Annotated in this window: 206 protein-coding genes, 1 tRNA gene and 7 pseudogenes (2 of these 214 running past the window's edge); 101 read left to right on the forward strand and 113 right to left on the reverse strand. The window is 63.5% G+C overall.

Translation table 11 applies throughout. The features are described from left to right. A protein-coding gene (locus tag AC1L6K_RS13435; RefSeq protein WP_480949363.1) for a hypothetical protein crosses the window boundary here: on the reverse strand, nt 1–115 show its 5' portion. 635 nt of this gene lie to the left of the window's left edge; the window shows 115 of its 750 coding nt (coding positions 1–115); the start codon lies at nt 113–115; the stop codon falls past the left edge of the window. Between the two features lie 449 nt (nt 116–564). Next, a complete protein-coding gene (locus tag AC1L6K_RS13440; RefSeq protein ID WP_480949364.1) occupies nt 565–744 on the reverse strand; it encodes a hypothetical protein in 180 nt (59 codons plus the stop codon). Nucleotides 745–895: 151 nt separating this feature from the next. Here AC1L6K_RS13440 and AC1L6K_RS13445 point away from each other — a divergent pair, with 151 nt between their 5' ends. Next, on the forward strand, nt 896–1,573 hold the full coding sequence (locus tag AC1L6K_RS13445; protein ID WP_480949365.1) for a YceI family protein: 678 nt from the start codon (nt 896–898) through the stop codon (nt 1,571–1,573). Nucleotides 1,574–1,640: 67 nt separating this feature from the next. On the opposite strand, the gene AC1L6K_RS13450 is transcribed toward AC1L6K_RS13445, so the two are convergent. Then, a complete protein-coding gene (locus tag AC1L6K_RS13450) occupies nt 1,641–1,985 on the reverse strand; it encodes a helix-hairpin-helix domain-containing protein (RefSeq protein ID WP_480949366.1) in 345 nt (114 codons plus the stop codon). Between the two features lie 139 nt (nt 1,986–2,124). Here AC1L6K_RS13450 and AC1L6K_RS13455 point away from each other — a divergent pair, with 139 nt between their 5' ends. Then, nucleotides 2,125–2,934, forward strand: a complete 810-nt coding sequence (locus tag AC1L6K_RS13455; protein ID WP_480949367.1) for a metal-dependent hydrolase — start codon at nt 2,125–2,127, stop codon at nt 2,932–2,934. Nucleotides 2,935–3,138: 204 nt separating this feature from the next. Here the strand turns inward: AC1L6K_RS13455 and AC1L6K_RS13460 are convergent, their stop codons facing one another. Next, complete coding sequence (locus AC1L6K_RS13460; protein ID WP_480949368.1) at nt 3,139–5,574, reverse strand: AAA family ATPase; 2,436 nt, start codon at nt 5,572–5,574, stop codon at nt 3,139–3,141. Nucleotides 5,575–5,782: 208 nt separating this feature from the next. Between AC1L6K_RS13460 and AC1L6K_RS13465 the strand changes: the two genes are divergently transcribed. Then, nucleotides 5,783–6,397 (forward strand): phosphoribosylanthranilate isomerase, encoded by a 615-nt coding sequence (locus AC1L6K_RS13465; RefSeq protein WP_480949369.1) that lies wholly within the window; start codon nt 5,783–5,785, stop codon nt 6,395–6,397. A gap of 79 nt (nt 6,398–6,476) precedes the next feature. Here the strand turns inward: AC1L6K_RS13465 and AC1L6K_RS13470 are convergent, their stop codons facing one another. Beyond that, a complete protein-coding gene (locus tag AC1L6K_RS13470) occupies nt 6,477–7,241 on the reverse strand; it encodes an alpha/beta hydrolase family protein (protein ID WP_480949370.1) in 765 nt (254 codons plus the stop codon). Nucleotides 7,242–7,476: 235 nt separating this feature from the next. Between AC1L6K_RS13470 and AC1L6K_RS13475 the strand changes: the two genes are divergently transcribed. The 8 genes from AC1L6K_RS13475 to AC1L6K_RS13510 all read left to right on the forward strand — a co-directional run bounded on the left by AC1L6K_RS13475 (nt 7,477) and on the right by AC1L6K_RS13510 (nt 17,515). Further along, the gene (locus AC1L6K_RS13475) at nt 7,477–8,643 is read left to right on the forward strand and encodes an ROK family protein (protein ID WP_480949371.1); all 1,167 of its coding nucleotides are present in this window, start codon (nt 7,477–7,479) and stop codon (nt 8,641–8,643) included. A 117-nt stretch (nt 8,644–8,760) separates the two neighbouring features. Further along, nucleotides 8,761–9,639, forward strand: a complete 879-nt coding sequence (locus AC1L6K_RS13480) for an ABC transporter permease (RefSeq protein WP_480949372.1) — start codon at nt 8,761–8,763, stop codon at nt 9,637–9,639. A 9-nt stretch (nt 9,640–9,648) separates the two neighbouring features. Further along, nucleotides 9,649–10,470 (forward strand): ABC transporter ATP-binding protein, encoded by an 822-nt coding sequence (locus AC1L6K_RS13485; protein WP_480949373.1) that lies wholly within the window; start codon nt 9,649–9,651, stop codon nt 10,468–10,470. A gap of 65 nt (nt 10,471–10,535) precedes the next feature. Then, the gene (locus AC1L6K_RS13490) at nt 10,536–11,561 is read left to right on the forward strand and encodes an aliphatic sulfonate ABC transporter substrate-binding protein (RefSeq protein WP_480949374.1); all 1,026 of its coding nucleotides are present in this window, start codon (nt 10,536–10,538) and stop codon (nt 11,559–11,561) included. Between the two features lie 5 nt (nt 11,562–11,566). Next, nucleotides 11,567–13,081 (forward strand): sulfatase family protein, encoded by a 1,515-nt coding sequence (locus AC1L6K_RS13495; protein WP_480949375.1) that lies wholly within the window; start codon nt 11,567–11,569, stop codon nt 13,079–13,081. A 56-nt stretch (nt 13,082–13,137) separates the two neighbouring features. Continuing rightward, complete coding sequence (locus AC1L6K_RS13500; RefSeq protein WP_480949376.1) at nt 13,138–13,317, forward strand: hypothetical protein; 180 nt, start codon at nt 13,138–13,140, stop codon at nt 13,315–13,317. Next, a complete protein-coding gene (locus tag AC1L6K_RS13505) occupies nt 13,314–15,683 on the forward strand; it encodes a family 20 glycosylhydrolase (RefSeq protein ID WP_480949377.1) in 2,370 nt (789 codons plus the stop codon). The genes AC1L6K_RS13500 and AC1L6K_RS13505 overlap by 4 nt, the downstream gene beginning before the upstream one ends. Nucleotides 15,684–15,826: 143 nt before the next feature. Next, nucleotides 15,827–17,515, forward strand: coding sequence for a cation:proton antiporter (locus AC1L6K_RS13510; RefSeq protein WP_480949378.1), 1,689 nt, complete (start codon nt 15,827–15,829; stop codon nt 17,513–17,515). A gap of 93 nt (nt 17,516–17,608) precedes the next feature. On the opposite strand, the gene AC1L6K_RS13515 is transcribed toward AC1L6K_RS13510, so the two are convergent. Both AC1L6K_RS13515 and AC1L6K_RS13520 read right to left on the reverse strand, forming a co-directional pair. After that, nucleotides 17,609–18,040: a DoxX family protein gene (locus AC1L6K_RS13515; RefSeq protein ID WP_480949379.1), complete on the reverse strand. Its 432-nt coding sequence runs from the start codon at nt 18,038–18,040 to the stop codon at nt 17,609–17,611. A 163-nt stretch (nt 18,041–18,203) separates the two neighbouring features. After that, nucleotides 18,204–19,034: a DedA family protein gene (locus tag AC1L6K_RS13520; RefSeq protein WP_480949380.1), complete on the reverse strand. Its 831-nt coding sequence runs from the start codon at nt 19,032–19,034 to the stop codon at nt 18,204–18,206. A gap of 345 nt (nt 19,035–19,379) precedes the next feature. Between AC1L6K_RS13520 and AC1L6K_RS13525 the strand changes: the two genes are divergently transcribed. Continuing rightward, nucleotides 19,380–20,849, forward strand: a complete 1,470-nt coding sequence (locus AC1L6K_RS13525; protein ID WP_480949381.1) for a DHA2 family efflux MFS transporter permease subunit — start codon at nt 19,380–19,382, stop codon at nt 20,847–20,849. Nucleotides 20,850–20,946: 97 nt separating this feature from the next. Here the strand turns inward: AC1L6K_RS13525 and arfA are convergent, their stop codons facing one another. The 6 genes from arfA to AC1L6K_RS13555 form a co-directional block, all read right to left on the reverse strand. Next, nucleotides 20,947–22,485 (reverse strand): arabinosylfuranosidase ArfA, encoded by a 1,539-nt coding sequence (gene arfA / locus AC1L6K_RS13530; RefSeq protein WP_480949382.1) that lies wholly within the window; start codon nt 22,483–22,485, stop codon nt 20,947–20,949. A gap of 66 nt (nt 22,486–22,551) precedes the next feature. Beyond that, complete coding sequence (locus AC1L6K_RS13535) at nt 22,552–23,454, reverse strand: carbohydrate ABC transporter permease (RefSeq protein WP_480949383.1); 903 nt, start codon at nt 23,452–23,454, stop codon at nt 22,552–22,554. A gap of 3 nt (nt 23,455–23,457) precedes the next feature. After that, nucleotides 23,458–24,411 carry a carbohydrate ABC transporter permease gene (locus AC1L6K_RS13540; RefSeq protein WP_480949384.1) on the reverse strand — a complete coding sequence of 318 codons (954 nt, stop codon included), beginning with the start codon at nt 24,409–24,411 and terminating at the stop codon, nt 23,458–23,460. Nucleotides 24,412–24,486: 75 nt separating this feature from the next. Beyond that, nucleotides 24,487–25,809: an extracellular solute-binding protein gene (locus AC1L6K_RS13545; protein ID WP_480949385.1), complete on the reverse strand. Its 1,323-nt coding sequence runs from the start codon at nt 25,807–25,809 to the stop codon at nt 24,487–24,489. 305 nt (nt 25,810–26,114) lie between these two features. Next, a complete protein-coding gene (locus tag AC1L6K_RS13550) occupies nt 26,115–27,152 on the reverse strand; it encodes a LacI family DNA-binding transcriptional regulator (protein WP_480949386.1) in 1,038 nt (345 codons plus the stop codon). Nucleotides 27,153–27,327: 175 nt separating this feature from the next. Continuing rightward, the gene (locus AC1L6K_RS13555) at nt 27,328–28,839 is read right to left on the reverse strand and encodes an amino acid permease (RefSeq protein WP_480949387.1); all 1,512 of its coding nucleotides are present in this window, start codon (nt 28,837–28,839) and stop codon (nt 27,328–27,330) included. A 408-nt stretch (nt 28,840–29,247) separates the two neighbouring features. Between AC1L6K_RS13555 and AC1L6K_RS13560 the strand changes: the two genes are divergently transcribed. After that, nucleotides 29,248–30,177: a patatin-like phospholipase family protein gene (locus AC1L6K_RS13560; RefSeq protein ID WP_480949388.1), complete on the forward strand. Its 930-nt coding sequence runs from the start codon at nt 29,248–29,250 to the stop codon at nt 30,175–30,177. Between the two features lie 30 nt (nt 30,178–30,207). On the opposite strand, the gene AC1L6K_RS13565 is transcribed toward AC1L6K_RS13560, so the two are convergent. Both AC1L6K_RS13565 and AC1L6K_RS13570 read right to left on the reverse strand, forming a co-directional pair. Continuing rightward, nucleotides 30,208–31,155: a MerR family transcriptional regulator gene (locus tag AC1L6K_RS13565; protein WP_480949389.1), complete on the reverse strand. Its 948-nt coding sequence runs from the start codon at nt 31,153–31,155 to the stop codon at nt 30,208–30,210. A gap of 251 nt (nt 31,156–31,406) precedes the next feature. Continuing rightward, on the reverse strand, nt 31,407–32,441 hold the full coding sequence (locus AC1L6K_RS13570; RefSeq protein WP_480949390.1) for an NADP-dependent oxidoreductase: 1,035 nt from the start codon (nt 32,439–32,441) through the stop codon (nt 31,407–31,409). Nucleotides 32,442–32,560: 119 nt separating this feature from the next. Here AC1L6K_RS13570 and AC1L6K_RS13575 point away from each other — a divergent pair, with 119 nt between their 5' ends. After that, nucleotides 32,561–33,139, forward strand: a complete 579-nt coding sequence (locus tag AC1L6K_RS13575; RefSeq protein ID WP_480949391.1) for a TetR/AcrR family transcriptional regulator — start codon at nt 32,561–32,563, stop codon at nt 33,137–33,139. A 125-nt stretch (nt 33,140–33,264) separates the two neighbouring features. Here AC1L6K_RS13575 and AC1L6K_RS13580 read toward each other — a convergent pair whose 3' ends face one another. From AC1L6K_RS13580 to AC1L6K_RS13620, 9 genes are all read right to left on the reverse strand, one after another. After that, entirely contained in the window at nt 33,265–33,639 is a 375-nt protein-coding gene (locus tag AC1L6K_RS13580; protein WP_480949392.1) for a hypothetical protein, read from the reverse strand. Nucleotides 33,640–33,762: 123 nt separating this feature from the next. Next, nucleotides 33,763–34,812, reverse strand: a complete 1,050-nt coding sequence (locus tag AC1L6K_RS13585) for a HoxN/HupN/NixA family nickel/cobalt transporter (RefSeq protein ID WP_480949393.1) — start codon at nt 34,810–34,812, stop codon at nt 33,763–33,765. Then, a complete protein-coding gene (locus tag AC1L6K_RS13590; protein WP_480949394.1) occupies nt 34,812–35,675 on the reverse strand; it encodes an urease accessory protein UreD in 864 nt (287 codons plus the stop codon). The genes AC1L6K_RS13585 and AC1L6K_RS13590 overlap by 1 nt, the downstream gene beginning before the upstream one ends. Before the next feature lie 8 nt (nt 35,676–35,683). After that, nucleotides 35,684–36,298, reverse strand: coding sequence for an urease accessory protein UreG (gene ureG, locus AC1L6K_RS13595; protein WP_480949395.1), 615 nt, complete (start codon nt 36,296–36,298; stop codon nt 35,684–35,686). A gap of 26 nt (nt 36,299–36,324) precedes the next feature. Then, nucleotides 36,325–37,011: an urease accessory protein UreF gene (locus AC1L6K_RS13600; protein ID WP_480949396.1), complete on the reverse strand. Its 687-nt coding sequence runs from the start codon at nt 37,009–37,011 to the stop codon at nt 36,325–36,327. Nucleotide 37,012: 1 nt separating this feature from the next. Next, the gene (ureE, locus tag AC1L6K_RS13605) at nt 37,013–37,507 is read right to left on the reverse strand and encodes an urease accessory protein UreE (protein WP_480949397.1); all 495 of its coding nucleotides are present in this window, start codon (nt 37,505–37,507) and stop codon (nt 37,013–37,015) included. A gap of 11 nt (nt 37,508–37,518) precedes the next feature. Then, nucleotides 37,519–39,231 carry an urease subunit alpha gene (gene ureC / locus AC1L6K_RS13610; protein WP_480949398.1) on the reverse strand — a complete coding sequence of 571 codons (1,713 nt, stop codon included), beginning with the start codon at nt 39,229–39,231 and terminating at the stop codon, nt 37,519–37,521. Next, nucleotides 39,228–39,608, reverse strand: a complete 381-nt coding sequence (locus AC1L6K_RS13615) for an urease subunit beta (protein WP_480949399.1) — start codon at nt 39,606–39,608, stop codon at nt 39,228–39,230. Before AC1L6K_RS13615 ends, ureC begins: the two co-directional genes overlap by 4 nt. Nucleotides 39,609–39,638: 30 nt before the next feature. Continuing rightward, a complete protein-coding gene (locus AC1L6K_RS13620) occupies nt 39,639–39,941 on the reverse strand; it encodes an urease subunit gamma (RefSeq protein WP_480949400.1) in 303 nt (100 codons plus the stop codon). A gap of 642 nt (nt 39,942–40,583) precedes the next feature. On the opposite strand from AC1L6K_RS13620, the gene AC1L6K_RS13625 reads away from it, so the two are divergent. Continuing rightward, the gene (locus AC1L6K_RS13625) at nt 40,584–41,432 is read left to right on the forward strand and encodes an alpha/beta fold hydrolase (RefSeq protein ID WP_480949401.1); all 849 of its coding nucleotides are present in this window, start codon (nt 40,584–40,586) and stop codon (nt 41,430–41,432) included. Nucleotides 41,433–41,918: 486 nt separating this feature from the next. On the opposite strand, the gene AC1L6K_RS13630 is transcribed toward AC1L6K_RS13625, so the two are convergent. Then, nucleotides 41,919–42,506, reverse strand: coding sequence for an antibiotic biosynthesis monooxygenase (locus tag AC1L6K_RS13630; RefSeq protein ID WP_480949402.1), 588 nt, complete (start codon nt 42,504–42,506; stop codon nt 41,919–41,921). Between the two features lie 162 nt (nt 42,507–42,668). Then, the gene (locus tag AC1L6K_RS13635; RefSeq protein ID WP_480949403.1) at nt 42,669–43,439 is read right to left on the reverse strand and encodes a C1 family peptidase; all 771 of its coding nucleotides are present in this window, start codon (nt 43,437–43,439) and stop codon (nt 42,669–42,671) included. 546 nt (nt 43,440–43,985) lie between these two features. Between AC1L6K_RS13635 and AC1L6K_RS13640 the strand changes: the two genes are divergently transcribed. The 3 genes from AC1L6K_RS13640 to AC1L6K_RS13650 all read left to right on the forward strand — a co-directional run bounded on the left by AC1L6K_RS13640 (nt 43,986) and on the right by AC1L6K_RS13650 (nt 46,240). Beyond that, nucleotides 43,986–44,357, forward strand: a complete 372-nt coding sequence (locus AC1L6K_RS13640; RefSeq protein ID WP_480949404.1) for a VOC family protein — start codon at nt 43,986–43,988, stop codon at nt 44,355–44,357. Between the two features lie 9 nt (nt 44,358–44,366). Continuing rightward, nucleotides 44,367–44,999 carry a nucleotidyltransferase family protein gene (locus AC1L6K_RS13645; protein WP_480949405.1) on the forward strand — a complete coding sequence of 211 codons (633 nt, stop codon included), beginning with the start codon at nt 44,367–44,369 and terminating at the stop codon, nt 44,997–44,999. 173 nt (nt 45,000–45,172) lie between these two features. Beyond that, entirely contained in the window at nt 45,173–46,240 is a 1,068-nt protein-coding gene (locus AC1L6K_RS13650; RefSeq protein WP_480949406.1) for an alkene reductase, read from the forward strand. Nucleotides 46,241–46,389: 149 nt separating this feature from the next. Here the strand turns inward: AC1L6K_RS13650 and AC1L6K_RS13655 are convergent, their stop codons facing one another. After that, a complete protein-coding gene (locus AC1L6K_RS13655) occupies nt 46,390–48,381 on the reverse strand; it encodes an aldo/keto reductase (RefSeq protein WP_480949407.1) in 1,992 nt (663 codons plus the stop codon). A gap of 297 nt (nt 48,382–48,678) precedes the next feature. Here AC1L6K_RS13655 and AC1L6K_RS13660 point away from each other — a divergent pair, with 297 nt between their 5' ends. Further along, nucleotides 48,679–50,166 carry a reverse transcriptase family protein gene (locus AC1L6K_RS13660; protein ID WP_480949408.1) on the forward strand — a complete coding sequence of 496 codons (1,488 nt, stop codon included), beginning with the start codon at nt 48,679–48,681 and terminating at the stop codon, nt 50,164–50,166. A 60-nt stretch (nt 50,167–50,226) separates the two neighbouring features. Here the strand turns inward: AC1L6K_RS13660 and AC1L6K_RS13665 are convergent, their stop codons facing one another. Further along, nucleotides 50,227–50,754 carry an HAD domain-containing protein gene (locus AC1L6K_RS13665; RefSeq protein WP_480949409.1) on the reverse strand — a complete coding sequence of 176 codons (528 nt, stop codon included), beginning with the start codon at nt 50,752–50,754 and terminating at the stop codon, nt 50,227–50,229. Between the two features lie 286 nt (nt 50,755–51,040). Here AC1L6K_RS13665 and AC1L6K_RS13670 point away from each other — a divergent pair, with 286 nt between their 5' ends. From AC1L6K_RS13670 to AC1L6K_RS13700, 7 genes are all read left to right on the forward strand, one after another. Further along, nucleotides 51,041–51,922, forward strand: coding sequence for an AAA family ATPase (locus tag AC1L6K_RS13670; RefSeq protein ID WP_480949410.1), 882 nt, complete (start codon nt 51,041–51,043; stop codon nt 51,920–51,922). A 3-nt stretch (nt 51,923–51,925) separates the two neighbouring features. Then, the gene (locus AC1L6K_RS13675) at nt 51,926–53,053 is read left to right on the forward strand and encodes a vWA domain-containing protein (RefSeq protein WP_480949411.1); all 1,128 of its coding nucleotides are present in this window, start codon (nt 51,926–51,928) and stop codon (nt 53,051–53,053) included. Then, nucleotides 53,046–54,197 carry an XdhC family protein gene (locus AC1L6K_RS13680; protein WP_480949412.1) on the forward strand — a complete coding sequence of 384 codons (1,152 nt, stop codon included), beginning with the start codon at nt 53,046–53,048 and terminating at the stop codon, nt 54,195–54,197. Before AC1L6K_RS13675 ends, AC1L6K_RS13680 begins: the two co-directional genes overlap by 8 nt. Before the next feature lie 117 nt (nt 54,198–54,314). Further along, entirely contained in the window at nt 54,315–54,869 is a 555-nt protein-coding gene (locus AC1L6K_RS13685) for a (2Fe-2S)-binding protein (protein WP_480949413.1), read from the forward strand. Beyond that, complete coding sequence (locus AC1L6K_RS13690) at nt 54,866–57,256, forward strand: xanthine dehydrogenase family protein molybdopterin-binding subunit (protein WP_480949414.1); 2,391 nt, start codon at nt 54,866–54,868, stop codon at nt 57,254–57,256. Before AC1L6K_RS13685 ends, AC1L6K_RS13690 begins: the two co-directional genes overlap by 4 nt. After that, nucleotides 57,253–58,146: an FAD binding domain-containing protein gene (locus AC1L6K_RS13695; protein ID WP_480949415.1), complete on the forward strand. Its 894-nt coding sequence runs from the start codon at nt 57,253–57,255 to the stop codon at nt 58,144–58,146. Before AC1L6K_RS13690 ends, AC1L6K_RS13695 begins: the two co-directional genes overlap by 4 nt. Nucleotides 58,147–58,153: 7 nt before the next feature. Further along, entirely contained in the window at nt 58,154–58,966 is an 813-nt protein-coding gene (locus AC1L6K_RS13700) for an SRPBCC family protein (protein ID WP_480949416.1), read from the forward strand. 77 nt (nt 58,967–59,043) lie between these two features. Here AC1L6K_RS13700 and AC1L6K_RS13705 read toward each other — a convergent pair whose 3' ends face one another. Further along, entirely contained in the window at nt 59,044–59,940 is an 897-nt protein-coding gene (locus AC1L6K_RS13705; protein WP_480949417.1) for a hypothetical protein, read from the reverse strand. 625 nt (nt 59,941–60,565) lie between these two features. Between AC1L6K_RS13705 and AC1L6K_RS13710 the strand changes: the two genes are divergently transcribed. The 4 genes and pseudogenes from AC1L6K_RS13710 to AC1L6K_RS13725 all read left to right on the forward strand — a co-directional run. Continuing rightward, entirely contained in the window at nt 60,566–62,890 is a 2,325-nt protein-coding gene (locus tag AC1L6K_RS13710; RefSeq protein WP_480949418.1) for an HNH endonuclease, read from the forward strand. 569 nt (nt 62,891–63,459) lie between these two features. After that, nucleotides 63,460–64,857, forward strand: coding sequence for an IS1380 family transposase (locus AC1L6K_RS13715; RefSeq protein ID WP_480949419.1), 1,398 nt, complete (start codon nt 63,460–63,462; stop codon nt 64,855–64,857). Between the two features lie 242 nt (nt 64,858–65,099). Continuing rightward, entirely contained in the window at nt 65,100–65,594 is a 495-nt protein-coding gene (locus tag AC1L6K_RS13720) for an FBP domain-containing protein (protein ID WP_480949420.1), read from the forward strand. 755 nt (nt 65,595–66,349) lie between these two features. After that, nucleotides 66,350–66,550 (forward strand): annotated as a pseudogene (locus tag AC1L6K_RS13725) (DUF3592 domain-containing protein); the annotation flags it as partial. A 240-nt stretch (nt 66,551–66,790) separates the two neighbouring features. Here the strand turns inward: AC1L6K_RS13725 and AC1L6K_RS13730 are convergent. Both AC1L6K_RS13730 and AC1L6K_RS13735 read right to left on the reverse strand, forming a co-directional pair. Beyond that, nucleotides 66,791–67,678 (reverse strand): SDR family oxidoreductase, encoded by an 888-nt coding sequence (locus AC1L6K_RS13730; RefSeq protein WP_480949421.1) that lies wholly within the window; start codon nt 67,676–67,678, stop codon nt 66,791–66,793. Next, nucleotides 67,675–68,136: a nuclear transport factor 2 family protein gene (locus AC1L6K_RS13735; RefSeq protein ID WP_480949422.1), complete on the reverse strand. Its 462-nt coding sequence runs from the start codon at nt 68,134–68,136 to the stop codon at nt 67,675–67,677. The genes AC1L6K_RS13730 and AC1L6K_RS13735 overlap by 4 nt, the downstream gene beginning before the upstream one ends. A gap of 87 nt (nt 68,137–68,223) precedes the next feature. On the opposite strand from AC1L6K_RS13735, the gene AC1L6K_RS13740 reads away from it, so the two are divergent. Continuing rightward, the gene (locus tag AC1L6K_RS13740) at nt 68,224–68,868 is read left to right on the forward strand and encodes a TetR/AcrR family transcriptional regulator (protein WP_480949423.1); all 645 of its coding nucleotides are present in this window, start codon (nt 68,224–68,226) and stop codon (nt 68,866–68,868) included. A 221-nt stretch (nt 68,869–69,089) separates the two neighbouring features. Here AC1L6K_RS13740 and AC1L6K_RS13745 read toward each other — a convergent pair whose 3' ends face one another. Then, nucleotides 69,090–69,554: a hypothetical protein gene (locus AC1L6K_RS13745; RefSeq protein ID WP_480949424.1), complete on the reverse strand. Its 465-nt coding sequence runs from the start codon at nt 69,552–69,554 to the stop codon at nt 69,090–69,092. 151 nt (nt 69,555–69,705) lie between these two features. Here AC1L6K_RS13745 and AC1L6K_RS13750 point away from each other — a divergent pair, with 151 nt between their 5' ends. The 3 genes from AC1L6K_RS13750 to AC1L6K_RS13760 all read left to right on the forward strand — a co-directional run bounded on the left by AC1L6K_RS13750 (nt 69,706) and on the right by AC1L6K_RS13760 (nt 72,445). Further along, nucleotides 69,706–70,923 (forward strand): hypothetical protein, encoded by a 1,218-nt coding sequence (locus tag AC1L6K_RS13750; protein WP_480949425.1) that lies wholly within the window; start codon nt 69,706–69,708, stop codon nt 70,921–70,923. A gap of 68 nt (nt 70,924–70,991) precedes the next feature. Continuing rightward, the gene (locus AC1L6K_RS13755; protein ID WP_480949426.1) at nt 70,992–71,738 is read left to right on the forward strand and encodes a sensor histidine kinase; all 747 of its coding nucleotides are present in this window, start codon (nt 70,992–70,994) and stop codon (nt 71,736–71,738) included. Further along, nucleotides 71,735–72,445, forward strand: coding sequence for a response regulator transcription factor (locus tag AC1L6K_RS13760; RefSeq protein WP_480949427.1), 711 nt, complete (start codon nt 71,735–71,737; stop codon nt 72,443–72,445). The genes AC1L6K_RS13755 and AC1L6K_RS13760 overlap by 4 nt, the downstream gene beginning before the upstream one ends. Before the next feature lie 34 nt (nt 72,446–72,479). On the opposite strand, the gene AC1L6K_RS13765 is transcribed toward AC1L6K_RS13760, so the two are convergent. From AC1L6K_RS13765 to AC1L6K_RS13820, 12 genes are read right to left on the reverse strand one after another with little or no spacing between them, the layout of a single operon-like run. Continuing rightward, nucleotides 72,480–73,691: a thiolase family protein gene (locus tag AC1L6K_RS13765; protein ID WP_480949428.1), complete on the reverse strand. Its 1,212-nt coding sequence runs from the start codon at nt 73,689–73,691 to the stop codon at nt 72,480–72,482. A gap of 14 nt (nt 73,692–73,705) precedes the next feature. Next, on the reverse strand, nt 73,706–74,713 hold the full coding sequence (locus AC1L6K_RS13770; protein WP_480949429.1) for a MaoC/PaaZ C-terminal domain-containing protein: 1,008 nt from the start codon (nt 74,711–74,713) through the stop codon (nt 73,706–73,708). A gap of 9 nt (nt 74,714–74,722) precedes the next feature. Further along, nucleotides 74,723–75,520 carry an SDR family NAD(P)-dependent oxidoreductase gene (locus tag AC1L6K_RS13775; protein ID WP_480949430.1) on the reverse strand — a complete coding sequence of 266 codons (798 nt, stop codon included), beginning with the start codon at nt 75,518–75,520 and terminating at the stop codon, nt 74,723–74,725. Beyond that, complete coding sequence (locus tag AC1L6K_RS13780) at nt 75,517–76,743, reverse strand: acyl-CoA dehydrogenase family protein (RefSeq protein ID WP_480949431.1); 1,227 nt, start codon at nt 76,741–76,743, stop codon at nt 75,517–75,519. The genes AC1L6K_RS13775 and AC1L6K_RS13780 overlap by 4 nt, the downstream gene beginning before the upstream one ends. Continuing rightward, nucleotides 76,740–77,609: a 3-hydroxyacyl-CoA dehydrogenase family protein gene (locus AC1L6K_RS13785; RefSeq protein WP_480949432.1), complete on the reverse strand. Its 870-nt coding sequence runs from the start codon at nt 77,607–77,609 to the stop codon at nt 76,740–76,742. Before AC1L6K_RS13785 ends, AC1L6K_RS13780 begins: the two co-directional genes overlap by 4 nt. Before the next feature lies 1 nt (nt 77,610). Continuing rightward, on the reverse strand, nt 77,611–78,387 hold the full coding sequence (locus tag AC1L6K_RS13790) for an enoyl-CoA hydratase/isomerase family protein (protein WP_480949433.1): 777 nt from the start codon (nt 78,385–78,387) through the stop codon (nt 77,611–77,613). 7 nt (nt 78,388–78,394) lie between these two features. Next, the gene (locus AC1L6K_RS13795) at nt 78,395–79,612 is read right to left on the reverse strand and encodes an acyl-CoA dehydrogenase family protein (RefSeq protein WP_480949434.1); all 1,218 of its coding nucleotides are present in this window, start codon (nt 79,610–79,612) and stop codon (nt 78,395–78,397) included. Further along, the gene (locus tag AC1L6K_RS13800) at nt 79,609–81,303 is read right to left on the reverse strand and encodes an AMP-binding protein (protein WP_480949435.1); all 1,695 of its coding nucleotides are present in this window, start codon (nt 81,301–81,303) and stop codon (nt 79,609–79,611) included. Before AC1L6K_RS13800 ends, AC1L6K_RS13795 begins: the two co-directional genes overlap by 4 nt. A 53-nt stretch (nt 81,304–81,356) precedes the next feature. After that, nucleotides 81,357–82,103, reverse strand: coding sequence for an SDR family NAD(P)-dependent oxidoreductase (locus tag AC1L6K_RS13805; RefSeq protein WP_480949436.1), 747 nt, complete (start codon nt 82,101–82,103; stop codon nt 81,357–81,359). Nucleotides 82,104–82,152: 49 nt separating this feature from the next. Further along, entirely contained in the window at nt 82,153–83,298 is a 1,146-nt protein-coding gene (locus AC1L6K_RS13810; protein WP_480949437.1) for an acyl-CoA dehydrogenase family protein, read from the reverse strand. A gap of 38 nt (nt 83,299–83,336) precedes the next feature. Next, a complete protein-coding gene (locus tag AC1L6K_RS13815; protein ID WP_480949438.1) occupies nt 83,337–84,134 on the reverse strand; it encodes an enoyl-CoA hydratase-related protein in 798 nt (265 codons plus the stop codon). 58 nt (nt 84,135–84,192) lie between these two features. Further along, nucleotides 84,193–84,879 (reverse strand): TetR/AcrR family transcriptional regulator, encoded by a 687-nt coding sequence (locus tag AC1L6K_RS13820; RefSeq protein WP_480949439.1) that lies wholly within the window; start codon nt 84,877–84,879, stop codon nt 84,193–84,195. 167 nt (nt 84,880–85,046) lie between these two features. On the opposite strand from AC1L6K_RS13820, the gene AC1L6K_RS13825 reads away from it, so the two are divergent. Beyond that, nucleotides 85,047–85,553: a hypothetical protein gene (locus AC1L6K_RS13825; protein WP_480949440.1), complete on the forward strand. Its 507-nt coding sequence runs from the start codon at nt 85,047–85,049 to the stop codon at nt 85,551–85,553. A 725-nt stretch (nt 85,554–86,278) separates the two neighbouring features. On the opposite strand, the gene AC1L6K_RS13830 is transcribed toward AC1L6K_RS13825, so the two are convergent. Then, nucleotides 86,279–87,298: a LacI family DNA-binding transcriptional regulator gene (locus AC1L6K_RS13830; protein WP_480949441.1), complete on the reverse strand. Its 1,020-nt coding sequence runs from the start codon at nt 87,296–87,298 to the stop codon at nt 86,279–86,281. A gap of 242 nt (nt 87,299–87,540) precedes the next feature. Between AC1L6K_RS13830 and AC1L6K_RS13835 the strand changes: the two genes are divergently transcribed. Genes AC1L6K_RS13835 through AC1L6K_RS13860 form a run of 6 tightly spaced genes read left to right on the forward strand, consistent with a single transcriptional unit; the run spans nt 87,541 to nt 93,795 of the window. Next, entirely contained in the window at nt 87,541–88,863 is a 1,323-nt protein-coding gene (locus AC1L6K_RS13835) for an extracellular solute-binding protein (RefSeq protein ID WP_480949442.1), read from the forward strand. Beyond that, a complete protein-coding gene (locus AC1L6K_RS13840) occupies nt 88,860–89,819 on the forward strand; it encodes a carbohydrate ABC transporter permease (RefSeq protein WP_480949443.1) in 960 nt (319 codons plus the stop codon). The genes AC1L6K_RS13835 and AC1L6K_RS13840 overlap by 4 nt, the downstream gene beginning before the upstream one ends. A 1-nt stretch (nt 89,820) precedes the next feature. Next, on the forward strand, nt 89,821–90,714 hold the full coding sequence (locus AC1L6K_RS13845; RefSeq protein WP_480949444.1) for a carbohydrate ABC transporter permease: 894 nt from the start codon (nt 89,821–89,823) through the stop codon (nt 90,712–90,714). A 50-nt stretch (nt 90,715–90,764) separates the two neighbouring features. Next, the gene (locus AC1L6K_RS13850) at nt 90,765–91,967 is read left to right on the forward strand and encodes a Gfo/Idh/MocA family protein (protein WP_480949445.1); all 1,203 of its coding nucleotides are present in this window, start codon (nt 90,765–90,767) and stop codon (nt 91,965–91,967) included. After that, entirely contained in the window at nt 91,964–92,662 is a 699-nt protein-coding gene (locus AC1L6K_RS13855; protein WP_480949446.1) for a ThuA domain-containing protein, read from the forward strand. Before AC1L6K_RS13850 ends, AC1L6K_RS13855 begins: the two co-directional genes overlap by 4 nt. Beyond that, the gene (locus AC1L6K_RS13860) at nt 92,647–93,795 is read left to right on the forward strand and encodes a Gfo/Idh/MocA family protein (RefSeq protein ID WP_480949447.1); all 1,149 of its coding nucleotides are present in this window, start codon (nt 92,647–92,649) and stop codon (nt 93,793–93,795) included. Before AC1L6K_RS13855 ends, AC1L6K_RS13860 begins: the two co-directional genes overlap by 16 nt. Nucleotides 93,796–93,886: 91 nt before the next feature. Here AC1L6K_RS13860 and AC1L6K_RS13865 read toward each other — a convergent pair whose 3' ends face one another. From AC1L6K_RS13865 to AC1L6K_RS13880, 4 genes are all read right to left on the reverse strand, one after another. Next, nucleotides 93,887–95,164 (reverse strand): FAD-binding protein, encoded by a 1,278-nt coding sequence (locus AC1L6K_RS13865; protein WP_480949448.1) that lies wholly within the window; start codon nt 95,162–95,164, stop codon nt 93,887–93,889. A gap of 355 nt (nt 95,165–95,519) precedes the next feature. After that, nucleotides 95,520–95,708 carry a hypothetical protein gene (locus tag AC1L6K_RS13870; RefSeq protein ID WP_480949449.1) on the reverse strand — a complete coding sequence of 63 codons (189 nt, stop codon included), beginning with the start codon at nt 95,706–95,708 and terminating at the stop codon, nt 95,520–95,522. Further along, nucleotides 95,705–97,000 (reverse strand): AMP-binding protein, encoded by a 1,296-nt coding sequence (locus AC1L6K_RS13875; protein WP_480949450.1) that lies wholly within the window; start codon nt 96,998–97,000, stop codon nt 95,705–95,707. Before AC1L6K_RS13875 ends, AC1L6K_RS13870 begins: the two co-directional genes overlap by 4 nt. Further along, nucleotides 96,912–98,087 (reverse strand): SDR family NAD(P)-dependent oxidoreductase, encoded by a 1,176-nt coding sequence (locus tag AC1L6K_RS13880; RefSeq protein ID WP_480949451.1) that lies wholly within the window; start codon nt 98,085–98,087, stop codon nt 96,912–96,914. The genes AC1L6K_RS13875 and AC1L6K_RS13880 overlap by 89 nt, the downstream gene beginning before the upstream one ends. Nucleotides 98,088–98,344: 257 nt before the next feature. Here AC1L6K_RS13880 and AC1L6K_RS13885 point away from each other — a divergent pair, with 257 nt between their 5' ends. Beyond that, nucleotides 98,345–99,085, forward strand: coding sequence for a TetR/AcrR family transcriptional regulator (locus AC1L6K_RS13885; protein WP_480949452.1), 741 nt, complete (start codon nt 98,345–98,347; stop codon nt 99,083–99,085). Nucleotides 99,086–99,167: 82 nt separating this feature from the next. Here the strand turns inward: AC1L6K_RS13885 and AC1L6K_RS13890 are convergent, their stop codons facing one another. The 11 genes from AC1L6K_RS13890 to AC1L6K_RS13940 all read right to left on the reverse strand — a co-directional run bounded on the left by AC1L6K_RS13890 (nt 99,168) and on the right by AC1L6K_RS13940 (nt 110,452). Then, complete coding sequence (locus tag AC1L6K_RS13890; protein ID WP_480949453.1) at nt 99,168–99,833, reverse strand: GAP family protein; 666 nt, start codon at nt 99,831–99,833, stop codon at nt 99,168–99,170. Continuing rightward, on the reverse strand, nt 99,830–100,990 hold the full coding sequence (locus AC1L6K_RS13895; RefSeq protein ID WP_480949454.1) for a hypothetical protein: 1,161 nt from the start codon (nt 100,988–100,990) through the stop codon (nt 99,830–99,832). Before AC1L6K_RS13895 ends, AC1L6K_RS13890 begins: the two co-directional genes overlap by 4 nt. Before the next feature lie 161 nt (nt 100,991–101,151). Then, complete coding sequence (locus tag AC1L6K_RS13900; RefSeq protein WP_480949455.1) at nt 101,152–102,360, reverse strand: cation:proton antiporter; 1,209 nt, start codon at nt 102,358–102,360, stop codon at nt 101,152–101,154. Further along, entirely contained in the window at nt 102,353–102,994 is a 642-nt protein-coding gene (locus tag AC1L6K_RS13905) for a hypothetical protein (RefSeq protein WP_480949456.1), read from the reverse strand. The genes AC1L6K_RS13900 and AC1L6K_RS13905 overlap by 8 nt, the downstream gene beginning before the upstream one ends. A 102-nt stretch (nt 102,995–103,096) precedes the next feature. After that, nucleotides 103,097–103,486: a hypothetical protein gene (locus tag AC1L6K_RS13910; protein ID WP_480949457.1), complete on the reverse strand. Its 390-nt coding sequence runs from the start codon at nt 103,484–103,486 to the stop codon at nt 103,097–103,099. A 209-nt stretch (nt 103,487–103,695) separates the two neighbouring features. Beyond that, the gene (locus AC1L6K_RS13915) at nt 103,696–104,958 is read right to left on the reverse strand and encodes an ion channel protein (RefSeq protein ID WP_480949458.1); all 1,263 of its coding nucleotides are present in this window, start codon (nt 104,956–104,958) and stop codon (nt 103,696–103,698) included. Between the two features lie 34 nt (nt 104,959–104,992). Beyond that, nucleotides 104,993–105,835 carry a class II glutamine amidotransferase gene (locus AC1L6K_RS13920; RefSeq protein WP_480949459.1) on the reverse strand — a complete coding sequence of 281 codons (843 nt, stop codon included), beginning with the start codon at nt 105,833–105,835 and terminating at the stop codon, nt 104,993–104,995. Nucleotides 105,836–105,927: 92 nt separating this feature from the next. Next, on the reverse strand, nt 105,928–107,541 hold the full coding sequence (locus AC1L6K_RS13925) for an MFS transporter (protein WP_480949460.1): 1,614 nt from the start codon (nt 107,539–107,541) through the stop codon (nt 105,928–105,930). A 21-nt stretch (nt 107,542–107,562) separates the two neighbouring features. Further along, nucleotides 107,563–107,811: a LuxR C-terminal-related transcriptional regulator gene (locus AC1L6K_RS13930; protein WP_480949461.1), complete on the reverse strand. Its 249-nt coding sequence runs from the start codon at nt 107,809–107,811 to the stop codon at nt 107,563–107,565. Between the two features lie 15 nt (nt 107,812–107,826). Next, entirely contained in the window at nt 107,827–109,929 is a 2,103-nt protein-coding gene (locus AC1L6K_RS13935; RefSeq protein WP_480949462.1) for a winged helix-turn-helix domain-containing protein, read from the reverse strand. 103 nt (nt 109,930–110,032) lie between these two features. Beyond that, nucleotides 110,033–110,452 carry a DUF7144 family membrane protein gene (locus tag AC1L6K_RS13940; RefSeq protein ID WP_480949463.1) on the reverse strand — a complete coding sequence of 140 codons (420 nt, stop codon included), beginning with the start codon at nt 110,450–110,452 and terminating at the stop codon, nt 110,033–110,035. Nucleotides 110,453–110,638: 186 nt separating this feature from the next. On the opposite strand from AC1L6K_RS13940, the gene AC1L6K_RS13945 reads away from it, so the two are divergent. After that, entirely contained in the window at nt 110,639–110,854 is a 216-nt protein-coding gene (locus AC1L6K_RS13945; protein WP_480949464.1) for a hypothetical protein, read from the forward strand. Nucleotides 110,855–110,948: 94 nt separating this feature from the next. On the opposite strand, the gene AC1L6K_RS13950 is transcribed toward AC1L6K_RS13945, so the two are convergent. Beyond that, nucleotides 110,949–111,644: an ion channel gene (locus tag AC1L6K_RS13950; RefSeq protein WP_480949465.1), complete on the reverse strand. Its 696-nt coding sequence runs from the start codon at nt 111,642–111,644 to the stop codon at nt 110,949–110,951. Continuing rightward, the gene (locus AC1L6K_RS13955) at nt 111,641–112,798 is read right to left on the reverse strand and encodes an AI-2E family transporter (protein ID WP_480949466.1); all 1,158 of its coding nucleotides are present in this window, start codon (nt 112,796–112,798) and stop codon (nt 111,641–111,643) included. Before AC1L6K_RS13955 ends, AC1L6K_RS13950 begins: the two co-directional genes overlap by 4 nt. Nucleotides 112,799–112,985: 187 nt before the next feature. On the opposite strand from AC1L6K_RS13955, the gene cls reads away from it, so the two are divergent. The 4 genes from cls to AC1L6K_RS13975 all read left to right on the forward strand — a co-directional run bounded on the left by cls (nt 112,986) and on the right by AC1L6K_RS13975 (nt 117,902). After that, nucleotides 112,986–114,458: a cardiolipin synthase gene (gene cls / locus AC1L6K_RS13960; protein WP_480949467.1), complete on the forward strand. Its 1,473-nt coding sequence runs from the start codon at nt 112,986–112,988 to the stop codon at nt 114,456–114,458. 120 nt (nt 114,459–114,578) lie between these two features. Continuing rightward, nucleotides 114,579–114,977, forward strand: a complete 399-nt coding sequence (locus AC1L6K_RS13965) for an SHOCT domain-containing protein (RefSeq protein WP_480949468.1) — start codon at nt 114,579–114,581, stop codon at nt 114,975–114,977. Nucleotides 114,978–114,991: 14 nt separating this feature from the next. Further along, on the forward strand, nt 114,992–116,419 hold the full coding sequence (locus tag AC1L6K_RS13970) for a DUF2252 domain-containing protein (protein WP_480949469.1): 1,428 nt from the start codon (nt 114,992–114,994) through the stop codon (nt 116,417–116,419). A gap of 28 nt (nt 116,420–116,447) precedes the next feature. Further along, the gene (locus AC1L6K_RS13975) at nt 116,448–117,902 is read left to right on the forward strand and encodes a hypothetical protein (RefSeq protein ID WP_480949470.1); all 1,455 of its coding nucleotides are present in this window, start codon (nt 116,448–116,450) and stop codon (nt 117,900–117,902) included. 9 nt (nt 117,903–117,911) lie between these two features. Here AC1L6K_RS13975 and AC1L6K_RS13980 read toward each other — a convergent pair whose 3' ends face one another. Next, nucleotides 117,912–119,324: an ATP-binding protein gene (locus tag AC1L6K_RS13980; RefSeq protein WP_480949471.1), complete on the reverse strand. Its 1,413-nt coding sequence runs from the start codon at nt 119,322–119,324 to the stop codon at nt 117,912–117,914. A gap of 241 nt (nt 119,325–119,565) precedes the next feature. Here AC1L6K_RS13980 and AC1L6K_RS13985 point away from each other — a divergent pair, with 241 nt between their 5' ends. The 3 genes from AC1L6K_RS13985 (at nt 119,566) to arfB (ending at nt 121,362) form a co-directional block, all read left to right on the forward strand. Continuing rightward, a complete protein-coding gene (locus tag AC1L6K_RS13985; RefSeq protein WP_480949472.1) occupies nt 119,566–120,180 on the forward strand; it encodes a dihydrofolate reductase family protein in 615 nt (204 codons plus the stop codon). Then, complete coding sequence (locus AC1L6K_RS13990; protein ID WP_480949473.1) at nt 120,177–120,809, forward strand: dihydrofolate reductase family protein; 633 nt, start codon at nt 120,177–120,179, stop codon at nt 120,807–120,809. The genes AC1L6K_RS13985 and AC1L6K_RS13990 overlap by 4 nt, the downstream gene beginning before the upstream one ends. Nucleotides 120,810–120,939: 130 nt before the next feature. Further along, on the forward strand, nt 120,940–121,362 hold the full coding sequence (gene arfB / locus AC1L6K_RS13995; protein WP_480949474.1) for an alternative ribosome rescue aminoacyl-tRNA hydrolase ArfB: 423 nt from the start codon (nt 120,940–120,942) through the stop codon (nt 121,360–121,362). A gap of 82 nt (nt 121,363–121,444) precedes the next feature. Here arfB and AC1L6K_RS14000 read toward each other — a convergent pair. Next, a pseudogene (locus AC1L6K_RS14000) lies at nt 121,445–122,223 on the reverse strand (oxidoreductase). 216 nt (nt 122,224–122,439) lie between these two features. Further along, entirely contained in the window at nt 122,440–123,930 is a 1,491-nt protein-coding gene (locus AC1L6K_RS14005; protein WP_480949475.1) for an MFS transporter, read from the reverse strand. A 160-nt stretch (nt 123,931–124,090) separates the two neighbouring features. Between AC1L6K_RS14005 and AC1L6K_RS14010 the strand changes: the two genes are divergently transcribed. Beyond that, the gene (locus tag AC1L6K_RS14010) at nt 124,091–124,786 is read left to right on the forward strand and encodes a TetR/AcrR family transcriptional regulator (protein WP_480949476.1); all 696 of its coding nucleotides are present in this window, start codon (nt 124,091–124,093) and stop codon (nt 124,784–124,786) included. A gap of 52 nt (nt 124,787–124,838) precedes the next feature. On the opposite strand, the gene AC1L6K_RS14015 is transcribed toward AC1L6K_RS14010, so the two are convergent. Further along, on the reverse strand, nt 124,839–126,068 hold the full coding sequence (locus tag AC1L6K_RS14015) for a M20 family metallopeptidase (protein WP_480949477.1): 1,230 nt from the start codon (nt 126,066–126,068) through the stop codon (nt 124,839–124,841). A 278-nt stretch (nt 126,069–126,346) separates the two neighbouring features. Here AC1L6K_RS14015 and AC1L6K_RS14020 point away from each other — a divergent pair, with 278 nt between their 5' ends. The 4 genes from AC1L6K_RS14020 to AC1L6K_RS14035 all read left to right on the forward strand — a co-directional run bounded on the left by AC1L6K_RS14020 (nt 126,347) and on the right by AC1L6K_RS14035 (nt 132,245). Further along, the gene (locus tag AC1L6K_RS14020) at nt 126,347–126,919 is read left to right on the forward strand and encodes a flavin reductase family protein (RefSeq protein WP_480949478.1); all 573 of its coding nucleotides are present in this window, start codon (nt 126,347–126,349) and stop codon (nt 126,917–126,919) included. A 459-nt stretch (nt 126,920–127,378) separates the two neighbouring features. Next, nucleotides 127,379–128,788 (forward strand): FAD-binding oxidoreductase, encoded by a 1,410-nt coding sequence (locus tag AC1L6K_RS14025; protein WP_480949479.1) that lies wholly within the window; start codon nt 127,379–127,381, stop codon nt 128,786–128,788. 33 nt (nt 128,789–128,821) lie between these two features. Then, the gene (locus tag AC1L6K_RS14030; protein WP_480949480.1) at nt 128,822–130,177 is read left to right on the forward strand and encodes an MFS transporter; all 1,356 of its coding nucleotides are present in this window, start codon (nt 128,822–128,824) and stop codon (nt 130,175–130,177) included. Between the two features lie 22 nt (nt 130,178–130,199). Then, nucleotides 130,200–132,245: a helix-turn-helix domain-containing protein gene (locus AC1L6K_RS14035; RefSeq protein WP_480949481.1), complete on the forward strand. Its 2,046-nt coding sequence runs from the start codon at nt 130,200–130,202 to the stop codon at nt 132,243–132,245. On the opposite strand, the gene betT is transcribed toward AC1L6K_RS14035, so the two are convergent. After that, nucleotides 132,242–134,431 carry a choline BCCT transporter BetT gene (gene betT, locus AC1L6K_RS14040; protein ID WP_480952774.1) on the reverse strand — a complete coding sequence of 730 codons (2,190 nt, stop codon included), beginning with the start codon at nt 134,429–134,431 and terminating at the stop codon, nt 132,242–132,244. The two genes, AC1L6K_RS14035 and betT, sit on opposite strands and share 4 nt — an antisense overlap. A 295-nt stretch (nt 134,432–134,726) precedes the next feature. On the opposite strand from betT, the gene AC1L6K_RS14045 reads away from it, so the two are divergent. Then, nucleotides 134,727–136,187: a mycothione reductase gene (locus AC1L6K_RS14045; RefSeq protein ID WP_480949482.1), complete on the forward strand. Its 1,461-nt coding sequence runs from the start codon at nt 134,727–134,729 to the stop codon at nt 136,185–136,187. 43 nt (nt 136,188–136,230) lie between these two features. Here the strand turns inward: AC1L6K_RS14045 and AC1L6K_RS14050 are convergent, their stop codons facing one another. From AC1L6K_RS14050 to AC1L6K_RS14080, 7 genes are all read right to left on the reverse strand, one after another. Next, the gene (locus AC1L6K_RS14050) at nt 136,231–137,607 is read right to left on the reverse strand and encodes an RNA polymerase sigma factor (protein ID WP_480949483.1); all 1,377 of its coding nucleotides are present in this window, start codon (nt 137,605–137,607) and stop codon (nt 136,231–136,233) included. After that, nucleotides 137,604–137,981: a YciI family protein gene (locus AC1L6K_RS14055; protein WP_480949484.1), complete on the reverse strand. Its 378-nt coding sequence runs from the start codon at nt 137,979–137,981 to the stop codon at nt 137,604–137,606. The genes AC1L6K_RS14050 and AC1L6K_RS14055 overlap by 4 nt, the downstream gene beginning before the upstream one ends. A gap of 284 nt (nt 137,982–138,265) precedes the next feature. Beyond that, on the reverse strand, nt 138,266–139,297 hold the full coding sequence (locus AC1L6K_RS14060; protein WP_480949485.1) for an aldo/keto reductase: 1,032 nt from the start codon (nt 139,295–139,297) through the stop codon (nt 138,266–138,268). Between the two features lie 115 nt (nt 139,298–139,412). After that, on the reverse strand, nt 139,413–140,804 hold the full coding sequence (locus tag AC1L6K_RS14065) for an aminotransferase-like domain-containing protein (protein ID WP_480949486.1): 1,392 nt from the start codon (nt 140,802–140,804) through the stop codon (nt 139,413–139,415). Nucleotides 140,805–140,978: 174 nt separating this feature from the next. After that, a complete protein-coding gene (locus AC1L6K_RS14070; RefSeq protein ID WP_480949487.1) occupies nt 140,979–141,863 on the reverse strand; it encodes an SDR family oxidoreductase in 885 nt (294 codons plus the stop codon). 36 nt (nt 141,864–141,899) lie between these two features. Next, on the reverse strand, nt 141,900–142,817 hold the full coding sequence (locus tag AC1L6K_RS14075; protein ID WP_480949488.1) for a DUF4389 domain-containing protein: 918 nt from the start codon (nt 142,815–142,817) through the stop codon (nt 141,900–141,902). A 106-nt stretch (nt 142,818–142,923) separates the two neighbouring features. Continuing rightward, nucleotides 142,924–143,970, reverse strand: a complete 1,047-nt coding sequence (locus AC1L6K_RS14080) for an NAD(P)-dependent alcohol dehydrogenase (RefSeq protein ID WP_480949489.1) — start codon at nt 143,968–143,970, stop codon at nt 142,924–142,926. A gap of 99 nt (nt 143,971–144,069) precedes the next feature. Between AC1L6K_RS14080 and AC1L6K_RS14085 the strand changes: the two genes are divergently transcribed. From AC1L6K_RS14085 to AC1L6K_RS14105, 5 genes are all read left to right on the forward strand, one after another. Beyond that, a complete protein-coding gene (locus AC1L6K_RS14085) occupies nt 144,070–144,780 on the forward strand; it encodes a TetR/AcrR family transcriptional regulator (protein ID WP_480949490.1) in 711 nt (236 codons plus the stop codon). Between the two features lie 72 nt (nt 144,781–144,852). Continuing rightward, the gene (locus tag AC1L6K_RS14090) at nt 144,853–147,615 is read left to right on the forward strand and encodes a winged helix-turn-helix domain-containing protein (protein WP_480949491.1); all 2,763 of its coding nucleotides are present in this window, start codon (nt 144,853–144,855) and stop codon (nt 147,613–147,615) included. Between the two features lie 126 nt (nt 147,616–147,741). Further along, nucleotides 147,742–148,425: a hypothetical protein gene (locus tag AC1L6K_RS14095; protein WP_480949492.1), complete on the forward strand. Its 684-nt coding sequence runs from the start codon at nt 147,742–147,744 to the stop codon at nt 148,423–148,425. Then, a complete protein-coding gene (locus AC1L6K_RS14100) occupies nt 148,422–149,096 on the forward strand; it encodes a DUF2306 domain-containing protein (RefSeq protein ID WP_480949493.1) in 675 nt (224 codons plus the stop codon). Before AC1L6K_RS14095 ends, AC1L6K_RS14100 begins: the two co-directional genes overlap by 4 nt. Next, entirely contained in the window at nt 149,093–149,425 is a 333-nt protein-coding gene (locus AC1L6K_RS14105; protein WP_480949494.1) for a hypothetical protein, read from the forward strand. The genes AC1L6K_RS14100 and AC1L6K_RS14105 overlap by 4 nt, the downstream gene beginning before the upstream one ends. Before the next feature lie 43 nt (nt 149,426–149,468). Here AC1L6K_RS14105 and AC1L6K_RS14110 read toward each other — a convergent pair whose 3' ends face one another. Further along, entirely contained in the window at nt 149,469–150,392 is a 924-nt protein-coding gene (locus tag AC1L6K_RS14110) for an EamA family transporter (protein WP_480949495.1), read from the reverse strand. An 84-nt stretch (nt 150,393–150,476) separates the two neighbouring features. Between AC1L6K_RS14110 and AC1L6K_RS14115 the strand changes: the two genes are divergently transcribed. After that, entirely contained in the window at nt 150,477–151,400 is a 924-nt protein-coding gene (locus AC1L6K_RS14115) for a LysR family transcriptional regulator (protein ID WP_480949496.1), read from the forward strand. A 367-nt stretch (nt 151,401–151,767) separates the two neighbouring features. Then, nucleotides 151,768–152,526 (forward strand): 5'-methylthioadenosine/S-adenosylhomocysteine nucleosidase, encoded by a 759-nt coding sequence (mtnN, locus tag AC1L6K_RS14120; protein WP_480949497.1) that lies wholly within the window; start codon nt 151,768–151,770, stop codon nt 152,524–152,526. A gap of 5 nt (nt 152,527–152,531) precedes the next feature. Here the strand turns inward: mtnN and AC1L6K_RS14125 are convergent, their stop codons facing one another. The 3 genes from AC1L6K_RS14125 to AC1L6K_RS14135 all read right to left on the reverse strand — a co-directional run bounded on the left by AC1L6K_RS14125 (nt 152,532) and on the right by AC1L6K_RS14135 (nt 154,065). Then, nucleotides 152,532–153,008, reverse strand: coding sequence for a hypothetical protein (locus tag AC1L6K_RS14125; protein ID WP_480949498.1), 477 nt, complete (start codon nt 153,006–153,008; stop codon nt 152,532–152,534). A gap of 57 nt (nt 153,009–153,065) precedes the next feature. Continuing rightward, nucleotides 153,066–153,332, reverse strand: a complete 267-nt coding sequence (locus AC1L6K_RS14130; protein ID WP_480949499.1) for a DUF7218 family protein — start codon at nt 153,330–153,332, stop codon at nt 153,066–153,068. Nucleotides 153,333–153,549: 217 nt separating this feature from the next. After that, nucleotides 153,550–154,065 carry a hypothetical protein gene (locus AC1L6K_RS14135; protein ID WP_480949500.1) on the reverse strand — a complete coding sequence of 172 codons (516 nt, stop codon included), beginning with the start codon at nt 154,063–154,065 and terminating at the stop codon, nt 153,550–153,552. A 122-nt stretch (nt 154,066–154,187) separates the two neighbouring features. Here AC1L6K_RS14135 and AC1L6K_RS14140 point away from each other — a divergent pair, with 122 nt between their 5' ends. Further along, nucleotides 154,188–154,715 (forward strand): DUF488 domain-containing protein, encoded by a 528-nt coding sequence (locus tag AC1L6K_RS14140; RefSeq protein ID WP_480949501.1) that lies wholly within the window; start codon nt 154,188–154,190, stop codon nt 154,713–154,715. Nucleotides 154,716–154,745: 30 nt separating this feature from the next. On the opposite strand, the gene AC1L6K_RS14145 is transcribed toward AC1L6K_RS14140, so the two are convergent. Continuing rightward, on the reverse strand, nt 154,746–155,249 hold the full coding sequence (locus AC1L6K_RS14145; RefSeq protein WP_480952775.1) for a DUF6328 family protein: 504 nt from the start codon (nt 155,247–155,249) through the stop codon (nt 154,746–154,748). An 893-nt stretch (nt 155,250–156,142) separates the two neighbouring features. Between AC1L6K_RS14145 and AC1L6K_RS14150 the strand changes: the two genes are divergently transcribed. The 4 genes from AC1L6K_RS14150 (at nt 156,143) to AC1L6K_RS14165 (ending at nt 160,809) form a co-directional block, all read left to right on the forward strand. Further along, nucleotides 156,143–158,686 (forward strand): excinuclease ABC subunit UvrA, encoded by a 2,544-nt coding sequence (locus tag AC1L6K_RS14150; protein WP_480949502.1) that lies wholly within the window; start codon nt 156,143–156,145, stop codon nt 158,684–158,686. 571 nt (nt 158,687–159,257) lie between these two features. Then, on the forward strand, nt 159,258–159,797 hold the full coding sequence (locus AC1L6K_RS14155) for a hypothetical protein (RefSeq protein ID WP_480949503.1): 540 nt from the start codon (nt 159,258–159,260) through the stop codon (nt 159,795–159,797). Continuing rightward, nucleotides 159,797–160,279 (forward strand): DUF421 domain-containing protein, encoded by a 483-nt coding sequence (locus AC1L6K_RS14160; RefSeq protein ID WP_480949504.1) that lies wholly within the window; start codon nt 159,797–159,799, stop codon nt 160,277–160,279. Before AC1L6K_RS14155 ends, AC1L6K_RS14160 begins: the two co-directional genes overlap by 1 nt. Nucleotides 160,280–160,356: 77 nt before the next feature. Next, entirely contained in the window at nt 160,357–160,809 is a 453-nt protein-coding gene (locus AC1L6K_RS14165; protein ID WP_480949505.1) for a PPC domain-containing DNA-binding protein, read from the forward strand. A 389-nt stretch (nt 160,810–161,198) separates the two neighbouring features. On the opposite strand, the gene AC1L6K_RS14170 is transcribed toward AC1L6K_RS14165, so the two are convergent. From AC1L6K_RS14170 to AC1L6K_RS14195, 6 genes are all read right to left on the reverse strand, one after another. After that, a complete protein-coding gene (locus AC1L6K_RS14170) occupies nt 161,199–161,381 on the reverse strand; it encodes a hypothetical protein (RefSeq protein ID WP_480949506.1) in 183 nt (60 codons plus the stop codon). Between the two features lie 254 nt (nt 161,382–161,635). After that, nucleotides 161,636–162,199 (reverse strand): Dps family protein, encoded by a 564-nt coding sequence (locus AC1L6K_RS14175; protein ID WP_480949507.1) that lies wholly within the window; start codon nt 162,197–162,199, stop codon nt 161,636–161,638. Between the two features lie 172 nt (nt 162,200–162,371). After that, entirely contained in the window at nt 162,372–163,469 is a 1,098-nt protein-coding gene (locus AC1L6K_RS14180; RefSeq protein ID WP_480949508.1) for an FUSC family protein, read from the reverse strand. Nucleotides 163,470–163,875: 406 nt separating this feature from the next. Beyond that, nucleotides 163,876–165,306: a Y4yA family PLP-dependent enzyme gene (locus AC1L6K_RS14185; RefSeq protein WP_480949509.1), complete on the reverse strand. Its 1,431-nt coding sequence runs from the start codon at nt 165,304–165,306 to the stop codon at nt 163,876–163,878. Continuing rightward, nucleotides 165,306–167,006, reverse strand: a complete 1,701-nt coding sequence (locus AC1L6K_RS14190) for an FAD/NAD(P)-binding protein (protein ID WP_480949510.1) — start codon at nt 167,004–167,006, stop codon at nt 165,306–165,308. Before AC1L6K_RS14190 ends, AC1L6K_RS14185 begins: the two co-directional genes overlap by 1 nt. Next, nucleotides 167,003–167,995, reverse strand: a complete 993-nt coding sequence (locus AC1L6K_RS14195) for a pyridoxal-phosphate dependent enzyme (protein ID WP_480949511.1) — start codon at nt 167,993–167,995, stop codon at nt 167,003–167,005. The genes AC1L6K_RS14190 and AC1L6K_RS14195 overlap by 4 nt, the downstream gene beginning before the upstream one ends. Nucleotides 167,996–169,404: 1,409 nt before the next feature. Between AC1L6K_RS14195 and AC1L6K_RS14200 the strand changes: the two are divergent. From AC1L6K_RS14200 to AC1L6K_RS14215, 4 genes and pseudogenes are all read left to right on the forward strand, one after another. Beyond that, a pseudogene (locus AC1L6K_RS14200) lies at nt 169,405–169,614 on the forward strand (alcohol dehydrogenase); the annotation flags it as partial. A gap of 72 nt (nt 169,615–169,686) precedes the next feature. Beyond that, entirely contained in the window at nt 169,687–171,102 is a 1,416-nt protein-coding gene (locus AC1L6K_RS14205; RefSeq protein WP_480949512.1) for a flavin-containing monooxygenase, read from the forward strand. Next, nucleotides 171,099–171,632 carry an SDR family NAD(P)-dependent oxidoreductase gene (locus AC1L6K_RS14210; RefSeq protein WP_480949513.1) on the forward strand — a complete coding sequence of 178 codons (534 nt, stop codon included), beginning with the start codon at nt 171,099–171,101 and terminating at the stop codon, nt 171,630–171,632. Before AC1L6K_RS14205 ends, AC1L6K_RS14210 begins: the two co-directional genes overlap by 4 nt. After that, nucleotides 171,629–171,928: an SDR family oxidoreductase gene (locus AC1L6K_RS14215; RefSeq protein WP_480949514.1), complete on the forward strand. Its 300-nt coding sequence runs from the start codon at nt 171,629–171,631 to the stop codon at nt 171,926–171,928. The genes AC1L6K_RS14210 and AC1L6K_RS14215 overlap by 4 nt, the downstream gene beginning before the upstream one ends. Before the next feature lie 64 nt (nt 171,929–171,992). Here the strand turns inward: AC1L6K_RS14215 and AC1L6K_RS14220 are convergent, their stop codons facing one another. Genes AC1L6K_RS14220 through AC1L6K_RS14230 form a run of 3 tightly spaced genes read right to left on the reverse strand, consistent with a single transcriptional unit; the run spans nt 171,993 to nt 174,040 of the window. Further along, nucleotides 171,993–172,301: a hypothetical protein gene (locus AC1L6K_RS14220; RefSeq protein WP_480949515.1), complete on the reverse strand. Its 309-nt coding sequence runs from the start codon at nt 172,299–172,301 to the stop codon at nt 171,993–171,995. Then, complete coding sequence (locus AC1L6K_RS14225; protein ID WP_480949516.1) at nt 172,298–172,732, reverse strand: hypothetical protein; 435 nt, start codon at nt 172,730–172,732, stop codon at nt 172,298–172,300. Before AC1L6K_RS14225 ends, AC1L6K_RS14220 begins: the two co-directional genes overlap by 4 nt. A gap of 45 nt (nt 172,733–172,777) precedes the next feature. Then, a complete protein-coding gene (locus tag AC1L6K_RS14230; protein WP_480949517.1) occupies nt 172,778–174,040 on the reverse strand; it encodes a mechanosensitive ion channel in 1,263 nt (420 codons plus the stop codon). 764 nt (nt 174,041–174,804) lie between these two features. On the opposite strand from AC1L6K_RS14230, the gene AC1L6K_RS14235 reads away from it, so the two are divergent. Beyond that, on the forward strand, nt 174,805–175,956 hold the full coding sequence (locus AC1L6K_RS14235; RefSeq protein WP_480949518.1) for a hypothetical protein: 1,152 nt from the start codon (nt 174,805–174,807) through the stop codon (nt 175,954–175,956). A gap of 71 nt (nt 175,957–176,027) precedes the next feature. On the opposite strand, the gene AC1L6K_RS14240 is transcribed toward AC1L6K_RS14235, so the two are convergent. Both AC1L6K_RS14240 and AC1L6K_RS14245 read right to left on the reverse strand, forming a co-directional pair. After that, on the reverse strand, nt 176,028–176,192 hold the full coding sequence (locus AC1L6K_RS14240; RefSeq protein WP_480949519.1) for a hypothetical protein: 165 nt from the start codon (nt 176,190–176,192) through the stop codon (nt 176,028–176,030). 5 nt (nt 176,193–176,197) lie between these two features. Then, nucleotides 176,198–177,346, reverse strand: a complete 1,149-nt coding sequence (locus tag AC1L6K_RS14245) for a glycosyltransferase family 2 protein (RefSeq protein WP_480949520.1) — start codon at nt 177,344–177,346, stop codon at nt 176,198–176,200. A gap of 1,151 nt (nt 177,347–178,497) precedes the next feature. Here AC1L6K_RS14245 and AC1L6K_RS14250 point away from each other — a divergent pair. From AC1L6K_RS14250 to AC1L6K_RS14305, 12 genes and pseudogenes are all read left to right on the forward strand, one after another. After that, a pseudogene (locus AC1L6K_RS14250) lies at nt 178,498–179,305 on the forward strand (response regulator transcription factor). 249 nt (nt 179,306–179,554) lie between these two features. After that, a complete protein-coding gene (locus AC1L6K_RS14255; RefSeq protein WP_480949521.1) occupies nt 179,555–181,069 on the forward strand; it encodes a DUF4389 domain-containing protein in 1,515 nt (504 codons plus the stop codon). A gap of 11 nt (nt 181,070–181,080) precedes the next feature. Next, on the forward strand, nt 181,081–182,724 hold the full coding sequence (locus AC1L6K_RS14260) for an ABC1 kinase family protein (RefSeq protein ID WP_480949522.1): 1,644 nt from the start codon (nt 181,081–181,083) through the stop codon (nt 182,722–182,724). A 685-nt stretch (nt 182,725–183,409) separates the two neighbouring features. Continuing rightward, nucleotides 183,410–183,880, forward strand: a complete 471-nt coding sequence (locus tag AC1L6K_RS14265) for a pyridoxamine 5'-phosphate oxidase family protein (RefSeq protein WP_480949523.1) — start codon at nt 183,410–183,412, stop codon at nt 183,878–183,880. 87 nt (nt 183,881–183,967) lie between these two features. Next, nucleotides 183,968–184,264: a DUF3040 domain-containing protein gene (locus tag AC1L6K_RS14270; protein WP_480949524.1), complete on the forward strand. Its 297-nt coding sequence runs from the start codon at nt 183,968–183,970 to the stop codon at nt 184,262–184,264. 86 nt (nt 184,265–184,350) lie between these two features. After that, nucleotides 184,351–184,821, forward strand: coding sequence for a pyridoxamine 5'-phosphate oxidase family protein (locus AC1L6K_RS14275; RefSeq protein WP_480949525.1), 471 nt, complete (start codon nt 184,351–184,353; stop codon nt 184,819–184,821). A 60-nt stretch (nt 184,822–184,881) separates the two neighbouring features. Beyond that, a complete protein-coding gene (locus tag AC1L6K_RS14280) occupies nt 184,882–185,523 on the forward strand; it encodes an NADPH-dependent F420 reductase (protein ID WP_480949526.1) in 642 nt (213 codons plus the stop codon). Nucleotides 185,524–185,714: 191 nt separating this feature from the next. Beyond that, entirely contained in the window at nt 185,715–185,951 is a 237-nt protein-coding gene (locus AC1L6K_RS14285) for a hypothetical protein (RefSeq protein WP_480949527.1), read from the forward strand. 15 nt (nt 185,952–185,966) lie between these two features. Continuing rightward, nucleotides 185,967–186,125, forward strand: a pseudogene (locus AC1L6K_RS14290) (P-type ATPase actuator domain-containing protein); the annotation flags it as partial. Nucleotides 186,126–186,254: 129 nt separating this feature from the next. Then, a complete protein-coding gene (locus tag AC1L6K_RS14295; protein ID WP_480949528.1) occupies nt 186,255–186,563 on the forward strand; it encodes a hypothetical protein in 309 nt (102 codons plus the stop codon). 84 nt (nt 186,564–186,647) lie between these two features. Then, the gene (locus AC1L6K_RS14300) at nt 186,648–186,962 is read left to right on the forward strand and encodes a hypothetical protein (protein ID WP_480949529.1); all 315 of its coding nucleotides are present in this window, start codon (nt 186,648–186,650) and stop codon (nt 186,960–186,962) included. Between the two features lie 436 nt (nt 186,963–187,398). Next, complete coding sequence (locus tag AC1L6K_RS14305) at nt 187,399–188,097, forward strand: response regulator (protein WP_480949530.1); 699 nt, start codon at nt 187,399–187,401, stop codon at nt 188,095–188,097. Here AC1L6K_RS14305 and AC1L6K_RS14310 read toward each other — a convergent pair. Continuing rightward, the gene (locus AC1L6K_RS14310; protein ID WP_480949531.1) at nt 188,094–189,809 is read right to left on the reverse strand and encodes a GAF domain-containing sensor histidine kinase; all 1,716 of its coding nucleotides are present in this window, start codon (nt 189,807–189,809) and stop codon (nt 188,094–188,096) included. The genes AC1L6K_RS14305 and AC1L6K_RS14310 overlap by 4 nt on opposite strands. 186 nt (nt 189,810–189,995) lie before the next feature. Here AC1L6K_RS14310 and AC1L6K_RS14315 point away from each other — a divergent pair, with 186 nt between their 5' ends. Further along, nucleotides 189,996–190,478 (forward strand): pyridoxamine 5'-phosphate oxidase family protein, encoded by a 483-nt coding sequence (locus AC1L6K_RS14315; protein ID WP_480949532.1) that lies wholly within the window; start codon nt 189,996–189,998, stop codon nt 190,476–190,478. Between the two features lie 188 nt (nt 190,479–190,666). Here the strand turns inward: AC1L6K_RS14315 and AC1L6K_RS14320 are convergent, their stop codons facing one another. From AC1L6K_RS14320 to AC1L6K_RS14335, 4 genes are all read right to left on the reverse strand, one after another. Continuing rightward, nucleotides 190,667–190,936: an amino acid kinase family protein gene (locus AC1L6K_RS14320; protein WP_480949533.1), complete on the reverse strand. Its 270-nt coding sequence runs from the start codon at nt 190,934–190,936 to the stop codon at nt 190,667–190,669. A 216-nt stretch (nt 190,937–191,152) separates the two neighbouring features. After that, nucleotides 191,153–192,097: a universal stress protein gene (locus AC1L6K_RS14325; RefSeq protein WP_480949534.1), complete on the reverse strand. Its 945-nt coding sequence runs from the start codon at nt 192,095–192,097 to the stop codon at nt 191,153–191,155. A 163-nt stretch (nt 192,098–192,260) separates the two neighbouring features. Continuing rightward, nucleotides 192,261–194,906, reverse strand: a complete 2,646-nt coding sequence (gene mgtA, locus AC1L6K_RS14330; protein ID WP_480949535.1) for a magnesium-translocating P-type ATPase — start codon at nt 194,904–194,906, stop codon at nt 192,261–192,263. Then, a complete protein-coding gene (locus AC1L6K_RS14335) occupies nt 194,884–195,417 on the reverse strand; it encodes a universal stress protein (protein ID WP_480949536.1) in 534 nt (177 codons plus the stop codon). Before AC1L6K_RS14335 ends, mgtA begins: the two co-directional genes overlap by 23 nt. Before the next feature lie 193 nt (nt 195,418–195,610). Between AC1L6K_RS14335 and AC1L6K_RS14340 the strand changes: the two genes are divergently transcribed. The 3 genes from AC1L6K_RS14340 to AC1L6K_RS14350 all read left to right on the forward strand — a co-directional run bounded on the left by AC1L6K_RS14340 (nt 195,611) and on the right by AC1L6K_RS14350 (nt 199,416). After that, nucleotides 195,611–198,175 carry a phosphoketolase family protein gene (locus AC1L6K_RS14340; protein ID WP_480949537.1) on the forward strand — a complete coding sequence of 855 codons (2,565 nt, stop codon included), beginning with the start codon at nt 195,611–195,613 and terminating at the stop codon, nt 198,173–198,175. Next, the gene (locus AC1L6K_RS14345; protein ID WP_480949538.1) at nt 198,172–198,627 is read left to right on the forward strand and encodes a universal stress protein; all 456 of its coding nucleotides are present in this window, start codon (nt 198,172–198,174) and stop codon (nt 198,625–198,627) included. Before AC1L6K_RS14340 ends, AC1L6K_RS14345 begins: the two co-directional genes overlap by 4 nt. Before the next feature lie 66 nt (nt 198,628–198,693). Next, nucleotides 198,694–199,416: a VIT1/CCC1 transporter family protein gene (locus AC1L6K_RS14350; protein ID WP_480949539.1), complete on the forward strand. Its 723-nt coding sequence runs from the start codon at nt 198,694–198,696 to the stop codon at nt 199,414–199,416. Here AC1L6K_RS14350 and AC1L6K_RS14355 read toward each other — a convergent pair. The 7 genes from AC1L6K_RS14355 to AC1L6K_RS14385 all read right to left on the reverse strand — a co-directional run bounded on the left by AC1L6K_RS14355 (nt 199,409) and on the right by AC1L6K_RS14385 (nt 204,699). Continuing rightward, the gene (locus AC1L6K_RS14355; RefSeq protein ID WP_480949540.1) at nt 199,409–199,636 is read right to left on the reverse strand and encodes a ferredoxin; all 228 of its coding nucleotides are present in this window, start codon (nt 199,634–199,636) and stop codon (nt 199,409–199,411) included. The genes AC1L6K_RS14350 and AC1L6K_RS14355 overlap by 8 nt on opposite strands. Continuing rightward, complete coding sequence (locus AC1L6K_RS14360; RefSeq protein WP_480949541.1) at nt 199,633–200,886, reverse strand: NADH-ubiquinone oxidoreductase-F iron-sulfur binding region domain-containing protein; 1,254 nt, start codon at nt 200,884–200,886, stop codon at nt 199,633–199,635. Before AC1L6K_RS14360 ends, AC1L6K_RS14355 begins: the two co-directional genes overlap by 4 nt. Next, nucleotides 200,883–201,440 carry a ferric reductase-like transmembrane domain-containing protein gene (locus AC1L6K_RS14365; RefSeq protein ID WP_480949542.1) on the reverse strand — a complete coding sequence of 186 codons (558 nt, stop codon included), beginning with the start codon at nt 201,438–201,440 and terminating at the stop codon, nt 200,883–200,885. Before AC1L6K_RS14365 ends, AC1L6K_RS14360 begins: the two co-directional genes overlap by 4 nt. Continuing rightward, nucleotides 201,433–202,413 carry an FAD:protein FMN transferase gene (locus AC1L6K_RS14370; protein ID WP_480949543.1) on the reverse strand — a complete coding sequence of 327 codons (981 nt, stop codon included), beginning with the start codon at nt 202,411–202,413 and terminating at the stop codon, nt 201,433–201,435. The genes AC1L6K_RS14365 and AC1L6K_RS14370 overlap by 8 nt, the downstream gene beginning before the upstream one ends. Nucleotide 202,414: 1 nt before the next feature. Beyond that, nucleotides 202,415–202,705 (reverse strand): hypothetical protein, encoded by a 291-nt coding sequence (locus AC1L6K_RS14375; RefSeq protein WP_480949544.1) that lies wholly within the window; start codon nt 202,703–202,705, stop codon nt 202,415–202,417. 105 nt (nt 202,706–202,810) lie between these two features. After that, the gene (locus AC1L6K_RS14380; RefSeq protein ID WP_480949545.1) at nt 202,811–204,034 is read right to left on the reverse strand and encodes a sensor histidine kinase; all 1,224 of its coding nucleotides are present in this window, start codon (nt 204,032–204,034) and stop codon (nt 202,811–202,813) included. After that, nucleotides 204,031–204,699, reverse strand: coding sequence for a response regulator transcription factor (locus AC1L6K_RS14385; protein WP_480949546.1), 669 nt, complete (start codon nt 204,697–204,699; stop codon nt 204,031–204,033). The genes AC1L6K_RS14380 and AC1L6K_RS14385 overlap by 4 nt, the downstream gene beginning before the upstream one ends. Nucleotides 204,700–205,174: 475 nt before the next feature. Here AC1L6K_RS14385 and AC1L6K_RS14390 point away from each other — a divergent pair, with 475 nt between their 5' ends. Next, a complete protein-coding gene (locus AC1L6K_RS14390) occupies nt 205,175–205,714 on the forward strand; it encodes a flavodoxin family protein (protein ID WP_480949547.1) in 540 nt (179 codons plus the stop codon). A gap of 409 nt (nt 205,715–206,123) precedes the next feature. Further along, nucleotides 206,124–206,525: pseudogene (locus AC1L6K_RS14395) on the forward strand (ISL3 family transposase); the annotation flags it as partial. A 43-nt stretch (nt 206,526–206,568) separates the two neighbouring features. Here the strand turns inward: AC1L6K_RS14395 and AC1L6K_RS14400 are convergent. Both AC1L6K_RS14400 and ligD read right to left on the reverse strand, forming a co-directional pair. Continuing rightward, complete coding sequence (locus tag AC1L6K_RS14400) at nt 206,569–207,714, reverse strand: cation:proton antiporter (protein WP_480949548.1); 1,146 nt, start codon at nt 207,712–207,714, stop codon at nt 206,569–206,571. Nucleotides 207,715–207,806: 92 nt separating this feature from the next. Continuing rightward, nucleotides 207,807–208,034: pseudogene (gene ligD, locus AC1L6K_RS14405) on the reverse strand (non-homologous end-joining DNA ligase LigD); the annotation flags it as partial. 39 nt (nt 208,035–208,073) lie between these two features. Here ligD and AC1L6K_RS14410 point away from each other — a divergent pair. Beyond that, entirely contained in the window at nt 208,074–208,436 is a 363-nt protein-coding gene (locus tag AC1L6K_RS14410; RefSeq protein ID WP_480949549.1) for a hypothetical protein, read from the forward strand. 568 nt (nt 208,437–209,004) lie between these two features. Here AC1L6K_RS14410 and AC1L6K_RS14415 read toward each other — a convergent pair. The 5 genes from AC1L6K_RS14415 to AC1L6K_RS14435 form a co-directional block, all read right to left on the reverse strand. After that, nucleotides 209,005–210,276: a transposase gene (locus tag AC1L6K_RS14415; protein WP_480952776.1), complete on the reverse strand. Its 1,272-nt coding sequence runs from the start codon at nt 210,274–210,276 to the stop codon at nt 209,005–209,007. Between the two features lie 408 nt (nt 210,277–210,684). After that, nucleotides 210,685–211,350 carry an SDR family NAD(P)-dependent oxidoreductase gene (locus tag AC1L6K_RS14420; protein ID WP_480949550.1) on the reverse strand — a complete coding sequence of 222 codons (666 nt, stop codon included), beginning with the start codon at nt 211,348–211,350 and terminating at the stop codon, nt 210,685–210,687. A 60-nt stretch (nt 211,351–211,410) separates the two neighbouring features. Continuing rightward, nucleotides 211,411–212,136 (reverse strand): dihydrofolate reductase family protein, encoded by a 726-nt coding sequence (locus tag AC1L6K_RS14425; RefSeq protein ID WP_480949551.1) that lies wholly within the window; start codon nt 212,134–212,136, stop codon nt 211,411–211,413. Then, nucleotides 212,136–212,507, reverse strand: a complete 372-nt coding sequence (locus tag AC1L6K_RS14430) for a cyclophilin-like fold protein (RefSeq protein ID WP_480949552.1) — start codon at nt 212,505–212,507, stop codon at nt 212,136–212,138. Before AC1L6K_RS14430 ends, AC1L6K_RS14425 begins: the two co-directional genes overlap by 1 nt. A gap of 13 nt (nt 212,508–212,520) precedes the next feature. Beyond that, nucleotides 212,521–213,417: a helix-turn-helix transcriptional regulator gene (locus tag AC1L6K_RS14435; RefSeq protein ID WP_480949553.1), complete on the reverse strand. Its 897-nt coding sequence runs from the start codon at nt 213,415–213,417 to the stop codon at nt 212,521–212,523. A 295-nt stretch (nt 213,418–213,712) separates the two neighbouring features. Here AC1L6K_RS14435 and AC1L6K_RS14440 point away from each other — a divergent pair, with 295 nt between their 5' ends. From AC1L6K_RS14440 to AC1L6K_RS14475, 8 genes are all read left to right on the forward strand, one after another. Continuing rightward, complete coding sequence (locus tag AC1L6K_RS14440) at nt 213,713–214,786, forward strand: alkene reductase (RefSeq protein WP_480949554.1); 1,074 nt, start codon at nt 213,713–213,715, stop codon at nt 214,784–214,786. A gap of 179 nt (nt 214,787–214,965) precedes the next feature. After that, nucleotides 214,966–216,243 (forward strand): MFS transporter, encoded by a 1,278-nt coding sequence (locus AC1L6K_RS14445; RefSeq protein WP_480949555.1) that lies wholly within the window; start codon nt 214,966–214,968, stop codon nt 216,241–216,243. A gap of 34 nt (nt 216,244–216,277) precedes the next feature. Then, nucleotides 216,278–217,318 carry an NAD(P)-dependent alcohol dehydrogenase gene (locus AC1L6K_RS14450; protein ID WP_480949556.1) on the forward strand — a complete coding sequence of 347 codons (1,041 nt, stop codon included), beginning with the start codon at nt 216,278–216,280 and terminating at the stop codon, nt 217,316–217,318. Between the two features lie 74 nt (nt 217,319–217,392). Next, the gene (locus AC1L6K_RS14455; protein WP_480949557.1) at nt 217,393–217,932 is read left to right on the forward strand and encodes a cyclophilin-like fold protein; all 540 of its coding nucleotides are present in this window, start codon (nt 217,393–217,395) and stop codon (nt 217,930–217,932) included. Nucleotides 217,933–217,979: 47 nt separating this feature from the next. Continuing rightward, nucleotides 217,980–218,291, forward strand: a complete 312-nt coding sequence (locus tag AC1L6K_RS14460) for an NAD(P)H-binding protein (RefSeq protein WP_480949558.1) — start codon at nt 217,980–217,982, stop codon at nt 218,289–218,291. Next, nucleotides 218,288–218,647 (forward strand): NAD(P)H-binding protein, encoded by a 360-nt coding sequence (locus AC1L6K_RS14465; RefSeq protein ID WP_480949559.1) that lies wholly within the window; start codon nt 218,288–218,290, stop codon nt 218,645–218,647. Before AC1L6K_RS14460 ends, AC1L6K_RS14465 begins: the two co-directional genes overlap by 4 nt. A 40-nt stretch (nt 218,648–218,687) precedes the next feature. After that, nucleotides 218,688–219,824 (forward strand): PQQ-dependent sugar dehydrogenase, encoded by a 1,137-nt coding sequence (locus tag AC1L6K_RS14470; RefSeq protein WP_480952777.1) that lies wholly within the window; start codon nt 218,688–218,690, stop codon nt 219,822–219,824. Between the two features lie 337 nt (nt 219,825–220,161). Beyond that, nucleotides 220,162–220,995, forward strand: a complete 834-nt coding sequence (locus AC1L6K_RS14475; protein ID WP_480949560.1) for a hypothetical protein — start codon at nt 220,162–220,164, stop codon at nt 220,993–220,995. A gap of 182 nt (nt 220,996–221,177) precedes the next feature. On the opposite strand, the gene AC1L6K_RS14480 is transcribed toward AC1L6K_RS14475, so the two are convergent. Beyond that, a tRNA-Leu gene (locus AC1L6K_RS14480) sits at nt 221,178–221,258 on the reverse strand. 186 nt (nt 221,259–221,444) lie between these two features. Here AC1L6K_RS14480 and AC1L6K_RS14485 point away from each other — a divergent pair. After that, nucleotides 221,445–222,047, forward strand: a complete 603-nt coding sequence (locus AC1L6K_RS14485; protein ID WP_480949561.1) for an ANTAR domain-containing response regulator — start codon at nt 221,445–221,447, stop codon at nt 222,045–222,047. A gap of 308 nt (nt 222,048–222,355) precedes the next feature. On the opposite strand, the gene pyk is transcribed toward AC1L6K_RS14485, so the two are convergent. The 3 genes from pyk to gltB form a co-directional block, all read right to left on the reverse strand. Then, complete coding sequence (gene pyk, locus AC1L6K_RS14490; RefSeq protein ID WP_480949562.1) at nt 222,356–223,840, reverse strand: pyruvate kinase; 1,485 nt, start codon at nt 223,838–223,840, stop codon at nt 222,356–222,358. A gap of 68 nt (nt 223,841–223,908) precedes the next feature. After that, a complete protein-coding gene (locus AC1L6K_RS14495; protein ID WP_480949563.1) occupies nt 223,909–225,375 on the reverse strand; it encodes a glutamate synthase subunit beta in 1,467 nt (488 codons plus the stop codon). Beyond that, nucleotides 225,368–229,019, reverse strand: partial view of a glutamate synthase large subunit gene (gene gltB / locus AC1L6K_RS14500; RefSeq protein ID WP_480952778.1) — the 3' portion only. It continues 914 nt past the right edge of the window; only the last 3,652 of its 4,566 coding nucleotides appear in the window; its start codon lies beyond the right edge, outside the window; it ends in the stop codon at nt 225,368–225,370. The genes AC1L6K_RS14495 and gltB overlap by 8 nt, the downstream gene beginning before the upstream one ends.

Consider the following 229,019-nt stretch of genomic DNA (forward strand, 5'->3'; position numbering starts at 1 on the left):
AGCTGAACGGCAGCCCCATGACTGCGTAGCCGGAAAAATGTTCGGCCGTGTCCTCCGGGAGTGCTGTTTCGGACTCCGCCAGTACTGCGGACTGCTGCGGTGTTGTCGTTGACATTGTGGGCTCCTTCACTTGATGTGAAGAGCGTATGGCCGGCGTGCCCCTGACGCATGGGGCAGATGACCCATTTAGGGAGGCCACTGCGAGAACTGCGGCACGGATTGCCTCCCGCTCGTCCCGGAGAGCGCAGGGCGGCAGGCGCTCCCTTGGTGGCCGTCGGCTAGCGGCCGTCGCCCGGGAAGGGCGGGGCTGGCGGTGGCTGCGGCGGTGTGCCGGGCTCTGGTGGCTCCATGGGATCGGGCGGAAATGTTGGATCCGGAGGGAACGGCGCAGGGAAAGGTTCGCCGGGCGGGGACGGCCTGGTTGGGTCCGGCGGCTGGGTCGGGTCCGGCGAGATCGGCGGCCGGCTGGGATCGGGAATCGATGCTTTTGCAGGCGGCACCTGCAGGCGCGGCGCGTTCCGTGGCGGCGTGTTCATGGCATCCCCACTCTCTTGGTGCGTAAGGTTACGAGCCCGTGACCCGGGGTTCAATGTCGGGGTCACTTGACGTTTCCTCTTCCAGCAGGGCAGGCTCCGGGACAACGAGTTTGATGAATTCCTCCACCGGTGACCGAGGTCCGCCCTCATTTGATGGGCTCTTCCCGGGGCCCCGCTCGGGCCGTTCTTCACCTGGTTCTTCGCTCATGAGTCAACGCTACGCCGCATGACTTGACTCGGGAACCCCGGATGCCGGCTGGAACCAAACAGTCATGGATCGGGTCCAGGAAAGTCCCAGCTTATCCCCAGCCGGCAGTGGCATAGTTCATTGCTCCGAGCCAATTTTTGAGGGGCAGCGCATGCGCAGGAAATGGATCATCATCGCAGGATCCCTATTGGTCGTCATCGGCGCCATCTGGGGTGGAAGTGCCGTCTACGCAAATATCGAGAACAGCAAGTCCTTGGACCAGCTCGCCCTGTCGACACCGACCGCCGGCACCGGCCCGTCCAGCACCCTCGACGCCGGCTCCATCGCCGGCAAATGGCAAATCGCCGACACTTCCCAGGCCGGGTACCGGGTAAAGGAAGTCCTCAACGGCCAGAACGTCACCGTCGTGGGCCGGACCGACGACGTCGAAGGGCAGGCAACCATCGACGGCACCTCGCTGAGCACCGCGACGGCGACTGTCACCATGACGGGCGTTGCGACAGACAACAGCAGCCGGGACAGCCAGTTCCTGGGCATCCTGAAGACGCAGGAATTTCCCACATCCACCTTTGCCTTAACCACGCCTGTGGACATTGGCACCCTGAGCAGCGGGCCCGTGTCGGTTCAGGCAGCCGGGGACCTGACAGTTGCCGGGGTGACCAAGCCGGTCACAGTCAGTCTCGAAGCGCAGGCAACGGACGGCGGCGTTGAGGTGCAGGGATCCATTCCCATCGTGTTCTCCGACTTCGGCATTGACGCCCCCAACCTGGGTTTCGTCAAGGTTGAGGGCACGGGCACCATCGAGATGCTGCTCCAGCTCACCAAATAGGCTGCTCCAGCTCACCAAATAGTCAGTGCGTCCGGCCAGTGCGCCGCAGCCGGGCACACAAGGGCTGCTATTCGCCGTCGAACGCCAGGCCCCGCAAGGCCAGCTCCGCGCGCAGAATACGAATCCCCTTGGGTCCCATGCCGTGAAGCTGGAGGAGGTCCGCAGCAGCCGCCTCGGCCAGGTGCTCGTAGCTGATGATGCCTGCGCCCGCCAGGGCCCTCATGGCGGGCTTGGAAATGGCGGGCCGGAATTCACTGGCCGCCGCAGTGTTTGAATCGCTCATGGAGCTTCCCCTGGCGTCGAAGGTGTCTGTGGAATCCATTCTCACCCATGAGTCGCCAGCGTGGTCGATTGAGGTGCTCCCGCCTTCCACATCCGGGGTCTTCGCTGCGGCCCCTGGATTTGAACGCATCCTCCAACTCCTTGGTTGTGTGACCCCTGCCGCACGCGTCCTGGAATGTCAGCGGCTGCCCCTAGGCTTGGAGCAGCAGGTTTTGTCCACGTGTTGCGGGATCAGAACAAAAAACCCGAGCATGCAAGGACGTGACCCCATGATGGGACCCCATCACGCTGCCAGCGGCGCCGCCGTCTGGCTGGCCCTGACCACACAATTTGACGTGGGACTGGGGGCAGTGTCGGGTGTGCTGCCGGCACTTCCCGAGCAGGTGACCGTCGGCATGGGGCTGCTTGACCTCACCCCTACGGGTGTGCTCGTCGGCGCCATGGTGACGGCCGGCGCCGCGCTGGTGCCCGACGCGGACCACCGCCACGCAACGATTGCCCATTCCCTGCCGCCGCTTTCAAACATCATGTGCATACAGGTGGGCAAGATGTCAGGAGGCCACCGGCACGGCACACACTCCGTCCTGGGCCTTGCCATCTTTGTCGCCATCGCGGTGCTCGCCGGGATGTGGACAGTCGAGCTGCCAACTTTTGGCACCATTTTCCCCGGCGCAGGATTACTGGCCGTGCTGCTGACGTCGTTCGCTGCCAAGGCCCTGAAGTTCATCCCTGACACCATGCGCAAGTTCCCGTGGGTGATGGGCATTGCCGCTGGCGCCTTCGTCACGTTCTTTGCCCCGCAGGAAGAGTTCTGGTTTCCCCTGGCCATGGCACTGGGCGTGGCCATGCACATACTCGGGGACATGCTGACAACCGGCGGCTGCAACCTCATCTGGCCGTTGCGGATCAGGCCTCCCCGGTTCCTGCGCAAGGTGCCGCTGGTGAAGAACATCTGGCGGCCCAACGGCAACATTGCACTGCCGCTTTTGGGCAATGCCGGCTCGGTGCGGGAATGGCTGGTGCTGGTGCCCGTCAGCGGCTACGTCATCTGGGCGATGGCGGACACAGTGTTTTCCTGAACTGTGTGCCCGGGGCGCCGGGCACACAGCCGCGGCAAACTGCCCTAGCCTCCGCACTCTTGGAGCCGCATTCCTGCCACGCGTCGGCACCTGCGGCAACCAGGGATCAAATGTGCCCGTGAAAGAAACCGCCGTCAGTGAGGCTCGGATGCCGGGCTGGCGCTTGACACCCAGCTGACTGCTAAGGGATTGCCAGTAAAACTGCTATCCCTTCCACCGTTGAAGGCTGCCCGCCAGAAAATTCTTCAGACCAAGCCCCGAGCTGCTGGGGGTCGTAGTCGCCGGTACGTCGCCCACCGACACGTGGTCGACGGTTGGCTCCTGCGGTTTATTGTTGCCTTCAGCCCACTCGCCTGGGTTCCTGGACCATTGAAGGAACTGCCCGGCGTCGAACGTAGGTTTGTTGTACTTGGCCGCATTCCTGGCCTTGCCGGATTGCGAACCGACTTCCGCCGTCACCAGCGCCTCGCACTTGGACTTGGTCACGCTTCCCACGGGTTCCAAACCCATTGAAACGGCAATGGCTTCCATGTCGGGACGCGAGTACATGGTGCCCGCCCCGTCGATGACGGTTCCGGTGAAACACACCCGCGCGCCCGCAATGAGCACAGCCGAGATGTCCTGTTCGCCGGACGCCTCCTGTTCCGGATCCAGGATCTGGTGCCCGGTCCGGGCTTCAACAGCGTGAAGGAGGATCCTGGTTTGGGCGTTCAGGCTGGTGCGTTGCGCGGTGGTGCGCAAATGCCCGGCCAGCACAGCAGCGGCGGATTCCCCTGCTGTGACAATGCCGCCCAGGCTGAAGTTCCCGGCATCCCGGCCGCGAGTCAATAAGTAGCCTGTGCGCTGCCCTGGATCGGGAAAGACGTCGGCAAAGACATTGCGGGCCGAACCTGCGCCGGCAATGTCGCGCACGGCCCGGGCCCGTTCAAGGGCATCCGGTGCCCTCAGCCGTTCCGCCTCACGGGGTGTAATTTTGGCTCTGTCGATCTCCACGCCGAGGGGCATGGGCACGACGTATCCGTTGCGTTTGAGTTCGTAATCGAAGTAGCCAAGTGACTGGTCAATGTCCTCGCCGACTGGAGTCCTGCCGGCGAGGTGCGGCGCCAGGGCCGCCCACGCTTCGGTCAGGAGTGGCGCCAACTGGATGTCGCCGGCCGAGATGCCGTAGACAGCGCGGGCATCCCCAAGGTCGCGTTCGGGATTGACCAAGGTGGTGACCTCGAGGCCGTCATCGGTCACGAGAGCTATCTCGATCGGGCGCGGACGCCAGGCCCTGCCTTCGTCGCCCACGGTGCTGACCCCAAGATAGACGCTGCCGCGCGGTGCCATCTCAGTTCCGCCCGACCGCAGGAATCGGCGGATGCGCTGGTCCACCTTCAAATCCTTGGGCTGAATGTCACGCCGCAGCACCAGTCCGTCCATGCTGGTGCACCGGCTCAGCGCCACATACAGCTGACCGTAGGCGAAAGTCCCGCCGGCCAGGTCGACAACCATGCGGTCAAGCGTCTGTCCCTGGCTCTTGTGTATGGTGATGGCCCAGGCAAGGCGGAACGGCAGCTGCGTGTAGGTGCCAATCACGTCATGGCGCAGGCGGCCCGCCTCGACCACCGGGCGGTTGATTTCCCACGTGTGCGGCCCCACTTCCGCGCGTGTGCCGCCAGGGAGCTCGACCTCCACCATGACCTCACCCTCGACAGTGAAGTGGCCCGTGATCCGGCCAATCGTGCCGTTGGCCCAGCGCCTGTCGGCATCGTTGGAGAGCAGCATGATCTGAGCCCCCACTTGATATTCGAGGACATCCTCCGTCGGCTTGTCGAACCCGTCCACGTCCCCGGTGACGCTCGCGACATGTTGCAGCGCGGGCATGGGCAGCTGTTCGAGCATCTCCCGGTTCCGGGCGCCGGCGATCCGGTTGGTCGTTGCCAGCGTCAACCAAAATTCATCCAAGGGAGGCAGGAAGGACGCATCCGTCCTGGCGTTGAGCACCGCACGTTCCACTTCCTGCAGAGCGCCTTCCCGCACAGAGTTGAGGACGTGCACCAGCTGCGTGTCGCCGACCTGGCGAAACATGGTGGTGAGTTCAACCAGCGGGAAATGTGCGTGGTCGTAGCTGTCCGCTGCGAAGAAATAAGGTGAGCTGTAGCGTGTGCTGAAGTACTCGGACTCGACCTCGGTCACCACTGGAGGGAGCTGATACAGGTCGCCCACCAACACAATTTGCACGCCGCCAAACCGTGTGCCGGGTTTCGGGCCAAACCGTTCAAGGGCAGCAGCAATGCAGTCAAACAAGTCTGCACGGATCATGGACGCTTCATCAATGACCAGCGTGTCCAGGCTCTTGATGGTTTTGGCGAAACTCCGCGGGTAATAGTCGGCAGACTTTACCTGTTCCACGGTGGTTCGCGGGCTGAAGGAGAACAATCTGTGGATGGTGTAGCCCTCGACATTCAGCGCGGCGATTCCCGTGGGGGCAGCCACAATGACATTTCGCCGGGTCGAGCCCAGGAAGTGCCGCACCAAAGTGGACTTTCCCGTACCAGCCTTCCCCGTCAGGAACAGGCTGTTGCCACCGTCGAGCAAGGTCAGTGCTTTCCTGAACTCGTCAGTCAGCACCATGTTGTCGGTACCCTCAAGCATCATGCCCGCGCTCCCCCCTGCAGTTGTAGCACCCATCATGACAGCCGGGTCTGACATGCCACGCATCGGGACTCGACTCTCCACCGACGAGTGGTCGTCTTCCCCAAACAGGCCGTGTCCAGTGCGGCAAGGCTGTTAAGATGGCTCTTGGGACGCACGACGGCGGATCCCCGTTCGCGTTGTTGGGCGAAAGTTAGCTTTGAGGCTGGGTATGTACGTAAAGATTTGCGGTTTGCAGACTGTGGAAACAGTTGCCGCGGCGGTGGACGCCGGAGCCGATGCCATTGGTTTCGTCTTTGCCCCCGGCAGCCCCCGGACAGTCTTAGCCGAACTGGCCGCCGAGCTTGGCAGCACCGTTCCTGAGGGTGTTGAAACCGTGGGAGTGTTCCGCAACCAGCCCATCGACGAGGTTGTGGCAATATCCCGCCGGGCCGCAATCAGCACAGTTCAACTGCATGGCAATGAATCGCCAGCCGACATGGCCCGTCTTCACGCGGATGGATTCCGGACGTTGCGCGCCTTCTCGGCGGACGCCTACAACACGCTGGATGCCGCGGAACAGCTGGCGTGGGAGTCCGAGCGCATCCTGCTTGACGCCGTCGAACCCGGTGCGGGCGTCACCTTTGATGCCAGCTTGCTCAAGGGTGGAGCGCCCCGGGGCTTTTGGCTGCTCGCCGGGGGCCTCACCCCTTTCAACGTGGCCGAACTGGCTGCTTCACTTGGTCCCAGCGGCGTGGACGTCTCCAGCGGTGTTGAATCCAGCCGCGGAGTCAAAGACATCAAGCTCATCCAAGAGTTCATCCACGCAGCCCGCATCAACCCCTAAACCCCTCCCGGGGGTGTCAGGGATGCGGTTGTCTGCCCGCCAGCCCGCCAGCCCGGCAACCCCGCATGCCGGCACAGATTTACGCCAACAGCCGGCGCAGCACCCAGTCCATGGCTTGTTGCACCGCCGCACGCGATGCATCCGTGTCGTCGACAATGTCAAAGCTGTGGTGTCCGTCCGCAACCTCGATGACGTCCAGCCGCGCCTGCCGCACACGCGCTTCAGCGATGAATTCATCCACAGTGACAGCAATGACAGGCTGTTCCTGTCCCACTCGGGTGACAAGCATGGGCACGTCACCAGCCTCCGCCAGTGCCGACGTGGGGCGGAAGCGGGCCTCGACATCCATTCCCGGCCACGGCGCCATGAGCGGATAGCTGGCCGCGATGCAGCGCAGCCACCCTGGCGTGTCCCTGATCCAATCCGCTGCCAGCATGCCGGCCCCGGAAAAGAACCACAGGGCCACGCGTTCAGGATCCACCCCGGGAAGAAGGCGCACAGCGGCGGCCGCATCGACAACATCCCGGGCGGCATCCGCATACGCGGCCGGTGAGACCAATCCGTGCTCAATGACGACGCCAACAGCCCCGTGCGCCGCCGCCAAGGAACCATAACCAGCGAAGACCGGCCAGTCCCTGGGGCGGGGCTGCATCTCCGGCGGAACCGGGCCGCCGTGGACAAATATGATGGCCGGCAGCAGGGGTGCGATGTCCCCCTCACTGCTTTCCGTGCCGTGCGGCCCGTGCGGCCCGTCCGGCCTGTAGACATCCAGGGACCCGTCACGCACGGCTTTGCAAGCTGGCACCGGCAGGACAAATGGATTCATGTACGTGGGTTGCGCCATGGAAACAGTCAACCAGATTCCGTCTTGTCTGCAACCGGATCCCGGCGGTTAATCCGGCGCAGTGCCGGCCCGCCGCCAACCCCGCCGGGGCCCGCCAAGAAACTTCGTGGCGCTTGCCGTGAAAAAGGATTAAAGACAATAGGCTTTACATAAATGGTCCGCATAAGGAAATCCCGCTGATGGAACGCCTGCATGCTGGGCCAGGTGACCCGCTGACATTGAGAAAGTAGGACCCGTGCTGACATCTGACGACAGCGCCTTGCAAGCCGTGCGGCGTAGACATGAACTGCGCGTATTGGAGTCGCTGGTGGCCCACGGCAGCAGGACCCGCAGGGAACTCGAGACAGACACCAAGCTCTCCCGCACCACACTGTCCGCCATCGTGGGAGAACTTCGCAGCCGGGGCGTGCTGACCGAAAACGACCAGTCGTTCCACGCCGCCGGACGCAACGGGAGGCCCACGAAGGTCCTGTCACTCAATCCCAAGGCCGGCGCCGCCGTCGGCCTTGAGTTGGGCCGGCGTCGCATCAGCATCTCCGTCACAGGCTTCGACGGCTCCACTGTCACCCGCGAACGCCAGGAAATCTCCAGCTCGATGGCACTGGACGGGAAGGTGAAACTTGCCGCCGACATGGTCCAGCAGCTGATCGACGACGGCCGAATCACCCCCGGGACCGTGGTCGGCACCGGCGTGGGCATTGCCAGCCGACACGCCAATCCCCTCTCCTTGTCCGACGGCGCCGAACGGCAGCTTGATCCGCAGGGAGCCACCCTGGCACCACTGCGGGAGGTGCTGCCCGCTCCCCTGCTGTGGGACAACAACATCCGCCTCGCCGCCATGGCCTATGGCAAGGACAGTGAAAACCTGCTCTACGTGGTGCTTTCGGCAGGCATCAGCTCCGCCGTGGTTACAAACGGGGCACTCCTTCGTGGCGGCAATGGTCTCGCCGGGGAACTGGGCCACCTCAGTGTCGACTTCGCCGGCCCATTGTGCTGGTGCGGCCGCCACGGCTGCCTCGAAAGCTTCATCAACGAAGCCAATGTGCTGGTTGAGGCCGCCCATCGGGGGCAATCCTTTGCCTCCATTGCCGAGCTGGCCCAGGCCGCAGCCGACGGAAATGACATCGCCGCCAACATCGTTGACTGGGCAGGTGAACTGCTGGCTCACGCCATTGTTGGAGCCTGCGTCCTGTTGGATCCGAGCCGCGTCGTCATTGCCGGGGAACTCTCCCAATTCGGGGAACCACTTCTGGCGCCGGTGCGCACGGCCCTGGCCGAACAACACCTTGACCTCGGCCCGCGCCGGACCACCATCAGCACCGCCGAGTTTGCGCCCAGCGCAGGCAGCGACGGTGCCGCCCAGACGGCCCTGAAGCATTGGGCGCTGGCAACCATCAGCTGAGGGTTGGTGCCCTGTCCGACGTCGTCCCCCTGGACCAAAAACGCCACAAAAGTTAACGACAAGTCTATTTATGTAAAGGCTGTTGACATGATGTGATCCATACCATAGATTTGTGCCATGGCACCAAAAGACACCATCTCTCTCGTCGACCAGCTGTCGGCAACCACTCGCAGCAAGACACCCAGTGAGCACTCCGGCAGCACTGCCGGTGCCCCCAAGAAGACGGCGAACCCCATTCGCCGCAAGCTCAGCCGCAAGGCACTGCTCGCCATCAATTTTGGCTCTGTGGCGGCAGGCCTGGTCGCGTGGTCGGTGTTTTCAGCCGCGGGAGTCGTGGGCCTTCCCGGTCCCATCGAAGTCGTCGCCAGGGGCGGCGAGCTGCTGGCCGACGGCACCCTCGCCGAAGACTCCGGCGCCTCCCTGGCCCGCGTCCTCACCGGCTTCCTGATTGGCAGCCTGCTGGCAATCCCCGTGGGATTCCTGATGGGCTGGTACCAAGTGGGCCGCGCCATCATTGAGCCGTGGGTGCAGTTTTTCCGCACCATTCCGCCACTGGCGCTGCTTCCCCTGGTCATGGTGACCATGGGCATCGGCGAAACGCCGAAGATCTTCGTGATCTTCCTGGCAGCGTTCCTTTCCTGCGTCATCTCCACCTACCAGGGCGTGGTCAGCGTGGACAAGACGCTCATCAATGCAGCCCGCGTGCTGGGCGCCAACAGCTTCGTCATCTTCCGGCGCGTCGTGGTGCCTGCATCCTCGCCATTCATCCTGGTGGGCATGCGGATCGGGCTGGGTGCTGGCTGGGCCACAGTGGTTGCCGCCGAACTCCTGGCTGCCCCGAACGGACTGGGCATGCGCATGCAACAGGCCCAGACCTTCTATGACATGCCCACCATCCTCGTCAACGTGGTTGTCATCGGCATCTTCGGCCTGCTCATGGACCGCCTGCTGTTGATGGTCGAGGCCCACCTGACCCGCTGGCAAGAACGCCGCTAAGGACAACCCATGACAACCGCAACGACAAACGCCATGACAACCGCAACGACAAACGCCATGATCCGCTTTGAGGACCTGCGCCAGGAGTTCACCCTCACGGGCACCACCTTCACCGCCCTGGACGGGGTGAACCTCGACATAGCCGACGGCGAATTCGTCACCGTCGTGGGCCCCTCGGGCTGTGGCAAGTCCACCATGCTCAATGCCGCAGCGGGCCTGCTGGATCCCACGAGCGGCCGCGTCATGGTCGATGACAGGGAGGTGCACGGGCCCAGCACCCGCACCGGCGTCATCTTCCAGCAGTACGCGCTGTTCCCCTGGCTCACAGTACGGAAGAACGTTGAGTTTGGACTCGAGCTGAAGAAGGTTCCCGCCAAGGAACGCCGCGTCATCGTGGACCACTATCTTGAATTGGTGGGACTGACCCGCTTTGCCGAGGCCCTGCCCAAGGAACTTTCCGGCGGCATGAAGCAGCGTTGCGCCATCGCCCGCGCTTACGCCGTCGACCCCGAAATCCTGCTCATGGACGAACCCTTCGGCGCCCTTGACGCGTTGACCCGCGTGCACATGCAGGAGCAGCTCCTGGAGACCTGGACCAAGGAACGGCGCACAGTCATGTTCGTCACCCACGACGTCGACGAGTCGGTGTTCCTGGCCTCCAGGGTAATCGTCATGGCTGCACGCCCGGGCCGGATCTACAGGGAAATCAAAATCGACCTACCTTACCCGCGCACGGAGGCAATGCGCCTCTCGGACGAGTTTGCCCGGCTGCGCGCCCAGGTGTGGGAGGCCGTCTACCACCAGCCGGGCATCGCCGAGGCACACCAGTAACTCCGTCATTCAACACACCCACAGCAATGGCCCGACGACGGGCACGCAACTTTCCAGGAGACGTCATGTCAACAAACTTTTCACGCCGCAATGTCCTCCAGCTGTCCATGGGCGCAGCAGCCATCTCGTTGCTGGCAGCCTGCGGAGCCAAAACGGACGATGCCGCAGCCGGCGGCCAGGGCGCCAAGGAAGCCGTTGAGATCAAGGTCGGTTACATTGCCGACTACAACGGTGCGGCCTTGATGGCCGTGGCGGACCAGGAAGGGTACTGGGCCAAGGCCGGCCTGAAGCCCAAGTACCTGCCGTTCACCAACGGCCCGCTGGCCATCCAGGCGCTGGGCACGGACAATGTCGATGTCGCCTACATCGGCTCCGGCGCGCTCTGGCTGCCGGCCTCGGGCAAGGCCGAGATCTGGGCCGTCAACTCCGTCTCCAACGCTGACCGCATCATCGCCCAGCCCGGCAACAAGACCCTTGCCGACCTGAAGGGCAAGAAGGTCGCCGTGCCCATCGGCACCTCCGGCGACCAGCTGTTCAGCCTTGCCCTGGCAAAGGAAGGCCTCACCCGCGATGACTTCGAGGTAACAGCCATGGAACCGCCCGCCATCGTCGCAGCGTTCGCCTCAAAGCAGATCGACGGGGCCGCCCTCTGGTACCCCTTGATCGACAGCGCCAAGAAGGGCCAGCCGGACCTGGTTGAGCTGTTCTCCAACGAGGACTTCATCGACACCCTGACGTTCCCCTCCACCTTCGTGGCAGGCGCCGGCCGTGCCGCGAAAGACAAGGAACTGGCCACCAGCTTCATCTCCGTGGTCAAGAGCGCCAATGACTACCGGCACAGCAACCAGGAAAGCACGATCGCGCTCACGGCGAAGTTCCTCAAGCTCAAGGAAGAGGACATGGCCGCCCAGGCCAGCGTTGCCAAGCTGTTCACCACCAAGGAACTTGACACACTCTCGTCCGAAGGAACCGTCTACACCTGGCTGAAGGGCCTGCAGGAACAATTCAAGAAGGATGAGAAGATCACTGACGTTGTGGACGCCAAGACGTTCTACAATTCCGAACTGTTCACCAGCGCACCGGCGGCCTAGCCTCAATGCCTTCCGGGAACCACACCGACAAACGCCGCAACATGCTGTTCCTCATGACGGACCAGCAGCGCATCGACACCCTCGGCTGCTACGGCAACACCTCGCAGCACACCCCCAATCTGGACAGGTTGGCCGCGCGCGGAACAACCTTTGACAGGGCCTATACGCCCACGGCCATTTGCACGCCCGCCCGTGCCAGCCTGCTGACAGGCCTGCAACCGTTTGAACACGGCCTGCTCGCCAATTACGAATGGAATTCAGGGCACCGGGAAGAACTTCCCGACGGCCTGCCTACGTTCTCCGCAGCATTGCTGGAGCAGGGCTACCGGCTGGGACACGTGGGCAAGTGGCATGTGGGCAGGGACCGCGGACCGGAACACTACGGCTTTGAGGGGATCCACCTGCCGGGCGCCTTGAACGTGTTTGACGACCCCGGCTACGAAGACTGGCTCAGGGCGAACGACCATCCCGACTTCCGCATTTCCAACCCCGTGTACACCACCCGGGCCGACGGCAGCCAGGGACATTTGATTGCCGGTGTCACCGACCAGCCCACCGAAGCCACCTTCGAGGCCTTCCTGGCGGACCAGACCATCGCCAAGCTGCGGGAATTTGCCGACGGGGCGCTGCTGGCGGACGAGGGCACGCCGTTCTTCCTGTCGTGCCACATCTTTGGCCCACACCTGCCTTACCTGATCCCGCAGCAGTGGTACGACATGGTGGATCCTGCCACCATCGAACTGCCCGGCTCGTTCGCCGAGACGTTCCATGGCAAGCCCATGGTGCAGCAGGCGTACGCCGAGTACTGGTCAACCGACTGCTTCACCGTTGAAGAGTGGAAGAAGCTCACGGCAGTTTACTGGGGCTACGTCTCCATGATCGACCATGAGATTGGCCGCATCCTCGACGTCCTGGATGAGCTGGATCTGACGGACAGCACCGCCGTCATGTTCACCGCAGACCATGGCGAGTTCACGGGCGCGCACCGGCTCAACGACAAGGGGCCGGCCATGTATGAGGACATCTACCGGATACCGGCCATTGTTGCCCTGCCCGGCGAGGTGGAACGCCGCGAGGACAGGTTCATCAGCCTGCTGGACTTCACGGCCACGTTCCATGAGATTGCCGGGGCGGACGCCTCGGGAGTCCACGGCAGGAGCCTGCTCCCCCTGGCGCACGGCGAGCAGGTGGAGGGCTGGCGCGAGGACATCCTGTGCGAATTCCATGGCCACCACTTCCCATACGCCCAGCGCATGATTCGCAACAAGGACGTGAAGTACATTGCGAATCCGGAGGGCATCGACGAGTTCTACGACATGATCGCAGACCCGGACGAACTCACCAATGTCGTCAACGTGCCGTTCTACCGCGACCGGGTCAGCACCATGCGCCGTGCCATGTACCGCCAGCTGGTTGAACGTGGCGACAAGTTCGCCCAATGGCTGGCGTTTGCCGGGGACATCCCCGAGGCCGACCGCGTCCGTCCGGACACCGCCGTCGAACGTTTCATCATCCACTAGCACCACCCGCTGCGGATGCCTCCTGCGGTACCAAGAGAAGTAAGGCAAGTACCCGAATGCACGCACCAAGAACATTCAAGGGAACGACGACGGCCGGGCTCGCCTGCGCCGCGGCGCTGGGCTTGTTTGCTGCGGTCCTGCCCATGGCAGCGACAGCATCCCCGGCACAGGCTGCACCGATTGTGGTGCCGCCCTGGCCATGGACGGCACCACGTGGACTGATGCCAGGGACATGAGCTCGGAGACAGGCCCCGGCCGCGTCGATGAGGTGCACTTAGGTGTCACGAACACCAAATTCGTGCGCATGCTGGGTGCGGAGCGCTGGTCAACGTATGGCTACTCCATCGCCGAATTCGAGATCCATGGCAAGGCGCAAGCTGTCGTGCCGGAAAGCCCGGCACTGGTGCCGCTGCCGGCGTCGCTGGCCGAAACCGCCAACGGCACGTTCCGGCTGCTGCCATCGAGCCGCATCGTGGCCACGGGCGACGCTGTTGCCGCCGCCACCTACTTTGCCGGGAAAGCCCGCAGAAGCACCGGCTTTGCGCTGCCGGTGGTTGGTGGTTCGCCAACGCCCGACGACGTGTCTGTCACCGTCGCTGCCGGCAGCTCCGAGGACAAACCGGAAAGCTACACCCTTCAGGCCGATGCCTACGGCGCCCGGGTTGAGGCCAACTCTTCGGCGGGTGCGTTGAACGGTGTCCAGACCCTGCGCCAGCTTTTCCCGCAGTGGATTGAATCGGACACAGTGGTCAACACGCCCTGGACCGTCGACGGCGTCGTCATCAGCGACCACCCCCGTTATGAGCACAGGGGCATCCAGATTGACGTGGCCCGGTCCTTTTACACCGTCGATGAAATGAAGGAACACATCGACAACGCCGCACAGTTCAAGTTCAACCGCCTGCACATCCATCTGACGGACGACCAGGGCTGGCGGATTGCGATGGACCAGCCGGCAAACAACCCGTCAGGCATCAAGTACACGGACCTGGCTGACATCTCCGGCAAGACGGCCATGACCTACAACGACGCCGGCGTCATGCAGGGCACCGAACTGGGCCACACCGGCTTCTACTCCAAGGCCGACTACCAGGAGATCGTCAGCTACGCCGGTGACAACGGCATGGCAGTGGTCCCCGCAATTGACATGCCCGGGCACACCACTGCCGCGCTGCACGCCATTCCGGAACTGAACTCCTCAGGGGCAGCCCCGAAACCGCTGCCCGGCACAGATACGGCGCCAGCCCAGGGCTCGGGCAACGTTGGCGGCTCCACCTTCGACGCCGACAGCGCGGCGACGTACGAGTTCACGAAGGAAGTCCTGACCCAAATCGCGGCCATGACTCCCGGGCCCTACGTCCACATTGGCGGCGACGAATCATTTGTCACCCCGCACGAGAAGTACTCCAACATGGTGTCGGCGTTCGCCGACCAGGTGGTCGCCACGGGCAAGCACGTCATCGGCTGGAACGAGTACGCCTCGGCCGAGCTTCCGGCCGGCTCAATCGTGCAGTACTGGAACGGCAACCGCCAGGGCGTTGCGGACAGGGTTCTTGCGAACGACTCCAAGGTGATTCTCTCCCCGGTTGAAAGGACGTACATTCCACAGAAGCAGGACAACTCCGAGCCTGTGGGCGGCACGTGGGCCTGCGGTGGCGCCTGCACCCTGCAAAACCACTACGACTGGGACCCGGGCACCTACCTGCCGGGCATTGGCGACGACCGGGTGCTTGGGGTTGAGACGGTCCAATGGGGCGAGTGGCTCCGCGGCATGGAACAAACGGAGTCCTATCAGTACCCGCGCACCCTGGCAACGGCGGAGGTGGGATGGTCCGCGCAGGAAAACCGCCGCTATGATGACTTCACGAAGCGCGCGGGAGCCTTGGGCGGCCGCATGGCCATTCAGGACCTGACACATTTCAAGACCACCGCAGTGGACTGGACAACGGCCCCGGCCGCGCCGGAGGACAAGCCGGCACTTGCGGATCCTGCCGCGCTTCCTGCCAAATCCCCGTTTGACCTGGGTGTTCCGGCCACGGAGTTCGACGGCGGCGAGTACGTCACGATGGGCAGGCTGCCGGACAACGCCTGGTTGCTGGCTGCAATCCAAGGGACAGCTGACGACGATGCCGCCGCCGTGAGCAGCGGGTGGGTTCGCACCAATGCCGCCGGCGAGGCTCCCCTGGCCATACCCACCGGTCTGGCCCCGGGCGGCCATGTAGTAACTGTGCAAAGTGACAGCGGGCCGCTGCTCGGCTTTGCGACAATGACCATGGCAGCCGAGGATGTCCCGGCAACGACTCCGCCGGTGACTGCCGAACCCACAGTTGACCCGACGGCTGGGCCCACGGATCCGGCCACCACCCAGCCTGCCGCGGACACCTCTACTCCCCCGGCAGCAACAGAGACTGCAGCGTCCACCACCCCGGCGGGCGCTGAAACAGACCCGGCCGGGGACGGCACCGCCAGTGCCGCCCCAACGGCAGGAACGACGTCGCCCACGGCGTCTTCCAGCGGGAACAGCACGGATGATCTGGCCCGCACAGGCGCCAAATCTTCCCTGCTGATGGCGGTGCAGCCCTGGCGTTGGTCACGGGCCTGACAATTCTGGCCGGCGCACGCCGGCGCTCCGTGACAACGACCCCATTTGTGTGCACAGGACACGGAACCGCCCGCGGGCGGCCGTGAGAATGGCGGTGGTGACAACACTGGAATTCACCCCAATTTACTGACAATCTTGCACACATGACAGAATTTCTCGTCGTCATCGTTTCCGCCCTCCTGGTCATCGCCGCCGCAACCCTCCTGGGCCCGCGCCTGGGCATAGCCTCGCCCCTGGTACTGGTCGCGGTTGGTGTTGCCGCCAGTTTCCTGCCGATGTTCGCTGCCGTGTCCATTGAGCCCGCCTGGATCCTTGAGGGCGTGCTGCCGCCGTTGCTCTACTCCGCTGCCGTGTCGATGCCAACCATGAACTTCCGCCGGGAGTTCGGAGCCATAGGTGGCTTGTCGGTGGTCCTGGTGGTCGGCAGCGCCCTGCTGCTGGGCTTGTTCTTCATGCTCGTCATTCCGGGAATCGGCTTCGCTTGGGGTGTCGCCCTGGGTGCGATCGTCAGCCCGACCGACGCCGTGGCGACCTCGATCGTCAAGCGAACCTCGGTGTCCAAGCGCGTCGTGGCGATGCTTGAGGGTGAGAGCCTGCTGAACGACGCCACGGCACTCGTGCTGCTCCGGACCGCGATCGTCGCGACGGCGGCGGCCTTCTCGTTTTGGGGCGCGGTCGGCACCTTCGCCTACTCTGTAGTCGTTGCGCTGGTTGTCGGCCTCGTCGTGGGCTGGCTCAACCTTGTCGTGCGGAAGCGGCTGACGGACTCCACCGTCAACACCGTCATCTCCTTCACGGTGCCGTTCATCGCCGCCGTGCCCGCCGAGCTCATCGGGGCATCGGGACTCGTCGCTGCCGTGGTCGCGGGACTCGTGACGGGGATCGGCGCGCCACGTCATCTCCCGCCCAGGAGCCGGCTGTCCGACTCGCAGAATTGGCGCATGGTCGAGCTCGTCCTCGAAGGCGCGGTGTTCCTGACGATGGGAGTGCAGATCAAGTCGATCGTGACAAACGTCCAGCAGGATCACGCCGGCGTTGGGACTGCCCTGCTAGTCGCTGCCGGGGCGCTGCTCCTGACGATCCTGGTGCGTGCCGCGTACGTAGCCCCGCTGCTGGGCAGCCTCGCCCGGCGGTCCAAGCGGGTCGAATCCCTGCAGGCACAACTTCTGGGCATGCAGGAAAAGTTAAGCACTCCCGAGGGCAAGGAGGAAACATTCAAGACGGCAAGCAGGAGCGGAAGTCCTGTGACAGAACACCGCCTCGAGCACTTCAGCCAGCGATTTACGCAGCGGATCACGAAGACACTTGCTGACATCGACTATTTTGTCCGCGAGCCGCTTGGCTGGCGCGAGGGCACCGCCGTGGTGTGGGCCGGCATGCGTGGCGCAGTGACAGTGGCTGCCGCGCAGACACTTCCGGCCGACACTCCGCAGCGCTCAGTCCTGGTCCTCATTGCGTTCACCGTCGCAGTCATGTCCCTCCTCGTCCAAGGCGGCACCATCGGGCCGCTGATGTGCCGCTTGACGCCCAAAACGGACCAGGCCGACGTCGATGAGCGCAACCACCAGGAGGTCGTCCAGCTCTTGACGATGATGCGAACGAGTGCGGGCACCGTTCCGGAACCGTCGCACGTCGAAGACGACGGCGGGGCGTCGCCTGCCGACTTCGCCACGGCCAAGCGCCACCGGCTGGCTGTCATCGAAGCACAGCGGTCGGTCCTGCTCGATGCCCGCGACAATGGAATCTTCGATTCGGATGTCCTTGCCAACGCACTCGCGAACCTTGACGCCTCGCAGATTGCCATCGAGCTGCGCGGCACACCAACACAGTGATGCGGGACGGGCGGATGCCGACAGGATGCTTGGCGAACACCGGGCCCGTACATCCACGGTTTCCGGCCACAACCCGACGCCGCCCGAAGCGGCTCAGGGCCGGCGTGCCCTCCACGCCCACGCAACCAAGGGCAGCTGCAAGGGCAGCCGCAGCGCGTGGATGCGCCGTTCCGACGGTGTACCATCGGGTCCGAAGGCGCGGCGCAGGGCCGTCAAGTGCCCGGCCGTGAAGCCTGCAAACATGACGGTGGTGGCAACGGCCGCAGCCTTCCGCGTTCCCGGGACCAGCAGTCCGAGGGCGGCCACCGCTTCAGGCAACGCCGAAACGACCACCCACTGGTGGCGTGTCATGAGGCCAAACCGTCCGCCCCTGTCACTGCACAACGACGGCGGAACCACCCGGTAATAAAACTTGGGGTTCCGGAGGTGGTTGACCGCGCTGGTGCCCAGCAGTGCAGCGAGGGCCCACGCGTTCGCGTGTGCCTTGAAACTGTTGGCAGCAACGTTGGAGGTGTTTGGATTCATGGCACCATCCTTGCATGCCCTGGACCGTGCCAGTGGCGCCTCAAGCAAAGACCGGCGTCCGGCGCCGGACGGCATTCATGCGCGTGGAAACGAATCCGTGGAGGGGCTGAACAGGTGAACCGGCGTAAACGCGGCGCCCTGGGTCAGCCCCACCATGCCGTTGTCACCTGCAGGCAGCCCCTGCGGGTTGGCGACCGGCTTCCCCTGCCGAATCCCTATCAGACAGCGCCGCATCGGGCAGAGCAGGATCGAACTGGGCGACATCCGGCAGAGCCGCATCCGCCGCGAATGGATCCGGCAGGACCGGTTCGGCCGGGCCTGCCGCAGCGGGACTTGCCCAGGATTGCGGCGTGCCCGCAGCTGCCCGCCGTGCCTGAGCCAGCGGCATCCTGGCCCGAGCCGACCACGTCCGCAATATCCCCGGAACCTTGTCAAGGAAGAGACCAATCAACCCCGCTGCAACGATCGCCACAATGAACCCCAGGAGCGGATACTCACGGAACCAGGCGCCGGCCACGACACCGATCCCCACGGAGTAAGCAGCCCAGAGGCTCGCCGACAGGGCGGTTGCGGCAATGAAACGCCGGCGCGAATAGCCCGTGGCACCGGCCGTGAGATTGACGGCAACCCTGGCCACGGGTATGAAGCGCGCCACGAGGATGATCGACACTGCCCGGCTTTCCAGCCCGGCTCCTGCCCGGGCAAAGGCACGCTGCATGAACGGCCGGCGCATCCACCCGAACCGGCGGGTGCCCGCGCCCCGACCAAATGCGTACGCCAAGTTGTCGCCAAGAAAAGTGCCGAGCACCGCGGCCAGCAGAAGGAGCCACACATCGGAACCTCCATCCACTACGGCCAGGGACGCCATGCCCACGACTATCGCTTCGCTGGGGAAGGGCGGGAAGAATCCGTCGATGATGCAGCCCAGTGCGACGACGGCGTAGATCCAGGGCTGTCCGGCCGCTGCCAGCAGGAATTCAGTCATCGGAGGCATCGCGGAGATGTTGTTTGTTCATGTAATCAACGCTACCGACGGCGCCGGGCGGCGACTATGGGGGAAACCCCCGGTTTTTTCGTCGGGAAACCACCCCGCACCCAGGGTTCGGCAGGGGTGGCCCCCTGGGCGCCGCAGGCCGTGCGGGGGAACGCCGCCGCGGGGGCGGGTGTCGGGCGTTGCCCGGGTGCTGCCGTCGAACTTCTGGAATAAACTGTGTGAAAGCTGGGAATAGATCGGCACCGGCCGACGCTTGCAGCTGTGAGTCGAAATTCAATCGGGCCAGCCGGCCTTGAACTGATTCCACAGTCCACAATTTTCATCCTCCAGGATTCAGGATTTCTTATGTCTATTTCCACCGCTGACGTGCCGGACCGGCTCTCGGCAAGGGACCGCACGACCATCACCGTTTTGCTGGTGTCGGCATTTGTGGTGATCCTCAACGAAACCATCATGAACGTGGCACTGCCGCGCCTGATGCACGAGTTTGAGGTCTCCCCCTCCGCCATCCAGTGGCTTGCCACGGCCTTCATGCTGACGATGTCGGTTGTCATTCCCGCGACCGGCTACCTGCTGACGCGATTCCCCATTCGCACGGTGTTCATCCTGGCCATGGGCTTGTTCTCGGTGGGCACGCTGTTGGCCGGCGTGGCCCCGGGCTTCGAGGTCTTGCTCGTTGCCCGGGTGATTCAGGCCTCGGGCACTGCCATCATGATGCCGCTGCTCATGACGACAATCCTTGATCTGGTGCCGTCGCACCGCCGTGGCGCTGTGATGGGCAACGTCTCGATCGTGATCTCCGTGGCACCCGCCATCGGGCCGACACTCTCGGGCATCATCCTGCACTCCCTGTCATGGCGATTCATGTTCTTGTTCGTGCTGCCGATCGCCGTCGCCGCACTGATCCTGGGCTCACGCCTGTTGCCCACGGACAGCAAGCGGAGCAGGTCCAAGTTCTCCATCCCGTCAGTGCTGATCTCCATCCCGGCCTTCGGCGGCCTGGTCTACGGGCTCAGCGGCATCGGCTCCCCCGACGCCGCAACAAAGCAGATCGCGATCATCGCCCTGGTTGTTTCGCTGGTCTCGCTGGCCGGATTCGTGCTGCTGCAGTTGCGGCTGCAGCGCAGGGACGCCGCACTGCTGGACATGCGGCCGTTCCTGCACCGCCAGTTCACCCTGGCCCTGTCCCTGATGGTCATGGCCATGGTGGCGCTGTTCGGCGTGATCATCCTGCTGCCGATGTACCTGCAGAATGTGCGCGGGCTCGACGTGCTGTCCACCGGGCTGCTGATGCTCCCGGGCGGGCTGCTCATGGGCCTGCTGGCCCCGTGGGTCGGGAAACTGTTCGACAAGGTTGGCGCCCGGCCGTTGCTCGTCCCCGGCGGACTGCTGCTGTCGGCGATTCTGTTCGGCTACACCCAACTCAATGAAAATACCCCGCTGGTGGTCATCATTGGGCTGCACCTGCTGATGTCGATCGCCCTGGCGTTCATCTTCACCCCTGCCTTCACGGCCGGGCTGAACCCGCTGCCGCACTCCCTGCACTCACACGGATCGGCCGTGCTTTCCACGCTCCAGCAACTGGGCGGGGCTGCCGGCACCGCACTGCTGGTGGGTGTCATGTCGGCCGGAACCATCGCTGCCGCGGCCGCCGGCAAGAGCGAGATTGCGGCACAGGCCAGCGGTTTCAGCAACGGTTTCCTGGTTGCCGCGTTTGTCTCGCTTGGCATCGTGGTGATTGCCGCGTTCATGGGCAGGGACGCTGCCGACGCCGGGTCCGCCGTCCCGGCCAAGGATTCCGTGGCGGCGCACTAACCGCTGCCGCACCACAAAGCGTGGCATCCACCTTCGCAGCAATCGCGACGGCGGATGCCACGCTTTGTCGTTCGCGGGGCCGGTTCCTGGTGTCGCCCTAGTTCTTGCTGACCTCAAGTTCGACGACGGCCCACGACAGTGCCGGAAGCGTCAGCTTCAGTTCGTCCCCGGCCGCCTTGACGCCCTCGAGCTTGGCCATGCCGACCTGGTTTTGGCGGGCCAGGGTGTTCTTGGTGAACCGGTCCCTGCCCTCCGGTGCTTCGAGCACTTCGGCCCGGGTGATGCGGCCGGCGTCGAAACCGCGCAGGCATACCTCCACGTCGGCGGCTTCCTCCAGCCCGCGGTTGGCAAAGAACAACGCCACCCGCCCGCTTTCCTCATTCCACGTGGCGCTGACGTCAACCAGGTCCGCGTCACCAAACTTCGCCGTCTCCACCTTGTCCGATTCGACGTGGGTGCGCAGGATCCGCCCCTTCGCCAGCTCGGCCATGCGGGCAAAGGGGAAGAAGATGCTTTGGCGCCAGGCCGGCCCGTTCTCCTCGGCCAGGATCGGGGCAATGACGTTGACAAGTTGGGCCTGGTTGGCGATCTTGACCCTGTCGCCGTGGCGCAGCAGTGAGTTCAACAAGGTGCCCACCACCACCGCGTCGGTGACGTTGTACTTGTCCTCGATGACCCGGGGGTGTTCGCGCCACCCGGAGGCGTTCACCCGGTGCGGCTGGTCTTCGGTGTCCAGGCCGCGCTGGTACCAGACGTTCCATTCATCGAAGGAGAGGTTGATTTCCTTTTTGTGCTTGCCCTTGGCCTTGACCGAGTCGGCCGTGGCCACCACAGACTCGATGAAGTAGTCCATGTCAACGGCACTTGCCAGGAAACTCTTGGCGTCGCCGTCGTGCTCCTGGTAGTAGGCATGCAGGGATACGTAGTCGACTTCGTCGTAGGCGTGGGTGAGCACCGTCTGCTCCCAGGAGCCAAAGGTGGGCATGGCCGAACTTGAACTGCCGCAGGCCACCAATTCGATGGTGGGGTCGACCAGGCGCATGGCCTTGCCCGCCTCCTGGGCCAGCCGGCCGTATTCTTCGGCAGTTTTGTGGCCAATCTGCCAGGGTCCGTCCATCTCGTTGCCCAGGCACCAGAGCTTGATGTCGAAGGGGTCCTTGTGGCCGTTCTTCGCCCGCAGGTCCGAGAGGTATGTTCCGCCGGGGTGGTTGGCGTACTCGACGATTTCCCGGGCCGCGTTCACGCCGCGGGTGCCAAGGTTGATGGCTTCCATGATTTCGGTGCCGGCCTTGCGTGACCAGTCCACGAACTCGTGGAGGCCGAAGGCGTTGGTTTCCAGTGTGTGCCAGGCTCCGTCAAGGCGGCGGGGCCTGTTCGCCACGGGCCCGATGCCGTCTTCCCAGTTGTAGCCGGAGACGAAGTTTCCGCCGGGGTAGCGGACTACCGTGGCACCGAGTTCCTTGGTGAGGTCCAGCACATCCCTGCGGAAGCCCTGCTCATCGGCTGACTGATGGCCCGGCTCGTAGATTCCGGTGTAGACGCAGCGGCCCATGTGCTCCACAAAGGAACCAAAGAGTCGATGCGGCACCTCCGAAATGGTGAAGTCGCGGTCAATGCTGATCCGTGCACGTGACATGGTGGTGATTCTCCTGTTTTTTGATGGTTTTCAAAAGCGTGGTGCTGGTCGCGCTGGTGGTGCGGTTTAGGTTCCGGCCAGCCCGGTGGTGGAAATGCCCTTGATGATCTGGCGTTGGAAGAAGAGGAAGACCACGATCAGGGGAAGCGCCGCCAACAACGCGGAGGCCATGTTTTGGGCGTACTGGATGCCGTAGGCACTCTTGATGGTTTGCAGCCCGACGGGCAGGGTCAGCATGGAGCTGTCGTTGGTGACGATGAACGGCCACAGGAAGTTGTTCCACGCGCCAATGAAGACAAAGATTGCGACGGCGGCGAGAATGGGCCGTGACAGTGGAAGCACCACCTGCCAGAAAATACGGATCCGCCCCGCGCCGTCCACCAGGGCCGCGTCCTCCAGTTCGCGCGGGATCTGGTCGAAGAACTTCTTCAGCACAAACACCATGGCGGGTGCGATGACCTGGGGCAGGATGATGCCCCAATATGTGTCGATCATGTGGAAGGACACCATTTGGTAGAACAGCGGGATGATCAACACCGGCGGCGGCACAATGAGCGAGGCAACGATGACAGTCATCAGCACCTTTCTGCCCTTGAAGTCGATGCGCGAGAGCGCATAGGCGGCCAGCGTTGAGATGGCCAGGGTGACAAGGGTGATGGCGGCAGCTGTGAAGAGTGAATTCCAGGTCCATTGCGGGATGTTTCCTTGTTGCAGGACCTTGGCGAATGCCTCGAAGGTGAACCCGGACTTGGGCACCAGGGTGATGGGGGTGGACGCGGCCTCGGTTTCACTTTTAAACGCGGTCATGGTGGCCCAGGCGAAAGGGACAAGCCAGGTGACGGCCAGCACTGCCACGATGACCGTGGCGATGATCCGGCTGGGCGGGATGCGCTTCTTCCGCCGTCTGTCGGGGATCTGGCGCGTGCCGCCGTCGACGCTTTCGGCTGGGGTGAGAGTAGACACTGCCATGGCTTATGCACTCCTCTTTCGGGTGAGAACAAACTGGGATATCGACACCACGACGATAATGGCGAAAAAGATGTAGGAAATGGCTGCCGAATAGCCCAGCCGGTAGCCGGTAAATCCGGTCTCGAAGATGTATTGCACAACACTGCGGGTTGAGCCGGCAGGACCGCCGGCGGTCATTTGGTACACCTGGTCGAAGACCTTCAATGACGCCAGGACCTGCAGGATCACGATCATGACGGTTGTTGGATTGATTTGCGGCAGGGTGATGGAGAAGAACGCCCGCCAGCCCCCCGCACCGTCGAGTTGGGCCGCCTCGTAGTGTGCCTGCGGGATGTTTTGCATCGCGGCAAGGTAGAGCAGGAAATTGAAGCCGACAGTCCACCAAAGTGTGGCGATCACGATTGACCACATGGCGACGTCGGGATTGTTCAGCCAGTCGACGGGTGCGATGCCCACCTTGCCCAGGAGCTCATTGATCAAGCCGAGTTGGGGGTTGTACATCCATACGAAGAACAGCGACACCACCGTTGAGGCCAGCAGGTAGGGGGCGAAGAACGACAGGCGCCACAGCCATTGGGCGGGCAGGCCCATGTTGACCAGCGCGGCCATGGCCAGTGCGACGAGGACCAGCGGGACGGTGCTGATGACGGTGAAATACAAGGTGTTGCCCATCGAATGCCACATGTCGGCATCGCCGAGTGCCTCGATGTAGTTGGCAAATCCGACAAAGGAACTATTGGCGCCTGTCAGGGATTTGCCTGTGAAGCTCATATAGACGCCGTAGATCAGGGGCCAGACCAGGAACACGGCGAAGAAGGCCAGGAACGGGGCCATGAACCCCCACCCATGTTTGCGGTCCCGCCGCATCCTCACGGAGTGGCTGTTTTCCGGCGGCCGGGCCGTCGTCTTGTTTGGTGCCGTGGAATCTGGTGCCGTGGAAACGGTGGACGTACTCATTGCATTGGCTCCCTTGCCGCAAAAATTACTCTCCCAATGACGATGTGCTGCTCGTGCCTGACCACTGAATCTGGCCTAAACCGGGTTTGGCTTCGACAGCAACGCATCCAGCCGATGTACAAAGGCATCCCAGCCGTCTTTGGCTGCGGTGCGGCCGAGGAACACGTTTTGCACGTTCTCGGCAAAGTACGACTGGAAGTCCGAGCCCGAGCCGGTGAACCATGCCCGCGGATCGTAGTTGATGATGTCGGCCGCCGAGGAATAGTGCGCCTGCGGCAGGAGGTTCTTGTACTCTTCCGACTGCACCACCGGTTGGAAGCCGGGAATGTGGCCTGCCTTGGCCCAGTTCAGTGAACCCTTGAGGATGTCGGCAACGAAGGCGTACACATAGGCGCGTTTTTCTTCGTCGAGGTTGAGTTGATGCGGCAGCACGAACGCGTGCGAGTCGGCGAAAGCAGCCGGCGTGCCGAACAAGGTGGGAATCGGCATGGCATCGAAGGGCACCTTGGCCGTCTGCATGGTGGGCAGTTCCCAGACGCCACTCATCAGCAGGCCTGAATCCTGGGCAGCGAACTCGGCAATGGCCGTTCCGCCGTCACCGCTGGAGGCTGCTATCTTGCCATCCAGAAGCGAGTGGATGTATTCCAGCACTGTCACCGCCACGTCGCGGTCAACAAGCGCCTTCTCCCCCTGGACGAGTTCCATGGATGCGCCGTGCTGCTTGTAGAGCGTGTAGAACAAACGCCACATTTGCGCACCGTCCGCCAGGTAGCCGTACGAGAGTCCGTGCTTGCCTGTCACCTTGGCCATTTCCAGGGTCATCTCCTTGAACCCTTCGGGCGTCATGGTGTCTTCAAGCTGGCCGTTGGAGCCGAGCACTCCTGCCTTTTGGGCCACTTCGGTGTTGTACATCAGGATGAAAGGGTGCGAATCCAAGGCGATGGAAAACAATTTCCCATCCTGCAAACTGTTTTCCCAGATCCTGGGAGCGAAGTCCTTCTCGCCCACGCCGTGCTCGGCCAGGAGATCCATGTCCCAAGGGTCCAGCAGCCCGCCGGGAGCGTAGCCCGTCACCCGGGAGGCATGCATGATCGCCACTTCCGGAGGCCGCCCGCCTGCAGATGCCATGGCCAGTTTCGTGTAGTAGGGCGCTCCCCAGGCCAACACGGTGGGGTTGACGTGAAATGCCTGCTGTGCGCCGTTGGCTGCGTCAATCATGGTCTGCATCTTGATGCCGTCACCGCCGGACAACAAGTGCCAAAAGCGCAACTCGGCTTCCCCGGAGGCTTGGGCGGACCCTCCGCAGCCGGACAACAGGCCCGCCGCCAAGGCGCCCGAGAGCGCCATCCCTCCCCCGCGCAGCAGCTGCCTTCTGGACACGCTTGCAAGTTCATTCATCGGTCACTCCTTTGGACGCGATTGCACTGAATGGCCTGCCGGGGACTCTTGTCCGAATGACCTTCGGAACGGCACCCCGGCTGGGCCACTGTGATCTGTTCCACAGATTACATCGTTGTAATGGGTGCGCGCAAGGGTTTTTTGTTAGCGCGCACAAAGTTTCTTTTTCGACGTCGGACCGTCGGGGACGCGGCGGTCATTTGGGTGGGGCCGGCCCTCTGCCGGCCGCTGGCGAATGACCACAGCGGTCCCCGGCGCCCATTTCCATCGATTCAAGCGATGTTGGGTGCAGTCATCCAGTCAGGCTATGAGCGGGCCGGATCGACGGCATTTCGATGCCGGGGATTCCCCGTGCTGGCCCGGGCCACCAGCCGGTAAGGCAAGGTGACATCCGCCGGTTCACGCCGCTTGTCGGCCATGCGGCTGGTCAACAGTTTGATGACGTTCTCCGCCAATGCCCGCTTGTCGAAGGAGATGGTGGTCAGCGCCGGAACGGCAAACCTGCCGTGGTCGACGTCGTCAAAGCCGGCGACAAGAATGTCACCGGGCACCTGATGCCCGGCCTCCGCAAGAACGCTCAGGGCCCCTATGGCCAGGGAATCGGTGAAGCAAAAAATCGCGTCGGGGCTGTCATTGTTGGCCAGGAAGTGGCGCAGCGCCCTTGCGCTTCCGTCAGGGGTCCACAGGTCGCAGGGTATTTCCAGCCGCGAATCCCGTTCGATGCCCATTTCCGCCAGGGCCTGCCGATAGCCCAGCGTGCGGATTCTGGCTGTCGCCGTGCGATGATTTTCCGTGGCACCCAGGATGGCGATCCGGCGTCGGCCGCCTTGGGCCAGCGCCAGTGTCATCTCTCGGGCCGCGCCCATGTTGTCAATGCCAACATGGTCCACCTGGTTCTGGTCAACCTCGCCCAGCAGAACCATCGGCGGCAGGTTTCCTCCCACCCGGATGGCGCTCTCGTCCAAGGCGACGGGGTTCAGGATGAGCCCATCAATGAGGTTGGCACGGGCCTTGGACACCAGGTCAAATTCACGCTCCGGATCCAGCCCCGTTTCCTCGAGTTGAACACTCCAGCCCTGTTCGTGCGCAACCTGGACGATATGGTGCGTCAGCTCCGCGGAGTACGGAGTCCCGAGGTCGGGAAGTGCCAAGGCTATGACGCCGGTTCGCCCATTCCGCAGTCCCCTGGCTGACAGATTGGGCACGTAGTCGAGCTCGACGATGGCCGTTTCAACCTTGTTCCGGGTGTGTTCACTGACGGGAATGAGCCCGTTGACAACATTTGAAACTGTTTTTGGCGATACGCCTGCCCGGGCCGCAACGTCCTTGACTGTAGCCCGCATGTCCCCGATCCCCTGTCCACTGGTAATTACCGCTGCCCACGTCCGCTGACGGAGCGGCAGGGCCTCTCCAGACTACTGGCAGGACACAATAAGGCTCGAATTTCCGGAAGATTCCTGGCGCGAAGCAACATCACCTTGCCCGGACACAATCCAGTCATGTTGCAGGCATGCAGTGCTAGGCAGCGCGTTCCTCGATGTCCTCCGGGTCCGTGAGATCCATGTCCAGCAGGGGAACAATCTTGGATTTGGTGACGAATCGGTGTATCAGCCACAGGCCGAGGAAGATGGGGATGCCGATGTAGGCCGAGAGGACTTCCACGCCACGGCCGGCGAGAACGGCCTCATAGTTTTGGCCCGCAATCACCAGGATGAGGACCGCGAATGCCAGCAGCGGTCCGACGGGAAAGAACGATGCCTTGTACGGCAGGTCACTGACCTTGTTGCCCTGGGCCAGAAATCCCCGCCTGAACCGGTAGTGGGAAATCGCGATCCCGGCCCAGACGATGAAGCCGCACAGGCCCGAGACATTCAACAGCCACGAGTATGCTGCGCCCTGGCCGACGATGGCGGACAGGAAACCAAAAAGCCCGACAGCGGCCGTGGCGAGCAAGGCAGCCATGGGCACGCCCCGTGAGTTGGTCCGGCCGAAGATTTTGGGGGCCTTGCCGTCGTGCGCCATGGCGTAAAGCATGCGTGTTGAGGCGTAAAGCCCGGAGTTGCCGGCCGAGAGTATGGCGGTAAGAATGACGGCATTCATCAGGGCGGCGGCAAAGGCAATGCCTGCCCGTTCAAAAACCAGGGTGAACGGTGAAGCCGCAATGTCAGCTTCGCCGGACGCCAGCAGGCTCGGGTCGGTGAAGGGGATCAGGCAGCCGATGACGAAGATGGCACCAATGTAAAAGATCATGATGCGCCAGAAGACGGAGCGGATGGCGCGTGGCACCTCCCGCCGCGGGTTCTTGGCTTCGCCTGCCGCAACACCCACCAGTTCGGTGCCCTGGAAGGAGAAACCGGCGATCATGAACACGGAAATGATCGAAACCCAGCCGCCGTGGAACACGTCTTCACGGTTCTGCCAATTCGACATGCCTGAGGAACTGTCGCCAAGGACCCCAAAAATCATCAGCACACCGGCCACCAGGAACAACACCACAGCGACGACCTTGATCAGTGAGAGCCAGAATTCACTCTCCCCAAAGGCCTTGGCCGAGAGGGCGTTCACTGCGGTGAGCAGCACGAGGAAACTGCCGGCCCATACCCAGCCAGGCACCCCCGGGAACCAGAAGTCCATGATGATGCCCGCGGCCACCAGCTCGGCGGCCACAGTGATGGCCCAGTTGAACCAGTAGTTCCAGCCAATGGCAAACCCAAAGGATGGCGAGACAAAGCGGGTGGCATAGGTCTGAAATGAACCGGCCACAGGAATCTTGGCTGACATCTCCCCCAGGGACTGCATCAGCAGAAAGACCATCAGGCCCACCAGGGCATAGGCGACCAATGCCCCGCCCGGACCGGCCTGCGAAATGGTGCCGCCGGAGGCCACGAAGAGCCCGGTGCCGATGGCGCCGCCGATCGCGATCATCTGGAGGTGGCGGCTGCTTAGCCCGCGTTTAAGTTCATTGCCGGTGCTGCTGGCGCCATGGGGCGCGTTCGCGTCGATCTCAGGTTCTGCAGAAACTTGGCTCATGGATGGAATGTGACTCCTGGCTATTGACGTCCCAGGCCCGGGAACGCCTGAAGAGGATCCGTGATGCTCGAACCCTGTAGGGACTACAGCCCTCCATTATGTCGAGATTTCGACACGATGCAGGAATTGGTGGTGCGTGTCACGCAGCCCAACCCGGCTGACGGCGGCTTGCAACGTCCGGAGTCCTGCAGGGCGGTGGCAGATTCACCGCACCCTGCGCGGGGAGCTCAGCTGTTGCGCAGCGCATCCAAGGGGGCGATAATTATTCGGTAATCGTGATTAATCGGCAGGAGGTGGGTCCCATGAACGCGGTATCCATAGAGGGCGCTCCCCTGCAGTCCACGATCGCGCGATTGAGTTAGTCGCCACCGGGAGTTCCTGAGACGCAATTCGCGAAGGGCAACTCCCATGAACTCAAATACTTTTTCAACCCGCCACCCCACGCCTGAAGCAACTTCCGGGCGGGCGCTGGTCCTCGGCGGCGGCGGATCAGCCGGCAATGCCTGGCTTGTGGGTGTCATCGCCGGCCTTTTTGATGCCGGCTTGGACGTGACCGCCGCCGATCTGACCATCGGCACGTCGGCCGGGGCAACAGCGGCCGCCCAAATCACCGGCACCACCCCGCGGCGGCTGTTTTCCGACATTGTTGCCTCTCCGGTGCCGCCGCGGCCGGTTGATGGCATGCCCGGTGCCGGGCACGGCGGCAAAGGATCGTCTTCCGACACTTTGCGCAGGACGGGCGAGGTCATCGCGGCCTCGTCGAGTCCGGAAGACATGCGCCGTCGCATGGGCGAATCGGCGCTCTCGCTGGGCGCATCAACAGATGACACGGTGCAAGCGCGGTGGCGGGCCACCGTCGCATCCCGGCTGCCAAGCCAGAACTGGCCGCTACAGCGCGTGCTCATCACCGCGGTCAATGCGAATACCGGCGAACCCGCAGTGTTCGACCGCGATGGCGGCGTCCCCCTGGCGGACGCCGTTGCGGCCAGCTGCGCCGGCAGCTTCGCGTACAAGATCGGCGGCAACCACTACATCGACGGCGGCTACCGGCGAAATAGCGAGAACGCCGACCTGGCCGCCGGATGCGGGCGTGTGCTGGTCCTTTCGCCGCTGGGAGGCAGGACACGGCATCCGCTGGAGTGGGGCCTGCAGCTTGCCCCCCAAGTCGACGAGCTGCACGCGTGCGGCAGCACCGTGGAAACGATCCTGCCGGACAACAACTCACTCGACGCGTTTGGCGCCAACATGATGGACCTGTCAACGCGTCCGGCCGCTGCCCGGGCCGGTTATGGGCAAGGCAGGGAACGTGCCGGGCAGCTCATCGAATTCTGGCGCTGACTCCCGTCGGCACGGCCAAGGTGGCGAGGCTCAGGCGGCAGGATGCGCCTCCAACCAGGCCAGCACCTGCTGCGCGTGGGTGTTGGGCGGGAAAATTGGGTAGAAGACGTGCTCGATGACGCCGGCGCTGACGACCAGGGTCAGGCGTGAGTAGAGGCGCGGGTGGCCCGGTGCGGCGAAGGTTGGCAGGTCCATGGCTTCGGCGAGCTCGAACCCGGTGTCGGAGACCATGGTGAATGGCAGGCGGAGGCGGGCGGTGACCTCACGCTGGTAGTCGGGGTCCTGGCTGGAGAAGCCATGGACGCGTTCGACGCCGGCCGCCTGCAGCTGGGCGAAATGGTCACGGAAATCGCAGGCCTCGGTGCTGCAGCCGCGGGCGCCCGGGATGGCGTCCCACCCCTCGGGCAGGTCGGTGCCGGGCACGCCCGTCATCGGGTAGAGATAGATGATGGATCGGCCGGCACCGAGCCGGGACAAGTCCACCCGCCCACCATCCGTGGATTCGAGGACCAGCGCAGGCATGGCCAGCCCGGGGAGGTGGGCTGCGGCGCCGTCGTCCTCGGGAGCGGGAAGGTTGTCGGGGAGGGTCTGGGAATAGTCGATCAATTTGGGCTCCTTGGCAAACGTTCGATTCGCGCCCTGCTCCAGCCGTTCGGACAGCAGCAGGCGCCGGGAAGTGAGGGATGCGATGAGGCGGTCCAGCTCGGCGATGCTGTCCCTGTAGGCAGTCAGGGACGCGGGGCACTCATCGCTGTGGCGGTGCCCTGCTGCGAGGCACTCGACGAATGGAGCGGCCTTGGCCGGCGCGATGCCTTGTGCTGCGAGTGTGCGGATCTCCTTCACGATGCGCAGCTCGTGGTCCGAGTAATCGCGGTAGCCATTGGAGAGTCTCTCCGGTGCGACCAGACCGAGTTCCTCGTAGTATCGGACAGCCTTGATGGACGTCTCCGCCCGCCGGGCCAATTCACCTATTTGCATTCTTGCCTCCTGCAAACAGCTTAAACGTTGACCCCGGGGGCAGGGTCAAGCCGGGGCGGTTGAAGGGGACAATACTTCGCGCCGGCGTCGCCTCATGACCTGCATTGGGCCAGTGCCGCCGTCGCACTTTTCCGGCAGGACATTCAGCGTGCAGCATGGGCCGGAATCAGCGAAGGCCCGGTCCCGGGACATCCCCGAAGCCGGACCTGCCTGCCTTCGCTCCGCGCAGCCACGCCGGTGGCAGGCGGGGCCTAGCCGATCAGATCCGCCATCACGGCCGTGCGAACCACCATCTTGCCCGTGTTCGCACCCTGCATCATGGCCAGGAAGGCGTCAACAGCGTTGTCGATGCCGTCAACGACCGTTTCGTCGAAGGCGATCTCACCCGCTGTGAACCATTTGGTCATGCGCTCGTTGAATTCCGGGGCGAGGTCCAGGTAGCTGCCCAGGGTGAAGCCCTTGAGGGAAAGGCCGCGCGTGATCATGTTGACCATGTTGTCAGGACCGGCCTTGCGTCCGGTGGTGTTGTAGCCGGCAATGGCGCCGCACAAGGCAGCCCGCCCGCCCGGGTTGAGCACGTCAAGGGCGGCTTCGAGGTGGTCGCCGCCGACGTTGTCGAAGAACACGTCGACGCCGTCAGGTGCGGCAGCTGCGAGCATCTCGCGCACCGAACCTGACTTGTAGTTGAAGGCGGCGTCGTAGCCGTACTTTTCCGTCAGCAAGGCAACCTTCTCGTCGCTTCCGGCCGAGCCGATGACGCGGCCGGCACCCAGGAGGCGGGCAATCTGGCCGGCCGCTGTGCCGACAGCGCCGGCGGCACCGGAGATGAACACCGTGTCGCCGGCCTTCATGCCCGCAACCGCCGTCAGGCCGACGTAGCCGGTGAGTCCCGTCATGCCGAGCATGCCCAGGTACAGCGAGAGCGGCACGCCGGGCAGTTCCGGCACGACCTTGAACCCGGCGGCGTCCTCTTGGACAACGTCCCGCCAGCCGAACTGGTGGAGCACCACGGCACCCACAGGGATGCTGTCGCTGGCGGACTCGACGACGCGGCCGATGGCGCCGCCACCCATGGTCTCGCCCAGGGCGAACGGTGCCGCGTAGCTTTTGGCGTCACTCATGCGTCCGCGCATGTAGGGGTCAACGGAGATGAACTCATTGACGACCCGCAACTGGCCGGGATTGAGCGGACCAAGCTCCACCTTCACAGCGGAAAAGTCACCGGCGGTCGGCCAGCCGAAGGGGCGTGCGGCGAGCTGGATTTGGGTACTGACTGATGTGGGCACAGGGTGATCCTTCTTTGGCGGTGGCGGCCCATGGAACACATCGCCGCGACCATGGGATATTATGTATCGTACGGTCCACTATATAGTGGACTGACTGGTTCACAAAATTAGGGACGCACTTGGGACGCACACAGGCCTTTGACACCAACGAGGCCGTCCGGTCGGCACGGACGGTGTTTTGGGAGCACGGCTATGAGGAAGCATCACTGCCCGACCTTGAACGCGCCACGGGATTGAGCCGGTCCAGCATCTACCACGCCTTTGGCAGCAAACGGGGGCTCTTTGACGCTGCCATCAAGAGCTACCTGACCGAGATCATCGAGCCACGGCTGCGCGGGCTCAACTCGCCCGAGCTCACACCGGGCGCCATCGTTCACTATTTCACCGGCCTGCGGGCCGCACTCACACAGCCCGAGTCGCTGTCTTCGGGCCACGGCTGCCTGCTTTTGAACGCGGCCGGCGCCCCGATCTCCAACGATGCCGCCGTGAGCGAGGCGATCGCCGGCTACCGCCGGGAACTCCATGCCTCGCTGTCGTTCGGGGTTGCCGCCCACCGGCCGCATCTTGGTCCCGGCCAGGGCCAGCAGCTGGCCACTGTGCTTACCTCGCTGGTGATAGCCGCCATGACCCTGGCCCGCATCGACAACGAACAAGCACTCGCAACTGTTGACACCGCGTTGCAACTGCTCGAGGACTGACAGCACTTCCCGGCCTACGCCGGTCTGCGCTGCCGCACCACTTTCCGCGGAACGGCCAGGGCCTGCCAAAACGGCGCAGCTGCCACCCGATCGTGGCTGCCGCGCCGGCCATGGCCGGTAGCCCGCTACTTCGCGGCTTCCATTTGTGCGGCGTATTCTTCCTGCGTCAGTTCGAGCGCCACGTTCACGTACGACACATCCGTCATGCTGCCTGCTGCGGGCTCCGTCGAGCCAACCTTGGCATCAGCCCAGGGACTGCCCTCAACCCAAGTGGCTCCCGTCTTGTCAACGAGTTGGGCGAAGAAGTCGTCTTTCACGAGGGTTTCGTATGCTTCCTGGTACGTCATGCCGACAACATTGGGGACTGCCCGCTTCGCCTGGGTCGCAGTGGAAGCTGAGCTGGGCGTTTCGCCCGGGGTTGTTGCGGGCGCAGCGGTACCGCACGCGGACAGACCGGCAATCAAAATTGCCGCAGCGGAAAACTGAATAAATTTCTTCATGGGCCTAACTTCATCGTCAAATTTCAGGGCGGAATTCATACTCCAGCCGGGTTCTGTCCAACGATCAATCCTCGGGCCAGGACGTGGCTTGCCACGCACACAGTCCAGTTTCCATGCGCTACGTCACACCGGCGTGCTTTCGTCCTTGTTCCGCCGCCAGCCCAATGCCGCGATCCCCCACACTGCCAGGAACAGTCCGACGAGGAGCAAACCGGCATGACCGAGGTCCAGGTTGGCAAGCCACGTCGTAACGGGGTCGCTCAGGCCCAGAACGTCATGGAGGATGGTGGCGATGGTCAGCAGTGAGATAAAGAGTGCCGAGGTGGCCGAAAGCCCCGTGACCACCATGTTGAAGCCAATCCGGCGCGCCGGGTTCATGACAGCCGAGCGGTACATCTTCATCATGGCCATGCCGTTGGCAGTATCGCACAGCGTCATGGCTGCCGTGAATGCCAGCGGCAGCGCCAGCAGGGCGGCAACCGAAATGCCGGCCAGCGCGGCCGACGCCGTCAACAGCAGGAACGCGATGGTGGAAGCCGTGTCAAAGCCGAGCCCGAACAGGAAACCCAGCACGTAAATGTCGCGGGGTCGCTTCACCTTTGACAGGGGCTTGTCCATGAGCCGGGCGACCATGCCGGTGGGTGCCAGCTCGTGGTCCTGCACCGTGCCGCCGCCACGCACCCGCCGGAACAGGACGTTGGCTTTCAGGAATGCGGAGCCGTTGAACAGGCCGATCGCCAGCAGGAACAAGGCCGAGACGCTCGCGCCGAAGACGGCAAGTGCCATGTTCGCCGTCGAGCCCTCCTGCAGCACCGCCCCCATGATGCCGGCGCCGCTGACGACCAGGATGCCGGCCAGCATCACCACGGAGCTGTGGCCCATGCTGAAGGCAAAGCCCACACTCACCGGGCCCCGGCCCTGGGCAGCGAACTTCCGGCTGGCGTTGTCGATCGCGGCGATGTGGTCCCAGTCGTAGCTGTGCTTCACACCTGCCAAATAGGCCGTGATAACCAGGCCGATGGCCAGCGGGTGCACATCGCGCATCAGCGAGAACCCCATCAGTGCCGCCACGATGATGTGCAGCAGGGCCACAGCCAGGAACGTGGCGCCCATCCTTTGGGCGACCGGAAGCTTTTCGCGTTCCAGATATCCAAGGCGGGCAATGGTCGTCATCAGTATTTCCTTAAGTTCAGAGGTTCTTGGCCGTACCACCGGTCGCGGAGCAAATCCACGGCGGCAGCCAGCAGTTCATTCAGTAGTTCTGTTGAGTGGGACAGGGCCCGCACGGCCAGTCCCGGGCCGTCCAACAGCGTGATCCCCAGCTGGCCGCCGTCGTTCCTGGGAGCCAGCAGGGCATGCAGTTCATCCACGAGTGCGCCATCAACCCGGGCGTCCATCACCAGCAGCGAGCCCAGGTGCGTGTATTCCGCCATGAAGCAGCTGCTGTCCACGGGCGATCCCGTCCCCGGTCGGATCAACAAGTTGTCGAGGACTGTCAGCCGGCCGCCGATGGAGATTTCGTTGCGCATGCGGATCTCGTCGTACCTGAACAGCTCACCGTCGGGCGACCACCCGGGCGTCACCACCTCGGCCATGACGAGCGACGCCGACGGGTCCATGTCCACCCGCGTCACCTGCCCGTAGCTGGCTTCCCGGTACGCGATCAAGGGATCGGGCAGCAGTTCCAGCCGCGACCCCGCGCCCAACGACAGGTGCATGTGTTGTTCGGCCCTGTCGTTGGGCGTGCGATAGATCTTCGTGGCCGACTGCGTCGTCAATAGCAGGTCTGCCCCGTCGGCAACTGCGACCTCGATCAGGTATTTGTCGCCGCCCAGATAAGCGCCGCCCGGGTTGATCACCACATAGCAAACCTGGCCCGACCCATCCAGATAGTGCGGGCGCAGGATCCGCAGGGCCCCGTCATGGAATTGACGCACGGCGATGGAGTTGCCGTCCCGCCTGTCAACCTCCAGCGACAGCCGGCCTGCCCAGTCGAGAGCTGCGCCAATCCGCCCCACGGAGGCTGTTGTGGTCACCTGGGCCCCTAGTTCGCCAGGTCAAGCATGAGCACGTCGCGCCTGAGCCAGTTAAGTACGTGTTCCAGTCCGTCGTCGGTCTTGAGGTTCGTGAAGCAGTAGGGCTTGTGGCCGCGGAATTCCAGGGTGTCGGCCTCCATCACGGACAGATCCGCTCCCACATAGGGGGCCAGGTCGGTTTTGTTGATGATGAACAGGTCTGACTTGATCATGCCCTGCCCGGCCTTGCGCGGAATCTTCTCACCCTGTGCCACATCGATGATGTAGATGGAGAAGTCCACCAGCTCGGGGCTGAACGTGGCCGAGAGGTTGTCGCCGCCGGACTCGATGAAGATCAGCTGCAGGTCCGGATGCCGGGCCTGCAGCTCCTCCACGGCGGCCGAGTTCATCGACGTGTCTTCGCGGATCGCCGTGTGCGGGCAGCCACCGGTCTCGATGCCAATGATCCTGTCCAGCGGCAGCACACCGTTCGCGGCCAGGATCTTGGCATCCTCGATGGTGTAGATGTCGTTGGTGATGGCCGCGCTGGACACTTTCCCGTCCAGGGCGCGTGTCAGGCGCTCCACGAGTTGGGTCTTGCCGGCGCCAACCGGGCCGCCAACGCCAATCTTGATCGGTTTCATTTGTTTCTCCTTCTAAAGTTTGCAGGTCATGACATGAACATGCGGGCGCGTTGGCGCTCGTGCTGCATTTGGGCGATTTCCAGCCCGGGGGCCGTGACGCCGAAATCCTCGCGTCCCAGCGTTTGGATAAGTGCGACGCCGTCCCGCACCTCTTGGTGCGCAGCGGCGAGGACACGTTGGCCGGCGTTTTGGCCGAGGGGAATGCCGCGGATCGCGTTCTGCGTCAGTGCCGTGACGGTGGAAAACAGGTAGGTGCTGAGTAGTTCCTCCAACGGCACGCCTAGGTTCCTGCCGGCGATGGCGAAGGCCAGTGCCGGGTGCCCGGCACACTCCCCCGCGGTCACCGCCGTCGCATACGCCGCCAACTCGTCGCAGGGGAAGACGGAGCCGGCGATGTCGAGCATGCGCGCACCCATCTTCACCCCGGCCTCCCGGATCTCCCGGGGCAGGGCTGCTGCGTGCAGTTCCCTGTCGACCCGGAACAGTTCTGCCTGGCTTTCCGCCTCACAGGCGAGGCGGATGGCCAGCCCGTCGGAGTGGACCAGCTGGATGCGGATGAACTGGGTCAGCCAGTTCGCGAAGCTCGCCTCGTCGTGGATGAGCTCCCGGTGCAGGTGGCTTTCCATGCCGAGCGAGTGGCTGAAGGCGCCGGTGGGCAGCGCCGAATCGCTCAGTTGCAGCAGCGGCAACAGGTAGCTCGGTGCGCCCGCCATGCTAGTGCGTGTGTTCTGCGTGGCGGAACGGCACAGGCATGACGCGTTCCTGGCGCGAGTACGGGACGCCCACATGCTTGAGGTAGTCCTCCACGGTGTGGTCGTAGGCGAGCACCATGACCTGGGCCTGGTACTCGCTGTCGTCGCCGAAGAATTGTGCCTGCATGTGCCGGTTGCCCAGGTTGTGCGCCACGATGCCCATCTCCCTGACGGATTTTGGGGCGATCACCAGGACATCCGTGTGTTCGACGGAGATGACGATGGCGTCCTTTCCGTCGACATGGAGGACGTCACCGTCACGCAGATCGGCGTGCGTTTCGCCGGTCAGGCGGATGCCCAGCTCCCGGCCGTGGTCGGTGGTGACGCGCTGGATGCGCTTGACCAGCATTGCCGACGGCAGCACGACACGTTCCTCATGCAGTTGTTCAAGGCTGGCAGGGTCAAACGTCTCTGTGGCAGGGTCAAACTTGTTGCCAATAATGGCTGCGATAATCAATGGTTCTCCTCTTAAAACAGGAAGTAGCGCTGCGCCATGGGCAGCACGCTGGAGGGTTCGGCCGTGACGACCTCGCCGTCAACACGCACCTCATAGGTTTCCGGGTCCACCTGGATGTCGGGTGTTTCGCCGTTGTGTTTCATGTCGGCCTTGGTGAGGTTGCGGATGCCGTGGCAGGCACGCACCTCGTGCTGCAGGCCCAGCTCGGCCGGGACCCCGGCGTCGACGGCGGCCTGGGACATGAACGTGATGGAGGACGAATGCACTGCCCGGCCCAGGGACGCGAAGTTGTGCCTGAAGGTGCGCGGCTGCGGGGTGGGGATGGAGCCGTTGGGGTCGCCCATGATGGACATGACCATCTGGCCGCCCTTGATCACCATCTCCGGTTTTACCCCGAAGAACGCCGGTTCCCAGATGACGAGGTCGGCGAATTTGCCTGCCTCGATGCTGCCAACGGAATCGGCGATGCCGTGGGCGATGGCCGGGTTGATCGTGTATTTGGCAACAAAGCGCTTCAGGCGCGCATTGTCGCCCAACTCGGGGTCGTCGTCGTACTTCCCGCGCTGGCGCTTCATGGCATCGGCGACCTGCCAGGTGCGCAGGACCACCTCGCCGACGCGGCCCATGGCCTGGGAGTCGGAGGAGGTGATGGAGAAGATGCCCATGTCGTGCAGGACGTCCTCGGCGGCGATGGTTTCCTTGCGGATGCGGGAGTCGGCGAAGGCCACGTCCTCGGGGATGTCGGGGCTGAGGTGGTGGCAGACCATGAGCATGTCGAGGTGTTCGTCGATGGTGTTGACAGTGAACGGCAGGGTGGGGTTGGTCGACGCCGGCAGCACGTTGGGGAGGCCGGCCACCTTGATGATGTCCGGGGCATGCCCGCCGCCGGCACCCTCGGTGTGGAAGGTGTGGATGACGCGGCCGTCGATGGCCTTGATGGTGTCCTCGACGAAGCCGAATTCGTTGAGGGTGTCGGAGTGGATGGCGACCTGGACATCGAATTCGTCGGCAACCTGCAGCGACATGTCGATCGAGGAGTGTGTGGCGCCCCAGTCCTCGTGGACCTTAAGCCCGATGACGCCGGCCCGGACCTGTTCGGCCAGCGGCTCCCGGGCGCTCGCGTGGCCCTTGCCGAGGAGGCCGATGTTGATGGGCAGGTTGTCGACTGCCTGGAGCATCTTGGAGATGTGCCATTTGCCCGGCGTGACGGTGGTGGCCTTGCTGGCCTCGGACGGGCCGGTGCCGCCGCCGATGAGCGTGGTGACGCCCGATGCCAGGGCGACGGGGACCTGGTCGGGGCTGACGAAGTGCACGTGCGTGTCGATGCCGCCGGCGGTCATGATCTTGCCCTCGCCGGCGATGACGTCCGTGGCGACGCCGATGGTGATGTTCACGCCGTCGGAAATGTCCGGGTTGCCGGCCTTGCCGATCTTGAAGATGTGCCCGTCCCGCAGGGCGACGTCTGCCTTGTAGATGCCTGTGTAGTCCAGGACGATGATGTTGGTGATGACGGTGTCCGGGATGTCTTCGTCGCGGGTGCGCTGGCCGTTTTGGCCCATGCCGTCGCGGATGACCTTGCCGCCGCCGTAGACAACTTCCTCACCGTACTTCGTGTGGTCGTGTTCGATTTCGAGGAAGAGTTCGGTGTCCGCGAGGCGGATGGCGTCGCCGGTGGTGGGGCCGTACAGGTCGGAATACTGCTTGCGGCTCAGGTCAAAGCTCATTTGGCATCATCCTTTACTGCATTTGCTCCGTTTTTCACACCGTTTTTTGCGCCGTTGGAGCCGGTTGGGGCGTCCAGCGGACCATTGACCTGGTCGCGGAAGCCGTGGACCTCGCGGGTCCCCGAAAGCTCGATCAGGTTCACTGTTTTTGCGTCGCCCGGTTCAAAGCGGACGGCGGTGCCTGCCGGAATGTCCAGCCGGCGGCCGTAGGCTGCCGCACGGTCAAACTCCATGGCGTCGTTAACTTCGGCGAAGTGGTAGTGCGAACCGACCTGGATGGGCCGGTCGCCACGGTTGATGATTTTTAGCGAAATCGGTTCCAACCCGGCATTGCAGGTTACCGCTTCTTCACGCAAAATGTATTCCCCAGGAATCATGGGAGTCGCTCCTTCGGCGTTCGGGCTGCATTAACGGATGGGATTGTGCACAGTGACGAGCTTGGTGCCGTCGGGGAAGGTTGCCTCGACCTGAACGTCCTTGATCATGTCGGCCACCCCGTCCATGACGTCGGAGCGGGACAGTATGGTGCTCCCCCAGCTCATAAGATCCGCCACGGTGCGGCCGTCGCGGGCGCCCTCAATCAGCTCATACGTCAGAATGGCGACGGCTTCCGGATGGTTGAGTTTTAGATTTCGTGATTGTCTGCGCCGGGCCAGATCTGCGGCGACAACGATCATGAGTTTTTCCTGCTCACGGGGCGTCAGGTGCATGTATTCCTCCTCAAGGAAGTAACGGATTCAAGTGTCCACCCGTTATCTGCGACCGGCAAGAGACTGTCCGGGAGGTCCGTGGAATAAGGCAACAGTATCAGAGAGAAAAGATCCCGGCAGGCAGGACGGAATCCGCGGCGGTCCGCGGCAGATGGTGCCGTGCGGCTGGGGTGTGCTGGGACGCTTTTGCGCGGCCGATTACTGTTTCTGCCCGGGCGCGCCGCAATCCGTTGCCGGGCTCGTCCGGAGCCGTTTGTTGGGCACGCCGGCTGGCGCCGTCGTGCTTCAACGGCGGGCCCGCTGGATGGGGCAGGCTGCACCTGACCGCTTCCAGTGGTCCGATGATTCGCTGGCCATTTTCGCTGGCCATTAAGGACGGGATCTAGGTGGCCTGTAAATTTTCGTCCGCGAGCGTAGAATGGCGGGAAGTGGTCTCGACATTGGAGGCTTCCGCTGTCACGGGTGGCATGGACTGAACACGGTGAGGCGGTTGCTCCCTGACGAACGGGACACGCCATGTCGATGCAGCGAAGAACCATCCATACACTTTACGCGGCGTGCCTCGCTGCCTTGTTGAGTTCATGTGCGCCTCCCGTGCCTGACACCCCGGCCCCGCCCGAGCCGACCAAGCAAAGTACAGACGTGGCCGGTCTCTTCGATGTCGGTGGTGGTCGGCAAATGTATCTCGAATGCCGGGGAACGGGGTCGCCAACTGTTGTGCTGGTCTCCGGGCAACGAGCGTCGGCTCAGGACTGGATGGAGGTCGCCGACGGTGTCGCTGGGCCAGCCGTGTTCGAGGATGTCGCGCGCCACACTCGGGTGTGCGCCTTCGACCGACCGGGAACTCCTGTCGGAGAAAGCTTCAGCCGAAGCGACCCTGCACCGATGCCGACGAACGCCCTCGCGGTCGTCGATGACCTGCATGCGCTCCTCGCCGCAGCGGGAGAAAGCGAGCAGTTCGTGCTCGTCGCGCACTCGATCGGTGGCCTCGCAGCGCGCCTGTATGCCTCAAGCTATCCCGATCAGGTGCTCGGGCTCGCGCTCGTCGACGCCACCTCGATCGAGATGCAGGATGCGTACAGCCCTGGGGACTGGGCGATTCAACTTGCGCTTATCAACGGCGACACCACCCAGATGCTGGTGGAGTACCCTGATATCGAACGATTCGATATCCAGGCAAGCTTCGATCAGGTTCGGCAGGCTCCGCCGATGCAGCCAATGCCATTTACCGTCATCTCTGCTGACCATCCATGGGGCCCGCTCGTCGAGGAGTCCGTCGCGGCCGGCGGACAACCGCCTGAGGTGCCTGCTGACTTTGGGTACAAACTCGACGCAGTTTTAGTCAAGTCGCGGGCAGCAGTTGCCGCGCTCCTACCGGATACCGTGGTCATCGGCGACACCGACAGCGGTCACATCGTGCACCAGGAGCAACCGCGCATCGTTGCTGGCGCAATCGTGGATCTCGTCGAACGTGTTCGCGCCAAGGGGTAGCGTCCCCTCGGCGTCTGTTCCGTGGCTCTAAAACCATCCCCTGCATCAGCCGGGTGAATCGTGGCTGGCCCAAGCATAATAATGCCGGTGTTACTGGTGGACCTATGGACGAGCCGGATTGACTAACGGATACGCCGCTGGAGTGCCAGTGCGAGAGTTGGCCGCGTCGTCCAATGTTCTCCGTGCCGCGGCGCGCCGGATTACACGTCGAGCCGGTCATCCAGGTGGAAAGCCGGAGTGATCGGCTGACCATGTGCGCACCAGGAACAGCCGGACCCGACCGCAGAGGCGGTGCTGAAGGTCGTTGATCTCGTGCGGGCGGGTGCGGGGCTCCGGCAGCCGTCAGTGAAACTCCTGAATGACCTGCCACCGCGGGCGCAGACATCCAGAAGCGGTCGGTCACGGGCAGCCATGACCGGGCCCGGTGGAATCCCCGGCTCATCCACGGGCTGGCGGTGCTGCTGGGCTGGTCACCCAGGCCGGCTGCTACCGGGGCTTGCGGGAGCGGCGGGACTTGCGCGGGGCCTGCAGCCAGGGGCGCAGCACCCGGGTGCTGAGCGGGAGGAACAAATAAGTCATGATGGGCGTCAGGATGCCGATGTTCAGCAGCACGGCAAGGACCAGCGGCCAGTCCGCTGTGATCGGGCGCAAAAAAATGTTCGCCAGCAGGCTCAGCGGGAAGAACGGCAGGAAGATGCCGACTGCCTGCTTCCATCTCGGGGGGACGACGGTTTCCGGGACGCTGATGGAGACGTCGCCGGGTTGGTCGAACCAGCCTTCGATGCCCGTGCGATGCTCCACCCGGGTGATTTCCATGAGCCCGCCACCGCCGTCGATCCACCATTTGCGCTCGTGTGAGTTGTCCCAGTCGCGCAAGGTGTCGACATTGGAGAAGCGGTACATGACGTGCCATTCGTCGGACGCCGGGCTGACCCGCACCCACCCCGAGCCCAGATAGCCCGGCCACTCGCGGGCCAGCTCCTGGCCGGCATGCGCCCACGCGGCGAATTGGCGGTGATGGCCGGGCTGGACTGACCTGGCGATGGAAACTGTGACGGGCTGGGATTTTAACACCGCGCAAGTCTACGTCGCTTTGGCAAGTGGCGCCCACCATGCGGACTTCACCGCGCGCGGACTTAAAAGCACGCAGCCGGCACAGGGGCAGGCGTGCCGGGCCCGACCGTGACCGCCTTCCAGCGCAAGGCCGGCCTGCGCCGTCGTGCCTCAGCTGGCAGATCAGGTGGTGGATTTGACGGTCCAGAAGTCGCTGGCCAGAGATTGGCTGAGCAGATAGGTGTACGGCATGGTGGCGTACCCCGCCAGTCCCCAACCGGCGCCCCACGAGTTGCGGATGGTGAAGCGCTGACTGGCGTCGTCATATCCGACGGCGACCACGCAATGCCCTCCCAAGACGCTCTCGCCCGCCCCGGGCATGGGGACGACACCGGTGCTGGCAACCTGGGCGCTTTCGAAGCTGTCGTACACCGTGAAGCCAAACACGATCGGGTACCCCGAGGCCAGGCAGCTCTTCAGCTGGCTCAAGGTCTGGCTGACAAGCGAGTAGGTGACGGCACGCTGTTTCCTGGCCGCGGTGTAGGCTGCTGCCTTTGGCTTGACGGTGAACTTGGCGATGTCGTACGGCCACAGTGTTTCGTCGCAGGCGCCTGTGGCCGCGACCGTCTTGATGCCATCGCGGATTTGCGCCCCGGCGTCGGACTTGACCGTCCCCTCGATTACGCGTTCGTTGTAGTAGATGAACAGGCGCGACGGCGTGGACGTGTCCGCCAGGCCTTCCTTCAACGCATCAAACTGCACAACCCCGGCCACACCGTTGCCCGTGCAGGAACCCAGCTGGCCCTGGTCATAGACTGGCGGGCATTGGGGAACAAGGTCGACGGAGGGAGGCAGGTTTGCCTGGACTGCGCTGGGAGCGGCAAAGTGAAAGTCCCGCTGATCCGGAAGGTCTCGGATCCATCCGTACCGCGAGTTGGTTCTGGCCATGGTCATGCCTCCTTCGCCATGCTGTGGTCCGTTGGGCCTCAACCAGTGTGGCTGACTCTTAGATTCCTCCGGCGCGGTCGGCGCGTCAAGGTGCCGGATTCGTTTCGCGGGCATTTTGACATGGGGCAGTCGCGACGCTGGGGTCGGTGGCTGGTGGCCGGGCCCGCCATGGGCGAATAACCACAGCGGCCACGCGATTGGGGAACGGCCCGGCCAGGGCAGAATCTCACCAGGCGCAGCCCGCACCCGTTTAGTGGCTTGGCTTCTTGTACGTTCCGTGCGTGGCAATCAGGCCCATAATGATCGTGACAACCACAATGACAGCAACGACGACAACCAGTCCCATCATGTCCATGACGAGTCAGCTCCTTGGTCCGGGGCCGGCGCGCGGCCAGCCGGCGAACAGATTCAGGGGAGGTACTGCGCACGTTCGCCTACCTCCATCATGCACCCGCGGCGGCAATGTCTCCAGAGCGGGACGCCTCCAGCGGGCGCAGGTGGGCCGGTGCCGCTACGATCAGAGGAAATCCCTCACAGAAGTGGAGCATTGCAATGGAACTCGGCGCCTTCTCAGTCAGTCTCACAGTCAAGGACATCCACGCCTCAGTGGCCTTTTATGAAAAGCTCGGCTTCACCAGGCACGTCGGCGACATCACCCAGAACTGGCTGGTGATGAAAAACGGTGACGCAGTTGTCGGGCTCTTTCAGGGCATGTTTGACAAGAACTCCCTGACGTTTAACCCGGGCTGGAACCAGGATGCGCAGGGGCTGGCGTCGTTCACCGATGTGCGCGACATCCAACAACGGCTCAGGGCCGACGGGGTGGAGTTCCTCTCGGAGGCCGACGAGGCCAGCAGCGGGCCGGCAAGCTTCGTCGTCCTGGATCCGGACGGCAATCCGGTCATCGTGGACCAGCATGTCTGAGTGCAGGCCATGACAGGGACGACGGCGGTGCTGCTCGCCGCGGGTGCCGGAACCCGCCTGGGGCTCGGGCCGAAGGCGCTCCTGCCCTTCCATGGCCACACTCTTGTGCACCATGCCGCCACCCAGCTGCTGCGGGGCGGCTGCGCGAAAGTGGTCGTGGTCATCGGAGCAGGCGCGGCGGAAGTGCGCCAAACCCCGCTGCCACCCGGGTGCATGGTGGTGGAAAACCCCCGCTGGCGTGAAGGCATGGGCACCTCGTTTGCCGCAGGGATTGCCGCCGCCGGTGCGGGGCAGGTGCTGGTGGCACTGGTGGACCAGCCGGGCCTGAACCATGGGCTCGTGGAAATCCTCCTGGCCCTGCACAGGCCCGGCCGGATCACCGCCGCCGCCTACCGGTCAGGTCACGGGGCGCCGGGACAAGGTGGCTTGAGGCGCGGCAATCCGGTGCTGTTCTCCCCGGCACACGCCACCGCGGCTGCCGCCATGGCCACCGGCGATTCCGGCGCCCGGGCCTACTTGGCGGCGCACCCGGACGAAATTGACCTGGTGGACTTCAGCCCTTACACGGACGGCGCGGACATCGACACCCCCGAACAGCTGCACCTGCTGGAGGAACCTCCTCCCCCGCCTGAAGAGGCATGAAAGCCAGCCCTGCGTGCGTCTGAAGCACGACGACGGAAGGTGCCCTTCCCCGGGAAGCCGGCCTCCCGGCGTCGTGCCGTCCCGGCAGTGCCTTGCCGCACACCCGGGAATAGCAGGCAGGGCAGTGGCGGTTGTGCCCGGAGTATCCCGTCAGCTGAACTTTGGAGAAGTCCTTGAACCTGTTTTCACCCGTGACCCTCGGCGGCCTCGAACTCCCCAACCGCGTGGTCATGGCCCCGCTCACCCGCTCCCGGTCCGGCCGTGACGGCGTGCCCGGGGACCTCGTTGTTGAATATTACCGCCAGCGCGCGTCCATGGGCCTGCTGACCAGCGAGGGCGTGTACCCCAGCTTCGCCGGGCAGGCCTTCGTCCGCCAACCCGGTCTCGTCACCGATGAACAGATTGCCGGCTGGAGGCGTGTCACCGACGCCGTGCACGCCGACGGCGGCCGCATCATCGCCCAGGTCATGCACTCCGGCCGGGTCACCCACCCGGACACGAACGGCGGAAGCACCGTTGTCGCCCCCAGCGCCATCGCGATCGACGGCGTGACCCGCACCTACGAAGGCAAGCAGCCCTACCCCGTCCCCCATGCGCTGACGGCCGAAGAGCTCCCCGGCGTCATCGACGAATTTGTGCAGGGTTCCCGCAACGCCATGGCCGCTGGCTTTGACGGCGTGGAGCTGCACGGCGCCAACGGCTACCTGCTGCACGAATTCCTGGCCCCGTCAGCCAACCAGCGCAGCGACGCCTACGGCGGCAGCCCCGAAAACCGGGCCCGCTTCGTCATCGAGACCGTTGCGGCGGTGGCGGAAGTCATCGGCGCCGACAAGACGTGGCTGCGCATCTCGCCCGAGCACAACGTCCAGGGCGCACTTGAAACTGACCCGGCCGACACCGAGGCCGCCTACACGGCCCTGATGGACGGCATTGCGCCCCTGGGCCTGGCCGGTCTGAGCGTGCTGCACAAGGATCCGGCGGGCCACCTCGTCCAGACCCTGAGGACCCGCTTTGGCGGTCCGGTGCTGTTGAACACCGGCTTTGAGACCATCACCACCCTGGCCGACGCCCAGGCCACGGCAGCGTGGGCGGACGCCGTCGTGGTGGGCCGGCCCGCACTGGCCAACCCGGACCTCGTCCGCCGCTGGGCTGAGGACCTGCCGCTGAACGAGCCGGACCACAGCACCTTCTACACCGAGGGCGCAGCCGGGTACACCGACTACCCGTTCTGGGCGAACTAGCCCGGGAGGCCAGCCGGATCAGGCCGAGGCACAGTCCACCGAGGCCTTGTGCATCAGCCTGAGCCACCCGCACAACAACAAGATCGACGGCGTCCGCATCACCTCCACCGGGGGCGATGCGGACGCCGTGTTCTGTTCCCGGTCTGCAGTCAGTTGCGCAGATCCAGCCATTGCACCTGGTCATCGGACAGCTTGAGGGCGAGCCCCGCCATCGAGGTGCGGGTTTCCTCGACGCTGCGGGGACCGATCAGCGGGAAGGTCGGAAATGGTTGCTCGAGGACGTAGGCCAGCGCAATCGCGGTGGGGGTCACGTCCAGCTCGGCTGCCAACTGCCGCGTCCTGGCAAGCCGCTGGAAGTTGTCGTCGCTGTAGTAGCAGCGGACCAGTTCGGCGTCGCTCGTGTCGTCCAGGTCCGCCCGGGCAAAGAAGCCGCGAGCCTGGGAGGACCAGGGAAAGAGCGCGGTTCCGGTGCGTGCCAGCCATGCCTGGTCCTCCCTGTTGGTCAGGTGTTCGCAACCTTCCCACGGGACATCCAGGGCACGGGCAAGGCCGAAGTGGTCACTCATCGCAGCAAAGCCCTGCTTGCCGTGCTCGGCGGCGTAGGCGTTGGCCTCATCGAAGCGGGCCGGGGTCCAGTTGGACCCGCCGAAGGCGCGCAGCTTGCCCTCCTCAAGCAGGTCGTTAAGAACATCAACGAACTCGCCCACGGGAATCTCGGGGTTGTCCCGGTGCATCATGTAGAGGTCCACATGATCGCTTTGCAGGCGGTCCAACGATTCGTCAAGCTGCCGTGCAAGCGAGGCCGGGTCGCAGTGCGGTGTGTGTGCGCCCTTGCCAATGATGAAAACGTCATCGCGGACTCCGCGATTGGCAACCCATTGGCCCAGCAGCTGTTCCTGCCGGCCGCCACCATAGATGTAGGCCGTGTCGAAGGCGTTTCCGCCCCGCTCGAAGAAGTCGTCGAACATGACCGAAGCGTGGCTCAGGGTTCCCTGGTTGTCGCAGCCCATGACGAGGCGGGAGACCTTCTTTTCCACCCCTGCGACAGTGCCGTAGGGCATGGCGGCGTCGTCGCGGGGTTTCAGGGGTCGCCCGGAGGCGGTGGGAATCGGTGCGGTGTCTGCCTCGAAGGGGTATTGCAGGCCGATGGCGGATCGCCAGCTGTCCAGGACCCGTGCATTGCCAAGGGTGTCTGCCCAACTCATGTTTGGGCTCTGTTGCTGGGCGGCAAACTCGGCGACGGCGTCAGCCTCAAGTGCGTAGGCGTGCGCGGGGGCAATGTGGATTGTCGCCACCGGCTCCCCCACCCGGGCCACAACAATCTCGGAGCCGTCCACCGTGCTGGGCAGCCAGGGATCCGTCACAGTAATGGTGCCCTGGGAGCCGTGGACGATGGTTTCGTTTCTCCCGGCCAGTCTCACGCCGCAGCTCACCTGTGCTGTGATGCCGTGCGGGAACTCCAGGGACGCGGTGGCCCATTCATCCACGCCGCTCGGACCGATCGAGCCTTTCGCGGACAGGGAGACGGGTTCCGCAAAACCGGCCCCCGCTGCGGCGCCGGCCAGCAGGCGTGCGGTGGACACCGGGTATCCGCCGACGTCCAGGATGCCGCCACCGGCCAGGTTGGCGTCCATGAGCCGGTGCCCGGATGGCAGCTCCGCGGCAAAGGAGAAGGTTGAATCGATGTGCTGCACGTCGCCGATGGCACCGTCCCGGACAAGATCCACGAAACGGATTGTCTGCGGGTGGAAACGGTACATGAACCCTTCAGCGTAGTAGCGTCCGCTCCGCCGGGCCGCCTCGATGACGGCCATGGCCCCTGCGTGGTCCACCGAAGCCGGCTTCTCACAGATGACGTGCTTTCCCGCCTCCAGGGCAGCTATGGCCAGGGCGACGTGGCTGGTGTGCAGGGTGGCAACGTAAACAGCGTCAACACCGGGATCGGCGAACAACTCCGGATAGCTTCCATACGCGCGAACCTCCGGCCCAAAACCTGCGGCAAAGCCCTGCGCCCGTGACTGGCTGCGGCTCGCCACCGCCACCAATGTGCCGGTGCGGCTGTGTTGCAGTTCTTCGGCAAAACGCCGGGCGATTCCACCCGGGCCGACAATTCCCCAACTGATTTTATTGACCAACGCCATCACTTTCGCTCTGCCGGCGATCACCGGCTTGTGGAGGTGCGAGCAGGTGGGACCGAGGTGCCGTGGCTCACACAATGCGAGCCAGCCTAGCAGCTGGGACACTCCCGGTCAGTTGATGACGCATTCGGTTCACCAGTGCCGGGAGCGGCGGAAGGTGCGTCCGCGCGTGGTGCTTCATGGAAGCCTAGGGCCGTGGAAGATTCGGTTAGCATGGCCGTATGCGATGGTTTCTTCGATGAGGCGGGAGGCGTCCCTTGTCGCGCATCCCTCCCCGGGGCTACCCCGGGGCACGAAGTATTGCCTGATTCATGCACCGCAGGTGCGGCGCTGCGCTCCGCGCAGCTGCGCACCCGCACAGACAGCCAGGTCATCGGAGAAGCCATCGCAGCCCTGACCTCCAAGCATGGCGCCGGAGCCGCCGTTTCCGCCGCCTCGGCGACCCTGAAGCGCACGCCCCGCCCGTCGTCGTCAGCCATTGCCTCAACCCTGGCACAGGCCTTTCTCGGTTCCCCTGACTGGTCCAAGACGGACCTCATTGATGCCGGGGCCCACGTTCTGGGAGCACGACGGCGCTGGCTGGGACCGCTGGCCGCGCAGGTCCTGCGGGGATACCCCCGGCCACCGGTCGATGCCCCGAGGGAACTCGCCTCGTTGGTCCTGCAATGCGAACCGTTTGTCGAGGCGCTCGCCAAGGCCGCCCACCAGCGCAAGCCGATCCGCCTGTCCAATTACGTGCTGGCTTCGACCGTCGCCCGTGACAACCTCTTGCAGGGTGCGCCCCGCATCGACACCCTGGCGGACCTTGCCTCCCGGCTCCACCTGGGCAGCGGCGAACTCGAATGGTTTGCCGACACGCAGCACCGGAACCGCCATGCTGCACGCACATTGCAGCATTACCGCTACGAATGGCGGACGCGCCCGGGCAGGCTCCCCCGCCTGCTCGAGATTCCGGCCCCGCGCCTGCGCGCCATCCAGCGCACCGTCCTGCGCGAGCTGCTGTATCCGCTGGAACTTCATGATGCCGCCCACGGCTTTGTGCCGGGCCGCAGCGCCGCCACGGGTGCGGCGCGGCACACCGGCCAGCACGTGGTGGTGAACCTGGATCTGGTGTCCTTCTTTGCCAAGGTCACGGCCGGACGCGTATTCGGCACGCTGCGGCAATCCGGTTTTACGGAGGCCGTGGCGCACCGCCTGACAGGCATCGCCACCCATGTGGTTCCGCCGCGTGTGTTGTCCCAGATGCCTCCGGGCGGCGATCCGTCCGAACGCTTTGCCCTGCGCCGGGCGCTCTCGGTCCCGCACCTCCCGCAAGGTGCGCCCACCTCGCCCATGGTGGCGAACCTGTCCCTGCGGCGCCTGGATTCACGCCTTGCGGGCCTGGCCAAGAAGTTCGACGGCGGCTACACCAGGTACGCCGACGACCTCGCCTTCAGCGGCGGCCGCGACATGGCGCGGCGTGCGGATGCGTTCGTGCGTGCCGCCACCGCGATCGTTGAGGATGAGGGGCACAGCGTCAACCGGCTGAAAACCCGGGTGCGCCCGGCCGGAGTCCGCCAAAGTGTGACCTCGGTGGTGGTCAACGAGCACACCAATGTTCCCCGCCCCGACTTTGACCGTTTGAAGGCCATCGTCCACAACTGCCGCGTGCACGGTCCGGAATCGCAAAACTGGAATGGGTACCCTGATTTTCGCGGCCACCTGCTGGGCCGGATTTCCTGGGTGGCGGCCCTGAATCCGGCACGGGGCGCCACGCTGTTGCAGGATTTCCGCCGCATCCAGTGGTGACGGAATCCAGTCGTGACAGCCTCCGGTGGTGACGCTGTCCAGGGACAACAGCATCCCTCATCACACGGCTCGGGGGCCGACAGCCATGCCGGGCTCCAGGAAGTCCTTGACATGTTGCAGCTCGGCCCGTGAAATGCCCCTCCGCGGATCCGGGCAAACACCCAAAATGCGCGGCGCCAGTCTGTTGACCCACGCACCGGCAGCCTCGACCAGGTCGAGCTGGTCGTCAATCCAAATTGCCCGTCCAGGGGCTTGCCTTCCAACGTCGTCTCGGATGGCCTCCAGCTTCCACCAGTCGTATCGGCGTCGCTGCTGGTTGTAGCGCAGCACGGGCCAATGCCGCCCGTCCAGGCCAATGGCACTGCACAAGTACCTGGGCGCCAGTTCCTCCCAGCTGGTCAGCCACACGGGCCGCACCCCCGGCCGATGCGACAGCCCGTTGAGTTCGCCCACCAGTTCTGCGGCGTACTGGACGTCCAGTTGTCCGACGCCGGCGCGCTGCCATTCGGTCCCCCAGTCCGTGGTGCCTGCTGGAGCGTACGGGCAGACGACGCCGTCAACGTCGAGGTACAGCGAGATGCTGTCCATGCTGCCTCCGCCCACATCTTCCCGCAGCGGCTAGTTCGTGCAGTGACTCGTGGCTGTGCAGCACGGGGCCGCGGGCTTCCGCGGCCCCGTGTCCTGATCGCCGTGTCCAGGCCGCCGTGCTTCCTCCAGCGTACCGCCGCATGGTTCGACGGCTCCAGGGACCGTGACCACGAAAAGGCAGCGCCGGCCCGCCCGACTGCACCACTGGACCACTGGACGGCTCGTCACGTCCGCGAAAAGGGGACCGGCACTGCGCTGGCGTTGACGGGGGTCATATGCTGGGGGCATGACGACGACGTCCACTGCCTCAGCGTCCACACTTGCCGCCAGCCTGGCCGAAACCGGCTACCTGGCCGACGAGGGCCTGGCCACCATTGCGTATCTGGCCATGGCCATGGGACGGCCGCTCCTGCTGGAGGGCGAGCCCGGCACCGGCAAGACAGCCATGGCCGAAGCCATCGCCGAGGCGTTCAAGCTCCCGCTCATCCGGCTCCAGTGCTACGAAGGCATCGACGCCGCACAGGCACTGTACGACTGGGACTTCACCGCACAAATCCTGCACCTGCGCAGTGTCGAGGCAGGCGGCGGGAACCTGAGCACCGCCGAACTGGAGAAGTCTCTCTACGACAAGCGTTTCCTGCTGGCCCGGCCCATCCTGAAGGCGCTGCAACAAAGCCCCGCCGTGCTGCTCATCGATGAAATCGACCGGGCCGACGACGAATTTGAGGCCTTCCTGCTGGAGGTGCTCTCCACGTACCAGGTCTCCATCCCGGAATTCGGCACCGTCAAGGCCGCAACCCCGCCCATCGTGGTGCTGACCTCCAACCGGACCCGGGACCTGCATGACGCGCTCAAGCGCCGCTGCCTGTACCACTGGATCGACCACCCGGGCCTGGCCCGCGAAGTCGCGATCGTGCGGACCCGGCTGCCCCAGGTGCCGGCGGTGCTGGCCGAACAAGTGGTCCGCGCCGTGCAGCAAATACGGGCCACGGACGACGTCATGAAGCCTCCAGGGGTGGCCGAAACACTCGACTGGGCCCGCGCACTTCACCTGCTCGGCAGCGCGGAACTGGACCTGGAATCGGCGGCCGCCAGCATCGGCGCGCTGTGCAAATACAGGGAAGACACCGAACGGGTCTCGGCAACGCTGGCCAGGATGCTGGGCTGAGCAATGGCTGTGTCTGTGGCACACCATCCCGGCGGTGCCCCGCCCGAGGAGATCCTGCTGGCCTTTGCCACGGCCCTGCGCAACGCCGGCGTGAAGGTCACGGCGGATCGGTCCCGCAGCTTTGTCGACGCCGTCGCGCACCTGTCCATGGAACACCGCAGCGACGTGTTTTGGGCCGGTAGGGCAACGCTGTGCGCAGCCCCCGAGGACCTCGACACGTTCCAGCGCACCTTTGAGAGCTGGTTTGCCCCGGCCCACACCCCGGGCGGGACGCAACAGGGTTCGCCCACCACCGTCAGGGCCGCAGCCCTGGACGACGACGGCGGAAGCGGCCGCGAGGACGCCGCAGAGGAAACGCTGCAGGTCGTGGCCAGCCGCCGTGAGCTGCTGCGCCACCGCGACGTGGCCACCCTCGACGACGCGGACAGAGAACTCCTGCACCGCATGTTTGCCGAACTGCCGCTCACGCTGCCCAGCCGCCCAAGCCGGCGTCGCCGAACAGCCCGCCACGGCACCATTGACAGGGTCCTCACGCTGCGCGCACAACTGCGCCGGGGCGGCGAACCCGGCCCGCTGAAATACGGCAAGGCACCCCGAAAACTCCGAAGGGTGGTGTGGCTCATCGACGTGTCCGGCTCCATGGCACCTTATGCTGACAGCCTGCTGCGCCTGGCCCACCACGTCCTCCAAGCCGCCCCGCAGCAAGTCGAGGTGTTCACGCTGGGCACCCGCCTGACACGGGTCACGGCCGCACTGAGGCAACAGGACGCCGACGACGCGCTCGCCCTGGCCGGGCGCACAGTGCCCGACTGGCAGGGCGGCACCAGGCTTGGTGAGGTCCTGCGGGCCTTCAACGACAGGTGGGGGCAGCGCGCGGTGGCCAGGTCCGCCGTCGTCATTGTGGCAAGTGACGGCTGGGAACGCGGGGACCCCACACTGCTGGGCCGGCAGGCGGAGCGGCTGCACCATGTGGCCCGGCGCGTCATCTGGGCCAACCCGCACCGGGGAAAAAACGGTTACGAACCCGTGCAGCAGGGAATCAGGGCCGTCCTGCCGCACGTTGACGCTTTTGTAGGGGGCCATTCGATGAAGAGCTTCGAGGAGTTGTTGGGCATGATGGGCAATGCGTGAAGTGTTGAAGGACCTGGTGGAGGCAGTGGAGTCCGGGCACACGGTGGGGCTGGGCACGGTGGTGCGCACCTTCCGCTCGGCGCCCCGGCCGGCGGGCGCCTCCATGATGGTCGACGCCGGCGGCCGGGCGGTGGGATCCGTGTCCGGCGGCTGCGTGGAGGGTGCCCTGTATGAGCTCGCCACGGAGGTGGTGGCGGACGGCGCACCCGTGCTCCAGCGCTACGGCATCAGCGACGACGACGCCTTTGAGGTGGGCCTGACGTGTGGCGGCATCATCGACGTGTTCGTGGAAGCCGTCTCGAAGGAGACATTCCCGGAGCTGCCCATGGTTGCCGCGGAAGTGGAGGCCGACCGGCCCGTGGCAGTGGTGACTGTCATCGAGCACCCTGACCCGGCGTGGCTGGGCCGGCACCTGGTGGTCCACCCGGACGGATTTGAGGGCTCGTTGGGCAGCGATCGCGCCGACCACGCCGTCAGCGATGACACCATGGGCCTGCTGGCGGCCGGGCGCAACACGACGCTGATGTACGGCCCGGACGGGGAGCGGCGCGGCGACGGCATGCGCGTGTTTGTGGCCAGCTTTGCCCCGCAGCCGCGCATGCTCGTGTTTGGCGCCATCGACTTCGCCGCCGCCGTCGCCAAGCAGGGCAGCTTCCTCGGCTACCGCGTGACGGTGTGCGACGCCCGCGCCGTTTTTGCCACGAAGGCCCGTTTCCCGGTGGCCGACGAGGTGGTGGTGGAATGGCCGCACAGGTACCTGCAGGCCCAGCTCGACGCCGGACTGATCGACGCCCGCACGGTGATTTGCGTGCTGACGCACGACCCCAAGTTTGATGTGCCGCTGCTGGAGGTGGCCCTGCGCCACGACGTCGCGTACGTCGGGGCCATGGGTTCGCGCAAGACCCACGACGACCGCCTGGACCGGCTGCGGGAGGCGGGGTTGACCGACGTCGAGCTTGAGAAGCTTTCCAGCCCCATCGGCCTGGACCTGGGCTCCCGCACGCCGGAGGAAACCGCAGTCTCGATCGCCGCGGAGATCATTTCGCAGCGGTGGGGCGGGCAGGGCGGGCGGCTCAGCCACATGGCCACACGCATCCACCACGTGCCCATGGCCGACGCCGAGCACGAGGACGCGGGCGGCTAGCACAAACCCCGCTACAACTGGCCCTAACGTTCCGCGGGGCCGTCATGTAACGTAAGACACATCATGGGCTGGAGCGTGGCCGGTTGGCATGGGCTCCATAGCAACTAGGAGATCTCAATGGCGAGTTCCAAATCCATCCACGTCGAAGTTGACGGTGTCGCGTACACCGACGACGTCGAACCCCGGCTATTGCTGGTCCAGTACCTTCGCGAGCGGCTGGGAAAGACCGGGACGCTGATTGGCTGTGACACCACCAACTGCGGCGCCTGCACAGTCCACCTGGACGGTGAGAGCGTGAAATCGTGCACCATGTTTGCCGTGCAGGCGGACGGGCACGAGGTCACCACGATTGAGGGCATGGCGGTGAACGGCAAGCTCGCCCCGCTGCAGGAGGCGTTCCACCAGTGCCACGCACTGCAATGCGGCTTCTGCACGCCGGGCATGATCATGCAGTCGGCCTCGCTGCTGAAGGAAAACCCGAACCCCACCGAAACTGAGATCCGGGACGGCCTCGAGGGCAACCTCTGCCGCTGCACCGGCTACCAAAACATTGTGGCCGCCGTGAAATCCGTGGCGGACGGCGTGGAATACGGTGACTCCGGCGTCTCGGTGGCCGAGTCGCTCGTGGAAGAAGCCGCCGGGAACGATTCGGAAACGGCAGGTGTGTCATGACCGCCACGGCAGAAAACGGGGTGCGTCCGGAAATCGGCTCCGCCCGCCTGCGCAAGGAGGACGCGCACCTGATCACGGGGCGCTCCCGCTTCACCGACAACATGGTGCTGCCGGGCATGCTGCACCTGGCCATGGTGCGCAGCCCCTTCGCGCACGCCAAGATCACCAACATCGACGTCTCGGCGGCCCAGGCCTCCCCCGGCGTCATGGCGGTGCTGACGGGGGCCGATGTGGCTGCCGAGCAGGGCTCGCTGCCCAACGCCTGGCCCGTCACTCCTGACCAAAAAGCCCCCGCCCATCCATCGATTGCCGTGGATGAGGTGGCCTTCTCCGGGGAGATCGTCGCCGTCATCGTCGCCCGCAGCGTGGCCGCCGCCCGGGACGCCGTCGAACTTGTCGATGTTGACTATGACGAGCTGCCAGTGGTCATGGACCTCGAGGAGGCCTCCACCGACAAGGTGCTGGCGCACACCACGCTGGAGTCGAACAAGTCGGCCACCTGGGTGTTTGATTCAGCCGAGGCAGGCACTGGCACGTCCATCACGGAGGCGCTGGCGAATTCGGAAGTGGTGGTGGAGCGGACCCTGTACCAGCAGCGGCTCATTCCGGCATTCATGGAACCGCGGTCCATCGTGGTTGACCCCGCCGGCCAGCAGATCACCATGTGGAGCGCCACCCAGATCCCGCACATCCTGCGGCTCATGCTGGCGCTGACGCTGGGCATCCCCGAAAGCAAACTGCGCGTGATTGCCCCTGATGTGGGCGGCGGATTTGGCGGGAAGCTGCAGGTCACCCCGGAGGAGGTCATCACCTTGCTGGCGGCCCGGCGCATGGGCAAGCCGGTGAAGTACACCGAGACCCGCAGCGAATCCCTGCAGGTGGGCCACCACGGCCGGGCGCAGGTGCAGCGGCTGAAGATCGGCGCCAGCAAGGACGGCATCGTCACCGGCCTGCACGTGGACCTGCTGGCCGACATGGGCGCCTACCTTGGCCTGATCACCTCCGGCATCCCGGTGCTGGGTGCGTTCATGTACAACTCGATCTACAAGTTCCCGGCGTACCACTTTGAGTGCCACAACATCTTCACGAACAAGCCGTGGACCGACGCCTATCGCGGCGCGGGGCGGCCGGAAGCCACGTTCGCCATCGAGCGGATGATGGACGAGCTCGCCACAGAATTGAACATGGATCCGCTGGAGCTGCGCGAGAAGAACTGGATCAAGCACTCGGAGTTCCCGTTCACCACGGTGGCCGGGCTGGAGTACGACACCGGCAACTACGAGGCCGCAACCGCCAAGGCCGTTGACCTTTTTGACTACCAGGGGCTGCGGGCGGAGCAAACGCGGCGCCGGGATGCCGGGGAGACCGTCCAGCTGGGCATTGGTGTCTCCACGTTCACGGAGATGTGCGGGCTGGCGCCGTCGCGGGTGCTCGGCTCGCTGAACTATGCGGCTGGCGGCTGGGAACACGCCCAGGTGCGGGTGCTCCCCACCGGCAATGTTGAGGTGGTGACAGGTTCCTCGGCGCACGGGCAGGGCCACGAAACGGCGTGGAGCCAGCTCGTCGCGGACCGGCTCGGGGTGCCGTTTGAGAACGTGGAGGTGCTGCACGGCGACACGCAGGTGTCCCAACGCGGCCTGGACACGTACGGCTCCCGTTCGCTGACGGTGGGCGGCATGGCAGTGCTGGCCGCGGCGGACAAGGTCATTGAAAAGGCCAAGGTCATTGCCGCACACCTGATGGAGGCCAACGAGGACGACCTCGAATTCGCCAACGGCGCATTCACCGTTCGCGGGACCGAGACGTCCACCGGCCTGGGCGAGATCGCCTTTGCCGCGTTCTCCGCCCACAACATGCCCGACGGCGTGGAGCCGAACCTGGATTCCGAGGCCACCTTCGATCCGGTCAACTTCTCCTACCCGCACGGCACCCACCTGGCGGCCATGGAAGTTGACACCGAAACCGGGCAGGTCAATGTGCTCAAGTACGTGTGCGTGGACGACGTCGGGGTCGTGGTCAACCCCATGCTCGTTGAGGGGCAGGTGCACGGCGGCCTGGCCCAGGGCATCGCGCAGGCCCTGTACGAGGAGGCTGTCTACGACGACGCCGGGACGCTGGTCTCGGGATCGTTCGTGGACTACCTGGTCCCCAGTGCACCGGATCTGCCGCACTACATCACGGACCGGACGGAAACGCCGGCCACCAGCAACCAGCTGGGTGCCAAGGGCGTGGGCGAGGCAGGCACCATCGCCTCCACCCCCGCCATCGTCAACGGGGTGCTGGACGCCATCCGCCACCTCGGCGTGAAGGATGTCAAGATGCCGTGCACGCCCTCGCGTGTATGGCATGCCCTGCAGGAAGCCAAGACCGTTGGAGGAGTGCAATGATTCCGAGTGCATTTGACTACGCCGCGCCGACGACTGTCGAGGAGGCGCTGGGCCTTTTGGCCGCCGCCGATTCGGCCGGGGACGACGTGAAGCTGCTGGCCGGGGGCCAAAGCCTGATCCCCGTCATGAAGCTGCGCATGGCAGACCCTTCCCTGGTCATCGACCTGGGCAGGATCCCCGGCCTTTCGGGCATCACTGACGACGGCGGATCCCTCACCATTGGCGCCATGACACCGCACCACGTGATGGCCACCGACCCCCTGCTGGCCGCCCACGTGCCGCTGCTGCAAATGGCGGCCGCCACCGTGGCCGACCCCCAGGTCCGGCACCGCGGAACCTTTGGCGGCGCTCTCGTCCACGCCGATCCGGCAGGCGACATGCCCGCGGCGGTGCTGGCAACCGGGGCAACGTTCACGCTGTCAACCGGCAGCGGCACCCGTTCGGTGGATGCCGCCGACTTCTTCCAGGGCTACTTCACCACCGCTGTGGAGGAGGGCGAAATCCTCACCAGCATCACGGTGCCCAAATACACGGGCTGGGGTGCGCACTACGAAAAGTTCACCCGGGTCTCCCAGCAATGGTCCATCGTGGCCGTGGCCGCCATGGTCCGGGTGGAAGGCGGTGTGATTGCCGAGGCCCGGCTGGGGCTGACCAACATGGCCAACACCCCACTCCGAGCCACGTCCACTGAGCAGGCGCTCGCAGGCTGTGCCTTGACTGAGGAGGCCATCGCAGCAGCCTGTTTGCATGCAGCCGACGGCACCGAACCCGCCAGCGACATCAACGGGGACGCCGACTACCGGCGGCATCTGGCCACTGTGCTTGCCAAGCGGGCCGTGCTGTCCGCTGCCGGCATGCAGCGGGCCGGCCTGCACATGGCGGAGGCATAAGAGGACTATGGAACTCAAACACCACTTCACAGTTCCAAGTTCCCTCGAGGACACCTGGCGCTCCTTCAACCAGTTGGAGGAGATCGCCCCTTGTTTCCCGGGTGCCACGTTAACCGGGGTCGAAGGCGACACCTTTACCGGCACAGTCAAGATCAAGCTCGGCCCCATCGCCATGATGTATGCGGGCACGGGGAAGTTCCTCTCCCGCGACGAGTCCACCCACACGGTGGTCATTGAGGCCCAGGGCAAGGACAAGCGCGGCAACGGTACGGCCGGCGCCACGGTAACGGCAGTTCTGGCTGCCGCCGGGGACGGCACCACAGTTGATGTGTCCACGGACATGAACGTCACGGGCAAGCCGGCCCAGTTTGGCCGGGGTGTCATCCAGGACATTTCGGACAAACTGCTCGAGCAGTTCGTGCAGTGCGTGATCCGCAACGCGGGCCGGGACGATGGTGGCGCTGACGAAGGCGGCACCGACGAAGGCAGCCAAGCCGCACCAAGCCCGGCCGCTGAGGTTTCTGCGGGGCAGGAGCCACAGGCTGCATCGTCCGGCGGTACTGGCACAATCCCTGCACCCGTACCGGCAGCGACAGCTGCCTCTGCCAATGGCCAGCCAGATGGCGAACCGGCTGTCAGCAGTGCTCCGACCACCGCCAGCCAGGCACCGCGCCACGTTGTGCCGCCTGCCGCAGCGGCCGCGGAACTGGATCTGGGCTCGGCGGTGCTGCCGGTGCTGGCCAAGCGATTTGGTCCGGCTGTCCTGGCAGTGCTGGCTGTTCTGGGCATCGTCGTCGTGCTCTGCCGCAGGCGGAAGTAGCCCCTTAACGGAAGGTGGACCGGTCGCACCGACCGGTCCACCTCTCATCTGCGCGTAGTGAACCCGGCGTGCGGGGACTACCCGGCGTTCCAGTAGACGCGCTGGTTGTCCTTGAATGACAGTGTGGGCTCCACGTAGACCTTGGCCCCCGCCACGGCTTCTGGGGGAACGTCCATGCAAACTTGGTACTCGCCCGAGCCGCCGTTCTCGAGCGTGGGAACGTCAAAGCCCGTCTTTTCCAGTGCTGCCAAACAAGTGGTGGAGGAATATTGGCGGGCATCGCTGCCGACAAACTTGACCCCGAGGTCGATCCACGGATCGCCTTCCTCGGCCCCAACGTACTTCACCGACACGTCTATCAGCACGTACTGGCCCGTGGCCGGTTCGTTGTATTCGTTGGCCGCAACAATTGCATCACCGGCATTGGAATTGATTGCGTTCACGGTGACTTCATACTCATTGCCAACCTGACCCATCGCACCCAAGGCCAGCGCTTCGGCGTCGGCCTTCTTCTGGTCCTTGGCGTTGGTGTCCACCACTCCGTCGGCACTGTCGCTGATGGCATTGCTGACGTCGTCGAGCATTGCCGAATAAAAGGCCTGCGACGCGAGGACTCCGACAAGGGAGACCACTGCAATAGCGAGAGCGACGATCGACATGCCCTTGGCTTTGGAGCCTTTCCGGGCGGAGATGACAAGCGCGACAATGCCGAGCACCAAGGCAAGCAACCCAAGTACAAACACCAGGTTGTTGACGATCGGGATCCAGCACAGCAGCAGCGAGACGATCGCCAGGATCAATGCTGTCAGGGCCAATGCCTTTCCGGCGCCCTTGTTGCCTGCCGGCGCCTGCGGGGAGAACTGCCCCGGAGGAGGGAACCCGGGACCGCCGGCGGGCGGCATGTGTGCGGGCGGATACTGCGACGGCGGCGCTTGGAAGGACGCCTGCTGCGGGTCCATGGTTTCATTCCCCATGAGATGTTGCTCCTGATATCGAGTGAAGCGGGAAGACGAAGAGTCCCCCACCGGCGCTGGATTTTCATGCAATCCTTGCTAAGTGTCAATGTAGGGGCAGGGTCTGACAAAGCAGCGCGGCACAGGCTCCCAGGCTCCCAGCGCTCTGCACAGGAGCCGGGCAGACTCCCGTTGCTGGCAGTGCTTGTGTTCATTCCTGTCATTCGGGTCCGGCGTGTAACTAGGGTTCGACGAGGTTGATCTGAACCGGTTTGCCGTCCTGTTGCGGCACTCTTCGCTGGTTGGTTCCCTCACAGGGGGTGCTGGTTGTTCGTTGGTCCACGGATGGGCGGTTTCGGCGGTGAATGTCAGACCCTGCTTATAGAATTTTTGTATGGAGCAAGCGGCGAGGATGCCGGGTATGTTGGTATCTGATTCAAAGGATTTCCGGGTTGGTGAACACGTTCACCAACTGTTGAATCTTGCTGGCGTGCTGGTGCAGGCCGCTTCCAAAACCGTCTCTGACCGCGCCGGCGCATCAGGCTCATGTGGCTCCGCTTCTGGCGCTTCTTCTTCTGGCGGGGTTCCGTTTGGGATGGATCTGGGTGCTTTGACGGATAAGGAGTGTGTGCGGTGGGCTCAGGACTTGGAACGGTTGGGTACGTTTCAGCAGGCGCTGAGTGTTGCCGCTGCTGCTGAACTGGCCCAGCGTGCCGGGGTCGGCAGGTATACCTCCACGGGTGCCAGCGGTGCTGCTGATTTGTTGGTTCAGTCGTTGAAGATCAGCATCGGGGAAGCTCGCCGCAGGATCACCTTGGCCGAGGCCGTGTTGCCGACCGTGGATTCCTTGACCGGTATTCTGGCACCGCCGACGCAGCCCTTGCTGGGCGAGGCTTTCTTCAAGGGCGAGATCGCGCAGGAACAAGCCGTCATGATTACTAAATTTGCTGATGAAGCCTGCCGATTGGCGGACAACGGGCGGATCACTCCTGAACGCTGCGAAGAGGTTCAGGAAACCCTGGTCAGATCGGGCCGCGAAGACAGCCCTGATTTTCTGCGCCAGATCGGCAACCGGATCATGAGCCTGCTGGACCCGGACGGGCAAAAACCCAGCCACGCGGATTTAGTCGCGAAGCAGGGCTTGTTCTTCCGCAAACCCCGGCATGGATTAATCCACTTCGACGGGCACATGACGATCGCCCAGCATGAACAACTCATGGCCGCCATTGGCACCGCGACCAACCCCAATAAACATTCAGACATCAACACCATCAACTCCGATGCCACCGGCACCCCGGCGCAACAGGACAGTCAGGGTGGGCAGAACAAGCAAGGTCGTCAGGGAGAACAAGACCATCACAATGATCAGGACGATCGAGGCGGTCAGGGTGGTGGTCCCGGGGTTGCCGGTGCCAACGCGCCCCCAGCCGGCAATGGTGAGTGCCCCGGCAGTGACCTCGGCGGCGCAGGTGATGGGCAGGGTGCGCTCTTTGATCAGTTGAATTCGGTTATCGGTTTGTTCAACGCCAGCCCCGGACCGGTCAATGCGCAACAGGACATCAGTGAGGATCCGACGGCCTCCGAAGGCATGGATCCCGGGGCGGCGGCCCAGCCCGGCAACGCAGAGCAACAGGCACGTGGCGGGGAGCGCGAGTCCGCTCGGCCGGCACAGCAACCAGCGTCACCACCGCGACCGCCGGAACAACCAAGTCAGCCAGGTGAATCTGGGCAGTCTGGTGGGTTTGGGACAGCGCAGCCGCGCCCGGCACCGTCTGCCCGATCCCAACAGCGGAGCCCGTTCGGGGTTTCGGCGGATGAGCCGACCGGGGACCACGGGAAACCAGGCGGGCCGAGGCGCGTCGGTGCCAACGGCTGGCGTCGGCAATTGGAGGACTGGGAGATCCCGCCACGCCCAGCCGATGCGCCCGCACACGCGCTGGCACCCAAGTACGAGGGTGAGAAATGGTTCTGGTTCAAGCCAGAACCAGCCGGACCGAGCATGTGGAAACCAAAAATAACCGGCGGGGACGACTTCAACATCTGGGAACAACCACCAGATTCACCTGTGGCGCAGCCAAGTACTTCTGACTCCGGCACCCCAACACCAGGCCGTGCCGACGACCACCGTACCGAGCCAGGCCGTGCCGACCACGGCAGCGGGGATTCCGGCAGTAGGGATGATTCCGGCCTTGGGGATTCAGGGCGTGAGCCTTTGTTTGAGGACAGCGGACCCCTGGCGGTAGGTGCCGATGGCAGGGCCGGAGAGTCGAGGGTGGTCGACGGGGTGCGGATTCCGTTCCCCGGTACTGGGGAAATGTTGGCAGGGCTGGATCCGATTGATCCTGCCAGCACCGACCCGGTGCCAAGGGATGACCGCACCTACGGGCAAAAGCTCCTGGAAGGGCTCCTGGATTGCGTCAAGCTGGCAGCCCGCACCGACAAACTGCCGCTAAACGGCGGACTCAAGACGCAACTGATCATCACCTGTTCCCAAGAAGACCTGGAACGCAACGACGGGACCGGCACGGCATTCACCACATACAACGGACCGGTCCCGCTTGCGTTGTTCGACCAGTCCTTGTGCGATCCCGAAATCACCCGTCTGGGCATGGGAGAAGGACAAGAAATCCTCAGCGTGGGCCGGACCCAGCGCCTGTTCACCCCGGTACAGCGCAAGCTCCTGCTCGCGCGTGACTTGGGATGCTGTTTCACCGACTGCAGAGCCCCGGCAACCTGGTGCGAAGCCCACCACATCCTGCCCTGGCAGGACGGCGGAGAAACAAGTATCGAGAACGGGGCTCTGCTCTGCAGCCGCCACCACGGCCTGATCCATCACAGCGACTGGACCATGCAACTCATTGACGGGACACCATACTTCACCGCCCCCTACCTGATCGATCCCAGCCAAACACCCCGCCGCAACACCTACCACCACGGCATCCCCAAACCAACGACCCACCACCGCCGCTAAGGCTGGAACTAACATCAGCATGCGGATGGAATGGGTGCGTCGGCACAAGCGGGTGGTGGAAATTTGGGCTTCGTCCGGCGCTACCGTGGTTGATGGTATGACATCCCGGCTTGGCAGCAACATTCAACTTCTGGCGGGGCACTGGGACAAAATTGTCGGCGGTCCCACAAACCGTCTTCTGCGTGCGCGGTGCACAGAACCGGCGGTTGCCGGCACCAGCGGGGCGCTCCCGGCAGGGCCTGACCCCAATTCAGCTTCGACCTGTGCCCTGAAGCACGCCGATCAGCGGGTATAGACTGTCGAACGTGTTACTCCCCTTGATGAATTCCGTGCCTGCAGGGCGTTTGGAGGTTGCTGGCGTTTTGTTCGCCGGCACCAGATAGCGCTGCTCCGCCACCAGTGCTTTTTCGCTGTGCACTGCGCAGCGTCACCGTCTCGGCCCCTTAGCCTTGATCCACCGATAGGTTTTGGGGGTTGCTCGGCGGTTTAAACACGAAATGCCCGTCTTTTAGGGGAAAATATGGCTTACCACAGTCAAATTTTCATACCTAAAAGAGGACATCTCGTAGATGTTAGTTTCCCATACCCGCACGGCCGTGTCAGTTTCCTTTGATGAGGAGAACCTTGTGTCGTCCACGGGACTGGTTCCGGTGATGCGTTTGGCCCAGGATGCGGGCCTGCATTCCCTGGCTGATGAGTGGCTCACGGTCCCGTCGGACAAGGGAGCGAACTCCGGGTTGAAGGTCGCTGCACTGGTGGCGGGCATGGTTGCCGGGGCCGATTCCATTGATGACATGGCCGTGCTGCGCCACGGCGGGATGAAGAAATCCTTCAAGGGTTGCTACGCCCCGTCAACGCTGGGCTCGTTCCTGCGCTCCTTCACGTTCGGGCATGTGAAACAACTCGATGCTGTCGCCTCCCGGTTTCTGGTCAATCTGGCACTGAAAGCACCCTTGTTCGGTGCCCCGGCCGGGGACGGCGAGTTCGTCTTTGTTGATGTTGACGACACGATCGTCGAAGTTCATGGGTACTTGAAGCAGGGTTCCGGTTATGGCTATTCCAAGGTCCGGGGCCTGAATGCCGTGTTGGCGACCGCGTCCCGGGAAGACACTGCCCCCGTCATCATTGGCCAGCGCCTGCGGAAAGGGGCTGCGAACTCCGCCCGCGGTGCGAACAAGTTCGTCACGGAAGCACTGGGCACTCTCAAGCGAACCAAGACGCCGGGGCCGGTGGTGTGTCGTTTTGATTCGGCCTACTACGGCTACCCCTCCGTCAGTGCAGCGTTGGCCGGTGGGGCCGATGTTACGGTCACGGTCCCGATGAACAAGGCCGTCAAACGCGCGATCACGGAGATCGCACAGGATGCGTGGACGCCCATTAAGTACACCAACGCCATCTATGACGAAGACACCCAAGCATGGGTGTCTGTGGCTGAAGTCGCGGAGATCCCGTTCACCGCGTTTTCCTCCAGAAAGAGCAGCGAGCGGGTCCCCGGGCGCCTGGTCGTGCGCCGCATCCCCGAGCTGAACCCCAAAGCCACAGCCGGGCAGCCGGCACTCTTTGACACGTACCGGTTCCATGCCTTTTTCACCACCATTGCCGAAGACAAGCTTGACGCGGTTGCTGCCGACAAGGTTCATCGCAAACATGCTCGAATCGAGCAGGTCAACGCAGATCTCAAAGACAGTGCACTGGCCCATCTGCCCTCGGGCAAGTTCGCGGCGAACTCGGCATGGCTGGTGGCAGCGGTCATGGCTTACAACCTCACCCGCACCACCGGGGTCCTCGCTTCCGGCCACTTCGCCAAGGCCAGGACCGGCACGATCCGCCGCAAGATCATTAACGTCCCGGCCCGAATAGCCTCCAGCGCACGACGCCAACAGCTGCACTTACCCCACCACTGGCCCTGGAAAACCGAGTGGGTGAACCTCTTCACCGCCACCCACGCACCACCACAAGCCGCATAAAGCCCGTCAACCAAGCCGAACCCGGCCCAACCCAAGGAACCAAAAGTGGAACACCACCGGCAGCGAGGCCGCCACCCACCGCTGCCCAAAAACGCCAAACCGTCAAGAACTGAGATTCAGACAATCTCCAAACCGGATCGGTGGATCAAGGCTTAGTGCCCTCTGGTCGGGACCCCACTCCACGGAATTCCCCTGGCCGCACCATCGTGCGGACAAGGCAGAACAGACAAGGCCTCCCACATATGCTTCCCCTGACCGAAAAACAAATTCGCTCATCCTTCCTCAACGCCTCCCAACGAGAGCGGAACAACCTCAACCTGCCGGAGAACTTCGACTCCCTGCACTGGGACGACCTGGACTTCATCGGATGGCGCGACCGCAAGTACCCCGCTTTGGGTTACGTCATCGCGTGGGTTGACGGCGTTCCGCGCGGCATCCTGTTCAGGCATGTCGAGGGCAAGACCCGCTCCCGGGCACAGTGCGCGTGGTGCGAGGATGTAACCCTCCCCAACGACGTGGCGTACTTCAACGCCAAACGCCCCGGCGCCGCAGGACGCAACGGCGACACCATCGCGACGCTGATGTGCGCCAACTTTGAATGCTCCACTAACGCCCGCCGACCAGCACCACCGGCCTACGTCGGATTTGATGTGGAAGCCGCCAGGCAGGGACGCATGAACGGGCTGCAGGAGCAGGTCCAGAACTTCATGCGCACCATGGTCGTTGGTGCGGGCTAATGCACTTGCCTGGTGGTTGCGTCGCTGGGGCAGACCTGCCCAATCAGAATACTGTCCTCAGAGCAAGGCTGTCGCCATAATTTCGACGAGAACACCCGGCTCGAAAGCTGCACGACAGCAAATAACGAGGCTGGCGGCATTGGCAGGGACAGGCCGTTTTCAGCAGCAGCCTGCCCAACTCCAGCTATGAACTGTGAGCCTGAAGACATATTCCAAAGTAGCTCCGGCCGCGGTGAGGCCCGCTGCCACGTCGCGAAGGGCTTGGGCCACCCGTCCGGCCAGGCCTGGAGGAATCGGTGGGCCGTCTGGGCGGCCGGTCCAGGAGGGCCCGCGCCGGCTGCTCCGCACGGATGCACCTGGCTCCGACGCATCCGCCGGCTCCGACGGGCGGATCATGGAGCACGGCTCCCCCGGCGAGCTGCTGGCCGGAGTCGGCCGTTTCGTGGATCTGCACAGCGCCTGGCGGGATTCCCTGGTCCAAGCAGGGTGCCAGGGCTGGCAGAATATAAGCCGTGGCAAATGGAACAGTGAAGCGGCGGCGGACCGCGCAGTCGATGAAGCGTCCGCGCACGGCGCATCCGCGCAAGAAGCGCACAGCCCGGCAACGGCTGGGCTTTTGGTTGGGAATTGTGGGCTATTTCGGCGCCTTTCTGGGATTGTTCTCGCTGGCTGTTGGCTCCGTTTACCTGCCCTCGGCACTCTCCGCCCGGCAGGCCGACGTGGAACTCCACCAAAGCGGCTCCCCCACCGTCGGGATGATCGTCGAGATCAAGCGATCCTCCACGCCGCATGCCCGCCCGGGCGGCGGGAGCACCACTTACTACCCTGTCACCGAGCCGGTCACCGGCGGCCAACAGACCACGTGGTCGCGCTACCAGAGCACGAGGGAAGAACGGTGGAGGGTGGGGCAGCGCCTGCCTCTTCTCTACGACCCCAACAAACCCGCGCGCATGGCCATCGACACGCCCGAGGCCTCCCAGCTGCTCGTCAGCAAGGTCAGTTCCTATCAGAAGCAATTGATCGTCGGTGGTGTTGCAACAATGGTCGGCGTGCCCCTGACCATGATCAGCAGGCGTCTGGACCCGGCCTCCCGCAAGAAGCGCCGGCGGACTCGGAAAACAGTGTCGCCACAGATACTGCCCACGCAAAAAATAACTGCCGGGGCGTTAACAACGGCTCTGGTGGGATGCGGCGGCCTAGCCTGCCGCATGGAGTTGAGCCAACCCGGTCACCGGGATGGCCGGAAATTCCGCCCGGACCGGTGTGGGATCAAACGCGCATGCCCCACTGTCCATCCACAGAGCGGCCCGGGCCATCCGCGCCATGAAGGGTGACAACGGTGCCGCCGCAATGGACATGAGGTGCAGCCCAGTCGTCGGGATGTGCTGCACGGAACCGCTGCCATGCCTGTCAATCAAGGCCTGTGCCAGCCCGTCAAGCGTGGTGGTCACACTGCCCCAGTCCAGAGTGCGGTTCCGCAGCGCCGGGTTGCTCAGCGACTCCACCACGAGGGCTGCCGCATCGGAGGTGCCCGTGAACGTGACGGGCGCGCGCCCCGAGCCGAACACCCTGGCTTTCCCGGTCGCAGCGAGCGGCCCCCCAACCGCCTCGGCAAATTGTTCCAGGAGCGGCCCAATCCGGAGCACCGTCCATTCCATGCCGGAGGACATCAGCGCCTCCTCCGCAGCATGCTTCATGCGCAGGAACCCCAGCGGCGCATCCGCTGCCGAGCCGTGAATCGAAAGCATGACAAAGTGGCCGACTCCGGCCCTGGCAGCCGCCTCGACGAGCCTGACGGCGCCGTCGCGGTCAACGCTGCGTGGGTTCCCGCCCCGCCGCAACCCAAAGCCGGAAGCAGTGAACACCACGGCGGCGCAACCCGCCACTGCGCTGTCGCAATCGGGGCGTGAAGCGAGGTCGCCGCGGACGCGTTCGACGCCGTCGTCCACGCCGGCCCCGTCCACACCGGCGGGGAACGGTGCCGACCTGCCGCGCGCCATGAGACGCACGGGGATGCCTGCACTCGCGAGCAGGTCAACCACCTGCGAGCCGAGCCGGCCGGTGCCGCCGGCCACCAGGATCACGGCGCGCCTCGCCGGGGAGCATCCGGGACACCCGTGATCATGGCATGGACGGCGTCTTCGACGGTTCCTGAGCCGCGTTCCACGGGTTCCAGGTAGAACCGTGCTGCCGTGATGACGTCTGCTGTAACGGTGAAGATGACCACCCCCGCCATGGCGACCGAGCCGCCGTCGGCCCTGGTCCCGGCCGTGCCCCATTCAATCCAGACCTGTCCATCCGGACCGGTGGCCGTGTTGTCCGTGTGGACGCGCAGGTCCGGCATGCCGGCAAAGAGCGCTGTCCAGTTTTTCCGGACCTGGCCCCGGCCCGTGAAGCCGTGATCGGGGTGGTTGGGTGTTTCGTTGACGTAGTCTTCGGCAAAGCACGCCACGATGGCGTCCACGTCATGGTCGGCGGTGGCGCGGAAAAGGCGGCGGACAGGGCCGTCAGGCAGGTCATTCATTGTTGTCGGGCCGTTCATGTCGCGCTCCCTGACTGCCGCCCGAAGGCGAACGCTGCTATCATCAATTTAGATACAGTTAACTGTAATGATTGGAGTATAGATCCCATGTCAGAGCCGGTCAATGGTTCGCGCGGCTACAATTCCAGCCGCCGCCGAGAGCGTTCGGAAGCGTCCCGCAGTGCTGTCCTGGCACACGCCCGTGAGCTGTTTTTGGACAGGGGTTTTGGCGCCACCACGATCGCCGAGATCGCTCGGCGGGCGGGGGTGTCCCCCGAGTTTGTATACAAGAATTTCGGCGGCAAGCCGGGACTGGTCCGCAACATTCAGCAAGCCAGCCTCCTGGGTGCCGGCGGGCTTCCGGCTGAGGAACGTTCGAACAATGCCCAGGCGTCGGCCGCAACCGGGCGCGAACTCATGGAGCAGTGGGGGCGGATGAGCGCGGAGGTTGCCCCGCTCGTTGCCCCGGTGGTCCTGCTCATCCGCGACGCCGCAGCCGGGGGCGATGCGGACATGACAGCCCTCATGGCGGAAGTCGACGCTGCCCGCCGTGACCGGATGCTGCATAACGCCAGGGCGCTTGCTTCCCGGGGATTCCTGGCTCCCGGCGTGGACGTGGCACGGGCAGCGGACATCATGTTCGCCTGTACCGCACCCGGATTGCACGAGAGCCTCGTCGGCAAGTGCGGCTGGCAGCCACAGGAATTTGGCTCCTTCATTGCCGGGACCCTCGCTGCCGCACTGCTGCCGTGAAGGGGGTCCCGCGCCGCCCAACCATGGACATTCCTGCTCTTGCCCATCGCCCTGCTGCGGGCGCATCTGGCCCGCTGGGCGGCACTGGCCCTGTTTGCGGCGGGCGGAATGATGCACAGGCTGGTGCACGGTAAAATCATCGAATCCACCGTCCTGTGGGTCATGGCGGCCGGTACCCTGATCGCAGCGGTCGGCATCCTGCGCTCCAGAAACCGACAGACTCACTCATTACCGCGAACTGCTGCCTCCGTGGAACGGTTCCACTCCAGGTTTGGCGGGCGACGGTGGGTCACAACTACGGCCGCGGTCAGTGCCAGCAGAAGAAGTACCGAACCGAGCATGCCGGGGGCAGTCAGTGCCATCGCAGCAACGTCGTGGCGGGCGTCGTTCAGCGCCTCCGTCCCAGGGTGGGGGCCGTGCTGCAGCGCGATGATCAGCAACTCACCGAGTTGGCCAACGATGAACAGTAGCTGCGCCCCGGCCATCAACAGGCCTAACAGGCGCACCATCTTGTGGGTCGCTTTGCGGCGCAGTCGAAGGAGCAGAAACACCGCAATGCCGGCGGCCGTGATGTAACCCAGGTGGAACACCACGTGTCCCCAGGCCGCGGTCGGGCCACCACTGACAGCGGCAAGGCCAAAGGGCACCAGCAGGGCCGCCCACACGCCGATCATGAGCCTCTTCATTTCCGGACTCTCCTTCACTTTCTGCCGGACAGGGGTTGGCCGGCTGATGTGAACAGTAGTGTCCCGGAGGTTCCGGCGGCAGGGCGTCCGTCCCACGGCGGCCGGGACATGTGCCCTGTCTCCGTTGACTTTCCGGGTGTACAGTGCAGCCATGGACGGCCGTGCTGCCCGCACCGCATCGTTGCTGCTGTGGGCCTGCTTCGCCCTTGTGGTGGGGATTGTGGGTTTGCGCCGGCTGTGGCAGGCGCTCAGCTTTCCGTGCAGTCAACTGTGTGCTGCACCCGCCTTGGATGCAGGGGCTGCGGCTGACCTGCAATCCCATGGCGTCGCATTGGCACAGTACGCCTGGGCCTCGGTGCTTGCCACCGGGCTGCTGATGGCGGGAACCCTGGTCCTGGCTGCGGCCGTGGCCCGTTTTGGGCAGGGTTCCGCTGCGGCCGCGGCTGTGCTCATTTCGGTGGCTGCCTCCATGGCAAACCCGCCCGGCCCGGGTGGAACAGGGATTGCAGGCAGGATCTGCACGACGGTGGCGCAACTGGGAATTCTGTGGCTGTTTGCCGCCTTCCCGAGGACGCGGCCCCGTCCAGACTGGCTGTGGCTGCCAGTGGCCTGCGGCAGCGTGTGGGCCGTGGGCAGTTTGTGGATCCCTGCGCTGCGCTCGGCCATTGATGCCGAACAGTTTCCCTGGGTGCCGTTGGAGGGCCTGATCTTTGTGGCTGCGTTCGCCGCCATCGCTGTGGGCAGGATCAGGGCCTACCCTAAAGAGCAGCCCTCGGTGCGGCGACAGCTCCGACTGGTCCTGGCCGCACTGGTGCTGCTGTGCATGGTCGGCGTGGCCGGCTCCCTCTCCACCGCCGGCCTCGACGGTGCGGGTGCCGGCTCACTGGCCGGGGCGGCCTGGTTTCATGTGGGTTCCGGCGCGCTGGTGCTGGTGGTTGCCGCCATGGGGGCGGCCTTCACCAGCCACAACGCCTGGGGGTCTCCCATTTTGCTCAGCGCCGCCACAGTCCGAACCGTCAGGACAGGCCTGCTCGTCCTGACGGGTGCGGTCCTGGCCACAGGACTCATGGCACTTTTGGCCGGCCCGCTCCCCTGGCTGGCGGCCACATTTACGACGGCGGTGGCCCTCCTTGTGCTGCTTCCGGCCACCCGGCGCCTGTTGTACCGCAGCCTTCCCGGCGGCCCCACCGAAAACCTGGGCAGTGCCCTGGCAACGGTCCTGGCCGAGGCCGGCGCACCGTCTGAGGTCATCCCGGGCATGGAGGTAGTACTGGCGGGACGCCTGCGGCTGTCCGAGGTCCGCATCCTGCACCTCAGGCTACCCCTGCACCACCAGCGGCGGGGCAGCCCTCAACGGTGCCGCCGTTGATGGCCGCCGTCGCGGGCCGCACGGGGACTGGCTGTGTTCAACTGTGCGATCCCCTGTCCGGTAGTCCGGTGGCACGGCTGGATGCCACCTTGCGCCCCGGCCGCATGCAGTTGAGCCGCCGGGAAATCCGGGCCATGCAGGCCGCCGTGGCACCGATAGCCGCGGGATTGGCCTTGGTGCGGTTGACCCACGAGCTGCAGGAATCCCGGACTGCTGTGGAGACGGTCCGGGAACAGGAACGCAAGGAGCTGCGCAGCACCTTGCACGACGAGGTGGTTCCCACCCTGGCCATCGCCCGGCACCGCATTTCGGCTGCTTTGGCCGGAACAGCCGACGCCCACAGCCATCTCCAGTGGGCTGAAGCGAGCGTTGGCTCGGCCATCGAACAATTGCGCCTCATGGCACGGGCACTGCTCCCAAATGTGGTTTCAACGCACGGGTTCGCAGACGCCGTCGAACATTTTGTGGTCGGCGTCAGAACCCCGGTAACGTTGCGGCTGCACCTGGACGATGCAGTGCCGCAGGCGGTGGAACTGGCCGCCTACCAGGTGCTGGTTGAGGCTGTGTTGAACGCCGAACGACACGCCGGCGCCACCAGCATCATCGTGGATTTAAGCACAGATGCCGACACCCTCATTTTAAGCGTGACCGACGACGGCGTGGGCATCGCGCCGGAGTGCGTCCCGGGGTTGGGGCTGGCCAGCATGCGTGAGACCGTCCTGGCATGCGGCGGCAAATTGACGGTTGGTCCCACCCTGCCCACCGGGACCACGGTGCTGGCCATGCTGCCCCACTGCCAGGTGGCTGCGCCATGAGCATCCGAATCATGATTGTGGACGACCATGAGGTGTTCCGCACCGGGCTTCGCGCCATCCTCGAGGGGCAAGAGGGACCTACTGTGGTGGCGGACCTGGCCAGCGCCCAGGCTGCACTCGCCACAATCGCCACCCTCCGCCCGGATGTCGTGCTGCTTGACATCGGCATGGCCGGGATGAGCGGGCTGGAGGCGCTTCCGCGGCTGAAGCAGGCCTCGCCGTTCACCTCGCTGTTGATGCTGAGTGTTTTGGAGGACAGTGAATCCGTGTGGACGGCCATCCGCAGCGGCGCGGCCGGCTACCTGAGCAAGACGGCGTCGCTCGAGGAAATCGTCAGGGGCATCCATGCCGCGCACGCCGGACAGTTCCTGCTCGGCGCCACCGTGGCAGGGTACGTCAACGACACCGCCGGCGATCCCCCGCTGCTCCGGCTGCCGCCGCTGACTGCCCGCGAACAGGAACTGTTGCGGCTGCTCGCTGAGGGACGCTCGACGTCGGACATGTCAGAACTGCTCGGAATCTCGACCAAGACGGTCCGCAACTACCTCAGCAACCTCTATGCAAAGCTTGCCGTTGCCGACCGCGCACAGGCTGCCTTGGCCGCGCGGTCGGCCCTGGTGTCAATGATTGGGCCGCAGCGGCGAACCGGCAGGCTGCACGCTGGGGGCGTCGCCGGCGTGGACAGGTTCCCGGGCCGGTTGCCCTGATCCAGGCACACAAGGTCAGTGGAGCGTTGAAGCGTCAGGGGCACTCAATCAACAGCGAGGTCCCCTGCCCGACTCCCACACACATGGTCGCCAGTCCGCGCTGGACGTTCTCCCGCTCCATCCGGCCCAGCAGCGTCACGACAAGGCGTGAGCCGCTGGAGCCGAGCGGATGGCCCAGGGCGATGGCGCCGCCGTCGTTGTTGGTGATGCCGTTGTCCAGGCCAAGTTCACGCATCACGGCAAGGGATTGGGTGGCGAAGGCTTCGTTGAGTTCAACGGCGCCAATGTCGGCCAGGCTCCATCCCGCCCTGGAGAGCACCTTGTGGGTGGCCGGGACGGGCCCGACACCCATGACTTCGGGGGCCACGCCCGCCGAGGCGCCATCCACGATTCGGCCCCGGGGCGTGAGGCCGTACTTCTTCACCGCGGCTGCGGAGGCAACAACAATGGCAGAGGCTCCGTCATTGAGCGTGCTGGCGTTCCCCGCGGTGACGACCCCGCCGGGCCTGACCACCGGGCGCAATCCGGCCAGCACGTCCAGGGTCGTCCCGGGCCGGGGGCCCTCGTCCGTGTCAACCACGGTGTCACCCTTCCTGCCCTTGACAGTGACGGGCACAATCTCGGACCGGAGCCGCCCTGCGGCAATGGCGGCCAATGCGCGCTCGTGGGACTGGACGGCGAATGCGTCCGCGTCTTCGCGGGAAATCCCGTAGGCGTCAGCGACCTCCTCAGCGGTTTCCGGCATGGACATGGTCATCTTGCCGCCACGGGCCAAGGCGCCGGAGCTGAATTCGGGATTGACGAACCGCCAGCCGATCGAGGTGTCGAAAGTCGCGCCAGGCTTGGCAAACGCCTGGGTGGGTTTGGCCTGCACCCAGGGAGCCCGGCTCATGGACTCCACTCCCCCGGCGACCACAATGTCAGCAGCACCCGACTTGATCATTTGGGACGCCAGAATCACGGCACTCAGGCCGGATGCACACAGGCGGTTGACTGTCAGGCCGGGCACGTGGTCGGCAAAGCCTGCCAGCAGCCATGCCATCCTGGCCACGTTGCGGTTCTCCTCCCCCGCCCCGTTGGCATTGCCCAGGATCACCTCATCAACCGTGTCGGGGTCGATCCCGGCACGCAGCACTGCCTCCTTGACGACCAGCGCGGCCAAGTCATCCGGTCGCACGCTGGACAGTGCGCCGCCGTAGCGGCCCACGGGGGTTCGGGCGCCGCCGATCAGAAATGCCTCAGTCATTTGTGACTCCTTTGTCAATGTTTGTCATGTCGATTGAAAATACCGTGGTCCAGGACCACGCGCCCGCCGGCAAGCACCTGAAACCGCACCAGGTCCTTATCGTCCCAGATCCTGACCGCCAGGCTGTCGCCGGGAAATACCGGATGCGTGAACCGGGCTGACATCGTGCCGAATTGTGCCGGGTCGCCGTTGCAGGCGGTGTGCAGCAGTGCCCTGGCGGCGAAGCCGTAGGTGCACAATCCGTGCAGGATCGGCCGGTCGAAACCGGCTTCCCGTGCAGCTGCCGGGTCCGAGTGCAGCCTGTTCCGGTCCCCGCTCAGGCGGTACAGCAAGCCTTGGGTTGGGCTGGTGGCAAGGTCGACGACGGCGTCGGACGCCCGTCCCGGCACGTGCCACCTCGCCGGTTCCGGCCGCGGGCCGCCAAACCCGCCCGCCCCGCGGACCAGGAAGATTGCACGGTTGGTTGCCAGGAGCCGACCTTCCGCAGTGACGCCCCCGCCGTCCACCGTGGTTCCCCCAGCTGCAATTCCCCTGAGTTCAGTGGTGACGGTGACAAGTGCGTGTGCGCCGGTGTCGTGCACCGCGGTGACAACGGCCGACACGTTGCCCGCACCGGATGCAGGCAATGGTCTGTGCAGTTCCAGCCCGTGTCCGGCGTGCAGGACGGAGGACGCCGGGAACCAGCCAAAGATATGCGGCCCGCCATGCACGCCGGTTCCGCCGCACGCGCCCTCGTCACCGGACACACCCAGGCTGGGCGGTCCAGCATGACCGGGCACATCATGACCTGGCAGTCCGCCCTGGCCGAGGAGTCCCGCAGCCGGAAACCCCAACACCGTGGCGAACCCGGGTAGGACCCGCTGCGGGACACCGGCGCTGTTCTCGGTGGTGAACGCCAGCTCCCGGTCCCCGAAGCCGGCCCCCGCACCGACGCCGAGGGCGTACAGCATGGCGGTGTCGGCGTCCCACGTGCGCCGGACCGTCCCAAGCGATGTGCCCACAAGATCCATGTCGATGCCCACGGCAGCTCCCTACTGCATCGTCAGGCCGCCGCTGATGCTGACGGCCTGACCCGTGATGAAGCCGGCATCCGCGCCGGCCAGGTAGACAACCGCACCGGAAATTTCGGTGACAGTGCCGAGCCTGCGCTTGGGCACTGCACGCACGACGGCGTTCATCACCTTCCCGGTGAGGCCCTCCGCTGCGGTCATCCCGGCCAGGAGGTCGGTGTCCGTCGGTCCCGGGCAGACGACGTTGACGGTGACGTCAGTTGCGGCGTTTTCCCTGGCAATTGACTTGGCAAAGGCGATCAGGCCGCCCCGGGCCGCGGACGAGGCCGCGTCGCCCACGGACCCGGTTTTCCCGCTGTCCGATCCAACCAGGACGATCCGGCCAAACCCGGCGGCCGCCATGGCAGGCAACACCGCACGGACAGCGTTCATGGGGCCGCCGAGTTCGGTGGCAACGATCCCGGCGGTGGTGGCCGCCGTCGTGTCCTGAAAAAGTGCCAGCGGGTGCCGGTGCCCGGCAGTCACGACGAGGGTGTCCACCCTGCCCAATTTCCGGTGTGCCGCCTCCACCACCCTCTCAACGGCGGCATCATCAGTGGCGTCCAGCGCCGCGTACCCGGCGCAGCTCCCCGCCGGCAGTTCGGCCGCCAAATCACCCGCCCCGGCGGTGTTGCTGTGGTACGTGAAGTACACTCGGGCACCCGCGGCGGCAAGGTCGCGGCACACCTGGGAGCCAATTCCGCCGCCGCCAACGACAAGCACCCCGCGTCCGCTGAAGGCGCCGTTCATGCCGGACCCCTGTTCCTGTGGCGCGCTCATTTGAAGGCCGAAATGCCGGTGATGTCCCGGCCGATGAGCAGCGACTGGATGGAGTCGGTGCCTTCGTAGGTGTGGACCACTTCCATGTCTGTCAGGTGCCTGGCCACATGGAAGTCGAGCAGCAGGCCGTTGCCGCCCAGGATGTCGCGGGCCTCCTGGCAGATCCAGCGGCCCTTTTGGGCGCTGTGCATCTTGGCGATCGAGGCCATGGTGCCGCTCCACTGGCCCGACTCCTGCAGCTCGGCCATGCGGAAGCACATCAGCTGGATGGCCGTCAGCTCGGCCAGCATGTTGGCGAGCTTGTTTTGGACCAGCTGGTAGCTGGCAATCGGGCTGCCGAACTGTTCCCTGACCAGCGCGTACGTCACGGCGGCCTCATACGCAGCCGTGGCGTGCCCCAAACTCTCCCACGACGCGCCGCCGCGGGTCGAGGCCAGCACGGCCGAGGCATCCCTGAATGAGTGCGCGTTGGCGATGCGGTTTTCGGCCGGCACCCGGACATTCTCCAACACGATGTCGGGCTGGAGCACCGCACGCTTGCCGATCTTGCCGGTGATGAGGTCCGCCCGGTACCCGGCCGGGTACGCGCCGTCGTGCTTCTCAAGCACGAAGGCCTTGACCTTGCCATCGGCCTCGTCACGGGCCCACACCACCACGACGTCGGCAAAGCTGGCGTTGCCGATCCAGCGCTTGCGGCCGTTGAGGACCCAGTGGTCCCCCTCGCGGCGGGCCGTGGTTTCCAGCCCCACGGAGTCGGAGCCGTGGCCGGGTTCGGTCAGGGCAAAGGCGCCGATGAGCTCCAGCGTGGCCATGCGCGGGAGCCAGCGCTGTTTTTGCTCCTCGCTGCCGAGCATGTTGATGGTGCCCATGGTCAGGTTCGACTGGACGCCGATGAACGTGTTCATGGAGCCGTCCCCGCGCGACATTTCCACCGTGGCCATGCCCGCGCCCAGCCGGCTTAGGCCAGGGCAGCCGTACCCGTCAATGGTGGAACCGATGATGCCAAGCTCCGCCAGCGGGGGCACGAGTTCGTGCGGGAATTCCGCCCGCTCCCAGTAGTCGTTGATGACGGGCAGCAGCCTCGTGTTGACGAAGCCGCGCACCTTGTCCTTGACAGCCTTTTCGGCCGGGCCCAGCTTGTCGAAGAGCAGGTAGTAGTCGGTGTCCCTGGCCTCGGTCAGTCCTCGGGCAAGGGCAGCCGTCAGTTCGTCATGCGTGCTCATTTTTGTTCCCCGTCATAGCTGTACCAGCCCTTACCGCTCTTGCGGCCGAAATCCCCGCGTTCCACCAATTCCGTCAGGGCAGGATGCGGCAGGTCGGCCGGATCGCCCGTCTCGGCGAAGGTGGCCTGGCGGATCTGGTGGCTGACATCCAGGCCCACCAGGTCCATGAGCTCAAAGGGGCCCATGGGGTGGCCCAGCGCAGTTTTGGCCGCCGTGTCGATGTCCTCGAAACTGGCGATCCCGCCGGCATACAGCCGCAGCGCCTCGTCGCGGATGGCGCCCATGAGCCGGTTGGCCACAAAGCCCGGGATCTCCTTTTCGATGAGCACCGGCGCCTTGCCCATGCGTGTGGCAACCGCCAGGACCGTGTCAATCGTGTCTTGGGAGGTGCCTTCGTGGCGGACCACTTCAACGCACTTCATGACCAGGGCGGGGTTGAAGAAATGCATGTTGCACACCTGTTCCGGCCGTCCCGTGGCATCGGCAACCTTGGAGGAGCCGAACGTGGATGAGTTCGTGGCAAGTATTGCGTGCGGAGGGGCTGCCGCATCGAGGGCGGTGAAGATCCCCCGCTTGATGTCCAGCTTCTCCGTTGCCGCCTCGATGACCAGGTCGGCGTTGGCGGCGGCCGTGGCCAGGTCGGCGGAGAATCTCAGCCTTCCCAGGGCCGCGTCGGCATCCTCCCGGCTCAGCCGCCCCTTGGCCACGCTGGTGTCCATGCGGGAGCGCAGCTGTGCATCCGCCTGTTCCAGCATGGCGGCCGAGATGTCCTGCACCGTGACCTGGTAACCGGCCAGGGCCGCGACCATGCCGATCTGCGAACCCATGGCTCCTGAGCCGACCACCAGGATGTTGTTGACGTCCATGTCAGTTCCCCTCGAATTTGGCGGGCCGCTTTTCCAGGAACGCGGAGGCACCTTCGGCCTTGTCGTTGCTGGTGTACAGCAGCGACTGTGCCAGGCGCTCCAACAGCAGTCCGGTGCGCAGGTCCGTCTCGCTGCCGTTGTTGATGACGAGCTTGCCGAGGCGGATGGCCAGCGGACCCTTGGCCAGGATGAGCCCGGCTGTCCGTTCGACGGCGGCCATCAGCTCCCCCGGTTCGGTCACCTCGGTGACGAGCCCGATGCGCAGGGCCTCTTCCGCGTCGAAGATGCGCCCCGTCAGGATAAGTTCGACGGCGCGTCCCTTGCCCACCAGCCGGGACAGCCGCTGGGTGCCGCCCGCCCCGGGCAGCACGCCCAGGTTTGTCTCGGGCAGTCCGAAGCGCGCATTGGCGGAAGCGATGCGAATGTCGCAGGACATTGCCAGTTCGTTGCCGCCGCCCAGAGCGAAACCGTTGATGGCAGCGATCGTGGGCTTTTCGTACGACTCGATGGAGTCGTAGAGCGTGGCCATCGCAGCGGTCAGCCCGTCCAGCATGGTGTAGCCAACGAGCTGGTTGATGTCGGCGCCCGCCACGAACGCCTTGTCGCCGGCGCCGGTGAAGACCACCACGCCCACGTCGGGATTGTTACGGAACGCCGCCAGCGCGGCGGCGATCTCCGCCAGCACCGTCCGGCTCAGGGCGTTGCGGGATTCCGGCCGGTTGATGGTAATGATGCCGAGCCCGTCGCGGATGTCGGTGAGGATCGTTTCGTGGTTCATGGGACTCCTAGCGGAAGGCCGGGATGCCGGTGATGTGGCTGCCCAGAATCAAGGTGTGGACCTCGTCGGTGCCCTCATAGGTGCGCACCGATTCGAGGTTGTTGGCATGGCGCAGCGGCGAGTAGTCCAGTGTGATGCCATTTCCGCCGAGGATGGCCCGGGCGTCGCGGCAGATCTGGATGGCCTCCCGGCAGTTGTTCAGCTTGCCCACGGAGATCTGCACCGGCTCCAAGGTGCCGGCATCCTTCATGCGCCCGGTGTGGATGGCAAGCAATGTGCCCTTCTGGATTTCCAGGAGCATGTTGACAAGTTTCTGCTGCGTGATTTGGTAGGCGGCCAGTGGCTTGTCGAACTGCAGCCGCTCCAGGGAATAGTCCAGGGCTGCCTCGTAACTGTCCCGGGCGGCGCCCATGGCACCCCAGATGATGCCATAGCGGGCCTCGTTCAGGCAGGAGAAGGGACCGCGCAGGCCCTTGGCGCCGGGCAGCAGGGCATCGGCCGGCAGGCGGACGTCCTCGAAGCTGAGGTCGCATTGGATGGAGGCCCGCATCGAGAGTTTCCCCTGGATCGGGGTGGCGGTGAACCCGGGGGTGTCCGTGGGCACCAGGAAGCCGCGGACGCCGTCGTCGGTCATGGCCCAGATGACTGCGATCTGGGCGATCGAGGCCAGCCCGATCCAGCGCTTGGCGCCTGTGAGCACCCAGCCGTCGCCGTCGCGCTGGGCGAAGGTGGCCATGGAGGACGGGTCGGAGCCGGCTGTTGGTTCGGTCAGGCCGAAGCAGCCGATGATCTCGCCCTTGGCCATGCCGGGCAGGTACCTGTTCTTTTGCTCCTCGGAGCCCCATTTGTGGATGGCGCTCATGGCCAGGGAGCCCTGCACACTGACGAAGGTGCGCAGGCCGGAATCGCCGGCTTCCAGTTCCATGGCGGCGATGCCATATTCGACGGCGGACCGGCCCGGACAGCCGTAGCCGTCCAGATGCATGCCCAGCAGGCCCAGGGCACCCATTTCCTTCACGATTTCAACGGGGAACACCGCGTCCTCGTACCAGGCGGCAATGTTGGGACGGATGCGTTCGTCCACAAAGCGGCGCACGGTGGCGCGCAGTTCCAGCTCTTCGGCGCTGAGCAGCGCGTCAAGGTTGAGCACGTCCGAACGCTGTGCGGTACTGGCCGACGACGATTTGGCCTGTGTGGTCCCGGAGGGTGTGGTGTTGGTGGTCATCGTGTTTCCTTTGGGGTGTTGGCATCGGTGGCCACAGCGGCCCGAGTGACGCTTTCCGAGGCGGTGAAGCGGTCGCGCAGCTGGAATTTTTGAATCTTGCCCGACGGTGTCCTGGGAAAATCGGCGACGACTTCCAGCCGCTCGGGCCAATATGGCTTGGCGACGCCCTTCCCGTTCAGGAACTGCTGCATGTCGGCGAAAGTGAAGTCCGGTGCACCGTCCTTGAGAATCACTGCAGCGCAGGCTGTCTCCTGCAGTCGCTGGTGCGGGATGGCAACCACGGCGACGGCATCGATGTCGGGGTGTTCGTAGAGCACGTTCTCAACATAGGCCACGGGAATGTTCTCGCCGCCGCGGATGATGACGTCCTTGGTGCGGCCGGCGATCTTGAGGTAGCCGTCCGCGTCGATGCTGCCCAGATCCCCCGTGTCGAACCAGTCCCCGTCAAACAGCTCCCGGGTTGATTCAAGCTGGCCAAGGTAGCCCTGGAACAGGAAGGGGCCCTGGATTTGCAGGCGGCCCTCCATGTCTGCTGCTTGCACGGCCCCGTCCAGGTCGACGATGCGGATCGTCATGCCGCCCAGCGCCCGCCCGTCACTGGTGATGATCTTTTCAACGGGATCGCTGGGGCTGCCCATGGTGACAAGCCCGCATTCGGTCTGGCCCCAGCCGCCAAAGACGCTCATTCCCGGCAGTTCCTCGTGGGCCTGCCGAACCATAACGCGCGGAATGGGTGCGCCCATGCAGCAAAAGCGCTTCAGTGAGGAGACATCGTGGTCGGCCAGGTTGCTGGCTTCCAGGAGGTCGTGCAGGAACGGTGTGGCGCCGGATGTGTGCTGGATGCCGTGTTTTTCCACGAGTTCAACAAACGTCTCGGCCTTCCACACGTCCTGGAAGATGCCGGTGGCCCCGAGCTGGAGCGGCAGGGATACACCGTAAAGGTAGCCTGTCAGGTGCGCAAAGGTTGACGCCATGTGGATCACGGCTGACGTGTCCATGCCGAGCCTGTCAGGCCACGGCACGCTGCCGGCCACCAACGTATTGTGGGTGTGCATGACACCCTTGGGCTGGCCGGTGGTTCCGGAGGTGAAGATGAGCAGCGAGAGGCTGTTGGGATCCGGCCGCAGGACTGCCAGACCAGCGGGGTCGCGGCGGCCCTCCCACGGGGTCTCCATGAACTCCGCCCAACTGGTGAATCCCCCGGCCAAACCGGGGGCGGCGTCGACCACCAGTACGTGTTCAAGGCTGGGCAGTCCAGGCCGCAGCCGGTCAATCATGGAAGGAAAGTCAAAGCCGCGGAAGCTTTGCGCGACGACGAGCACCTTCGTTTTGGCGCGCTCCATCATGAACCCGATTTCGCGGTCCCTGTACACGGGAATCAAGGGATTGGTCACCGCCCCGATCCGCACGGCTGCGTAGTGGACAACCAGCCATTCGATCCAGTTGGGCAGCTGGATCGACACGACGTCCCCTGGTGACACGCCCAGCTCCAGCAGGCCGAGGGCGCACCTGTCCACCTGCTGCTTCAGCTCCGCGTAGCTGATGCTGCGGCGGGCGTCGACGCTTGCCGTTTTGTCCGGCGTCGTTGCGGCTGCCTGGTCCAAAAAGTCCGTCAGCGTCTTGTTTTGCCAGTCGCCGGACGCCGTGAAGCGCTCCGTCTGCTCAGGCGTCAGGATGGTTTCAAAAGTCATGGTGCTAACCCTTCACACTCGTCATTGAGAGATGGCCGAACCCCGGTTTGGGGTCAGCTCATGGTGAGGCCGCCGCTGACGGACAGCGTCTGGCCGGTGATGAAGGCTGCTTCATCGGAGGCGAAAAAGGCGACGGCGTTGGCCAGGTCGGCAGGCTGGGCCAGCCGGCGCAGGGGGATGGCCCGTTCCAGTGCCTCACGCAGTTTCGGGTTCTCGGCGCTGATGCCGGCAAAGAGCGGGGTGTCGGCGGGACCGGGACTCACACAGTTCACGGTGACCTTGTTGCGCGCCATTTCACGGGCAGCTGTCTTGGTAAAGGCAATGATGCCGCCCTTGGCCGCCGAGTAGACGGCTTCCCCGGAGGAACCGACCCGGCCGGCGTCCGAGCCAATGTTGATGACTGCGCCATGGCCTTGTTCGGCCATGACGGCCAGCACGGCCTGGCTGCAGTGCAGCGTCCCGTAGAGGTTGATGGCGATGACACGGTCCCAGTCGGGCACCTTGCTTTTCAGGAAGGGTTCAACTTTGTCCCAGCCGGCGTTGTTGACGAGGATGTCGATGCGGCCGAACTTCTCTACGACCCCTGCGACCATGGCGTCCACGGATTCGCGGTTGGTGACGTCGGCGCTGACACCGATGGAGTTGTTGCCCAGCGCAGTTGCTGTTTCCCGGGCGGCGTCGGAGTTGATGTCCCCGACGACGACCGTGGCGCCTTCGGCAGCCAGTTTTTCGGCGATGCCGCGGCCAATGCCGCTTCCAGCACCTGTCACGATGGCAATTTTGTTCTCAAGCTTTCCCATTGTTTGCTTCCTTGCAGTTGAGGGGTGGTGTGGGTGGCGGTGCGCCTGTTTAGGGCGCGAACTCGCGGCCGACGGATTGCCGGGCGATGATGAGTTTCATGATTTGGGCGGTGCCGTCGCCGATTTGCAGGCCCAGGACGTCCCGCATGCGTTGTTCGATGGGCAGATCCTGGATGTAGCCAAACTGGCCGTGCAGCAGCAGGCAGGAGTTGATGACGTCGTAGGCGGTTTTGGGGGCCCACCATTTGCACATGGCGGCCTGGGAGGTGTGCGGCAGGCCCTCGTCCTTGAGCCACAGCGTCTGGTGGCACAGCAGCCTTGCTGCGGTCAGCAGGGTTTCGCTTTCGGCCAGGGGGAAGGCAACGCCCTGGAATTTGCTCAGCGGCTGGTCGAAGGCTTGGCGGGAGGAGACATGCGCCCAGGTTTCCTCCACGGTCACGGCGGCCGCACCAATGCACTGCAGGCCGATGAGGGCCCGGCTGAAGTCAAAGCCCTGCATCACCTGGGTGAAGCCAGCACCCTCGTCGCCAATGAGGTGCTCCTCCGGAATCCAGGCGTCCGAAAAGTGCACAAAGCCGCGCGTGACGGCCCGGGTGCCCATGTCATTGACGCCCTCAATTTCCAGGCCGTCCCCGGCCATGTCGACCAGGAAGGCGCTGATGCCACGACCCCGGCGCTGTTCCGGATCAGTCTTGGCGAAGACAACCGTGGCGCCACACTGTTTGGCGAAGGACATGGATTTCGTGCCGTTCAGGACCCATCCGCCGCGCTCGCGACGTGCTGTCAGGGACGGGTTGCCGGCGTCGGAGCCCGCACCGGGTTCCGAGAGGCCGATGGCGACGATCTCCTCGCCGCTGGCGATCTTGGGCACCCAGCGGGAGGCCACCGCCGGGGTGGCGCTTTTGGCCAGGATCTGGCCGACAAGGGAGCCGACCACCTGCAGATAGGCCACGTTGAAGTCGCCGCGGGCGATTTCCTCGGTGATCAGTCCCGAGGTCAGGCGGCGCTCTCCGCGTCCGCCAAGTTCCACCGGCAGTTCGGGGGCGATAAGTCCGCGCCCACCGATTTCAAGGCGAAGTTCCGGCGCGATGGCCCGGTCAATCTCCCGTTGCTTGTATCCCGGGGCGATCATGGCAGCCACCGTGCGCGCTTCCTTGACGTATTTTTGCTGCGACGCCGTAAGCGTAAAATCCATGGTGCTCGCCTTTCTGGCGGAATTCCTGACTGGCTGATCTAGTGGCTGATGACGTGTTCGTTGAAGGCCGGCTTGCGCTGTTCCGCGAAGGCTGCGGCGCCTTCCAGGCCCTCGGGTGAGGCTGTGAACAGGTCAAGGGCGGACATGGCGAGGTTGCTCAGCCCGGCCATGTGGTCGGAGTCTGCGTTGAAGGACTGCTTCAGGAAGCGCAGTGCGGTGGGGCTCTTTTCGGCGATTTCGGCGGCCCAGGCCTTGGCTTCGGCCATGAGTTCGCCCGCCGGAACTACGGTGTTGACCAGTCCCCAGCGTTCGGCGGTGACGGCGTCGTACTGGCGGCAAAGGAACCAGATCTCACGGGCCCGTTTCTCCCCCACCACCCGGGCCAGGTAGGCGGAGCCGAAGCCGGCGTCGAATGAGCCCACGCGGGGTCCGGCCTGGCCAAATTTGGCGGTGTCTGCGGCGATGGTGAGGTCGCACAGGACGTGGAGCACGTGGCCGCCGCCGACGGCAACGCCGTTGACGGCTGCGATGACGGGCTTGGGGATGTCGCGGATCAGCTTGTGCAGGTTGCCGATTTCAAACATGCCGGATTCGGTGGGACCGTAGTCGCCGGTTTCGGCACGCTGCTTGACATCGCCGCCGGTGCAAAAGGCCTTTTCGCCGGCGCCGGTGAGGATGACTGCCTGCACCGAGCGGTCCGCCCAGGCGGCGCGGAAGGCCTTGATCAGTTCCTCCACAGTGCGTCCCCGGAAGGCGTTGTAGCGGTGCGGGCGGTTCATGGTGATGATCGCGGTGGGGCCCTCGACCTCGTAGAGGATGTCTTCATAGCTGGTCATGGCAATGCCTTTCGTTGTGTCACGTCTTTGTGTCAGGTCAAGATTTTTGGCGGGCTGTTCAGCTCAGGTCCAGCAGGTGGCTGTACCTGGCGCGGTGTTCGGATTGCACGACGGCGGCAAGGGCGACGGCGGTTTGCTTGCGGACATAGCTGTCAAAGTCGAAGGAGCGTTCAAAGTACCAGCGCTTCAGTGCCCAGGCGTGGGCGAGCAGGAGCAGGTTGTACGCGAAGAGCTCGGCGTCGACACGAACCAACCGGCCCGCTTCGATGGCTTCAATGACCGCCTGTTTCAGGGGCAGCACGGTGCTGATTTCCATTTCCTTGATCTTTTCCCGACCCTCGGCGCCCAGGGATTTCGATTCCCGGTAGGACAGCACTGCCGCGTCGCGGTGGTCGTTGATGACGCTGCAGTAGGCGGCGAACGCTGCGGCAATCCGTTCCACCGGGTCGGTTCCCGCGGCTTCGATGGCTGCCGGCACCTGTTCGTCAAAGGCGTCCAGGACTTCCACGATGACGGCCAGCAGGAGGTCTTCCTTGGCGCCGAAGTAGCGGTAGATCAAGCCAACACTGACGGAGGCTTCGGCGGCCAGTGCCTGCATTGAGACGGAATCGGCACCGTCACGGGCCATCAGCCGTGCCGCGGCGCTGAGCAGCTGGCGCTTGCGCAGGGAGGCCCGGGCTGCCGTGGCTGCGAGCGCCGGATCGGCGTTGTGTGCGTCGTGCCGGGTTGCTGCTGTTGAACTCATTGCCGCCTCATTGAACTTGCCTTCAGTCAAAGTGAATGTGGATTCATTTTTTATGAGTCTAAGTTCAATTGTGATGTGCGTCAAGTGATCGCGGGAGTTTCTTGGGCGCTGCTTTATCCTTCATCCGAGCCGGGGATGGTGCCGAAGCATGCGTCTAGACTGGCCCCATGACGCCGTCGCCAGCACCGCTCAGCATGGCCGTCGATTCCGCGCCCGCACAGTGGTGGGAGATCCTCGGTGCGCTTGGCCCACTCGCCATTTTGCTGGGCGCCATTGTGGCCGCCGTGATCGGCGGCTTTACGCTCAAGCAGCGGGCAAAGGCCGACGACCGCACCGAATGGTGGAGACGCGCACAGTGGGCGCTGGACCGCGCGCTTGACGACAACCCGTCCACCAGGGCGCTGGGCCTTGCCACCCTGGAGGTTCTGGCCCGCAGCACGCTGGCGCACACCGAGGAACTGGAACTGTTCGACGTCGCCTGGGCAGCTGTCACCAACACCGACAATGAAGAGGCAAGGCTGTTGGAGAGCAAGGACATGACTCCCCGGGAACGCCGCGTCCAGGTCGCCGCCGCCAGGCTGCGCCTCACCCTGGACGGCCGCCTGGGGCGTGTTACTCCAGACGAGGTCAAGGCCCTGGCCGGCAGCGTGTCTGACGCGAGTGGGCTGCGGTAGGCCGAACACCCTCCCTCCGGAAGTCAAGGTCTCTCTGCCTCCTGATGCCCTCAGGTGCCATCATTGGTGACTTCTGGTGAGGAGGAGGTGGCGATGGCCCTCGTCGCCGTCCCGGGCTCGAGGAGTCCGTTAGGAAGCAACCCGCCGTTCAGGCCAGAGAGCCCGGCCGATCCATGACGGCCGATGGGTTTGAGGATCTGCCCTTGCCCGATCGGACCGACGCAACCCACAGGGGAAGGCAGCGGATCAAGCCGCCAAGACAGGCAGCAGCACCATCCCGCGGACGGCGCTCGATGCCACATACGGCAAGGACAGCTACGAGCAGCGTGAAACCCAAAAGTGCCACGGCTTGCCTGCGAGCGCAGGCCACACTGAATTCTGCACTGGCTTGTCGATTGAGTCAGGCCATCTGGCGTGGCGACGCGTCCCATGTGGGGCATGGCCACCACTACAGGCAAGGAACCGCCCGCCACAGTCGTGCACGGGGCGTCACTCTCTGTTGCCCCACGTGAAATGGTGTCCATTGTGGGGCCCGCGGTTCTGGCAAGTCAAACCCGCCGTACTGCCTTGCTGGCTTGGCACGTCCGACGTCGGGCACTTTCACCCTGGGAGGGCGGGTGCCAGCCACTGCCATTGACGGGGCATGCCGCCCGCGAGGCAGCTAACACCTGCGACGGCTGGCCGCAAGGCCGATGCACTGGAACGCGGATTAGCCCGCGTACAAATTAGCTCGCACGCGGAGGGGCCGTGGAGTCCCGGATGACCAGTTCGGTGGCGAGTTCCATGTGCGAGGAATCGAGCACCTCCCCCCTGGTCATGCGCAGGACAGCCCGCAGTGCGGCCCTGCCCATTTCCTGCAACGGCTGGGCGACCGAAGTGAGCCTTGGCAGGGTTTGCTCTGTCAGCGGGGTGCCGTCGAAGCCCACAAGGCTCAGATCGTCGGGGACCCGAATGCCTTGGCGGCGCGCTTCCTCCAGGACACCCAATGCTGTCGCGTCACAGCCGGCAAAGATGGCCGTGGGCGGCTCGTCCAGGGCGAGCATCTCGCGAGTGCCGGCCTGGCCGAAACCCTTGTTGAATTCCCCGGCCAAGATGTACTCGGGCCGCGCGGCGATGCCATGCCCCATCAGCGCCGCCAGATAGCCGTGGAGCCTCGCCACGCTGCATTCGGCGGCATTGGGACCACCCAGAAACGCGATGCGCTGATGCCCCAAGGCGATCAAGTGTTCGGCGGCCGCCTTGCCGCCTGCCCAATTCGTCGCCCCCACGCTGGTGTACCCCTGGCGCGGCGGATTCAACGGATCGATCACGACGACCGAAATATTGCGTTGCTGGAAGGATTCGAGCTGGGGCATGGTCAGCTCGGACGTGACCAGGATCAGGCCGTTGCGCCCGGACTCCACCATCCTCTGGGCCCATTCCGCATGGTTGGCCCGATGCAGTTTTGCCGGAGTCATGTTGCCAACCACGACATCCACATCCTCGACGGCAGCACAGTCGAGGATTCCGGTGAGCAGCTCCATGGAGTACGGGGTGTTGGTCCCGTCAATGACAAGGTCCACCATGGCCGGCCCGGTTGACCTGGCCCGGCGCTGCATGGGCGACCGGTAATCAAGCTCCGCCAACGCGGCCTGAACACGCACACGCGTCGCCTCGGCAACGTCATCGCGACCATTGATCACCTTGGACACCGTGGGAGCCGAGACTCCGGCGAGCGCGGCAACCGTGGCAAGGACGGGCTTCATCTTCGACCCCTTTTCTTTCACGACTGGACCTAGCCTTCCGAAATGTTTCAGTGCTCGAAGTCTGAAGCATGACACTGCCGTCAGTCAAATTCCGCAAAATGGGGCTTGACGTGTGATGCCAATCACGACTAGGTTCATTCCAGTCGCAGAATTAGTTGCGAAACATTTCGAACATTATTTGAGTCATTCGCCGCCAGTAATTCAGATCCTGCAGAGCCCGGCCCTTTTCAATGGAGATAAGAATGAAACACAACCCCACCTCACGTCGATCCTTCCTCTCACTTGCCGCCTTGGTGCCGTTCGCGGCTGTCGCCGTCAGCGCCTGTGGCACGTCAGGTCCGGCCGGGACGGCCACCGGCACGTCAATGTGGTCGGTCAGCGGCGAACCGAACGAGGTCATTCGCAAGGACTCCCTGGACGCCTTCAGCAAGGCCAATCCCGACAACGCCATCAAGGTCACTTTCTTCCAGAACGATGCCTACAAGACAAAGATCAAGACAGCCATCGGCGCCGGCCAGGCCCCAACGCTCATCTACGGCTGGGGCGGCGGCATCCTGAAGTCCTACGCCGAGGCCTCCCAGGTGGAGGACCTGACCAGCTGGCTTGAGGAGAACCCGAAGGTCAAGGAACGACTCTTCACATCCGCCTTTGGGTCTGCCACCGTGGACGGCAAGGTCTACGCCATTCCGGCCACCACCGTGCAGCCAATCATCTTCTATTACAACAAGGAACTGTTTGAAAAGGCCGGAGTGCAGCCGCCCAAGACCTGGGACGACCTCCTGTCCCTGGTTAAGACCTTCAACGGCATGGGAATCGCACCGCTGTCGCTCGGCGGACAGTCCCGCTGGACATCCATGATGTGGCTCGAATATATGTTCGATCGCGTTGGTGGCCCCGAAGTGTTCAATGACATCTTCACCGGCAAGCCGGACGCCTGGTCCAACCCGGCAGCCATCGAGGCGCTGACCAAAATCCAGGAGCTGGTGTCGGCGGACGGCTTCATCAAGGGCTTCTCCTCCATCACAGCTGACAGCAACGCCGACCAGGCCCTGCTGTTCACCGGCAAGGCAGCCATGATGCTGCATGGTGGCTGGACCTACGGCGCCATGAAGAACGACGGCGCCGGGTTCGTCCAGGACGGAAAGTTAGGCTGGGTGGACTTCCCCACCATCCCGGGCGGCAAGGGCGACCCAAAGAACAGTGTTGGCAACCCCTCCAACTACCTGTCCATCTCCGCGAAGGCTACGGATGCGGAAAAGGAGTCCGCCAAGAAGTTCTTCCAGGAGGGGTTGCTGGCCGACGCCGAGGTTTCCGCCTACATCGCCACCGGCGGCGTGCCGGTGGTCAACGGCATCGAGGACCAGCTGGCCGCAACCGACGACGGCGAATTCCTGACATACGTCTACAACCTCAGCAAGAATGCGCCGAACTTCCAGCAGTCTTGGGACCAGGCATTGAGCCCTGTGGCCTCGGAAGCCCTGCTGAACAACATCGACCAGCTGTTCGTCAAGTCAATCACCCCCGAAAAGTTCGCCACCAACATGAACGCGACCATCGGTAAATGAGCACCGGGCACCTGAGCACCGGGCAACTATCCGCCACGGCGTCACCACCCCGGCCACGCAAGCCGCGGGCAACGGAAATTTCCAAGGGCAAGACAGGATCCCTGGCCTGGCTTGCTGTCCCGGCGCTTGTCTTCTTCGTCGTCTTCGCCGTGGTCCCCCTGGCGGGCGTGCTGATCCTCAGCTTCACCAACTGGGACGGCATCGGAGCCATCACGCCGGCAGGGGTGAGCAACTGGCTCAGTGCCTTCGCCGATCCCGACATGTACCACGCGTTGTGGCTGACGTTTGTGGTCATGATCGTCTCGTGGTTGATTCAGACCCCGATAAGCCTGCTGCTGGGTGTTTTCACGGCGGGCAGCCAAAAGTACCGGGCGCTGCTGGCAGTGCTGTACTTCCTGCCGCTGCTGTTGTCTTCAGCCGCGATCGCCATCGCCTACAAGGCCCTTCTGGATCCGAACTTCGGGCTGGCCGCCGGCCTGCACATGCCCATCCTGGCCCAGGACTGGCTGGGCAGTCCTGGGCTGGCACTGGGCGTTGTCATCTTTGTCATCGCCTGGCAGTTTGTACCATTCCACACCTTGATTTACCAAGGCGGCGTGCGCCAGATCCCGCGTTCAATCTATGAGGCCGCCGAAATTGACGGTGCAGGGAAGGTCCAGCAGTTCTTTTTCATCACCATCCCGCAACTGAAGTACACCATCATCACCTCCTCCACCCTCATGACTGTCGGATCACTGACCTACTTTGACCTGATTTTCGTGCTGACAGGCGGTGGCCCCGGAAACGCCACCCGCATCCTCCCCCTGGACATGTACCTGACCGGGTTCCGGGCCAACCTCATGGGGCCGGCCAGCGTCGTTGCCGTGATCCTCGTGGTGATCGGACTGACCCTGGCACTGTTCCTGCAGCGGCTGGGCGGCAAGGACCGCAGCGGCAGCCAACTGGAAGGCATGTAACATGGCAACAACTCTCACCCCCGCGGCAACTGGACGCAAGACAACTCCCCCGGCACCGTCAGGAAAATTGAAACGCCGGCTGGGCAGGCTCAACCTCCCCGGCGGCGCCGCCGGCTGGCTGTGGCTGGCCGTCACCATCATTCCCATCTATTACGTCGTCATCACCAGCTTGAAGACGCAGGCCGGCTACTTTGCCGAGAACCCGCTGGCACCACCGGCGTCACCGACGCTGGAAAATTACAAGATGGTGCTGGAGGCAGACTTCACCCGCTATTTCTTCAACAGCGTCATCATCACCGTCGGGGCCGTCATCCCCACCCTGGCAGTGGCCTTCATGGCATCCTTCGCGATCGTTCGCGGCAACGGCAAGTTCCTCAAGGGCGTCAATGCGCTCTTCCTGATGGGTCTTGCCATCCCGCTGCAGGCCACGATCATCCCGGTCTACCTGATGATCATCAGGATGAATCTCTATGACAGCCTGTTGGCCATCATCCTGCCCTCCATTGCCTTCGCCATCCCGCTGAGCGTGTTGATCATGTGCAACTTCATCCGCGACGTACCGAATGAATTGTTCGAGTCCATGCGGCTGGACGGCTGCAGCGAATGGCAGACCATGTGGCGGCTGGCCCTGCCACTGACGAAACCTGCCATCGTCACTGTCGGCATCTACAACGGACTCGGGGTCTGGAACGGCTTCCTGCTGCCCCTGATCCTGACGCAGAGCCCCGAACTGCGGGTGCTCCCGCTGGGACTGTGGACGTTCCAGGGCGAATTCAGCGTCAACATCCCCGCCGTGCTGGCCTCGGTGGTGCTGAGCACGCTCCCCGTGCTCGTGCTGTACATCATCGGCCGCCGCCAGCTCCTGAGCGGCCTGACCGCCGGCTTCAGCAAATAACCACCTTCAGCAATAGTTTCAACCCACCACAAGCATTAAGGACTCCTCCAATGGCACAGCAGTCTCCCCCCGCGCTGCGGGTGGGCATGGCGGGCTACGCGTTCATGGGCACCGCCCATTCGCACGCCTGGCGCACAGCGCACCGCTTCTTTGACCTGCCGCTCACCCCGGAGCTGACGGCGATCGCCGGACGCAACCAGGCCGGCGTCGAACAGGCCGCCCAGCGCATGGGGTGGGGTTCGGTGGAAACCGACTGGCGCGCCCTCATCGAACGCGACGACATCGACCTGATCGACATCTGCACCCCCGGCAACACCCACGCCGAAATCGCAATGGCTGCGCTGCGGGCCGGCAAGCACGTCCTGTGCGAGAAGCCGCTGGCCAACAGCGTTGCCGAAGCCGAAGAGATGACAGCCGTTGCGGAGGAGGCCGCCAAAAACGGCGTGTTCGCCATGTGCGGCTACTCCTACCGGCGCACCCCGGCCCTGGCCCTGATGAAACGCATGGTCGAGGACGGCCGGCTCGGCACCATGCGCCAGGTCCGAGCCCAGTACCTGCAGGACTGGCTGTCGGATGAAAACGCGCCCCTGACCTGGCGCATGGACAAATCCAAGTCCGGGTCGGGCGCACTCGGCGACATTGGCGCGCACAGCATCGACGCCGCCCAGTTCGTGACGGGCCTGAACATCACAGGCGTCTCGGCACTGCTGGAAACGTTCACCAAGGAACGCCCCGTCGGCGGTGAATTTGTGGGCCTGGGCGGGCACGGCAACATCACGGCAGACACACCGCGCGGACCAGTGACGGTGGACGATGCAGCCCTGTTCACGGCCCGGTTCGACGGCGGCGCGATCGGCATCTTTGAAGCCACCCGCACCGCCCTCGGCCGCAAGAACGCCAACCGGCTCGAGCTCAACGGCACACTCGGTTCAGTCGCGTTCGACTTTGAAGACATGAACTTTCTGCAGTTCTACGACGGCTCCGACGCCGAGGACGCCCGCGGCTTCCACCGCATCATGGTCACCGAACCTGTCCACCCGTACGTGGGCAACTGGTGGCCCACCGGCCACGGCCTCGGCTACGAACACGGATTCACGCACCAGGTGGCGGACCTGGTGACGGCACTGGGGAACCAAACCCAGCCCACGCCGTCGTTCAGGGAAGCCCTGGGTGTGCAAAAGGTGCTCGCCGCCGTCGAGTACAGCGCCGCCAACAACAGTCAATGGACCACCATCAAAGGAAATAACGCATGACCACCACCAAAAACGCACTTGTGGTCCGCGGCGGCTGGGACGGACACCAGCCCGTCGAGGCCACCGAGCTCTTCATCCCCTATCTGCGCGAGAACGGCTTCACAGTCCGAGTCGAGGAGGGTCCGGCGGTCTACGCCGACGCCGATTACATGGCCGGCGTGGACCTGATCGTGCAGTGCAACACCATGACGACCATTGAAAAGGAGGAGTTTGAGGGTCTGCGGGCCGCCGTCGAAAACGGCACAGGGCTGGCCGGCTGGCATGGCGGCATCGCCGATTCGTACCGCAACAACTCCGACTACCTGCACCTGATCGGCGGACAGTTCGCCTGCCACCCCGGCAAGCATGCCGATGAACACACCGGCGAGCAGTCAGACAACTATGTTCCCTACACCGTCACCATGACGCCGGAGGGTGCCAGCCACCCCATCACCGAAGGCATCGGCGACTTCGACCTGGTCACCGAACAGTACTGGGTCCTGACCGACGACTACATCGACGTGCTGGCCACCACCACCCAAAAGGTGCGCGAATGGGATCCCTGGAATCGCGAGGTCATCTCCCCCGCCATCTGGACCCGGCAATGGGGCAAGGGCCGAATCTTCGTGGCCACCCCTGGCCACCACGTGGACATCCTGGAAGACAGCAACGTTAAAACCATCATCGAAAGGGGCATGTCATGGGCGAGCCGCTAAACATCCTGAACATTGGCATTGTGGGCTGTGGGAACATCATCGCCCAGTACTTGGGCACGCTCCCGTCGCTGGAGACGCTCCGGCTGGTTGCCGTGGCCGACCTGGATGTGTCCCGCGCCGAGGCAGTGGCTGCGGACCTTCCCGGCGTCCGTGCCCTGTCGGTGCAGGAGTTGATGGACGACGACGAGGTGCAGCTGGTCTTGAACCTCACCATCCCGGCGGCGCATGCACAAGTCGCGCTGCAGGCGATCGCCGCCGGCAAGCATGTCTATGGCGAGAAGCCGTTGGCGGCCACCGCCGAAGAGGCAGCCGAAGTCTTGGCTGCCGCGGCAGCCGCCGGCGTCATGGTGGGGTGTGCCCCCGACACCGTTTTGGGAACGGGCACGCAGACCGCGCGCCGGGCCATTGACGACGGCTTGATTGGCCGTCCCATCTCGGCCACAGCCACGATGATGAACCCTGGGCATGAGCGCTGGCATCCCAACCCTGACTTCTATTACGTTCCCGGCGGCGGCCCGTTGCTGGACATGGGACCCTACTATGTCACCTCCCTGGTGACACTGTTGGGCCCGGTGAAATCCGTTATTGGTGCTGCCAGCCACACGCGGGATACCCGCACCATCGGCAGTGGTCCGCGGGCCGGGGAAGAGATTCCGGTGACAACCGACACCCACGTCAGCGGCGTGCTGGTCCACGAGTCCGGCGCCCTGTCCACCCTGATCATGAGCTTTGATGCGGTGGCAACCCAGGCCAACAACATTGAAATCCACGGCGACAGCGGCTCGCTCATTGTCCCGGACCCCAACAGGTTCGACGGCGACGTCAAGCTGCGGCGTCTCAATGCCGGGGAACCCGGCGGCAAGGAGTGGACGACACTGCCGGTGTCAGGCGGCTACGTGGACGGTTCACGTGGCATCGGCCTGCACGACCTTGCCGCGACAGCCGCGGGCGCCGAGCCCCGCGCCGGGGGTTCCCTGGCCTTCCACGCGCTGGAAGTCATGGAGGCAGTGTTGACCTCGGCCCACACAGGCCGGCTCGTCGACATTGCCAGCACGTGCCCGCGTCCGGACGCCGTCCCGCTCACGGAGCCGGCCAACATCAGGACGACCGTGGCCGGTTCCGTCCAAGGATAAACAAAGCAGGCAAACAGCCCCTGTGCGCGTGCGCACAGGGGCTGTTTGCCTGCCACCGGAACCTTCGGTTTCGCCGGCCGGGTGGCATTTCCTAGTCGGCGAAGACAGTCCGTGCCAGGAAGTCGTTGCGGAACTTGCCGCTTGGATCCAGCGAACGGGCCAGCGCCTTGAACTCATCGAACTTGGGGTACAGCGGTGCAATGGCTGCCGCAGCCACGGTAAAGACCTTCCCCCAGTGGGGCCTGGCGTTGAAAGGTGCCAACGCTTGTTCAATCAACGGCAGCACGCCTTCCACGGCATCCTGGTCCAGCCGCCACGTGAAGTGCAGCGCAATGCCGTCACGTCCATGGTTGCCGCTCAGCCACAGGTCGTCGGCGGCAATGGTGCGGATCTCTGCCACCAGCAACAACGGCGAAATGACGTCCGTGAGCCGCCGCATGGCTGTCATGGCCGCCGCCGCATGCTCACGGGGCACGAGGTATTCGCTTTGAATCTCATCGCCGTTGCTTGGCAGGTAGTCCATGCGGAAGTGCGAGAGCCGGTCCGAGGCGTGTCCGGCCAGCCCCAGTTGCGGAGTGCAGTTCACGGCAGAGACTCCCGGCAGCGGGTGCCGTTCGCTGGGCGACGCCACGCCGCCAAAGAGCGTTTCCGGGAAGTTCCAGGTGAGCCCGTCCCCCAGCCGCTGCTTGAACCAGGCCTGCTCCACGGTGTCGCCGCTCCAATCGGTGAAGAGGCTGACTGAATAGGCGCTGGAGGTGACGGCGTCGTAGTTCGCCAGCACCGTGTCCCAGGGCAAGTCTGTGTAAACGTGCTGGGCAACCATGAAGTCCGGCTCGATCCGCAAAACAACTTCGGTGACAATGCCCAGGGCACCAAGGCCCACCACGTAGGCCGGAAAATCGGGCGTTTCCGCACGCGTCACGGTGTTCAGCGCCCCGTCGGCGCCGACAAACGTCAGGCCCAAAACGGACGTGGCAAGATTTCCGTTGCCGTTCCCCGATCCGTGGGTCCCGGTTGCGATGGCGCCGGCAATCGAAATGTGCGGCAGCGAGGCCAGATTGTGGAGCGCAAAGCCTTGCTTCGCCAGTTCCGGTGCAAGCACACCATAGGTGGTTCCTGCACTGACGCTGACAGTGAGGTTCTCGGCGTCAATGCGGATGTTTGGCGGGATGTTGGACAGGCTGACAAGCACGCCTTCGGAATCAGCGAGTGAATTAAAGGAATGCCGTGATCCCAGGGCACGCACCTTCGGTGCTGCCGCCACCAGCGCGGCGAGTTCCGCCACTGTCCCGGGGCGGTGGATGGTGCCGGCACCGTAGCTGTAATTGCCCGCCCAGTTCCATTCGATCATGTCTACTTCCGCTGTCATCGGACACCCTTCACTGCTTCAACAAACCTTAATATGATGTGACTAACAACATATCAAGTTGAGGGATGAGAATCCACTATTTAGGCGACACAAATATGCAATACGCAACAAGGACACCGGCCACGAAATGCTGGCAGCTGCGTCAACCGCCAAGTGCCTGCAGCTGCGTAAGGCAGCCATCATCTCCGGGCCATCCCCGGCCGTGTGGATCACCGCCTTATGTTGAGTTATCCAACTTAACATTTGCCCAGTTCCGAGGGCCGCAGCAGCGGGCACGCTCCGGAGCTGCACGCCTGCACGCCTGCACGACTGCCCGGCAGGCCTCTGGCGGCCGCGCGGGGTGGTGGAATCACGGTTACTGCTCCCCCTGCAGGCCGGCCTTGATCTCGGCCTTCAGGACCTTCCCCACTTTCGACCGCGGCAGGTCTGTCCAGACCTCGATCCGCTTGGGCGACTTCACGCTCCCCAGCTCGCCCTTCACAAATACCAGCAGTGCAGCCACGTCCACCGGCACTGCCGGGTCGGCCTGCACGACGGCGCTCACCTGTTCGCCCCACTTGGCGTCGGGTCGGCCTGCACCACGGCGCAGTCCCGCACACCCGGGTACCTCATGATGGCCTGCTCAACCTCGGCGGAGTACACGTTGAAGCCCCCGGTGATGATCATGTCCTTCGCCCTGTCAACGATGAACAGGTAACCTTCGGCGTCCAGATAGCCAATGTCTCCGGTGTGGTGCCAGCTGTGCCGGTTCGCCTCGGCTGTGGCTTCGGGGTTCTTGTAATAGCCGGCCGTCACCAGGGAGCTCCTGACCACAATCTCACCGCGCTCCCCGCTCCCCAGCTGCCGTCCGTCGTCGTCCATCACGGCGACAGTCACCAGCGGGGCGGCGCGGCCGGCGGAGGACAACCGTTCCGTGGCGATCGATCCGTCCGGGCGAAAATGCTCGGCCGGCGACATGGGTGAGATCATCATGGGCGCCCCGGTCTGGCCGAACAGCTGCGCCATGACCGGGCCGATCCGGGTGAGCGCCTCCTCCAGCCGGGAGGTGGACATGGGGGCCGCGCCGTACCAAAAGCACTGCAGCGAGGACAGCCGGCGCGCGTCCAGATCGGGCAGGCCCAGCAGCATGTAGATCAGGGTCGGCGGCAGGAAGGTGTGGGTCACCCGATGCCGCTCAATCAGCTCCACAAACTCGCCAATGTCGGGCTTGGGCATGATCACGATCTCCCCGCCGCTCGCCAGGATCGGGAAGCACAGCACCCCGGCGGCATGCGTGAGCGGGGCCAGGGCGAGGTAGGCGGGGCGCCCCTGGAACTGGTAGCTCATGAGCACGATCGCCGTCATGGTTTCGATGTTGCGCGTGGTCAGCATGACGCCCTCGGGCCGGCCAGTGGTCCCTCCGGTGCCGACGATGATGGCCAGGTCGTCGACAATCCCACCGTGCCCGCCGCCCGGGAGCCCGCCCGCTTGGGGCACGCCTGTTTTGGGCGCGGCGCCGGGATCGATCCAGTCGTCGAAGGAGGTGCCGAACTCCGACGGGCCGTCAAGGCAGACAACCGTTGCAACCTTGGGGAGGTTCGGCAGGATCCCTGCCACCATGTCCGTAAGACTCGACTGGAAGATGAGCACCCTGCAGTCGAAACGCTCAAGCAGCTCCCTGTTTTCACCCGCCTCACTGCGCGGGTTGATGGGGCTCCAGACGGCACCTGTCCGGGAGATGCCAAACACCACGGTGAACGCGGTGGGGTCATTGGCGGAGAGGATCGCCGCCGTCTCCCCCGGCCCCACGCCGCTGGCGCGCAGGGCGCCTGCAATGCGGAAGCTGAGCTCCTGCACCAAGGCCCGGTTCCTCGAGCGCAATGTTCGCTGCTATTTCACCGGTGGTGTGCATCTGTGCGGTGCCCGGTGCCAGCAGCAGCCCCCTGTCCGCAAATGCGGGGCCCCAGGTTTCGGCGCAGTGCATGACCCAGTCCTGTTCGCCGGTGGTGTCAAGGTAGTGGGCACCACCGGCCAGCGCCGCTTCGACCACTTCGCCGCCATGCTTGGTGAACGGCCCGGCCGTGTTGCACACAACGCTGGCGCCGTCGAACAGTTCGGTGAGCGCGGCAATAGTGTGCTCAACCTGGACGACGTCGTACTCCACGGTGTCGATGCCGGGCACGCGTTCAACAACCTCACGCACCCTGTCCCCGTCACGACCCGCCGCGATGAAGGGCACATTGAATTCACGCAGGTATTCGATGATGAGCCGCCCGGTATAGCCGGTGGCCCCGTAAACAACTACCGGTTTTTTCTTCGCTGTGGTGTTTTCTGTGGTGTTCACTGTCATGACCCATGCCGCCGTCGACGGCAAGTCCTGATCCGGTGATGAACCCGGCGGCATCGGAGGCGGGAAGGACGACGGCGTTGGCCATGTCGCCTTGTTCGCCCGGGTGTCCGAGTAGCCGGACAACGCGGGAAACACCATCAGCGCGGAAACGGAGGAGATGTTGACGACCGCCCCGCCCTGGCCCGCCGCGCCGCCGGGTTGCATGGCCTTGAAGGCGTTCTTGATGCCCAGGGAGGTGCCCACAATGTTCACGTCCAGCATTTTTCGAAGCTGTGCCGGGTCAAGTGCGATGAGCAGGCTGGTGATTTCAATGGCCGCATTGTTGACGAGAATGTCCAGCCCGCCGAGGTCGGCAATGGCTTGTGGCATGGCCGCATCCCAGCTGGCCCCGTCGGTCACATCCAGGTGGACAAAGCTTGCCTGTGCCCCTGCTGCGCGGAATTCGGCGGCCGTGGCTTCGCCCGCTTCTGCGTTTACGTCGCCCAGGACGACGGCGGCACCTGCCTGTGTCAGTGCCTTGGCTATCGCTGCGCCCAGGTTTTGAGCACCTCCGGTGACCAGCGCCTTGCGGCCGGTGAGGTCAAAATGGCTCATCCAGAACTCCTCCTTGAGTTGGCTGCACCGACCCCGCCCACCGCTTCTGCCATGCCGGCCATCGTTCCCTCCGCCCACCATGGGACGGGTTTGGACGGGTGTCCAGAGTTTTTTGACCAGTTGTATAAATTCTTGGTGTGGGGCTGCCTTGGTTCCTGCGGCCCGTCTTTTCCGGCCGGATCGGGTTACGGTGGCAGCAGTGGGGTTATAGTGGCGGCAGAGGGGATGTGGTCATGGCCAGTCGAAGCAGTTCCGGAATGCCCGTTAAAACGCCCATTCAGCAGCCGGTCGGGGAACAGCCGGCCGGTACAGAATCGTCCGGGGCAGAATCACCTGCCGCACGGTTTTCCACGACGCGGTCTTCTGCTGCGGTGCGGGTTGAACGCAGGACGGTGGACAAGTTTTCCCTGCGGCGGGCCGAGCTTGCCGCGGCAGCCTTGGCAACCCTGTCGGAGTTCGGGTACGCACGGACAAGCCTGCGCGAAATTGCCCAGAAGTCCGGCTTCTCGCACGGCGTCTTCCACTATTATTTTCGTGACAAGGTCGAGCTGATCACGTACTGCGTGCGCGAATACAAGAGTGCCTGCGTCGCCCACTATGAAGAAATAGCCGCAAACGCAAGCTCCGCCGAACAGGTTCGGCTGGCGTTTGCCGCCGCCCTGGCAGCGTCGGCCCGGGACGACACAGCCATGCACAGGCTCTGGTACGACCTGCGCAACCAAAGCATGTTTGGCGACGACTTTCAGGCCGACGTAGCCGAGGTTGACAGCAGCCTCGAGCAAATGGTTTGGCGGATCATCACCGCTTTCGCAGAATTCTCCCATGCTGAGGTGGCGCTCTCCAGCAGTAGCGTGTACGCCGTTTTCGATGGCATGTTCCAGCAGGCCCTCCTCGGCATCCACACCGGCAACAACGACGCCGTAGCGGCCCTGCAGGAAGGTGTTTGGCAGTTGCTGCCGCGGCTGCTTGTCGGTTTCGGCTCCCCCTCCACCGGCTGACAGCCGCCGAGATGGCAGATCATGAGAGCCAGGCAGTGCAAGTCACCCCGAGTCCGTTGCCCTCATGGTGGCAGCGCTGAGTTCAGAGCCGTGTCAACCCGTTCCCCACGATGACCACGCCGATCATCATCAGGATCAAGATGGTAACGGTGCGGTTGTTCCTGGCGATCCAGGCACGTGTCTCCAGCAGCCACGCTTCCGTCTTCACCGGCGCCACCAGGGTCCCTATGACGGGTACTGCCACGGTCGAGGCGGACAGAACAGTGTAGACACAGACGACGACGGCGGCACCGCCCACTGTGAGTGCACCACCGTGCACGGACAGGGCTGCGGCCGAGCTCAGCAGAATGGATTTGGGACGCAGGTTCAACACAAACCCCAGGCCAAACGACGCCCACGGCCCCAGCGACCCAACACCGGAGAGCCACCTGGGCTCACGCCCGGCGGTACTGCCGCTCGAACGGCGCCATACGATGACAGCAAATGCCACCAACGCAAGTCCAATCACGATCTGGGCAATGCCGTTCACCAGCTGCTCCTGTCCATTCCCCGATTCGGGAATGACCGATGTAAGCAGGATGAGGCCCACAAACACGCCGGAGATCCCTGACGTCCAACCGACCAGATAGGGCACCGCCGAGCGCCGCTTATTCTTTGACAGCAGGATCAGGATGGTTGCCATGATCGGCACCGAGCTCAGCGCCGATGCGAGAGCGATGGGCAGGAGATGGCCGAGCACCTGCATCATGTCGCAACCGCATGATCGCCGGGCGGGTGGTCGCCGGGCAGATGATCACCGTCCACCGGCTCCCTGTTGTTGCCAGCTCCAACCAGGCCTTCGTGAGCCATTGCCTGCGTGTTCCGGAGGAAGACGATCAGCCAGCTGAAGATCAGCAGGAACGCGACGAGTTCGACTGCGGTCAGGTTGTAGTAACCGGTCGCAAAAAGCACCGCCAGCACAACGATGATGGCGACGAAGACATATCCGAGCATGACAAAGACTCGCGGCATCGCCGGAACGAATCGGTGCAGGCCGAGCACCATCGCGACGTAGACGGCTGCCATTCCGGTCGCTGCCACATTGTGGGCAGTGAGAAACTCATCGACAGGGAAGACCCCCACGCAGGCCAGCAGGACCCCGATGAGCACGAGTGCGCCACGGACCAGCTTTCGCCCGTTCAATTCCCTGTCGCCGCCGACCGGGATGGACGCCGTCGCGTAGTGGGCAATGGTCGTCACGATCACACCGGCGATGACGAGGGTGAGGTTGAACGCCAGTGCTGAGATGTCGTCAGAGATGCCCAGGGTGCTCAGGTTCTTCTGCCACCACAACGGATCGGTGGCGCTGAGCATGCTGGTGAATGACCCAACAAGAAGAAAGGCCACCAGAACCACAGACAGCTTCATGGGAGTCAGACCGACAGCACTGAGGAATACGACATACGAGGTCACTGCGACCGCCACCGCCGCGAGCAGCACACCCGGGATGGTAAAAACGACGGCACCCGTGAAACTCTGGCCCATGATGTCGGCGACCGCAAGCCAACCCAGCAGCGCGATGAAGGCATGTGCCAGCGACAGCGCACCAATGTCGTACCAACGGAGGTGCACACCCGTGGCCTGGGGCGGCCGTCTGTCAATCGTGCGGGTGCCACTGTCGGCATTGAGCAGTACGCGCGCCATGAGTGTCGTGACAACTGCAGCCACGGCAGCACCGAGCGCCACGAACTGGCCCACCGATCCACGACCGGAAATGGGCAGGTCACGGTCCCAAAACGCAATCCCTGCGGCAATGGTCCCGGCGACGAAAACGGCGGCACCAACGAGGAGTGCTGACGACTCCAGCGATTCGGAGCTCGCGACCGGGTGTCGCAGCAGCTGCCTTAACGATGCGGACTGGCTCACGTTGGCACCCCTTCCGGATATTTCAGGTCTCGTTGGGTGGACGCCGTACTATGCCCAAGGTAGCCTTCGCATGCAGCAGGCAAATCATTCCCCGTGGGTGACATTGCGGGCCGCCAGTGGAACAGGGCCTTCTCGTGGTTCCCGATCCCGCAGTGGTGTCCTCAACGCTCCCCCGCGGCACCTGCTGCCGGATCGGAGACCGGGTGATGCCTCGGCAACAGGCTGAGGGCGGTGAGGGGGAACAGCAGGCAGGAAAGCATGCCGGCCCCCACAAGTGCGGATGCCGTCGCGTGCGTCAGGATGCCTTCCGTGACGCCAATTTCCGTGACCGCGACGATGAGAGCCAGCGACGTCGCACTGAAGAGCCCGAGGGAGATGCGCTGGCGGGACGTGGCCCCGGGCGGTGCCGCGAATGCTCCTGGCACTCCCCGCACCACGAGGAGCGCTACAAGGAATACCGGCACCAAAAGCAGTGTCGAGGCCGAACTCGTCAGGGCGGCCAGATCGAAGGTGATCCCCGTGGTGATGAAGAAGATCGGCACGAGGAAACCGAAGGCGAGCGCTTCGAGCTTGGACTCGACAAGGTGGCGGTCCCCCTTGCTCGCACCACCGAGCACGACACGGCTCAACACACCGGCCGCGAAGGCGCCAAGGAGCATGTCGAGCCCCATGGCGGCGCTCAGGGCGACAAGCGCGATGATGGCCAGCAGTCCAATCCGCACGGCGAACTGGCCGCTGGTGTGCAGTGTGGTGGTGATGAGGCGGTGCAGCCGTATGTTCTGAAGGCGCCCGGCCAGAAGGATTGCCCCGACGGTTATTCCGGTAAACACAATGACGACCACGAGTGCTTCCGCCGGACGCCGTCCGCTGAGGAACAGCGAGATCGCCAACAGCGGTCCGAACTCACCGGCGGCACCCACCGCGATCGCCGAGGTGCCGAAGGCACGCTTGAGCAGCCCGGCGTCGCGCAGCACCGGCATGATCGTGCCCAGCGCGGTTGTGGTGAGCGCAATCCCGACGATGATCCCCGCATCCATTGACGGAAAGATGAGCAGGCCAATGCCCACCCCGAGCGCAAGCGACCCCAGCCACCCGATGGCCGCACGACGGAGCGGACGGCCACGGATGAGCTCAAAGTCGATCTCGTTTCCAGCCATAAAAAATAGCAGTGCCAGACCAAATTCAGACAACAGTTCGATATGTTCATTGGCTGTCGCCCATCCCAGCAGGCTGGGCCCTATCGCAATTCCCAGGAGGATCTCGAAGACCACGATGGGAATGGGTGCGAATTTCCGGCTCAGGCGAGCGAGCACCGGCGCGGCGACAGCGACGGAAGAGACCACAAGAAGCGAGACCAGGTCCTCAGTCATGTTGCACCCGCTGTGCAGGGCCGTCGACGGTCCGGGTGGCGGGCAGGCTCGTCTGCACCACCCTGCCGGTTGGTTCCTGAACCTGAGAACTTGGTGTGCAGCCCCGGGGTTCCGAATTGCCACTGACAGTGAAGTCTTCACAAGTCAGAAAGGACGCATGGTTCACCCCGAGAACATAAGCGGCCACCGCGATAAAAAGCACCGAAGCGATGACGAGGGCGCGACGTGCCAGTGACAGCCCGGCGCCGAGTTCGGGCCAAATGATGCGGGCCAACACCCACATTGTTGCTGGGATTCCCAATACGGCAACGGCGCTGCCCAAGACAAACGTCGCCACGTGGAGTGCGCCCCCGTCGCTCCTGCCGACAATGGCGAGCACCAACCACAGGCTGGGCAGCAGCAAGGCAACAACCCGGCGCATGCGGTACCGCTCCCCTCCGCGACGGAATATGACGACCAGCAACGCAGCTGTTGCGGCGGCCCAAACCGTCAGAATTTGCTCAAAAAACAGCCTTCCCCATGCCCCCAAGGTGAACGAAGGCCACCAGATGGCAATGCACATGCCAACGACTACGACCCCCTGGGCCCGGGCAGGTGTGTCAGTGGCCGATTTCGGTTGCCCTGAAGACGTCACGTCACAGCACCTCCTACTCCGTTGTGGGCCATTTTTGGGAACGGGGCGGCAGGAATGGGATGACCGCGGCTACCCTGCTCTGGGGCACGATCATGGTTCCGCCTATCCGTTCAGCGCCCTTCCCTTGACCAGGGCGTACTCCTCGGCGGTGATCGTGCCGGCGTCGAGCAAAGCGCGTGCCTTGCTGATCTCGTCGCTGGGGCTTGAGCCAGCCACCGATCGAATGTATGCCGATTGGGCGTCGTGGCGGGAAGCGACCTGTTGCTGGTTCCTCGCCGCCATGCCGTCCCCGCGCGCAATCAGATACACGAGGATGGAAATGAACGGGACGAACACCAGGCAGATGAGCCAAATGGCTTTGAACCAGCCATTGAGTGCCTTGTCCCTGAAAAGATCCGAAATGACCGAAAAGAGCATGGTCAGAAATGCCATAAAGGCGTAGATCCAGAATAGGAACCAAAGAAAGTCCCAGAAATTGCTCAAGAAATTCATTGTCACTCCTTGTTGACGGGTGCGTCCGGGAGGGAAACCTGCGCTAGTTCGAGCTCTCCCTCTGCGGTTGGCCCGCGGGCACGCGATTTCCCATGTCTCGAAGTATCCACCGGCGGCTCCCAAGGTGCGTCACCCGGTACGGATGAACTTTCTTCGGGCAGCTCTTCCCACAGTCAAGGTGGGGTCGGTCGGGGCAGCCTGGCGGGCTGTCATGTCGTATCCGCGGCATGTTCGTGGACCACCATCTCCGGGGCCCGCGCCACCAGCAGCCAAACGGGCAGCACCACGAAACACAGAATAGGCAGCAGGGTGATGTCCCCGGCCACCACAATGGCAATGAAGAGTGCAATCCACCCGTCGCGTGACACGGCAAGGACCGCCCCCAATGCGCCGCAGGCAATTGCCAGGCCAAGGGGGACCTGCGGAAAGATTGCCTGACCCAACAGCCCCACCGCGACACCGATAAAAACGCCCGGGAAGATCCGTCCCCCGCGGAACCCCGCGGTCGCGGCAATGAGAAGGGCGGCGAGCTTGATCACAATGATGAGCACGAGTTGCCAAGGGGTGACATCCTCCGCACGCCGCACGAGCTCCACCATCTGCGATCCACCCTTGAAGAGCGTCAGCGGACCCCCCAAGACCCCCAGCAGGCCTAAGAGCAGTCCTCCGAGAGTTGTGTAGAGAAGTGGCCATTTCAGCCGGCGAAAGTTCCGGTGCAGGGGCTGAAACAATGAGGCTCCGAGGAGGCCGATGAGGGCAGCTGCGCAGGCCACAGCGATGGCCGCAGGCAGAAATACCAGCACGGGGGATGCCAATGGCGGCACATCCCGCGCCACGAGTTGGGGACCATCGAGAAACACCATTGTCATTGATCCTGTGCTTGCTGCCAGCAGCGGCAAGAAGAGCCTGTCCCACAGCATTCCCCCTGCTTTTGCGGCCGAAACGACACCCGTGAGAACCAGTATGGCGGCCACAGGTGTGCCGAAAAGAGCACCAATTGTCCCGGCAGCGGTCACCATGATCACCAGCTCAATACTGATGCTGGGCCAAAAGCGGGCAACCAGTGCAACGAGAACGGCTGTGTTGATGGCGATGATCGGCGTCTCCGGCCCCAGGCTCACTCCGCCAGCCAAACCCAGCACGGTCACGGCGACGAGCCCCGGCACCGCAACGAGTTTTAGTGGTGGGGCAATGAGATCGACCGTAGCGGAGTCCCTGCCCGCATGGCCCGGAACATAAGTGACAATCAAACCAATGGCAAAGCCTGTGATGCTCAGGACCCCGAAGGTCCACCAACCCGAGCCGGGCGAAAAGCCCCACAGCAAAGGCAAATCCTCCCAGAGGAACCCTTCAATGCGGTGCGCTGCCTCGTCCACGACGAACAGGCCCACTGCGGAAATGACACCCACGATGATCGCCGGTATCGATAATTGCAGTAGTGACCTTATGGAAGGCACCTCTTGTACGCTCACGACACTTCTCGTCCTCAGCTTGTACTGGTGCAAGTCACCCGGAGGGCTGGTTCCCAGCGGGCGAAAAGGTTGCGAGCTCGATCGTTTTGCCGTGCACCCGCAGACTGGACGATTCAGGCACCTCTTGCCAGGCGCCCTTCATGTCTCCCAGGGGTTCGGAAACGACCAAACGCGCGTTGGTGGAGAGTTCCTGCAGCAGCTCATTGGCTGGATGCAGGGCACGAAGCGCCTCAACGTCCGTGCTGAAGAAGAGCGAACGTGAATTCCTGACGCTGGAATAGCGGAATGCCCACGTCGATTCTCCGTCGGTGGTCGCCACAGTCATCTGGATGGGGTGCTCGATTCCGTGCTGGTGTCCGATCCGCTCGATAAAGGCGACGGCCTCGGCTACGGCCCGGGGAGCGTTCAGCGCCAGACCGAAGGTCAGGGCCAGATAGAAAAACAATTCCGAATCTGTCGATCCCTCGATTTGCGGGAAGAATTCCGGGTCGACGGCAAGGGTCAGATCACGTTTGACTCGCGGAAAATCGGTGATGACCCCGTTGTGCATCCACAACCAACGTTCGTGCCGGAATGGATGACAGTTTGTTTGCTGGACCGCAGATCCTGTGGAAGCCCGGATATGGGCAAAAACGCGTCCGGAATATGCTTGGGCTGAAAGTTCCCGCAGATTTCGGTCGTTCCATGCCGGCTCCGTGCTGTGGAAAACTCCGGGACGGGGCAAGGTGGAATACCAGCCGACCCCGAAGCCATCCCCATTGGTCGTTTCAGCCCCCATTGTCGAATGTTTGCTTTGGACCACGAGTGAGTGCTCGGGTCCATACAGCAGATCTTCAAGGTTCACGGGTGAACCGGAGTATGCAAGCCAGCGGCACATGAGTAGTCCTTTCCAACACCCATCACAGCACGGCAGAAAATGCGGCGGATCACCCCTCTCGGGTGATCCGTGGGAAACCGCTCAACGCCTGCTCACCCCGTCAAGTCCCTCATTCGCTTTCTCCCGTCCACTTCTGCCGGTATGCCGCGCGAGAAGAACAGCGACAGGAGGGATATTACGATGAGTCCGAAAAACGCCACACGGAGGGAGGACAGCTGCGAATCCCTGTAGATCGCAGTCAGTGTTGCACCATCGGTGGCGTTCAGGCCGGCTTCAACCGCGATGTCCGCCACGCTGGCCGCCGGCACGATGGTGATGCCTCCCTGTGTTTCTTGACTGATGAGTTCCTTGCTGACCGGTGACAGGTCACTGCTCGAAACGCCGCCGGCGAAGGATGTGGCCAGGGCGCCTATCAGAATGGAACCGATCAATGCTGTCCCCAGCGACGAGCCCAGGTTCTGGAACACGCCCTGCAGTCCCCCTGCCTCACTGGTCTCAGCCTCGGTGACGCTTGACATGTTAACGTTGCCGAGCTGGGAGGCGAGAAGTCCCAAGGCTGTGCCCGCCAGGAACATCCCGGCAGCGAATATGCCGCTCCTCAATTCGGTCGTGGCAGAGCCCAGGAGCAAGGCCGCGCTGACAACGAGGACGAGCTGGCCAACCCGGACTATGCGCCTCGGCGACCACACGCGGGACAACCCGGTTCCAGCGATGGAGAAGAGGATGAGGGAGATGGACAGGGGGAAGATCTTCAACCCGGTCTCCAACGCGTCAAGGCCCAGGGTCATTTGCAGGTACACGGGCACCATGAAAAACAGCCCCGCGGTCACTGCATATTGAGCCCCCAGCACCGAAAGGCCGCTGCGCAGCTGGGTGATGGAGAACATTTCAACATGAACCAGCGGGGATATTCCGCGGCTGACCAGGAGCAGCTGCCGCCTGACAAAACCGTAGATCAGTGCCCCACCGGCAAGTATCAACCAGGCTGTCAGCGAGATCCCCAAAGGTGCAAGTTCCACACCGGCAATCTCCGGTGTGGACAGTGGGGTGATCCAACCCCACGTTTTGCTCTGCAACATGCCGAACACCACGAACACAAGTCCGACGGCCGACAGCAGCACACTCAGCACGTCTATCCGCACCGCCTGCCGCGGAGTGGTGTCGGTCACCAGGCGTGCAGACAACACCACGCCGACCATGATCACCACCTCCGCAACAAAAACATAACGCCAGGTGAAGTAGGTCGTCACGTAACCGCCGATCAGCGGCCCGGCCGCCACGGCAGCGCCAGACACGGCACCGATGACCGCATACGCGGTGATGCGCTGCCGCCCCTGGTAATTGTCGGCCACAAGAGCCGCGATCGCGGGTATGACCAGCACAGCACCCAAGCCCTCAATGATCGACCAGCCCAGGAAGAGCAGCTGTATGTTGGGGCTGAGTGCTGTGATGAGGGAGCCTGCCGCGTAGACACAGGATCCAGTCACGAATGCCCGACGCCGGCCCCACACGTCACCGAGTCTGGCGCCCAGCAGCATCGCCGCCGCCATCGTTAGCGTATAAAAGGTGATCGCCGCCTGCATGGCTGCCACGCTGGTGCTGAGGTCGTCAACCACCGTTGAGATCGAGACGTTCATGACGGTGCCGTCCAGCACCATGACGAATTGTGCGCATCCCAAGATGATGACGACGGACCATTTCTTCATCGGAGGTGTCCTCCGTTTCCTTTAGAGCAATCCGAGCACTCGGGCCCTGCTGATGGCTTCATCGCGGTTGGTGGCTGTGAGTTTGCGATAGATGTGAACCATGTGGGTCTTGATCGTGTTGATCGAGACAAAGAACCGAGCTGCCAGTTCCTCATTGGTGAACCGGGTCGGCAGGTAGGCGAGGATCTCCAGTTCGCGGTCCGTGAGTGGATCAAAAAACGTGCTGGTTCCGTGGCTCCCTGCCGCTTCCTGCGCATGCGCCAGTATCACGTCCCGGAACCTCGCCTATGGACCAGCGACGTCGTGGAGCCGTTCCAGGATGACCGGACCGGCCCGGGCAAACACTTCCATGAGTCCATGGATCTCCGCCACCCGGACGGCCTCGGTCAGTTGGCGTGTTGCCTCCCCCTGTTTGTTGTCATGGTCGGCCAGCCCGGCGAGAAGGATGTGGCGTTGAACGACTGACAGTGGTTCCGGCTCAGGTACGAGGTCCGCCCACGAGTCCAAGATTCCTTGCGCTGTTTCCGTGCCGCCCATTGCAAGTGATGCTACGGCGCGGTCGAAGAACGCGGAGGACACCCTCACCGCTGGGTCTATCACCGGGGACGGTAGTGCCTGCCAGGCATTGTCGGCGGACTTTACGGCCGCGCCCCGTCCGAGGGCCGTCAGCACTGAGGCAAGGTAGGCATCAAAAATGGCTGGATGGGAGAGCATGCCGGCTTCTTTGGCGGACAGCAGTGCGCTGCGGATCAGCATGTTGGCGCGCTCGACATTTCCGCACCACGCTTCAAGCAGGGACAATGTGCTCAGTCCACAGACCCGTTCTGGGGCGCTCCCTGCGCCATCGCCCACACTTCGGGCGAGAAGATCCCTGGCCTGGTCCATCTGGCCGGCAAGAAAAAAGGCCCGGCCGCTGGCCGCAAGCGCCTCCTGGAACCTGGACGCAGTGTGTGGTGCTGCCGCAGCTGCCATCCTCTGCGCTGTATTACCTGGAACGTTTGGCTCCGCTGACTCACTGAACTCTCGCCATGTTGAACCTGCGGCCACCCCCGGATGCGCGGTCAGCAGCAACTGCTCTGCAAAGACGCCCAAGCCTTGCGAAGGGGTGCTGTCCGAAACCGCAGGATCACCACGGCTCAGCGGTGGCACCATGCCCGGCACCGGGCCGCCGTCTCCGACGGTCAGGAACAGTCCCGACAGCAGTTCCTCACTGACCCGGTCCGAACGCACCGCTTCCGAAATGCGAACCATCCAGCGCACGACAGTCAGCAGGTCCCCATATGCCACAACATCCCCGGCATTGGAGAGGATTGCATCCAGGGCCCGATCCCACAACTGGGCCCGCAACAGGTACTCGACAGCGGACTTGGCCCGGCCCCTGGCCAAGTGCCACTCGGCGGCTGCGCTGAGAATGTCCCGTTCTTCAATGCTGTTCTCGGCGTGCAGCCGTGAGCGCAGCAGGTCTCGGAACATGTGATGGAACCGGAACCATTCCCTATGGGTGTCGAGCTGTACCAGGAACATGGAGTCACGATGCAGCTGTTCAAGAGCCTGTTGGGCGTCGTCGCAACCGGTTACCCAGTTCACCAGACCGGAGCACATGTCGTCCAAGGCCGACATCTGAAGGAGCATCTTGCGTTGCGGCGCGGGGAGAACCGCAAGCACTTCTTCGCCCAAATAGTCGGCCACCAGCCGGTCGCTGCCACCAAACTCAGCGATAAAGCCGTCCGGGTCGCTTTCGTGGCGAAGATTCAGGCCGGCCAGCTGCAGTCCGGCAACCCATCCCTCCGTTCGCTCTCGCAATGCATGAACATTGGCTGCAGCCAGCGGACGCCCCGTGATCCGCTCGAGCAGTTCCGCAGCCTCCGCATCGGTGAAGGCGAGGTCTGCCTGCCGGAGCTCCAGGACTTCATCCTTCAGACGGTACCTGCTCAGCGCAATCGGCGGATCGGATCGTGAGGAAACCACCAGATGCACATTGTGCGGCGTCTGCTCGACCAGATCGGCAAGATCGGCGACAATGTGAACATTGGAGAGCCTCTGGGTGTCGTCCACAACGATCACCACATCCTGCATGGTTTTCAAGGCTGTTGCCAAGGCAGCGATCACTTGGCTGCCGAGTCCGGCGTCGTGCAGGTTGATCAGGCGGGACACCTGCACCATGGCCGGATCGAAGGCTGCCAAGGCCGCAACCAGGCGGTGGATGAAATGTGCGGGGTTGTCGTCGGAAGCTTCCACGTCCAGAAATGCGAAGGCGTGGTCGGGGTGCGTGGCGGACCACTGCCGCAGCAAAGTCGACTTGCCGGCGCCGGCCTGCGCGACGACGAGAGTCAAGTTGGTCCGGAACGCCTTGTCGAGCTCGCGGCACAACACTGGCCGATCAATCAAATGGCCAAGTCCGGGTCTTCCCAAAGTTATGCTCATAGCCGTTTCCCATCTGACGAACAGTGTGGCACCACATGTGAGCGATGGCAAGAACTTTTCTGGCGGGCTATTCCACGGGCCGCAGTTCGTCTCCGTGGGCAATCAGCGCGTAGATGATCAAGATGTCCATGGCAATCACAATGAACGACCACCAAGGCTGTGCCGGTATGAGCAGCATCTGAACAACCGCGCTTATGACGGCAAGAATCACAGCAAGAACTCGGGCCCAGGTGGCCCCGGCGAGAAGCGAAATACCGGTGAGGATGAGCAGGACTCCGATCATGAGATTCCACCAGCCAAAGCCTGTCGTGTCGAAAAGGAACAGGTCTCCGTCCACTACTGCGTAGTAGGCGTTTGGGCCGATCAGGGCGATGAGTCCCTGGATAAGGCTGAAGATGCCGCTGATGAAAAGGATCACGCCACCGAACTGGGCCCATCCGGTCCATCCGGTCCTGGTGACACTTCGGGTTGAATTGTGAGTACTCATGAGCCGGCTGCTTTCCATCGGAAGGTGCGCTGACAGCATTTTGGCCGTCGTCGTGGCAATGCCCCGTCAAAGGTCTTGCCACCGTTCATGTTCCTCGCATAACAAGGCCATTTCCTCACCCTCACAGGGTGATGATCCCGCCCGGGGAAAGGGGAAGACTGTGCAGAAACGTGGAAGGACGCCACTGTGAGCGGAGCGATGTACGAAATCGTGGTCAACAGCAACCTAAGTGCGCCGGTTGTCGCTCTCATCGACGGCTTCCGAATCAGCCGGATTGAAGACGGGTTGACCTATTTGGCGGGCTCGGTTCCCGACCAGGCCAAACTGCGGGGAATTCTCCTATTTTTTGGCAACCTCAACATTGAAATTGTCTCGGTCAATCCGTTGCCGGAAGATGGCTGAACCACACAAAATCAGCGACACCCGGCCCACGACCGAGAGGCTGCCGACCTACGTAAACCACCCAGGCTTGCACCCGGCAGGAGACGGGCGCGGGTCAACGGTCCGGGGTCTTTCGCCATCCTGAGACCACCCGCGCAACCGCTATCACCAGGAACAGCTGACCGGTGATGGCCTCTGCAATGGCAATGCTCTGGACGCCGGCGGCCGCGGGAACCTTGTCACCGTATCCAGTTGTGGTGAGCGTCGTAAAGGAGAAGAACAGCTGGCTCGTCAGTGAGTCGGCGTGCCCGTCGCCAAAGGTGGGCACCGACGACACCAAGGCAATGAAGTTGTACACGAACGCGAAGAACATCCCGACCAGGATGTAGGCTGCAATCGCGGCCAGCAGGGCCTGGCCATCAACACGCCCCTTCCTTGCCTGGTGGGTGATGATCGCCAAGATGGCCAGCAGATAGGCGCCCCCCGAGGCAGCCGAGAGGAGCACGTCGAGCAGGTGCCCCTTCGTTCCGATTATTGCGACGACCCCCACCACCACACCGGCCACCACCACCACGATCCAGCCGATCCTGCGAAGTTGAGGGGCGACTTCAGCGACCCAGAGCGTCACAGCAACCGTGGCAAGCTGAACAAGCAGGACGAAGGCACTGGGATCCGGACCGCCCTGGGCCGCACACAGGCCGTATGAGAGCGCGATCAAGAGCAGGACAAGCCAATACCCGGAGCGCAGGACTGGTCCGACTCCACCAGCCAGCCCTTCAGCAGGGCCGGCGACGCCACCATTCGATCTCATGCCAAGGGCTCCTCCCCACGCTCCGATGCGTCGACGTCCGAGGCGTGCATTGCCCTGTGGGCCGCCTTTCGGGAACGCTTGTTCTCGAGGTCCTCCAGCTTCTTCATGCTTCTTGTCTCCCCGGTGGGGCCAAGCGCCGGACGCCAGAAACGGGCTTCCGGATCGGCATCAATCAGCAGCGCCTTGCCGAGCAAGGTGAGCGGGATTGCCAGGATGGCCCCGATCGGGCCGATCACCACAGCCCAAAACAACACCGAGAAAAAGGTGACTGTCTGACTGAGCGACACGGCCTGGCCCACGACCCGCGGCTGGATGACCGACTGGACCACCGCGTTGACTAAACCGTAGATCACGACAACCGCGATCAGGGTCGGCCAGCCCCCCACAAGAAAGCCAAACACCATCGGTGGGATGATGGCGAAGAAATAGCCCACGTTGGGGATGAAACTGCACAGGAATGCCAACAGGCCCCACAACAGCGCTGCCGGCACGCCCATTATCCAGAGCGCCAACGCATTGAGGGCACCCTGCGCGACGCCGAGGATCGTCGTCACCACCATGTAGCGACGCACGTTGGAAGCATATTCGGAGAGTGCCGTCACCAGATGGGGTTGCCTCGTGCCCAGCTGATGCAGGATGGTTGGAACATACACGGCATCGGCGGACATGAGGATCATCATGGTGAGCACAATCACCAAGGCGGCCGAAATGTTGAACACACCGCCGACCGCACCCGTGAGCAGTGCCACAATGTTGCGCGGGTCGATGGCGCTCACGAGGGCCGATGCCTGCACCTGACCGATCCCCAACGCTCCGAGTCCGGCGCTGATGTTTTGGCCAATCTCCTCAAACCGGCCTGCATACCCGGGCAGCATTTCGATGAATTGTCCGACGGCGATGATCACTGTCAGGGTGAAGCCGGCCAGGAAGGCAAACATCACGACGATGACCGATCCGGTGGCCAGTCCTTGGGGCACGCCACGCTTCTGTGCATGGCTTCCCACGGGGTGCGCGCAGATGGTCAGGATGAGCGTCAGCAGCACTGGTGCGAGAATGCCACGGGTGGCACTGAGACCAATCGAGACGATGGTGGCTGCCGCGAACCCGACGAGTACGACAACTCCCCGAGGAAGCGTTCCGGACTTGTGTGGCATGAACTTCGACCCCATCCTCTGATGGACTACCGAGCTGGCGAGCTAAAGCGCCAAGGCGCCACAGCCCAGGTCCAAGGCGGTGCTCTCGATATGCAGCCAGCCTACGAATCGGAGCACGCGGGGGCATCACCCCTGAAGAATGACGCGTGTGCACATGCCCGGCGATAAGGTCACCAAAAGGAAAACAATGGACCCGTTACTGATTGCCAACCTCGTGTGGATCCTCGCCGTCGTCGTGGATCTTTTGATCCGCATCGCCGCACTGATCATCATTCCCCGTGACCGGAAGCCCAGCGCCGCCATGGCGTGGCTGTTGTGCATCTTTTTCATCCCGTTCGCCGGGGTCATCTTCTTTTTGCTGCTCGGGAGTTCGAAGCTCCCGCGGAAACGACGTGAGAAGCAGGCAGCGGTCAACGTCCTGGTTGCCAAGGAAAGCACCCATGTGAACTCCATCGCCGATCCGGCCAGCTGGCCTCCATGGCTGGCACCGGTGACCCTGCTGAACCGGAATTTGGGGGCGGTGCCGGCTGTCAGCCGAAATTCGGCCCACCTGATAGATGATTACGACAGCTCGCTGGCGGACATGGCCGCAGAGATTGATGCGGCAACCACTTTTGTACATGTCGAGTTCTACATCGTCTCGTTCGACCACGCAACAAAGGGGTTCTTCGCCGCCATGGAGGCCGCCGTTGCGCGCGGCGTCATTGTTCGCCTGCTGCTTGACCACGTCGCCTCCGTGCGGGCAGCAGGGCACAAGGAGACCCGCTCTGAACTGGATCGGATCGGGGTGCACTGGAGTTACATGCTGCCCGTGCAGCCTCTGCGTGGCAAGTATCAGCGCCCTGACCTGCGCAACCACCGAAAACTCCTGGTGGTCGACGGGCGGGTCGCCTTCATGGGCTCGCAAAATCTCATCGACCGAAGCTACAACGCACCCAAGAACATCAAGCGCGGGCTGAAATGGCAGGAACTCATGACCCGCGTGACCGGGCCTGTGGTCAGCGGCATCAACATGCTCTTTCTCACCGACTGGTACAGCGAAACGGATGAACTGATCAGGAACGAACATGTTTCCGCCAACCACGTTCCACCCGCGGAGCACGGTGCTGCACTTGACTGCCAGGTCGTGCCAAGTGGTCCTGGCTTCGAAGGGGAGAACAACCTGCGCCTGTTTCTCGTCCTGCTCCACTCGGCGCAGGAGCGGGTGATTATCACCAGCCCCTACTTCGTACCCGACGAGGCGATGTTGTACGCCATCACCTCCGCCTGCCAAAGGGGCCTGGACGTTCAGCTCTTCGTGTCAGAGCTTGGAGACCAGGGACCAGTCTTTCATGCGCAGAGGTCATACTATGCCGAGCTGCTGGGGGCCGGTGTGCGCATCTTCATGTACCCGCCACCGTACATCCTCCACGCGAAACATCTCTCGATCGATGACTCTGTAGCAGTGATCGGTTCAAGCAACATGGACATCCGTTCGTTCAGTCTCGACCTCGAGATCTCCCTGCTGGTGCATGGTGCCACGTTCGTTGCGGAGATGCGCCAGGTGGAGTCGGAGTACCGCGCGATCAGCCGCGAGCTGACCTCTGCCGAGTGGGCAAAACAGCCGCTGCGTTCCACCGTGCTGGACGGTCTCGCCCGGCTCACGTCCGGTCTTCAATAGTGACTTCCTGCCAAAACCGGCTGTCACCCTCGACGGGTGATGCCCGGAGGAAGCTGTGACGAATACCTTTGAGCCATCCGCAAACCCCTCCTGACATGACTACGCGAAAGGGCCACCACCATGAATTTCTGGGACTTTGTCGGCTTCTTCTTCTGGAGCTACATCTTCATTTCCTATCTGATGGTCTTGTTCTGGATCATGGGCGACATGTTCCGTGATCGGAACCTGAACGGGTGGATGAAGGCCCTCTGGATCATCTGCCTCCTCTTCCTGCCAATTCTCACCGCACTGGTCTATTTGATTGTCCGCGGACGCGGGATGGGTGAACGCCAGTCCGCCTCTGTGGAGCGTTCAATTTCTGAGACGGAATCCTACATTCGTTCCGTCTCTTCCAGCTCGCCGGCCGATGAGATCTCGAAGGCCAAGAAGCTGTTGGACTCAGGGGCGATCAGCCAGGCCGAATTTGATGGGCTGAAGGCTCGCGTGCTGCCAGTCCAGCAACAACCGATCGCGACCTAGGACGAACGATCGTGATGCCCAGCAACGCACCCGCACCAGCCTTCGGCGCCTTTCAGGATCGCGCAATGGCCGGTCGCGGGGCCAGGCAGCGCTCCCCTCGGTCCGCTCACGCTCGCTGGTCCGCTGCAGCCGGCCGGGAAGACCCGATCGCTGTGCTGAAGGCACAGTCCGCATCCCGGGTGCCGGAACAGGTTCCGATTCGCCATGAACGCATGCTTGCCTCGCCGTTCGCCTTCTTCCGCGGCGCCGCTGCGGTGATGGCGATGGACCTTGCCGTGACCCCGGATTCCGGGATCACTGTTCAGCTCTGTGGAGATGCCCACCTATTGAACTTCGGCCTGTTCGCCACCCCCGAGCGGAATCTGATCTTCGACATCAACGACTTTGATGAAACTCTCCCGGGACCGTGGGAGTGGGATGTCAAGCGCTTGGCTGCGAGTTTTGAGGTGGCCGGACGCCATCGTGGCTACTCCGATGCCAAACGGGGGCTCATCACCGGCACTGTCGTACGCAGTTATCGAGAGTGGATGCACGAAGCGGCAAACGGCCCTGTCTTGGCCTCGTGGTATGACCGGTTCGGAGCCGATGAGGCAGCCGCATGGCTGCGACAGGAGCGCAAGGCCAAGAGGACACAGGAGAAGCTGCTCAAGCGCACGGAGGATGTGATCGCCAAGGCCCGCACGAGGGACAGCCTCCGCGCGTTTACCAAGTTGGTCGATGTCACCGCTGGCGACCTCCGCCTCAAGGCGGATCCGCCGCTTGTCGTTCCGCTTGCAATGCTCGCCCCCGACGAACTGGCGCGGGAAGAGCACAAAGACGCCATTGCGCGGCTTTTGCGTTCCTATCAAACGACGCTGCGGCAACAAAACCATCCGATCCGTGAGTTCGAATTCGTCGACATGGCAAGGAAGGTCGTAGGTGTGGGGAGCGTCGGAACACGAACGTGGATCATGCTTCTGCGCGGTCGGGACAATGCGGATCCGCTGTTCCTGCAGGCAAAACAAGCTGAGGCGTCGGTGCTGGAGCGCTTCCTGCCCGTTAGCCAATACGAAAATCACGGCGAACGGGTTGTCAGGGGCCAGCGCCTCATGCAGTCCGCAAGCGACATCTTCCTCGGCTGGCAGAGGGCGGGGGAAACCGCTGGGCAGTCGCGTGATTTCTACATCCGCCAGTTGCACGACTGGAAAGGTGCCGCCGACGTGGAAACGATGCCGGCTGCAGAAGCGCGGATGTACGCGCACATCTGTGGGGAAACCCTGGCCCGTGCTCACGCCCGATCCGGCGATCGCGTCGCAATCTCCGGATACCTGGGCACGGGCAATCGTTTCGATCATGCCATTTCCAAGTTCGCCGAAGCATACGCAGATCAAAATGAGGCCGACTATCAAGCTTTCCGCAACGCCGTCTCTGACGGCAGGCTCGACGCGGTGGCGGGGCCCTGACGAAGGAAGAGGAACTGTTGTGGCACGGATGAGGAACACAGACTTCTTGGCCGCGATCGCACGCCTGGAAAGCGAGAATGCCCTTCTGCGCCAGACGCTGCACACCGAAGGTTTACTGCCAGCCGCGTCAGGGGACGGGGCCGGCGACGAACTTGCAACGGCTGCCCGACGGGGATTCCCGCGCAGGCACCAGCGCAGCTGGGGTTGGACGCTGCTCGCCACCGTGTTTATGGTCATTGGGGCCGTGCTTGCCCCGGCCGCCACCATTGCGTCCTGGGCGAGGATCCAGCTTACGGACACGGAATCCTTCGTCGCAGCGTATGCACCGCTTGCAAGGGATCCCGGCGTCCAGGCCTTTGTGAGGGACCAGACTGTTGCCGTCATTCAGCAAAACGTCGACATCCCAGGCCTCACCGCAGAGGTTTTCGACGGCATCATCGATTTGGGGACAGGACCGGGCGCCACCACGGCGCTCAACGCGCTCAAGGGACCGGCCGCACAAGGCATCGTGTCGCTGGTGCGCTCAACCGTCGACACCGTTGTCCAATCCGACGCCTTCGCGCAAGTGTGGCAGGAATCCTTGCGGCTAAGCCACACGCAACTGATCGCCACCTTGCAAAACGATCCGCAGGCAGCGATCGCGGTGGGTTCCGACGGGTCTGTCGGCGTCCAGCTCGGCCCCATCATCGAACGCGTCAAAACAGTCCTTCTGGAACGTGGCCTGAGCTTCGCAGCGCAGATCCCGGTCGTTGACCGAACCATCACAGTCGCCCAGAACACGTCACTGCCCACCCTCCAACTCTTCTACGGCCTCGCGCTGGCGGCCGGTTCCTGGCTGCCGTGGATCGCACTGGGGTTCCTTGCAGCAGGCGTCGCAGTCGCCCGGCGTCGGGCCCTTGCGCTGGTGTGGGCCGCCATCGCCCTGGCGTTGGCCATGGTGGTGGTCCTGGCCGGACTCGCAATCGGACGGATCGTGTTCATGGGCTCAGTATCGCCGTCACTCATTCCTTCCGGCGTTGCCCGAACCCTGTTCGACACAGTGACGACGGCGATGACGGCCACCGGGGTGGCCGTCCTGGTTCTGGCGGTGGTCGTTGCAGTCGTGTCCTGGTTTGCCGGCCCGTTCCCGGCCGCCCAGACTCTCCGGGGCTTCTTCCTGGCCGGTGCGGCCCGGGCACGCCGGATTGCCGAACGCCACGGCATCACCACCGGCCGAACCGGCGAATGGATCCACGCCCAGCGGACGCTGGTCCATGCCGCGATTGCCGTGATCGCCGCCGCGATTGTACTGTTGGTGCGCCCGCTGACCACCAGTCTGATCACGTGGACGCTGGTACTGGCGGTGCTGGTACTGATTGCTGTGGAACTGGTGCAACGCCCGGCAAGCAACACGGCCGAGGAGGCCATCGCGCCTGAGGCAAGCAAAGCCCCGGTCGCGACCGGACAGGGTGAGGCTGCCGCACCCGCGTTCCCAACGGAGTGAAAGCCCGGGTCAGGAGCTTCTCATCGGCACACCCACGTCGGCGCCGCCTTCGCGGGTCAGCCGGGCACCCATGGTGGCGATGATTGGGGCCGGCACGAACCCCCCGGCGAAGAGTGCTTCCCCTTGTTTGAATCCCGGCGATCTGGCCAGCAGGGAGTCGGGAACAAATCCGAAAATCGTTGCCAGCTCGGCCAGGTCAACGGGTGACGTCACCTTCATCAATGCCAGGTTGTCGCACTGCGAGATGATGCTCGAGTGCACGCGCGAAGGGCGCTGTGTCGACAGCAAAAGCCACAAGCCGAATTTCCGCCCCTCGGCGGCGATCTGGACGATCCGTTCCCTGACGGCAACTGCCAGCGGGCTCGCCAGTTCGGGCGAGCACAGATTGTGAGCCTCATCGATCACAATCAGAATCGGCCTGCGCAGCTCCCTCTTCGACCAGAGGTCCTCGAGCACTGCCAAGGCCACAACCAGCGATTCGTCGGGATGGGTGAACCCGCCAAGGTCGAGCACCGTCGCATCCGGGCGGGTGTCCACGATGTCAGTTACGGCGGTGGCTCCCCCGGCCCACACTGCCCAGTCTGTAACGCGCAGGTTCTCGATGCGGGCTGCAAGGGACAACGCGGCAGCTGTTTCGCGTTCGCGCAGCTTGGGCACAATCAATTCGGCGGCGACTATGCCCACGGAATGTTCCAAATGGACAAGCTCGTTGTACTCGTCATGGTCGTCAACGGGATTGAGCCGGAGCACGGCGGCTTTTGACGCCAGCGTCAAGTCCGTGAATCGAACGCGCAGGGAATCCGGGTTTGCCGACCCGGGCCTCAGGATGCGGATGTCCCTTGCGGCAATGACGCTGCTGCCATCCGCACGCGTGCCCGCCGTGCTGGGTTCGCGCAGGCGCACAAAGTCCGAATTCGGATCGAAAATCACCATCGGCAGGCCCGTGTGGATCAGGAGTTGTTCCAGCACCACGCCGAGAGCAAACGTTTTTCCTGAACCGCTCTGGCCGCACCAGAAGGTGTGGCGGTTGAACCTGTGCGGCAGGAGACGGGCCGGGACGTCGTGGGAAGCGAGATGCGAACCAATTACCAGCGGAGCCCGGGCATTGCCGTACAGCAGCTCGATCGTGTCGGAGTCCGCGTGCTCGATCCTGGCGGAAGCGAAGGCAAGGGCGCGTCGGCCGTCCAAGGTGCCATCGGCGGAGATCGCCCCCAACATCCTGCCGGTTCCGCTGACCATCCCGCCGATCGAAAACGCAACGTCGTCCACCTGGCCGAGCTGCGTCGCATCCGGTGCGCTGTGGAGTGTCACAAAGGCCCCGGATTCAATGGCCAATTCGGAGGTGGCGGTGAACTGAAAACGCCGGCCGTCCAGGGAAGCGGCGCGAACTCCGTCCATTGTCGGTGCATCTTGGGCAGTCATGGTTCAGCCTTAACTTCTCGCATCGTGCCTGCCCCGGCGAATCGGCAGCGACGCGTCATCAGATGACCTGCACCGCACCGATTCGAGGCCAGCGCCCCTCAACCACAGACTAGCCCCGCATGACGCCTCTGACTACAGTTCGACGGCGAAATGCCGTCCTAGGGGCGCATCGGCCCGTTGACGCCTCTCCACGGCCCCCCATAACCTGAAGTCACCACGACAATGGAAGGCAGCCCCGCCCATGCGCAAGTTGGTCTACTACATTTCGCTTACGCTGGACGGCTTCATCGCCGGACCGGAAGACGAAGTCGATTTCTTCAACGGATCCGCGGACTACATGCAACATATGATGGCGGTCCATGCCGATCTTCTTCCCGGGCAGGCGCGGGAACACCTGGGGCTTGCGGAAGCACCGCTCACCCGCTTCGACACCGTCGTGATGGGGCGGCGGACCTACGAGCCGGCTCTCCGGTTGGGCATCACCAGTCCGTACTCCCACCTGCGCCAGGTGGTGTTTTCCCGCAGTCTTGCCTCCACAGATGCCCAGGTGCTGGTTACGGACGCCGATCCCCTTGCCACCGTTCGCGCCCTCAAGGACGAAGACTCACGCTTCGACATTTACCTCGCGGGAGGCGGCCGGCTCGCGGCGGCCCTGCTTCCGGAAATCGACGAACTCATCATCAAGCGGTACCCGGTGGTCATCGGTTCCGGAGTGCCCGCCTTTGACAGGCAGTTCGCCCCCGCCCACTTCGCCATGGTGGACAACGTGGTTTTCGAGTCCGGGAATTCAATCACCAGCTTCAAGCCGCTTGCGCAGGCCGCACCAGCAGGAAATTCACCAGGGGAAAACACATGAAACTGACATTGACGGAGTTTGTAAGCCTTGACGGGGTGTCGCAGGGCCCGGGGTCCCCGGAGGAGGACACCAGCGGCGGATTCACCCGGGGCGGCTGGTTCGTCCCGCACATGGACCAGGATTTCATCGATCAGGCCGCCGAATGGCTCGGCCGGGCCGATGCGCTGCTGCTGGGCCGGCGCACCTACGACGCGTTCGCCAGGGACTGGCCGCAGATCACAGACCCCAGGGATCCCTTCACGACCCGCATGAACAGCCTGCCGAAATACCTCGCCTCCACCACCGTGACGGCAGGATCGTGGAATCCAACCACCGTCCTGTCCGGAGACACGGCGGCCGCGATTGCCAAGCTCAAGGCGGGCCCCGGCCGGGAGATTCAAATCCACGGCAGCGCCCGGCTGGCCCAATCGCTCTTTGCCGCCGGGCTGATCGACGAGCTCCGGCTCGTGGTGGCACCGGTCATCGTGGGCAGCGGCCGCCGCCTGTTCCCTGACGGCTGCACACCCACCGGACTGCGCCTGCTCTCCAGCCGCACCACCCCGGGCGGACTGGCACTGCACAGCTACCAGGTCACCGGCAGCCCCGGCTATGCCAGCTACACCGGCGCCGCTGACGTTCCTTCCCATTGAAGCACGACGGCGCGGGGCGGCTTCCAGCGCTTGTCCCCGACGCCGTCGCACCTTGAGCCACGGGACGGGAACCACGGGCCGGGACCAATGCGGGCGGGTGCCCCAGGACAAGCCGTGCAAGACTTAAGCCATGGATCTGGAGGTTACACCCGCGCTCACGATTCCGGCCGTTGAGCTGGGATGGCGCTTTTCGCGTTCCTCCGGGCCGGGCGGGCAGCACGTCAACACCTCGGACAGCCGGGTTGAGCTGTCCTGGAACGTGCTTGACTCCGCCGTACTGACTGACGAGCAGCGGGCACAGCTGGCCGCACGCCTGGACAGGCGGCTGGTGGCGGGAGTGGTGACAGTGGCCTCCTCCGAGCAACGGTCCCAGCTGCGAAACCGTGAGACCGCGCTGGCCAAACTGGGCGAACTCATCGCCGCCGGGCTTGCCCCCGAGGCTGCGTCGCGCCGGCCCACCAAGCCCACGCGCGGCTCAAAGCGCCGCCACCAGGCCGCGAAGTCGCAGCGTTCCTCGACCAAGGCACTTCGGAAACGGCCCTCGGCCGACTAAGCGAACCCTCGGAGGCAACGTGCGCTGCCGCAGCCCACTGCTGCTGCCGCAGCCCACTGCTGCAGCCCGGCACATCGGCGATTCACCGAACAGGTGCCCGGTGGTACTGTTTTGGCCCATAGGAAAGCTGACCCCCCCAAGGCGGCCGCTGCCCGCAGCGGAAAATTGGGGTCCCGGAGAAGTTCGCGTCCCATCATGACGATGTCGGCCAGATCCGCGGCGACGATTTGCTCGGCCTGGCGCGGATCGTTAATGAGCCCGACGGCGGCTGTGTGGATCCCGGCCGAGGCGCGGATTGCGGTGGCGAAGGGGACCTGGCAGCCGGGACCAACGGGGATGGTGGCGGTGGGGACGTTCCCGCCGGTGGCCGAGAAACGCACCACCACCGGAACACCGTCGCCCACCACTGCGCGAATGGCGTCGATCATTTCCAGCACGGCCCGGGCACGGTTGGGCAGGGATCCGCCATAGTGGTCGGTGCGGGTGTTGCTCAGCGGTGACGGGAATTGGTGCAGGAGGTAGCCGTGGGCGGCGTGAATCTCAATGAGGTCGAATCCGGCGGTCATGGCCCGGCGCCCTGTGTGTGGATGAAGCGTAAGATTCGGGCGAACTCGTCACGTTGGGCGTCGTTCCACAGCCCCAGGTCCTGGGGCGAGATGCGGCCCTCGGGAAGACTGGCGGCTGCCTCCGTGAACACTGCCCCGGTACTGCCCCGGGCTAAGGATCCCAGATGCACCAAGTGCCAATCGTTGGGCATCCTGTCCTGCTGTCGGCGGAATACTGGCACATGGGCGCCACCCAGAGCCGGTTGCGCACTGTCAGTCCGCGGAGGGTGATCGGTGCAAAGAGTGCAGGTGCCATGGTAGGTGGCCTCCTTCTGACGGCGGCTGTTTTTGTGGGCAACGCAGATACCACTCCGGCGATTCCCATAAGCTGCGGGCAATGACAGGCACCCAGTGAAGTCGGTGGCACTCCCGGGCGCACAAACGGCGCCTCCCTTCTGCTGTGGGCAGCAGGGAGGCGCCGTTGTGAACCACTTGCCTGGCGGGCAGCCGAACGGTATTGCAGGTGACGGTATTACAGGTGAACGGCGGGTTCACCGGTGGAGACGGCGGTGTGTTCACGGCCGCGGTACATCAGCGCCGTCACGATGGCTCCAGTCACCAGGAGGACTGCGCAGGCCAGGTACGCGCCCGAGTAGCCGCTCACGAGGGACTCAAGCCGGCCTTCCCCGCCGTCGAGCGCTGTGATAGTGGCCCCTGCAACAAGGGTGTTCAGTACGGCCAGGCCAATGGAGCCGCCCAGCTGCTGTGATGCGTTCACGGCAGCAGAGGCCACTCCGGCGTCGTGCGGGTCCACCCCCAGCGTTCCAACACTCAAGGCCGAAGCTATGATGGTACCCAGCCCCACGGCGGTGATGAATGTCGGTACCGCGATGTGCAGGGCGTAGCCACTGTCAACCGTGGCTTGCATCAGCAGGATGGCGCCGATGGCCGCAATGATCATGCCGCCCGGGACCAATACCTTGGCGCCGAGCTTGGGCAAGAGCACGGAGGTGGAAACTATGGCTGCAATCATCATGCCCAGGCACAATGGCAGCACAGCCAAACCGGTCTGCAATGGCGTGAAGCCGAGCACGACCTGCAGGAAGTAGACAAGGTACAGGTTCACGCCGAAGATGACTGCGCCGGCGATGAAGATGGCCACCATGGAGGCGCCGCGGTCGCGGTGAACCACGATGTGCAGGGGCAGCAGCGGGGACTTGCCCTTGCGTTGCAGCAGGACAAAGACCACCAGGAGCGCCACGCCAAAGACCAGGAACCCCCACGTGCCCAGGGCCGCAAAGCCGTGCTCTTCGGCGTTCGCGAAGCCGAAAACGACGGCGAAGAAACCCAGTGTGGCAAAAATTGCGCCGGGAATATCCAACTTGACCCCGCGCTCGCGCATGGTCGGCGCAATGGCCATGAAGCCAACCACAAAGGCGACTGCGGCGAAGGCAATGTTCACGTACAGGGTCCAGCGCCAGGTCATGAATTCCGTGAGAACGCCACCGAGCAACAGGCCGACGGCGCCGCCGGCACCAGCGAGTGCGCCGTAGATGCCAAAAGCTTTTCCGCGTTCGGCCGGGTCGGTGAAGGTGGTTGTCAGCAGCGACAGGGCGGCAGGAGCCAGCAGCGCCGCAAAAATGCCTTGCAACACGCGGGCGGCCAGCAAGACTGCGAAGGTCGGCGCCGCGCCGCCCAGTGCGGAGGCCAGTGCGAAGCCGATCAAGCCGATGAGGAAGATCTGTTTGCGGCCCATGAGATCGGCAATGCGGCCACCCAACAGCAGCAATCCGCCAAAGGCGAGGGCGTAGGCCGTGATCACCCACGGACGCAGCGTGTCCGAGAAGTTCAGCTCAAGTTGGGCGCTGGGCAGAGCCACGTTCATGATGGTGGCGTCCAGGACCACCATGAGCTGGGACATGCCGATGGCGACCATGGCCCACCACCTGCGCGCCGCCCATTTTGGATCCGTGGACCCTGATTTTGCCTGGCGGCCCGGTTTTGTTTGCGTTGCAGTGCTCATATACCTTTTGCTTCTTGGGAGTGTTGAAGCCGCCCGTGCGGAACAGCTATTCCACACAGCATACATCACGCGGAACAGGTATTCCGGGGTGTTTAATTTCACGGTACACTGGAGTTGACAACAAGTGAACGCCACGCTCTCCACAGAAAGCAATCTCTGCATGACTCAGCTGCCGCACCCTGGCACCCCGCCGAATTCCGCCGTCCCCGGGGGCGGGGATTCCGCGCCCGCCGCTGCCGCCCACCAGGAGGCGGGCACGGGCACTGCCGGTCCCCGTGACAACCAACTGCACCAAGCGGCCCATCAGCTTTTCTCTAGGGACGGACTTGGCGTGCCCCTGGCCGACATTGCCAAGGCTGCAGGCGTTGGCGTCGCGACGTTGTACCGCCGCTACCGGGACAAGGACGTCTTGATCCTCGACGTCTACCGGGAGCACATGGCGTTTGCGGAGCGCCTGTCGAACGAGGCCAATGACTTTCAGGACGCGTGGGAGGGATTGGTGTACTTCCTGGAGCGCACCACCGAGCAGTTCTCGGTGGACCGCGGCATGCGTGAACTGATCCTGGGCGGCTATGTTGGCGGTGTCGGATGGGCCAGGGGGTCCACCCACGAGGAGCTCATCAAGGCTCTTGACACCCTCGAGAAGAGTGTGACTGCGCAGCTGGAGCATCTCGTGGACCGCGCCAAGAAACAACATGTGGTGCGTGCCGATTTTGCACCCACGGATGTCCTGCTTATGTCCGCCATGGCCCATGCCGCCGCACCCGTCAAGGCTTCCGGCTGGCCCGTGACAGGCCAACGCGCCCTGCAGTTGCTCATCGAAGGCATCCGGCCGGCCGCGCAGACACCCCACTAGGGACACTTCCGGCCGGCCCCCTCGAAGGGTCCTCCCCCCGTAAAGTCCGGGGCTAGTTCGGACCCAGGTACGCCAGGGCGGCGACGACATGGGCCCGGACACCCGTCGACAGCGTCGGATCGATCACCGGCGCAAAAAACGGGGAGTGATTCGCCGGAATGTCCTGCTCAACGGTGCCACGGGCTGCCGCTGCCCGGTACGTCTCCGGATCACATCCACCCAGCAGCCAGTACGTATAGGGCACGCCAAATGCGTCGGGGATCCGGCTGAAGTCCTCGGATGCAGTCTGCCGGGAGGCGTGCAGCACCGCCGCCGCGCCAAAGTGTCCGGTAAACGCAGCGGTGACTTTTTCCGTGGCTCCGGCGTCGTTGCTCGTGAGCGGGAATTGGTCATAAAACTCAAATTTGGGTTCCTGCGGAGAGCCGGCAGCTGCGCATTCGCCCTTGACGATCCGCTCAATCGCGGCCAGCACCCTTGTCCGCAGCTCATTGTCGTAGCTGCGGATGTTCAACAGCAGTTCGGCCCTGTCAGGAATGATGTTGGACTTGCTCCCGGCGTTCAGCGCGCCCACCGTCACGACGGCGAACTCCCCCGGCTTCGTTTCCCGCGAGACAATTGTCTGCAGCTTGAGCACTATCGAGGCGGCAAGCACCACCGGATCCACCGACATGTGCGGCATCGACCCGTGCGAGCCCTTCCCGTGCACGGTAACCTTCAGTGAGTCCCCCGCGGACAGTATCGGGCCGCTCGCGGTGGCCAGGACCCCTGCCGGCAGCGGCATCACATGCTGGCCAAGAACGACGTCGGGCCGGGGCACCTTGGCGGCCAATCCGTCGTCGACCATGGCTTGGGACCCCCCGCCCAACTCCTCGGCCGGCTGGAACAAGGCAATGAAGGTGCCCGACCACGCGTCCCGTTGCTGTGCCATGAGCTGGGCCGCACCGAGCAGGGCTGTGACATGGATATCATGGCCGCAGGCGTGCATGACGCCGTCGACAGCGGAGGCGTAGGGCAGGCCCGTAGCCTCTGTGACGGGCAGGGCGTCCATGTCGGCGCGGGACAGGACCGTGGGACCGTCGCCATTGGCCAGGACACCAACGACGCCGGTGCCGCCGATGTGCTGCACCGCATAGCCGAAGGATGCCAGCTTCTCCGCAACGAGTTGTGACGTCCCGTGCTCCTGGAAGCTCAGCTCGGGATGCCGGTGCAGTTGCCGGTAGATTTCCCGCAGCCCGTCCAGCTCGGACTCGAGGCCCGCCAGGACAGTGTCAACGATGCTCATGGATTCACTCTTTCAATGACGGCTTCGGCGCCCGGGCAATTGAACGGGCCCGGGACTGCTGACCAGCTACAGCTTAACTCAAGGCCCGCGGCTGTGCTCAACCATGACGGCACGATGCCGGAATTTACTGCCACGCAGGAGCTGTCTTGTAGAACAATTGATTCGAGGTTTCACAGTTCGTCATCATTAATCGTCCACTTCTTCATCAAGATGATACTTTTTCATGAGTGGGCGCAGCCGCCGCACGGGCCGAAAACGGCCGCAATAAAGGAGTCACCATGTCGCATTCCACCGCCCTGGCCGGGCAATCGCCGGCAACCCGCCACGGTTTTGCCGACATGCTCTGCGCCGACGATTTCAAGTCAGCATTCCGCAACCACCCGGCAGGCGTGGCTGTCATCACCGCCGACATTGGTGACGGTCCCGTGGGGCTGACAGCCACCTCCGTCATTTCCGTTTCAGCGAACCCGCCACTCGTCGTGTTCTCCCTGTCGTCGGCATCGTCCTCGACACCAACAGTCAAGCTGGCAGAGACTGTCGTCATCCACCTGCTGGGTGCCGAGCAAATTGGCTTGGCCAAGAATTTCGCCACCAGCGGCATCGACCGGTTCGCCGACACGTCCATCTGGTCGCGGCTGATTTCCGGTGAACCGTACCTGCCATCGGCAAATGCCTGGATGCGCGGACGGATTGTCAATCAAATGACTGCCGGCGATTCCACAGTGGTCGCCGTGCAGGTGCTGCAGGTCGACCTGCCCGGCGAATCAGGCCGGAACGCCCAGGAATCCCGGCCGCTGGTCTACCACAACCGCACGTGGCACTCCTTGAGTGAAGACTCGGTAGTCGACTGACCCAGCTCCCGCAGCGGGATTCCTGCACACCAGCCCGCCGCACCGGCATTCGCCCGGCAGTACAGACGCACTGAAGCAGGGCGCACTGCAGGCCCGGAACGATTGACGGCCGGTGCGCATCTTCCTGCCACAACTGTTGCCTGCGCCGTGACAGATTTTCACGACCAAAGAATGCCGGCATCGACCACTTGCGCCTGCCATGGGATGTCCCTGAAAACCACGGGCTGCCATTGAACACCATGCTGCCCGTCTCCCGGGCGACCAGTGCGGACGCCCCAATCCCCTGCAGCCGGGACCCGCCAGTAACCGTGCACACATGGAGCATTCCTCCATGAACATGAAACTTCACTGGACAATATGCCCATTGCTGTGATGTGAATCTCCCAATAGGGTTGATTCCGTCCCGCCGCCCGAGGGGACGTTGCCACAACAGTTGTCACAGCAAGGAAACGAACACACATGATCTCAAAGCAGAAAGCAGCCACGGTAGCGGATGAGCTGTCGCTGCTGGTCCCCGAAGGAATGGTTCTCCACGACGGGCCTTCCCTGCAGAAATACAGCCATGACGATGCGGAATGGGCGCCGTTCGTCGAACCGCTGGCAGTCGTGCTGGCCCGGAGCACAGCCGAGGTCGCCGCAGTCGTGCATTATGCGGCCGGCCACGGCCTGTCGGTGGTCCCCCGGGGTGCAGGGACGGGACTTTCCGGTGGCGCCAACAGCGTGCAGAATTGCATCGTGGTGTCCCTTGAACTCATGAACCGTGTCCTTGAGATCAACCGGGGCGAGGGTCTCGCGGTGGCTGAAGCCGGCGTCATCAACGACAACCTTCGACAAGCCGTGGCCGCTCACGGGCTCTGGTACCCGCCGGATCCGGCCAGCTTCAAGATCTCCACGATTGGCGGCAATGCTGCCACCAATGCCGGCGGAATCTGCTGCGTGAAGTACGGCGTCACCGGTGACTATGTGCTGGGCATGACTGTTGTGCTGGCGGATGGTGCCATCGTCCGTCTGGGCCGCCGGACCGCCAAGGGCGTCACGGGTTACGACCTCACCTCGCTCATGGTCGGCTCGGAAGGGACCCTGGGCATCATCACGGAAGTCACTGTCAAGCTGCTGCCCCTGTCGGGCCGGCAGGACCGGGCCGTCATTGGCTATTTCCCGTCCCTGCCCGACGCGGGTCGGGCCGTTTCAGCGGTGACGGCCGCCGGCATTGTGCCGGCCGCCCTGGAACTCATCGACAGCACCTGCCTGCGGGCCGTGGACGACTGGCTGGAGCTGGGGCTGCCAGAGAACGTCAACGTCATGCTGTTGGCCACCGTTGATGAGCCCGGCAGCACCGGCGAGGAGCTTGCCGACAGGCTGGCAGGCATTTTCGCCGACCACGGCGGGAGCCACATTGAACAAGCCACCGACCCGAAACAGATCGATTCGCTCTTCGTGGCCCGGCGCATGGCCTACCCGGCGCTGGAACGGCTTGGCCCGGTCCTGACGGAGGACGTCTGTGTACCCCGCTCGGCCGTGCCGCAGATGCTCGAGCACATCCAGGCCTCGGCGGCGAAGCACGACGTCGTCATTGCCAACATTGCGCACGCCGGCGACGGAAACCTCCACCCCTTGATCATCGCCCCCGTGGGCGATGAAGCGGCCAAGGCGCGGGCAAAAACGGCCTTCGATGAGATCGTTGCCGACTGCCTGCTCCTGGGTGGCACGGTGACGGGCGAACACGGGGTTGGCCTGCTCAAGCTTGAAGGCGCCGGCGCGGAGCTGGACCCGCGCGTCGTCACCATGCACCAGGGAGTCAAAGACGTTCTCGACCCGCTCGGCACCTTGAACCCCGGCAAGGCGTTTCCGCAGTCCCCCACGGCCTGACACCCGAAACCACCCACCCTCCCAAGGATTGCCATGACCACCTCCCAAATGCAGACCAGCGATGCGTCGATGCGCAAGCGTGTCGTGCGCAAAGTATCCGGCAGGCTGCTGCCTTTTCTCGGACTGCTGTACCTGATCAACTATCTTGACCGCACCAACCTCGCGTTCGCCGCACCCCACGGAATGAACGAAACACTGGGGCTGACGGCAACCACCTTTGGCATGGCCTCCGGCCTGTTCTTCATCGGCTACTTGCTTCTGGAGGTGCCCAGCAACCTGGCCCTGAACAAGTTTGGCGCCCGGCGTTGGATCGCCAGGATCATGGTCAGCTGGGGCATCATTGCCACGCTCATGACGTTCGTGCCCAATGCCGGAACCTTGTATGTCCTGCGTTTCCTGTTGGGTGTGGCCGAGGCCGGCTTCTTTCCGGGCATCATTTTTTACATGACATTCTGGTTCCCCAAGCAGCAACGGGCCAAGGCTCTGGCGGTCTTCATTCTGGCCGTTCCGCTCTCGGCTGCCATCGGCTCGCCGCTGTCTTCCTGGCTGATCACGGCCGGCGACGGCCTTTTTGGCTTGGATGGCTGGCGCTTCATGTTCCTGGTGCAAGGCCTCCCGGCAGTAGTCCTGGGCGTCGTGTGCTGGTTCTACCTGACGGACAAGCCCGCCGCAGCCAAGTGGCTCAGCCCGGACGAGCGTGCCTGGCTGCAAAACGAAATCGATTCAGAAGCTGCCACAACCTCCAGCCGCCACAGCCTGTCCATCAGGCAGGCCTTGATGAAGGGCCGGGTCTGGGCCCTGGCGTTCGTCTACTTCGGCATCACCTACGGCCTGTATGCAATCAGCTTTTTCCTGCCCACCATCGTGGCCGGATTCGCCGAACAGTTCAACACAGACTTCACCATCATGGAACAGGGCTTCATCGTCGCCATCCCGTTCACTTTCGGCGCGTTCTCCATGTACTTCTGGGCCAAACACGGCGACAAGACCGGCGAACGAATCTGGCACGTCGCCGTTCCCACCGCGCTGGGCGGCATCGCCATACCCGTGGCCCTGTACCTGGATTCACCCTTCGCAGCCATGGTGGCCATCACCATTTGCACCATGGGCATCTGCGCGGCACTGCCCACCTTCTGGCCGCTGCCCAGCCTGTTCCTGACGGGTGCCGCGGCGGCTGCGGGCATCGCCTTCATCAACTCCTTCGGCAACCTTTCCGGGTTCATCGGCCCGCTGGTCACCGGCAAGCTGGCGGAAATCACCGGCTCCCAACAGGCAGGCATGTGGGTGGTTGGTGGCGTCATGGTGCTCGCCAGCCTGGTGGTCGTGGGCCTGAAGACCACCCTGGCACCCGACCTGCGGGACGCGGCCGGCCCCGACAAGTCGCACTGACCCGGGCATGCAATACTGGGGCGTGCCTCCCCCTGAGCGCGGCCACGACGCCGTCAACAACACAGATGCCGTTCCCGACCCTGTTGCGAACGCCCCGGCGACGTCCGAGGTGTTCAGGGACGACGCCGGAAGGCCGGGTCCCAGCCTTGCCGGCACCGACGACGGCTGGCTGGGACTGCTGGCCCGCGACCCCACCATGGAGGAGGCACAGGCCTACCGGCGCCAACTGCTCGATGCGGCCAACAGTTCCGAACATGCTGGGATAAAGCGTCAGGCCCGTCAGGCCCAGACGATCCTGGCACGCCTGGCCGAACGTCGCGAGCACGCCGACGAGCTCACAGTGCTCAACGACCTCGCCCGCAGGCTCGCCTCGCTGCACGAACCCCGGAACCTCCTCCAGGAGGTGGCCAGCCAGGCCCGTCGGCTCCTCCACGCCGACGTTGCCTATTTGATGCTCCGCCAGGACGGGACGCAGGAGGGAACGACCGGCGGCGGCAAGGTCCGGAGGGTGCTTCGCATAGAAGTTTCGGATGGCTCGCTCGGCTCCATTCTGGCCGGCACCGAAGTGGGCCTGGGTGAGGGCCTGGGAGGCCAGGTCCTGCGTGCAGGCAAGCCGCTGTGGACCGAGGACTATCTGCAGGACAGCATGATCGCCCACCTCAGCGATGTCGACGAGGTTGCCAGCAGTGAACATCTCGGCGGGATTTTGGGCGTCCCGCTCACTGTGGGCGAGGAGACCCTGGGTGTGCTGCTGGCCTCCAACCGCCGCCCCCGCAAATTCAGCGAACGCGAGATTGAATTGCTTGCCGCCCTTGCGGCACATGCCTCCGTCGCCATCCGCAATTCCCAGCTGTATGAGCAGCGGCAACGATCAGAGGCAGGGCTGCGCAACGCTGTCGACGAACTGAAAGCCGCCAACGCCACCCGCCAGCGGGCTTTTGACCTGCGCGAACGGCTGACCCAGAGCGTTATCGGCGTAGGCAAGACGGCGGACATTCTCGCCGAGCTGCACGACGCACTTGGGCTGCCCGTCCGTTTTGAAGATGCAGGCAATGCCGAGTTTGCGGCCCTGTTCGCTGATTCCAGGACGGATGCCCCGTTCCTGGACAACGTGGACGGGCGGCACCGGGTGGCCGTGCCTGTCATGCTGTCCACAGGATACGGCGGCGCCGTGGTGGCGGATTCGCCCGGTCCCCTCGACGGTGAGGCGCTGCGGTTGCTGCCGTTGGGCGCCACCTCCATCGCCATCCTGCTGGCCACGGACCGTTCCCTGACAGAAATGGAAATGCGCACGCGCAGTGAATTCATGAATACGCTGCTGGGCGGCCACGCCGACGAGGACAGCGTGGCACGCCACGCATCCGCGGCCGGCATCGACATTGGGAAGGTGAGCGCCGTCGTCGTTGTCGCTGCCGGTTCCGGCACGAAGGAAGCCGGCGACGCGCGGCGGCTGGCCACACAGGTGGCGGGGCACTTCCAAGGCTGGTCGGGCAATCACGCGGAGCACCTCGTGGCCCTGCTGCCGGACACCGAAGTGGGGGCCGTGAAGGAATATGTGCAGCGGTTGACAGTCGGAAAATTTCCGGGGGCAGTGGGCCTGGCGTCCTGCGGGAGCGGAATTCGTGCTGTGCGCTCAGCCCACACCTCCGCTGTGCAAACCACCACCATGCTCAATGCCCTGGGCCGCCCGCACGATGTTGCCGAAGACTCCGAGCTTGGGATTTACCGGGCCGTTTTCAGCCAGTCGGGCCGTGATGACCTGGCCGCGTTTGTGAAGCAGTGCGTGGGCAGGCTGCTGGCTCACGATCTGAAGCACGGCAGGGAACTTGCCGTCACACTCTCCACTTATCTCGAGCTGTCGCAGCACCACGCCCGGACCTGCGCCGTCCTGCACATCCACGCCAATACGCTGTACAACCGCCTCGAACGCATGGACGCACTCATCGGCCCCGGTTGGAAGGATCCGGCACGCAGCCTTGACATCCAGTTGGCGTTGCGCCTGAACCGTCTCATGGAGACCATTGGCCGGCAGCCCGGCGGCCGGGCACAACCGCAGCAAGACTCTTAGGACTCCCCCGGCTGCCCGGGGATCTGGGGTATTGTCCCCGTGGCTGGCGGTGGGGGCGTGATCACCGACGGAGAATCATGCTCGGCGGAATATTGCAGGAACGACAGGTGGGCTTCGTACCTGTCAAGGACATCGTTGATGACCTGCTGCTGGTTCAGCCCCATCAGGTCATAACCCTCCGTGCCCGTCAGGGTGAAGACTTCCAGCCGGAAGTAGACATCAATTTCACGTTGCACGCTGCGGCTGCCGAACATGGGCGCCGGAGCCTCGACGGCGGCCACCCGGTAGTGGAAGTCGCGGTGACCCGCCATGTGGACCACCAGCGTGTGTTCCGGGATGCCCGTGTCGGTGTTGGGCGTGGCGGAAAGCCCGCCTTGATAGCCCAGCTGTTTGAACTCGCTGGCCACATCCTGCAGCGCCGGGGCCACCACCTTGTCCACGAATTGGGCAACGGACTTTTTGGAGGGGTAGGACCGTACCTGGGCCAGCCGCTGCCGCCAGGTCTTTTCCGGGATGTGGCCCCCGGTCGCCGCAAATGAACGCCTGTGCATCACCTGCCCCTGCCGTTCGGCCCGTTCCATCCGCAGGACTTTCGAGAATGACGCCATGACCAGGTAGGCGATGATTGTCACCGGCAAGGCAAAGATCAAGGTTGCGTACTCCATGGTGACCACGCCGCCGGCCATCAACATGGCCACGGTGAGGAGAGCTGTGAGCAGGGCCCAGAAGATCCGCAGCCACTTCGCACCGTCGACGGAGGGATCGGGAATCGTGGATGAGAAGTTCGACATCACCATCGCCCCCGAATTGGCGCTGGTCAGGTAAAACAAGAGACCGGACAGGGTGGCCAGCCCGATCAGGAACGGGGCGCCGGGGAACATCTCCAGGAGCGCGTACCAGCCGTGTTCGGGGTTGTCGACGGCAAGCCTGGCAAACTCCGTATTTCCATTCAGGACTTCGCGGAGCGCACTGTTGCCGAAAATGGAGACGATGAGGAAGTCGCACAGCACCGGTGCTGTGATGGCGGCAATGACAAACTCACGCAGGGTGCGCCCGCGCGAGATGCGGGCCAGGAAAAGCCCTACGAAGGGGCCCCAGGCCAGCCAAAACGCCCAGAAGAACAGCGTCCAGCCTGCCATCCATGCGGCGCCGTCGGGTTCATAGGCGAACGTCGCCAGGGTGCGTTCCGGGAAGGTGAAGATGAAGCGGCCGATATTTTCAACCAGGGCGTTGAGCAGAAACGACGTCTCGCCGGTGATCAGGATGTACAGGATCATGGCGCCGGCGGCCCACAGGTTCAGCTCGGAAATGATCCTGATGCCCTTGTCCACCCCGGAGGTGCACGCTGCCACTGTCATGATGACGGCAACCACCACGAGGGCGATCTGCAGGGCCAGGCCCTCCTGCAGGCCGAAGATCCAGGCAAATCCCACGTTGAGCAGGACGACGCCGATGCCCATGGAGGTGGCGACCCCAAAGACGGTGCCGACCAGGGTGACGACGTCGATGACGTCGCCGAGGGCCCCGCGCACGCGCTTGCCCAGGAGCGGGTACAGGGCCGCACGTATGGACAGGGGCATGCCCCAGCGGTAGGAGAAATAGCCCATGGCCATGCCAAGGAGCGCATACATCGACCAGCCCGCAATGCCGTAATGGAACATGGTCCAGACGACTGCATCCTGGGCCGCGGCTGCGGATTCCGGTGTTTCCGACGGCGGTGAAACGAACTGGGTGATCGGCCCGGTCACAGAGTAAAAGAGCATGTCGATGCCGACACCCGCCGCGAAGAGCATGGCAACCCAGGTGAAGAGGTTGTATTGGGGACGAGAGTGGTCGGGCCCAAGCCGGACGCTGCCTTCCTTGGACAAGGCAACCCACAACACAAATATGACCACGAGGGTGATGGTGACGACGTAATACCAGCCAAGGTTGGTGGCAATCCAGGTGACCACCGTGTGCAGGATTTCCTCAGCCTGGACCGGCATGAGCATGGCCCAGGCCGAGAACGCCAGGACTATCCCGGCCGAGATGAGCAGTACATGCCAGTTGACTTTCGGCCCCGGCTGGACGGCGAGTTCGGCCGGGCCCTTGACCAGCAGTTCGCTGCTGGTCATCGGCGGACGCTTGTCCTCGCTGCCTGCAGCCTTGCGCGGACCCGTCACACCGAACAGGCTGCGCTCCACCATCTCCGGGGGCGTTTCCTTCCCCGTCCGCTCTCCCTCGCCTGGATTGGCCAATGACTTCTCCTTTACGCTGTCGGGCCACGCCGCGGGCGGCAATGGACGACGTCGGCATCTCGCCTGCCTGCGCCGGTCGGGCCGGCGCGATGCTGCGATGCAGGTGTGACGTTCAGAGTCCCATGCTATCCACTTGGACATGCCGGGGATGGAATCGTCACATCATGACGGGCCAATCCCGATCGGGCGGTAGCCTTGAACGGACATCGCGGCCCGCACCCCAACACCGCAGGAAAGCAGAACCATGCCCCACTTCGACCTGGTCATCATCGGCACCGGCTCCGGCAATTCCCTCCCCGGACCGGAATTCGAGCACTGGAACATCGCCATCGTCGAGGACGGCTTGTTCGGGGGCACCTGCCTGAATGTCGGCTGCATCCCCACCAAGATGTTTGTCCACCCGGCCGAGCTAGCCGACGCCGCCCGCCACGGCAACGCGCTCGGCATCGACGCCCAGCTCAATTCCGTTGACTGGCCGGGGATCAGGGACAGGATCTTTGGCCGCATTGACGCCATCGAGGCCGGTGGCCGCGCCTACCGCGAAGGCCCCGAGTGCCCCAACATCACGGTGTTTTCCGGGCGCGGGCGGTTCACCGGACACAAGGCGCTGCGGGTTGACCTGCACGACGGCGGCACCGCCAAAGTGACGGCCGACAGGTTTGTGCTGGCCGCCGGTTCCCATGCCGTGGTCCCCGAACTGCCGGGCCTCGCCAAGACGCCCGGCACCGATGGCGGGCCGGTCCCCGGTGCCGGCGCACCGGATTCCGCCGGCGGCGCACCGTTCCACACCTCCGACACGATCATGCGCCTGGCGGAGCTGCCCGCGAGCATCGCCATTTTAGGCGGCGGATACATTGCCGCCGAATTCGCGCATGTGTTCTCCTCCTTCGGCGTCCATGTCACCCAGATCGCCCGCGGGAAACGGCTGCTCAAGTCCCAGGACACCGATGTCTCCGTCCAGTACACCAAGGAAGCCGCGGAGCGCTACACGGTCCTGCTCAACACCAAGGTGCGCGGCGTCGCGACTTCAGCCGGCGCCGTCGAGCTTGAGCTGGACGGGCCCGACGGACCGGGCACCCTCACGGCCGAGGTCCTGCTGATCGCCACCGGCCGCAAGCCCAACGGTGCGGACCTGGGCGTGGAAAAGACAGGTGTCGGCCTGGACGGCCACGGCCGGGTGGTGGTTGACGAATTCCAGCGCACCGCCGTGGACGGCATTTACGCGCTGGGCGACATCTCCTCCCACCACCAGCTCAAGCACGTGGCCAACCATGAGGCCAAGGTCGTCAAGCACAACCTGGCCCACCCGGATGCGCCCATCAGCTCCGACCACCGCTTCGTGCCGGCCGCCGTGTTCACCGACCCGCAGATCGCCTCGGTCGGCATGACCGAAGCCCACGCCGTCAAGGCAGGCATCCCGCACGCCGTCAAGGTGCAAAAGTACGCCGACATCGCCGCCGGCTGGGCGCGTGAGGACAGCGGCCACTTCCTGAAAGTGCTGGCCGATCCCGCCACGGGCCTGCTGTTGGGCGCGCACGTCATCGGTCCGGAGGCGGCCACAGTCATTCAGCCGCTGATCCAGGCCATGCACTTTGGGCAGTCCGCCCACGACGTCGCCAACAAGCAGTACTGGATCCACCCGGCCCTGTCCGAGCTGGTCGAAAACGCGCTGCTGGGCCTGCCGGAACCGCGACCCGCCGGCTAGACATAGGCGCCGGGTCAACAGCTGGCGCGGCTTCCACTGTTTCTCACGGCGGGGCAGCTGTCCCGTTGTTGGCGCGGCGCAGCAGATAGTCGCGGATGGCGGGCCGCCCGGGCAGTGCCGCCGCGGTCCTGAACTCCCCCGCCGCCTCCGCTGTCCGCCCCGCCCGGAGAAGCAGCTCGGCCCGGGCCGCATGAAACGGCTGGAAACGGTCGACGGCGGCACGCAGCGCAGGCGTGCCGGCTGCGGCAATGGCGTCGATGGCAGCGAGTCCCGCGGCAGGCGTGTCCGTCCTGCCAAGGACGGCGGCCAGGGCGACACGGGCGCCAAGCGTCGGTGCCGCCGCGACCAGCGCCGTGTACAGGATTCGCAGGGCGGCCCAATCCGTGCGCAGTGTGCGGGCCCGCTCGCAATGCACGGCCTGGATGGCCGCCTCCAGCTCGAAGCGGCCGGGGCTGTGCCTCGGGCCGGGTTCGCCGGGCTGTGGCCCGCCGGCCCGGGATTCCCCGGAACCGCCCAAGGCTGCGGCCCGTCGCAAATATGCCCCTCCCTCGGACATGAACCGGGTATTCCAGGACGCAGTGTCCTGGTCCTCGAGTGGCACGAACGTTCCGCCCCGCACGGGCGTCCGGGCCATGGACAGCGTGATGAGCGCGCCGAGCCCCCACGGTTCGGGCTCGCTCCGCAGCAGGCGGGCAAGGGTCAGGGCCAGGTATTGTGCCTCGCCCCTGAGGTCGTGCGCGCTGGGGTCTTCGTGGCTGGGCTGCCCGTGTTCGGGACCCCATGTCTCCGCGGCATCCTCTTCCTGGCATGCGATGGCATAGCAGCCGTAGATGGCTTCCAGCACGGGAGTGAGCCGTCCGGCAAGAGCCGTCCGGTCCGGAACCACAAAGGGAATGCGTGCTTCCTTGATCCGTTTCTTGGCCCTCACCAGGCGTTGAGCCATCGCCGGGGCAGGGAGCGCGAAGGCCGCGGCAATGCTGGCCGCATCGAACCCCAGAACGGTTTGCAGCATCAGCGGCGTGCGAATGCCAGGGTCGATGGCCGGATGGGCACAGACGAAAAGCAGTTCAAGGCGTTTGTCGCCGACAGCCTCCACATCAACGTCATCGAAGGCCAGCACGGCATCGCGTCCCTGCCCGGCCGCAGCCGCCAACGGGGCGGACGTCCGGTGGAACGCCGACTTCCAGGCATCACGTTGGCGGTTGCGCGCAACCGTGAGCAGCCACGCCTCAGGGTTTCGGGGCACGCCGGAGCCGGGCCACGTGGTGAGCGCCTGCTCGAATGCGGCCGACAGGGCATCCTCGGCCAGTGGCAAGTCCCCGGTGGGTGCCGCCAACAAGGCAACTAGGCGTCCATAGGAGGCGCGGGCAGCCAGTTCGACGGCCGCCCGTGCCTCCCTGCCCGGCCCCGGTGGACTCACGTATTTGGTGCCCAGGCGCCGTCGACCGTGAACGTGGCACCCGGGCGCACCTCGACAGCTCCCCAGCCGATGGCAGGCGCCTGCCTGCCCCAGTCAATCGCGGCATCCAGATCGGGTACGTCGATCACAAAAGTGCCGCCGAGCTGCTCCTTCGTGTCGGCAAACGGGCCGTCCTGCACGTGCAGGGAACCGTCCACCATCGTCAGCGTCGTGGTGTTCGACGACGGCTGGAGCACCTCGGCACCAATCAGGACCCCGGCCCGCTGGAGGGTTTCGGCGTAGCTGCTGAACGCGCGCTGTCCTTCCGCGATCACCTCCGCGCCCAGTGAGGCGGCGTCCGCCTCCGGATAGTGCAGCAACAGTGTGTAGCGCATGGTTAATTCTCCTTCATTCCTGTCCCACCGTCCATGAACGACGGCGGATTCCGCGCCGGAGCGTGTGCCCGGCGCCTGCACAGTGATGACGACTGAGCGCCATCCCGATCGACACCCTGCCCGCAAATCCTCCACGCGGTGCTGTTACGCCGCCATCACGGCTGACGCGCCGGAGTCTGTGGTGTGGGGGAACAGACAGGATGTCAGCACGATCGCGGGGAACCCGCCGGCAAAGTGCTCGGCAACCCGGTGGATCCAGCCCAGGAATCATTGGGGCATGGGCGTTACCTGCCGCCTTCAAGCTTCCGGCTGCGCTGCTCCCGGGCCTTCGGACCATAGGGGTAGACACCCAATTGCGGCTCACTGGCCGCCGTGAGGCGCTGAATCTCCGGCTCGGAGAGCTCCAGCTCCGCGGCGGCCAGGTTGTCTGCCAGTTGTTCGGTGGTGCGGGCACCGAGGATGACAGAGGTGACCGCGGGGCGGCTGGCAACCCAGGCCAGCGCAACACGGGAGGAGTTGGCACCATGGTCCGCGGCGATGTCCGCAACGGTCTCCAGCACATCCCAGGTGCGGGGGTTGTCGTTGCGTTCCCGCCAGGCTTCCATGCCGCGGGCGGGGTTCTCCCCCAGCCGGGTGGCCCCTGTGGGCGGTTCATCCCGCTTGTACTTGCCTGTCAGCCAGCCCCCGCCCAACGGCGACCAGGGCAGCAGCCCGATCCCTGCGTCAAGGGCTGCCGGCACAATTTCCGACTCGATCTCGCGCACCAGCAGGCTGTACTGGGGTTGCAGGGTGACAGGCAGGTTCCAGCCGTGGGCGCGGGCCACGTGAACGGCCTTTGTCAGCTGCCAGCCCAGGAAATTGGAGAAGCCGTAGTAGCCGATCTTGCCGCAGCTGACGGCGTCGTGCAGGAAGCGCAGCGTCTCTTCAAGGGGCGTGATGGGATCCCAGGCGTGCATTTGGTACAGGTCGATCTGCTCAACCCCCAGCCTCCGCAGCGAATCATCCAGGGCGCGGGTCAAATGGCGGCGGGACGTTCCGACGTCGTTCGGGGAGGTGCCCATCGGAAAGCGGCCCTTGCTGGCCAGCACGACGTAGTCCCGGGCGTCCGGCCGCTTCTGCAGCCACCGCCCGATGATCTCCTCGGACGCTCCGGCCGTGTAGACGTCGGCGGTGTCGATGAAGTTGCCCCCGGCAGCCACATAGCCGTCAAGGATGGCATGGGAGGTTTCCTCGGTGGCCTCCGCCCCGAACGTCATGGTGCCCAGTGCGTAGTTTGAAACCACGGCGCCGCTGTTGCCCAATGTGCGATATTCCAAGTCGTGCCCCATTCCTTGACGTGTGCGGGCCGCTGTGGCTGCCCTCATCCCACCCTAGGACCTTGGCCCGGCCTGCGCGAGGGGTCGTGTCCGTGGCGGATGGGGCATGCCAGCCCTATAGCAGCGTTGCCACGCGGCGGACGCCCTGTTCAATTTGGGCAATGGAGGCAGCACTGTAGGAGAGCCGGATGTACGGGGCGGGAGGCTCGTCCACGTAGAACTGCTTCCCGTCGCCGATCAGCACCCCCACACCGTGGGCGGCTGCGGTCAGCGCCGTCGAGTCGGATCCTGCAGGCAGTTTTACCCACAGGTGGATGCCGCCGGTCGGAATGGTGTCGACCCGCGCACCGGGCATCGAGGAGTGCACTTCGGAGACCATGGCGTCGCGCCGTTCGCGCAGTCCCGTCCGGAGCCGCTTGAGGTGGCGCGGCCAGGCGCTGGATGCCAGCAGCCCGAGCGCGATCTCCTGGGTGAGCGCCGGGACGCACATGTCGTCGGCGATGCGGGCCGTGCGCAGGCGCTCGCCGGCCGGTCCCCGGGCGGCGATGGCGCCCACGCGCAGTCCCGGGGCGGCCGGCTTGCTGAGGGTCGCGATGGAGACCACGTGCCCGTCGGGGTCCTGGGTGAACAATGGCGCAGGTGCCGTGCCCTCAAGGGACAAGTGCCGTGCCCAGTCGTCCTCGATGATGAACGCCCCGTGGCGTTTGGCCAGGGCCAGGACCTCGACCCGCCGTTCGGGGCTCAGGACCGACCCGGTGGGGTTGGCGTAGTTCGGCTGCAGGTAGATGAGCTTCGCGTGCGTTCGTTCAAGCGCGTCGGCAAGCTTGTCGGGCTGGATCCCGTCGGCATCCGCGGGCACGGCGGCAAGATGCAGGCCGGCGGACTGGGCGGCGAAGGCTGCCCCGGGATAGCTCGGACTTTCGGTGATGAGCGTCTGCCCGGGATCGGCCAGGGTGCGCATGGCAAACACCAGGGACTGCTGCCCGCCGGGCATGATGAGCATGTCGCCGGCATCGGCGCTGAGCCCGGCGGCGAAGGCGCTGCGCAGTTCCGGCAGCCCCATGGGCGGGGCCATCGTCCAGGCCCGGTGGCTTTTGGCGCAGCGGGCCCCGAGCGTGCGAAGTTCATCGAAGGGCTGGAGCTCGGGCGCCAGATAGCCCCAGGAGAGCTGGACATGGTCGGCGGTTCCCTTCGACCCGGGCCGGCCGGCGCGGTTCTGGTCCGCACGGATTGGGTCGACCCGGGAGCGTCCCAGCGTTGATGACTGCCACGCATAGTCCGGCTCCGGCGCCCTGTCCCGCCGGGCGACAAAGGTGCCGCGGCCGGGTTCGGCCCGCACCACGCCGAGGGCCGTGAGCGAGGTGATCGCCGCGGTGATTGTCACCGGGCTCGCGCCATACGTTTTCGACAGCGTCCTGACCGGGGGCAGCCTGTCCCCCGGCTGCATGGCGCCTGCCTGCAGCCGCAGAAGTGCCGCAATCTCTGAAGCTCTGTTATCACTGGTCACGGTCATATTAGATAACGTTACGAATTTGGCGTCAAGATTGTTTCCCCCGGTTGCGGATGCTGGCGGCAGGAAGGGGCCCGGCACCTCCCTCCGGCCCCGCGCTGAAGCACGACGGCGTGACGTGCCTGCCAGCGCCAGGGGCGCCACGCCGTCGCACCTCCAGCCAAATGTGGTTCAGCCGGGGCGTGAACCGGGGGCGGGCAGGCCGACCAGGCCGGCGCCCACCCGCCACAGCCGGGCAGCCAGGGCTTCATCGCAGCTTCGCCCGGAGGATCTCCGCGACTTCCCTCCGGCAAAGTAGCAGCCAGTCACCTGCGCCAGCTCGGGCGCCGACGCCAACTGGATCGACATGGCGGCGCCCTTCTCCGGGGTTTTCATGAGTGGCCGCACGAAGGGAACAAAAATGCGTTGGATGGTGCCGGGGTCTTCGGCTCCGAACCCGGTGTTGACCACGCCCGGATGCAGGGTGTTCGCCGTGACGCCGCTGCCCTTCAACCGTCTGGCCAGCTCGAAGCTGAACAGAATATCTGCGAACTTCGATTGGTTGTAGGCCCGTGATCCGGAATAGTCCTGCTCGCCCTGGAGGTCATCGAAATTGATCCGCCCCACTGCCCGCACGTTGGAGGACACTGTCACCACGCGCGCCGGAGCACTGTCCTTGAGCCGGTCCAGGAGCAGGTTTGTGAGCAGGAACGGTGCCAGGTAATTCACGGCGAAGGTGCGCTCCAGCCCGTCGGCGGTAACGTGCCGCGACTCCCAGTAGCCGCCCACATTGTTGACCAGCACATCCAGCCGGGGAAATTTCTCCAGCACCTCCCCGGCCAGGCGCCGCACTTCGGCCTGCGAGGACATGTCGGCCAGGACGGTGTGAACTGGTCCGCCACCGGCCGCACGTATTTCACGGGCCGCTTCCCCCAGCCGCCCAGCATCCCGTCCGGTGATGGCGATGTGGGCGCCCATTTTTGCAAGCCCGACGGCGGTGGCCTTGCCAATGCCCCCGGTTGCACCGGTGACGAGCACCGCCCTGCCGTCCATCTGCCCTCTGCGTAATTGGTTCATGTCCATGCTCCTCGGGTTGTCACTGTCGGGCCGCGGCTAGGCAGTCCGTGCTTCCAGGCTTCCGGCAGGCGGGTCCAGCGGCCCCTGATCCAGCCGGAAGGGCGGGTACTTGTCGGTCAGCAGCGCCACGTAGCTGAAAGTCCGCAACGTCCAGCGGTTCATGCCCATGAGCAGGTTGAACATGCCCGTCCGGTAGACCCCTGTAAAGAGCAGGATGACGGCGGCGACCAGGACCAACACACCCACCAGTGAAATCCCTGATGCCGACGACGACGCCCAGGCGCCCCCGGACAGGGCGGACACAATCAGCAGCTGGGGCAGGGCAAAGAGCCACGACTTCACGAGCACCTTCCAGTGGGAAAGATGCTCAGGATAAGCCACATCAAATTCGGCCGGGTAGGCGGTGCGGGCCAGGGTGAACGGCGGGTACTTGTCGGTGCCCAGCACCCCGTACGCATAGAAGGAAACCCGCCAGTTCCAGCGCAATACACCGACCGCGAATTGAAACAACGGCGCCGGATAGCGTCCCGTGAACAAAATGGCCACCCCGGCGGCAAATGTCACCACGAGGAAAGCAACCCACAGAACCGCCAAAATGGCATAGTGCGGAATCGCAAGGATCCACTTGATGAGCCACTTCCACCGGGAGAGTCCCGGATCAATCTGCCCGTTCAACTGCGTGGGCATGAACGAAGAATCCTCCCCCTGGCCGGCTGCAAGCGGTGCGCCGGGTGTGATGGAACGGCCGAGCCCGGTGGCACCCAGAAGAATCAAGGCTGCGCCCACTGCCATGCCGGCCAGGGCCCAGGGAAGCGGCATCGACGTTCCCAGCGCACCCAGCGACGCGGCGCCCAGGACGACGCCGGCAATGAGTGCAAACAGCTGCGCCACTGGCATGCGGCCCGCGGGCGGGGACGCTTTTGCTGGAGTCTCAAACGGAATTGATGTTGACATGGTGCTCTTCTTTCGTGGCGCGGTGCATGGGTTGCTGCATGTATGAATGGCCCTGCGGGCCTGGTGTTGGGTTCCCTGTTGCGGGTGCCTTGCGGCCGGAATTGCTTTACTGTCGCGCGGACACGGTGATGACAACCTTTCCGCGCACCTTTCCTGCTACGAGGAAGCGCATGGCGTCAGCGGCCTGCGCCAGCGGGAACGTCCTGTCCACGCACGGCTTGACCTTGCCGGCGGCGATCAGTTCAGTGATCTGTTCAAGGTCGGCCGCTCGCTCGCTCGCAGCGAACATCCTCAGCCGCTGGGACACGAACGGCGAGAGGGCAACGGCGCCCAGCTGCCGGCCCATGCCGGTGATGTTGCCGCCGTGTTCCCCACCACCGACGACGGCGGTGCCGGTGGTGGTGAGTGCGCTGCGGAGCCGGGACAGCGACGGGTTTCCGGCAAAGTCCAAGATGAGGTCGTACTTGCGGCTGCCGTCCGCAAAGTCGTCGCGGGTGTGGTCAATGACCTGCCCGGCACCCAGCGACCGCACAAAATCCATTTTTGACGTGGTGCACACGCCTGTGACGTCCGCCCCAAACGCCACAGCCAGCTGGACAGCGTAGCTGCCCACCCCGCCGGAGGCCCCGGTGACCAAAACCTTGGCGCCGGGCTGGACCCGTCCAACGTCGCGCAGGGCCTGCAACGCCGTGACCGCCGAAACGGGGACGGCGGCAGCCTGTTCAAAGGACAGGCCCGCCGGCTTCAGGGCCAGCCTGCTTTCACGGGCCGCGGAGTACTCGGCGAACGACCCCTTGCCAAAGCCAAACACTTCCTGTCCCACCGTGAACCGGGTGACAGCACTGCCAACGGCTGCCACCGTCCCGGCAAGATCCAGGCCGGAGACCGGATTGCGCGGCCCGCGAAGCCCCAGGAACAACCGGGCCACATAGGGACGGCCGGCCATCAGGTGCCAGGTTCCCCTGTCCAGGCCTGCCGCGCGGACGCGCACCAGGACTTCGTTGTCCTTGACCGGAGGCCGGCTGATCCGGGTCAATTTCAGGACGCTTGCATCACCGTAGCGGTCCCGGACAATGGCGGACATCAGGTCCGTGCCCGCGGCGCCCGGATGGGTATTCCCGGCCCGGACTTTGAGGTTTCTCGTGCTTGCCATGGCTATTTTCCCTTGGTTGTTGGTGTTCCCGGAAAGCCCCAGCCTTACTTAGTAAGAAAGCGTATCGTACGGTGTACGAAAATGCGATAGTCTGGGGCCATGACAGCCGGAGAAATTGTTGGGGCAGCCCAGGACCGTGTCCCGTTGAGTCGCGAACGCGTGCTGCAGTGCGCCGTCGACCTCGCCGATGAGGCCGGGATTGGGGCGCTGACAATGCGGTCGCTCGCCGGGAACCTGGGGGTCAAGCCCATGTCCCTCTACTACTACGTGTCCAACAAGGGCGAGATTCTTGATGCCATCATCGACCTGGTGTTCAACGAGGTGGAGCTGCCCTCAACCAGGGGTGACTGGCAAATCGAGATGCACAGCCGGGCCGACGCCCTCCGCCAGGCCCTGCGCCGCCACCCTTGGGCCATCGGGTTGCTTGAGTCCCGGAGCACACCGGGGCCGGCAACCCTCCGCCATCATGATGCGACTCTCGGCGTTTTGCGGAACGCCGGGTTTTCCGTGGTACTGACGGCGCACGCCTACGCCCTGCTGGACAGCTACATCTACGGCTTTGCCCTTCAGGAGGCGGCGCTGCCCTTCACCGGTCCGGACACGGCAGCGGGGATCACCGAACCCATTGTGGAGCTGTTCTCCGCAGGCGACTACCCCCACCTTGTCGAGATTGCTGCCGAGCATGTGCTCAAGCCCGGCTATGATTTTGGCGACGAGTTCAACATTGGCCTGAACGTCATTCTGGAGGCACTGGCCCGGTGGCTTCCCAAGACCGGCAACAGCCAGGAAGCCGCCTTAAGCTCGGGGTGATGGCGGCGTCATTGGCGACGGCGGCGTCGTGGCGCTGTCGGCATCACGGCGCAAACAGGAAGCGGTGATCCCATGGCACCTCCGGTGCTTGCAAGCAAGCTGTACATCCCGACGCTGCGCCACGGCGTCGTGCCGCGGCCGCGGCTTGTCGAGCTCCTGGAACGTGCCACCGCGCCCAAATTAATCCTTTTGTCCGCCCCGGCAGGGTTCGGGAAAACGACGCTCCTCGCCGAGTGGCTCGCTGGGAGCCACGTCATGGCCGGCCGTCTTGCCTGGCTGTCGCTCGATCCTGCCGACAAGGATCCCCAGGTATTTTGGACCTCCGTGGTGACGGCCCTCCAAAAAGTCGTTCCGGGTGTCGGCCCGGCAGTGCTGGAACTCATCGCCGGACGTCCCCTGCAAATTAACCTCATGCTCAGTTCCGTATTGCATGAGCTCACCGAGGCAGCCGGCACGGCATGGCTGGTGCTGGACGACTACCACCTGGTGGACAGCCACGAAATAGGTGACGGGATGGCATTTTTGCTGGACCATCTTCCCCCGAACGTGCACGTCGTCATCAGCACCCGGGCCGATCCGCTGCTTCCGCTGCCGCGCTTGAGGGTGCGTGGCGAGCTGCTTGAGATCCGTGCTGCAGGGCTGCGTTTCACTCCGGAGGAGGCCGCTGCGTACCTCAACGGTGCGGCCGAATTGGCGCTCACCCCGGATCAGGTGGCGGCCCTGGAGCAGCGGACGGAGGGCTGGATCGCGGCACTCCAGCTCGCTGCGCTCTCCCTCAAGGACCGCGCGGACGTGACGGGGTTCATCGACGGGTTTGCCGGCAACCACAGGTACATTCTCGATTATCTGGTCCAGGAGGTGCTCGAGCAACAGCCCGCACAGCTTCGCAATTTTCTCATGCTCACCTCCGTCCTTGACCGGTTCACCGGCCCCCTCTGCGATGCCGTGACCGACGGCGCCGACTGTCAGCGCATGCTCGAGGCCCTGGACCGGGCCAACGTCTTCATGATTCCCTTGGACGACAGGCGCGAGTGGTACAGGTACCACCACCTGTTCGCGGACATGCTGCAGGCGCGGCTGCTCAGCGAGCAACCAGGGCAGATTCCGCTGCTGCACCAGCGTGCCAGCCGCTGGCATGAGTCACGTGGCCAGTTCCCGGAGGCGGTCAGGCATGCACTGGCCGCGCAGGATTTTGACCGCGCGGCGCATCTCATGGAGTTGGCTGCCACAGGGATCCGCCGCGAGCGGCAGGACCCGTTGATGCTTGCGTGGCTGAAGGAACTGCCCGACGGCGTCATCCGCAGCAGCCCGGTGCTGAGCACCTTTTTCGCATTCATGCTGATGACCTCCGGCGACCTGGACGGAGCTGAGCCCCGCCTGCGGGACGCCGAACGCGCCATGGCTGCAGTGCCGGCAGGCGCGGCTTCACCATGGGCAGACATCGAAGAGTTCCAGACGCTGCCGGCGACGATCGCCATCTACCGTGCCTCGCTGGCGCAGGCCCGCGGCGATGTGGCAGGCATCTTGAATCATGCCAACCGGGCCCTTGAGCTGTCCGGTCCCGGCGAGCATCTTTCGCGCGGCGCGGCGGCCGGATTCCTGGGGCTGGCTTCATGGGCCAAGGGGGACGTTTCAGCCGCGTTGCAGGAGTTTGCCAAGGCTGTTGCGAGCCTGCACGCAGCCGGCAACCGGGTCGACGAGCTCGGCGGCACAGTGGTGCTCGCCGACCTGTGGCTTGCGGCGGGACGTCCCCGCAAGGCACACCAACTCCTGCAGAGCGCCCTGAAACAGGCCCAGGCGCAAGGCGGGTCCGTGGCGCGGGCAACCGCCGAACTCCATGTGGGGCTGGCTGAGCTTGACTGCGAAGCCGGAGATTTCGGTGGCGCCCGGATCCACCTCGAGGCCGCCGATGTGTTGCTTCAGCGCGCGCCGATGACCGAGAGCCGCTTTCGGTGGTTTGCGGCGAGGGGGCTGCTGGCCCGGGCCGAGGAAGATATGGATGCGGCCATCAGCCTCTTGGATCAGGCGCTGGAGCTCTACCGGCCCGGATTCTACCCGGATGTGCGCCCCCTCCCGGCCATGAAGGCCCGGGTGTGGATCGCCCAGGGGAAGCTGGCGGAGGCCGCGGATTGGGCACGCGGGCGGGGCGTGTCAGTCACGGACGGCGCCGATTATCTGAGGGAGTTCGACCACCTCACCCTGGTGCGCCTGCTCATTGCGCACCAGAGGGCGGCGCAACAGCAAACACCGCAGGACCAGCAAACACCGCAACTGCAAAACACCGGCGCCGGACCGGCCAACGCCGCCGCTCCCCTGCTGGAACGGCTGCTCGAGGATGCCGAGACTTTTGGACGGGCCGGAAGCGTGCTGGAGATCCGAATGCTGCAAGCCTTGGCCCACCATGTGCAGGGCCACGGGGAACAGGCACTGGAGGTGCTGGGGCGGACTTTCGCCCAAACACCCGAACCGGATGAACATGTACTGCTGTTCCTCAATGAAGGGGCCCCCATGCTGGAGCTGCTGCGCGACGCCACGCACCACGGCGTCGCAGGCGACCACGCTGACCGCCTGCTTCGTCTGGCGGCTTCCGCGCCAGCGCAAGCCGCCGATGCGCGGCATGGCCCGCAGCCGCCGTCGTCCGCGGAACCATTGAGCGAACGGGAAGTCCAGGTGCTCAGGCTCCTGGGCGGTGAACTGAGCGGGCCGCAGATTGCCGGCGAATTGTTCATCTCGTACAACACGTTGCGCACCCACACCAAGCACATTTTCACCAAGCTCGGGGTCACCGACAGGCGCTCGGCAGTGCGGAAGGCACGCGAAAGCCGCCTGATCTAGGCGGCCCTCGGCCAGATCTCACCCAGGGGTCCACATCATTGGGTGATGCCGGCTCACCCCGCCGGTTCCTACATTTGAGTTATCCCGCGGCACCCCGCCGGGGAAACCCGGATTTCAGGAGTCGACATGTCCATCACCACCTCAAAGCTCACCCGCACTGCGGGCCTTTCCGCCGTTGCAGCAGGCGTGCTGTTCATTGGCATCCAGATCAACCACCCGCACCTGGATGCCACCTTCGCCACCACGGCCGAATACACGATCCGGCAGTCTGTGAAGATTTTGATGTCCGTGCTGTCGCTGGTCGGGATCACCGGCATGTACCTCCCCCACGTGAAGAAGATGGGCGTTCTTGGCATCCTCGGGTACGCGGTTTTCGGTGCCGGATTCCTGATCATGTTCAGCGTTGAGGTCATTGGGGCTGTCGTTATTCCAATGCTGGCAGGCGTCGCACCAGGCTACGTCAACGATGTTTTCGCCGTCGCAACAAGTGGACATGCGACAGGTGACATCGGACTGTTTCAGCAACTGAACATGGCGTCCGGGCTCACCTACATCGCAGGCGGAGCCCTCTTTGGTGCCGCGCTCTTCCGGGCAAACGTCCTCGCGCGCTGGGCGGCGGCGGTGCTTGCAATTGGCACGGCGGCCAGCATCGCCATCCCATTGCTCCCCATGGTCAACGAGAGGCTGTTTGCGCTGCCCACGGGTGTCGCCATGATCGCCCTCGGCTGGTCGTTGTGGCGCAGCCATCGAACAGCATCGACCTCCGCAACCCCTGTGGCCGGCGCATCGCTGGGCTTCGGCTCACGATGACCACGCACCAGCCGACGCGCAGTGGCGGGATGGGGCGGTGGGTGCCGTACGCGCTCGTCACCTTGGTGGTCATCCCGGCCGTGGCTGGCTCGCTGCGATTGGTGGAGCTTTCCGGCGGCGCCCAGCTGATGCCCGCGAATCCACGCCTTGCGGCCTCGCCGGCTCCCGTCGTCGTGCATATCATCAGCGCTGTTTCGTACGCTGTCCTTGGCGCATTCCACTTCTCCCCCGGATTGCGCCGCCGCCATCCGAAATGGCACAGGGTGGCGGGACGGCTCTTGGTGCTGCTGGGCTTGGCCGTTGCCTTCTCGGCCCTGTGGATGACAGTGTTTTACGCCCGCCAGCCCGGAACCGGAACACTGCTCTACATCTTCAGGCTCATGTTCGGTTCGGGCATGGCCATCGGCATCATCCTCGGGTTCAACGCCATCCGCCGCGGGGACGTGTCCCGCCACCTCGCCTGGATGACCCGCGCCTACGCCCTGGCCTTGGGCGCTGGCACCCAGGTGTTCACCCAGGCTCTGGGCAACGCGGTGTTCGGGCACGGTGAACTCACCACCTCACTCATGATGGGCGCAGGCTGGGCCATCAACCTCGGTGTCGCGGAGTACTTCATCCGGCGCAGCGGCAGGCCTGCACCGGTACCTGCCGTGATCGCAGGGCTCCCATGACCCGGCCCACGGGCCGCGCGGAGCCAGCCGAGTATTTGATTCGGGTGGCAGGGCACCTCGACGACAGCTGGTCGGCCTGGTTTGGCGGACTTGCGCTGACCCGCCAAAGCGGCAGGACAACCTGCCTCAGCGGACTTTTCCCGGACCAGGCTGCGCTTCACGGGCTCCTCGCAAGGGTCAGGGACCTCGGGCTGGTGTTGATCTCGGTGGAGCTGGGCAATCCGGCAGGGGAAGAGCCCACAGGCCCGTTGCCGAGGGCCAATGCCGGCTCCCCACCCACCACCGAGGGCACAGGCCGCGAACAGGCCCGCAACCCGCCCCGGGAATGAAAGGGTCCGACGGCATGGCTTCCGCCCAACGGCAGGCGGCGGGTCACGCCGTCGTTCCCACCATTGTGCCCCGCCCCTCCCCACGGCCCGCTCCGGCCGCGGGTGGGCGGCGGCCCGTTCGTGTGGCGCCGATGCCTGCAGCGATGACAAGGACGATCCCGGCCAGTGCGGCGGGGCGCGGGACTTGGCCGAGCACCGTCAGTCCGACGGTCAGGGCGATGGCCGGTTCCAGGCACATCAGGGTCCCGAACGCGGCCGTCGTCAGACGGCGCAGGGCCAGCAGTTCCAGGCTGAAGGGGATGACGGGCAGCAGCAGTGCCAGGGCGAATCCGATGAGCACGAGCTGCCAGTCGAGCTTGCCGATGATGGCGGGGCCGACAACGAAGGTGGCGGCGATGGCAGCCACCGGGAGCGATATCGCCAGGGCGCTGACGCCAGACACGGCGTCGCCGGCCCGCTGGGTGAGCAGGACGTAGACCGCCCAGCAGGCTGCGGCGCCGAGGGCAAAGAAGACGCCGGCCACGTCAGTTGCACCGTGCCATGGCTCGGTCAGTCCCAGCACGCCGGCCGCAGCGACAAGCGCCCACCACCGGGCGGCTCCCCTGCCTTGAATGACGGCGATTGACAGCGGGCCGAGGAATTCCAGGGCACTTGCCGTGCCGAGCGGAATTCTCTCCACAGCCAGCATGAAGCACAGCGTCATGCCCGCCGTGGCCACCCCGAGCAGCGCGCACATCCCCAGCGTGGCCCTGCTGAAGCTGATCTTCCAGGGACGGGCGATCACCACAATGATGACGGCGGCCCAGGCCAGCCGCAACCAGCCAACACCCTCGGCCCCCAGCCGGCCTGTCAGCCCAACAGACGCGGCGAGTCCGAGCTGGACGCAGCACATCGCGGCAAATGCCATGAGCGTGCCCGCACCTGCTGTGTGCTTCACAGGCCCGGGAGTCGTGGAGACGGAGTTCATGACTCCAGTAGACAGCGCCGGCTTCCTTCATGTCCACGTGACAATTCATTACATATTGTTCATAAATCATGCACAATGGATTCCGTGGACACCCGGAGGCTGCAATACCTGCATGAACTGTCCCGCACAGGCTCGATGCGGGCTGTTGCCGAGCTGGTGGGTGCAACGACATCAACCGTCTCCCAGCAGCTGGCCCTGCTCGCCAAGGAGACCGGGGCGCAGTTGTTGGAAGCGGACGGACGCGGCGTCCGGCTGACTCCTGCCGGGCGGCGGCTGGCCGGGCATGCCGGGACGATCCTCACCGCCGTCGAGGCCGCGCAGCTGGATCTGGATCCCGCCGCGGAACCGTCGGGCACCCTGCGCGTGGCCGGGTTCGCCAGTGCCATCCGCAAGACGTTGGTGCCTGTCATCGGCGAACTCGCACGGAACCATCCAAAGGTGCAGATCACGGTGCTTGAGCATGAGCCGGCGGATGCCTTGCACCTGCTGTCCGTCGACGCCGTCGACCTGGCACTGACCTACGACTACAACCTGGCGCCGTCCGGTGCCGCGCCCGGCATCGCGACGAGTCAGCTTTGGACAACTCCCTGGGGGCTCGGGGTGCCGGCCGCAGAGGCAGCACGGCTGACCCCCGAGGGAGGCGGCGCCGACTCAACCCAGGTCTTTGCTGCGTTCCGGAACCACGACTGGATTGGAAACTCCCGCAACAGCGCCGACGAGACAGTGCTGCGCACCATCGCCTCGATGGCCGGTTTCGAGCCCGCGCTGCGGCACCAGTCCGACAGCCTGGATTTGGTCGAGGACCTCATTCTGGCCGGTCTGGGCGTTGGGCTGCTCCCGCTGGAGCGGCGCGGCCGCTCGGGCGTCGCCGTTCTTCCCCTCCACGGTCCCGGCGTGCAGCTGCGTGCCCACGCCAGAACGAGGCAGGGCCGCAGCGACTGGCCCGCCCTGGCCCTGGTCCTCAACCTGCTCCGGGAAGCTGCACTGCCAGAGATCAGGGACCTCTAACGCAAAAAACGCTGGTTCCGCGCTGCTGCCTTACAGTCGGATGCAGGCCCAGTTCTGCCACTGCCGCGGCCGCATTCAGGGAGCTGCGAAAAACAGCCGCCACCTGCTCACTGCTCGTGCCGAATCCGTGCATCAACATGCCCTTCCGGGCGTCATTGGGCTCAACCATGAATCTGTCCTTTCGCTTGAAATCACGAGCCTGGCAATGGCGGAAGCTGCCACATCCCACCGGACGGCATGGCCGCCGTCGTTTCGGCACAGGTGAGGCCAGTCCCCAACCAGCTACGATTGAACAAGCCTATCGGCCGGGTGCCGGCCGCCCAGTTCACCACTTTCGCATGAGGACGCCACCATCACTCTTTCAGCCATGACTCCCGTTGACGTCATCATCATTGCAGCGATGGATTCCGAGATCACCCCGTTTCTGCAACGCGCCACGGCCCTTGGTGAGCCGTTGCAGCTTGGCACGGCAGTGCACCGGACTGGTCTCATCAACGGCCGCAAGGCGCTTTTTGTGCGCGGTGGCATCGGCCTGGTCAACGCGTCCGGGGCAGCCACTTCAGCGCTGCTGCTGACGGCCGGCGGCGCTGCACCCTTGGTGCTCAGCGTCGGCAGTGCAGGCGGTTTGGGCGGTGCCGTCCGTGTGGGCGACGTGGTGGTGGGCACGGATGCCATCAACGCCGACGCCGATGCACGCGCTCTTGGCTACAAGCGCGGCCAGGTTCCTGGCATGCCCGCTTCCTATCCTGTTCCGGACGCTCTGGCGGCCGCCAGCATCGACGGCATTCCCGCCCAGCGCAAGGCCCCGACGGTGCACCATGGACTTGTCGTTTCCACGTACGCATTTGTGGGGCAGGAACGTGCCGTCGTAATCAAGGAGCACTTTGCCGACGTGTTGGCGACTGACATGGAGTCCTCGGCCATCGCGCAGATCTGCCACGCCCACAAGGCACCTTTCCTGGCCATCCGGGGCATCTCGGATCTTTGCGGCCCGGCGTCCGAGGATGACTTCACAACCCATGTCGACGATGCCGCCGAACGCTCGGCGGAAATTGCCATGTCAGTGCTGGAGACGTGGTTTGCTGCCAGTGCGTCCCGGTTGCCGGCGGCGCCCGTCAGCTCCTGAACGGCCTAGTCCCTGGCCGAACTTCCCGGGTCTTCGACGTATGTTTCGCCCTCAGCATTCGTATAGATGTGCAGATTGGGAGCTTTTTGTTCCTGCCCGGCTGCCACGGCGCGTGCGGTGGGCGGATCGTCAATGGCGGAACGCTCCGCGTCGCCCAGCACCGCGCCCAGGCCCTGCGAGTCGTCGCTCGTCCCGCCAGCGGGGATCGCTTCGCCGTTTCCCCTGGCATTGGTGGCCTCGCCCGGTTCGCTTTGGTTTAAGCTCGCGTAAGTGTGTGCGCCGCGGTGTTGCCAGCTGACGTGCACCCGCACCGAACCGTCGTCTGCAGGGTTCACCTTCGTCACTATCTCTGCGGCTGGCGCACCCATCTCGGCCAGCTTTCGCTGGTACGAACCAGTAAGTTCGGCCAGGCTTTCCTCAGTCCACTCGCCGGGTTGCATGCGCGTGGAGATTTCCACCGGTTGGCCGTTATGTTGTGACATTGCAATCTCCCATCATTGTTGTCCATTGATTTTGGGTTGCCCGCGAGGCATTAACTGCTATGAATTCCTGAGAGCATCGATCAATTCTTGTTTCCGCTGGCCTGCATACCCGGTGAGCCCGATTTCCTTGGCTTTGCCCCGGAGCTGGTCCACGGTCCACTCCTCGTACGGCTCAGACTTGCCGCCTTTGCGGCCGACCGACGAACGGCCGTTTTTGGCCGCTGCGTTGGAAATCCGTGCGGCCTTCTGCTGCGAGGCGCCGTCTTCCCGCAGAGCCTCGTACATCTCAGGATCCTTTATGCTTGGGTTCTTTTTGTCTGGCATGTCCACACTCCCCATTCATCGTCGGCACCAGCAGGTGGCTGAATTGCTCCAGCTGCGTTACCCACGCTAGAGGCGCGACAGCGTGGACGCAAGGGCGTGTCGCAACGGCAAAAACGTCGTGCCCGCTCCGTGTTGTCACTTCAACGGTGACAACACGCAGCGGCGGTGCCGGACACCGACAGGGTCCAGCACAGAACCGGTCAGGCAGAGAGGGGACCTAACTGTCCCCCGGCGTGCGCCGATGCGCCGGTGCATGGGACTTGGAGGAATCCCCGGCCGCCGGATCCTGCGGCACGGCACCCTCCGGCGGCTGCTCCCCCGCTACGGGTTCCTGTATCGGCCGGTCATGGGCCTGTCGTGATTCCCTTCCCGACGGCGAGGTGTTCACGTCCGGATCCAGCCTGTCCGCTTCCTTCAGTTTCTCCTGTGAAGCTGTCGCATCACTGGCAGCCTGAGAGCGCTGTCGTTCGGCTTCAAGCTTCAATCGTTCGGCTTCCACCGCGGCCTGCTCAGCGTCGGCAGCTTGCCGGTCGGCTGCCACCTGACGCTCACGGGCATCGAGCGCGGCGCCCTTGCCCTCGTCGCGCAATTTAGCGGCCTGCCTGCGCTCTTGCTCTGTTCGTTCGACGGCCAATCGACGACGCTGCTTGGTGCCGACTGCCAGCAGTATTCCGACAATGACCAAAATGACGACGATCGCGACAATTACCCAAATCAACGTTGTGGTGTCCATGAAAATCCATCTCCCATCGTTGCGGTCAAGATAGCTAACACGCGCCGACACTGATCGAGCTGAATACTGAAAGTGCGGCTGTTCCCATCATGCACTGTCAGCAGGCAATTGCACAGGAGCTGATGCGCACCGGGGGCAAGTGGCACGATGTCGATTATGCGCAGCCTCATGTTTTGTTCATTGATCATGGGACTGCCGCTGGGTGCGGTGAATGGATGGGCAGCATTGTCATCTGCACGGTTGGACATTCCACGCATCCAATAGATGAATTCATTGGACTATTGAAAACGCACGGGGTGAAGAAATTGGCGGACGTTCGGACGATCCCTAAATCCACGCACAATCCCCAGTTCATGGAGGAGGCACTGGCTGGCAGTTTGCGAGCAGCGGGCCTTACTTGCCGCAGAGCTGAATCCCTTGTGGAACGGGGAAGCCACAGCGACCTCGTGATCATGTGCGCGGAAGCTGTACCGTGGCGCTGCCACCGTTCCATGATTGGCGGCGCCTTGGTCGTGCGGGGGGTTACGGTGTTGGATATCATGACCGAAAAGAACGCAACTGCCCATATCATGCGGTCGTTCGCCCGCGTTGACCATACGAACATCACCTATCCGCCCGAACCTGGCGACCAAGACACGAGCCAGAGATAAGCGCCCTCTGGCCTGCCAGCTTTGGGCTCCCTAACCGTAGATGCGCCGGGCGATTCGTGGGTAGAGGTAGAGTCCAAAGATAAGCCCGACCGCGAAGACCAAGGCAACAACCACGGCACCGAAGTGTCCCACGACTACGTAGAAAATCAACGTAGTCGTACCGGTAATCAACAGCCCGACCAGCACCAGGACAGCCTTTATTATCCAATGCCCTGCCACGACCACTTTATCTTTTTGACGCAGCCTGAATAATTGGCGGTGCAAGGACACCGGCAAGAGCATCAGGCAGGTTGTCCCGGCTGCCAGGACAACCAGGACCAAATAGAGGGTGAGAGCGGTGGCGTCCAGGTCGGCAAAACGGCTTTGGAAGGGCAACGTCAACAGGAAGCCCGCAATAATTTGAACACCGGTTTGCATGACGCGCAGTTCCTGCAAGACGTCATCCCAGTTCCGGTCTTGCTGTTCATTGGGTGTCTCATTGCGACCGGATGAGGCGCTCCCATTTTCCTGCCCATCGGCTTTATGGGATTCCATGCCTTCCACCTTCAGCTGAAGTTTGCCAAATGGGCCGCCTCCGGCCGCGGGAATTGCGGCAAAATGAAGCAGCGATCATCATCTCATCTACCTTGCCAATGACTCCTTGGCCCCACACTAATTGACCGCACGCGCGTTGAATAGTATTTGAAAAACAGGGCCCCACCAGCCAGTGAAACGGGATCACAGCCGTTTGTCTTCCCAGAGATACCTCCAGTGGGCGAATGCACCCGAACATGCGACAAAAATTTTGTGAGAGTTTCCCATATGCAGCACGCACCCCAGGTCGCAGGCACGTGAGGCCGATCCCGCCGGCGGGTGGACCGACTGCCGCCTCGCAGCCAGGTGGGAACAGCGGCAGGAGGTGGCCGGCGGCACCGCCCGATCGCCGTCGTCCCGACACGCACAGCGGGCCAAACACGGCCCCGGACATCAGCCATCTTGTGGCAGGGACGAACGCGAGGATCCATTCGGTGCCGGTCGATTCCGACGAAGTTGCTCATTCCACATGAGATCACAGGCGCCATGACAGCATTGAAACGACACACTGATGACAAACAATGACCAGCACACCGTCCAAACCCCGCCAGTCGATACCCCAGCATCAGCCAGCCCAAACAAGACCAGGCCGAACCTGGCTTGGCCCGCGGTCTGGACCACCGGAGCGGACTCCGGCATCGGTGCAGCCGTGCCATCGCTTTCGCCCGGGAAGGCGCCGGCGTCGCCCTGTCCTATCTGCCGGCCGAAGAACCAGATGCACAAAAAATGCGGCGTTGATCCGTGACGCGGGACAAAAAGCTGCCGCACTGCCCGGAGGCCAATCGGCCCAATTTTCATTTCATCAACGGCGCGGACATTTCCTGCCTCAAGGATTAATGGCCTAGTGTCGGAAAATGGATACTTTCGACGACTCCACCGCACAGCTCTCCACCAACGGCAATGCACGCCCTGGATTTGTCCAGGTTCGTGGAGCCCGCGAGAACAACCTTAAGAATGTTGCTGTTGATGTTCCCCGCGACGCCATTGTCGCTTTCACCGGGATCTCCGGCAGCGGAAAATCTTCGTTGGCGTTCGGCACGATCTTCGCTGAAGCGCAGCGCAGGTATTTTGAGTCGGTGGCGCCCTATGCGCGCCGGCTCATCCAGCAGAGCAACAATCCGCTCGTGGAATCAATCTCCGGCCTGCCCCCGGCAGTGGCCATGCAACAGCGACGCGGGACGCCGAGCTCGCGCTCTTCGGTGGGCACCGTGACGACGCTGTCGAACTCGCTGCGCATGCTCTTTTCCCGTGCGGGTGAATACCCCAAGGGTGCGGAAATCCTGTATTCCGATTCCTTCTCCCCCAACACTGTTGCCGGTGCCTGCCCCGTGTGCCACGGCTTGGGCACAGCCCACACTGTCACCGAACAACTGCTCGTTCCTGATCCGAGCCTCACCATCCGGGAAGGTGCCGTCGCGGCGTGGCCGGGAGCCTGGCAAGGCAAAAACCTCCGGGACATCCTCAGCCACCTGGGCTACGACGTCGACGTTCCCTGGCACCAGCTTCCGCAGCACGAACGAGACTGGATCCTGTTTACCGAGGAACAACCGGTCGTGGAAGTGACGCCACAAAGGGATAGGGTCGCAAAACCCTACAAAGGCAAGTATTGGAGCGCACGCAGCCACGTGCTGCACACCCTGGCCGACTCCAAAAGTGCCCCCATGCGGGAACGCGCACTGGCTTTCATGCATTCCGGCCCATGCCCTGACTGCGGCGGCAGCGGGCTGAAACCCGAAGCGATGGCCGTGACAATTGAGGGCCACACTATCTCCGCCATCAACGATTTGCCGCTGGCGCGTCTTGCTGAGGTGCTGCAAAGCCTGCACGGGATCAGGACTGAGATCCCTGGCAGCAGGGAAGCAGTTGCGGCAGCCATATCCGAAGACCTGCTCCATCGAATCACCGTGCTGCTGGACTTGGGGCTCGGCTACTTGAGCCTTGGCCGCAGCACCCCCACCCTTTCTCCCGGTGAGATGCAGCGGCTGCGGATCGCCACACAACTGCGATCAGGACTTTTCGGCGTCATCTACGTTTTGGACGAACCGTCGGCAGGACTTCATCCTGCCGACGCCGAACCGCTTCTGGAGGTGTTGGACCAGCTGAAGAGCTCCGGCAACACCGTCTTTATTGTCGAACACAACATGGACATGGTGCGCCGGGCGGACTGGCTGGTCGACGTCGGACCGCTGGCCGGCGAAAACGGCGGCAGGGTGCTGTACAGCGGACCGGTACCGGGGCTGGCAAAGATTCCGGAGTCCGTGACCCGCCCGTTCCTGCTGGAAAATGCCACACCGTCGTCGCCCCTGGCGTTCGACACTGCGGGCAACGTCGATCCCGCCGGCAATGGCGTGGCGCGCGGGGGCACCCCTGCAGCGACCAACGAGGCCTCCTCCGAGGAACCCTCGGGAACCCGGCGGACAGCACTTGACTGGCTGCGGATCGACGACATCACCATGAACAACCTGCAAAATGTGACTGTTCAAGTGCCGCGGGGAGTCCTGACAGCTGTCACGGGCGTCTCCGGGTCAGGCAAGTCCACGGTGCTGGAAACACTGCACGGCGCAGCCGGTGGACAGGCTTCCACGTCTGGGAACTCCGGGTTCGAGGCCGTGGACCGGGTGGTTCAGGTAGACCAGCGCCCCATCGGCCGGACACCGCGGTCCAACCTTGCCACGTACACGGGCTTGTTCGACGCCGTCCGCCGTGAATTCGCTGCAACCGCGGACGCCCGGGCACGCGGATTCACTGCCGGGCGGTTCTCCTTCAATGTTGCCGGCGGCCGCTGTGAAACGTGCCTTGGCGAGGGTGCGGTGGCTGTCGAGCTCTTGTTCCTGCCCGGAAGTTACGGCCCCTGCCCGGTGTGCCACGGCGCCCGTTTCAATGAAGACACGCTAGCCGTGAAGTATCAAGGAAGGAACATCGCCGAAGTACTGGGGCTGACGGTGGATGCAGCAGCGGGGCTGCTGGCAGACATTCCGGCCGCGGCCCGAAGTTTGGCCACCCTGCGTGAGGTGGGTCTTGGCTATCTCCGTCTTGGCCAGCCCGCGACGGAACTGTCAGGAGGGGAGGCACAACGCATCAAGTTGTCCACCGAACTACAGCGGCCCCGCCGTGGGCACAGCCTCTACCTGCTCGATGAACCCACCACCGGCCTGCATCCATCCGACGTGCAATTGCTGTTGCACCAGCTCAACCGCCTGGTGAATTCCGGAAATACCGTGGTGGTCGTGGAACACGACATGGACGTTGTTGCTGCCGCCGACTGGGTCATCGATCTGGGTCCCTCCGGCGGGGCCGACGGCGGCCGCATCATGGCCAGCGGCACACCGGAAGACGTGGCTGCGGCAAACACCGGGCGCACCGCCGCATACCTTGCCCAGGCGCTGGGGCGCCGCTGACAGCTTGGGGACGTTCCCAGTGTCAGGTCCCTTGGGGCGACATCAAGGCTGTGGACGCACCACGACCCGCTCATTAGCATGGATATTGCAGGCGCAGCACCCAGAATTCGGAGCTGCATGTCGCCCCGAGGCATATGCTTCCAGAAGCATCCGGTAAGTGAGCAAACATCAACGAGAGGCAGCAAAGATGAACAGTCGTCAGCCCGCCGAACCCCAGCCCCTGGTTCCGGAACTGTTTCCGGCAACACCCCAGCCGGATCCGCCGGACGAACCCACCGGGCCACTCCCGGCAGTCCCCGAACCGGGTGCCCCGTCGACACCGCCTGATCCGTTCCTCCCTACCGCTCCCCCAGTCATCTAGGCAGGAAAGGCGAGGCCTTACGCAGTGACCGCGCCTTCGTCCGGAACAGGCCGGGCTGCTGGCAAGGACGGTTAGTCAATTCCACACAACCGGACTGCATGCTCGAATTTCCTCGCCGCCGGGAACGCCAAGAGAATCCGAAGACGTACAGGGAGCGAATTCATGGATCAGCTTTCGAATGTCCACTCAGCGGGTTTGCCAGGAGAAGCCATGAGTGCTTTGAACAACCGGGCGGCAGGCGACTCGACGCTGGACAACGTCCTGTCCCACGAACACACCAAGGCCGGGCGTGTGGGCCGCAGGGTAGTGTTGGTCCTGCTTGGCCTGTTCATTGTCTTGGCGCTCCTGCAATTCTTCGACTCGGACGCCTCACGCACGGTCTCCGCTTCCGGAGACGGATATGACGTCTCCGTCAACTATCCACCTGCTGGCCGGGCCGGTTTGGCAAGCAGCCTGTCCATCCACGTTGAGGGTGGACAGCCCATCACTGCCCCCGTCACCATTGCCTTGTCCGAGTCCTACTTGGACGGATTCTCCGTGCAGGACGTGTCACCCGAAGCCGAGACTGAAGGTTCCGCCGGCGGCTTCGTCGAGCTGAACTACGGCCCGCCGAACAAACAGGAGTTTACGGTGCATCTCAGAGGGGCCTGGGAGACTGGCAATGCCGTCTCCGCTTCGGGCAGTGTCGTCGTTTCAGTGGGCGGACGCGTGGTGGCCACGGTTCCCTTGGACAGCTGGCTGGTGCTCTGATGGACATCGTGCTGCGCTCGGCCGTGGTCTTCATCATCCTTTGGCTGATCACCCGCGCGGTGGGAAGGTCCACGTTGGGTGAATTGAGTTCTTTTGAGTTGATTCTTTTCATCACCATGGGGGATCTGGTCCAGCAGGGCGTCACACAGGATGACCATTCAGTGGCAGGGTCCGTCATGGCGGTGGGCACGATGGCACTACTGACCGTGGGGCTGTCGTATGCAAACATGCGTTGGCCCAAAATGCGCAAGCTTGTCCAAGGATCCCCCGTCGTCATCCTGCACGGAGGCGTGCCGGACCTCAAGGCGATGCGCAAGGAGCGCATGGGCTTGGACGACCTCATGGTCGCCGCCCGGGGCCAGGGCTTCCGCAACTTTTCCGACGTTGACCTGGCAGTGCTGGAGCCCAACGGCAAAGTGTCCTTCTTTGCCAAAGATCAGCAGCCGGCCAGCGGAGCACCCGAGGAACCCGAAGCCGGCTAAATTCCGTCCAGCGCCGTCCTAACGTCGACACCCCACTGACTCAACCACGTCAATCCAGCAACCACAGGAGCCGCAACATGAAGTCGACACTGTTGTACCAGGAACACGGACTTCGAAGCTTTTTGCTTGTCCTTGACAAGGGCGAAGAGGCCCACGGCACCATCACTGCCTTTGCTGTGGAGCAGCACATCACGGCGGCAACACTGAGCGCCATAGGGGCAGCCAGCAGCGCCACCCTGGGATACTTTGACCCGGAGGCCGGAGATTACCTCTCCACTGTATTTGCCGAACAGATGGAGCTCGCGTCCTGCCTCGGCGACATTGCCGACGACGGCGGACACCCGGCCGTGCATGCCCATGCGGTATTCGGCAGGCGCGATTCAACAGCCGTCGCCGGGCATCTGCAGAGGCTACTTGTTTTCCCCACCATGGAGGTTGTGCTGACGGAATCCCCGGCACACCTACGCAAGCGGCTCGACCCGGCCACGGGGCTGGCACTGATCGATCCGGGCAGCTCCAGTGATGGGTAAATGCGCACTGGATCCAGTCGGAGCCGGGTTTGCTGGGCATCAGCCCACCTGCACCGCCGCAGGGTTGCATGCAAGTTCCAGTGGGGTTATTTAGGGCCGGCCGTTGCCTAGCGACACGGATGACACCGCGTGCGACTGCGCCGAGCTGGTGGAAGCAGCTCGCGCACCCGAAACGAATGAAAATGGACGCAATCACCCGCCCCACCAGCGACGCAGGACCCACCTACCACTGTTGTCGGACGCGTGGCACCAGGACATGCCTTGCCCCGCCGGTCAATACCGTGCCTGCGGGGCAAAAGTTGGGCCTGCGCAGCCTTGCGGCAGCGGCTTTGCGGATATGCGATTACAAGCTGCCGGGCCGGTGCAAAATTGTCAGCCGGAGAAACCCGTCAGGCGGAAGAAGTCGCGGGACCGTTAGGGGTGGCGCCCCCTTCATCTGCCCAGTCCTGCCCCAATTCGTCATTGAGTGCAGGATCCGATTCGATGTCCTGCCCGCCCGGTGCGGTGGCAGTTTCCGTACCCACCGTTTCAGTCGTTTCAGGCTGCTTGTCAGCGGAATCCTTGTGAGACATTTACTTCACCCCTTACATCTTGTTCGTGTTTATGTTTGTGGCCGGCTCACATGGTTCAAAGCCCCGGCTCCGCCAGGTGTCGCTCAGGCTGCGGCCCTGGAACGTCCAGTGATGGCACCGTAGATGCCGGCGACCACCCGCCCGCCCACGATGGCTCCAACGGCGGACCCACGGTTCCTCATTGCGGCAACGTGATTTGGCAATGCTGGAGGAGACCCGCAATCGTTTCCGCCCGCTGGCGTTTGGCCGGCAGTCTACTTCTTGGCCTTCGCGGCAGCGGTCTTTTCGGTGGCCGCACCCTCGTGGCGCAGTGTCCCTGCGTTGTCCTCCAAGTGGGCGCGCATGAACCACTGGAACAGCTCCAGTTTGGCTGTTTGGCCTATCAGCATGTCTTCAGTGATGGGGTCAAGCTCGCCCGTTGCTGCGATCGCCTCGCGGTGGCTTGAGACAACGCCGTCGTAAACGATGTCCAGTGCAGCCAGGTGCTCCGTCGTGGAGGCGCGGCCGACGCCGTAGTCATCCCAGGCACGTTCGCGGACCAAAGCACCGGGCAACCCGTTTGGCGATACACCCAACGTTGCGATCCGCTCGGCCGTCTCGTCAATCATGGCCCGGACAAGCTCAATTTGAGGGTCCAACATTTCATGGACACCAATGAAATCACGGCCGACCACGTTCCAGTGTGCATGCTTCAAGGTGAGCTGAAGGTCATTCAATGCATACAGCCTGCTTTGCAGGGTCGCGGCCACTTGATGTCCAGCCTTGAGTGTGAGGCCGGGAACAGTGAATTTGTTTGCGGAAGTTTTCTTGGAAACCATTAGAACTCCTCTTCAATCAACCGGTCGATCTTCAGCGACCGTCGTAAATCCCACCGTAACGACTCCAACTGCGGAATTCTAGTCCGGAGTCGAACTGGATCGACTGCGGCCTGCAAAGCTGCACTCCCCCATACCCATGGTGTCTGGCCCGCTGCCCCGGGCCGGTACCGCGTCAATCCGTGTTTTCTTCGCCGTCCTGCGACAACAGCCGCCGACGGAGGAGCGCGAGGATCCGCTGCACATCCAGGGCCACGGCGGCACCCGGTGTCAGCGAGGAAGCCTCGGATTCGCTGCCGCCGGCGACCGCCATGGTGAAGTCGGCCAAGCTGTTGGCGGCGGAGTCGAAAATGTCGCCGTCCACCGTTTCCTCGTCCCATGCACGCACCACGTCTGCTGTCGCGTGCAGGCACTGGCTCAACGGTTCGCACAATTCGGGCCTTAGCCGCAATTCCAGCGGTCCTTCCCAGATGGCGGCAGCAAGCACGTCGGAAAGGTTGCGAACATGGAAGGTGATGCTTTCCAGAACGGCCAAGTCATCAAAACTTTCGGAGACAAGGCTGTGCTGCGACCTCAGGTAGGCTCGCGGGTTGGCCTGGTGGCTCTCCCGTGCCTCATGGACGGCTCCCCGGATGTCGCCAACTGCGGCCTCCAGCAGGTGCTGGCGGCCGGCCCATTCCTCGTGCTCCGGCGGCCACTGCTCAACGAGCGCCTGGGCCACGTCCTCGAGCTGGTTGATGAGGGCATTGCGTCCACGCGAAATCCGCAAGCGGGCGGCGTCCAGCTTCAGCGGAGGAAAAATCGTGACATTGACAGCCAATCCCACCAGCACACCCAGCCCCATCTGAATTCCGTATCCCAGGGAAAACGTCTCCGCGTCCTGCCCGCCGATGATCAGGACTAGCAGCGTGGCAACCGGCACGTACTCACGGCCGGCTCCCAGGCGGGGCAGTCCGGCCAGCAACACGCCCAATCCCACAGCCAGGGAGATGGTGACGATGTTGGGGTTTTCCAACAGCAGCACACCCGTCGCCAACATGACCCCCAGCAGCAGGCCGGCGAGTGTTTGCAACCCTGTCCGCACCGATCCCATGAAGGTGGGATACATGGTGACCAACGCCCCCAGAGGTGCGTAGTAGGGATAGTCGTCCGCCACCCCGGGCATGTAGGGGGCCAAAAACCATGAGAGGCCCACCGCCAAGGCAGCCTTGACAGCGAGCAGCACCCGCTGGCCACTCACGGTGGACTTCGTCCACGTTTTCACGTTTTGCATTGATTCCCTCCTTGCACCAAACTCCGCTGCCCCGACAAGCGACCCAAACTGGTTCCTGTGCCCGGACACCCGGCATTCCGCGGCAGCCGCTTGGGTGCTTCCGCTTGCACCCGAAGGGTCTGCTCTTCCACGCAAGGCACACCAAGAATGAACTCGCTGCAAAATGTCACGGCAACCCCTGCTGTTTGGGGCCACCGGGTTGGGCATCTCCAACGATGAACGTGATGGTTCATCCCGTCAAGGGGACGCCGTCGTCAAACTCTCCAGGCCGATCACCAGCTGACCAGTCTCCAACAGGCCGGGGAACTGGGGTGCACTGCCCCGTCGCTGCAGAAGGTTCCCGGGGATCAGCCATACCGGCTGCCGCCGGCTCGACGTCGCACGCACAGTAACGGCGCACGCACAGTCAGCGCGACGCCGCGGGGCCGTTCCATGGTTGTGCCCTGTCAATGTCGTCTTCCGTCCAGCCCCCGCCCTCGCCCTCGCCCAGCACGTTGGCTGCAAGTGGCAACTGGTGCGAGGCACTCTCCACAATATGCATGAGATATCCGGCGGTGTTGGGGAACGCGACAAGGTCTCCAGCGGCCACTCCCGCCGGAAACTCGAAGCGGCGGCGCAGCAGCAGTTCCTCCTCGATGCAGTAGGCACCCACAAGGAATGCGCTGCCGGGGACTCTTTCCAGGCGGGGATTCGCCGTGTGGACGAGCACTGGATCAACCAGGAAGTCAGCCGACGTCGAGCGGCATTGGGTTCGATTCATGTGCAATCCCAGCAGCGGCACCCCGTCGCTGCGGTTCTTGTTGAAGGCAACCTCGGCCAGTGTGAGCCCGCATCCATCGAGCAGTGACCTTCCCGGTTCGCAGCGCAACTGAATCTGCGCGGCGCCCAATGCGGCGGCTACGGACGTCGATCCGGAGTCCGGCACAGTCGCAAGTATCTGATCGAGCCATTGTCCGCGAACAAGTTCTTGATGGTAAGGGTAGACCCCGGCAACCGGCGCGCCTCCGGCGGCGCCGAGCCTGTCGGATTTCCAGGTCAGCGACTCATCGCCCGCCGGCAGCATTTCCAATGTGGACCAGAAATCCGCCCACTCGGAGGCGTCGTCCAGATACGACATGGGTATGCCTCCACCCATGTCCACAAATGTTGGCTCATGGCCCATGGCCCTCAGCTCCGTGATGACGCCGAGGGCTTCGGTGATCCCGATCGCGCGTGCGCATGGGTCGTAGCCGTTGAGGTGAAAGTGAATGCCGGCCACCTGCATGCGTGCTCCCGGTGCAATATCCGACAGTGTCCTCAGCCAATTCGCGGCAGTGAGTCCAAATCGGGTGGGCGGGACCGCTGGATGGATCACTGCCAGCCGCAGCGCCACACTGAGGCGTTGATCCCCGACCAAGTCCATTGCGTCACGCAACTCGTCTTCGTTGTCCAGGCTGATGGTCACACCGGACGAGATGGCCAGCTCCAGCAGCGCCCTGGACTTCACCGCAGCGGTGACAATGATCCGGTCCGGGGGAACCCCACGGTCGAGGCACTGGCGCAGCTCGTTGAGGCTTGCGACGTCAACGCCGCAGTCCTCACTGACCGCGCGATCGACGGCTCCCATGGTCTTGTTTGCCTTGCGCGCAAAATAGATTTGGAAATCGATGCCGTGGGCAGCAGCCACAGTGCGCAACTCGCTGACATTGCGCCCCATGGCGGTGAAGTCATGAATGTTCACCGGCGAACCGTGGGTGTCGATCAGTTCCTGGCAGAGGGAGGGGTTGTTGAGCAGTTCCTCCATCCAAGGTTCGAGGCGGGCGGTCAGCCGGGCGGTGCCGTACATTTTCTCGCGCATTATTGCTCCGTTGTGTGGGGTTGGTCAGTTATCCGGCCGGCGACCCGCCGAGCCCACAAACCATGCTCCCCGTGCAGGGAACGGTTGAGGGTGTCGTGGCCCAATGTGGGATCTTCGGTCGGGCGGCCCACAGCCGCCAACGACTCGGTCCTGGATCCGTCGCGGGCAATGCAGGTGCCATCCGGCTCGGTGTACAGGCCTCGTTCTCCGGGTCGGATCGAGAGGTGTCCGGCCTGCAACAGCCTGGCAATCAATTCACTGCTGGGACGACTGCCCGGGGTCACGCCACCAAGCACACCGGGGGCTGGAGTCACGGCATCAACCAAGACCGCTTCCCGAGACGGTTCCTCCCCCGGCTTCGCGAGGTGAAGAATTCCGGTGTCGAACAACGCCACCAACTTGCGGGCAGTGAGCTCCGGGGGGCCGAAGGCAAAGCGCTCGAGGTTGCGGGCGACCCTGGTAAATTGGCGCCACGCCCTGATGTTCCGCGGCAGCCGGTCCATTGCGGGAACCAGCTCCGCATAGAGCCCGGACCACACCCGGGCCCAAAGCCACCCGGTGGTGGCGGGTGCCACGAGGCGGTTCACCGCAAGGCTGTGCCGCAGGAGTGCAGCGGCCCCGGCCGTCGGCGCCGTCGTCCCTGTCAGATGGGCGGCACCGGGCCCGGCCTCCACGGAGAGCCCTGTCAATGCGGTGCGCCACAGTGACAGCGCACTCACTGTTGCACCCATGAGACCGGCACACTCCTGGGCGCAGTCGAGCAGGACCGCCCACATCCCGCGCAGCGGCACGTCGCCGTCGTGCATCCCCGACCGGGCCTGACTACCCCACTGGCGCAGCCGCTCCCGATGCAGGTCCAGGCAGGCGGCAACGGCCACCGGAACTGTTTCGCTCTTGGGATCCATGAGCGAGCCGCTGCGGGATGACAACGTGATCCGCCGTGGTTCACGTCCGCTGGCGACATAGCGCAGTTCCGCCCCGTCCACGCAATGGCCAGCACTGCAGTGGCCAACGCCACCGTCGTCGGCGTTCCTGTGGTCATCCGGCCCCTGCCAGGACCCGCCCCGGCCTTCAGTGAGAAGCAGTGCCACATCGTAGGCCGTCAAGGCAGCACCACGAATCCAGATGGCGGAATCGGGTGAAATGCCTGCCTTGGTCACAGTGGAGTAGTCCCCGATGAGTGGGTGCATGTTCAGCGCTCCGTGCAGTGGTTCCAGCGGAGATGCGTCGGCGAGTCCGTGCCCGGTGGCGAGCAAAATCTCGTCGTACTGGGCAGTCCCGAATGAGCCGCTGACATGCCATCGCGGGCCTTGTTGTTCGACGCCGGTGACCACGAAGGGCGCATGGGTCACGGTGAAGTTCCCGTGCCGGGTCAAAAGCTGGAATTGCTCGCGCAGGTAGCGGCCCACCAGGGCGCGCGGAGGATACTTTTCCGTGGAGAATTCCGGGGCCGCGCGGGTCACCCACTTTGCGAAGTTCTCCACATTGAGCGACGAGGAAGCATCCACGATGCCGGCGTTGACGTTCAAGCGCAGGAGCTCGGGTTGTTCGTCCCGCCACACGCTGCCGGAGCCCGGCGTCATCGGGTCGTAAACGTCAACGGTGATGTGTGCTGACAGCGTGGAGGTGAGGCACTCGTGGAGCGCTTGCAGGGCGAAAAGTCCTTTGGGTCCCCCACCAATCAGGGCGACTCGGATCATTGCTCGGCGAGCTCGGCGGGTTTGGCGTTGGTGTCCTGCTCCGGCTCCCAGTGAAAGGTGGCCCGAACCCACTCGTCGTTGTAGACGCTCTGAAGGTACGGAACACCGGTGTCATGAACCATGAACCCGATGCGTGTCCCACCCTTGAGGCTGGGCAGCAGCTTTTCCATCGCTACAACAATGGCCCCTGTGGAGGCACCAGCCAGGATGCCCTCGCGCCGGGCCAGCCGCCTGCAGCCGCGCACCATGTCTACTTCTTCGATCTGGAAGACCATGTCAGGTTCTGCAGCTGCGGCCAAGTCTGGCAGCACGCCGGCACCGAGGCCCGGAAGCCGGCGCGTACCGGCCACCCCGCCGAAGAGAACTGAGCCAACGGCGTCCACGGCGACAAGTTGGGTGTCCAAACCGTGCGCCTGAATGTACTGCTGGCAGCCAAGAAGCGTACCGGTGGTGCTGGTCGCGACGAAGAGGTAATCCAGGTTCCCGCCTGATCCGGCGATGATTTCGGGCATGGTGGTCTCAAAGTGTGCGCGCGGGTTGGCCGGCGACCCGTACTGATTGGTGGTGACGGATCCGGGGTGGGCCGCCAGCAGCTCCAGCACGCGGCGGCGGCGCGCGGCGAGCTTGTTGCCATCGGCGGGAGTCTCGACAAGATACACCACGGCCCCGTAGGCCTTCATGAGCTCCAAGGCGAGAGGATTGGCATTTTCATCGACGACTGCCATGAACTTGACCCCCCGCACCACACACTGCCGCGCCAAGGCAATGCCTAGATTTCCGGAGGTTGATTCGATGATCGTGCCACCGGCCTGGAGCCGTCCTGAACCGTGCAGTTCCTCAATCAAGCCGTTGGCCGTGCGCTCCTTGGTGCTGCCTGCCAACTGGAGCAGGTCAAGCTTCGCGTAAATGTCGATGTCGTAGGAGTCAAAGAGACGGCTGACTTTCACCGTCGGTGTCACAAAGGGTTTCAGGGTTCCCAAACTGTTCAATTCCGTTTCTCCCATTCCTTCCGTGGCGCACCATCACACCTTGAGGTTTCCGTTGCTGCCCTATCCGGACCGCCCTTGAGTTTTCAACGCCAAGCTGCTTATTCCGCCGTTCTCTTGGCGCTCCGTCAGCCTGTTCCGTCAGTCTAAACGCACGTGACAGCCAACGCGAGATCCCTGCGGGCGCGTCACTACGGGCGGGTGTCACGGCGTTGGTGCTTCTCGTCGCCAGTGTGGATTCCCAACAGGCAACCCTTGGTGCCCATTACGATTCACGAGGGCTGGAAGGTGCAGCGCAGCCACACGACGCTGTCGCCCAGGTCTGACACGCTGGCGAACTGGAGGGTGACGGGGCTGACCGAACTACATGGTTCGCAGGCGGTAACGAATCGAGGTGCGTTCGGGTCGCCGTTGGCGATCGGCCGGCACCATGTTGACCTCGTCCATCACGCCGTTTTGCCGGAAGGACCAATTGATGTTTACGGCCCTTGGCCGTCCGCTTAGTAGGCCCGCAGGTCCATTCCGCCAATGTTGCCGCCAATCGAGGTGTGCGAGTGAATCATGGCATACGAGCGGTTCACTTATCGCGCTTCTCGGCTGAGGTGACGGATGCGATGTGGATGCTCGTGGCATCCGGAAGTCCGCGCAGCGCGCCCAGCTCATAGTAGAACTGGCCCATCCGCACCAGTCCGGGCCATCGATGGTCAGTTCATTCTTCATGCGGAGTCTTGTCAGTGGTCGGTGGATTCCCGTGCTGGGACCGCGGACGCAGGGGCGCCGTATTCGGTGGCGGCCCGGGAAGCGAGCAGTTGCAACGCCTGCTCCGACGCGGACCCCGGCTCTGCTGCGTATTGTCCATGCCATCACGCTAGCCCACGCCCAGTCGCTGTGGGAGTCCCTGCCGGCGCCCCTCACGACAGAGACTCCCACAGCGCCGCCAACCGGTGTTGATTGATTACCAGACAGCCGGCAACAGGAAGAAAACCCCCGCCTTGACTTCAGAATCCAGGCAGAACGGCGATGACAGTGTCCGCACCCTGCCCGCAGTCCCAAGGAACGACGTCGGACCTGCCCGGCCTGTGCCGCCCAAGCCGGAACTTCGGTCAGCCCCCGGTAGGGCGCCGCCTGCCGCTGCCTGCACTGTTGGTCATGGTGCTGATGGGGTTCATCCTCATCGCCACCGAAACGATGCCGGCCGGACTCCTGCCGCAAATCGCGTCCGGCCTGAACTTGGCCGAGAGCACCGCCGGGCAGCTGGTGAGTGCCTATGCCCTGGGCACCGTTGTGCTCACCATCCCCGCCATTGCGCTCACCCGGGCATGCGGCGCAAACCGGTCTTCCTGGTCGGAATCGCGGGGTTCCTACTCGTTAACACGATCGCCGCGTTCTCCGGGCTGCTGTGGGGGATGCTGGCCTTCTCACCCATCACCGGACGGCGGTCCTTCGCCGGCTCGATGATCGGCGGCATCCGCGAAACCCAGGACATGCTCGACTTCTGCGCCGAGCACGGCATCGGCTCCGAAATCGAGGTTATCCGGGCAGAGCAGATCAACGACGCCTACGAACGCGTCCTGGCCTCCGACGTCCGCCACCGCTTCGTCATCGACACCGCCACGCTGTAAGCAAAAGACCAGCCCCGCCAGGCCGGAATCCGGTATTCGCCGGGAGTTCACTTGCACTGTAATACTGCTCACATGGCCTACTTCGTGAAACCCGAACACCTCGCCGGTGCGGTGACGGCCCCCATCCCGCCCGACGATTCCCTGCCGCGTGCCTGCGTCATCGGCGCCGGCTCATCTGGCCTGGCTGCTGCCAAGGCGCTCCATGAAGCGGGCGTGCCATTTGACTGTTTCGAGGGCGGGAGCGCTGTCGGCGGCAACTGGCTCTTCGACAACCCGAACGGACTTTCGGCCTGTTACCAGACACTCGAGATCAACACCTCCTGCCCCCGGATGGCCTTCTCTGATTTCCCCATGCCAGCGGATTATCCGCCGTATGCCGGTCATGAACAAGTGCACGCCTACTTCGAAAAATATGTCGAACACTTCGGTTTCCGGCACACGATCACGTTCAACACGAAGGTGGAGGAGGTCACCCGGGATTCCGACGGCGGATGGCTCGTGCGCACCAGCGGCCCGGACGGCGAACGGCGGCACAAGTACGCCGCAGTGCTCGTGGCCAACGGCCATCACTGGGATCCGCGATGGCCCGAGCCCACCTACCCCGGAATCTTCGACGGGGAACAAATGCACGCCCACGACTACCGGTCCGGCGACCAGCTCGAAGGCCGCAACGTCGTCGTCGTCGGCGCCGGCAACTCGGCCATGGACATCGCCGTCGAAGGCTCCCACCGCGCCAAAAGCGTTGCCTTGTCAATCCGCCGTGGCCAGTGGGTGCTGCGCAAAATGGCCTTTGGACGCCCCAGCGACCAGGTCACGCTGCCTGCCTGGCTGCCGTGGTGGGTGACAGGCCTGCGCTTGCGCATCGGGGCGATCACCTCAGGCAGCCTCCGCAGGTACGGCCTGCCGCAGCCGACGCACAAACCCGGCCAATCGCATCCGGTGCAATCGGACCAAATTCGTGAGCGCATCGCTGCCGGCCGGGTCACCGTGCACCCAGGCATCGAGCGTTTCGACGGCGGCGACGTGGTGTTCCTTGACGGCAGCCGCGCCACAGCCGATCTGATCGTGTGGGCGACGGGCTACAAGGTGACCTTTCCGTTCCTGGATGCCGGACTCGTCGCGGCGGCAGGGAACGAACTGCCACTGTGGAAACGGACGGTTCATCCGGATCTGCCCGGGCTGTTCTTCATCGGCCTGCTGCAACCGGTCGGCGCCGTGATGCCACTGGCCGAAGCCCAAGGCGCCTGGGTGGCCGAGACCTTGGCCGGACACTATGTTCCCCCGTCCGGGACCGAGATCCGTGGCCAGATGGTCCGGGACCATGAGCGCAACAAGCGGCAGTTCTACGCCTCGCCGAGACACACCATGGAGGTGGACTTCGACCACTACCTGTGGGACCTCGGACGCGAACGCAGCCGTGGCCGGCAGCGGGCCCTCGACACTGAAAGTCCGGCACGCAGGCGCGCATCCGGCGGGAGCAACACATGAGCCGGCAGGCCGATCCCACGGACAAGGTTGTCGCGATCACCGGCGGCGCCAATGGCATCGACCTCGAGATCGCCCGGCTCCTCGCTTCCTCCAGCGCCAAGGTGGCCATCGGGGACCTGGACGGTGGGGTGGCCAGCGGCGCTGCCCTCAGTCTCGACGGCATTCGGCCCGGCGTGGAACTCGATGTCAACTCCGCTGTTTCCTTCGCGAACTTCCTGGCCGCCGTCGAGGCCGCCTGGGGGCCCGTCGATGTGCTGGTCAACAATGCGGGCGTGATGTGGGTAGGCCCCTTCGATGCCGAACCGGATGCCGCGGCCGAGCGTCAGATCGCGGTGAACCTTCTCGGTGTCATCAGGGGCGTCAAGGTGGCGGCCCCCACCATGGTGGCGCGCGGCTCCGGCCACATCATCACGATTGCCTCCGCTTCATCGATGCTGACCACGCCCGGCGAGGCGAGCTACTCGGCAAGCAAGCACGGCGTCGTCGGCTACCTCAAGGCGGTGCGCGAGGAACTGCACGGCTCCCCGTGAACCTTTCCGCCATCATGCCTGCCGTGGGCGACACGAAGCTGGCTGAGGGAAACGGCACGGGGTCCGCCGGCATGCTGCAGCCGTCGGATGTCGCCGCTGCGGTTTTGCAGACCATTAAGCGGCCGCGCTTCGAGGTCGCCATCCCGGGCTGCATTGGCCCTTTGACGCGGCTGGCCAATGTGCTGGCCGGCCCGTTGCGCGAGATGGTGTTTCGCCGGTTCGTCCCCAATCCGGTCAGCCAGGTCAATCGCGGGGCCCGGGCCAGCCATGAGACGCAATTGGACGAGCATAAATAGGCGGCCGCACCCGCCGTTCTCCCCGGGGAGTGGCGGGCATCAATCCATCCAAGCCCGACGGCGCTCACCCTCCGTTGGATTGGCGGATGCCGTCACCCGACGCCGTGAAGGTGTGTATGAATCCGCCAGCCGGGCCGCTGACAGTGATGTAACCGTTCCTCGTGCCGGGCTCGATGGCGATGTTCGTCGCAGATTCAAGGCCGGCGCCGCCGTCGGGCGTTCCAACGCTTGAAATCAGCCGGCCCTGGGGGTTGTAAACGTCGATCCGGGCAGCACCCCCGTCCACGTACACTGCGGGGTGGTGGGAGACCACGGATGTTCCATCGTCGCCCAGGCTGAGCAGATCGATCCTGTTCGCCGCGTACTGGCTCAACCAGAGGCCCTTGAAGTCGCTCGTGAACGAGTTGCCGTTGGGCGAGGGCGCTTGTCGGCAATCACCGTTGCCCCGGCAGTGTCGTGGTCAATCCGCACCACCCGTCCCCCTGCCGATGCCGACTCGAGGGGCGCACCCGGCATCGCGGTGAAGTCGCTGACATACAAGTCGCCCTCCGCATTAAAGGCAATGTCATCGGGGTTCATCCTGACACCGTCGACGTCGCCGGAAAAGAAGGAGGCCGGGTCCTTGCCCTCGGAGGTGATGCTGGTGATGGTCCCTCCGGCGATATCCGTCAGGTAAAGCCGGCCGTCATGTGGGCTGAACTGTGCAGACGTGAAGGCGCTCGTTTCGTCTGTAAAGACTGCCAGCCCTGCCCGACGGCAAAGGACAGGGCGGTCTCGGGAGTATTCCCGAAACCGCCCTGTCAACGACCACGCCACATTACCGGTGCCGCAGTCACTTGGCGATGGCGCCTACCTCAGTGGGTCCTCCGGTCCAGCGTGAGCCTGCGGTGCTGCCGGTGCTGCCGGTGCTGCCGGTGCCGCGGATGCCGCGGATGCCGGCGGTGCCGGTATGGCCTGTTTGTTCTCCAACTTCTGCAACGACCGGGCAGCAGCTTCGCGCCCACCCAGGCCGTAGGCGAGTCCCGCGGCCAGTGCGCCGCCGATCACCAACGCGCCGAACGCCATGTTGATGATGGAGTCCGCCAGGCCCATGTACTTCAGGCCCATTGCGACGAACAGTGCGATCGTGGCCCAGCGGATCACCGTGGCCGCCGTTCCTGGTCCGACGATCGAGACCACGATGTTGGCGATCAGGAACCCTGCAGCGATGATCAACCCGCCGAAGAGCACCTTGCCGCCCAATGCCAGGATCTGGTTGAGGATGGCAGTGACTTCCGGGAAGTTCAGCTGCCGTGCCGCCATGATGCCGAAGAACAGCATGATGGCGATCTTCACCAGCGTCGAAATGATGCCTGAGGCGCTCTTGTCGGCGGGCACGATGCCCCACTTGTGCACAACCGCGTCGGTGCCGATTCCCTGCAGTGTGCTTTCGAGAATGCTGCCAATGAAGCTGGCGATGACAAAGCCAATGGCGAGCAGGATCAGTGCGGCGATGATTTGCGGGATCGCGTTCATGATCATGGTCAGCATCTGCTGGGCCGGATCGGCGATTGCGGCGATGCCCAGCACCTGCAAAGCGCTGATTCCCACCACGATAATTATGATCGCGAAGAGTAAGTTTCCGATGATGGAAATGATCTTGCCGTTTTGTTCATGTGCTGCGACCAAGTCATTCTCGGTCTCTCCGCGCCTGAATCTTGCGGTGATTTTGCTGAAGTCAACAGTGCCCAATGCAGTGGTCACCAGCTGCCGCACGATCTTGGCGATCATGTAACCGATGAAGAAGATGATGCCCGCACCCATGAGGTTCGGAACGAAGCCCATGACCTTGCCGAGCAGATCCTGCACAGGGGTCAGGACCTCGGACAATGCGAAGACCTGCAGGATCGCGACCAGGCCAAAGAGCCAGACGACCAGTGCCGCTACCTTCCCAAGAGACTCCCCAAGCTGTTGCCCGTCGTTCCCCTGCCGCTGCAATCCCTTGACTCGTCCCACGAGCTTAGCGATGGCCCACTTGATCACCTTGGCCAGAAGCCAAGTTACCAAGAGAATTATCAAAGCGATGACGACCTTTTGCGCCATGCCCGCCCAATCGAAACTTTCCATGTTCATGTGAACTCCTTGACTATGGGAATACTTGACTATGGGAATAATCGTGCCTGCGAGCTGCTGTCCTTTCTGAATAGGTTGCTGACTATAAAAAACACGTTATGTGACACAAAAACAAGCATGCTGCGAACCTCAACTAACCTCGAGATTTCATGCCGGCACCATTTCGCGGCACGATTGAGGCAGCATTTAGTGGCGATTTTACGGCCGAAACGGTGCCTATGACATGGGAATTAAAGCTGCCACACAACATTTCCCAGGAATGTTCAGGAGCACCTTGCAGCTGGTGGCAGCTGGCCGGACGCGGGAACACCGCGGCCACGAAATTATTCAAGCCGGTTGGTGCCAAGGGAAGGTTGGCGCCTTCTTTTTTCCGTTTTCCCTTGGGCCGGTTGATCCACACAGGGTCTGGCAGGTCGAGGATTCCGGGTCTTGACGTTGATGCTGAATTGATGGTGTTTCCGCAAGTGCGAACACTCCCGATCTTCGGGCCGTTGCAACTCGCTGCAACTCGCCCACACCCTCCCCGCGAACGTTGAGCCCCGTCAACATCGACTCAGCTTGGGCAATTGACCACGTCAGAGAGGATTTTCACCCCAAAATTGGGTGACATGTCCCATAATCAAGGAGTCGCATGCTTTGGGTGGGGGTACGCGGCGAAGAGACTGGGCAGTTGCCTGGGCTCACCGGCAATCCGGGTTGCGCCGGCTTGCCCACCTCGGGACCATGGCGGTCCCCGGGGTTGCCAAACAGCGAAGGACTCAGCTATGTCACGGACGGTATTGGCGGTTCTTCACGCGAGGAACAAATCACTTCCCCCCACTGGAAGTCCTTTCGCCAAGAGGGGAAAACACCTTGCGCTCTTCGTGGCGGTGAGCATGTGCATGATGGCAGGTGCAGTTCCGTCCCACGCTGACAACACCGTGTCGGCAGCTGAGGATCCAAGTCCCGCCGGCAGTTTTGCGTGGGAAGGTTTCAACTGGCAGAAGCGATTCTGGGGTGGGGCCCCGCAATACAACCAGAGTTTTGATCCGTCCAATGTCAGCAGCCCTGATACCAACGGCTACGTGAGCTTGAAGATATCCAACCCGAGCGGATCGGCACCGGCGGGTGCTGAATTTCAGTCCACGCGCCAAGGTTTCGGCTACGGGACGTACAGCACCACGGTGGAGAAAAACATCAACCTGCTCCAAAAGGAAGTGGTCTGGGGTTGCCTTTTCCCCTATGACCCCGAAGCGTCACCTGGTTTCAATGAAATCGATTTATGTGAAGCCTCGGCATGGGGAGGAGGAGCCAGCTACGGAGAGTCGTGGCCCGTTACCCAAGGACATGGTTATTGGTTTGATGCCAGCAAACCGGCCGGCGAAGGAAACAGCACAATCATCTTTGACGTGACCAACGATCCCATCCTGACCCATAGGTTGATCTGGGAGCCGGGTAAATTGACCTTCGAGACGTATGCCGGTGAAGGTTACACCGGCACCTTGCTCAAGAGGACTGTGATGCAGGGGGCTACTGTACCCGTGCCGGCCAAGGAAGCCATCCACTTCAACCTTTGGGTCACAGGGGGCGGTGGTGGCGACCCGGCGCATGTGGTGCCGGAAACCGTCGTCGTACGCGACTTCTCCTTCACTCCGCGAGCCATCCCGCCCCTGACGCTCACAGCGCCTGCCCCTACCATTGGTGGCACCTTGCGGACAGGCTCCACCTTGACGGCGAATACAGGAACGTGGACCACGGGAACAACTTTGCAGTACCAGTGGTACCGCTCGGGAACAGCCATCCCGGGAGCCACAGCTAAAACGTACAAACTTGTTCAGGCCGATAAGGGCGGCACGATCAAGGTGCGGGTCACTGGATCCAAAACCGGTTACACAACGGTCGCCAAGTACTCAGCAGCTACGGCACCCATAGGATAGCCGGTTGAAACTGCCGGGAACCGTGGCGGAATGTCCACGGTCCCCGGCAGCATCGGGCCATCGGATAGTGTCTAGGACTTCTTCGCGCGCACCGGGACGATTCGCTTTACCGCCATGCCGAGTGCCAACATGGCGAAGGCTGCAAGCGCGAACCAAAACAGCTGGCCCGCACCCGTCATGGCCAGAGCCGCCGATCCTACTCCTGCTGCCATAGGTGCTGAGGGGTTGTTGTACATAATTATTACCAAACTTTCTTATTGTTGAAAATTGCATCCATGTAGGCCTTGGCGTGAACCACCTGCAGGAAGAGATCAATGATTGTTTCGTACATGGTGGCCGCCAGCAGCATGTATTTCCATCCCCTCAGCCGCACTGTCACGACCCGTTCGATCACGAAAACGCCTGTCACAGCCATCCAGACGGCGTGCATATGCAGGCCCTGCCCTGATCCAAGGGCGACGGCGATCGAGGAGAAATACGCCATGGTCACCAATACACCAATCATCGAGAGAACTTGGCGGCCCCAGTAGGGACGGGTGATCTTGGTCCAGCCGTACTGCACGCAGTTCTCCACCGCACCCCGCTTCCACCGGAGCCGCTGTGCCCACAGCTCACGCCAGGTGGGCATGACCTCGGTGACCAGGGTGCAATCGGCGGGCGAGGTGATGCTGTAGCCCAGGGTGAGCAGCGCGAAGGAAAGCTCATTGTCTTCGGTGAGAACCGAGGTGTCATAGATGCCGCCGTGGCCGTTGCCAGCAGGCAGAAGCCCCTTGATCCTGGCGGTGGACACGCCTTGGAGGGTACGCACCCGAAACAGTGCTGCCGTGCCTGTGACAACAAGGCATTTCCCGTGGAGCCGCTTCACGTCCCGGGCATACCGGGCGTATTCGTTGCGTTGCAGGTGACCAACGAAACCTCCACCGGAGCCGCCGCGAAAGACGCCACCGACGGCGCCAAGGTTGTTGTTGGCGCTCAGGTGGCGCACGGCGTTCTCGATAAAGTCCGGTGACAATTGGGAATCGGCATCCTGGACCAGGATCAGATCATCCGGGTCGGCATCCGCCAGGATCCCGTTCAGGGCAAAGTTCAACGCTCCGGCCTTTTTGTCAGTATTTGCCACGGTGCTGATCACTTCGGCACCGAAATCTGCAGCGAGTTGCCCTGTGGCATCCGTGCAGTTGTCGGCAATGACAATCACGCGGTCCGGACGGCGCGTCTGCAGTCCTAGTGATTCGAGTGTTTCGATAATCGCTCCGGCTTCGTTGTGGGCGGGGACCAGAACGGTCACTGAACGGCCACCGGCACGACGAGTGCCATGCTGGATTTCCGCGGTGATCTCCGGCAACGCGCTGGGGATTTTCCTTGCATCAATCAAGTTCTGGTGTTGCATCGAATTTCTCCCCGTGGTCTTGTTTCGCTGCCATTTCTTACTTTGGCAGCGGCACCTTAACCAACAGACAAGAAACCGTCAGGAATGAAACAGGACTACCGCAGGACTGGCTCAGGGATTACTCAAGACAGCACAACATTGCTTGGCTGCTGCGTTAATTCACGTCCAGATGGTGGCGTTGGGCGACGCCTGGCCGACTCAGTGGCCATGCTTTCGCTGCTTCGCACCAGGGGAATCCAGAACCTCAGGGTCCAGATGGAATCGATTTTCCCGGCAAGATCACTGGCCGCTGCTCGAGCCTGCCGACGACAGAACCAGCTGCGGCCTGCGGGCGCCTGCCGCTTGCCACTTGCCACTTGCCACTTGCCACTTGCCCAATCTCGGTCAGGAGCGCATCCGAGAGTCCGGCAACACGGCTTCCACTCCCCCGTGATCGCCGGGTCGCTGCCCTCCGATGCTTCCTCCTGCCCCAGCACATCAAAGGAGAAATCGGCCCCGGTTTATCCTGGTCCAGCACGGAATTGCGTTGCCCGTCCATGCTGGTGGTTAAAACCACAACCGTAATCGCAAAGGTGAGCATCGTGACGGGAAAGAGCCAAGGCCCGAACATGACCCCGGCGCTCACATGGCAGGACTGGAATACCGGATTCCAAACAATCAGCAAACTCGCCAATGTACTGGCGACCACGGGAGTTTTGGGAGCCACACCAGAGGCGCAGATCCAAAATATCGGGAGTGGCGCAGGCATGTCCACCGAAGAAGGCAGGGTCGGGATGGCTAGAAACGACGCCGGGTGGAGTTTGTCCCAAGGAACTACGAGACAGGCGGGTGTCAAGAAGAATGGAAGCTATGCTTGGATTTCGTGTACCCGCAGGGTGCTCTGGTAGAAACGCCGGCCAATGAGCTGATTTACAGTTGTGTCGGTCAAGACAACTTCGATTTGGATAAAAAATATTCCCCAGGCTGGGGTGATGGCATCCACGCGGCTGATACACAAAAGTGATGATCGGAATGGGAAGAGCCCAGAGCCCGCCACTTTGGATAATGCCATACTGAAGATACGAACGGGTTTAGGGCCCACGGTTCTTTTGTTGGGGCACCATTTTCCAGTTTTTTAGTGTTTTAGTGTTTTAGTGATTCAGTGGGGGAAAATGCGCAATCCTCGTGTGGCGGTCATCGTTGAAGATGACCAGGATATCCGGGAACTTATCAGCGTAATTCTCAACCAATCAGGATTTGAGGTTCACGCTGCCAGCACCGGTGCCAATGGTGTTGACGCTGTAAGGGCCAACAATCCTGCCGTTGTGACCCTGGATCTGGGGCTTCCGGACATTGACGGCTTCGAAGTCGCGCGGCAAATCCGCTTGTTCAGCGATGCCCACGTCATTATGCTCACGGGCCGGATAAATGAAATGAACACCCTGCTGGCGTTGGAAACCGGAGCCAATGACTACCTCACCAAGCCATTCCGATCCCGGGAGCTGTGGGCGAGGATCAGCGCAATGATGCGCCGGCCAAGGTTTGCTGGCGAAGGGCCACCCGCTGCAGCAGAAAGCACCTCCGGGTCCGCGTCAGGCAATCCGGAAAGCAGTGAACGGCCTCGTATTGAACAGAGGGAACCGTACCGCGGAAGTGGACGGTACCGAATTGGAGTTGACTCGCACCGAATTCGATCTGCTCCACGCCCTCGAGGACAGCGGTAAGCAGGTGCGCACGAAGTCTGACTTGGTACGCCGACTCCGCGGTGAGGAATACGACGTCGGCACGTACATTAGCGATGCCGACGAACGGACCATTGAGGTCCACGTTGTAAATTTGCGTCGGAAATTGGGCGACAATCCGCGAGAACCGCGCGGATCAAAACTGTGCAGCCCGGGATCTGTCCGAGTCGTCCAGCCTCGGCTTGACGATACCCGCACATGGAGTGGGATAAGACGTGGTCCTCGGCGTGTGGGCTGACCGCCGGCCCCGAAACCTTGAGCGAGACATGCTGCTTTGCCCACTTTCAACAGCACCCGTTCACCCCGTTCCAAGGGCGCCAGCTGTTCTAAATCTCCACGGCAGTTCAAGTAGAGGCCAAAGCCCTGTTTGACGGGCATCAAGAGCGGCTGCGTGGCCGTGAATCGATCGTGTCAGTGGGGTCCTTTGCCTCTATCGATGCTCACTAGGACGCCACAAAGTGGTAAGAAACGAAAGCGGTGTGATGACATGACTATTAATCCGTCAATTGACGGTACAAACCATCCCCCGGTCCGTGGTCAACAGGGAGGGGCAGGCGCTGTTGTTGCTTTGGTGCTTGGTACGCTGCTTGCCCTGTTTGGCGCAGGAGGGATCATCGGCGGGGCCGCCTCAGCAGTGGTAACGTCCCAGCAGGGGGCTGACGGCTATTTCAATTCCCAGACACGGGGGTTCTCCACCAATTCCTATGTGCTCTCCTCCGAGCCGGCCGAGATCGGGGTCGACAAGATTCCCTTTGACCTTGGCACCATCCGGCTTAGTGCCACATCCACTGCACCAGGCGGTCAGGTGTTCATTGGCATTGGGCCAAGGGCTGAAGTGGACAACTATCTCCAGGGCGTCCACACAAGCAAAATAACCGGCATTGAAACGTCACCGTTCAAGGTGAGCTACGCCGACGTGCCTGGATCTGCGATACCAGAACCTCCGGCGGAGCAAAGCTTTTGGGCTGAGTCGTCTTCCGGAGTCGGCACGCAGCAAATCACCATGGATTTGCGCAGTGGTGACTGGGTCGTTGTAGCCATGAACGCAAACGCCAACGCCGGGGTCAATGTGAACATGCAGGCAGGTTTCCACTCCGAATTGTTTGGAGCTTTCACGGCTGCCTCGTTGATTGGCGGGATTGCATTCCTGATCCTCGGGGCGGGTTTGATCGTCATGGGTGCCGTCGGTCTGGGCCGCCGAGTCCCGTCATCATTGCACGGAACACTGGCACGACATGCCACAGAACCCGCTAACCCCAGCCGCATGCCCGCAGAGGAACCCCTGCGTCTTGGCAAGGACGACGGCGTGTCCCCAGCCAGGGTTGTGCCGAAGGGACACTATCCTGCAAGCCTCTCCGGGCAATTGGACCCGCAGTTGTCCCGCGGGCTGTGGCTCGTCAAATGGCTTCTGGCCCTGCCTCATTTATTCATTTTGTTCTTCTTGTGGTTCGCCGTCTTTATCACCACAATCATTGCTGGATTCGCAATTCTCTTCACCGGCCGTTACCCACGGGCTCTATTCAACTTCGCCGTCGGTGTCCTGAGATGGAACTGGCGGGTGGCGTTCTACGCCTACTCGGCCTTGGCCACGGACAAATACCCGCCCTTCACACTGGCATCAACCGACTATCCCGCCGATTTCGAGGTTGACTACCCCCAACGGCTCTCTCACGGACTGGTCTTGGTCAAGTGGTGGTTGCTGGCACTCCCCCATCTGCTGATAGTTGCCATTTTCACCAGTGCAGCCTGGTCGACGTGGAGTCAGACAGGTGACTGGTCATCGGACTACAGCCGTGGCCTCGGGTTCTCCTTGCTTGGCATTCTGGTGCTGATCGCCGCCGTCATGCTCCTGTTCACCGGCCGATACGAACGGACACTTTTTGATTTGATCATGGGAGTCAACCGATGGATCTACCGTGTCGCCACCTATACCCTCCTCATGCGCGATGAGTATCCGCCATTCCGGTTGGATCAAGGACCAGACGAACCAGCTCACCAATGATGGAGCACTCCATGGGAAACCATTTTGAAAGATACGCTGAAGTTGCGGAAATCTTGGCGCGGCATGGCTTTGGCTCTGTGACAGCCAAGATTGGATTGGGCCGGGTACACCTGGGGCCGGGCCCGTGGCCGCGGGAGGACATCTCGAATCCAGAGCGGTTGCGACGGACGTTGGAAGAGCTGGGACCGACCTTTATCAAACTCGGGCAGGTACTTTCCACCCGGCCCGACATTCTTCCATTGCGCTTCCTAACAGAACTGTCCAAACTTCAAGCCGATGCCCCGCAAGTCCCTGCTCACATCATCCGTTCCGTCATCGAGCAGGAACTGGGGGCAACGCCCGAAGAACTCTTCACCACCTTTGACAACATTCCATTGGCAAGCGCCTCCATTGGTCAGGCACATGCAGCGACGCTGCATGACGGCACCTCCGTCGTGGTCAAGGTTCGGCGGCCAGGTGTCGTCGCCCAGGTCCAGGAGGACCTCGAGATCCTGATGAACCTGGCCCAGCAGGCAAGTCGCAACTGGGCTGCGGTGGCAGATTACAATCTTGAGGCGATTTCCGCCGGGTTCGCTGCGACACTCCGTGCGGAACTCGACTACCTGCAGGAGGGTCGCAATGCGGAACGTTTCGCGAGGAATTTTGCCAATGATCCCAGCATTCATATTCCGAAAATATTCTGGTCCACGACCACTTCCCGGGTATTGACGATCGAACGAATCCACGGTCTGAAGATTGACGACGACCAGGTCCTGGCGATGCCTGTCGTCGACAGAAACCATCTGGCTGACCTGGCAGCCAAGGCAGCAGTCAAGATGATCTTCGAGGACGGCTTTTTTCATGCAGACCCACACCCTGGCAATTTGTTTGTTGAATCAATGACTCGAATAGGTTTGATTGACTTCGGCATGGTGGGAGAAGTTGGCAAGGACCTCCGCGACCATCTTGGAAACCTGTTGATGGCATTCAGCCTCGACGACCCGGACCGGATCTGCAAGTCATTGCGGGAACTCTCCGTCAACCGCCCCAGCACTGATCGAGGACTGTTGAGGCAAGATGTCCTGACCTTCATGAAGCAGTATCAGGGCCGCCAACTGGGCCAAATCGAAATCTCGCCACTCATCTCCCAAGTACTGGCCATTCTGCGCGACCACCACCTACAGCTGCCCAGCGAAATGGCAATGCTGACCAAAATGATTTTCATGACCGAAGGAATGGGTGCACGCCTCAATCCTGCCTTTAACCTCGGATCAGTGATCAAGCCCTATGCCAGAAAGTTGGCCTTCGACCGGACAATTCCACACGATCTCCTCCGCAACCTCTCCCAATGGGGTTTGGACGCCGCTGAGCTCGGTGTCAAGCTTCCGGATAGGGTGCGACGCCTGCTTGATCTTATGGATGACGGTTTTGAAGTCCACCTGCGCTCAGAGGAATTGGCACCCCTGGTCACCCGGGCTGAGAGAATTGGCAACCGTCTCGTCGCCGGGATGATAGTTGCGGCATTTGTTCGAGGAATCGGCGAGCTGACGGCTGCAGACCGGGAGCGGCTTCGGACCTGGCAAAACGCCCTGGTAGCCGGCGGCGTCGGGGTGGTGTCGGCATTGGGCGGCTACCTCGCGTGGACAGCACGGCCCACTGGCGGTGGAAGGCGTTAGTGTTGCTCCGGGCCCGGGCGCGGCACAAGCCTTCGTCCATGTGCCGACGTCGCGGTGATCCCCCAGGGGGGGACTTCTTGCGCTTCGGACTCCAAACCGCAGGCGTCAATCTGTTGGCCGCTTCAATCTTGGTCTGCGCGCACAGGCCTTTCCCGCAACAGCCAGATGGTTGAGCGAAAAGACTTAGGGGGTGGTTCCAGGCACTCACAGGCAACGCCAAAGTGAAAACCCTGCAACAGGTCCCACGCCCCAGCAGCGCGCTTCCCGCTTCCCGCTTCCCGCAGAAATTACGACGTACCCATCTTGTCGTCTTAGACCAAGTGGGTGCACACGTTTCTCAGCCACGGGAGCGAGGAACAGCGCGTCGTATCCTGAACTCCTGTTCATCACGCTCCCCCTCGGCAAAAAGCCACTATGAGGGCAATGATTGCCTCTCCGCCAGCAACAAGGTCCACGCACCAAACACGCCAAAAGCAACGGCAATCCAGCCATTCCCACGCCATCCATCGACCATGGTGACACCTCCTTCGTGACCGAGACCACTGCTGCACTGGACCCTCCAGCAGGGCCTAAAATCACAAGGCATCAATTTTGCTCCGCGAGTCCTCAATGGGTGGCATATCAGCCCGGAATTCGGGTACTTATACCCTGTTTTGAAGGATTCTTGGGCCTTAGAGTCGTCCACATGACTAATAGCCAGCTGGTACCCGAAGCCGAAATCCTAAACCTTCAGCAATGTTGGCGACTACTTGGCCAAACGACGATTGGACGCCTGGCACTGACCACCGGGAACGGTCCTGATATATTCCCGGTGAACTACAAGGTAGACCACGAGACGTTGATCTTCCGCACAGGCAACGGGACAAAGTTCACGGCTCTACTGGCTGCCGATCATATTGCGCTGGAGGCCGACGCGGTAAGTGCCGAGTTCGGGATGGCTTGGAGCGTAGTTGTCAAGGGTCGTGCCGTTGCAGTGGACGACGCAAACACCACCCTCGACGTCATCAGCCAAGCTCTTTTTCCTTGGCAAGGAGTGAAAAAGGAGCACTTCATTCGAATTGTTCCAGAAAAGGTGACGGGACGGCGATTCACCCAAACGCCCTCCATGTCTTGGCGGACTCCCCTGGGCGAAGCTATCCGGGCTGGACTCGAATAGCATCCACCAGCTCAAATCCGGAGGCAATTCAGTTCCCATGGCTTGTCGCGGCCACGCCCACTGGGCACATATTAAAAGGACAGGGCAATGACGCTCTCCGCTCACGAGCAAAGCATTTTCAACAACATCGAAGCACAGCTGACGGCCGAGGACCCACGTCTCTCGAGGGTCCTCGGCAGGAACCCATATCGCCACCAAACTGCGAGGCTGCTGGTTCTGGGACTCCTCTCCGTGGTCCCCGGGCTCTCGCTGCTGATTTTTGCCTTGACCATCCAGGCCGTACCGCTGGGCATTGTCGCCTTTCTGGCACTGTCCGCAGGGGCGTACATCTTCAATTTTCACTCGATCCTGACGGGGATGCGACCAGGGAGAGAGACCTCGTGATATCCCGGCAGGCACAGACGCGCGCACACCACAACGGGACCTTGGCCTCTACTGCCATGGGCCCAGCCGATCCTATGCTCAATCCCATGACAACCAAATCAGCCAGGGCGACCACGGAAGAACTACCAATCTACGAGTGTTGGGCGATGTTACGCGGTGTTTCCGTGGGACGGCTGGCCGTCTGGGTCACAGACCATCCCGACATCTTCCCCATCAACTACGCAGTCGACCACAGCACGCTCGTCTTTCGAACCGGCCCGGGAATTAAGCTTGCCGCGGCACTATGTCCGATTCCTGTGGCTTTGGAAACCGACGGCGTCGATGCAACCAGCGGCATCGCTTGGAGTGTCGTCGTGAAAGGCAGTGCAGAACTTATTAGTTCCACCGAAGATGTCCTGGACAGCTTTTCAGTGATGCTCTTCCCGTGGCAGTCCGGATACAAGGACACATTCGTCCGCATTACCCCAACCTCGATCACGGGCCGCAGGTTCAACGTGGCCGCTCCGGCGGAATGGTGGACTGCCCAAGCGGGATCCCCCCACGCTTCACCCGAGTGAGAATCCCGAAGCTCCGGTCTGCCACCAAAACGCATTTCTCCTCTGAAAGGCACCAAAACCATGGAACAAATCACCATTATTGGTAGCGGAAACATGGCCCGATCCATCGCCGTTCGCATGCTCAAAGCCAGGCACTCCGTGCAAATTTTGGGACGCAACGGGGAAAGGACGCGTGAACTCGTCGAATTGCTCGGAGCCGGGGCCCAGGGTGGCGGGGAAGGGGCTCCAATCGAAGGAGGCATAGTTTTCCTTGCGGTACCCTATGCGGAGGCCAAAAAGTCAGTACTCTTCTACGCAGATACATTGGCAGGACGGGTTGTTGTGGATATCAGCAACCCCGTCGATCTGGCCACATTCGACCACCTCTTGACTCCCGCTGGAACTTCAGCAGCCGAAGAAATCGCCGTTCACGCGAGCCCGGACGCATTCGTGGTCAAAGCGTTCAACACCTGCTTCGCCAAGCCGCTGGAGGCAGGTTCCGTATCAGGAATACCGTTGGACGTCTTCATCGCCGGCGACTCTGAACAGGCAAAGGTAAAGGTCAGTGCCGTGGTTGCGGCCTCGGGGCTTCGCCCCATCGATGTCGGACCACTCCGCCGGGCACGGGAACTCGAGGCCATGATGCTCCTGATCATGGGCCTGCAAGTGGGCCCGGAACACGAGAACTTCAACTGGGACACTTCCTTGAATCTCCTCCCCTAGGACGTCCACAAACACAGCCGTCCACCATGAACCGGCAAGAGACCATGACCATCATTCGCAACCGCCCCATGAGCACTGCCAGCCTGGTGGTGGGAGGCGTAGTGCTCATGTAGCTGGGCCTGGCAAGTCGGCGGCGCACAAATACCCGCGAGTGTTTTGCTGGCGGCGTCGCCATCCCGCGGGAAGCATGTATGACCCGCGACACGGTCGACGGGCGCCGGGGAGTTGACCTGCTGGCAGTGACAGCAATCATTGGCGCCCTTGTGGGCGGAGAATACCTCGCAGCGCTCGTGGGCCGCGCCCCTCCATCGGCCCCTCTCGAACGTACGAGCAGGGTCTTGGAGGATCTTGCCGTCACGGAGCCCGCAGCTGGAGTCGTCTTGTTGGTGCGACCAGCGGAAATGGTTCCTGCTGATGGCCGGTTATGATCTTCATCAGCGTCGTTTGATGAATCATCAATCACCGGAGAAAGCCTGCCTGTCGAGCCAGGGCCAGGGGACGAAATCCTCAGCCAGTCCGTCAATGGGCCCGTGGCCGTCCGGATGACAGCCACCGCTTTGGTGCACGATTCCCAGTACAGCCCCATTGTTGCGTTGCTGTAGTGCGCTTCCAACAGCCGACCGACCGTCGTCAGCTTGGCCGACGGCGACGCAGTGCCGTTTACGCTACTTTCCCCAGCTATCGCAGGACTTCCATGATGGTTAGGATGCCTTCGTTTCGCAGGGGTGCTGGTGGCTGACCCGGTGGTCTTTGACAAGACGGGCCCTTTCACCCAGGGCCAACCCACACTCGCAGAAGTTGGAACCTCACCCGCGAACCACGGTTATCCCGACACCTACGAGCTCCTGGCCCTGGCAGCATCTGCCGGACAGTATTCATGGCATGCTTTGGCTGCATCGGTGGTCAACGCTGCGCTGAATCACGGGCTGGAACCCACTCGCCCCGCGGAAGCTTCTGAATCTGCCACCGAGAGGGTAAGCGCCCTCGATGGGGAACACAGGGTGGTGGCGGGCAACCGTTCCCTTGTTTTCCAAACCTAAGGGTTGATCCCGGCTCAGGAGCCAACAGGCGGCCAGCCCGCCGCCGGTGTTGGCGCCGATTCTGGATACGCGGTGGCACTCGTCATGAGTGAGCCCCTGCGGGAGGACGCGGTGGAGACCCTCGCGGGACTGCGCCGCTTGGGTGTGAAACACACCCCGATGGTGGCCGGTGATGACCAGGCAACGGCAGGGCACATGGCCGTCGAAGCGGGGATCACCGAGGTGCAGGCCGGCTGTCGACCATCAGATAAAGTCTCGATCGTGCAGAATCTGGTTCCAAAACCGGTCGTGTTGGTCGGCTATGGTGCCAACGAAGCCCCGTGTTGGCAGCAGCGGACGCAGGTGTCGCCGCGGGAGCCAAGGGGTCCAGTGCGGCCAGCGACTCTGCCGACGTCGTGATCAACGTGGATGACTTGTCGACGGCGTGCAGAGTGGACCGCATTGGCAAGGACACGCCGCGTATCGCTGTCCAGGGCAACTGGCTCGGGACCTGCTCAGTCTCGTACAGTTGGCGTTTGCCTCGATCCGGATTGATCCCGGCAATCGCCGGGGGCGCTCAGCCAGGAACTGCTTGATCCGGCTACCGTCCGCAACGCACTGGGGACACTCAAATGGAAGGAACATTCCTCCACCACTCGTCGCCCTCGATCGCTGCATGGTCACCCATCATCTCGCAGCTCAGAAATCACGCTGACGAACTAGAGGACTTTGGGCCCTTGTTGGTCGATGATGCGGAAGGCAGACTGACATTACTGATACAACAGAAGGATGCAATACCCATTGAGTATCAGGCGATTGTATTCGCTGGATTCGCGGCCAAGGAGGGAAAGTAAAAATGAACAAGGTAACTGCCTCCGCCTCAAAAGCTGTAAGCGAACCGACGGCACCCATCACAGTCTTCATACTTGACGATCACGAACTTGTCAGGCGGGGGCTGAAAGAGCTGCTCGAAGGCGAGGGATTCAAAGTCATCGGTGCCACCGGTTCCGCGTTGGAGGCTACCAGACGCATACCGGCCCTGCATCCGGACGTTTCAGTTTTGGATGCCCGTCTGCCCGATGGGACGGGCATCGAAGTTTGTCGTGATGTCAGGTCGGTGGATCCGTCCCTGCGATGCCTCATACTCACCAGTTACGACGACGAACAGGCCCTGCGTGGCGCCGTGCTTGCCGGCGCTTCCGGCTACGTTTTAAAGGAAATCGACGGCACAGACCTACTGACATCCTTGCGCCGCACAGCCAAGGGTGAATCACTTTTCAATCCCGCCGTTATGGCCAAAGTGGTTCAAGGCCTGGCCGAACCAGAACGAACAGATCCACGCATCACCGCTCTGACCCCGCAGGAACGCCGGGTACTGAAACTTATTGGGCGCGGATTGACCAACCGGGAAATTGGCAAGGAAATGTTTCTTGCCGAGAAAACGGTCAAAAACTACGTGTCCTCTCTACTGGCCAAGCTGGGATTTGAACGCCGTACCCAAGCAGCAATTTTCATTACGGATACAAAGTGGCAGACCCCGTCGAAGCATCACTAAGCATCCATTGCAGGAACACGCCACGTCAGACAGGTGCCTTCATTCTGCGTACTTACCAAGGCAAAAGTCCCATGGAGAATGTCAGCCCGCTTCTCCATGTTCGACAAGCCACTGCGATGCTCCGGGGCCCCCACGCCAACCCCGTCGTCGTCGATAACGAGAGTCACGGTCTCCGCTGTCGCCTCAACGAAAACTTCGATGGCGCCCGCATCAGAATGCCGAACAGCATTACTTAGGCCTTCGGACAGAACTGCCAGCAAATGCTTGGCCGTCTCCTCGGAAATCGCGGAGTCTATGGGGCCGGCCAAATTCAACCGAGGGGCGAAAGCCAGGGGCTTGGCGGCATTGCGCACCGCCCTCAAGATCAAGTCGCTGAGCAGCTCTGTTTCACCGGAACTGACTCGCAATGAATAAATGGTGTTCCGCAAATCCCGAATCGTTTCATCCAGTTCCGTAGTGACGGCCCGGATCCGCTTGGTCGCCGTTTTGTCTGTAATAAACCGCTGCAAGCTTTGAATACTAAGACCTGCAGCAAAAAGACGCTGGATGACCACGTCATGCAGGTCCCTGGCAATTCGATCCCTGTCTGTAAAAATCATGATCTGTTCACGCAGCCTGTGGGTCCTGGCCAATTCCAAGGCCAGCGCAACGTGAGAGCCAAATACGGCGCTCATTTCGACCACTACCTTGGAATAGCTGCCGGAACCTGGACTCCGTGCCAAGATGAGCAATCCTTGATTCGCGCCTTGCGGCCCCAAGGCAATGACAATAACGGGCCCAAACCCAGTTCCTTCGACTTCACCGAGCAGGTCAGTGGCATCGGCGAACACAGTCGGCACGCCCGTTCTCAATACCTCCGCGATTGCTGGAGAGTCCCAAGCAAGCGAGCGGCCCGCAAGTAGCGGTGCTCTCTGACCAGCTGCCGCTGCGACATACAGTTCAGGTCCACTGTCGGACGAGACACCGATCATGGTCAGGGCAGAGTCCGACTCCACCAAGGCGGTGGCAGCAATCATGTCCAAGCTGCTTTCAGTGATGTTGCGTTCGTCATCCATCATCTTGCCTGTCACATCCATGCATGCTTCCAGCCAACGTGAACGGCACCTGGCATCTTCAAACAAACGAGCATTTTCAATGGCAACCCCCGCAGCAGCCGCCAAGGCCACGGCCAATTCCTCATCCTCAGCAGTGAAATCTTCGCCCCCGGCCTTCTCCGTCAGATAGAGGTTCCCGAATACCCTCGTCCTGACTCGCACGGGAACGCCCAGAAAGCTCACCATGGCTGGGTGGTCTTCAGGGAACCCATAGGAGGCGGGGTGGTCGTGCAAATCGTGGAGGCGCAACGGGCGCGGGTCACTTGTCAGCAGTCCCAGGACACCGTGTCCGGTGGGTAAGGGGCCTATCTTGGTTATGAGTTCCTGGTCTATGCCTACGGTAATGAAATGACTCAGCGACTGATCTTCACCGATGACTCCCAGCGCTGCATAGCGGGCGTCCAGAAGTGTGCAGGCCGACTTAACCAACCTCGCCAGCACCGCATCCAAGCTGAGATCCTCTGCCACGGAAACCACGGCGGCCAGCAAGCCGCGCATTCTTTCCTGTGTGAGCAATTCGCCGGCTCGGTCCACGAACCCCCGCAGCAAGTCCTCAATCCGAGTATCTGCAGTTGCCGGCGACAGCGGCACCGCTTTGTCCGCATCAGAATACTGCACCAGACCCACCTTCGATAGACCATCATCCGTTGTGCCATAGGACACAAGAACCCGCCCTTACTCATAGGCTACGCTTATTGCCAGCCAAACGACCGCATAGGGTAGGAATGGTTCCACCGTCGAAGTACAGGAGTTGGGGCCTTTAGGCCCTTCGTTCCCGGGATCAATGAGCCTAGAGTCGATTGCATGACCATTAATACGCCACCTTCAGGGACAACGCCAGAGATTGAATCACTGTCCAAGGACCACTGCTGGGAACTGCTGCGTGGACAGGTCATTGGGCGCCTGGCCGTTGTGGCCGATGCTCACCCCGACATTTTTCCCATCAACTATGCAGTGGACAACGGCTCTCTCGTCTTCCGAACTGCAGACGGCACCAAACTGTACGGCTCAACGAGCAACACGCCTGTCGCTTTTGAAATTGATGGGTATGAAACCTCAACAGAGCAGGCGTGGAGTGTAGTGCTGCGGGGTACTGTCATGTCGATCAGGGCTGACTCCGGGCTTGCGGAGGCGGAAAGCCTCACCCTCGAACCATGGCAGGGCGGCATCAAGAACCATCTGATGCGAATCCTGCCATTGAACCTCAGCGGCCGTCGGTTCAAGGTCTCCCGACCCGACATTTGGAGTACACCCTTATCCGATTCACGGCGTGCGTCCTTCGAGTAGCGCCAGCACGAACGGCCTGGCTGGCACCCATGCCGGCCAAGAATGCCACTATGGGGATGACGTGCCGCCAGGCCAAGGATTTCCGTCCCGCTTTTTCCACTCATGATCGCTCTCGGATTGTCCAGAGAGCCGATCAACGCGCGCCCATCGCTGGCAGTTGCGAAGTCCGCTGCGGCCCTTGCTTTCGGTCAAATGGACCCAACCGGGTAGCGGTTCACCTCGATGTCCTGGATCGTCAGGGAATTGAGGAGTTCTTGGCCCGGCGTCCCAAAATTGCCCTTGACACCTTGCACGTCCGTCAAGACGACCAGCATCTGTGCATCAACGTCGACGGCCACCCTGGCAGCAACGCAGTCCTTGTCCACGATCCCACGAAAACCCGGTCCACCGGGCACAGTAGGGACACCGCCGGCGCCAACCCGGACCGTCGGGATCCCCACGGGGCCGCGAAAAGGCACACAACATCCTTGGCCAGGTCCGCGTGCCCAATGCTTTCTGCATCCAGAAAACAATCAGCCCCTGGCTTTCAGCAATCAAGCCACACAGCGGGTATGGAGACGTCAGCGAACTGCCATCGCCTGCAAGCCGACCTAAGGACCGTTGCCGTGAACAATCACCACCACGTGTTCGGTGGAAAAGCTCGTTACCGCCAAAGCCAAGACCATGCGCATCCCCTAGAGGCCGCCCTGTGGCATCTGCCCCGGAGCGAGCATTTGCTGGACTGCGTCGTCGTCCCCGAGCTGTTCGGCGGCAGCGCCCGCGTATTCCTGTTGGGTCAGGACAATGGGGCATGGGACATGCAAGAGCAGCTCTTGTGTGGCAGAGCCCATGAGCGCGTGTTGCGTGGCACCGCGGCCACGGTTTCCCACCACGAGCATCGCGGCGCCCTGTCCCGCAAGTGTCAGGGCCCTCGCCGGCACTTCGTCAAGTTCGAACCGTTCGCAAACTGTCAGGTGTATGTGGCGGGCACGCACGGCGGCCACTGCGGATTCCAGGATCATGCGACCCTGAGCGTCATCCTGCTGTGCGATTTCCGGACCCAGGGCACTGCTGTGCAGCCAATGGGGAACGGTGGATGAGACATAGATGATGGTCAGATCCTTTTCGGTGTTTGCAGCCTCGGTTGCGGCAAAATGGGCGGCGGCCATGGACGGCAGGGAACCATCAACACCAACCACGACGCCGGTATTCACGGGACCCTGCCGCGCCGGGATGACTGCCACAGGGCATCGCCCCAGAATGGCAAGCTGCAAATTGACTGCACCGAATCCTTCCCCGTGCACGTCGGCGGTTCTGTCTGTCCCAACCACCACCATGGAGGAACCAGCGGACAGCTCTGCCAGCACCTGGGCCGGTTCCCCAAAACGGAGACTGGCCTGTACATCCACGGAGGGTGCAAGCTCCCGCGCTCTGCTGACTTCGCTGTCCAACAATCCCCGGAGGGCATCCCGAACGCTGTGGTAGTCAATGCGCCCCGGTGAGACCAAGTAGTCCGGCACGGCGTGAACCAACAGGAGTGGACAATTCTGCCCCTGGGCGCGGCTTGCCGCCCACTCAAGGGCTGCCCGGCTCGAGGGTGAGCCGTCAACCCCCACAACAATCTGAGATTCTAGGACCAAGGTCTTTGCCCTTTCTGTATTTGTGCAAGGTCATGTCGTGTCCTTGGAGATGCACAATGCTCGTGAAGAATCACGACGCTGCGTCCAACGCTAGGGATTGCAACTCCTTGCGTGGAGAGTCCAAAGACCCCAATCTTCGCCCGTACCAATAGTGGCGAGGTGGTCACGGTGAGACGAGTGGATCCGGAATGCTGAATCGAGCGGCCCGGCGGTGAACATGATGGGCGCTGCCACGCTTTCGAACAGTCGCAACCTGTTGGACCGGCCGAGAGAAGAACCATCCCTTTGCCGCCTCAACCAACACCAAATACACCACTGCCATGGCCAGCAAGGCCAGGAAGAACGGGATAGGCAGCGGGTCAAAGCCGAGTACCGCGCCAACAGGTGAGAGGGGAAGATAAATGCCGGCGGTCACCACGCCCAGGGATGCCCACAGCAGGCCGGCAGAGGGGCGGCTGCGCAGAAACGGCACTCGGCGGGTTCTGATGGCAAAGATAATCAGTGTTTGGGTGGCGATGGATTCGATGAACCAGCCCGCCCGAAATTCCCCCGGTGCGGCGTTGAAGACGAACAGCATCAATCCAAAGGTGGCAAAGTCGAACAGGGAGCTGATCGGTCCGAACAAGAGCATGAAGCGGCGAATGAAGGCGATGTCCCAATGCGAGGGTGCCAGCAGTTGTTCCTTGTCCACCCGGTCCCCGGGGATGGCGAGTTGCCCGGTGTCATAGAGCAGGTTGTTGAGCAGGATTTGTCCCGGCAGCATAGGCAGGAAACTCAGGACCACTGACGCTGTTGCGGCACTGAACATATTGCCAAAATTGCTCGAGGTCCCCATCAGCACGTACTTGATGGTGTTGGCAAAGATCCGCCGTCCTTCCCTGACACCCTCGGCCAAAACCCCCAGGTCCTTGTCCATCAGGACAATGTCGGCCGCATCCTTGGCGACATCCGTGGCACTCTCCACGGAGATGCCGACATCCGCCTGGTGCAGGGCCAGTGCATCGTTGACGCCGTCACCAAGAAAGCCAACGGCGCGGCCCTGTTTGCGCAACTGCTTGATGATTCGGGCCTTCTGGCCCGGTGAGACACGTGCAAAAATGCTCGTTACCGCGACTGCTTCCCCCAAGTCCAGATCGCTCATGGCGTCGATTTGGATCCCGGTAAGTGTTCCCACCGAGACCAAGCCCAGGTCGGCGCACACTTTCTCCGCCACTCTGGCGTTGTCGCCTGTCGCAATTTTTACGGTAATGCCCAGGGCGGCAAGTTCCACCAATGATTCCTTGGCGTTCGTCTTGGGCTTATCCAGAAAAACAAGGAAACCGGCCAATGCCAGCCTCTGCTCCTCGGAGGGATCTATCGCGCTCTTGCCCACCACCGTGCGTGAGGCAACTGCAATAACTCGTGCCCCGGCGTCGTATTGTTCATCCAAGAGCAGCTGCGCCCGAGGCGGGATGTCAACACACAGCGCCATGACATCCTCGGGCGAACCCTTGGTAATGATCTGGTGGTTTCCGTCCGCATCCGCCACCAGGACGCTGGTCATGCGTCGTTGATGGTCAAAGGGAATGACATCCAGTCGTATCTGGCTGCCAATGGAAAAATTGTTTGCTTCGGGGGCCTCCCAGAGGGCAGTGTCCAGCGGATTTTGTCCCACAATGGAAACCACTCCGTGCGAGTAATCGGCCTCCGTGGAGACCAGCCCCAGACCGAAGAGTCCAGCTTCCGTAACCCCAGGATGGACCGGCAGGGCGGAGGTAAAACTGATGCGCCCCTCGGTCAGGGTGCCAGTCTTGTCCGTCACCAGGACGTCCATGTCACCGAGATCCTCAATGCACACCAGACGCTTGACCAGCACCTCGCGTTTGGCCAGTGCGCGGGTTCCGGCGGCCAGGCAGGTACTTACGACGGCGGGCAGCAGCTGAGGTGTAATGCCAACAGCTATTGCCAGGGAAAACAGCAGTGAATCAAGCAGGGGGCGTCCTAGCAGCAGGTTGGCAATAAGGATCAATGTTGTGAGCGCTACGGCTACCTCCAAGAGCAGAAAAGAGAAGCGCTTCAAACCCAGCTGAAATTCCGTTTGCGGCTGACGCTCCCCCAGGCCCAAGGCGATTTTGCCGAACTCGGCTCGGCCGCCGGTGGCGACCACGACGCCGGTACAGCTGCCAGCTTGCACGACGGTCCCCATAAAAAGGCAGCAAGCCATCTCGCCCAGTGAGACCACGCCCACGACAGGGGCAGGATTCTTGTCCACGGGCAGGGACTCCCCCGTGAGGATGCTTTCATCGCACAAGAGATTCTTTGCAGTGAGGAGCCTGATGTCCGCCGGGATGATTGCTCCCAAAGCCAGGCGAATCACGTCACCCGGCACTAAATTCACGACGTCGATTTGGCAGGCGGCGCCGTCCCGAAGGACGACAACCGTATGCGTGACGCGTGAATGAAGTGCCTCGGCAGCACGTTCCGCCCGGTACTCATTACTGAACCCCAAGCCAACGCTTACCAGCAGAATGACACCAATGACTATCGAATTCGTAGCGTCCCCAAGAAACAAGGACAGCCCGGCCGTAACAATCAAAAGGATCAAGATGGGACTGCGAAGCTGCCGCGCCAGGACTGACCAAGGGTTGGCCCTGTGGGTGCGCAAAGCGTTGGGACCAACAGTTGCCAGGCGGCGATCAGCTTCTTCGCTGCTTAGGCCGCCATCGGTTGACTGGAGACCATGGAGGACCTGCACCACTGTCAGCTGAGCGGTGCCGGCATTCGAGAGCTCTGTGACGTTTTCCGCCTCAGCTGTTGCGGACAGGCTCATTGATGCCCTCAAGGCCCACACCAACAGCCACCGGAGCCTTCACGGCCTCCCCCTGACCATGAATGACAAGCACTGGACAACTTGCATGCTCTGCACACGCGGAGCTGACCGAGCCAAGCAACATTCCCGCGAACCCGCCATGCCCACGGGAGCCAACAATGAGCATTCGGGCGGACTTGCCATACTCCATCAAGATTTGGGCAGGCCTGCCGCGGACACATACCCCGTTAAATCCCTCCGGCAGTTTGTCGCCAAATGCGTCCTGGACAGCGTCCGAAAGCGTCTGGCATGCATCCTCGTGCGGGTCCCAGTCAGGGACTATGTATGAACCGAAAACCGTCTCCATGTGCCAAGCCGTTACGGCCGTGATGGTTGCGTCAAGTCCTTGGGCCAGCTTTTCCGCCCATTTCAGCGCCAATACCGACTCAGGAGATCCGTCGACACCAACCACAATGCGAGAGCCCTCGTTGGCTATCTGGTCTTCCATGGCTTCGTTCAACTTTCGCCTCATTCTCGCTCGCTTCCTGCAGCCCATGCCACACGATGTTGTCGGGGCCGCGCCTTAGCTGCACCAGCCCGTCCCTTCCAATGATCGATGTCGGCCAAGGCAGCTGCACAGGGTCGAAAGTCCCTAACTGCGAGGGCCGCATCGTGCCAGTCTTGAGGGAACAGACGTACACTTCCTGCGTCCGTGAGTCGTTCGCATGGGCTCGCAACGCAGCAACCAGGACACGGAGTCAACCTTGAAGAGCCAGCTCAACCACTTCGTCACCCAGGGTCAAAACAATGCCGACCCCGTAGATGCCGAACCCATACTGGGGTCGTACGAGCTTGAGCTCCTCAACCGATATTGGGATGCTGCCAATTACCTGACAGTGGCGCAGATCTACCTGCAGGAGAATGCCCTGCTGCGGTCCCCCCTTGCGGCGGAACAAATCAAGCCCCGCTTGCTCGGTCATTGGGGAACCAGCCCCGGGCTGTCCTTGATCTATGTCCATTTGAACCGGCTCATTCGCAATACCGGAGCCAAAATACTGTTCGTGGCCGGCCCGGGACATGGCGGCCCGGCCGTGATTGCAAATCTTTATTTGGAGGGGACCTACTCCGAGATTTATCCCCGCGTCAGCCAGGACGCGGATGGCCTCCGCCAATTGATCCGCCAGTTCTCCACCCCCGGCGGCATCCCCAGCCATGTCGGTCCGCCGACCCCCGGGTCCATCCACGAAGGCGGGGAGCTGGGCTATTCGCTGGCACATGCCACGGGAGCTGCCATGGACAACCCGGATCTTATAGTGGCCTGTGTGGTTGGCGACGGGGAAGCCGAAACCGGCCCCCTGGAGGGTGCGTGGAAGGCTCCGGCCTTCCTCAACCCGAGCCGGGACGGAGCCGTCCTTCCGATACTTCACCTGAACGGCTATAAGATCTCCGGCCCCACAGTGCTTGGCCGCCAGTCCGATGAGCACGTCAGGGCCCTGCTGCGCGCACATGGGTGGGACCCCGTCGTCGTCTCCGGCAACGACCCCGAGTTGGTGCACCACCAACTGGCAGACGCCTTGGGGAACGCCCACACCCGCATCCTCCAGATCCAGCAGCAGGCGCGCCGACGCGGCACCACCCGCCCCGCTCCCTGGCCGGCGATCATCCTGCGCACGCCCAAAGGCTGGACCGGTCCCGGTGTTGTCGACGGAATTCAGGTGGAAGGCACGTTCCGCGCCCACCAGGTCCCGCTGGCAGGAGTCCGTGAAAATCCCGCCCATCTGGCCCAGCTGGAGGCCTGGCTGCGCTCCTATAAGCCCGAAACACTCTTTGACGCTGCCGGCCGGCTGGTGCCGGAACTGGCTGTCTTGGCCCCGAAAGGTCACTTGCGCATGGGTGCCAACCCCTGTGCCAACGGAGGCACGGACACGGCCCCGCTACCCCTGCGCCCCCTCGAAAACTACGCCCTTGACGTGCCTGTTCCGGGGTCCATCAAGCATGAAACCACCAGGCCCCTGGGTGAAATGCTCAGAGACATCTACACGGACACCTCCCACGATCCCCGTTTCCGGCTGTTCAGCCCGGACGAGACCAACAGCAACAGGCTGGGCGCCGTCTTCGAAGTCACCGACAGGTGCCAAATGGAGGCCATCCGGGACGATGATGACCATCTGTCCCCGAACGGGCGCGTCATGGAAGTCCTCTCCGAACACCTCTGCCAGGGCTGGCTCGAAGGCTACGTCCTGACTGGGCGGCACGGGCTGTTCGCCACCTATGAGGCATTCGCCATGGTCAGCGCCTCCATGACCATCCAACATGCCAAATGGCTCCAGCACGCCCGTGAATTGGCGTGGCGCACCCCCGTGCCCAGCCTCAACATCTTGCTCACCTCGACCTGTTGGCGCAATGACCACAACGGCTTCAGCCACCAGGGACCGGGCCTGATCGACACCGTCCTCTCACTCTCGGGTTCCGTCATCCGCGTTTATCTGCCACCAGACTCCAACACTTTGCTGGCCGCAGCCGAACACGTCCTGCTCAGCAAGGACTATGTGAACCTGGTGGTCGTGGACAAGCAGGCCCACCCCCAATACCTGAACCTCGACGACGCCCGCAAGCACGCTGCTGCCGGCGCCTCGATCTGGCACTGGGCTGGAAACGACGACACCGCCATCGGAGAAGTCACCCACCGGAGCGTCTTGTCCGGCACCGAATCCTCCGTCACCACCCGTGACGAGCCTGCGGGGGCAACCAAACCGGACATTGTCATGGCCTGCGCCGGCGACGTCCCCACAGAGGAGACTTTGGCCGCCGCGTGGCTGCTCCAGCATCATGTCCCCGGGTTGCGGGTGCGCGTGGTCAACGTCATGGATCTGCTCGTGCTGCCGCCACACGACACGCACCCCCACGGACTGTCCGACATTGACTTTGAAAAGCTTTTCACCGCTGATGGCGAGGTGGTTGTGGCCTGGCATGGATATGCCAGGGCGTTCCACCAGCTTCTGCATGGACGCCCGAACCCAGGCCGGTTCCACGTCCGCGGCTACAACGAGCAAGGCACCACAACCACCCCGTTCGACATGGTCGTCCTGAACAGGATGAGCAGGTACCACCTCGCCTTGGAGGCCCTGAACCGGGTCTGTGGCCCCTTTGACGGCGCACAGGAGCTGGCCGACCACTGCCAGCAAATGCTTGCCAATCATGAGACCTACATACACGAGCATCTGGAAGACCTGCCGGAAATACGTGACTGGGTCTGGGCGCCGCCACTGAACCAAAAGAATGCACCATGACCACCGGGCAAGGACCAGTGACCATCCTCGTGGGCGTCGACGGATCAGAGCCATCCATTGAAGCCCTGCGTCAAGCCGCATGGTTGGCGAAACCTCTCAACGCACGTGTGACGGCCTTGACATGCTGGAACTACCCCAGCGCCTATGCGGTGCCCTACGCGTTGGGTGACTTCGATTTCAAGGGGGCAGCCCAAAAGATCCTCGACACTGCCGTTGAGAACGCATTCGGCCTGGACCGGCCCAGGAATCTCACGACTCAGCTGCTTCAGGGACCAGCCCGGGCAACCCTCATTGAAGCCAGCAGGGATGCGGCGCTGCTGGTTCTTGGCCGGCGGGGCGTGGGCGGTTTCAGGGGGCTGCTGCTGGGCTCCGTCAGTGCCGCCTGCACAGCCCACGCCCATTGCCCGGTGGTCGTCGTCCACGCACCAAATGCGGGCGAAAAGCATGCATAGGCTGCCGGCTGCCGCCCACCCGTCGCGGACAAGTTGCCGCAAGGTGACTACTGCTAGTTTGGGCCCATGAGCAACTTAATCGGGTCCCACGACAATGAACCTCACACGGACAACATCGCAGGGCGACTGAACTGGCTCCGGGCAGGGGTCCTTGGCGCCAACGACGGCATCGTCTCAGTGGCCGCAACCGTGGTTGGCGTCGCGGGAGTGACCAACGCACCCACCCCGATTCTTGTGGCCGGTATCGCCGCCCTGGTGGGAGGTGCCGTTTCCATGGCCTTGGGCGAATATGTCTCCGTCAGCAGCCAACGCGACAGCCAGCGGGCACTGATAGAAAAGGAGCGCCGGGAGTTGGCCGAGGACCCGGAAACGGAATTGGCCGAGCTCACCGGCCTGTACCTGGCCAAGGGTCTGAGCGCAGCGACGGCGGAGCAGGTGGCACTTGAGCTGACCAGCCACGACGCCCTGGCAGCCCATCTCTCCGCCGAACTGAACATCAACGAGCACGACGAGGCCAATCCCTGGCAGGCCGCATACGCCTCGGCGGCCGCATTCACCATCGGAGCCATGCTGCCGCTGATCGCCATCCTGTTGCCGCCCGCCGAATTCCGGATCCCGGTGACGTTCGCCGCCGTCCTGCTGGCCCTTGCCCTCACCGGCACACTGAGCGCCGCCATCGGGGGCAGTTCCAAGAGCACCTCGGCGATACGCCTTGTCATCGGCGGCGCCCTGGCTCTCGCGGCAACCTACGGCATCGGCAGCGCGCTCGGGGCATCCGGGGTCATCTAGCGGCCTTCAGGCTCAGCGCCAGCATCGGGCACAACTTGACGGCGTCCCTTGCGGCCGCACCGTCCCCGGCACTGACTTCAACGTTGCTGCGATCACCGTTGGGGGCGGGCCTGGCCAGCGGGTACCCCCAGTCGTCGCGGCCCAACAGGTTCGGCAGCAGTTCGGTGCACAGTCCCCGCCCGTCACACCTCGTCCAGTCAATGTGGAGTGTTTCACTCATGCTGCCCTCCCGGTTGCCCCGGTGCAGGCACCCGCCAGGTGGGCCCCGACGTCGTCGGAGAATGTCTCCAGGGCACTGCCCACCAGCCGCGCCGTGCCATCCGGATGATGGCAAGCGCCCCGGCCACCAACGAGGTTGCCCAGCCGTTCCAGTTCCTGAACCAGCCGCGGGTCCCGGCCGCCATGGGCAACCGCGTCAAGGACCCGAGCCATGGCAGGCAGACCAAACATGCACGGACCGCATTGCCTCGCGGACTCACCCGCCAGGTAGCTGAGAATTCGTGCCGTGGCCGCAAGCCCACACTCCGATGCCCCCAGCACGTGGAGCACCCCCGCGCCGGGTCGGACCACGTCGCTCTCGGGGCCCGTCGGGGACAGCCGGTAGTCAAGCGGGCGGACCCACCGGCCGTGATAGCCGCCCACCAGCACAGCCCCCACATCCAAGACGTCGACGCCGGCCCTGGCCAGAACGTCTGCGAGGCCGGCATCTCCTTCCACTTCAAGGACCTGCTCGGCGGCGAACCCTGAAACCGACACGAGCCGGGTTCCGGGGTCACGATCCGAACCAACGGCCCGGAACCAGCCGGCCCCATGGCGGGCAATGAGCGCCACATGCGCCAGCGTTTCAACATTGAGCACCAGCGTGGGGCGGCCCCTGAGCCCCGCCTCGCTCAGGCGCCGTAGTCTGTCCGTGGGCAGGGCAAAGCCGTTGGCGATGCTGTTCACGACGGCGCTGGCCTCACCGGAAATGAATGATTCCGGTGCTTGCACGACCTCGATCTTGTGGGCGTCATGGCGGGCGGCAACCGCTGCTTTGACCGTGGGCATGGCGGCCGGTGTGGTGTAGATGTACAGCAGTGAGGCGGAAATTGCGCGTCCGGCAATCAGCAGCCCGTCTATTACCAGATGGGGCGCATGGGTCAGAAGTGTCTTGTCCTTGAAGCTGAGGGGTTCACCCTCGGCACCGTTGGCGATCACCACAGGCTTGGCGGCCAGAAGGCCACCACCCCGCCCCTGGTCGGTTGCGGTCATCTTGCGCCAAGTGGAAAAGGCCGCCCCTCCGCGCCCGGTCAGGCCGGATGCTTCCAGCACTGGAATGAAGGACGAGTCGACCCTGTCCAGCGGCGATGGCCCGAAGGTCAACTCGTGCCGGGCCAGGTCAGCATTGGGCCCGGCAGCAAAGAGCTGATGGGTGCCGACGTCTTCCATGGCTTCCTCGTCGCGTGGCACTGCCGTGGTCTGGAATGTCATGTCAGGCTTCCTTGCCGGGCTTTGGATGTTTCCAGGAATGCGGCCGAAAGCCGCCAAGCGATGGCCGCAACGACCGCCACGACTGATCCGGCGGCCAGCAGCAGGAACCAACTGCTGGTTCCATTGGTTCCGTTGCCAATGGCATGAACGAGCGCGAGCGGCCACATTGCATAGCTGAACCAGTGAATAGTGCGAAAGACCCGCTGACCGATGCGGTGCCGCAGCATCCCGGTCAGCACCAGGGCGAGCACCAGGTCGAAACCCACGGTGCCCAGTCCCTGCCAGAAGGACTTAAAGGCTCCCATGAAGGGGACAACGACGTCGACGACATTGAGCTTGGCATACGAGTCAAACAGCAACGTGCCCACATGAAGCAGCAAAAACAATGACGCCAGCAGGGACATGTTGCGGTGCAGCAGTGTCACCGAAAACCGCGGGATGGACATCAATGGCCTGCCGGAGCGGGTCATGATCCCCAGTATCAAGGTAACCGTAAACAGGGCCAGCGCCACAAATCCGCTCATTCGGCCAATGGCCCACAGTGCGTTATCCATCCGAATTCACTCCTGTCATGGCGGGGTCTACCCGGGCTGCAGCCCTTGGCCGGTTCTCCTGGTGGTTGTTGGCGGGCCAACAGCCGGTGGAGGACACCCTGCCCTGCTGGTCGACGAAACGTGCAGTGATGCCAATCCGTTCAAACCATGCCACTGCTGCAATGCCTCGGACAACACCCGCGGTGCTGAAGGCATTGGCTTGGAGGCAGGCAGTCGCGGCCACAGTGACGGAGCGCCAAACCGTCGCGGCAGGCAAACCGAACCTGGGGTCGAGAATGTGGTGAACCGTCCTGCCGCCATGCTGCCAGCGCCGCTTCTGTGTGCTCGAGGTGGCCATGGCCCGGCCTGCCCGCAGCGTGATCTGCTGCCACGGGTCCGCTGGCAGGTCCTGGACCAGCACCTGCCAGCCGCCTTCCGGCGCCTCCCCGGCGGTGGCAATGTCGCCGCCCAGGGAAACCAGTGCACCGCATCCCAGTTCGGCGGCAACGCGGCTTGCTGCGCGGTCGGCCGCGACAGCCTTGGCAGTTGCCCCCAGGTCCAGCCGAAGGTCTGCCGGCACGCTCATTGTCCTCCCGGCAAGGCACACCCGTTGCCAACCGGGGGTCCGCGCTCGCGGCCTGGGGTCGCGTTTCACCGCACCGTCCGGGTCCAGCCGGACCTGTGAAATGTCCCTGTCGTAGCCCAGCGCCGCCATGTCCCTGCCGAGGGTGGGATCGACGTCGCCGTCGGTCCACCGTGCGGCATCGAGGGCCCTGCCCACCAACAGGGCCAGGAACGGGCTCACAGTAGTTCCCGCTGCCAGTTCCGGCTGGAGGTGCATCAGTTCCGAATCCTTGCGGAAGCGGCTGCACGCTTGGTCGACGTCGGAAATTTCCGTCCGGACCAACCGTTCGGCGGCTGATGCCAGCCCGGGCTCGGTGACCGTGACTGACGCGTCGAGCCCCCACACTGTCCAGGACCTCGTGGCTTCCATGTCAGGACCCCGAGGATCTGCCGCTGATGGCCCCGCCATTGCCCGGCAGGACCGAGTTCCCGCCGGAATAGCCTTCGTTGTAGCTGTTCCCGTCCTGGGTTGAGCCCTGGTTCGACCCTTGATCCTGTGTGGTTGCTCCGCCATTGCCGGAAAAGGAGCTTGTGCCCGCCGTGTGACTACCAGTGGCTTGGTCCACGGCCATGGCACCGATGCCGACAACCGCGAGACTTCCCACTGTGACAGCCGCAGTGATGTTTGCCGCCATCCGCTTTCCACTGATTCGCGTCGTCATGGCCAGCTCCGATTCTGTTTATGGTGAAGTGCCTTCCCTTCCATCATCCACACGAATTCTTTGTGGATTCTTAGTCGGAGATGGCAACCGCCGATGAAACAGTGCTTATCGGTGCTTCGCCAGCGGCATGAGGATCTTGACGACGGCACCTCCGTGCGGCGTCGTTTCCACCGTGATCTTGCCGTTGTGCAGTGCCACAATCTCGGCCACCAGGGCCAATCCAAGCCCGTAATGGCGAGACGCGCCGGCGCTCTCTGCTCCCGAACGCGATGAAGAAAAGCGTTCAAACACCTGTGCCTTGGTGCCGGGGGCGAACCCGGCTCCATCGTCGGAGACCATCATGCAGGCGTCGCCTGCGCGGGTGCTGACGTCGACGCTGACCACAGTCCGGGCATGATCCAGTGCGTTGGATATTAGCGCGGTAAACACGCGAAGGAGGGCTACCGGCGATCCTTGCACCATGACAGGCGCAGCTCCCCCGGGTTGCTCCAGCTTGATCGACTGCTGCTCTGCCTGGGGCGCGGCCAGGGCAAGGGCGTTTCGGGCCACGCCGAGCAGGTCCACCTCCGTGTGGTCAACGGCGGTGCGGGGGTCTGCCGATATCAGCAGGTCATCGAGGATTCCCGTCAGCATCCGTGAATCCTCGACAATCGCACCAACTTCCTCCGACACCATTTCCTTTGAATACTTGACTCCCGGAACGTCCAACTTCCTGCGGAGAAGTTGGGAGCGCGTGCTTAGCAGCGTCAGGGGCGTCCGAAGCTCATGGCTGGCATCGGCGACAAACCGCCTTTGCAGGGCCAGGCTGTCCGCCAAGGGCCGCATGGCCCGCCCGGCCATCCACACAGACGCGGCGGCCGCCAGCAATGCCGCCACAGTGATGGCAACAACCATTGCCCCGACCAGTCGCGCCAATGATTCACGGCCCTCATGGGTGTCCAACGCGGCCTGGACCACCTTGTCGCCACGAGTGGTTGTCAACACTTGGTAGGTTCGCCCGGCATCCGAGAAACTCAACTGTTCATCCGTCCGCGACACTGCCACGCGGTCCATCGCGGCAGTGTCCGGAAGCCCTGCGGGCATGACAGGCGAGGTATGCAGGCGTCCGTGGTCGACGATGGCCATATACACGCCCGCAGGCACGTCATGGGGTGAGTCAACCTGGCTGGCGTTCATCAGGGTCTTATTCATGGAATCAGCGGTGCTGGCCGCCACGATGGAGTAAAGCAAGACGCCCATCAACGCCAATAAAACCACTATTAATGCAGTGAACTGCAAGGTCAGGCGGACCACCGAGCGGCGAAGCTCCCGCGCATCCCTGGTATTCATGCCAGGGGCCCCAGCCCGTATCCCAGTCCACGCACCGTCAACACACACGAGCGGCCCAATTTTTTGCGGAGGTAGTGCACATACGTATCGACGACACCACCGTCGGCGGCATCGGCAAAGACCGACTCCAAAAGCCCGTCCCTGGTAAAAACCTGCTGGGGATGACGTGCAAGATGCTCCAAAAACTCGCATTCCCGTTCGGACAAGACCACCCGGCCCGCGCCGTCGAGCATTACCGTACGGGTGCCAACATTCAGCGTCCCGCCGGGAATCCGCAGCACGGCAGAGTTGCTGGAGTGGCGCCTCAGCAGGGACCTCAGCCGGGCGAGCAGTTCATCGATGTCAAACGGCTTGCCCAAGTAGTCCTCTGCGCCCCTGTCAAGGCCCTCGACCCGGTCCGCAGGATTGCTCAACGCCGAGAGGATGAGCGTCGGGGTGGGGACTCCTTTGCGGCGCAGGCGCTCCACGACATCCAAACCCTCAATCGCCGGCAGTCCCCGGTCCATCAAAATCACGTCAAAACGTTCGCTAAGCCCCTCATGAAGGGCCCGCTGCCCGTCAGCTGCCACCACCACCTCGTAGCCTTCGTAGCCAAGCAATTCCGCCAGCATCGATGCCAGCGCGGCGTCGTCCTCCACCACCAGTACACGAGGTTTATCAGCCATGATCTGAAGTATAGGTGGCGCAGCCTGCCCGGCCATTCAATCCGGTCTGCGAAAGCGCCGCTGCTCTCGGTCTCTCCCTGATGCGCGACCGGCGCGGTATGTCTAATCCTGCAGTGAAGAAAAGCCGGTGGTACAGGAAGTATGCGAAGACCGATCCTGCACTGTCCAGTGCCGCCAGGCCACCAAACTGGGCGACAGCTGCCTCGGGGTCCGCGTGGGCCAGCGTACTGAACGCCATTGCGGCAACCGGCCGGGCGAGCAGAACATATCCGCCAAGGATCCCGTACGCCGGACTCCGGGCCGACAAGCAAGCTCGAAGCAGGGCTGCGCCAACGCACATGCGGCTGGGATTTTCAGTGGGCCAGGGCCTAACGCCCCACCCAGTGCGGGACGTTCGGCCCTAGCGGAATGGACCGGGGCCAGCAAGTCTTGAAGCACACCCTGCCACCCTTCATCCGTAAGAAAGGTACTCACGATGAGCATCGTCGTCGTCTATGAATCCATGTTTGGCAACACTCGAAAAATCGCGCAGGCCATCGCTGAGGGACTTGCACCGTTCGGTGTGGTGGTCACGGCAAATGTCAACGACAAGCTGGCCGTAAAAGCCGCACGATCCTCCAACTTGGTGGTTCTGGGCGGACCCACCCATGTGCATGGCATGACAAGGCCTTCCTCACGCGACGAAGCAACAACCTGGGCGAACGACGCATCGCGGAACCTGACGCTGGAACCCTCGATGCCAGGAACGGGGGTGCGTGAATGGATCAAGGACCTTGAGCTGGTTCCGGCATTGTGTGCAGCCTTCGACACGCGAACGGACATGTCGCGCCTCTTCTCCGGAGCAGCGTCGGGGCACATCGGGCACGCGCTCTCGAAACGAGGCTCGCGCGCCGTCATTTCGCCAGAGAGCTTCCTGGTGTCCAAGGACAACACCCTTGACGACGGCGAACTGGCCCGGGCCCGTATTTGGGGCGCGACCGTGGGCAAAGCCATGGAAAAGTTAATCCACCACTGAGCCGCCCCCACCCATGGGGAAAGTTCGTTATGGGGCAGCTGCGGATCCAAGTCGTGCCGCACCGCCGCGTTCGCCTTGTCACGGTGGCAGCCTGTCACCTCTGCGGGCTCAACAAGGACCCGCGTTCCTGGGCCTGAGTGTCAATGTTGAAAGCCAGGGTCCGCGTCAGCACCACTGCCGGCGACATCCGCAGCCCCGGGAAAACAGGCCTGGATAAGAAGCACCACCGCTGTTGGGTTGAAGATCTGATTCATCCGACAACTCCCCATTTCGGGCTCTTCCGATTTGAGAGTGTAGAGGGCACCACGGCTGGGCGAGCCGAATTTCTTTGAGTTGTTCCTAAACGGGGCGAGGGCCTTGGGAGGGAATCAGTTTATCTAGATCTTGATCTTGCTACCGCAAGGCCCTCGTGAACAACGCTGCCTTCCATCGCCCTGACCTGACCACTTTCTGCCGTCTTGATGATCTTGGCCTTGAAGCGACCGGGCAGTTCCTGACTCCTGGCCGTGCCGTGATTGCGTGCCGTGTGGTGGAGGCTGATGATTGGTGTTCGCGTTGCGGGTGTCAGGGCATTGCCCGGGATACCGTGCCCCGGCAGCTCGGCCATGAACCGTTAGGGTGGCGGCCCACCACCTTGCTGGTCAGGGTCCGCCGCTATCGCTGTGCGGGGTGCGGGCATGATGTGTGGCGGCAAGACACTTCGAAGGCTGCCGAGCCAAGGGCGAAGCTCTCCCGTCGCGGACTGCGTTGGGCGCTGGAAGGCATCGTGTGTCAACACCTCACCGTCGCCCGGGTCGCCGCTGCACTGGCCCAAAGCTCAACTCGAAAGGGTCGTTTCCACTCTTTGGCACCCCTTATGGCTTCACAACCGGACGCCGGCCATGAGCGACATACCTGCCGGCGGCTGCCGTAGCAACCGCAATTGTCACCAGTGCGCCCAGAACGAGGGCTGCCGGTTCTCCGGGTGCCAGCAAACCTTGCTGAATGCCGATGGTGGCAGCGGCCACCGGAACTCCCAGCTGCGAGGCAGCCAACAGCCCCAGAGGAAGTTCCTGGCCCAGCAACCGCATGCTGGCGTGCACGGCCAGTGCTCCCAAACCCAAGACAAGTCCAAGAACGATCTTCCCCGGATGCTCACCCAGTGCCTGCGACTGCAAGGAGGCGCCGAGCCAGACAAAGAACAGGGGTCCCAGGAAGCCCTCGGTGAGGGCGAACAGCTGCCGGGCCAGCCGGCGGGGCTCCCCCACGGCGGCAACGGCCAGTCCAAAGGAGAAACCGGCCAGCATGATGGAAACATGACCCCAAACAGCCAACCCGGCGAGGGCAAACAGGACAACCAACTGCAGCCGCAGCTCCAGGGCGAACTTCCGCTTTTCAGAGACCCTGCGGAGGCGCTGCCGGGAGCCCCGGCGATCGCCCTCCCTCAAACAAAGATAGACGACGGCGGCACCCGCCAACACGGCCACCGCACCCAACGCGGCACGGCCTGCTGCGGACGGATCCATGGCCAGCGGCAGCGCGACTATGGCCAAGGTGTCGGCCATGGCCACCTGGGCGATGGTAGCCAACACACTCGGGCCGCGGAGCCCCAAGGACGTGACCATGGGCAGCACCATTGCTGCCGAGGACGACGCCATCAACACAGCGTAAAGAGGCGCTTGTCCTGTACCAAATAGGACAGCAACACCGATTCCCGCAATGGCCGCCAGCACGCTGACGGCCGCTAGCCGGAATGCCGCCTTGCTCAGGGAGGATCTCAGCGAGGCATCACGCAGGGGCACATGGCTGCCGGCAACGAACATGACCAAGGCAAAGCCGACGTCGGCAAGAAACGCAAAAGCCGGTTCAGCTGGGTCAACCAAGTTCAATCCTGAGCGGCCAATGAGAATCCCGGCCAGCAACTCCCCGACAACGATCGGCACCTGCCAACGACGCGGTACGGCCAGCAACGGGCCGAGAAGTGCCGCGGTGCAAATGATGGCCAACAAGGGAAAAGTCATTCCAGGATCCTTGCCATGTTTATCTGCTCCCTGAACCAAATAAGTTTCCGCTCAGGGATACCAACAGTAATCGGTTTCCATTTGAGGGAAGATCACCCGGATTTCCTGGTGCCAAGATCCGGGACAATCCCGTCCTGGATTCTTGCCAGGTCCGGATGTTGGTGTTCGATGGTCTGGGCCAGGTCCTGCGCAACGGTGGCAGCCTCGTCCGAGGCCCTTCGACCGTCAAGCGGAGCATAGAGGTGCATACCCTTGCTTCCGCTTGGAACCGGCACAGAGTAGAGACCGGCCTGGAGCAGGAAGTCTCTAGCAATGAGTGAGACGGCCGCACATTAGGCCAGGCCCGCACCCTTGCAGCGGTGAATGTGTATGCGACCGTGGCCGGTGGTTTTACAAACCAAGAAGTTCAGGGCGCATCCGTCCTAACGCTCTCGCTCATCGCGCTGTGGGTCCTGAGAATCGTGGCCCGCCCGAGGACTATTGCGCGTACGGGCAATGTGCTGGCCATGTGCGGGGTACTTGTGGGCCTGCTGACGATTCCCCTGCCAAGGGACTTCTTCAATCTGGCGGTGCCACCGCCAACGCTGCTGATCATCACGCTGATTGTCTCAGGCCTGGGAATTTTGGCCGCTGAGCGTCTGGGACGGACGCGGGCCCGGGTCCACGCCCTTGCTGACAGCGGCGTCCCCCAGCGTATGGCCGCACAGGCACAGGCGCGCTAACGCTTGGCTGCCACCATGAGCACCAAGGCATCTCCCACGTCGCTGACCCGCACACAGTGCCCTGCAAAACGTTCGCACTCCAGACAGGAATACTCCACGCAGACATGCCCGGCCACGAGACTTGGGCACGGCGCCACGGACTCTATGAGCAGGAACTGGTCCGTTGCGCACTGGTGACACCACGGGCGTCCCTCTGAGCCACAAACGCTCAGCAATTTCATTGTTTGAGGCATCAAACAAACACCCTTCCATCAAGCACAGCCGAACTACACGAAGGTTTATGTGGCCCCGCAAACCATGACGGGTTCCTTTGAGCGTGGCATCGCGCAGCCGGACGGGATAGAGCCCTTCGACCCCTCATCGCCAACAACCGACAAGGACCTTGTGCCCTAAGTGTTTGGGTAGTGATTTGAGGGGTGGGCTGGTGTCGGCGGGAATTTCCACTTGATTTCACTGTTTTGGCGCTGATACCGGCCAAGGGCGATGAAGGTCTTGATACTCTGCCAAGGGTCGTTCCCGGGGCGGTGTGGGGGCTGTGTGCAGGGCAGATTCCCGCCCCGGCTTCCTGTTATGCGGCCTGTTCTGCCCGGTAGCTGCGTAGCTTCATGAGGTTGTGGCAGGCAGCGAGCAGTTTCCACTCATGCTGTGCTTTCTCCAGCCCGCGTTGCAGTAAATGTTTGCCTTGCCGGGTGTGGATCTGACCGAACACTGGTTCCACGATGGCCTTGCGCCTTGCATAGGCTGTCTTCCCCGGCTTGGTTTTCAGCTTCCGCGCCATCCGCCCGACCACGGTCGTGTTTGCTGGGATCCGGCCCCGCGGGGACTCGGGGACCGGGGCGGAGTGCTTCATCCGCCCGGTGGAAATGAAGAACTCCGTGCCGTGCTCCGCCTCCAGCGCGCGGGCGTGTTCAAGGTTCGCTTTCGAGCAGTACCCGGTGTCCGCCAACCACTGCGCGGGCATCTGCCCCACATTCTGAAACGTTTGCTCGACCATCGGCGCCAGTTGCCCGTAGTCGTTGGCTGCCTGGTTCATCTCGGCAGCGACAATGACCTGCCGGTACGCGTCAACGGCGGCTTGGCCGTTGTAGTTGTAGGAAAACGAGCCATCGGCCCGTTTCATGATCCGCGCGTCCGGATCGGTATAGTTCCGTTGCGCCGTGGGATTCGGCACCGCAGTTTCCGCGGCCTTGTTCCCGGCAGTGGTGATGTCATCATCATCGTCGCCGCGCTTGGCTGCTTTCTCTTCGGCTTCGGCCCGTGCTTTCGCCGCAGCTTCGGCCTCGAGGCTGGCCCGGGCAATAGCCATGGCCTGAGCCCGGGCCTGCCGGCTGGCCAGTTCCACCGGCAGCTCATCCCCGCGCTTGCCCGGCCCGAACCTGGCATCCTCATCGGCATCGACGGTCTTGGCTTCGGCCATCAGCTCACTGATTTCCTGCGCCAGGACCTTCGTCCCATCCAGGGCGACTTCACCCAGCTTCACCATGCCCGCGGCCTGGCACAGTTCCAGCGCCTGCAAGAACACGTTCGCGAAAGCAGCCAGGTGGCGTTCACGGAAACGCCCGATGGAGCGGAAATCCGGGGCCTGCTGCGCCGACAACCACCTAAACGAGACCACGTCGGTGCAGGCCCGCTCAATCACACGGGAGGAACGAACCCCGGTGCAGTACCCGTAGAGCAGGATCCGCAACATCAACCGCGGATCATAAGGAGGTTGGCCCTTCGCCTTCGCATACGATTTATAGAAGAACGTCAGGTCCAGTTCGTTCTCCACCAACTCGGCAATGAACCGGGCCAAATGCCCCTCAGGCAGCCACTCCTCCAGCGACGGCGGCACCAACATCACCGCATCCGGCTCAAAATCCTTGAACCGCTTCCGATCCCCACCGTTCAGATCAATCCGGCCATAAGCCGGGGCCACGACCCGCTCAATGAGACCGGCATCGAAGAGTCCATCCTGCGGCTGGGAAGAAGAGGTATCCATACCCCAATTATCCCAGCACCGGCACGGAATCCCGGTTAATCCACCCGCGGTTTAAAGCTTTATCGGGGCAACACGGTCGCCGACTACTGACTGTGAGACTTGTTTGTAGCTGGTCTGGGACTGGCTGGCAGGATAGGTTACTGGCCGTCCCGCCCCATGGATGTGACTCAAAATCTGACTGGCTCCATTTGGATGCCATCTGTGCGAGGTGTCCGTCCGTTGGGTTGGGCCGGCCGGTACCCATCCGGCCCACCTCAGTGTGCAGGCTCAGACACTTCCAGCCTCGGCGGTGGTTCGGAACTGTCCGCGTTGGGTGTGGATTGTCCACAGCCGCTCCGCCAGGGCATCAGGTGCGTAGAGCGGATCTCCGCCCCCGATCGCGCCGGGAATGATCAGTTGCCCAACGTGGATGTTCCGGGGTTTCAGGGCGTCGTGGAGCATGGCCCCGTAAGCGGACTCCCCGGCGAACGCGATTGACACTCCCGCGACGTTGGCGTTCGGCGCCGCAGCGCTGGACCCGTTGACCAGCAAGATGGTGCCGCGGCCCAGCTCACCCATTTCGGGGAGGGCCTGTTGCACCGCGGTGACCGGTCCCAGAATGGAAAACTCGGCCGCTGCGGTGAGGTCTTCCACTGTGGTATCCAGCACGGGTCGCATGAAATCGCCGCTGGGTACGGGACTGTAGTTGAGAATTTCGATCGGTCCCAGCTCCCTGGAGGCTGCCTCCAGTGCCCGGGCCAGGGCCTCCCGGTCCCGGACATCGGCGGTGTAGCCCCTGGCGGCAATGCCAGCCGCAGTGAGGTTGCGGCTGAGGTGGTCGAGCTTGTCTTGGTTGCGGGCGATGAGCGCGACGGAGAATCCTTCGCGGCCGAACTTTTCGGCAACTGCCGTTCCCAGTCCGGGTCCGGCACCGATGATGGCGATCGTGGTCATGAGAATCTTCTTTCGTGCGTCAGGCAATGGCGTTTTGCGGGCTGCCGGGGTCTGCGGGAACTACGCGTTGTTTGGCTTGACGGAATAACGCATCCAGACGACGCTGTCGCCGAGGTTTTCGACGCTGGTCAGGTGAAGGGCGACGGGGCTGACGGAGCTGTAGGGTTCGCGGGCGGTAAAGAAGCGCGGTGCGTTCGGGTCTCCGTTGGCGATCGGGGCCAGCACCATGCTGACCTCATCCACCAGGCCGTTTTGCAGGAAGGACCAGTTGATGACACCGCCTCCGCCGACCATGAGTCGCTTGATCCCCAGCCCGTGGAGCTTGGACAGCATCAGCTCGTAGTCGATTTGTTGATTGCCCGCGATGATGTACGAGATGTTTTTGCGGCGCAGAAAGTTCTTGTAGGCGTTGCTTGCCTGATCCGTGAGCACCTCAAGGAAGTGGGCGGGGACACCGCCATACCCAAACGTGTTGCTCTCCCAGGCGAGCTCACCGCGGGGATCGATCGAAATGTAGTACATGGCTGCATCCGGCACGGCCAGGTAGTCCCCGGCCGGGACCGCCGGGGCGTGCTCGTCGACGTCGGGTTTCTTGTAGTGGGTGATGTTGTCTTCCGTGGACGTCTTGCCGTTGAGGTAGGCGTCAACATTGAGCACCTGCCGTCCAGGAGTCAGCGCAAGGTCTTGATAGTGCTGGCTGCCTGTTTCAAAGGCGGGCAGGTACATTCCGTCAATATTTCCGTCAATCGACGTGTGCGTATGAATGATGACATAGGGGCGGTTCATTAATTGCTCTTCTCGGCTGTGGTGACGGATGCGATGTGGATGCTTGTGGCGTCCGGGAGTGCGCGCAACGCGCTCAGCTCATAGTCGAAGCGGCCCATCCGCACCAGTCCGGGCCACCGTCCAGGACTGCCGTAGTAAAAGACAAGTCCCTGGGTGGGTGCGTAATAGCCAATTTCCCCTGGCTGGGGAGCGTCGGCATCCGGCACCCCAACCAGCGTCAGGGACCGGCCCAACGATGCCACCTTCTCAACGTTGTTGAAATCGTTAAAAACGAGCTCCAGTGGCAGCAGCGCCGCCAGTTCGCGCGCCACCGGATGGTCGTACAGTTCGGCCTCAACCCGGTTGCCGTCAATGGTCAATTCGATCTTCATACGGTTTCTCGCTTCAGTGGTCGGTGGATTCCTGCGCCTTGATTGAGGAAAGCGGGGCGCCGTATTCGGTGGCGGCCCATGAAGCCAGCAGCTGCAACGCCTGCTCCGACGCGGATCCCGGCTCGGCTGCATAAATGGTCAGTGTCAGGCCGGGCTCGGCCGCCATCTCCAGCCCCTCAAAAGCCAGGGTGATTTCGCCGACGACAGGATGATGAAAGGTTTTTGAGCCGGTGCCGTGGTGCCTGACATTGTGCGCACCCCATCGGCTGCGGAACTCCTCAGAACGGGTGGACAGTTCACCGATCAAATCGTGGAGTTCCTTGTTGTGGGGATCACGGGCCGCTTCAGTGCGCAGGATGGCCACGTTGACCTCGGCAAACAAGTCCCAGTCCGGATAGAAGTCGCGGGCCCGCTCGTCAAGAAAGGTGTGCCGGGCAAGGTTTGGCTGCTGGCCCGGCATGTCATAGACGTCCTTATAGAAGGCGCGTGCCAAATTGTTGGCGGCCAGCAGGTCCATGCGTCCGTTGCGCACAAAGGCAGGGCCTGCTGTCACGGCGTCGAGAGCCCACTGCAGACTTTGGTGTGCAGCCCACGTCTTGGAGTTGCGGCGCCGGGGCGGCCGTGCCACGGGGCTTGCAGCGTGGGCGAGGTCGAACAGGTGCGCGCGTTCGGCGTCGTCAAGGCGCAACGCCCTGGCGACGCTGTCCAAAACCTCGGGAGAGGCGCCGCTGATGGCACCGCGCTCCATCCGCGTGTAGTACTCAATGCTCACCCCGGCCAGGGTCGCCACCTCGCTGCGGCGCAGCCCCTTGACCCGCCGGTTGGTGCCGGCCGGGAGCCCGACCTGCTCCGGATTGATCAGTGCCCGGCGTGAAATCAGAAACTCACGCACTTCTGCTCGATTGTTCATGCCTCCACACTAGCCACGGCACGCCCGGGCAGGGAGTCCCTGTCAGTACCTCACCCAACAGGGGCTCCCCCACAGGAGCGAAAAGTGTTCTGCTGGAGATAGTGGCAAAAGCTGTGTTGAGCTGCCAACCAACCACCTGGACCATTCCAGGCACGACGGCGGCACTCAGCTCGCCGCTGTCGGCCCACCTGCCGGCCGCCCCAAGAAGCCGTTTCAGCATGATTCCTCAACGTCGGCTTGGGCACATAGGACATCGACAATCACCACCATTATCAATTTTGAATCAGGAACTTATATGAGTCTCTTTACCCCCGTAAACCTCGGCGCTCTCACCCTTCCCAACCGCCTTGTCATGGCGCCGCTGACCCGTTCACGTTCCGGGCGCGACGGCGTGCCAGGGGACGACGTCGTCGAATACTACCGCCAGCGCGCGTCCATGGGGATGTTGGTCACCGAGGGCACCTACCCCAGTTTCAACAGCCAGGGCTATGTCCGGCAGCCGGGCCTGGTGACGGAGGACCAGATCGCCGGATGGCGGCGGGCCACCGACGCCGTCCACGCCGCAGGCGGACGCATCATTGTCCAGATCATGCATGCCGGACGGGTCACCAACTCAGGACTCACCGACGGCCGGGACCCTGTGGGCCCCAGCCCGATCGCCATCGACGGGCCCACCCGCACCTACGACGGCAAGGTGCCCTACCCGGTGCCGCGCGCACTGGACAGGGAGGAACTGCCCGGCATTGTCGGGGAGTTCGTCCAGGCCGCACGCAACGCCATGGCCGCAGGTTTCGACGGCGTCGAGATCCACGGAGCCAACGGCTACCTGTTGCACCAGTTCCTGGCCCCTTCCGCGAACCACCGCACGGACGCCTACGGTGGCAGCCCGGAAAACCGGGCCCGGCTCACCGTGGAAACGGCCACTGCGGTCGCCCAGGCAATCGGTGCCAACCAGACCTGGCTGAGAATTTCTCCGGAGCACAACATCGAAGACGCGATGGAAACCGACCCCGCCGACACCATGGCCACCTATCTGGCTTTGGCTGCAGGGATTGCCCCGCTGGGCCTGGCCGGACTGAGCATCCTGCACACCGATCCTTCCGGAGCCCTGATCCAGGGTGTTCGCAGCAGTTTTGGCGGACCGGTCATCCTGAACACCGGCTTCAGTGCCGTCACCTCACTGCAGGATGCGCAGTATGTGACAGACAACGGCCTGGCCGACGCAGTCGTTGTGGGCCGCTACGCCTTGGCCAACCCGGATCTGGCCCGCCGCTTGTCCGAAGGCCTGCCCCTGAACGAACCCGACTACACCACCTTCTACACAGAAGGCAGCAAGGGCTATACGGACTACCCGTTCTGGCAAAACTAGGCGCCGCTCGTTTTGGAAAAATGTGCACGGTGGTCACTGTGACGGTCGGCACACTACCTGTGGGCACCCAGAGGTGAGGGGGTCCCTGGCGGTGCCTCTTTCAACAGGGACTCCTCCGATGCCCGCAACCAGTGTTAACTGGATGAAGAACAGCCCGCAACAGGAAGAGAACCACCACCTTGACTTCAGAAACCACGCCAACGGGCAAGGACAGAGTGAGCACCATGGCCGTGCCCGCCAAGGACGAGTTCGGCCACGTCAAGACGGTGCCGCCCAAGCCGGAAATCCCGGCAGCGCCGGTGGGGCGCCGACTGCCCTTGCCGGCATTGTTGGTCATGGCGTTGATGGGTTTTATCCTGATCGCCACTGAAACGATGCCGGCCGGACTCCTGCCGCAAATCGCGGGCGGGCTGAACGTGGCCGAAGGAACCGCCGGCCAACTGGTCAGCGCCTTCGCCCTGGGCACTGTGGTCCTCACGATCCCGGCCATCGCGTTCACCCGCGGCATGCGGCGCAAACCTGTTTTTCTTGTCGGGATCCTTGGCTTCCTGCTCGCCAACACCATCACTGTCTTCTCACCCGACATTGTGCTGACCCTGGCCTCCCGTTTCCTGGCCGGCGCGTTCTCCGGACTGCTCTGGGGAATGCTCGCCGGGTACGCCCGCCGCATCACAGCCCCGGAACTGGCCGGCCGCGCCCTCGCCATCGCCTCCATCGGCACACCGCTGGGACTGGCCTTGGGAACACCTTTCGGGTCCTGGCTGGGCACAACCTTTGACTGGCGCTGGTCCTTTGGGGTGCTCTCGGGCCTGGTAATTCTCACGGCCCTTCTGGCCATCCTGTTTGTCCCCGACGCGGCCGGCCAGCGGGCCGAATCCCAAATCCCCATGGTCAAGGTGTTTGCCATCCCCGGCGTTTCAGTGATTCTCGTCGTCATTTTTGCCTGGATGCTCGCCCACAACACCGTCTACACCTACATCGCCTCTTACCTGCGCTCGGCCAACATTCCGTTGGGCGTTGATATGGCCCTGGTCGTATTCGGCGTCTCTGCCCTGATCGGCATCATTGTTACCGGCATACTTATCGACCGCGCACCCCGGCCACTGGTGCTGGTGAGCCTCTCGCTGTTCCTTACCGCCGGTGTCGTCTTCTTCGCAGGGGCCCACTCGCTCCCTGCCGTGGTCGTCGCACTGGTCCTGTGGGGCATTGCCTTCGGCGGCGCAGCACCACAGCTGCAAACAGCCATCAGTGAGGCAAGCGGCGAAAACGCCGACGTCGCAAACTCCCTGCTCGGTGTCGCGTTCAACATTGCCATCTTCTTTGCGGGCGTCCTCGGGGCCGTGCTGATCTCCGGCTTCGACGGCATGGTCCTGCCGATCCTCATGATCGGCCTCGCGGCCATCGCCCTGGTCATCGCCTTCACCGCACGCCGCGCCGCCTTCCCCGCCCACCGCTAATCCCACCCCCTTGATCCAACCCCAGGAGAACCACATGCTCACCGTCAACGCCTACGCCGCCCCCTCCGCCACCGAACCCCTGGTTCCGACCACAGTCACGCGCCGTGACATAGGACCCCACGACGTGCTCATTGACATCAAGTTTGCCGGGATCTGCCACTCCGACATCCACACCGTCCGCGGCGACTGGGGCCCGCAAAGCTACCCGCTGGCCCCCGGCCACGAAATCGCCGGCATCGTCACCGAGGTCGGCTCCGCCGTCACGAAACACGCAGTTGGCGACCGGGTCGGCGTCGGCTGCATGGTCAACTCCTGCGGTGAGTGCATCCACTGCCAGGCCGGCGAGGAGCAGTTCTGCCTCAAGGGAAACACCGGAACCTACGGCGCCACCGACCGCGACGGCACCGTCACCCAGGGCGGATACTCCACCCACGTCGTCGTCACCGAAAACTTCGTCGTCAACATCCCCGCCGGACTCGAGCTCGACGTCGCCGCCCCATTGCTCTGCGCCGGCATCACCACCTACTCGCCGCTGCGCCATTGGGGCGCGGGCCCGGGCAAGAAGGTCGCAATCGTCGGCATGGGCGGACTCGGCCACATGGGCGTCAAGATCGCCGCCGCCATGGGCGCCGATGTCACCGTCCTCTCCCAAACCCTGAGCAAGCACGACGACGGACTTAAGTTCGGCGCCCAGCGCTACTTTGCGACGAGCGCCCCCGAGACGTTCACCCAGCTGGCTGGCAGCTTCGACTTGATCATCAGCACCATCAGCGCCGCGGTCGACATCAACGCCTACCTGAAACTGCTCACACTCAACGGAACGCTCGTCCTTGTGGGTGCACCATCCGAAGCCCTCCCCGTTCACGCATTCTCACTGAGCATGGGACGGCGTTCATTCGCAGGCTCCACCATCGGCGGCATCCGCGAAACGCAGGAAATGCTCAACTTCTGCGCCGAGCACGGACTGGGCGCCGAAATCGAAGTCATTTCCGCCGACCAAATCAATGACGCCTACGAACGTGTCCTGACCTCCGACGTCCGCTACCGCTTCGTCATCGACACAGCAACCCTGTAAGCACGAAACCGGACCCCGCCAGCCAACGGGGGGTTTCCACCCAACGAAACACCAACCACAGGAAGGAAAACACCATGCGGCGATATCTCCTTGTCATCGGGTCCTTGGCGGCCCTGCTGGCCTTGGCCGGCTGCACAACACCCGCCAGCCCAGGGACCGGACCGCAGCCACCACCGGCAGCGACCGGCACCGTCTCCGCCACTGGTCCGGCACCCGCGGCAGCCACACCCGCACCAGCAGATTCCCCTGCGGAGGAGGTGCTCGTCCGCTTCACGTCCGGAGAAACAACGGTTGATGTGACCATCGCTCCCGACAATCCCACCGCCAGGGATTTCTTGTCCCTGCTTCCACTGACCCTGCCGGTGGAGGAATTTGCGGGCAAGGAGAAACTGGGGCATCTCCCCCGCGAGCTCGAAACAGCAGGGTCCCCCGGCTCGGACCCGGAGGACGGGGACCTCATCTATTTCATCCCGTGGGGAAACCTCGGATTTTACTACAACGCCGACGGCATCGGCTACTCGGACCAAACCATCCACCTGGGCACCTACAGCGCCACAGTGGATGAATTGGCCCGGCTGGAGGGCGGCAACGTCACCGTCGACATCGTCCCATAGGCACCGCCCCCAGCACCACCCCCACTCAAAGTCATAGGAGAACACAGATGAAGATCTTTCAAATCGGAGCCGGCGGAGGCGTTGGCATCCGCCTGGCGGGAATGCTCGCCGCTCGCGGCGACAAAGTCATCGGCATGCACCGGCGCCCCGAACAGGCCAGGGACATTGCAGCAGCAGGAGCGACCCCGCTGCATGGCGACCTCATTGAGGACGAGGCATCCGTCCTGGCGTCGCTGATGAAGGGATGCGACGCCGTGGTGTTCTCGGCCGGAGCCCACGGCACCGGCCGGGACCAGACCACCCTGATCGACGGTGTCGGCGTGCAAAGGCCGCCGACGCCGCAGCACAGGCGGGTGTGACCACGTTCGTGCTGGTCTCCGCGTTCCCGGAGTCCGCTCGCGGACAAGATGGTTCCGCAGACTTCGAGCACTACATGGCCGTCAAGAAAACCGCCGACATCTATCTTGCCGGCACTGATCTGCAATGGCTCATCGTCCGGCCGGGCTCCTTGACGGACAACCCCGGCTCCGGAAACGTCACCGCCGCCCTCGCAGCCAACTACGGCCCGGTTTCCCGAGACAACGTCGCCGCGTTCATCGCCGCCGCCCTGCACACGCCTGCGCTTCGGCGGACCATTATCGAGCTCGTCGACGGCCCCGTCCCCGTCGATGACGCCGTCAGCAGCCTGGTCGCTATCCCCCACCACGCACCGTGACCAAAGACTGCCAAGGCCTTCACCCCTATCCAAGGAGTCAATTGTGACCCGCGCCCGTTCATCTGCCGCCACCCTGCTGGGCTTCAGCCTCGGTGTCAGCATCCTGCTGACATCCTGCACCACGGCGACACCGCCAGCATCCACACCGCCACCCTCCACCCCCGCATCAAGCACCCCCGCAGCCGGCGGTCCGTCCACGGGAAGCCAGGTCCCGCCGTCGGACCTGGAAACACCTACGATCGCGGCCACGGGACTGCAGGCACCCTGGTCGGTTGCGTTCCGCAACGAGACACCCCTGGTCAGCGAACGCGACAGCGCCCGCATTCTGGAACTTGCCGGGGACGGAACTGCCCGCGCCATCGGAACCATCGAGGGCGTGGATGGCGCTGGCGAAGGCGGGCTGTTGGGCATAACCGTCGACGAGCACGGACGGCTGTACGTCTACTCCACAGCAACTGATGGAAACCGCATCCAGCGCTTCACCCTCACCGGAGCACCCGGGTCACTGGCCTTGGGCGAACCCGAGACCATCCTCGACGGGATCCCCTCGGCCAGCTACCACGACGGCGGACGCATCGCCTTTGGCCCCGACGGCATGCTGTACGCCACCGCCGGCGACGCCGGCCAGAGCAGCAGCTCCCAGGACCTGGAATCCCTGGGCGGGAAAATCCTGCGGATGACGCCCGACGGCGACGCGCCGGAGGACAACCCCTTCCCCGGCTCCCTCGTCTACAGCTACGGGCACCGCAACCCGCAGGGCCTGGCATGGGCCGACGACGGCACCATGTTCGCCACCGAGTTCGGCCAAAACACCTGGGACGAGCTGAACATCATCACCCCCGGCACCAACTACGGCTGGCCAACCGTCGAGGGCATCGCCAACACAGAGGGCTTCACCGACCCGGTGCAGCAGTGGACACCCGATGTGGCCAGCCCCAGCGGCATGACACAGCTTGATGGCATGCTCTACATCGCCAACCTTCGTGGACAGGTGCTGCGCGCCGTTCCCGTTGCCGATCCTTCGACATCGACCGACCACTTCCAGGGAGAATACGGGCGCATCCGCGACGTCACGGTCTCCCCCGAAGGATCGCTCTGGTTCCTCACCAACAACACCGACGGACGCGGCACCCCGGGCCCCGACAACGACCAGATCCTCTCCGTGCCCATGGATTGACAGCAAGTACATGCCTGAACCACCACCTCGAGCCCTAAAATCTCCGGCATCGCCCGCCGTGCGGCGGAGTTGCCCCTCCAGTCACGCCGGCGAGTCCGTACGCGGGTAGGATTACCGTACATTTTCTACAACTCAGGCAGGCATAATGCGACTGCGACTTGTTCGTGTGCCTTCGTATGTTGGGTCGGCCCTGCGTTCTGTAGCGTGTGTGTTCTGTTTCGGGCTCGCGGGCGTGATCTGGTCCCTGCCAGCGATGCGGAACCGCCGGCGACTCCGAGCAAACAACTGCACCGTCTGCAGCCGGCATCAACGGCTGGCCACAGTCATGCTTGCCTGCTTGAGTCTGCTACTGCTCATTGGCGGTCTCGTCCGCGCCCAGGCAGCGGCAACCCCGCAAGTCCTCTGCCACAGTCACATCACACCCGACGGTCGCATCGAGCCCGAACCACTTCTCTTCGTCTCCCCGCCACCCGGGTGGAACGTGACACGGAAGGTGTTGACGGCACCCGCCAGCGGCCTCGCCGTACTCGCAGGATACGCCGCAGGCATGAAGTCGTGCTCGGGGCCGCCGCTGCTCGTCATGTTCTGGGAACCGCCACGCACCAGCGGAGGCGGCACAGAGTTCGGGGATGTCTTCCTCACCTGGATGCCACCAAATGGCGACTCCACCGGGCCCCTCAGCATCGAGGGGTACGGGCTGGCTGGCGAGCAGCGGTACCTGCGCTACGGACCCAACATCTGCCAAACCAGGGTGAACGAGGCCGAGCTGGCTCTTCACGAATCGCGCCACGTCGACCAGTGGGCAGCCGGGAGCATCATCGCCGGCCCCCTGGCATTCCCTGCAGCCTACATCGTCGACGGCGCGCTGTTCCCGTCCTCACGCAACCATTTTGAGCGCCTGGCCGGCCTGTCCGACGGCAGCTACCCGCCACCACCGGACAACTGGCCCGCGCCCCGGTGGCCAGACACCATCGCTATCATCCTGGCCGCGTTGCTCATCTGGCGGCGGCGCATCCGCTGGTCCTCCCGGCTGCTGTTCACCGGCCGCAGCACTGCCTCAGCGCATGCCCCCCACCGCTGCCCTGTCCACACCAGAGGCTGGATCAGAGCTCACGCGGTGAGTGCAGCGCCGCAAGTACCACAAGATCCAGTCTCCACTGGCGCCGGTTGAGCCAGCGATGGCAAAGTACGCCGCACCAAGGGCCTGCAAGGAGACATCCAACCGATAAACTCCGGGACTCCGCAGCAAAAGCTACCAACCCAAGAAAAAACAGAAGCCCCCTCCCGAAGGAGAGAGCTTCTGTCAATGATGTCTCGCTACATCTGTCAACGATGTCTCGACACATCACAGCGTGCCCGAGGTGGGACTTGAACCCACACATCTTTCGATACTGCATTTTGAGTGCAGCGCGTCTGCCATTCCGCCACTCGGGCCTCAATAACGTGTCAATTTCAACTCCGTTACAAAGATCACGCTCCCGTTCAAGAATCACTTCCGAACGAGTGCGCGAAACTACTCTACATGCAGATAGGCTGTTTTGTAGAACCAGCGCCCTCCAGGCGCTGAAAATTCGGATTTTGTGTCCGATGTCTCAGTTAACAGCTTCCAAGGAGTTATTTGTGTCTGAACCAACGGATTCAACCCCCACATCCCCCGCACGCCGTGTCATTGTTGCCGAGGATGAAACCCTGATCCGTTTGGACATCATGGAGATCCTGCGTGGCGAGGGCTACGACGTCGTCGGCGAGGCCGACAACGGTGAAAAGGCTGTGGAGCTCGCCAAGGAGCTCAAGCCCGACCTGGTCCTGATGGACGTCAAGATGCCTGTCATGGACGGCATCACAGCTGCCGAGATCATTGTCAAGGCCCGCATCGCACCTGTCGTGCTGCTGACAGCCTTCAGCCAGAAGGAACTGGTCGAGCGCGCCCGCGACGCAGGGGCGATGGCCTACGTCGTCAAGCCCTTCACCCCCGCAGACCTCATCCCGGCCATCGAGATCGCGCTCTCCCGCCACGAGGAAATCCGTGCGCTGGAAGATGAAGTCTCCGACCTCCAGGAACAGTTCGCCACCCGCAAGCTTGTGGAGCGCGCCAAGAGCCTGCTGACCACCAAGATGGGCCTCACCGAGCCCGAGGCCTTCCGCTGGATCCAGAAGACGTCCATGGACCGCCGGTTGAGCATGCGCGAGGTTGCCGAGACCATCATCAACCAGGTCAACTAGACCCCCGCCCCTCCCCCGCTGGCAAAGTCACAGCAGGGGCCTCGGGCACATCGGTCCGGTTTGGGCCGGTGCCAGCAGAAATGCCGCCGTCCCCGCAATGTGCGGGGGCGGCGGCATTTTTCATTTCACTTGGAAGTCCGACGGCGGCACCCACCGAACGCGATCAGCGAACGGTAGGTGCCGCCGTCGCCCTTTCCCCAAAAAACAACCCGCAGTTGTGGCTGCGAAATCAACCGAAAACGGATGATATGGCGACCACGACTGCGGGTTGGAATGGCATCGACAGGATCGGGTGCCACCAGCGAAGGTTAGTTGGTCGGCCAGGGGCCGATCTTTTCCTTGTTGCTGCGATCGTTGCCGGCCTTGCCCAAGTCGGCGAGGTCGCCCACCTTGTGGACCTTGACCAGGTTCGTGGAACCGGCCTGTCCGGGAGGGGAACCGGCAGCGATGACAACCAGGTCGCCCTCGTCGACAAGTCCCTTTTCCAGGAGCGTCGCGTCAACCTGCTCGGTCATGGCGTCGGTGTGGGCAACCATGGGAACCAGCACGGCCTCAATGCCCCAGGCAAGGGCGAGCTGGTTGCGCACGCGCTCATCCGGGGTGAAGGCAAAGACCTGCTTGGCCGGGCGCAGGCGGGACAGCCGGTGTGCCGAGTCGCCGGACTGCGTGAACGTGGCAATGTACTTGGCGTCCAGCTGGTTGGCGATCTGCACGGCAGCTGCCGTGATGACGCCGCCGCGGGTCTTCGGCTCGGAGGTGAGCTTCGGGATCAGCTTCATGCCGGCTTCGGCCTCTGCTGCCTCGATGATGCGTGCCATGACCTTGACGGTCTCGATCGGGAAGGCACCAACGCTTGTCTCGCCGGAGAGCATGACTGCATCCGCGCCGTCGAGCACTGCATTTGCACAGTCCGAAGCCTCTGCGCGGGTGGGGCGCGGGCTTTCGATCATGGATTCAAGCACCTGAGTGGCAACGATGACGGGCTTGGCCCAGCGGCGGGCCAGCTCGACACAGCGCTTCTGAACCAGCGGGACATCTTCCAAGGGAAGCTCAACGCCCAAGTCACCACGGGCAACCATGATGGCGTCGAACGCGTCAACAATGGCTTCCAGGTTCTCAACGGCCTGCGGCTTCTCAATCTTGGCGATGACAGGCACGCGGCGGCCTTCTTCGTCCATGATCTCGTGGACGCGCTGGATGTCGGCAGCGTCACGCACGAAGGACAAGGCAACCAGGTCCACGCCGCACTCAAGGGCCCAGCGCAGGTCGTCTTCGTCTTTGGTGCTCAAGGCAGGAACATTCACGGCAACGCCGGGCAGGTTGATGCCCTTGTTGTTGGAAACCTTGCCCGGAACTGTCACTTCGGTGACAACCTTGACGGCGTCGACGGCGGTTGCCCGCACGGAGACCTTGCCGTCGTCGATCAACATGATGTCGCCAACCTTGACGTCCTCGGTGAGGGACTTCAAGGTGGTGGAGCAGATGTCCTTGGTGCCCGGAACATCTTCGGTGGTGATGGTGAAGACGTCGCCCACGGCCAGGTCGTAGCCCTCGCCGTTGGCAAAGCGGCCCAAGCGGATCTTGGGACCCTGCAGGTCAGCCATGATGGCGACGGGCTTGCCCAGCGCATCGGCAGCCTTGCGCACGTTGTCGTACGTGCTTTGGTGCACGGTGTAGTCACCGTGGCTCATGTTCATGCGGGCTACGTTTACGCCCGCCTCCAGTACCGCAAGTGTGTTTTCATAGCTGGCGATTGCCGGCCCGAAAGTCGCAACAATTTTTGCGCGTCTCAATGTACCTACCTCGTGTGTGGTTTTCAGCAGAAATCTTTGGTGCCCCCAGACAGCCTATCGTCTTGCCGCTAGACACTGATAGCCGAATCACTGGGTGAGACGGGCGCGGGCAGGAAAGTTTCGCCCATCAGGTACTTGTCGACTGCGGCGGCACACGCCCGGCCTTCTGCTATCGCCCACACAATCAAGGATTGGCCGCGCCCCGCGTCCCCCGCGGCAAAGACACCGTCCCGGCCCGTCATGTAATATCCATCACGGTTAACATTTGAGCGCGCATCCAAGGTCACGGGGAGCTGGTGGACCAGTTCGGCCGACTCCGGCCCCGTGAACCCCAGCGCCAAAAGCACCAAGTCCGCCGGAATGATCCGCTCGGTCCCTTCCTTCGGGACCCTGCGGCCGTCGACATATTCGGTCTGGGCTATCTTCAGTCCGGTCAGGACACCGTCCTGGCCCATGAATTCAACAGTGGAGGCCAGGTAGGTCCGCTCGCCGCCCTCTTCATGGGCGCTTGCCACCTCAAAGAGGTTGGGGAAGGTGGGCCATGGCTGGGCTGCGCTGCGTTCCACCGGCGGCTGGGCCCCGATGGCAAGCGTTGTCACGGATGCCGCCTGCTGGCGGTGGGCCGTGCCAAGGCAGTCGGCCCCGGTGTCGCCGCCGCCCAGAATGACCACATGCTTCCCGCGGGCATCAATGTGTCCCGCGGAGCCACCGACAAGGGAGTCCCCCGCGACAGTCTTGTTGGCCTGCACGAGGTAGTCCATGGCGAAATGCACGCCGCTCAGGCCCCGGCCGGGAATGGGCAAGTCACGCGGCACGGTTGCCCCGGTGCACACCACGACGGCGTCATATCGCCGGCGCAGCTCGTCCCAGCCAATGTCCTTGCCAACCTCGACGCCGGTGCGGAAGCGGGTGCCCTCCGCGGACATCTGCTCCACGCGGCGATCCACGCTTTCCTTTTCCAGCTTGAAGTCCGGGATGCCATAGCGCAGCAGCCCGCCGATCCTGTCGTCACGTTCATACACGGCAACCGTGTGGCCGGTGCGGGACAGCTGCTGGGCGGCTGCCAGCCCTGCCGGGCCTGAACCCACGACGGCGACCGTCTTGCCTGTGAGCCGGGCCGGGGGCAGCGGTTGGACCCAATCCTGGTTGAAGGCCTCATCGATGATGGACACCTCAACCTGTTTGATGGTCACGGCAGGCTGGTTGATGCCCAAGACACAGGAGGTTTCACACGGCGCGGGGCAGAGCCGCCCGGTGAACTCAGGGAAGTTGTTCGTTGCGTGCAGCCGTTCAATGGCCTCCTGGCCCTTGTCACGCCACGTGAGGTCGTTCCATTCCGGAATGAGGTTGCCCAGTGGGCAGCCCTGGTGGCAGAACGGTATGCCACAGTCCATGCAACGTCCCGCCTGGGTCTTCAGCACACCCTTTTCCTGCGCCTCGTAGACTTCCTTCCAGTCCATGATGCGGACCGGAACGGGCCGGCGGGTTTGGGTGATGCGTTCCCGATTGTTCAAGAAACCGTGCGGATCAGCCACCGGTGACCTCCAAAATTTTCTGCCAGACAGTTGCCCCGTCCGGGTCTTCGCCCAGCTCGGCTGCTGCCAAGCGGGTTTCCAATACTGCTGCGTAATCGCGGGGAAGCACCTTGGTGATGCGGGCCACGGTCGCCGGGAAGTCCGCCAGCAATGCTGCGGCCGTCTCCGATTCCGTCTCATCAACATGGCGCTGCAACAGCGAGCAGACCAATTCCTGGTCGGCGCCGTCGAGCTCAAGGAGCTTGAGTTCCCCGGAGTCAAGTGCGACCTTGTTGACGCGGCTGGGCACCAGGTCCAGCACGTAGGCCGTGCCACCGGACATGCCGGCACCAAAGTTGCGTCCCGTGGGGCCAAGGATCAAGGTGCGGCCTCCTGTCATGTACTCACAACCGTGATCACCAATGCCTTCAACAACTGCCGTCGCGCCTGAGTTGCGGACCAGGAACCGCTCCCCCACAATTCCGCGAAGGAACATCTCACCGCTGGTGGCACCGTAGCCAATCACGTTGCCGGCAATGACGTTCTCGGCTGCCACGAACGGGCTGCTGCGGTCGGGGCGGACGGTGATCCGGCCGCCGGAAAGGCCCTTGCCGACATAGTCGTTGGCATCCCCGAGCAGGCGCAGGGTGATGCCGGCCGGCAGGAACGCGCCCAGTGACTGGCCGGCCTGGCCGGTCAGCGTCACGTCGATCGTGTCAGGACCCAGTACGTCAATGCCGAACGTCTTGGTCACGTGGTGGCCCAACAGGGTTCCGACGGACCTGTCCGTGTTGATGACAGGGACGCTGATCTTCACCGGCGCACGGTCACTCAGGGCCTCGGCGCTCATCGTAATCAGCTGCTGGTCAAAGTGCTTGTCCAGCTCGTGGTTCTGGTTGGTCAGATGACGGACGGGAGCACTTGCCGGCACCCCGGCATCGGAAAGGATGGGGCTCAAGTCCAGGCCCTGGGTCTTCCAGTGGTTCAGCGCGGCCTTGATGTCGAGCGTGCTGGACTGGCCAATGGCTTCCTCGAGGCTGCGGAACCCGAGTTCGGCCAGAAGTTCGCGGACTTCCTCGGCCAGGAACTCGAAGAAGTTGACCACAAATTCCGGCTTGCCGGTGAAGCGCTGGCGAAGCTCGGGGTTCTGCGTGGCAACACCGACGGGGCAGGTGTCAAGGTGGCAGACCCGCATCATGACACAGCCGGAAACCACCAGCGGTGCAGTGGCGAAACCGTATTCCTCGGCGCCAAGCAGTGCCGCGATGATGACGTCACGGCCGGTCTTGAGCTGGCCGTCAACCTGAACCACAACCCGCTCGCGCAGCCCGTTCAGGCGCAGCGTCTGCTGGGTTTCGGCCAAGCCCAACTCCCACGGCATGCCTGCATGCTTAAGTGAGTTCAGCGGGCTGGCGCCGGTTCCGCCGTCGTGCCCTGACACCAGTACGACGTCGGCCTTGGCCTTGGTCACGCCGGAGGCCACTGTGCCAATCCCCATTTCGGAGACAAGCTTCACGTGCACCCGGGCGCTCGGGTTGGCCCGCTTGCAGTCGTAAATGAGCTGCGCCAGGTCCTCGATCGAGTAAATGTCGTGGTGCGGCGGCGGCGAGATCAAGCCGACACCGGGTGTGGAGTGACGTGTTTCGGCGATCCACGGGTAGACCTTTTTGGCCATGAGCTGGCCGCCCTCGCCGGGCTTGGCACCCTGGGCCATCTTGATCTGGATGTCCTCGGCGTTGCTCAGGTACAGGCTGGTGACACCGAAACGGCCCGAGGCCACCTGCTTGATGGCGCTGCGGCGCTCCGGGTCCAGGAGGCGCTCGACATCCTCGCCGCCCTCACCGGTGTTGGACTTGGCGCCCAACCGGTTCATGGCGATGGCGAGGGTCTGGTGGGCCTCCTGGGAGATGGAGCCATAGCTCATGGCACCAGTGGAGAACCGCTTCACAATACTGCTGACCGATTCAACTTCGTCCAGCGGCACGGGCGGACGCTGTCCGTCCTTGAACGTGAGCAGGCCGCGGAACGTCATGAGCTTGTTGGACTGCTCGTCAACGCCCTGGGTGTACTTCTTGAAGATGTCGTAGCGGCGCTCACGCGTGGCGTGCTGCAGGCGGAACACCGTGTCCGGGTTGAACAGGTGAGGTTCGCCGTCACGGCGCCACTGGTATTCGCCGCCGCCAAGGAGCGGGCGGTGCGGAACGTCCACACCATCAACGGGGTACGCAAGGATGTGGCGTGCGGAAACTTCCTTGGCGATGACGTCAAGGCCGACGCCGCCGAGCTGGGTCACGGTGCCGGTGAAGTACTCGTTGATGAGGTCCTGGGACAGGCCCAGTGCCTCGAAGGTTTGTGCGCCGCAGTAGGAGGACACGGTGGAGATGCCCATCTTGGACATGATCTTCAAGACGCCCTTGCCCAGGCCCTTGATCAGGTTCCGGACACCCTCGCTTGGGGTGACCCCGGTGACGTCCTCGTTGCGGATGAGTTCCTCAACCGATTCCATGGCCAGGTAAGGATTGACGGCGGCAGCGCCATATCCAACCAGAACGGCTACATGGTGAACCTCGCGGACGTCGGCGGCCTCCACCACCAAGGAAACCTTGGTGCGATTCGCGCTGCGCAGCAAGTGGTGGTGCACGGCGCTCAAAAGCAGCAGTGACGGGATCGGGGCCCACACAGCGGAGGAATCCCTGTCAGACAGCACAATGTACTGCACGCCGCGGTTGATGGCGCCGGAGATTTGCTCACCAATCTCGGACAGGCGGGCACGCAGGGCGGGCGCACCGCCGTCGACCTTGTAGAGACCGCGAACCTTCATGGAGATCTTTTCGCCTCCGGAGCCATCGGCTGCCAGGGGCGTTTCCATGTTGGCAATCTTGGCCAGTTCATCGTTGTCGATCACGGGGAAATTCAGCGCCAGTTGCGGGGCGGTGACCTTGTTGCGTGAGAGCAGGTTTCCCTGTGGACCGATCGTGGAGTGCAGCGAGGTGACGAGCTCCTCGCGAATCGCGTCCAACGGCGGGTTCGTGACCTGCGCGAACTGCTGCACAAAGTAATCAAACAGCAGGCGCGGGCGCTCGGACAGCACCGCAACGGGCGTGTCGGTTCCCATGGCGCCGAGCGGCTCGGCACCGGCCTTGGCCATGGGACCCAGCAGGATCTTCAGCTCCTCGGTGGTGTAGCCGAAGGTGCGCTGACGGTGCAGGACCGAGGAGCTCGTGTGGATGACGTGCTCACGCTCGGGCAGGTCTGCGAGCTGGATGGTGTTTTCCTTGGCCCAGCTCTCGTACGGGTGTGCCGCTGCCGCCTCGGACTTGACTGTCTCATCGCTGATGAGCTCGCCCTTGTCGGTGTCAACAAGGAACATGGTGCCGGGAGAGACGCGGCCCTTCTGCACGATCGTTGCCGGGTCAAGGTCCAGGACGCCAACCTCGGAGGCCAGCACCACAAGGCCATCGTCGGTGACCCAAAAACGGGCCGGGCGCAGGCCGTTGCGGTCAAGGGTTGCACCAACCAGGTTGCCGTCGGTGAACGACACGGCGGCGGGACCATCCCACGGCTCCATCAAGAGCGAGTGGTACTCGTAAAACGCCTTGCGGGCGGGGTCCATGGTGGTGTGATTTTCCCAGGCCTCCGGGATCATCATCATGACGGCCTCGGTG

Source organism: Specibacter sp. BI4, from assembly GCF_056680095.1.

Bases quoted from the DNA above. Each gene is read 5' to 3' on its own strand.
- AC1L6K_RS13440 (WP_480949364.1), bottom strand. From the start codon at position 744: ATGAGCGAAGAACCAGGTGAAGAACGGCCCGAGCGGGGCCCCGGGAAG.
- AC1L6K_RS13445 (WP_480949365.1), top strand. From the start codon at position 896: ATGCGCAGGAAATGGATCATCATCGCAGGATCCCTATTGGTCGTCATC.
- AC1L6K_RS13450 (WP_480949366.1), bottom strand. From the start codon at position 1,985: ATGCGTTCAAATCCAGGGGCCGCAGCGAAGACCCCGGATGTGGAAGGC.
- AC1L6K_RS13455 (WP_480949367.1), top strand. From the start codon at position 2,125: ATGATGGGACCCCATCACGCTGCCAGCGGCGCCGCCGTCTGGCTGGCC.
- AC1L6K_RS13460 (WP_480949368.1), bottom strand. From the start codon at position 5,574: ATGATGCTTGAGGGTACCGACAACATGGTGCTGACTGACGAGTTCAGG.
- AC1L6K_RS13465 (WP_480949369.1), top strand. From the start codon at position 5,783: ATGTACGTAAAGATTTGCGGTTTGCAGACTGTGGAAACAGTTGCCGCG.
- AC1L6K_RS13470 (WP_480949370.1), bottom strand. From the start codon at position 7,241: ATGGCGCAACCCACGTACATGAATCCATTTGTCCTGCCGGTGCCAGCT.
- AC1L6K_RS13480 (WP_480949372.1), top strand. From the start codon at position 8,761: ATGGCACCAAAAGACACCATCTCTCTCGTCGACCAGCTGTCGGCAACC.
- AC1L6K_RS13485 (WP_480949373.1), top strand. From the start codon at position 9,649: ATGACAACCGCAACGACAAACGCCATGACAACCGCAACGACAAACGCC.
- AC1L6K_RS13490 (WP_480949374.1), top strand. From the start codon at position 10,536: ATGTCAACAAACTTTTCACGCCGCAATGTCCTCCAGCTGTCCATGGGC.
- AC1L6K_RS13495 (WP_480949375.1), top strand. From the start codon at position 11,567: ATGCCTTCCGGGAACCACACCGACAAACGCCGCAACATGCTGTTCCTC.
- AC1L6K_RS13500 (WP_480949376.1), top strand. From the start codon at position 13,138: ATGCACGCACCAAGAACATTCAAGGGAACGACGACGGCCGGGCTCGCC.
- AC1L6K_RS13505 (WP_480949377.1), top strand. From the start codon at position 13,314: ATGAGCTCGGAGACAGGCCCCGGCCGCGTCGATGAGGTGCACTTAGGT.
- AC1L6K_RS13510 (WP_480949378.1), top strand. From the start codon at position 15,827: ATGACAGAATTTCTCGTCGTCATCGTTTCCGCCCTCCTGGTCATCGCC.
- AC1L6K_RS13515 (WP_480949379.1), bottom strand. From the start codon at position 18,040: ATGAATCCAAACACCTCCAACGTTGCTGCCAACAGTTTCAAGGCACAC.
- AC1L6K_RS13520 (WP_480949380.1), bottom strand. From the start codon at position 19,034: ATGCCTCCGATGACTGAATTCCTGCTGGCAGCGGCCGGACAGCCCTGG.
- AC1L6K_RS13525 (WP_480949381.1), top strand. From the start codon at position 19,380: ATGTCTATTTCCACCGCTGACGTGCCGGACCGGCTCTCGGCAAGGGAC.
- arfA (WP_480949382.1), bottom strand. From the start codon at position 22,485: ATGTCACGTGCACGGATCAGCATTGACCGCGACTTCACCATTTCGGAG.
- AC1L6K_RS13535 (WP_480949383.1), bottom strand. From the start codon at position 23,454: ATGGCAGTGTCTACTCTCACCCCAGCCGAAAGCGTCGACGGCGGCACG.
- AC1L6K_RS13540 (WP_480949384.1), bottom strand. From the start codon at position 24,411: ATGAGTACGTCCACCGTTTCCACGGCACCAGATTCCACGGCACCAAAC.
- AC1L6K_RS13545 (WP_480949385.1), bottom strand. From the start codon at position 25,809: ATGAATGAACTTGCAAGCGTGTCCAGAAGGCAGCTGCTGCGCGGGGGA.
- AC1L6K_RS13550 (WP_480949386.1), bottom strand. From the start codon at position 27,152: ATGCGGGCTACAGTCAAGGACGTTGCGGCCCGGGCAGGCGTATCGCCA.
- AC1L6K_RS13555 (WP_480949387.1), bottom strand. From the start codon at position 28,839: ATGAGCCAAGTTTCTGCAGAACCTGAGATCGACGCGAACGCGCCCCAT.
- AC1L6K_RS13560 (WP_480949388.1), top strand. From the start codon at position 29,248: ATGAACTCAAATACTTTTTCAACCCGCCACCCCACGCCTGAAGCAACT.
- AC1L6K_RS13565 (WP_480949389.1), bottom strand. From the start codon at position 31,155: ATGCAAATAGGTGAATTGGCCCGGCGGGCGGAGACGTCCATCAAGGCT.
- AC1L6K_RS13580 (WP_480949392.1), bottom strand. From the start codon at position 33,639: ATGAAGAAATTTATTCAGTTTTCCGCTGCGGCAATTTTGATTGCCGGT.
- AC1L6K_RS13585 (WP_480949393.1), bottom strand. From the start codon at position 34,812: ATGACGACCATTGCCCGCCTTGGATATCTGGAACGCGAAAAGCTTCCG.
- ureG (WP_480949395.1), bottom strand. From the start codon at position 36,298: ATGAAACCGATCAAGATTGGCGTTGGCGGCCCGGTTGGCGCCGGCAAG.
- AC1L6K_RS13600 (WP_480949396.1), bottom strand. From the start codon at position 37,011: ATGGCGGGCGCACCGAGCTACCTGTTGCCGCTGCTGCAACTGAGCGAT.
- ureC (WP_480949398.1), bottom strand. From the start codon at position 39,231: ATGAGCTTTGACCTGAGCCGCAAGCAGTATTCCGACCTGTACGGCCCC.
- AC1L6K_RS13615 (WP_480949399.1), bottom strand. From the start codon at position 39,608: ATGATTCCTGGGGAATACATTTTGCGTGAAGAAGCGGTAACCTGCAAT.
- AC1L6K_RS13620 (WP_480949400.1), bottom strand. From the start codon at position 39,941: ATGCACCTGACGCCCCGTGAGCAGGAAAAACTCATGATCGTTGTCGCC.
- AC1L6K_RS13635 (WP_480949403.1), bottom strand. From the start codon at position 43,439: ATGACCATGGCCAGAACCAACTCGCGGTACGGATGGATCCGAGACCTT.
- AC1L6K_RS13640 (WP_480949404.1), top strand. From the start codon at position 43,986: ATGGAACTCGGCGCCTTCTCAGTCAGTCTCACAGTCAAGGACATCCAC.
- AC1L6K_RS13645 (WP_480949405.1), top strand. From the start codon at position 44,367: ATGACAGGGACGACGGCGGTGCTGCTCGCCGCGGGTGCCGGAACCCGC.
- AC1L6K_RS13655 (WP_480949407.1), bottom strand. From the start codon at position 48,381: ATGGCGTTGGTCAATAAAATCAGTTGGGGAATTGTCGGCCCGGGTGGA.
- AC1L6K_RS13665 (WP_480949409.1), bottom strand. From the start codon at position 50,754: ATGGACAGCATCTCGCTGTACCTCGACGTTGACGGCGTCGTCTGCCCG.
- AC1L6K_RS13670 (WP_480949410.1), top strand. From the start codon at position 51,041: ATGACGACGACGTCCACTGCCTCAGCGTCCACACTTGCCGCCAGCCTG.
- AC1L6K_RS13675 (WP_480949411.1), top strand. From the start codon at position 51,926: ATGGCTGTGTCTGTGGCACACCATCCCGGCGGTGCCCCGCCCGAGGAG.
- AC1L6K_RS13680 (WP_480949412.1), top strand. From the start codon at position 53,046: ATGCGTGAAGTGTTGAAGGACCTGGTGGAGGCAGTGGAGTCCGGGCAC.
- AC1L6K_RS13685 (WP_480949413.1), top strand. From the start codon at position 54,315: ATGGCGAGTTCCAAATCCATCCACGTCGAAGTTGACGGTGTCGCGTAC.
- AC1L6K_RS13690 (WP_480949414.1), top strand. From the start codon at position 54,866: ATGACCGCCACGGCAGAAAACGGGGTGCGTCCGGAAATCGGCTCCGCC.
- AC1L6K_RS13695 (WP_480949415.1), top strand. From the start codon at position 57,253: ATGATTCCGAGTGCATTTGACTACGCCGCGCCGACGACTGTCGAGGAG.
- AC1L6K_RS13700 (WP_480949416.1), top strand. From the start codon at position 58,154: ATGGAACTCAAACACCACTTCACAGTTCCAAGTTCCCTCGAGGACACC.
- AC1L6K_RS13705 (WP_480949417.1), bottom strand. From the start codon at position 59,940: ATGGGGAATGAAACCATGGACCCGCAGCAGGCGTCCTTCCAAGCGCCG.
- AC1L6K_RS13715 (WP_480949419.1), top strand. From the start codon at position 63,460: ATGTTAGTTTCCCATACCCGCACGGCCGTGTCAGTTTCCTTTGATGAG.
- AC1L6K_RS13720 (WP_480949420.1), top strand. From the start codon at position 65,100: ATGCTTCCCCTGACCGAAAAACAAATTCGCTCATCCTTCCTCAACGCC.
- AC1L6K_RS13735 (WP_480949422.1), bottom strand. From the start codon at position 68,136: ATGAACGGCCCGACAACAATGAATGACCTGCCTGACGGCCCTGTCCGC.
- AC1L6K_RS13740 (WP_480949423.1), top strand. From the start codon at position 68,224: ATGTCAGAGCCGGTCAATGGTTCGCGCGGCTACAATTCCAGCCGCCGC.
- AC1L6K_RS13745 (WP_480949424.1), bottom strand. From the start codon at position 69,554: ATGAAGAGGCTCATGATCGGCGTGTGGGCGGCCCTGCTGGTGCCCTTT.
- AC1L6K_RS13750 (WP_480949425.1), top strand. From the start codon at position 69,706: ATGGACGGCCGTGCTGCCCGCACCGCATCGTTGCTGCTGTGGGCCTGC.
- AC1L6K_RS13760 (WP_480949427.1), top strand. From the start codon at position 71,735: ATGAGCATCCGAATCATGATTGTGGACGACCATGAGGTGTTCCGCACC.
- AC1L6K_RS13765 (WP_480949428.1), bottom strand. From the start codon at position 73,691: ATGACTGAGGCATTTCTGATCGGCGGCGCCCGAACCCCCGTGGGCCGC.
- AC1L6K_RS13775 (WP_480949430.1), bottom strand. From the start codon at position 75,520: ATGAGCGCGCCACAGGAACAGGGGTCCGGCATGAACGGCGCCTTCAGC.
- AC1L6K_RS13780 (WP_480949431.1), bottom strand. From the start codon at position 76,743: ATGAGCACGCATGACGAACTGACGGCTGCCCTTGCCCGAGGACTGACC.
- AC1L6K_RS13785 (WP_480949432.1), bottom strand. From the start codon at position 77,609: ATGGACGTCAACAACATCCTGGTGGTCGGCTCAGGAGCCATGGGTTCG.
- AC1L6K_RS13790 (WP_480949433.1), bottom strand. From the start codon at position 78,387: ATGAACCACGAAACGATCCTCACCGACATCCGCGACGGGCTCGGCATC.
- AC1L6K_RS13795 (WP_480949434.1), bottom strand. From the start codon at position 79,612: ATGACCACCAACACCACACCCTCCGGGACCACACAGGCCAAATCGTCG.
- AC1L6K_RS13800 (WP_480949435.1), bottom strand. From the start codon at position 81,303: ATGACTTTTGAAACCATCCTGACGCCTGAGCAGACGGAGCGCTTCACG.
- AC1L6K_RS13805 (WP_480949436.1), bottom strand. From the start codon at position 82,103: ATGGGAAAGCTTGAGAACAAAATTGCCATCGTGACAGGTGCTGGAAGC.
- AC1L6K_RS13810 (WP_480949437.1), bottom strand. From the start codon at position 83,298: ATGGATTTTACGCTTACGGCGTCGCAGCAAAAATACGTCAAGGAAGCG.
- AC1L6K_RS13815 (WP_480949438.1), bottom strand. From the start codon at position 84,134: ATGACCAGCTATGAAGACATCCTCTACGAGGTCGAGGGCCCCACCGCG.
- AC1L6K_RS13820 (WP_480949439.1), bottom strand. From the start codon at position 84,879: ATGAGTTCAACAGCAGCAACCCGGCACGACGCACACAACGCCGATCCG.
- AC1L6K_RS13825 (WP_480949440.1), top strand. From the start codon at position 85,047: ATGACGCCGTCGCCAGCACCGCTCAGCATGGCCGTCGATTCCGCGCCC.
- AC1L6K_RS13830 (WP_480949441.1), bottom strand. From the start codon at position 87,298: ATGAAGCCCGTCCTTGCCACGGTTGCCGCGCTCGCCGGAGTCTCGGCT.
- AC1L6K_RS13835 (WP_480949442.1), top strand. From the start codon at position 87,541: ATGAAACACAACCCCACCTCACGTCGATCCTTCCTCTCACTTGCCGCC.
- AC1L6K_RS13840 (WP_480949443.1), top strand. From the start codon at position 88,860: ATGAGCACCGGGCACCTGAGCACCGGGCAACTATCCGCCACGGCGTCA.
- AC1L6K_RS13845 (WP_480949444.1), top strand. From the start codon at position 89,821: ATGGCAACAACTCTCACCCCCGCGGCAACTGGACGCAAGACAACTCCC.
- AC1L6K_RS13850 (WP_480949445.1), top strand. From the start codon at position 90,765: ATGGCACAGCAGTCTCCCCCCGCGCTGCGGGTGGGCATGGCGGGCTAC.
- AC1L6K_RS13855 (WP_480949446.1), top strand. From the start codon at position 91,964: ATGACCACCACCAAAAACGCACTTGTGGTCCGCGGCGGCTGGGACGGA.
- AC1L6K_RS13860 (WP_480949447.1), top strand. From the start codon at position 92,647: ATGGGCGAGCCGCTAAACATCCTGAACATTGGCATTGTGGGCTGTGGG.
- AC1L6K_RS13865 (WP_480949448.1), bottom strand. From the start codon at position 95,164: ATGACAGCGGAAGTAGACATGATCGAATGGAACTGGGCGGGCAATTAC.
- AC1L6K_RS13880 (WP_480949451.1), bottom strand. From the start codon at position 98,087: ATGAGCCATTTTGACCTCACCGGCCGCAAGGCGCTGGTCACCGGAGGT.
- AC1L6K_RS13885 (WP_480949452.1), top strand. From the start codon at position 98,345: ATGCCCGTTAAAACGCCCATTCAGCAGCCGGTCGGGGAACAGCCGGCC.
- AC1L6K_RS13890 (WP_480949453.1), bottom strand. From the start codon at position 99,833: ATGATGCAGGTGCTCGGCCATCTCCTGCCCATCGCTCTCGCATCGGCG.
- AC1L6K_RS13900 (WP_480949455.1), bottom strand. From the start codon at position 102,360: ATGACTGAGGACCTGGTCTCGCTTCTTGTGGTCTCTTCCGTCGCTGTC.
- AC1L6K_RS13910 (WP_480949457.1), bottom strand. From the start codon at position 103,486: ATGAATTTCTTGAGCAATTTCTGGGACTTTCTTTGGTTCCTATTCTGG.
- AC1L6K_RS13920 (WP_480949459.1), bottom strand. From the start codon at position 105,835: ATGTGCCGCTGGCTTGCATACTCCGGTTCACCCGTGAACCTTGAAGAT.
- AC1L6K_RS13925 (WP_480949460.1), bottom strand. From the start codon at position 107,541: ATGAAGAAATGGTCCGTCGTCATCATCTTGGGATGCGCACAATTCGTC.
- AC1L6K_RS13940 (WP_480949463.1), bottom strand. From the start codon at position 110,452: ATGAGTACTCACAATTCAACCCGAAGTGTCACCAGGACCGGATGGACC.
- AC1L6K_RS13950 (WP_480949465.1), bottom strand. From the start codon at position 111,644: ATGAGATCGAATGGTGGCGTCGCCGGCCCTGCTGAAGGGCTGGCTGGT.
- AC1L6K_RS13955 (WP_480949466.1), bottom strand. From the start codon at position 112,798: ATGCCACACAAGTCCGGAACGCTTCCTCGGGGAGTTGTCGTACTCGTC.
- cls (WP_480949467.1), top strand. From the start codon at position 112,986: ATGGACCCGTTACTGATTGCCAACCTCGTGTGGATCCTCGCCGTCGTC.
- AC1L6K_RS13965 (WP_480949468.1), top strand. From the start codon at position 114,579: ATGAATTTCTGGGACTTTGTCGGCTTCTTCTTCTGGAGCTACATCTTC.
- AC1L6K_RS13970 (WP_480949469.1), top strand. From the start codon at position 114,992: ATGCCCAGCAACGCACCCGCACCAGCCTTCGGCGCCTTTCAGGATCGC.
- AC1L6K_RS13975 (WP_480949470.1), top strand. From the start codon at position 116,448: ATGAGGAACACAGACTTCTTGGCCGCGATCGCACGCCTGGAAAGCGAG.
- AC1L6K_RS13980 (WP_480949471.1), bottom strand. From the start codon at position 119,324: ATGACTGCCCAAGATGCACCGACAATGGACGGAGTTCGCGCCGCTTCC.
- AC1L6K_RS13985 (WP_480949472.1), top strand. From the start codon at position 119,566: ATGCGCAAGTTGGTCTACTACATTTCGCTTACGCTGGACGGCTTCATC.
- AC1L6K_RS13990 (WP_480949473.1), top strand. From the start codon at position 120,177: ATGAAACTGACATTGACGGAGTTTGTAAGCCTTGACGGGGTGTCGCAG.
- arfB (WP_480949474.1), top strand. From the start codon at position 120,940: ATGGATCTGGAGGTTACACCCGCGCTCACGATTCCGGCCGTTGAGCTG.
- AC1L6K_RS14005 (WP_480949475.1), bottom strand. From the start codon at position 123,930: ATGAGCACTGCAACGCAAACAAAACCGGGCCGCCAGGCAAAATCAGGG.
- AC1L6K_RS14010 (WP_480949476.1), top strand. From the start codon at position 124,091: ATGACTCAGCTGCCGCACCCTGGCACCCCGCCGAATTCCGCCGTCCCC.
- AC1L6K_RS14015 (WP_480949477.1), bottom strand. From the start codon at position 126,068: ATGAGCATCGTTGACACTGTCCTGGCGGGCCTCGAGTCCGAGCTGGAC.
- AC1L6K_RS14020 (WP_480949478.1), top strand. From the start codon at position 126,347: ATGTCGCATTCCACCGCCCTGGCCGGGCAATCGCCGGCAACCCGCCAC.
- AC1L6K_RS14025 (WP_480949479.1), top strand. From the start codon at position 127,379: ATGATCTCAAAGCAGAAAGCAGCCACGGTAGCGGATGAGCTGTCGCTG.
- AC1L6K_RS14030 (WP_480949480.1), top strand. From the start codon at position 128,822: ATGACCACCTCCCAAATGCAGACCAGCGATGCGTCGATGCGCAAGCGT.
- betT (WP_480952774.1), bottom strand. From the start codon at position 134,431: ATGGTGGAGCGCAGCCTGTTCGGTGTGACGGGTCCGCGCAAGGCTGCA.
- AC1L6K_RS14045 (WP_480949482.1), top strand. From the start codon at position 134,727: ATGCCCCACTTCGACCTGGTCATCATCGGCACCGGCTCCGGCAATTCC.
- AC1L6K_RS14055 (WP_480949484.1), bottom strand. From the start codon at position 137,981: ATGCGCTACACACTGTTGCTGCACTATCCGGAGGCGGACGCCGCCTCA.
- AC1L6K_RS14070 (WP_480949487.1), bottom strand. From the start codon at position 141,863: ATGAACCAATTACGCAGAGGGCAGATGGACGGCAGGGCGGTGCTCGTC.
- AC1L6K_RS14075 (WP_480949488.1), bottom strand. From the start codon at position 142,817: ATGTCAACATCAATTCCGTTTGAGACTCCAGCAAAAGCGTCCCCGCCC.
- AC1L6K_RS14080 (WP_480949489.1), bottom strand. From the start codon at position 143,970: ATGGCAAGCACGAGAAACCTCAAAGTCCGGGCCGGGAATACCCATCCG.
- AC1L6K_RS14085 (WP_480949490.1), top strand. From the start codon at position 144,070: ATGACAGCCGGAGAAATTGTTGGGGCAGCCCAGGACCGTGTCCCGTTG.
- AC1L6K_RS14090 (WP_480949491.1), top strand. From the start codon at position 144,853: ATGGCACCTCCGGTGCTTGCAAGCAAGCTGTACATCCCGACGCTGCGC.
- AC1L6K_RS14095 (WP_480949492.1), top strand. From the start codon at position 147,742: ATGTCCATCACCACCTCAAAGCTCACCCGCACTGCGGGCCTTTCCGCC.
- AC1L6K_RS14100 (WP_480949493.1), top strand. From the start codon at position 148,422: ATGACCACGCACCAGCCGACGCGCAGTGGCGGGATGGGGCGGTGGGTG.
- AC1L6K_RS14105 (WP_480949494.1), top strand. From the start codon at position 149,093: ATGACCCGGCCCACGGGCCGCGCGGAGCCAGCCGAGTATTTGATTCGG.
- AC1L6K_RS14110 (WP_480949495.1), bottom strand. From the start codon at position 150,392: ATGAACTCCGTCTCCACGACTCCCGGGCCTGTGAAGCACACAGCAGGT.
- mtnN (WP_480949497.1), top strand. From the start codon at position 151,768: ATGACTCCCGTTGACGTCATCATCATTGCAGCGATGGATTCCGAGATC.
- AC1L6K_RS14125 (WP_480949498.1), bottom strand. From the start codon at position 153,008: ATGTCACAACATAACGGCCAACCGGTGGAAATCTCCACGCGCATGCAA.
- AC1L6K_RS14130 (WP_480949499.1), bottom strand. From the start codon at position 153,332: ATGCCAGACAAAAAGAACCCAAGCATAAAGGATCCTGAGATGTACGAG.
- AC1L6K_RS14135 (WP_480949500.1), bottom strand. From the start codon at position 154,065: ATGGACACCACAACGTTGATTTGGGTAATTGTCGCGATCGTCGTCATT.
- AC1L6K_RS14140 (WP_480949501.1), top strand. From the start codon at position 154,188: ATGCGCACCGGGGGCAAGTGGCACGATGTCGATTATGCGCAGCCTCAT.
- AC1L6K_RS14145 (WP_480952775.1), bottom strand. From the start codon at position 155,249: ATGGAATCCCATAAAGCCGATGGGCAGGAAAATGGGAGCGCCTCATCC.
- AC1L6K_RS14150 (WP_480949502.1), top strand. From the start codon at position 156,143: ATGGATACTTTCGACGACTCCACCGCACAGCTCTCCACCAACGGCAAT.
- AC1L6K_RS14155 (WP_480949503.1), top strand. From the start codon at position 159,258: ATGAGTGCTTTGAACAACCGGGCGGCAGGCGACTCGACGCTGGACAAC.
- AC1L6K_RS14160 (WP_480949504.1), top strand. From the start codon at position 159,797: ATGGACATCGTGCTGCGCTCGGCCGTGGTCTTCATCATCCTTTGGCTG.
- AC1L6K_RS14165 (WP_480949505.1), top strand. From the start codon at position 160,357: ATGAAGTCGACACTGTTGTACCAGGAACACGGACTTCGAAGCTTTTTG.
- AC1L6K_RS14170 (WP_480949506.1), bottom strand. From the start codon at position 161,381: ATGTCTCACAAGGATTCCGCTGACAAGCAGCCTGAAACGACTGAAACG.
- AC1L6K_RS14175 (WP_480949507.1), bottom strand. From the start codon at position 162,199: ATGGTTTCCAAGAAAACTTCCGCAAACAAATTCACTGTTCCCGGCCTC.
- AC1L6K_RS14180 (WP_480949508.1), bottom strand. From the start codon at position 163,469: ATGCAAAACGTGAAAACGTGGACGAAGTCCACCGTGAGTGGCCAGCGG.
- AC1L6K_RS14185 (WP_480949509.1), bottom strand. From the start codon at position 165,306: ATGCGCGAGAAAATGTACGGCACCGCCCGGCTGACCGCCCGCCTCGAA.
- AC1L6K_RS14190 (WP_480949510.1), bottom strand. From the start codon at position 167,006: ATGATCCGAGTCGCCCTGATTGGTGGGGGACCCAAAGGACTTTTCGCC.
- AC1L6K_RS14205 (WP_480949512.1), top strand. From the start codon at position 169,687: ATGGCCTACTTCGTGAAACCCGAACACCTCGCCGGTGCGGTGACGGCC.
- AC1L6K_RS14210 (WP_480949513.1), top strand. From the start codon at position 171,099: ATGAGCCGGCAGGCCGATCCCACGGACAAGGTTGTCGCGATCACCGGC.
- AC1L6K_RS14230 (WP_480949517.1), bottom strand. From the start codon at position 174,040: ATGAACATGGAAAGTTTCGATTGGGCGGGCATGGCGCAAAAGGTCGTC.
- AC1L6K_RS14235 (WP_480949518.1), top strand. From the start codon at position 174,805: ATGTCACGGACGGTATTGGCGGTTCTTCACGCGAGGAACAAATCACTT.
- AC1L6K_RS14240 (WP_480949519.1), bottom strand. From the start codon at position 176,192: ATGTACAACAACCCCTCAGCACCTATGGCAGCAGGAGTAGGATCGGCG.
- AC1L6K_RS14245 (WP_480949520.1), bottom strand. From the start codon at position 177,346: ATGCAACACCAGAACTTGATTGATGCAAGGAAAATCCCCAGCGCGTTG.
- AC1L6K_RS14255 (WP_480949521.1), top strand. From the start codon at position 179,555: ATGACTATTAATCCGTCAATTGACGGTACAAACCATCCCCCGGTCCGT.
- AC1L6K_RS14260 (WP_480949522.1), top strand. From the start codon at position 181,081: ATGGGAAACCATTTTGAAAGATACGCTGAAGTTGCGGAAATCTTGGCG.
- AC1L6K_RS14265 (WP_480949523.1), top strand. From the start codon at position 183,410: ATGACTAATAGCCAGCTGGTACCCGAAGCCGAAATCCTAAACCTTCAG.
- AC1L6K_RS14270 (WP_480949524.1), top strand. From the start codon at position 183,968: ATGACGCTCTCCGCTCACGAGCAAAGCATTTTCAACAACATCGAAGCA.
- AC1L6K_RS14275 (WP_480949525.1), top strand. From the start codon at position 184,351: ATGACAACCAAATCAGCCAGGGCGACCACGGAAGAACTACCAATCTAC.
- AC1L6K_RS14280 (WP_480949526.1), top strand. From the start codon at position 184,882: ATGGAACAAATCACCATTATTGGTAGCGGAAACATGGCCCGATCCATC.
- AC1L6K_RS14285 (WP_480949527.1), top strand. From the start codon at position 185,715: ATGACCCGCGACACGGTCGACGGGCGCCGGGGAGTTGACCTGCTGGCA.
- AC1L6K_RS14300 (WP_480949529.1), top strand. From the start codon at position 186,648: ATGAGTGAGCCCCTGCGGGAGGACGCGGTGGAGACCCTCGCGGGACTG.
- AC1L6K_RS14305 (WP_480949530.1), top strand. From the start codon at position 187,399: ATGAACAAGGTAACTGCCTCCGCCTCAAAAGCTGTAAGCGAACCGACG.
- AC1L6K_RS14315 (WP_480949532.1), top strand. From the start codon at position 189,996: ATGACCATTAATACGCCACCTTCAGGGACAACGCCAGAGATTGAATCA.
- mgtA (WP_480949535.1), bottom strand. From the start codon at position 194,906: ATGAGCCTGTCCGCAACAGCTGAGGCGGAAAACGTCACAGAGCTCTCG.
- AC1L6K_RS14335 (WP_480949536.1), bottom strand. From the start codon at position 195,417: ATGAGGCGAAAGTTGAACGAAGCCATGGAAGACCAGATAGCCAACGAG.
- AC1L6K_RS14340 (WP_480949537.1), top strand. From the start codon at position 195,611: ATGGGCTCGCAACGCAGCAACCAGGACACGGAGTCAACCTTGAAGAGC.
- AC1L6K_RS14345 (WP_480949538.1), top strand. From the start codon at position 198,172: ATGACCACCGGGCAAGGACCAGTGACCATCCTCGTGGGCGTCGACGGA.
- AC1L6K_RS14350 (WP_480949539.1), top strand. From the start codon at position 198,694: ATGAGCAACTTAATCGGGTCCCACGACAATGAACCTCACACGGACAAC.
- AC1L6K_RS14355 (WP_480949540.1), bottom strand. From the start codon at position 199,636: ATGAGTGAAACACTCCACATTGACTGGACGAGGTGTGACGGGCGGGGA.
- AC1L6K_RS14360 (WP_480949541.1), bottom strand. From the start codon at position 200,886: ATGACATTCCAGACCACGGCAGTGCCACGCGACGAGGAAGCCATGGAA.
- AC1L6K_RS14365 (WP_480949542.1), bottom strand. From the start codon at position 201,440: ATGGATAACGCACTGTGGGCCATTGGCCGAATGAGCGGATTTGTGGCG.
- AC1L6K_RS14370 (WP_480949543.1), bottom strand. From the start codon at position 202,413: ATGGAAGCCACGAGGTCCTGGACAGTGTGGGGGCTCGACGCGTCAGTC.
- AC1L6K_RS14375 (WP_480949544.1), bottom strand. From the start codon at position 202,705: ATGACGACGCGAATCAGTGGAAAGCGGATGGCGGCAAACATCACTGCG.
- AC1L6K_RS14380 (WP_480949545.1), bottom strand. From the start codon at position 204,034: ATGAATACCAGGGATGCGCGGGAGCTTCGCCGCTCGGTGGTCCGCCTG.
- AC1L6K_RS14385 (WP_480949546.1), bottom strand. From the start codon at position 204,699: ATGGCTGATAAACCTCGTGTACTGGTGGTGGAGGACGACGCCGCGCTG.
- AC1L6K_RS14390 (WP_480949547.1), top strand. From the start codon at position 205,175: ATGAGCATCGTCGTCGTCTATGAATCCATGTTTGGCAACACTCGAAAA.
- AC1L6K_RS14400 (WP_480949548.1), bottom strand. From the start codon at position 207,714: ATGACTTTTCCCTTGTTGGCCATCATTTGCACCGCGGCACTTCTCGGC.
- AC1L6K_RS14415 (WP_480952776.1), bottom strand. From the start codon at position 210,276: ATGTTGGTGCCGCCGTCGCTGGAGGAGTGGCTGCCTGAGGGGCATTTG.
- AC1L6K_RS14420 (WP_480949550.1), bottom strand. From the start codon at position 211,350: ATGACCACGATCGCCATCATCGGTGCCGGACCCGGACTGGGAACGGCA.
- AC1L6K_RS14425 (WP_480949551.1), bottom strand. From the start codon at position 212,136: ATGAACCGCCCCTATGTCATCATTCATACGCACACGTCGATTGACGGA.
- AC1L6K_RS14430 (WP_480949552.1), bottom strand. From the start codon at position 212,507: ATGAAGATCGAATTGACCATTGACGGCAACCGGGTTGAGGCCGAACTG.
- AC1L6K_RS14435 (WP_480949553.1), bottom strand. From the start codon at position 213,417: ATGAACAATCGAGCAGAAGTGCGTGAGTTTCTGATTTCACGCCGGGCA.
- AC1L6K_RS14440 (WP_480949554.1), top strand. From the start codon at position 213,713: ATGAGTCTCTTTACCCCCGTAAACCTCGGCGCTCTCACCCTTCCCAAC.
- AC1L6K_RS14450 (WP_480949556.1), top strand. From the start codon at position 216,278: ATGCTCACCGTCAACGCCTACGCCGCCCCCTCCGCCACCGAACCCCTG.
- AC1L6K_RS14455 (WP_480949557.1), top strand. From the start codon at position 217,393: ATGCGGCGATATCTCCTTGTCATCGGGTCCTTGGCGGCCCTGCTGGCC.
- AC1L6K_RS14460 (WP_480949558.1), top strand. From the start codon at position 217,980: ATGAAGATCTTTCAAATCGGAGCCGGCGGAGGCGTTGGCATCCGCCTG.